Origin of the sequence: Paenibacillus oryziterrae, assembly GCF_042610485.1 — a bacterium.
Taxonomy (GTDB): domain Bacteria; phylum Bacillota; class Bacilli; order Paenibacillales; family Paenibacillaceae; genus Paenibacillus_AQ.
The window spans coordinates 172,765-403,450 of sequence record NZ_JBGJZO010000002.1; the positions used below are offsets into that span (position 1 = coordinate 172,765).

At 49.4% G+C, this 230,686-nt stretch carries 195 protein-coding genes, 1 tRNA gene, 1 pseudogene and 3 riboswitches (2 of these 200 running past the window's edge); of the genes and pseudogenes, 63 read left to right on the top strand and 134 right to left on the bottom strand.

Annotation, left to right across the window (positions count from 1 at the left end):
* The 3 genes from nrdG to ACAN55_RS03205 form a co-directional block, all read left to right on the top strand.
* Positions 1–177: the end of an anaerobic ribonucleoside-triphosphate reductase activating protein gene (nrdG, locus tag ACAN55_RS03195; RefSeq protein WP_379127997.1), read on the top strand. The gene continues 339 nt to the left of window position 1, outside the view; 177 of the gene's 516 nt are visible here — the last part of the coding sequence; its start codon lies beyond the left edge, outside the window; its stop codon occupies positions 175–177.
* Between the two features lie 103 nt (positions 178–280).
* Complete coding sequence (locus ACAN55_RS03200; RefSeq protein ID WP_379128696.1) at positions 281–2,614, top strand: ribonucleoside-diphosphate reductase subunit alpha; 2,334 nt, start codon at positions 281–283, stop codon at positions 2,612–2,614.
* 276 nt (positions 2,615–2,890) lie between these two features.
* Complete coding sequence (locus ACAN55_RS03205; protein ID WP_379127999.1) at positions 2,891–3,922, top strand: ribonucleotide-diphosphate reductase subunit beta; 1,032 nt, start codon at positions 2,891–2,893, stop codon at positions 3,920–3,922.
* A gap of 86 nt (positions 3,923–4,008) precedes the next feature.
* Here the strand turns inward: ACAN55_RS03205 and ACAN55_RS03210 are convergent, their stop codons facing one another.
* Positions 4,009–4,143, bottom strand: coding sequence for a hypothetical protein (locus ACAN55_RS03210; RefSeq protein WP_379128001.1), 135 nt, complete (start codon positions 4,141–4,143; stop codon positions 4,009–4,011).
* A 382-nt stretch (positions 4,144–4,525) separates the two neighbouring features.
* On the bottom strand, positions 4,526–5,080 hold the full coding sequence (ssuE, locus tag ACAN55_RS03215) for an NADPH-dependent FMN reductase (protein WP_379128003.1): 555 nt from the start codon (positions 5,078–5,080) through the stop codon (positions 4,526–4,528).
* 379 nt (positions 5,081–5,459) lie between these two features.
* On the opposite strand from ssuE, the gene serS reads away from it, so the two are divergent.
* Positions 5,460–6,749 carry a serine--tRNA ligase gene (gene serS, locus ACAN55_RS03220; RefSeq protein WP_379128005.1) on the top strand — a complete coding sequence of 430 codons (1,290 nt, stop codon included), beginning with the start codon at positions 5,460–5,462 and terminating at the stop codon, positions 6,747–6,749.
* Between the two features lie 127 nt (positions 6,750–6,876).
* On the opposite strand, the gene ACAN55_RS03225 is transcribed toward serS, so the two are convergent.
* From ACAN55_RS03225 to ACAN55_RS03270, 10 genes are all read right to left on the bottom strand, one after another.
* Positions 6,877–7,680: an AAC(3) family N-acetyltransferase gene (locus ACAN55_RS03225; RefSeq protein WP_379128007.1), complete on the bottom strand. Its 804-nt coding sequence runs from the start codon at positions 7,678–7,680 to the stop codon at positions 6,877–6,879.
* Positions 7,681–7,717: 37 nt separating this feature from the next.
* Positions 7,718–9,265, bottom strand: a complete 1,548-nt coding sequence (locus ACAN55_RS03230) for a response regulator transcription factor (protein WP_379128011.1) — start codon at positions 9,263–9,265, stop codon at positions 7,718–7,720.
* Complete coding sequence (locus ACAN55_RS03235; RefSeq protein WP_379128013.1) at positions 9,262–11,166, bottom strand: sensor histidine kinase; 1,905 nt, start codon at positions 11,164–11,166, stop codon at positions 9,262–9,264. The genes ACAN55_RS03230 and ACAN55_RS03235 overlap by 4 nt, the downstream gene beginning before the upstream one ends.
* A 61-nt stretch (positions 11,167–11,227) precedes the next feature.
* The gene (locus tag ACAN55_RS03240) at positions 11,228–12,919 is read right to left on the bottom strand and encodes a type 2 periplasmic-binding domain-containing protein (protein WP_379128016.1); all 1,692 of its coding nucleotides are present in this window, start codon (positions 12,917–12,919) and stop codon (positions 11,228–11,230) included.
* 109 nt (positions 12,920–13,028) lie between these two features.
* Complete coding sequence (locus ACAN55_RS03245) at positions 13,029–13,919, bottom strand: carbohydrate ABC transporter permease (RefSeq protein ID WP_379128019.1); 891 nt, start codon at positions 13,917–13,919, stop codon at positions 13,029–13,031.
* A gap of 18 nt (positions 13,920–13,937) precedes the next feature.
* Positions 13,938–14,891, bottom strand: a complete 954-nt coding sequence (locus tag ACAN55_RS03250; protein WP_379128699.1) for an ABC transporter permease — start codon at positions 14,889–14,891, stop codon at positions 13,938–13,940.
* 210 nt (positions 14,892–15,101) lie between these two features.
* Positions 15,102–18,332 carry a cellobiose phosphorylase gene (locus ACAN55_RS03255; protein ID WP_379128022.1) on the bottom strand — a complete coding sequence of 1,077 codons (3,231 nt, stop codon included), beginning with the start codon at positions 18,330–18,332 and terminating at the stop codon, positions 15,102–15,104.
* Between the two features lie 187 nt (positions 18,333–18,519).
* Positions 18,520–19,860, bottom strand: coding sequence for a glycoside hydrolase family 30 protein (locus ACAN55_RS03260; RefSeq protein WP_379128025.1), 1,341 nt, complete (start codon positions 19,858–19,860; stop codon positions 18,520–18,522).
* Positions 19,861–19,972: 112 nt separating this feature from the next.
* On the bottom strand, positions 19,973–20,989 hold the full coding sequence (locus ACAN55_RS03265; RefSeq protein ID WP_379128028.1) for a LacI family DNA-binding transcriptional regulator: 1,017 nt from the start codon (positions 20,987–20,989) through the stop codon (positions 19,973–19,975).
* Positions 20,990–21,042: 53 nt separating this feature from the next.
* Positions 21,043–21,558 carry a hypothetical protein gene (locus ACAN55_RS03270; protein ID WP_379128031.1) on the bottom strand — a complete coding sequence of 172 codons (516 nt, stop codon included), beginning with the start codon at positions 21,556–21,558 and terminating at the stop codon, positions 21,043–21,045.
* Between the two features lie 230 nt (positions 21,559–21,788).
* Between ACAN55_RS03270 and ACAN55_RS03275 the strand changes: the two genes are divergently transcribed.
* Positions 21,789–22,499, top strand: a complete 711-nt coding sequence (locus ACAN55_RS03275; RefSeq protein ID WP_379128034.1) for an HNH endonuclease — start codon at positions 21,789–21,791, stop codon at positions 22,497–22,499.
* A gap of 5 nt (positions 22,500–22,504) precedes the next feature.
* Here the strand turns inward: ACAN55_RS03275 and ACAN55_RS03280 are convergent, their stop codons facing one another.
* Positions 22,505–23,026 (bottom strand): YfiT family bacillithiol transferase, encoded by a 522-nt coding sequence (locus ACAN55_RS03280; RefSeq protein ID WP_379128037.1) that lies wholly within the window; start codon positions 23,024–23,026, stop codon positions 22,505–22,507.
* Between the two features lie 53 nt (positions 23,027–23,079).
* Positions 23,080–23,280, bottom strand: coding sequence for a YwbE family protein (locus ACAN55_RS03285; protein WP_379128039.1), 201 nt, complete (start codon positions 23,278–23,280; stop codon positions 23,080–23,082).
* Between the two features lie 169 nt (positions 23,281–23,449).
* Here ACAN55_RS03285 and ACAN55_RS03290 point away from each other — a divergent pair, with 169 nt between their 5' ends.
* Complete coding sequence (locus tag ACAN55_RS03290; RefSeq protein WP_379128041.1) at positions 23,450–23,782, top strand: hypothetical protein; 333 nt, start codon at positions 23,450–23,452, stop codon at positions 23,780–23,782.
* Here ACAN55_RS03290 and sdaAA read toward each other — a convergent pair.
* The 4 genes from sdaAA to ACAN55_RS03310 all read right to left on the bottom strand — a co-directional run bounded on the left by sdaAA (position 23,779) and on the right by ACAN55_RS03310 (position 26,397).
* A complete protein-coding gene (gene sdaAA, locus ACAN55_RS03295; protein WP_379128044.1) occupies positions 23,779–24,654 on the bottom strand; it encodes an L-serine ammonia-lyase, iron-sulfur-dependent, subunit alpha in 876 nt (291 codons plus the stop codon). The genes ACAN55_RS03290 and sdaAA overlap by 4 nt on opposite strands.
* The gene (sdaAB, locus tag ACAN55_RS03300) at positions 24,651–25,385 is read right to left on the bottom strand and encodes an L-serine ammonia-lyase, iron-sulfur-dependent subunit beta (protein WP_379128046.1); all 735 of its coding nucleotides are present in this window, start codon (positions 25,383–25,385) and stop codon (positions 24,651–24,653) included. The genes sdaAA and sdaAB overlap by 4 nt, the downstream gene beginning before the upstream one ends.
* A 132-nt stretch (positions 25,386–25,517) precedes the next feature.
* Positions 25,518–25,934: a GNAT family N-acetyltransferase gene (locus ACAN55_RS03305; protein ID WP_379128048.1), complete on the bottom strand. Its 417-nt coding sequence runs from the start codon at positions 25,932–25,934 to the stop codon at positions 25,518–25,520.
* A 13-nt stretch (positions 25,935–25,947) separates the two neighbouring features.
* Positions 25,948–26,397 (bottom strand): GNAT family N-acetyltransferase, encoded by a 450-nt coding sequence (locus tag ACAN55_RS03310; protein ID WP_379128050.1) that lies wholly within the window; start codon positions 26,395–26,397, stop codon positions 25,948–25,950.
* A gap of 243 nt (positions 26,398–26,640) precedes the next feature.
* On the opposite strand from ACAN55_RS03310, the gene ACAN55_RS03315 reads away from it, so the two are divergent.
* A complete protein-coding gene (locus ACAN55_RS03315) occupies positions 26,641–27,096 on the top strand; it encodes a hypothetical protein (RefSeq protein ID WP_379128052.1) in 456 nt (151 codons plus the stop codon).
* A gap of 25 nt (positions 27,097–27,121) precedes the next feature.
* Here ACAN55_RS03315 and ACAN55_RS03320 read toward each other — a convergent pair whose 3' ends face one another.
* Positions 27,122–28,906, bottom strand: coding sequence for an NAD(P)H-hydrate dehydratase (locus tag ACAN55_RS03320; RefSeq protein WP_379128054.1), 1,785 nt, complete (start codon positions 28,904–28,906; stop codon positions 27,122–27,124).
* 33 nt (positions 28,907–28,939) lie between these two features.
* Positions 28,940–29,572, bottom strand: a complete 633-nt coding sequence (locus tag ACAN55_RS03325) for an NAD(P)-dependent oxidoreductase (protein ID WP_379128056.1) — start codon at positions 29,570–29,572, stop codon at positions 28,940–28,942.
* 215 nt (positions 29,573–29,787) lie between these two features.
* On the opposite strand from ACAN55_RS03325, the gene ACAN55_RS03330 reads away from it, so the two are divergent.
* Complete coding sequence (locus tag ACAN55_RS03330) at positions 29,788–30,162, top strand: hypothetical protein (protein ID WP_379128059.1); 375 nt, start codon at positions 29,788–29,790, stop codon at positions 30,160–30,162.
* 71 nt (positions 30,163–30,233) lie between these two features.
* Here ACAN55_RS03330 and ACAN55_RS03335 read toward each other — a convergent pair whose 3' ends face one another.
* The 4 genes from ACAN55_RS03335 to ACAN55_RS03350 all read right to left on the bottom strand — a co-directional run bounded on the left by ACAN55_RS03335 (position 30,234) and on the right by ACAN55_RS03350 (position 33,478).
* Positions 30,234–30,449, bottom strand: a complete 216-nt coding sequence (locus tag ACAN55_RS03335) for a YezD family protein (protein ID WP_379128062.1) — start codon at positions 30,447–30,449, stop codon at positions 30,234–30,236.
* Between the two features lie 103 nt (positions 30,450–30,552).
* Complete coding sequence (cysW, locus tag ACAN55_RS03340) at positions 30,553–31,416, bottom strand: sulfate ABC transporter permease subunit CysW (protein ID WP_379128065.1); 864 nt, start codon at positions 31,414–31,416, stop codon at positions 30,553–30,555.
* Between the two features lie 13 nt (positions 31,417–31,429).
* Positions 31,430–32,275 (bottom strand): sulfate ABC transporter permease subunit CysT, encoded by an 846-nt coding sequence (gene cysT / locus ACAN55_RS03345; protein WP_379128068.1) that lies wholly within the window; start codon positions 32,273–32,275, stop codon positions 31,430–31,432.
* Positions 32,276–32,368: 93 nt separating this feature from the next.
* On the bottom strand, positions 32,369–33,478 hold the full coding sequence (locus ACAN55_RS03350) for a sulfate ABC transporter substrate-binding protein (RefSeq protein ID WP_379128071.1): 1,110 nt from the start codon (positions 33,476–33,478) through the stop codon (positions 32,369–32,371).
* Between the two features lie 391 nt (positions 33,479–33,869).
* Between ACAN55_RS03350 and ACAN55_RS03355 the strand changes: the two genes are divergently transcribed.
* On the top strand, positions 33,870–36,137 hold the full coding sequence (locus tag ACAN55_RS03355) for an alpha/beta hydrolase (protein WP_379128074.1): 2,268 nt from the start codon (positions 33,870–33,872) through the stop codon (positions 36,135–36,137).
* Positions 36,138–36,221: 84 nt separating this feature from the next.
* Here ACAN55_RS03355 and ACAN55_RS03360 read toward each other — a convergent pair whose 3' ends face one another.
* A complete protein-coding gene (locus tag ACAN55_RS03360; RefSeq protein ID WP_379128077.1) occupies positions 36,222–37,271 on the bottom strand; it encodes a lactonase family protein in 1,050 nt (349 codons plus the stop codon).
* Positions 37,272–37,496: 225 nt separating this feature from the next.
* On the opposite strand from ACAN55_RS03360, the gene ACAN55_RS03365 reads away from it, so the two are divergent.
* The 4 genes from ACAN55_RS03365 (at position 37,497) to ACAN55_RS03380 (ending at position 39,990) form a co-directional block, all read left to right on the top strand.
* A complete protein-coding gene (locus ACAN55_RS03365; RefSeq protein WP_379128080.1) occupies positions 37,497–37,757 on the top strand; it encodes a GlsB/YeaQ/YmgE family stress response membrane protein in 261 nt (86 codons plus the stop codon).
* 205 nt (positions 37,758–37,962) lie between these two features.
* Positions 37,963–38,469: a CcdC family protein gene (locus ACAN55_RS03370; protein WP_379128082.1), complete on the top strand. Its 507-nt coding sequence runs from the start codon at positions 37,963–37,965 to the stop codon at positions 38,467–38,469.
* A gap of 219 nt (positions 38,470–38,688) precedes the next feature.
* Positions 38,689–39,648 (top strand): L-lactate dehydrogenase, encoded by a 960-nt coding sequence (locus tag ACAN55_RS03375; protein WP_379128084.1) that lies wholly within the window; start codon positions 38,689–38,691, stop codon positions 39,646–39,648.
* Positions 39,649–39,777: 129 nt separating this feature from the next.
* A complete protein-coding gene (locus ACAN55_RS03380) occupies positions 39,778–39,990 on the top strand; it encodes a hypothetical protein (protein WP_379128086.1) in 213 nt (70 codons plus the stop codon).
* Between the two features lie 78 nt (positions 39,991–40,068).
* Here ACAN55_RS03380 and ACAN55_RS03385 read toward each other — a convergent pair whose 3' ends face one another.
* The 3 genes and pseudogenes from ACAN55_RS03385 to ACAN55_RS03395 form a co-directional block, all read right to left on the bottom strand.
* Positions 40,069–40,269 (bottom strand): YiaA/YiaB family inner membrane protein, encoded by a 201-nt coding sequence (locus ACAN55_RS03385; RefSeq protein WP_379128702.1) that lies wholly within the window; start codon positions 40,267–40,269, stop codon positions 40,069–40,071.
* A gap of 57 nt (positions 40,270–40,326) precedes the next feature.
* Positions 40,327–40,491 (bottom strand): annotated as a pseudogene (locus ACAN55_RS03390) (YiaA/YiaB family inner membrane protein); the annotation flags it as partial.
* Between the two features lie 265 nt (positions 40,492–40,756).
* The gene (locus tag ACAN55_RS03395; RefSeq protein WP_379128089.1) at positions 40,757–43,024 is read right to left on the bottom strand and encodes a heavy metal translocating P-type ATPase; all 2,268 of its coding nucleotides are present in this window, start codon (positions 43,022–43,024) and stop codon (positions 40,757–40,759) included.
* Between the two features lie 193 nt (positions 43,025–43,217).
* Between ACAN55_RS03395 and ACAN55_RS03400 the strand changes: the two genes are divergently transcribed.
* Positions 43,218–43,769: a PadR family transcriptional regulator gene (locus tag ACAN55_RS03400; protein ID WP_379128092.1), complete on the top strand. Its 552-nt coding sequence runs from the start codon at positions 43,218–43,220 to the stop codon at positions 43,767–43,769.
* Positions 43,744–44,514, top strand: coding sequence for a CPBP family intramembrane glutamic endopeptidase (locus tag ACAN55_RS03405; protein ID WP_379128094.1), 771 nt, complete (start codon positions 43,744–43,746; stop codon positions 44,512–44,514). The genes ACAN55_RS03400 and ACAN55_RS03405 overlap by 26 nt, the downstream gene beginning before the upstream one ends.
* Positions 44,515–44,651: 137 nt before the next feature.
* Here ACAN55_RS03405 and ACAN55_RS03410 read toward each other — a convergent pair whose 3' ends face one another.
* From ACAN55_RS03410 to ACAN55_RS03445, 8 genes are all read right to left on the bottom strand, one after another.
* Positions 44,652–45,017 carry an ArsR/SmtB family transcription factor gene (locus ACAN55_RS03410; RefSeq protein ID WP_379128097.1) on the bottom strand — a complete coding sequence of 122 codons (366 nt, stop codon included), beginning with the start codon at positions 45,015–45,017 and terminating at the stop codon, positions 44,652–44,654.
* Positions 45,018–45,159: 142 nt separating this feature from the next.
* Positions 45,160–45,891, bottom strand: coding sequence for an ABC transporter permease (locus ACAN55_RS03415; RefSeq protein ID WP_379128099.1), 732 nt, complete (start codon positions 45,889–45,891; stop codon positions 45,160–45,162).
* Between the two features lies 1 nt (position 45,892).
* The gene (locus tag ACAN55_RS03420; protein ID WP_379128102.1) at positions 45,893–46,609 is read right to left on the bottom strand and encodes an ABC transporter permease; all 717 of its coding nucleotides are present in this window, start codon (positions 46,607–46,609) and stop codon (positions 45,893–45,895) included.
* A complete protein-coding gene (locus tag ACAN55_RS03425; RefSeq protein WP_379128105.1) occupies positions 46,606–47,517 on the bottom strand; it encodes an ABC transporter ATP-binding protein in 912 nt (303 codons plus the stop codon). The genes ACAN55_RS03420 and ACAN55_RS03425 overlap by 4 nt, the downstream gene beginning before the upstream one ends.
* Positions 47,518–47,576: 59 nt before the next feature.
* The gene (locus ACAN55_RS03430) at positions 47,577–49,046 is read right to left on the bottom strand and encodes a sensor histidine kinase (protein WP_379128108.1); all 1,470 of its coding nucleotides are present in this window, start codon (positions 49,044–49,046) and stop codon (positions 47,577–47,579) included.
* Positions 49,043–49,717 (bottom strand): response regulator transcription factor, encoded by a 675-nt coding sequence (locus tag ACAN55_RS03435; RefSeq protein ID WP_379128705.1) that lies wholly within the window; start codon positions 49,715–49,717, stop codon positions 49,043–49,045. The genes ACAN55_RS03430 and ACAN55_RS03435 overlap by 4 nt, the downstream gene beginning before the upstream one ends.
* A 106-nt stretch (positions 49,718–49,823) precedes the next feature.
* On the bottom strand, positions 49,824–50,861 hold the full coding sequence (locus tag ACAN55_RS03440) for an EAL domain-containing protein (RefSeq protein ID WP_379128111.1): 1,038 nt from the start codon (positions 50,859–50,861) through the stop codon (positions 49,824–49,826).
* A gap of 127 nt (positions 50,862–50,988) precedes the next feature.
* Positions 50,989–51,429: a pyridoxamine 5'-phosphate oxidase family protein gene (locus tag ACAN55_RS03445; RefSeq protein WP_379128113.1), complete on the bottom strand. Its 441-nt coding sequence runs from the start codon at positions 51,427–51,429 to the stop codon at positions 50,989–50,991.
* A 152-nt stretch (positions 51,430–51,581) separates the two neighbouring features.
* Here ACAN55_RS03445 and ACAN55_RS03450 point away from each other — a divergent pair, with 152 nt between their 5' ends.
* The 7 genes from ACAN55_RS03450 to ACAN55_RS03480 all read left to right on the top strand — a co-directional run bounded on the left by ACAN55_RS03450 (position 51,582) and on the right by ACAN55_RS03480 (position 60,281).
* Positions 51,582–52,784, top strand: coding sequence for an MFS transporter (locus tag ACAN55_RS03450; RefSeq protein ID WP_379128116.1), 1,203 nt, complete (start codon positions 51,582–51,584; stop codon positions 52,782–52,784).
* Between the two features lie 75 nt (positions 52,785–52,859).
* Complete coding sequence (locus tag ACAN55_RS03455; RefSeq protein ID WP_379128119.1) at positions 52,860–54,302, top strand: hypothetical protein; 1,443 nt, start codon at positions 52,860–52,862, stop codon at positions 54,300–54,302.
* A 49-nt stretch (positions 54,303–54,351) separates the two neighbouring features.
* Positions 54,352–54,464, top strand: a riboswitch (TPP riboswitch).
* A 121-nt stretch (positions 54,465–54,585) separates the two neighbouring features.
* Positions 54,586–55,662 (top strand): ABC transporter substrate-binding protein, encoded by a 1,077-nt coding sequence (locus tag ACAN55_RS03460; protein ID WP_379128121.1) that lies wholly within the window; start codon positions 54,586–54,588, stop codon positions 55,660–55,662.
* A 230-nt stretch (positions 55,663–55,892) separates the two neighbouring features.
* Positions 55,893–56,186 carry a thiamine-binding protein gene (locus ACAN55_RS03465; RefSeq protein ID WP_379128125.1) on the top strand — a complete coding sequence of 98 codons (294 nt, stop codon included), beginning with the start codon at positions 55,893–55,895 and terminating at the stop codon, positions 56,184–56,186.
* 53 nt (positions 56,187–56,239) lie between these two features.
* Entirely contained in the window at positions 56,240–56,944 is a 705-nt protein-coding gene (locus tag ACAN55_RS03470) for an ABC transporter permease (RefSeq protein ID WP_379128708.1), read from the top strand.
* Positions 56,945–56,960: 16 nt separating this feature from the next.
* The gene (locus ACAN55_RS03475) at positions 56,961–57,812 is read left to right on the top strand and encodes an ABC transporter ATP-binding protein (protein WP_379128128.1); all 852 of its coding nucleotides are present in this window, start codon (positions 56,961–56,963) and stop codon (positions 57,810–57,812) included.
* Positions 57,813–58,130: 318 nt separating this feature from the next.
* Positions 58,131–60,281 carry an S-layer homology domain-containing protein gene (locus tag ACAN55_RS03480; RefSeq protein ID WP_379128130.1) on the top strand — a complete coding sequence of 717 codons (2,151 nt, stop codon included), beginning with the start codon at positions 58,131–58,133 and terminating at the stop codon, positions 60,279–60,281.
* Positions 60,282–60,393: 112 nt separating this feature from the next.
* Here ACAN55_RS03480 and ACAN55_RS03485 read toward each other — a convergent pair whose 3' ends face one another.
* Genes ACAN55_RS03485 through ACAN55_RS03495 form a run of 3 tightly spaced genes read right to left on the bottom strand, consistent with a single transcriptional unit; the run spans position 60,394 to position 62,968 of the window.
* Positions 60,394–61,401 (bottom strand): AAA family ATPase, encoded by a 1,008-nt coding sequence (locus tag ACAN55_RS03485; protein WP_379128132.1) that lies wholly within the window; start codon positions 61,399–61,401, stop codon positions 60,394–60,396.
* The gene (pnuC, locus tag ACAN55_RS03490) at positions 61,398–62,075 is read right to left on the bottom strand and encodes a nicotinamide riboside transporter PnuC (RefSeq protein WP_379128134.1); all 678 of its coding nucleotides are present in this window, start codon (positions 62,073–62,075) and stop codon (positions 61,398–61,400) included. The genes ACAN55_RS03485 and pnuC overlap by 4 nt, the downstream gene beginning before the upstream one ends.
* Positions 62,072–62,968 (bottom strand): NUDIX hydrolase, encoded by an 897-nt coding sequence (locus ACAN55_RS03495; protein WP_379128137.1) that lies wholly within the window; start codon positions 62,966–62,968, stop codon positions 62,072–62,074. Before ACAN55_RS03495 ends, pnuC begins: the two co-directional genes overlap by 4 nt.
* A gap of 151 nt (positions 62,969–63,119) precedes the next feature.
* On the opposite strand from ACAN55_RS03495, the gene ACAN55_RS03500 reads away from it, so the two are divergent.
* Both ACAN55_RS03500 and ACAN55_RS03505 read left to right on the top strand, forming a co-directional pair.
* Positions 63,120–63,797 carry a response regulator transcription factor gene (locus ACAN55_RS03500; RefSeq protein WP_379128140.1) on the top strand — a complete coding sequence of 226 codons (678 nt, stop codon included), beginning with the start codon at positions 63,120–63,122 and terminating at the stop codon, positions 63,795–63,797.
* Positions 63,794–64,774: a sensor histidine kinase gene (locus ACAN55_RS03505; RefSeq protein WP_379128143.1), complete on the top strand. Its 981-nt coding sequence runs from the start codon at positions 63,794–63,796 to the stop codon at positions 64,772–64,774. Before ACAN55_RS03500 ends, ACAN55_RS03505 begins: the two co-directional genes overlap by 4 nt.
* A gap of 161 nt (positions 64,775–64,935) precedes the next feature.
* Here the strand turns inward: ACAN55_RS03505 and ACAN55_RS03510 are convergent, their stop codons facing one another.
* The 6 genes from ACAN55_RS03510 to ACAN55_RS03535 form a co-directional block, all read right to left on the bottom strand.
* Positions 64,936–66,900: an ABC transporter permease gene (locus ACAN55_RS03510; protein ID WP_379128147.1), complete on the bottom strand. Its 1,965-nt coding sequence runs from the start codon at positions 66,898–66,900 to the stop codon at positions 64,936–64,938.
* Positions 66,897–67,643, bottom strand: a complete 747-nt coding sequence (locus ACAN55_RS03515) for an ABC transporter ATP-binding protein (protein WP_379128150.1) — start codon at positions 67,641–67,643, stop codon at positions 66,897–66,899. Before ACAN55_RS03515 ends, ACAN55_RS03510 begins: the two co-directional genes overlap by 4 nt.
* 159 nt (positions 67,644–67,802) lie before the next feature.
* A complete protein-coding gene (locus ACAN55_RS03520) occupies positions 67,803–68,570 on the bottom strand; it encodes an S-layer homology domain-containing protein (RefSeq protein WP_379128153.1) in 768 nt (255 codons plus the stop codon).
* The gene (locus ACAN55_RS03525) at positions 68,567–69,256 is read right to left on the bottom strand and encodes a hypothetical protein (protein WP_379128155.1); all 690 of its coding nucleotides are present in this window, start codon (positions 69,254–69,256) and stop codon (positions 68,567–68,569) included. Before ACAN55_RS03525 ends, ACAN55_RS03520 begins: the two co-directional genes overlap by 4 nt.
* A 173-nt stretch (positions 69,257–69,429) precedes the next feature.
* The gene (locus ACAN55_RS03530; RefSeq protein ID WP_379128158.1) at positions 69,430–73,725 is read right to left on the bottom strand and encodes a glycosyl hydrolase 53 family protein; all 4,296 of its coding nucleotides are present in this window, start codon (positions 73,723–73,725) and stop codon (positions 69,430–69,432) included.
* Positions 73,726–73,935: 210 nt separating this feature from the next.
* Positions 73,936–74,718, bottom strand: a complete 783-nt coding sequence (locus ACAN55_RS03535) for a hypothetical protein (RefSeq protein WP_379128159.1) — start codon at positions 74,716–74,718, stop codon at positions 73,936–73,938.
* A 259-nt stretch (positions 74,719–74,977) separates the two neighbouring features.
* Here ACAN55_RS03535 and ACAN55_RS03540 point away from each other — a divergent pair, with 259 nt between their 5' ends.
* Positions 74,978–76,474: a glycoside hydrolase family 30 protein gene (locus ACAN55_RS03540; protein WP_379128162.1), complete on the top strand. Its 1,497-nt coding sequence runs from the start codon at positions 74,978–74,980 to the stop codon at positions 76,472–76,474.
* Positions 76,475–76,650: 176 nt separating this feature from the next.
* On the opposite strand, the gene nfsA is transcribed toward ACAN55_RS03540, so the two are convergent.
* The 4 genes from nfsA to ACAN55_RS03560 all read right to left on the bottom strand — a co-directional run bounded on the left by nfsA (position 76,651) and on the right by ACAN55_RS03560 (position 80,579).
* Positions 76,651–77,394 (bottom strand): oxygen-insensitive NADPH nitroreductase, encoded by a 744-nt coding sequence (nfsA, locus tag ACAN55_RS03545; protein ID WP_379128165.1) that lies wholly within the window; start codon positions 77,392–77,394, stop codon positions 76,651–76,653.
* Between the two features lie 27 nt (positions 77,395–77,421).
* Positions 77,422–79,881 (bottom strand): heavy metal translocating P-type ATPase, encoded by a 2,460-nt coding sequence (locus ACAN55_RS03550; RefSeq protein ID WP_379128167.1) that lies wholly within the window; start codon positions 79,879–79,881, stop codon positions 77,422–77,424.
* 122 nt (positions 79,882–80,003) lie between these two features.
* On the bottom strand, positions 80,004–80,204 hold the full coding sequence (locus ACAN55_RS03555; RefSeq protein WP_379128169.1) for a cation transporter: 201 nt from the start codon (positions 80,202–80,204) through the stop codon (positions 80,004–80,006).
* Between the two features lie 33 nt (positions 80,205–80,237).
* Entirely contained in the window at positions 80,238–80,579 is a 342-nt protein-coding gene (locus tag ACAN55_RS03560; protein ID WP_379128172.1) for a metal-sensitive transcriptional regulator, read from the bottom strand.
* 202 nt (positions 80,580–80,781) lie between these two features.
* On the opposite strand from ACAN55_RS03560, the gene ACAN55_RS03565 reads away from it, so the two are divergent.
* The 4 genes from ACAN55_RS03565 to ACAN55_RS03580 all read left to right on the top strand — a co-directional run bounded on the left by ACAN55_RS03565 (position 80,782) and on the right by ACAN55_RS03580 (position 84,425).
* The gene (locus ACAN55_RS03565; protein ID WP_379128174.1) at positions 80,782–82,305 is read left to right on the top strand and encodes an MDR family MFS transporter; all 1,524 of its coding nucleotides are present in this window, start codon (positions 80,782–80,784) and stop codon (positions 82,303–82,305) included.
* 6 nt (positions 82,306–82,311) lie between these two features.
* The gene (locus tag ACAN55_RS03570) at positions 82,312–82,878 is read left to right on the top strand and encodes a PadR family transcriptional regulator (RefSeq protein WP_379128176.1); all 567 of its coding nucleotides are present in this window, start codon (positions 82,312–82,314) and stop codon (positions 82,876–82,878) included.
* Positions 82,879–83,018: 140 nt separating this feature from the next.
* Positions 83,019–83,996 (top strand): aldo/keto reductase, encoded by a 978-nt coding sequence (locus ACAN55_RS03575; protein WP_379128178.1) that lies wholly within the window; start codon positions 83,019–83,021, stop codon positions 83,994–83,996.
* Between the two features lie 87 nt (positions 83,997–84,083).
* Positions 84,084–84,425 carry a helix-turn-helix domain-containing protein gene (locus ACAN55_RS03580; protein WP_379128180.1) on the top strand — a complete coding sequence of 114 codons (342 nt, stop codon included), beginning with the start codon at positions 84,084–84,086 and terminating at the stop codon, positions 84,423–84,425.
* Between the two features lie 101 nt (positions 84,426–84,526).
* Here the strand turns inward: ACAN55_RS03580 and ACAN55_RS03585 are convergent, their stop codons facing one another.
* Positions 84,527–84,679: an anti-repressor SinI family protein gene (locus tag ACAN55_RS03585; RefSeq protein WP_379128182.1), complete on the bottom strand. Its 153-nt coding sequence runs from the start codon at positions 84,677–84,679 to the stop codon at positions 84,527–84,529.
* Between the two features lie 28 nt (positions 84,680–84,707).
* Positions 84,708–84,792, bottom strand: a riboswitch (cyclic di-GMP riboswitch).
* 553 nt (positions 84,793–85,345) lie between these two features.
* Here ACAN55_RS03585 and ACAN55_RS03590 point away from each other — a divergent pair.
* Complete coding sequence (locus ACAN55_RS03590; protein ID WP_379128185.1) at positions 85,346–88,213, top strand: 2-oxoglutarate dehydrogenase E1 component; 2,868 nt, start codon at positions 85,346–85,348, stop codon at positions 88,211–88,213.
* Between the two features lie 53 nt (positions 88,214–88,266).
* Entirely contained in the window at positions 88,267–89,568 is a 1,302-nt protein-coding gene (gene odhB / locus ACAN55_RS03595) for a 2-oxoglutarate dehydrogenase complex dihydrolipoyllysine-residue succinyltransferase (protein ID WP_379128188.1), read from the top strand.
* Positions 89,569–89,622: 54 nt separating this feature from the next.
* Here the strand turns inward: odhB and ACAN55_RS03600 are convergent, their stop codons facing one another.
* The 3 genes from ACAN55_RS03600 to ACAN55_RS03610 all read right to left on the bottom strand — a co-directional run bounded on the left by ACAN55_RS03600 (position 89,623) and on the right by ACAN55_RS03610 (position 93,939).
* On the bottom strand, positions 89,623–91,182 hold the full coding sequence (locus ACAN55_RS03600; RefSeq protein WP_379128190.1) for a methyl-accepting chemotaxis protein: 1,560 nt from the start codon (positions 91,180–91,182) through the stop codon (positions 89,623–89,625).
* A gap of 59 nt (positions 91,183–91,241) precedes the next feature.
* Positions 91,242–92,405: a GGDEF domain-containing protein gene (locus ACAN55_RS03605; RefSeq protein WP_379128194.1), complete on the bottom strand. Its 1,164-nt coding sequence runs from the start codon at positions 92,403–92,405 to the stop codon at positions 91,242–91,244.
* A 94-nt stretch (positions 92,406–92,499) separates the two neighbouring features.
* On the bottom strand, positions 92,500–93,939 hold the full coding sequence (locus ACAN55_RS03610; RefSeq protein WP_379128197.1) for an NAD(P)/FAD-dependent oxidoreductase: 1,440 nt from the start codon (positions 93,937–93,939) through the stop codon (positions 92,500–92,502).
* Positions 93,940–93,988: 49 nt separating this feature from the next.
* Positions 93,989–94,088: riboswitch (purine riboswitch) on the bottom strand.
* A 215-nt stretch (positions 94,089–94,303) separates the two neighbouring features.
* On the opposite strand from ACAN55_RS03610, the gene ACAN55_RS03615 reads away from it, so the two are divergent.
* Entirely contained in the window at positions 94,304–95,398 is a 1,095-nt protein-coding gene (locus ACAN55_RS03615; protein WP_379128200.1) for a GGDEF domain-containing protein, read from the top strand.
* Positions 95,399–95,463: 65 nt separating this feature from the next.
* Here the strand turns inward: ACAN55_RS03615 and ACAN55_RS03620 are convergent, their stop codons facing one another.
* Entirely contained in the window at positions 95,464–98,595 is a 3,132-nt protein-coding gene (locus ACAN55_RS03620; RefSeq protein ID WP_379128203.1) for an EAL domain-containing protein, read from the bottom strand.
* 298 nt (positions 98,596–98,893) lie between these two features.
* On the opposite strand from ACAN55_RS03620, the gene ACAN55_RS03625 reads away from it, so the two are divergent.
* Together ACAN55_RS03625 and ACAN55_RS03630 are read left to right on the top strand one after the other, a co-directional pair.
* A complete protein-coding gene (locus tag ACAN55_RS03625) occupies positions 98,894–99,037 on the top strand; it encodes a hypothetical protein (RefSeq protein WP_379128206.1) in 144 nt (47 codons plus the stop codon).
* A 273-nt stretch (positions 99,038–99,310) separates the two neighbouring features.
* Positions 99,311–101,761 (top strand): TPM domain-containing protein, encoded by a 2,451-nt coding sequence (locus ACAN55_RS03630; protein ID WP_379128209.1) that lies wholly within the window; start codon positions 99,311–99,313, stop codon positions 101,759–101,761.
* 93 nt (positions 101,762–101,854) lie between these two features.
* Here ACAN55_RS03630 and ACAN55_RS03635 read toward each other — a convergent pair whose 3' ends face one another.
* From ACAN55_RS03635 to ACAN55_RS03730, 20 genes are all read right to left on the bottom strand, one after another.
* Positions 101,855–102,643, bottom strand: coding sequence for a formate/nitrite transporter family protein (locus ACAN55_RS03635; protein ID WP_379128212.1), 789 nt, complete (start codon positions 102,641–102,643; stop codon positions 101,855–101,857).
* A gap of 390 nt (positions 102,644–103,033) precedes the next feature.
* Positions 103,034–104,128, bottom strand: a complete 1,095-nt coding sequence (locus ACAN55_RS03640) for a toxic anion resistance protein (RefSeq protein WP_379128214.1) — start codon at positions 104,126–104,128, stop codon at positions 103,034–103,036.
* Between the two features lie 11 nt (positions 104,129–104,139).
* Entirely contained in the window at positions 104,140–104,877 is a 738-nt protein-coding gene (locus tag ACAN55_RS03645; protein ID WP_379128216.1) for a hypothetical protein, read from the bottom strand.
* A 29-nt stretch (positions 104,878–104,906) separates the two neighbouring features.
* The gene (locus ACAN55_RS03650; protein WP_379128219.1) at positions 104,907–105,962 is read right to left on the bottom strand and encodes an ATP-grasp domain-containing protein; all 1,056 of its coding nucleotides are present in this window, start codon (positions 105,960–105,962) and stop codon (positions 104,907–104,909) included.
* The gene (locus tag ACAN55_RS03655; RefSeq protein WP_379128222.1) at positions 105,949–106,791 is read right to left on the bottom strand and encodes a hydrolase; all 843 of its coding nucleotides are present in this window, start codon (positions 106,789–106,791) and stop codon (positions 105,949–105,951) included. Before ACAN55_RS03655 ends, ACAN55_RS03650 begins: the two co-directional genes overlap by 14 nt.
* Entirely contained in the window at positions 106,788–107,939 is a 1,152-nt protein-coding gene (locus tag ACAN55_RS03660) for a cysteine protease StiP family protein (RefSeq protein WP_379128224.1), read from the bottom strand. Before ACAN55_RS03660 ends, ACAN55_RS03655 begins: the two co-directional genes overlap by 4 nt.
* Positions 107,936–109,363: a phosphoribosyltransferase family protein gene (locus ACAN55_RS03665; RefSeq protein ID WP_379128226.1), complete on the bottom strand. Its 1,428-nt coding sequence runs from the start codon at positions 109,361–109,363 to the stop codon at positions 107,936–107,938. The genes ACAN55_RS03660 and ACAN55_RS03665 overlap by 4 nt, the downstream gene beginning before the upstream one ends.
* Complete coding sequence (locus ACAN55_RS03670; protein WP_379128229.1) at positions 109,308–110,516, bottom strand: HpcH/HpaI aldolase/citrate lyase family protein; 1,209 nt, start codon at positions 110,514–110,516, stop codon at positions 109,308–109,310. The genes ACAN55_RS03665 and ACAN55_RS03670 overlap by 56 nt, the downstream gene beginning before the upstream one ends.
* 186 nt (positions 110,517–110,702) lie before the next feature.
* Entirely contained in the window at positions 110,703–111,446 is a 744-nt protein-coding gene (locus ACAN55_RS03675; protein ID WP_379128232.1) for a TerC family protein, read from the bottom strand.
* Positions 111,447–111,473: 27 nt separating this feature from the next.
* On the bottom strand, positions 111,474–112,772 hold the full coding sequence (locus tag ACAN55_RS03680) for a TerD family protein (protein ID WP_379128234.1): 1,299 nt from the start codon (positions 112,770–112,772) through the stop codon (positions 111,474–111,476).
* A gap of 140 nt (positions 112,773–112,912) precedes the next feature.
* Positions 112,913–113,494 (bottom strand): TerD family protein, encoded by a 582-nt coding sequence (locus tag ACAN55_RS03685; protein WP_379128237.1) that lies wholly within the window; start codon positions 113,492–113,494, stop codon positions 112,913–112,915.
* Between the two features lie 59 nt (positions 113,495–113,553).
* Positions 113,554–114,129 carry a TerD family protein gene (locus ACAN55_RS03690; protein ID WP_379128240.1) on the bottom strand — a complete coding sequence of 192 codons (576 nt, stop codon included), beginning with the start codon at positions 114,127–114,129 and terminating at the stop codon, positions 113,554–113,556.
* Positions 114,130–114,159: 30 nt separating this feature from the next.
* Complete coding sequence (locus ACAN55_RS03695; protein WP_379128242.1) at positions 114,160–114,756, bottom strand: TerD family protein; 597 nt, start codon at positions 114,754–114,756, stop codon at positions 114,160–114,162.
* Between the two features lie 121 nt (positions 114,757–114,877).
* Complete coding sequence (locus ACAN55_RS03700; RefSeq protein WP_379128245.1) at positions 114,878–115,324, bottom strand: tellurite resistance TerB family protein; 447 nt, start codon at positions 115,322–115,324, stop codon at positions 114,878–114,880.
* 207 nt (positions 115,325–115,531) lie between these two features.
* Positions 115,532–116,254, bottom strand: a complete 723-nt coding sequence (locus ACAN55_RS03705) for an amino acid ABC transporter ATP-binding protein (protein WP_379128711.1) — start codon at positions 116,252–116,254, stop codon at positions 115,532–115,534.
* Positions 116,255–116,269: 15 nt separating this feature from the next.
* Complete coding sequence (locus ACAN55_RS03710) at positions 116,270–116,917, bottom strand: amino acid ABC transporter permease (RefSeq protein ID WP_379128248.1); 648 nt, start codon at positions 116,915–116,917, stop codon at positions 116,270–116,272.
* A gap of 313 nt (positions 116,918–117,230) precedes the next feature.
* A complete protein-coding gene (locus tag ACAN55_RS03715; RefSeq protein WP_379128250.1) occupies positions 117,231–118,043 on the bottom strand; it encodes a basic amino acid ABC transporter substrate-binding protein in 813 nt (270 codons plus the stop codon).
* 126 nt (positions 118,044–118,169) lie between these two features.
* On the bottom strand, positions 118,170–118,931 hold the full coding sequence (locus ACAN55_RS03720) for an SDR family NAD(P)-dependent oxidoreductase (protein WP_379128253.1): 762 nt from the start codon (positions 118,929–118,931) through the stop codon (positions 118,170–118,172).
* Positions 118,932–119,075: 144 nt separating this feature from the next.
* The gene (gene aguB / locus ACAN55_RS03725) at positions 119,076–119,951 is read right to left on the bottom strand and encodes an N-carbamoylputrescine amidase (protein WP_379128256.1); all 876 of its coding nucleotides are present in this window, start codon (positions 119,949–119,951) and stop codon (positions 119,076–119,078) included.
* A gap of 25 nt (positions 119,952–119,976) precedes the next feature.
* Positions 119,977–121,005 carry an agmatine deiminase family protein gene (locus tag ACAN55_RS03730; protein ID WP_379128713.1) on the bottom strand — a complete coding sequence of 343 codons (1,029 nt, stop codon included), beginning with the start codon at positions 121,003–121,005 and terminating at the stop codon, positions 119,977–119,979.
* A 277-nt stretch (positions 121,006–121,282) separates the two neighbouring features.
* On the opposite strand from ACAN55_RS03730, the gene ACAN55_RS03735 reads away from it, so the two are divergent.
* Both ACAN55_RS03735 and ACAN55_RS03740 read left to right on the top strand, forming a co-directional pair.
* Positions 121,283–122,671: a transcriptional regulator gene (locus tag ACAN55_RS03735; protein WP_379128259.1), complete on the top strand. Its 1,389-nt coding sequence runs from the start codon at positions 121,283–121,285 to the stop codon at positions 122,669–122,671.
* A 302-nt stretch (positions 122,672–122,973) separates the two neighbouring features.
* Positions 122,974–123,144, top strand: a complete 171-nt coding sequence (locus tag ACAN55_RS03740) for an aspartyl-phosphate phosphatase Spo0E family protein (protein WP_379128262.1) — start codon at positions 122,974–122,976, stop codon at positions 123,142–123,144.
* A 216-nt stretch (positions 123,145–123,360) separates the two neighbouring features.
* Here ACAN55_RS03740 and yfcE read toward each other — a convergent pair whose 3' ends face one another.
* The 5 genes from yfcE to ACAN55_RS03765 all read right to left on the bottom strand — a co-directional run bounded on the left by yfcE (position 123,361) and on the right by ACAN55_RS03765 (position 131,666).
* Positions 123,361–123,903: a phosphodiesterase gene (gene yfcE, locus ACAN55_RS03745; RefSeq protein ID WP_379128264.1), complete on the bottom strand. Its 543-nt coding sequence runs from the start codon at positions 123,901–123,903 to the stop codon at positions 123,361–123,363.
* Between the two features lie 130 nt (positions 123,904–124,033).
* Complete coding sequence (locus ACAN55_RS03750) at positions 124,034–125,515, bottom strand: glutamate synthase subunit beta (RefSeq protein WP_379128267.1); 1,482 nt, start codon at positions 125,513–125,515, stop codon at positions 124,034–124,036.
* 390 nt (positions 125,516–125,905) lie between these two features.
* Positions 125,906–127,858 (bottom strand): type I pullulanase, encoded by a 1,953-nt coding sequence (gene pulA, locus ACAN55_RS03755; protein ID WP_379128270.1) that lies wholly within the window; start codon positions 127,856–127,858, stop codon positions 125,906–125,908.
* Between the two features lie 113 nt (positions 127,859–127,971).
* Complete coding sequence (locus ACAN55_RS03760; RefSeq protein WP_379128272.1) at positions 127,972–128,589, bottom strand: C39 family peptidase; 618 nt, start codon at positions 128,587–128,589, stop codon at positions 127,972–127,974.
* Entirely contained in the window at positions 128,586–131,666 is a 3,081-nt protein-coding gene (locus ACAN55_RS03765) for a PAS domain-containing protein (protein ID WP_379128275.1), read from the bottom strand. The genes ACAN55_RS03760 and ACAN55_RS03765 overlap by 4 nt, the downstream gene beginning before the upstream one ends.
* 237 nt (positions 131,667–131,903) lie before the next feature.
* On the opposite strand from ACAN55_RS03765, the gene ACAN55_RS03770 reads away from it, so the two are divergent.
* From ACAN55_RS03770 to ACAN55_RS03780, 3 genes are all read left to right on the top strand, one after another.
* Complete coding sequence (locus ACAN55_RS03770; protein WP_379128278.1) at positions 131,904–132,725, top strand: hypothetical protein; 822 nt, start codon at positions 131,904–131,906, stop codon at positions 132,723–132,725.
* Positions 132,726–132,800: 75 nt separating this feature from the next.
* A complete protein-coding gene (locus ACAN55_RS03775) occupies positions 132,801–133,940 on the top strand; it encodes a glycosyltransferase family 4 protein (protein WP_379128281.1) in 1,140 nt (379 codons plus the stop codon).
* 174 nt (positions 133,941–134,114) lie between these two features.
* The gene (locus ACAN55_RS03780; protein WP_379128284.1) at positions 134,115–134,441 is read left to right on the top strand and encodes a P-II family nitrogen regulator; all 327 of its coding nucleotides are present in this window, start codon (positions 134,115–134,117) and stop codon (positions 134,439–134,441) included.
* A 76-nt stretch (positions 134,442–134,517) separates the two neighbouring features.
* Here the strand turns inward: ACAN55_RS03780 and ACAN55_RS03785 are convergent, their stop codons facing one another.
* On the bottom strand, positions 134,518–135,759 hold the full coding sequence (locus ACAN55_RS03785; RefSeq protein ID WP_379128287.1) for a DUF445 domain-containing protein: 1,242 nt from the start codon (positions 135,757–135,759) through the stop codon (positions 134,518–134,520).
* Positions 135,760–135,985: 226 nt separating this feature from the next.
* Between ACAN55_RS03785 and ACAN55_RS03790 the strand changes: the two genes are divergently transcribed.
* The gene (locus tag ACAN55_RS03790) at positions 135,986–136,852 is read left to right on the top strand and encodes an HAD family hydrolase (RefSeq protein WP_379128289.1); all 867 of its coding nucleotides are present in this window, start codon (positions 135,986–135,988) and stop codon (positions 136,850–136,852) included.
* Positions 136,853–136,922: 70 nt separating this feature from the next.
* Here the strand turns inward: ACAN55_RS03790 and ACAN55_RS03795 are convergent, their stop codons facing one another.
* From ACAN55_RS03795 to ACAN55_RS03810, 4 genes are read right to left on the bottom strand one after another with little or no spacing between them, the layout of a single operon-like run.
* A complete protein-coding gene (locus ACAN55_RS03795; RefSeq protein ID WP_379128291.1) occupies positions 136,923–137,186 on the bottom strand; it encodes a hypothetical protein in 264 nt (87 codons plus the stop codon).
* Positions 137,187–137,209: 23 nt separating this feature from the next.
* A complete protein-coding gene (locus ACAN55_RS03800; protein WP_379128294.1) occupies positions 137,210–137,332 on the bottom strand; it encodes a hypothetical protein in 123 nt (40 codons plus the stop codon).
* 47 nt (positions 137,333–137,379) lie between these two features.
* Entirely contained in the window at positions 137,380–138,156 is a 777-nt protein-coding gene (locus ACAN55_RS03805; RefSeq protein ID WP_379128297.1) for a hypothetical protein, read from the bottom strand.
* A complete protein-coding gene (locus ACAN55_RS03810) occupies positions 138,134–138,730 on the bottom strand; it encodes a helix-turn-helix domain-containing protein (protein ID WP_379128300.1) in 597 nt (198 codons plus the stop codon). Before ACAN55_RS03810 ends, ACAN55_RS03805 begins: the two co-directional genes overlap by 23 nt.
* A 266-nt stretch (positions 138,731–138,996) precedes the next feature.
* Here ACAN55_RS03810 and ACAN55_RS03815 point away from each other — a divergent pair, with 266 nt between their 5' ends.
* Positions 138,997–141,354, top strand: coding sequence for a UvrD-helicase domain-containing protein (locus ACAN55_RS03815; protein ID WP_379128303.1), 2,358 nt, complete (start codon positions 138,997–138,999; stop codon positions 141,352–141,354).
* A gap of 376 nt (positions 141,355–141,730) precedes the next feature.
* Here ACAN55_RS03815 and ACAN55_RS03820 read toward each other — a convergent pair whose 3' ends face one another.
* Both ACAN55_RS03820 and ACAN55_RS03825 read right to left on the bottom strand, forming a co-directional pair.
* Entirely contained in the window at positions 141,731–141,967 is a 237-nt protein-coding gene (locus ACAN55_RS03820) for a DUF6953 family protein (RefSeq protein ID WP_379128305.1), read from the bottom strand.
* 137 nt (positions 141,968–142,104) lie between these two features.
* Positions 142,105–142,398 (bottom strand): hypothetical protein, encoded by a 294-nt coding sequence (locus tag ACAN55_RS03825; protein ID WP_379128307.1) that lies wholly within the window; start codon positions 142,396–142,398, stop codon positions 142,105–142,107.
* 221 nt (positions 142,399–142,619) lie between these two features.
* On the opposite strand from ACAN55_RS03825, the gene ACAN55_RS03830 reads away from it, so the two are divergent.
* A complete protein-coding gene (locus tag ACAN55_RS03830) occupies positions 142,620–143,489 on the top strand; it encodes an AraC family transcriptional regulator (RefSeq protein ID WP_379128310.1) in 870 nt (289 codons plus the stop codon).
* Positions 143,490–143,545: 56 nt separating this feature from the next.
* Here the strand turns inward: ACAN55_RS03830 and ACAN55_RS03835 are convergent, their stop codons facing one another.
* The 3 genes from ACAN55_RS03835 to ACAN55_RS03845 all read right to left on the bottom strand — a co-directional run bounded on the left by ACAN55_RS03835 (position 143,546) and on the right by ACAN55_RS03845 (position 146,956).
* Positions 143,546–144,685: a hypothetical protein gene (locus ACAN55_RS03835; protein ID WP_379128312.1), complete on the bottom strand. Its 1,140-nt coding sequence runs from the start codon at positions 144,683–144,685 to the stop codon at positions 143,546–143,548.
* Between the two features lie 106 nt (positions 144,686–144,791).
* Positions 144,792–146,264 carry a sensor histidine kinase gene (locus ACAN55_RS03840; protein WP_379128315.1) on the bottom strand — a complete coding sequence of 491 codons (1,473 nt, stop codon included), beginning with the start codon at positions 146,262–146,264 and terminating at the stop codon, positions 144,792–144,794.
* A complete protein-coding gene (locus ACAN55_RS03845; protein ID WP_379128318.1) occupies positions 146,261–146,956 on the bottom strand; it encodes a response regulator transcription factor in 696 nt (231 codons plus the stop codon). Before ACAN55_RS03845 ends, ACAN55_RS03840 begins: the two co-directional genes overlap by 4 nt.
* Positions 146,957–147,237: 281 nt before the next feature.
* On the opposite strand from ACAN55_RS03845, the gene ACAN55_RS03850 reads away from it, so the two are divergent.
* The gene (locus ACAN55_RS03850; protein ID WP_379128321.1) at positions 147,238–147,627 is read left to right on the top strand and encodes a hypothetical protein; all 390 of its coding nucleotides are present in this window, start codon (positions 147,238–147,240) and stop codon (positions 147,625–147,627) included.
* 118 nt (positions 147,628–147,745) lie between these two features.
* Here the strand turns inward: ACAN55_RS03850 and ACAN55_RS03855 are convergent, their stop codons facing one another.
* A complete protein-coding gene (locus ACAN55_RS03855; RefSeq protein ID WP_379128323.1) occupies positions 147,746–148,771 on the bottom strand; it encodes an AI-2E family transporter in 1,026 nt (341 codons plus the stop codon).
* 303 nt (positions 148,772–149,074) lie between these two features.
* Between ACAN55_RS03855 and ACAN55_RS03860 the strand changes: the two genes are divergently transcribed.
* Together ACAN55_RS03860 and ACAN55_RS03865 are read left to right on the top strand one after the other, a co-directional pair.
* Positions 149,075–150,181, top strand: coding sequence for a tetratricopeptide repeat-containing glycosyltransferase family 2 protein (locus ACAN55_RS03860; RefSeq protein WP_379128327.1), 1,107 nt, complete (start codon positions 149,075–149,077; stop codon positions 150,179–150,181).
* Positions 150,178–151,935: a glycosyltransferase gene (locus ACAN55_RS03865; protein WP_379128330.1), complete on the top strand. Its 1,758-nt coding sequence runs from the start codon at positions 150,178–150,180 to the stop codon at positions 151,933–151,935. The genes ACAN55_RS03860 and ACAN55_RS03865 overlap by 4 nt, the downstream gene beginning before the upstream one ends.
* Before the next feature lie 85 nt (positions 151,936–152,020).
* Here ACAN55_RS03865 and kdgT read toward each other — a convergent pair whose 3' ends face one another.
* From kdgT to ACAN55_RS03890, 5 genes are all read right to left on the bottom strand, one after another.
* The gene (kdgT, locus tag ACAN55_RS03870) at positions 152,021–153,013 is read right to left on the bottom strand and encodes a 2-keto-3-deoxygluconate transporter (protein ID WP_379128334.1); all 993 of its coding nucleotides are present in this window, start codon (positions 153,011–153,013) and stop codon (positions 152,021–152,023) included.
* Between the two features lie 163 nt (positions 153,014–153,176).
* A complete protein-coding gene (locus ACAN55_RS03875) occupies positions 153,177–154,193 on the bottom strand; it encodes a tripartite tricarboxylate transporter substrate binding protein (RefSeq protein ID WP_379128337.1) in 1,017 nt (338 codons plus the stop codon).
* 104 nt (positions 154,194–154,297) lie between these two features.
* Entirely contained in the window at positions 154,298–156,622 is a 2,325-nt protein-coding gene (locus tag ACAN55_RS03880) for a helix-turn-helix domain-containing protein (RefSeq protein ID WP_379128340.1), read from the bottom strand.
* Between the two features lie 128 nt (positions 156,623–156,750).
* Positions 156,751–157,455, bottom strand: a complete 705-nt coding sequence (locus tag ACAN55_RS03885) for a CPBP family intramembrane glutamic endopeptidase (RefSeq protein ID WP_379128343.1) — start codon at positions 157,453–157,455, stop codon at positions 156,751–156,753.
* A gap of 100 nt (positions 157,456–157,555) precedes the next feature.
* Positions 157,556–157,771, bottom strand: a complete 216-nt coding sequence (locus tag ACAN55_RS03890; protein WP_379128345.1) for a hypothetical protein — start codon at positions 157,769–157,771, stop codon at positions 157,556–157,558.
* A 186-nt stretch (positions 157,772–157,957) separates the two neighbouring features.
* Here ACAN55_RS03890 and ACAN55_RS03895 point away from each other — a divergent pair, with 186 nt between their 5' ends.
* From ACAN55_RS03895 to ACAN55_RS03925, 7 genes are all read left to right on the top strand, one after another.
* A complete protein-coding gene (locus tag ACAN55_RS03895) occupies positions 157,958–159,598 on the top strand; it encodes an SWIM zinc finger family protein (protein WP_379128347.1) in 1,641 nt (546 codons plus the stop codon).
* Entirely contained in the window at positions 159,591–162,686 is a 3,096-nt protein-coding gene (locus tag ACAN55_RS03900) for a DEAD/DEAH box helicase (protein ID WP_379128349.1), read from the top strand. Before ACAN55_RS03895 ends, ACAN55_RS03900 begins: the two co-directional genes overlap by 8 nt.
* Positions 162,687–163,253: 567 nt before the next feature.
* Positions 163,254–164,156: a glycosyltransferase family A protein gene (locus ACAN55_RS03905; protein WP_379128352.1), complete on the top strand. Its 903-nt coding sequence runs from the start codon at positions 163,254–163,256 to the stop codon at positions 164,154–164,156.
* Between the two features lie 21 nt (positions 164,157–164,177).
* Positions 164,178–165,212, top strand: coding sequence for a glycosyltransferase family 2 protein (locus ACAN55_RS03910; protein WP_379128355.1), 1,035 nt, complete (start codon positions 164,178–164,180; stop codon positions 165,210–165,212).
* Between the two features lie 20 nt (positions 165,213–165,232).
* Positions 165,233–166,366 carry a polysaccharide pyruvyl transferase family protein gene (locus ACAN55_RS03915; protein WP_379128357.1) on the top strand — a complete coding sequence of 378 codons (1,134 nt, stop codon included), beginning with the start codon at positions 165,233–165,235 and terminating at the stop codon, positions 166,364–166,366.
* Positions 166,341–167,891, top strand: a complete 1,551-nt coding sequence (locus ACAN55_RS03920) for a lipopolysaccharide biosynthesis protein (RefSeq protein ID WP_379128360.1) — start codon at positions 166,341–166,343, stop codon at positions 167,889–167,891. The genes ACAN55_RS03915 and ACAN55_RS03920 overlap by 26 nt, the downstream gene beginning before the upstream one ends.
* An 18-nt stretch (positions 167,892–167,909) precedes the next feature.
* A complete protein-coding gene (locus ACAN55_RS03925) occupies positions 167,910–169,151 on the top strand; it encodes a glycosyltransferase family 2 protein (RefSeq protein WP_379128362.1) in 1,242 nt (413 codons plus the stop codon).
* A gap of 184 nt (positions 169,152–169,335) precedes the next feature.
* Here the strand turns inward: ACAN55_RS03925 and ACAN55_RS03930 are convergent, their stop codons facing one another.
* Positions 169,336–169,497 (bottom strand): hypothetical protein, encoded by a 162-nt coding sequence (locus ACAN55_RS03930; RefSeq protein WP_379128365.1) that lies wholly within the window; start codon positions 169,495–169,497, stop codon positions 169,336–169,338.
* A gap of 86 nt (positions 169,498–169,583) precedes the next feature.
* On the opposite strand from ACAN55_RS03930, the gene hflX reads away from it, so the two are divergent.
* Complete coding sequence (gene hflX / locus ACAN55_RS03935; protein ID WP_379128369.1) at positions 169,584–170,849, top strand: GTPase HflX; 1,266 nt, start codon at positions 169,584–169,586, stop codon at positions 170,847–170,849.
* A 145-nt stretch (positions 170,850–170,994) separates the two neighbouring features.
* On the opposite strand, the gene ACAN55_RS03940 is transcribed toward hflX, so the two are convergent.
* The 8 genes from ACAN55_RS03940 to ACAN55_RS03975 form a co-directional block, all read right to left on the bottom strand.
* Positions 170,995–172,572, bottom strand: coding sequence for an ABC transporter substrate-binding protein (locus ACAN55_RS03940; RefSeq protein WP_379128372.1), 1,578 nt, complete (start codon positions 172,570–172,572; stop codon positions 170,995–170,997).
* A 50-nt stretch (positions 172,573–172,622) separates the two neighbouring features.
* A complete protein-coding gene (locus ACAN55_RS03945; RefSeq protein ID WP_379128375.1) occupies positions 172,623–173,558 on the bottom strand; it encodes a carbohydrate ABC transporter permease in 936 nt (311 codons plus the stop codon).
* An 18-nt stretch (positions 173,559–173,576) separates the two neighbouring features.
* Positions 173,577–174,497, bottom strand: a complete 921-nt coding sequence (locus ACAN55_RS03950) for an ABC transporter permease (protein WP_379128378.1) — start codon at positions 174,495–174,497, stop codon at positions 173,577–173,579.
* 382 nt (positions 174,498–174,879) lie between these two features.
* The gene (locus ACAN55_RS03955) at positions 174,880–176,454 is read right to left on the bottom strand and encodes a response regulator (protein ID WP_379128380.1); all 1,575 of its coding nucleotides are present in this window, start codon (positions 176,452–176,454) and stop codon (positions 174,880–174,882) included.
* A gap of 21 nt (positions 176,455–176,475) precedes the next feature.
* A complete protein-coding gene (locus ACAN55_RS03960) occupies positions 176,476–178,221 on the bottom strand; it encodes a sensor histidine kinase (RefSeq protein WP_379128382.1) in 1,746 nt (581 codons plus the stop codon).
* Positions 178,222–178,419: 198 nt separating this feature from the next.
* Positions 178,420–179,145, bottom strand: a complete 726-nt coding sequence (locus ACAN55_RS03965; protein WP_379128385.1) for a protein-glutamine gamma-glutamyltransferase — start codon at positions 179,143–179,145, stop codon at positions 178,420–178,422.
* 158 nt (positions 179,146–179,303) lie between these two features.
* Positions 179,304–179,936 carry a glycosyltransferase gene (locus ACAN55_RS03970; RefSeq protein WP_379128388.1) on the bottom strand — a complete coding sequence of 211 codons (633 nt, stop codon included), beginning with the start codon at positions 179,934–179,936 and terminating at the stop codon, positions 179,304–179,306.
* Positions 179,937–180,078: 142 nt separating this feature from the next.
* The gene (locus tag ACAN55_RS03975; RefSeq protein WP_379128390.1) at positions 180,079–180,621 is read right to left on the bottom strand and encodes a hypothetical protein; all 543 of its coding nucleotides are present in this window, start codon (positions 180,619–180,621) and stop codon (positions 180,079–180,081) included.
* Positions 180,622–180,735: 114 nt separating this feature from the next.
* On the opposite strand from ACAN55_RS03975, the gene ACAN55_RS03980 reads away from it, so the two are divergent.
* Positions 180,736–181,650: a phosphatidate cytidylyltransferase gene (locus ACAN55_RS03980; RefSeq protein WP_379128393.1), complete on the top strand. Its 915-nt coding sequence runs from the start codon at positions 180,736–180,738 to the stop codon at positions 181,648–181,650.
* A gap of 45 nt (positions 181,651–181,695) precedes the next feature.
* Here the strand turns inward: ACAN55_RS03980 and ACAN55_RS03985 are convergent, their stop codons facing one another.
* From ACAN55_RS03985 to ACAN55_RS03995, 3 genes are read right to left on the bottom strand one after another with little or no spacing between them, the layout of a single operon-like run.
* Positions 181,696–182,415 carry a hypothetical protein gene (locus ACAN55_RS03985; protein ID WP_379128396.1) on the bottom strand — a complete coding sequence of 240 codons (720 nt, stop codon included), beginning with the start codon at positions 182,413–182,415 and terminating at the stop codon, positions 181,696–181,698.
* A gap of 24 nt (positions 182,416–182,439) precedes the next feature.
* Positions 182,440–183,225, bottom strand: coding sequence for an inositol monophosphatase family protein (locus ACAN55_RS03990; protein ID WP_379128399.1), 786 nt, complete (start codon positions 183,223–183,225; stop codon positions 182,440–182,442).
* On the bottom strand, positions 183,222–183,458 hold the full coding sequence (locus ACAN55_RS03995) for a hypothetical protein (protein ID WP_379128401.1): 237 nt from the start codon (positions 183,456–183,458) through the stop codon (positions 183,222–183,224). The genes ACAN55_RS03990 and ACAN55_RS03995 overlap by 4 nt, the downstream gene beginning before the upstream one ends.
* A 207-nt stretch (positions 183,459–183,665) precedes the next feature.
* Between ACAN55_RS03995 and ACAN55_RS04000 the strand changes: the two genes are divergently transcribed.
* Positions 183,666–185,927, top strand: a complete 2,262-nt coding sequence (locus ACAN55_RS04000) for a DUF6273 domain-containing protein (protein ID WP_379128404.1) — start codon at positions 183,666–183,668, stop codon at positions 185,925–185,927.
* Between the two features lie 294 nt (positions 185,928–186,221).
* Positions 186,222–187,313 (top strand): GGDEF domain-containing protein, encoded by a 1,092-nt coding sequence (locus ACAN55_RS04005; RefSeq protein ID WP_379128407.1) that lies wholly within the window; start codon positions 186,222–186,224, stop codon positions 187,311–187,313.
* Positions 187,314–187,509: 196 nt separating this feature from the next.
* On the opposite strand, the gene ACAN55_RS04010 is transcribed toward ACAN55_RS04005, so the two are convergent.
* From ACAN55_RS04010 to ACAN55_RS04030, 5 genes are all read right to left on the bottom strand, one after another.
* The gene (locus ACAN55_RS04010) at positions 187,510–189,126 is read right to left on the bottom strand and encodes a sensor histidine kinase (RefSeq protein WP_379128411.1); all 1,617 of its coding nucleotides are present in this window, start codon (positions 189,124–189,126) and stop codon (positions 187,510–187,512) included.
* A gap of 234 nt (positions 189,127–189,360) precedes the next feature.
* Positions 189,361–190,242, bottom strand: a complete 882-nt coding sequence (locus ACAN55_RS04015) for a carbohydrate ABC transporter permease (RefSeq protein WP_379128414.1) — start codon at positions 190,240–190,242, stop codon at positions 189,361–189,363.
* Between the two features lie 15 nt (positions 190,243–190,257).
* A complete protein-coding gene (locus ACAN55_RS04020; protein WP_379128416.1) occupies positions 190,258–191,148 on the bottom strand; it encodes an ABC transporter permease in 891 nt (296 codons plus the stop codon).
* Complete coding sequence (locus ACAN55_RS04025) at positions 191,145–192,839, bottom strand: extracellular solute-binding protein (protein WP_379128418.1); 1,695 nt, start codon at positions 192,837–192,839, stop codon at positions 191,145–191,147. The genes ACAN55_RS04020 and ACAN55_RS04025 overlap by 4 nt, the downstream gene beginning before the upstream one ends.
* Positions 192,840–193,051: 212 nt before the next feature.
* Positions 193,052–194,584 (bottom strand): response regulator transcription factor, encoded by a 1,533-nt coding sequence (locus tag ACAN55_RS04030; protein WP_379128421.1) that lies wholly within the window; start codon positions 194,582–194,584, stop codon positions 193,052–193,054.
* Positions 194,585–194,665: 81 nt separating this feature from the next.
* Here ACAN55_RS04030 and ACAN55_RS04035 point away from each other — a divergent pair, with 81 nt between their 5' ends.
* From ACAN55_RS04035 to ACAN55_RS04045, 3 genes are all read left to right on the top strand, one after another.
* A complete protein-coding gene (locus ACAN55_RS04035; protein WP_379128423.1) occupies positions 194,666–195,562 on the top strand; it encodes an AraC family transcriptional regulator in 897 nt (298 codons plus the stop codon).
* 111 nt (positions 195,563–195,673) lie between these two features.
* Positions 195,674–197,500 carry a class I mannose-6-phosphate isomerase gene (locus ACAN55_RS04040; RefSeq protein WP_379128426.1) on the top strand — a complete coding sequence of 609 codons (1,827 nt, stop codon included), beginning with the start codon at positions 195,674–195,676 and terminating at the stop codon, positions 197,498–197,500.
* Positions 197,490–198,428, top strand: a complete 939-nt coding sequence (locus tag ACAN55_RS04045) for an ROK family protein (protein WP_379128429.1) — start codon at positions 197,490–197,492, stop codon at positions 198,426–198,428. Before ACAN55_RS04040 ends, ACAN55_RS04045 begins: the two co-directional genes overlap by 11 nt.
* Positions 198,429–198,531: 103 nt before the next feature.
* On the opposite strand, the gene ACAN55_RS04050 is transcribed toward ACAN55_RS04045, so the two are convergent.
* The 17 genes from ACAN55_RS04050 to ACAN55_RS04130 all read right to left on the bottom strand — a co-directional run bounded on the left by ACAN55_RS04050 (position 198,532) and on the right by ACAN55_RS04130 (position 219,545).
* Positions 198,532–200,088 (bottom strand): response regulator transcription factor, encoded by a 1,557-nt coding sequence (locus ACAN55_RS04050; RefSeq protein ID WP_379128432.1) that lies wholly within the window; start codon positions 200,086–200,088, stop codon positions 198,532–198,534.
* Between the two features lie 124 nt (positions 200,089–200,212).
* Positions 200,213–202,657: a glycoside hydrolase family 38 N-terminal domain-containing protein gene (locus ACAN55_RS04055; RefSeq protein WP_379128434.1), complete on the bottom strand. Its 2,445-nt coding sequence runs from the start codon at positions 202,655–202,657 to the stop codon at positions 200,213–200,215.
* 95 nt (positions 202,658–202,752) lie between these two features.
* Positions 202,753–204,264 (bottom strand): discoidin domain-containing protein, encoded by a 1,512-nt coding sequence (locus ACAN55_RS04060; protein ID WP_379128437.1) that lies wholly within the window; start codon positions 204,262–204,264, stop codon positions 202,753–202,755.
* Positions 204,264–205,532: a Gfo/Idh/MocA family oxidoreductase gene (locus ACAN55_RS04065; RefSeq protein ID WP_379128440.1), complete on the bottom strand. Its 1,269-nt coding sequence runs from the start codon at positions 205,530–205,532 to the stop codon at positions 204,264–204,266. The genes ACAN55_RS04060 and ACAN55_RS04065 overlap by 1 nt, the downstream gene beginning before the upstream one ends.
* 27 nt (positions 205,533–205,559) lie before the next feature.
* Complete coding sequence (locus tag ACAN55_RS04070; protein ID WP_379128715.1) at positions 205,560–206,363, bottom strand: ABC transporter permease; 804 nt, start codon at positions 206,361–206,363, stop codon at positions 205,560–205,562.
* A gap of 10 nt (positions 206,364–206,373) precedes the next feature.
* Positions 206,374–207,177 (bottom strand): ABC transporter permease, encoded by an 804-nt coding sequence (locus tag ACAN55_RS04075; RefSeq protein ID WP_379128442.1) that lies wholly within the window; start codon positions 207,175–207,177, stop codon positions 206,374–206,376.
* Positions 207,170–208,156 carry an ABC transporter ATP-binding protein gene (locus ACAN55_RS04080; protein WP_379128445.1) on the bottom strand — a complete coding sequence of 329 codons (987 nt, stop codon included), beginning with the start codon at positions 208,154–208,156 and terminating at the stop codon, positions 207,170–207,172. The genes ACAN55_RS04075 and ACAN55_RS04080 overlap by 8 nt, the downstream gene beginning before the upstream one ends.
* Positions 208,157–208,166: 10 nt before the next feature.
* A complete protein-coding gene (locus tag ACAN55_RS04085; RefSeq protein WP_379128447.1) occupies positions 208,167–209,108 on the bottom strand; it encodes an FkbM family methyltransferase in 942 nt (313 codons plus the stop codon).
* Positions 209,108–209,953 (bottom strand): hypothetical protein, encoded by an 846-nt coding sequence (locus ACAN55_RS04090; protein WP_379128449.1) that lies wholly within the window; start codon positions 209,951–209,953, stop codon positions 209,108–209,110. Before ACAN55_RS04090 ends, ACAN55_RS04085 begins: the two co-directional genes overlap by 1 nt.
* Positions 209,954–209,997: 44 nt before the next feature.
* Positions 209,998–211,176, bottom strand: a complete 1,179-nt coding sequence (locus tag ACAN55_RS04095; protein ID WP_379128452.1) for a radical SAM protein — start codon at positions 211,174–211,176, stop codon at positions 209,998–210,000.
* On the bottom strand, positions 211,130–212,239 hold the full coding sequence (locus tag ACAN55_RS04100) for a hypothetical protein (RefSeq protein ID WP_379128455.1): 1,110 nt from the start codon (positions 212,237–212,239) through the stop codon (positions 211,130–211,132). Before ACAN55_RS04100 ends, ACAN55_RS04095 begins: the two co-directional genes overlap by 47 nt.
* Before the next feature lie 30 nt (positions 212,240–212,269).
* Positions 212,270–213,658, bottom strand: a complete 1,389-nt coding sequence (locus ACAN55_RS04105; RefSeq protein WP_379128458.1) for an ATP-grasp domain-containing protein — start codon at positions 213,656–213,658, stop codon at positions 212,270–212,272.
* Positions 213,612–213,842, bottom strand: a complete 231-nt coding sequence (locus tag ACAN55_RS04110) for an acyl carrier protein (RefSeq protein WP_379128717.1) — start codon at positions 213,840–213,842, stop codon at positions 213,612–213,614. Before ACAN55_RS04110 ends, ACAN55_RS04105 begins: the two co-directional genes overlap by 47 nt.
* Positions 213,843–214,141: 299 nt before the next feature.
* A complete protein-coding gene (locus ACAN55_RS04115; RefSeq protein ID WP_379128461.1) occupies positions 214,142–215,392 on the bottom strand; it encodes a PucR family transcriptional regulator in 1,251 nt (416 codons plus the stop codon).
* A gap of 205 nt (positions 215,393–215,597) precedes the next feature.
* The gene (ald, locus tag ACAN55_RS04120; protein ID WP_379128463.1) at positions 215,598–216,731 is read right to left on the bottom strand and encodes an alanine dehydrogenase; all 1,134 of its coding nucleotides are present in this window, start codon (positions 216,729–216,731) and stop codon (positions 215,598–215,600) included.
* Between the two features lie 321 nt (positions 216,732–217,052).
* Positions 217,053–218,279, bottom strand: a complete 1,227-nt coding sequence (locus ACAN55_RS04125) for a Zn-dependent hydrolase (RefSeq protein ID WP_379128466.1) — start codon at positions 218,277–218,279, stop codon at positions 217,053–217,055.
* Between the two features lie 117 nt (positions 218,280–218,396).
* Entirely contained in the window at positions 218,397–219,545 is a 1,149-nt protein-coding gene (locus ACAN55_RS04130) for a threonine aldolase family protein (RefSeq protein ID WP_379128469.1), read from the bottom strand.
* A 252-nt stretch (positions 219,546–219,797) separates the two neighbouring features.
* Here ACAN55_RS04130 and udk point away from each other — a divergent pair, with 252 nt between their 5' ends.
* Positions 219,798–220,433, top strand: a complete 636-nt coding sequence (udk, locus tag ACAN55_RS04135; protein ID WP_379128471.1) for a uridine kinase — start codon at positions 219,798–219,800, stop codon at positions 220,431–220,433.
* A gap of 99 nt (positions 220,434–220,532) precedes the next feature.
* Here udk and ACAN55_RS04140 read toward each other — a convergent pair whose 3' ends face one another.
* Positions 220,533–221,252, bottom strand: a complete 720-nt coding sequence (locus tag ACAN55_RS04140; RefSeq protein ID WP_379128474.1) for a YebC/PmpR family DNA-binding transcriptional regulator — start codon at positions 221,250–221,252, stop codon at positions 220,533–220,535.
* A gap of 188 nt (positions 221,253–221,440) precedes the next feature.
* Here ACAN55_RS04140 and ACAN55_RS04145 point away from each other — a divergent pair, with 188 nt between their 5' ends.
* Both ACAN55_RS04145 and ACAN55_RS04150 read left to right on the top strand, forming a co-directional pair.
* The gene (locus ACAN55_RS04145; protein ID WP_379128477.1) at positions 221,441–224,365 is read left to right on the top strand and encodes a glycosyl hydrolase family 28-related protein; all 2,925 of its coding nucleotides are present in this window, start codon (positions 221,441–221,443) and stop codon (positions 224,363–224,365) included.
* A gap of 222 nt (positions 224,366–224,587) precedes the next feature.
* Entirely contained in the window at positions 224,588–224,986 is a 399-nt protein-coding gene (locus ACAN55_RS04150; protein ID WP_379128480.1) for a hypothetical protein, read from the top strand.
* Positions 224,987–225,093: 107 nt separating this feature from the next.
* Here ACAN55_RS04150 and ACAN55_RS04155 read toward each other — a convergent pair whose 3' ends face one another.
* The 4 genes from ACAN55_RS04155 to ACAN55_RS04170 form a co-directional block, all read right to left on the bottom strand.
* On the bottom strand, positions 225,094–226,899 hold the full coding sequence (locus ACAN55_RS04155) for a DUF5050 domain-containing protein (protein ID WP_379128482.1): 1,806 nt from the start codon (positions 226,897–226,899) through the stop codon (positions 225,094–225,096).
* A gap of 179 nt (positions 226,900–227,078) precedes the next feature.
* Complete coding sequence (locus tag ACAN55_RS04160; protein WP_379128719.1) at positions 227,079–228,467, bottom strand: MATE family efflux transporter; 1,389 nt, start codon at positions 228,465–228,467, stop codon at positions 227,079–227,081.
* Positions 228,468–228,585: 118 nt separating this feature from the next.
* Positions 228,586–228,669, bottom strand: a tRNA-Leu gene (locus ACAN55_RS04165).
* A gap of 169 nt (positions 228,670–228,838) precedes the next feature.
* Entirely contained in the window at positions 228,839–230,125 is a 1,287-nt protein-coding gene (locus tag ACAN55_RS04170; protein WP_379128485.1) for a glycoside hydrolase family 18 protein, read from the bottom strand.
* A gap of 176 nt (positions 230,126–230,301) precedes the next feature.
* On the opposite strand from ACAN55_RS04170, the gene ACAN55_RS04175 reads away from it, so the two are divergent.
* Positions 230,302–230,686 carry the 5' portion of a hypothetical protein gene (locus ACAN55_RS04175; protein WP_379128488.1) on the top strand. The gene runs 17 nt beyond the window's last position, so the window shows 385 of its 402 coding nt (coding positions 1–385); the start codon lies at positions 230,302–230,304; the stop codon falls past the right edge of the window.

Sequence of the window (230,686 nt, forward strand, 5' to 3'; positions counted from 1 at the left end):
GGCTCGCCGGAATATCGCCTGCTTGAGTTGTGCCAGGTCCTGATCGACGGACGTTTTATGCAAGAACTGAAAGACACCACTCTTCCCTACCGGGGAAGCAGTAACCAGCGAATTATCGACATCCCGGCCAGCCTCACGGCGGCGAATGTTGTTCTTTGGCAGCCCTCTGCACTCTAAGACATTAAAGTCATTGTAGTCATTTCGGGCTGCTTTTTCCGATCCTATAGTTCAATTTTTGATATTGAAAATTAATTCCATTCCAGAAGGGAAGCTGATCTTTATGCCTCAAGTCGTAGTGAAACCGGACAACCGCCAACTGGCCTTTGATGAAATTCGTCTCTCTGTCTATGCCGACCGTATCCTGAAAGGACTGGATCAGCTAAGCAAGGAAACACTCCTGCGCGGTGTGCAGTCCAAGCTGCGCCGGGAGCAGGTCAGCGGCGATGAAATCAGCAGTGCTTTTACAATGAGTGCCCTGGAGCTGGTAAGCAAAGAAGAGCCGGACTGGAAGTTCGCCGCCGCCCGTTCCCTGCTGACCTCCCTGTATAAGAAAGCTGCCGTGAACCGCCGTTACAAAGCTTACCCGGAAGAGCCTTACGGTGAGTTGTACCCACTGATTGCTGATCTGGTCAAAAAAGGAATCTACCGCGAAGAGCTCCTGACCTGCTACACCAAAGAACAGATCGCCGAGCTTGAAGCCAGTATTGATTACACCCGTGACCTGCTTTTTGACTACATCGGGCTGCTCACCCTCTCCGATCGCTATCTGGCCCATGACTTCGACGGACGCGTTATGGAGCTGCCCCAGGAACGTTATATGGTCATTGCCATGTACCTGATGCACCGCGAGCCGGAAGAGAAGCGCATGGCGCTTGTCAAAGAGGCGTACTGGGCGATGAGCAATATCTATATGACCGCAGCGACCCCAACCATGTCCAATGCTGGCAAAAAAGTCGCCGGGCAGCTCTCCAGCTGCTTCATCGACACGGTGGATGACTCGCTCGAGGGCATCTTCGATTCCAATACCGACGTGGCCCGGCTAAGCAAAATGGGCGGCGGTATCGGCGTCTACCTGGGTAAAGTACGGGCCCGCGGCTCTGATATCCGCGGTCATAAGAATACCAGCTCCGGCGTCATCCCTTGGATTCGCCAATTAAATAACACCGCCGTCAGCGTGGACCAGCTGGGCACGCGCAAAGGCGCCATCGCCGTCTATCTTGATGTGTTCCATAAAGATATTCTCGCCTTCCTCGATCTGAAGTTGAACAATGGTGACGAGCGGATGCGCGCACATGATGTGTTCCATGGCGTCTGCCTGCCGGATCTGTTCATGGAAGCCGTTGAAGCACGGGGACACTGGAACCTGTTCTGTCCGCATGAGATCAAGAAGGTGATGGGCTGGAAAGATGAGAATGGCCGGGCGCTGGGTCTAGAGGATTTCTACGATGAAGAGCTTGGACAAGGGGCCTTCCGGGAGAAATATGCCGAGGCCAGTGCGAATCAGGAATTATCCCGCATCACGGTTCCAGCCATTGATATCATGAAGCGGATTATGAAATCGCAACTGGAGACCGGCACACCGTATATGTTCTACCGGGATACGGTGAACCGGGCGAACCCGAACCGCCACGCGGGAATGGTCTTCTCCTCCAACCTGTGCACAGAAATCATGCAGAACCAGTCGGCAACGGTAGTAGAACAGGAAGAACTGGTGACTAAGGACGGTCAGACCCGGATCGTCATCTCCAAAATTCCCGGTGACTTCGTCGTCTGCAACCTGAATTCGATCCATCTGGCCCGTGCGGTTCCCGCCGGAGTCTTGGAACGTCTCGTGCCAATCCAGGTACGCATGCTGGATAATGTCATCGACATCAACAATATTGAAGTGCTGCAGGCACAGTACACCAACAGCCAATACCGCGCCGTCGGTCTCGGCACATTCGGCCTGCACCATCTGCTTGCCCTGAAGGGCATCCGCTGGGAGTCCGAAGAAGCCGTCGAATACAACAACCACCTGTATGAGCACATCAACTATCTGCTCGTGCGTTCAAGTATGGAGCTGGCCCGCGAGAAGGGCCGTTATCCGAAGTTCGCCGGATCCGACTGGGAGAGCGGTGCCTACTTCACCTCACGCGGTTATACCAGCGGAGAACAGGAAGGTAAATATGTAACCACCGAACAGTGGCGTGAGCTGCAGCAAGAAGTGGCCAGAGATGGAGTCCGCAACGCCTGGATGTTCGCCATCGCACCGAACGGCTCCACCTCGATTATTGCCGGTTCTACCGCCAGCATCGATCCGCTCTACGAGCTGCTCTCCTACGAGGAGAAGACAACCTACAAGATTGCGAACCCTGCGCCGGACCTTTCCGAGAAGACGATCTGGTATTACAAGACGGCCTTCCTGATTGACCAGAACTGGTCGATCCGCATGGCCTCCGCCCGCCAGCGCCACGTCGACCAGGGCCAAAGCTTCAACCTGTACGTGCGCCCGGACATCAAGGCCACGGAGTTCCTGGAGCTGCACCTGAACGCCTGGAAGGGCGGCCTGAAGTCGACCTATTATGTGCGCAGCCGGGCATTGACGATCGAAGAGTGCGAGTCTTGCGCAAGCTAAACGGTTCTTTACACTTTAAATTCCGGCGCTATATCCGCCACTACAAGGAATGTTTGGACTTCCGGTCGCTGTTATCCTCAGATTTCCTGATTTAAACCGCTATGCGGTTGAAATCTGAGGATAGCTTATGCTTTCGAAGCGAGCTTTCCTGCGGAAAGCTTTCGGGCGAACGCTATCGCTCCTACAGTTCCAAAATTCCTCTCCGTGGCTCATCGCCAGCCTTTAAAGGCTCCATTCTCCAGTTAGCTTCGCAAAATATAAGGAGGGTAAATATAAATGCAACTGCAAAAGATTTTTAATACCGAAGCGCCGAACCAGTCCACCCGCATTATTGACGGGGAATGCTCGGGCATCCTGAACTGGAACGATATCCGCATGCCGCATATGTACAAGCTGTACAAGGTGCTGCTGCTAAATCACTGGATTGCTGATGAAATCCCGATGTCTAAGGACGCCCAGCAATTTGCGATCCTTGATGCGGAAGAGCAGCGTGTCTTTAAAATCAATATCTCCCTGCTGGCGGTGCTGGATTCTATGCAGACGATGTTCGTCGGCGATGTGAAGCGGTATTTTACCGACTCGTCTCTGGAGGCGATTTCCGCAATCATTGGGCAGCAGGAGGTCGTGCATAACCAGTCCTACTCCTATGTACTGTCCTCTATTGTGTCAGATCGCGAGCAGAAAGAGATTTTTGAATATTGGAAAAAAGACCCTGTACTCCTGGAGCGCAACCAGTTCATCTCGGATATTTATCAGGAATTCCGCGATGAACCGTCGAAGAATACATTCTTCCGCGCTCTAGTAGCAGACCTGATTCTGGAAGGTATTTTCTTCTACAGCACCTTCGCTTTCTTCTACAATCTGGCCCGTGACCAGAAGATGATGGCGACCAGCCAGATGATCTCGTACATCCAGCGGGATGAGAACCAGCACTGCTACTTCTTTGCGGAAGTGTTCAAGCAGCTGCTGATCGATTTCCCGGAGCTGAACACCAAAGAGAACATGGATTACGTGTACCAAACCATCGACCGTGCTGTCGAGCTGGAGACCAACTGGGCGCACTATACTTTAACTAACATTGAAGGTATTGATCTGCGCGAGCTCGGCGACTACATCAAATACATTGCGAACAAACGCCTGACCCTCATGGGTCTGGAAAAAGGCTACCAAGGCGTAGATATCAACTGCATGCCATGGATCAAGCCATTCTCCGATGAAGCGTTGAACGCAACCAAAACGGACTTCTTCGAAGCCAAATCCCGGAACTACGGCAAGGTTGGCGACGATAATGGATTCGACGATCTGTAAAAGCTAATATCTATATGGGCCATCCTCAAGCTATCTGCGGGATGGCCTTTCTATGTCGATGCTTGTTTATAGTAAACAGCTGTTTATTACTGTGCGAAGCCATACGCCCGAATAACCAACCCTTTATTCCCGCTGCCTAACTGCCCGGATGCACGACTACCGAGTACTGAGTACTGAATACTGAATGCCACAACTACCACCAGCACCACCAGTACCACCACAACACCAGCCCACCAACGGTAGCGTCAAGAGTCAAATTTCTTTAGAATTAACAGTAGTTTTTCCTGTTAATGTGGCATTGAGGGGCAAATCCAGCTATTTAACGGGAGAAATTCCAGTTAAATCACCGGAATGCATTCAATTTATAGATACGGCAAAAAGCCCGCTCATCTCCCAAGGGTCGTACAACTCCCCCAGGACCAAAACGGGCACTTTAACATCCATCATTAACTCAACTAATACCCCACCGACTCTTTAACACGCCCTCATTAACTCAACTACTACCCGCCACGCTCTTTAACACGCCACCTTTAACCCCACTACTACCCGCCCACACTCTTTAGCATACCATCATTAACGCTACCACTTCTTGTCCAGCCTCTCTTAAACTTGCTGCTTGCGGGCAACCCTAAGCGATATTTCTTCCGCAAGCTCCGTAAGTGCGGCATCCAGGCGCAGCTTTAACTCTTCGGAGAGCTCAACCTCACCCTGATCGTTGCGTACAGCCTGGGAATCCACCGCATAGACACCACCCAGGATATAACGGGCGCCCAGCACGGACAACACTGGTTTCAAGGCGTAGTCTATGCTAAGCAGATGTGCGAGGCTGCCTCCCATGAAGAGCGGGAGAACGATTTTACCGGCCAGCCCTTTTTGCGGAATCAGATCCAGGAAGGTCTTCAGGACTCCCGTGTAAGAGGCCTTATATACCGGACTTACCACAATAATCGCATCCGCTTCAGCCACCAGACCGTTAGCTTTAATAATTGGATCACTTTCAAAACGGGTCAGGATCAGATCCTCTGCAGGCAGCTCGGCAATATTAATACGCTCTACATCAAATCCATTGTCGCGCGCTATGGCCTCAGCATATTCAATTACCGCATTGATGCGGGATACCAGCGAGGGTGTTCCGTTAATTATTACTATTTTGGCCACATTCCCACCTCTTTCCGTGAACGATAAGCGGACCTGCCGCTAAACCCGAGTAAAATACTTTAAATTAGTAATAATCGTAGCAAAGGGACATCATTGTTGTCAAACATCCCTTGCACTCCGAATCCCCATACGGTATACTAAACGGCAATATCAAATCCAATCAGGCCAATGACCGGCATCCAACCGCGAGGCGTCTGCGACCGGAGCAACCGCTCCCTAAGTTTACCGGATTTCGCCCGTTACCGCGAAGACCAAAGAGGATCGGATTCCCTTGCATTATGGGGTCCGTTCAACCTGGGTGGCACCGCGAGCTGACGCTCCTCGTCCCATGGATGAGGGCGTTTTTTGTATTTTTTTAAACAAAAGGAGCGGGTGCGGTATGCTGGACATCAATTGGATTAGGGAACATGTGGAAACGGTAAAACAGGCTGCAGAGTGGAAACGGCTCAGGCTGCCGCTGGACGAACTGCTGGAGTGCGATGATAAACGCCGGAGACTGATGCAGGAGACGGAACAGCGGCGGGCGCAGCGCAACGGGCTGACCAAAGAGATCGAACGGCATCTCCGGCAGGGAGAACAGGAACAGGGCGAGGCGATCAAGCAGCAGGTACGGGATATCAACACTGCCCTGACTAGCCTTGAGAGTGAGTTGGCTGGAGCGGAGCAACGCTTCCGTGAGCTGATGCTGCTTGTGCCAAATCCTGTATCGGAGGATACCCCTCGCGGCCGAGACGATCAGGATAATGTGGAACTGCGCCGGGTTGGCCAATGTCCGGAATTCACTTTCACACCGCGTGACCATGTAGAACTGGGAGAACTGCACCAGATTATTGACATCCCGCGCGGGGTTAAGGCCGGGGGAGCACGCAGCTATGTATTAAAGGGCGCAGGCCTTTACCTGCATCTGGCTGTACAAAGGTTGGCCCTTGATGTACTAGCCTCGCGGGGCTTCACGGTCATGGATGTGCCGGTCATTGTCCGACCGGAGGCGTTAGAGCGCACTGGCTTCTTCCCGACAGGTATAGAACAGACCTATGAGCTTAAGGGTGAGGATCGCTGGCTGGCCGGCACCTCGGAGGTCTCGCTGGTCTCGCTGTACAGCGACGAAATTCTCGATATGGCAGAACCGCTCCGTCTAGCTGGGATGTCGGCTTGTTTCCGCCGTGAGGTCGGCTCGGCTGGCAGAGATGTGCGCGGATTGTACCGTGTGCACCAGTTCTCGAAGATTGAGCAGGTTGTACTGTGCGCCAATGATGCCGCCCTCTCGGAACATATATTGCAGGAGATCACCGCGAACGCTGAGCATATTCTGGAACTGCTGGAGCTGCCGTACCGGGTGATGGCCGTCTGCACCGGAGATATGTCGCAGAAGACGCACAAACAGTACGATATCGAGACATGGATGCCCAGCAGAGGCAATTACGGAGAGACGCATTCGGCGTCGAACCTGCATGAATTTCAGGCCCGTCGCTCAGGTATCCGGTATCGTGATCAAGACGGGCAGCTGCAATACTGCCATACGTTAAATAACACTGCTGTCGCTACTCCGCGCATTCTCATCCCACTGTTGGAGAATCATCAGCTCGAAGACGGCTCGATCCATATTCCGCTGGCACTGCGTAAATACATGAATGGTCTGACGAAGCTGGAGCTGCCGCAGCAGAGATAATCATTCAATAACAGTCTTAAGCAAACAGACCCTCATTGAAATGTAAAGGCGTTACACCGGAAGAATAATACAAAGGCGGCATCCCGGGTTAACGGAGATACCGCCTTTATATCTTCATCCTGTCCATCTACTTTCGGTTACGCTCCATCCAACCTATCGCATAATCCACAATCTCCCGCTGCGGGATCAGCTGCGCTGCTGCAGCCGCGACCCTGCCACAGATAATAAGCCCGGTATCCTGCTGGAACTGCTCCCCGATTTCATTGAAATCATCCGAATTCCATTCCAGATCCTTGAACGTCACCCACTGCCGAACACCTTCCACCATCATTGGCGTACCCGGGGTTACTTCCTCTTTACCTGGATACGCTGCCCGAAATTCCGCGAGATGCAAAGAAGTATTATTCAGATGTCCCACGCCGAGCAGCAGAACGCTTCCACCCAGCTCATAGATCCGGGCAAGCGGCGAAACCTCGCCAAGCCCGTAATTAAGACTATGATTGCCTACAATTCGGTCCCTGTGTTTGCCCCAAGCAGCGAATGAATGCGTCGGATGTACACTTCGTCTGACTCCTTTTTGCTTACGGAAGCAATCCGGGATTACTCCCATCCCGCGCAGCGGAGTGAGATCAGGATCAAAGGCCGGCATCTGCTCGCGGATCGTCTTCCACCATTCCTTCGGTACCGGAGGATTGATCCAGTCTGCAGGGTCTGACAAGTCCCCGGAATGTGTGGGCATAACTAAGGTCCCTTCCTCCCCGAGAACGCTCTCCAAGGCCAGAATAACGGCAACAGGACCTCCCGCTACCCAGTTTCCCATCGACTTGAAAGAGGAATGCAGCAGCAAAGTCATCCCCGCCCGGACGCCAAGCTTCCGGAAATCCTCCCTCAGTGTTTCAACGGTAATTAAGTCCCCCTGTATTTCTTCCATTCTAAATCCCTCCAAGCTAGCGGCACATCAGATCTGCTTACATCAGCGATTTCGTTCTGTATTCTCCGGGAGAGATTCCCTCTAATTCCTTGAATACGCGGGCAAAATGCTTGCTGTTCTCGAAGCCCACAGCCTCCGAGACCTCCTCCAGTCTGCTGGAACGGCTCTCTGAAAGCAGAAGTTTGGCGTGGCGGATACGCACTTTTTTAAGATAAGTCACAAAGCTCTCTCCCGTATACGCCTTGAAGGCTTCGCTGAAATACGAATAATTCAACGAAACATGATTGCTCACCACAGCCATATTTAGCGGACGGGAATAGTTAGCTTCAATATAAGCCAGCGCCTCTTTCATATCGGCATGTTCCGTATGGGCGGATCTCACTCCCATAATATAATCACTCACACTGGTGAGCAAATGCTCAAGTGCTCGATAATAGTCATGAAAATGACGGAAGTTGTACATATTGCCAACTGAACGGTACAGTTTGAGCACCTCTACCGATGCTTCACCATGAACGCGGAATACCTCATCAAGCACCCGTTCATTCATAGACTGACCTACTTTTTCCAGGTAGGCAAGATCCAGCTGCTGTAAATTCTCCGTCTGAAAGACTGAGGCCAGCAGACCTTTCATTTCTTTCTCCCGCTCTGTACCTAGCATATTGAGCAGTTTACGCAATTCTTCCTCCGGATCCGGAAAGCTGAGCCGGTCCTCTTTGATACTCGCGTAATCCATAAAATTATCCTGCGGGTACAGAAAAAGATATTGCAGCGCGCGGCAAGCATTCAAATAGCATGAACGGATATCTTCTGGTATGGTGCCCTCACTGCTGATTCCAATGAGCAGCCCATTCAAATCCCTGGCCGCTGCTTCTATGGACAGTTCCTCAAATCTCGCCTTGCTGCTTCCGATCAGTACGAGCTTGCCGTCCCAGTCTGTCACAATCTCCTCAAACCTTTGGTCCAGGGGTCCGGTCAGCCGTTCAACCAGTCCCTTCACCTCTTCCGGCTTCATCCGTACTCCATCCGTGTAATAATAATTCAGTACTCCCACGGTAAAAGGCGTCTTAATTCCGTCCAGGGCTTCCGTGAGCTCGCGACCCGGATGAACCTCATGCTGCATGAGGAGTCCGCGCAGGCGGCTGGCACGCAGTTCCTGGCGGAAATGCTCTGCCTTTTGCTCTAGCTTGCGCGCTGTAAGTTCTTTTTCCTTCTGTTCCTGAGCGATACGCTCCAGAATCCCGAACAACTCGTCACGACGGATCGGCTTCAGCAGATAGTCTTTGACACGATAGCGGATCGCACTTTTGGCGTATTCAAAATCATCATAACCACTTAAGATAATTACGGCCGGGCTCTCGTTCTTATCTGCAGATAATCGCTCCAGCAGCGTGATGCCATCCATCACAGGCATACGGATATCCGTAATGATAACATCCGCACGTTCCTGATTATATAACTCCAGCGCCTCTGCGCCATTCCCTGCGAGTGCGATAGAAAACAGATCGGGGTATTCGCGTTCAATCATCGTTTTGAGGCCGACCCGGATGTTCTTCTCATCATCTACTATCAGCAGTCTTCTCATGTATGTTTGTCTCCTGTCAAAAGAACTTTCGGCAGAGTCATGAACACTGTGGTTCCGTTGCCTGCTTCACTTTGTACTTCGAGCCCGTATTCTTCACCATAGAACAGACGCAGGCGCTGATGAACATTCCGCAGACCGATGCCTCCAGCTCTGCGGGCGCCCGCCCCGGTTCCGGGCGGTCCAACCACCGGTTCCTCCGCTTTCATAACCTCGTGCAGGGCATTAAGGCGATCCTGGGATAACCCGCTGCCATTGTCGGTTACGGCAAAGGCGATTTTTCCTTCCGACTCTGATATTTCAATGCAGATATTTCTATTCTCCGTTTCCGCCGCATCACCAGGCCATGCGTGCTTGACGCTGTTCTCCACAATCGGTTGAAGCGACATTTTCAGCACTTCAAGCTCCATATAAGAGTGCTCTATATCCAGAATCAGTGCAATCGGATACTCAAAGCGGATATTCATAACCTCGATGTAATTTTCGATATGCCGGATTTCATCCCGCAGCTTGACATACTCACCGGACCATTTAAAGTTATAGCGCATCATCCCGCCCAGAGAAGTCAGTGCATCCGAAATCTGCCGCTGATTCTCAACCTCAGCAAGCATCTTAATATTCTCAAGGGTATTATACAAAAAGTGGGCATCAATTTGATTGTGAAGCGTGCGTAGCTCTGCTTCTTTCGTTAGCGCCTGCTTATGAACAGCCTGGGCAACCAGCGTATTAATGGTATTCATCAGCTTGGAGAAATGATGTGCCAGTTCTCCAACCTCACCCCCGCCGCGAATCGTGAACCCGCCGTAGGCTTCCCCTCTACGAACCTTCTTCATCGCGTCAGTCAACAGGCGAAGATTCTTCAGGATGAAGGCATTCATCACATAAGCGATGGCGGTTACGAGGGTAACAAAAACAATGTTGGCACCAATAATCAAATTACGTGTATGTGAAATTTCCTGCAGGACTCCATCCATGGATACCACATTAAGCAAATTGGCATGAATTCGATCAATCGGTATATTGATCAGCAGAAAAGATTTTCCGTTCTCTGAATAGTGAATATCCCAATTTCCATTTTCTCCGAACGCCTGAAGACGACTTTTAATAGCCGCACCCATGGCTTCATTCTCAGCAAGGAAAGAATGTTCCCCACGCGTAAATATCTGCATGTCCTCATCGATCAGAATCATCTGGGATTGGCCATTCTGTGCCATGGAGTACGCTCTGGGCGTGAATTTCTCCAGCAGCATATCCACCTGCACCATGCCGACATGATTGTTCGCAGGAATGCTAAGCTCGCGCAGCAGCGATATCTTGGGTGTAAGTGCCGGACTCTGATCCAGATACCGTTTCATCAGATCGGGATCATTGTACTGCAGTGACCAGGACTCGCTTCCCCGCATCTTAATTGCCTTCTGGTACCATCCCTCAGTAGCAACCCGACTCTCCCGGAAGAAAATAGGCCAGATTTCATTACCATTACTCTTGGAGTACAAACGCATATGTTCAACATTGGGATTGTAATACAAGATTCGTGTCATATTTTTAAAATCATTATTATTAAATTCAACTAGCTCTTCCGCATCAGGTTCACTTGTGTTGGATAAATAGTCCCTGATCTCCAGATCGTCATATGCCACTTGTGCCGCACGAACCATAGATTCAATTTGGGTATCAATATATAGGCGCTCCATTTCGAGCAAAGTGCTATTCTTCTCTATCGCATCCCGGACATAGGTACTATTAATTGCCCTATACGAATAAAAGGACACAAGTAAACTGGGTCCCAAAATGATAAAAATATAGGCGGCTATCAAGCGGCTCTGCAGTGAGCGACGCCCAAACCAATACGTAAATGAATCCCATAATGCCGAAGTAGGCTTGCCCGTCTTCATCCTGATCATGACCACCCTTTAAATAAACACCCAAAAGCCCGCGGTCAGCGGGCATTTGGGCAAGCTATAATTACATACCGAGTTTTTTCTTGTTCTCTTCGTATTTCGTTTGTTGGAAGGCTTGAACTTTAGCCAGACCCAGATCTTCTTGCTTCTTGATGTAAGCTGTCCAGATGGAATCAAATTCAGCTTCAGATGGAGCCATCAAAAGCTTAGGCAGCGTTTTGCTGCGCAGATCTTTGATTTTAGATAAGATGATGCCCTCAGGGGAGCTTGCCAGCGGATCGATCTGGTCAAACTCGGAGATACTGTGAGCTTTACCACGTGTCCAGTCTTCAAGCTGTTTGTAAGGCTCTACAGATTTTGGTGTCCATTGTTGAGTAATATTGGTATTCATCAGCATCCAGAAGGTGAAGGAAGAACCGTATTGTTTGTCAAATGCTGCACGGTCTTTATTCATCAGGTCAAAGACTTCTGGTTTAAATTGGTCTTTGCCGTCAATTGTATCATAGCTGACGCCTTTTTCGCCAAGATAAAGGTCTTTGTTGCCTTCTTCACTGTTCAGGTAACTCAGGAACTTAATAGCGCGTTCTTTGTCTTTAACATCTTTGGAGATCAGCGTTACTGTCCAGCCGGAAATAGCAGGGCCGTTCAGAGTAGGCGCATCCAGGTTGGTGTTAGCTGGTCCGTCAACAGCGATATAAATTTTGTTCGGGTCTTTCTGGAACAGTGTTCCGAGTTGAGCCGCAAAGTCGGAACGTTGGTACAGCATTGCGAAGTAACGTCCTTGAACGATCTTTTCTTCCATTTGAGCACGTTTGTCGATAAAGATATCTTTAGCCAGCAAGCCGTCTTGGTTCGCTTGACGCAAAGTCTTCATCCAACGGATATATTCAGGGTCAGTCTCACGGTTGTACAGCTTGCCGTCTTTCTCTCTTGGAATAGCCAGGAAGTTCTGAATGTACTGTTCCAGAGAATCGTTACCGGTTGCGGTAAATTCGTGCAGACCGAGTGGAATCATCGGTTGACCGTCGATATCAGGGAATTTCTCTTTAGCTGCTTTCAATGCGGCCAGGAATCCTTCTGGTGTACGCATGTCAGGGCTACCAATGGCTTCGTAAATATCTTTGCGGACTACGAAGGTTTGGTTGGATACATATGTGTCGCCGTATTTCTCGTAATCTTTAGGAGAGGAGGATGCATTCGGGTAACCGTATACATTTCCGTCTGCTTGAGTGTACCAGCCCAATTTGTCAGGGTCGGATACTTTAAAGAAGTACGGATCATATTCTTCAGCAAGTTTGTTCAGTGGAAGTACGAGATTACCTTCGATCATTTTCTTAACGGCATCTTCATACCAGCCCAATGTAATGAAGTCAGGCAGTTTGCCGGAAGCAATCAAGGTGTTCAGCTTTTCATTTTCATTACCGGCTGGAACGATAAAGTTGATGTCAACGCCGGTTTTCTTAGTAATATATTGGGAAGTTGGATCCACGCCCCATTTATTAGGGAACCAGGCAAAGTTCAGGTACCAGTCGAACGTAATTGGTGATGTATCGGATTTCCAACCCGGTTCATCAGCGGATACTGCTGTAGCTTCCGGTGCTGTTGTAGCTGTTGCCTCTGCTGCGTTGTTTCCTTCTTTGGTGTTGTTTGCGGCGTTGCTGTTGTTATTGTTGCCGGAACAGCCCGCTACGGACAGAACCATGATTAATGCCATAAGCAGCATCATCATTTTCTTTGGTTTTCTTTTCATGCCCATGCTTGTTTACCCCTTTTCTGAGATTGATAAAAAATATAATTTATAACTCCAAGACCGCAGGAGCGGCCCGGAGGAGTTACCGCTAGTTCGGGTGAAGTGCGGTCAGCACTTAGCCCTTGATGGAACCAATCATCATCCCTTTGACGAAATAACGCTGCAGGAATGGGTAAGCAAAGACAATCGGAAGGGTTGTAACCACCATCGTAGCCAACTTAATGGACTGTGAGGTAACCGTCTTGGTCACGGCGCTTCCCTGTACAGCGGTAGTCATCAGATTGGAACTGGACTGGGCAACAACCCGGTACAGGAAGGTCTGAATCGGCTGCATACTTTCGTTGTTCATGTAGATCATCCCCGCGAAATAATCATTCCACTGGTATACACCATGGAACAGCGCGATGGTCGCCAGAACTGGCAGGGACACCGGAAGCACAACTCTTAGGAAGATAGACCAGTCATTCGCTCCGTCAATGCGTGCCGCTTCCTCCAGCCCGTCGGGAATATCCCGGAAGAACGTCATGAAGATGATGAGATCGAAGAAGCTGAACATAACCGGAATAATATAGACCAGGAAATTTTCGAGCAGATGAAGATTTTTGATCAGCAGATACGTCGGAATAAGTCCGCCAGCGAAGATCATAGTGACTGTCCCCATCAGGATGTAGAACTTGCCACCGATAAGCTCCCTCCGGGAGAATGCATAGGCAACCATCGCCGTAAAGAATACATGCAGACCCACACCGACGAGTGTTTTGGCAACTGTAAGCCACATTGCCCTCATAATACCCGGGCTATCAAATACTGCACTGAAGTTCTCCAGAGAGAACTTGCGGGGGATCCAGTAAATCCCACCGAGCATTGCATCTTTTCCGTCATTAAAAGCATTAATCAGCACATACCAGATCGGATACAAAGTAACGAAACATACACAAAGCATTACTAGATTATTGACTATATCAAAGACGAGTTCGCCCTTTGTTCTGCGGTTCAGCATAATCATGTACAGGTCCTCCTTGGCCTAAAACAACGAGGTGTCGTTGAGTTTTTTAGATACTTGGTTGGCAATTAGCAGCAGAATGAGAGAGATGACTGATTTGAACAGCCCGATAGCTGTTGAATAGGAGAAACGGGCCGAGAGCAATCCGGTATAGTACACATAGTAGTCGATAACATTGCTCGTACTGTCATTCAGTGAATTGCGCAGTACCAGGATCTGGTCAAAGTTGGAGTTCAGCACACCGCTGACTGCCAGAATAAACAGGATGCTGATCGTTGCTTTAATGGTCGGCACGGTAACATACCACATCTTTTGGAATCTTCCGGCACCGTCAATGGTGGCCGCTTCGTACATTTCAGGAGATATACTGGTAATTGCCGCCAGATAAATGATCGCTGACCAGCCCAGCTCCTTCCACAAGTCCGAGGTAATAATGATGGTCCAGAAATATTTCGGTTCAGCCAGATACGAAATCGGCTGGTCGATCACATTCAGCGCCATCAGAATATTGTTGATGATACCCACATCCGACAACCATGTGGCGAGAATCCCGCCGAGAACAACCCAGGAGAGGAAATGGGGCAGATAGGATATCGTTTGAATACTCTTCTTGAAGCGAACAGAGCGTACTTCGTTCAGAAAGAGGGCGAAAATAATCGGCAGCGGAAAGATCAGTAGCTTGATCAAGCTGATGCCTAGCGTATTTTTCATGACATACACAAAATTCTCATCTGCAAGAAACTCTTTAAAATTGGCGAGCCCTACCCATGGGGCTTCTGAGATTGGCTTGACGATGTTGTATTCCTTGAAGGCGATAATAATGCCATACATTGGGATGTAGTTGAATATAATCATCCACACCACACCCAGCAGTGCCATCGTCTGCAAATGCTTTTGGGTAAGGAATCTCTTCCACAGCTTGCGGCCGGGACTTACGGAATTACCCTGAACCGGTGGTAAACCGACAGGGGCCATTGATTCCAATGAAGCTGCTTCCTCAAACGTTTTGTTTTTCATCTTACGGTCCTCCAGGCTCCATCTAGTTCTCTTTTTTAAAACGCTTTCAAATGTATAACTTAATTTTATTTGTTTTCTACCTGGACCGTAAGGTTTCATATTTTGGGAAGAGGGGCCCATTTTTCGGTTCGAGTAATACATCCGAAAAAAGAGCCCCGGGTTCAATAGCTATTCCATCACTACAGTAATCTTCGCAATCTCACTACGGCGCAGAGCTTCGGCATGATTCCCGCGCAGCATTGCCCCGGAGACCTCGATGGTTGTACCTTCTCTGTACTCAAGCATCAAATGCTTAATAACCGCTGCCTGCTCACCGAAGGTATCCGCCCGACGCGGGTTATGATAAGTCACTGCTGTGCTGCCAAGGAAGGTAAATGACAACTTACCCTGCTCATCAAACAGCCAGCCTGGCAGCGCCGGAGCCAACGTCAATGCCAGCTCACCGTCCACAACAGAGAAGACCTTCTTGCCGGCCATCATAACTCTCCACATGCTGATGAACTCTGCGGTCGATCCGCTAAGACGTGCTACGAAGCCCCTGCCATGCACTCCGGGATCCGGATTTCCACCTGTGGCAATAAACGACGAGTTCTCCAGGGTACTGCGTCCGTATACTGCAGGATCCAGGAACGGAACAAGCGAGGTCTTCAGTTCTCCGTAGAACTCATCGTATAGGCCTGCTTTCAGCAGCTCCAGCAAATATTTGTAGGACATATGCAGGAAGTTGGACTCCCGCTCCAGCCATCCTGGAGTGAACGCGCGCATGCGTCCAATCTCATGAGATTCGCCTTCCAGACTGACCGAGGTCTGATACATCGATGTCTTGGTATCGTAGAGACCTGTATTTTTGATAAACTCATAGACCTCTTTCGCTTTGCTGCGATCTTTCAATGTTTTCAGCCAGCGTGTTGGTCCTTCCAAGAAATACGGAAGAGCGTGGACTTCAAATTCCTCCACAACTGCCTTAGGCAGTCCGTACGCACTGTTAACCGGTTTACCTGAAGCATCTGTTACCGGTTTGAACTTAACGGCCTCAAAACGGAAGTAGGTAGGAACAAGCCCGCTTCCCAGCTCTGCAGCACGGTTGATACCTTCATCAATTTTCACTGCAAATTTGGACAGCACTTCCTGCACATAGGATAGAGAGACCCCGGACTGATGACCGCTAATACCAAAACGGATAGACTCACGGTAAGATTCACGCGCAGAAGCGACCGTGTCCCAATAGTCGAACTGCGCAAGCTCTCCGGCCAGGAAAGCATCCAGGGCAAGGTTAACCCGGTCCAGCAGCTCCGAAATCTCCACAGGCAGCTCTATGGTGCTTGCGATATCACCAGCATCCTTCAGAACGTCCAGCAGGAAGACTACCTGACGCTTCAGCTCGAACGTTTCGCTCATACCAGAGCCGAATAAGCCCGGAAGCCCGTTCATGGCATCATTCCAGCCCGGCTTATTGCCTTCCATCTCCACACCTAGGCCGTAAGGGTCCAGGGTTGCAAATTTATTCAGTGCAAGGGAGACCATCTTCACGAACAACGTGGTGCGGTAGATGTCGCCTTCCCCGTTTTCGGTGCGCAGCCATTCGGTAGCCCCAGCCTTCCGGTGCAGTCTGTGCAGCTTCTCTTCATCTTCCTGCATCGCTCCATATTGACGTACTTTGCCTCCGCTAAGCACATATTTCTCGCTGCGGGGCACCACATATGCCGGACTGTCGTAGAAGGCATAGCTGTCGTCTCCGAAGAGCAGCTCTTCTCTTTTATCCGGGAAAATATCCAAATATCCCTCGACCAGATCGAGATTATACGTCCAGTGATCCGACCAGTACCCTTCACCGAAGGATGCTTCGATATTCTGCTGCGACAACGAAAGGATGAAGGCCAGGAATTCCTCTTCACTTACGGTCAAGGCAACATGATGATCGGAGATGTAATTGATCAGACGTCCCGGCGTGAACTTGCCACGGCATAATCTGCCAAGCTCTGCGTGATGTTCCGGGGCAGCCTTCACCAGCCACTCTTCCAGCTCACTTACCCGGTCACCCGCCACTTCAAAGCTTGTGCCCTGCACACTGAGCGGATTATAGCCATCAGCCTGAATCAGACTATAGAACATTTTAATATTGAAGCTGCCGACTTTCGGATTGAAGAATACATCATTGCGCCGGTTCTGGTTCATATCACGGAAATTCCCGTTGCCCTGCGAATAATATTCCGGAGCCAGCGAGAAGAAATTATAATCTCTCTCCATGTCACCATGCTTACGTGAGTACAGATGGACCACATAACCGTCATCTTTACCATTGTCAAAAATGAACGGGTACCCGCCACGCAGGAAATTGTCCATGTAGGACTGGCGGCAATACGCATCGAACAACGCCGATGAAGTATGTGTGGCGATATCTTCAGTCAGTTCTTCGGTAAGAGCGGCAGCTTCATGCGCTTTAGCGGTAATGTACGCTTCCGTACATAGCTGATCTGCCTTCTGATTAATCTTCTCGATATCATTGACGTGCCCGATCAACGTATTAATTCGCAGGCCGGCCTCTGGAGCAAGCTTACGCTGTACTCCGCTGAAGCCGCAGGGAACTTTATTCACCGGGTACTCCGGAAGTTCTTTAAGCTCTGCCAGCGGCATTCCGGCAAAGCGGTCCGGATAGGTCAGTGACGTATTCGCTCCAAACACAAGCTCAAAGTCAACAACCGGATCAATCCGTTCCCCTTCCCCGGTGAAAGACAGGTAGAAATGGCCGCTCGTAATTTCACTGACTTCGGCATCATCATTCGTACTGGAACGCAGCTTGTAGAACGGAATGCCGTTCTCCAGGTTATATACATCCATCCAGCTGCGAAGCAGATTGCCGATCTCTTTGTATCCGCCGTTCTCGACCCCGTAAGGCAGAATTTCAGGCAGACCATCCAGTACCTCTACTTCCAGGTCCTGCCCGCCGATATTGGTAACTTCAACACGCCGCACGAGCGCCGCGTAATCATCATTCGGCAGATTGAAATATTGAACAGATGTCTTCAATCCATGTCCGGTATGAATTTCCTCAATATTTAGACCGTTGGCCAAAATCGTCATAGTGCGTTTCGCCTTATGATCGGGGCGCGCAGACTGAAACGGCTCGTAAATTTCGTCCTGGCCTTTGATCTTGATAAAGGTACGGAAGCCTGTCGCCGCCACGTTCTTGTAAGTAATGTTCGCCGGTGAGAACTCCATGATCGGAGAATTCTTGTCGCGAATGCCGAAGCTCGATACTCCCTGGCCCCGGTTGACATAGAAGGTCCACATCGGAATTCCCTTAAGACCCGCCAGACCCGGCAGGAAGCTGGCGAACGGTTTGGCTTCATCAAAGCCCTCGATTACAAAGCTGCCATTATCAAAAAAATAATTGCTCACAGTTATGAACCTCCTGAAAGTTTTGTGGAGCATATACCCCCTGAATGAGCTTCACAACAAAACTCGCTTCGGAAGCATACGCCTAAAAGTTTTGTGGAGCATACACTCCCTGAATGAGCTTCACAGCAAAACTCGCTTCGGAAGCATACGCTTTAAAAGTTTTGTGGAGCATACGCTTTATTTGTAATTATTCCGTAATCACATGGGTAACGATGGAATGAGGTGGCAGATGGGATTCAGCAACCTGCCCATTCAGCCCAAATGATACCGTATGTGCTTCTTCTCCTTCATTCATCAAGACCAGCGCGATGCTGCCGTCCGGGTTGCGGAAAGCGGTGGATAGTACACCTTCTGCCGTTGAATCCATCCCGATACGGACGGCACCCGGTGCGATGTACTTGCTGAAATGGCCGATGTAATAATAAGAGCTGTTATAGTGAACTTCGTCTGTTGTCGTATCAGCGATAATCGGAGCATCACACAGATTGTTCACGTGATTAGGGCCTCCGGTCTCATCCAGCACCAGGTTCCAGTCCAGATATCCTTCTGTCCAGTTGTTTAAATCGCCGATCATATTCCGCCCGTAACGCTCACCGGTGAACCATTCGCCCAGTCGGACGCCGCCCTCCTGGCAGCCTTCTGTAAAGAGCAGGTGTTTATCCGGGAAGAGATCATGAACTTGACCAACCTTCTCGAATTCCTCGCCGCCATACCAGTGAATACCGGTTCCCCACACATAGCGGGCAGCTTCAGGATCAGATAAAACAACCGATGCGCGTTCGACCATGATGTCACGGTTATGGTCCCAGATCACAATATTTACATCACCATGGCCTGTTTCATGCATAACAGGACCCAGATGGTTCTTCACGAAGTCACGCTCATCTTCAGCTGTATAGATACAGGAATCCCATACTTGAACCGCAGCCGGTTCATTTTGTACTGAAACCGCCCAGATCGGAACCCCTTCCTTGCCGTAAGCTTCAATGAACTTCGTATAATAACGGGCCCAGGCATCCGCATACTCCGGAAGCAGTGTTCCGCCATTGTTCATCTCTCCATTGCTCTTCATCCATGCCGGAGGGCTCCACGGGGAGGCAAGCATCGTGAATTCTCCACCTTTAACCTTCATCGCGTCCTTGATCAGCGGGAGTACCCACTTGTGGTCATGGGATATATCGAAAGTTGCCAGTTCCTTGTCCCCATCCTCCACATACGTGTAATTGCCTAGAGCAAAGTCACAGCTATGGATATGCACCCGGCCCATGCTGTAGCTAAGGCCCTCAGTAGGATGAAAATAGCGATGGATAACTTCCGCCCGTTTCTCCGGGCTCAGACGTGATAGCGTGTAGGCGGCTGCCTCAGTGAACGCCCCCCCGAACCCGAGCATAGTCTGATAGTTCTGCTCTGGATGCAGGGTAATATCTGCTTGCTGTTCTCCGGATACTGCCGTGAAGCTTAAGCCTTCTTTCAGACTTAATCTTTCACCTGAATGTTTGGCGGTCACAATCGTTTGGATGGTTGGCATAATCGTCATCTCCTTTGATTTTTAAAGACTCGAAACCGGTTTCGATTTGTTTAAAAAAATTTTCATTTCAAAGAACAGAGCTTTCCGCCCAGAGGCACCCCTTATGTCGGGATTACCTCTGTGATGGGCGTCCGCAAGAATCTCTGACAATAACCTGTGTAGGCAATTTAAGGTCTTCAGTCACCTTTCGTTCCCCGTTAATGGTCGCGAACAGCAATTCGGCCGCCTCTTTGCCCATAAGCGAAGTATCCTGCCGGACAGTAGTCAGAGCCGGGGTGATATATTTCGCCAAATCCACATCATCATATCCCATAATGGAAATGTCGCCCGGGACGCTGAGTCCGCTTTCTTTCGCTGCCTGAATAGCGCCTAATGCCAGCAAGTCACCCGAAGCGAATACGGCCGTCGGCGGCTCCGGAAGCTGCAGAAGCTGCTTCATCGCATCATATCCGCCTTCCAGCGTATAGAACTCTCCCGTAACGATATAGTCCTCCCGGCGCTCAAGTCCCCACTGCTCCAGTGCTTGCTCATAGCCCTGCTGGCGCCGGCTTCCGGGAACAGTATTGAGTCCCCCTGAAATATGGGCTATTCTGCGGTGGCCGAGGGAAATAAGATATTCCATCGCCTGTAGCGCACCAGCGGTATTGTCCGAGCAGACCGTATGGGTCTGGACCGTCTCGAAATCCAGTACAACAGTCGGAATATCGCTGTCCAGCAGTTCCTGAAAGTAAGGATCACCATAGTCCGACAGGAACACGACTACACCGTCAACTCCACGAATCCGGCAGTTCTCCAAATATCCGCTTTTTCTGCCGCCTACATCCTTGGAGATAAAGATCAGATCATATCCTTTGGCTACTGCAACCTGTTTGAAACTCTCAATGACCGCGCTGAAGAAGGGGTGCTTGATCCCAACCCCCGTGCTCTCTACGAACAGAACCCCGATCGTCCAAGACTTTTTAGTAGTCAGCGTACGGGCATGAGCGTTGGGCACATACCCCATCTCCCGGGCCGCATTAAGAATTTCCTGGCGCGTTCTGTCCCTTACGTCGGAATAATTATTGAATGCCTTAGATACGGTGGTTGGCGAGTAGCCGGTTTTTTTAGCAATATCATATATCGTCGTCAATCCGGCACACTCCTGCCCATAAATAATGAAAGCCCTTTCTGTTCACTGACATTCTAACGTCTTTCTTTCACTCCGTCCAGCAGAAAATATCGTTGAACCGCCGGAAGAAGGGTGAATATCTGGATCAGAAGCCCAAGGCTCATATAGACTACCTGAATAATACCAACCCCATTCACCATATAGGTCTGAACCATAATCCAGATAATCTGGCCAAACCCGATGTATAGCGACAATGCCCAGCAACTATGCAGCTCCTTGAAGGGATTCACCCTATCAGCCAGCTTCCACTCCGGCCTTCTAATCATTCCGTACACTACGGTCAGGGGGAACAATCCAAACACAACCAGGAGTATAACACCGGGAAAAAGGAAGTCAGAGAATGGAGTTCTTTTCAATAAGGAAAACGGCATTCCCATCATTTCTCCGCTTGGATCAATAATCAGCGCCAGTCCTCCGCCAATCGCCCCGAGACCTAAAAAAAGCTGCAAAAAATAGAGCATCAGCACAGCCCGCGGTCTTCGCTGTCCAAGTGGTACCTTCGGATGTGCAGCGGTGGTTGTTCTCCCCATTTCTTATCCCCCGTTCCCCTCTAAATCTCATTTTAAGTTTACAGGATTTCCCTCAATTCTACCAAGACAGATATCACATTAGATGAAAATACTGCGCTTCTCCCGCTTGCGGTGTGAATGGTGAGACTTTGCGTTATACTTGAAGTACGGGTGTCCTAGTAACAAGGCAGTCCTATTCTTACGGAAAGATGAGGTGACAGGGCACGGGTCTTCAGCCCGCCTATTCACATATGCCGATGAATCATTCCGATCCGCTAGTATCCAAACAATGTGCCTATTGCCTGCAAAATAAGCCGCTTTCCGAGTTCCGGCGCCGGACAGGCAGACGCTCCAAGGGACAGTCCCGGCGCGGTGCCTGCCGGGACTGCCGTAAGAAGCGGGAGCTTGAGACTCTCAGGAGCCCCTTGCCAATTCCATCACCAATATCTGCCGCACCTCCGGTAGCAGCTGTTAAACCCCGTCCTGTTCAACAAGGCCGCTCCCGCAGCAGAGCGGAAGTCAAACCGGCAGCCGCACAAGCACAACGGCCGCTTCATCCGTCACCGTACCCTAGAGGGCCTAAACCGGATCCCCAGGACAGCTCAGCCCTCATTCCTTCTTCCAAGGGAATGATTCTGATGCGCGGCCATAGTGACAAAGGCCGCCGCTGGCATCAGGAGATCGACCTGGAGCTCGCGGTTACATTGGTTAAGGAGCATGCCGCAGTTGTGGTCAACCGCCGCACCATCCGCCGGCTGTTTAGCAATAAAGACTTCCGCAGCTATATATTGACGAGGGACAGCTATACCTGCCATTTCTGCGGTTTGTACGGCGATACGATAGATCATCTTCTCCCTCGTGCCAAAGGAGGGCACACCACGCCGGACAACTGTGTCTGTGCCTGTAATCTGTGCAATCAGACGAAAGCCGATCAATATGTCGAGGAATTTCTGGGACGGTAAACTGTTTAGATCCCCAGCTTTTTTCGGAGACTTGTAATGTGGGCGGTATGGTGTCTGCCATGCCAGGAATAGACACCCAGGTGGTATTCCAAAGGCAGGGTCTGGCCGGATTCCGGGTGATGGAAGGTTCTTTTATATTCCTCGTCGCTCAGCGATCTGAGCAGAATCGCCCACCGGGTGTGAAGCGCTGCAAGCAAAGCCAGCGATACAGAAACATCCGCCGTATAATCGTTCAGCTCGGCCCAGCGGTCTTCATAGTAAGGACGAATCGTAGGAACATCTTCAGTCAGCGCCAGCTTAAAGCGGATATAGCTGTTCATATGGCTGTCTGCCATATGGTGCACAACCTGCCGGCTGCTCCAACCGCCATCGCGGTACGGGATATCAAGCTGCTCAGCGCTCAGTCCCTGCACAGCTTCCTGTGCCCGTACCGGTAGTTCTTCAATATCGCGAATCCAAGCCTCGCGCTGCTCCGCCGAAATGACGCCTTCAACCTTAAAGTGACCGATTGGAAATCTCTCATCCATCCTATATTCTCCTTTATATTAGATTCACTTGCCGTAAGTATCCTTACTTCAGCTTATGCCGGTCCGATAATAATCTTGACCCTGCCCACCTGGCCGCTCGTCAAGCGCACTTTAATGCCATGCGGATGGCGGGGCGAGTTGGTCAGAATATCCTTAACTGTGCCGCGGGTCAGCTTGCCGGTAGCCTGATCCTGTTTCAGCACAATATCGACCGTAAGCCCGGCGCGTATATCGGTTCTAACTTGTCCATTCATCTAAGGTAGTCTCCTTTCGTGTTGGTATTAGTATAGCAAAAGAATGTATAATGGCCCTAGAAGAAACGGATGCGCCGTCCTTAAAGGGAGGGCATCATTTTCTCGTAGAAATATAAAAGGCTAATCTATAGGGTGAAACATAGCCAGGAAAGAAAGGAACGAGGAATCCATGGCCTTTGGAGTCAAAAGAGAAGAGCTGAATGCATGGAAAAAAGCGGTCTCCGCAGGCGAGATCGCTTTTTTAACCCACTATTGGCTGGACCCGCGTTTTCCCGGCATTACTACCGTTACCAAGGTCGGCTGTGCCGATCTGTCCAGGCTGTCATCCTGGTGTGTAAATCACGGATTGCCGCCGCAGTATATTCATAACCGTTCGCCGTTCCCCCATTTCGATCTTATCGGTCCTAAGCAACCGGAGATACTCCGGCAGGAAGGGCTGTGGGAACAAATCAGAAGGTTCAAGTTGCTCCCGGCTGACGGCTCCGGGGAACACGAGGATTAATTATTTCGCAAATCCTCCATGATCTTGCGGCCCGTTGGCGTCTGGGCTAATCCTCCGCCGGCAGTTTCCCGGTGTTTCTCCGGCATAGCCGATCCTACCTCCAGCATGACTTTGATCACTTCGTCAGAAGGAATCACGCTGCGCACGCCGGCTAAAGCCATATCCGCCGCAGCCAGTGCCGTTACCGCACCGAATCCGTTCCGGACGATGCACGGGATCTCTACCAGACCGCCGACAGGATCGCAGATCAGACCAAGTGTATTCTTCAGTGCAAGGCCGACAGCATGTACAGCCTGAGCAGGAGTGCCCCCGCGAAGCTCTACAAGCGCGCCCGCCGCCATCCCGATGGCAGAACCGACCTCTGCCTGACAGCCGCCCTCAGCTCCTGATACGAAGGAATTGTTCGCAATGACATAACCGATCGCACCGGCAGCAAACAATCCTTTTACCATATAGTCGTCATCCCAGCCAAAGCGTTCCTGACAGCTCAGAAACACACCGGGAATAATTCCGCACGACCCTGCTGTAGGGGTAGCGATAATCCGCCCCATGGAGGCATTCACCTCAGATACGGCAAGCGCATAAGCCATAGCTTCACCGGCAGGGCCGCCAAGACAAGGTTCAGTTGATGCATTATATGCTCCCACCCGCTGGGCATCCAGACCGGTCAAGCCGCTGGGCGAGGTTGTATTCTCATTCATACCTCGGTGTACCGCTTCTTTCATTACTCCATAATACTGGCTCATCTTGGCGAATTCCTGTTCAGGAGTCCGCCCTGATTCCGCGCTCTGTTCCTCCAGCATCAAAGCTCCGATGCCAAGGCCCCGTTCTTCGCATAATACAGCCAACTGGCTGAGTGTTTGAAAATTCATGTTGTACTTTCCTTCCCTTTATCAGCTTGCTTATTATTATCCTGTATTTCTTCCAGGGTTTCATTCAAATCAACCAGTTTAACGGACTTCACTGCAGGCAAATCCTCAAGCTCCCGCAAAAGCTCCGGTGTAGCGCACTCATCCAGCTCTAGCACGGTAAGTGCCGCACCGCTACGATTTTTGCGGTCCAGCGACATATGTCCAATATTGAACTGCCCCTTACGCATCACATCGGTTACACTGGCCAGAACACCCAGATAATCCATATGCTGAATAAGAACCGTAGGGTACATTCCGCTTAACTTCACGGCAAATCCGTCGATATCCACAATTTCGATATTGCCTCCGCCAATGGAAATTCCCGTAAGCGAGAGCTTGCTGCCACTATCCTTCCCGGTAAGCACGAGCTGTACGGTATTGGGATGGGGGAACAGTCCTGCCCCCTGGCGGAACGATATCTCCATGCCTGCCTCTTCGGCAAGCTTAATGGAATCCGGAAGCCGGTGATCATCCGTTGCGAAATCAAGCAACCCGCCGGCAATCGCCCGGTCTGTCCCGTGCCCCTGGTACGTCGCTGCGAACGAACCAAAGAAGATGACTTCCGCCTGACCGGGCATTTCCCCCAGCACCTGCCGGGCTGCCCTGCCAATCCGCGCTGCTCCTGCCGTATGCGAACTCGAAGGTCCTACCATCGCCGGACCGATAATTGAAAATACATCCTTAAACCTCATGCTAAAGCCTCCACTTTCCTAACGCGGTACATCGTATTTTATCAGACACGCCCTTATTATAAACCTTATATTACCTGCTGCACAGGGAGTAGAATGACTTCAAACTATATTTAAACAAGCGTTACCCTGCTTCTAGGCATCCTGCGAGTAAAGGGCAATTCCATCCCTGAACTGCCAGCCCAATCCGCTCCAAAAGCTTCTTCCCAGATCATTGTCTCCAATGACCATAAGGTGGCACTTGGCAATTCCGTCCTGGCGCAGTTCTTGCAGGCATCGCCTAACTAGCTGTCGGCCAATTCCATTTCCGCGGTAATCTTCAGAAACGGCAACATGATACATGTATCCCCGCCGCCCGTCATGTCCACACATCGCGGTACCCGCTATCTTGCCGTGCTCATCTTCGCAAATTTGGCTGAATCCCGCATTGCGCTGCAAATACCGTTCAATCTCCGTTTTTGAATCTGCCGTGCTAAGCCCCATTCCTTTGGTATTCTCCCACAACCTGTAGGCTGACTCATAATCCTCTATTCTCATTGCTCTATATCTCATGGATTGCCTCCATTTAGCGCGTTTTCACGAACCGGTAACCTGTAATCTCATATCCGAGTGATTTATAAAACACATGGGCATCATGAACCCTTCCCATGCCGCTGGCCAGCCATGTACCCATGCAGTCCCGGTCTGCTGCGAGCTGCTCCGCAAAGCCGATTAGCTTCCGGCCAATTCCTCGTCTCCGCACCCTGCGGTCTGTAACGAGCAGCGAAACCTCACCGTAACGGGTCATATTCTCCATGTTCTCACGGAGCCTGAAGCCCAGAGCACCTAGTAATACAGACTCCTCCCCACCGTTAGCCTCCGTGCACACATACAGTTCCTCAACCGGACTATTCTCGACAAATTCAAGGCGGCGTTTCATCTCTTCTGGCAAAAGAGCCTTGCCATTCAACTGTTCCATCAGGCGGCATAATCCTGCTATGTCATCTTTCTTAGCCGGGCGGATCTGCAACTCCATGCTGCATCAACTCCTTTGCGTCCCTTAATGGTTCACTGCACTTCCTTAATGTAGCATGGGCAAACGTGATCGACTACAAGTCATGAAGACAAAGTTGATTAGAAAAAATCACAAGAAGCCCTATTTTTCAGCAAGGCTCACCTGGGGCAGCGCACGCTTTTCTAGGCGGATGAATAGAAATATACGGACACTGCGGGTAGTTTATCCTTAGACGCACCCGCTCCAAATGAGAGGAAGATCAATATGAACAACTCCCATTTCAGCGACATCCCTTCCGTACGTCTGTCTGCAGGAATGTATGCACTCAGCAAATTGGCCTGCGCCGGACTCACCTTTCTTCTGTTGACCTTGTTTCTGCTGTGGCAGCCGGAGAACGGCGGCAAACCGGAGGGTTGGCCTATCTCCCTATCCCACGCCATCTATGGCTTCGGCTTGACGGCATCCCTCGTGGCAGATGCTCTTCTGCGGCTCTTGCGGGGAACAACCTTAGTTCGCAGCTTCATCCTGTATGGAATCATCGGTCTTGCAGCCGGACTCTGGCTGGCTGCCGATCAAGGCGGAATAGGGTGGCAGTGTGCCATTGGGGGAGTTGTTGTCCTGCTGATATTTCGCGCAGCGGAGTTCGCTGCGGAAAAGGCCCCCCTGCTGCTTCCGGTATTCGCCCTCATGGCGCCGCTTCTAGCCCTTCTGCTCAGATGATGATTCCGTAACCGTCCTGCGCGGCTTATAAAGCGTCTATGATATCCCCCGCGATTAAAGCCGTCGGGTGATGCTGCTGCCGTGCAGCTCTTTCTCCAGCAAGCCCATGTAGATATACACCAAAAGCAGCTGCTTGAGTGTCATTCAGCCCTTGGGCCAGAAGACCGGCGATCACCCCGGTCAGCACGTCGCCAGAACCCCCTGTTCCCATGGCGGGAGTACCCGTCGTATTGATATAGGCACGCCCATCCGGTGAGGCAATTACCGTATGGGCTCCTTTTAAGACAAGCGTAACGCCGTGTGTCTTCGCATAATGCAGTGCACAGCCGATGCGGTCCTGTTGAACCTCGGCTGTGGATATTCCCGCAAGCCGGGCCATTTCCCCCGGGTGCGGAGTTAATATGACCGGCTGACTGCGGTTCGCCCAGGAGTGAAACTCACTATCTGCCAGAATATTCAGGGCATCCGCATCGATCACCAGCGGGACATCGGTTCCTTCCCAAATCTGGCGCAGCCACTCGCTGTCTCCATTGAACCTGCCGAGACCCGGACCAACCGCAAGGACATCACGGGACGCGCTAAGCTTCAGAAGCTCAGCTGCGCTGTCCGCCGTCCAGTTGCCTGTTTCATCTCCACCGGCGTCAGCCAGCATCACCTCCGGTACCGCTCCAATGATAAAGGGCAGCAGCTTCTGCGGCAGTGCCCAGGTGACCAGCCCACAGCCTGCACGAAGCGCGGCTCTGGCGGACAAGAGACCCGCACCGCTCATGCGCAGAGTACCTCCCGCAAGCAGCACATGCCCGTAGGTCCCTTTATGCCCTTCGGGGGAGCGGCGGCGCGAGACATCTACACCCAGGACGTTGCCTAGCACGTCCGGCGTCAGCCAGTAGAGCGGTACGCCGTGCTTCCGCGCCAGAGCGGAGGGAATCCCGATGGAGCGGACCACCACATACCCCGCCGCACCCGCGCCGGGGTATTGCAGCAGGCCTCGCTTGAGAAACGCGAGGCAGACCGTGACCGACGCATGAATGCACGGCTCATGCGTCATGCCCGTGTCCGCATCCATCCCGCTCGGGATGTCCGCGGACACGATGGGCTTGCCGCTGGCATTCGCCGCGGCAATCAGCTCCGCATAGGCGCCGCGCGGGGCACCCGCGGCGCCGGTGCCGAGCAGCGCATCGAGGATGCCGCTGCATGCGGCGAAGTCCGGCCGTTCCCTGCCGCAGACTACGGCAGGCAGGCCGATCGCTGCAGCGGCATCGCGCTGCAGGGCCGCCTCGCCGGTCAGCGATTCCGGCGGCACCGCATACACCAGCGTGACGGCGAAGCCTGCCTCGCTGAGATGCCGGGCGGCGACCAGGCCGTCGCCGCCGTTATTGCCTTTGCCGACGAGGACAATCCATCGTTCGGCGGCGGCCGTGCCCAGCGTCAGCGAAGCATCGCCGCTGATATACAGCTTCTCGGGGCTTCCTGCGGGTAGCCCCCGGTCGATTCGGCTCGAACGATTATCTGCTGCTTCAACGGTGTGCGCGTACTCCCCGTCGATTCCCTCGCGGCTGATTCCGTAAGCTCTATCAACCGTTATCTCACTATGGTTTGTACCATACGTCTTATATACCGTTAACTCTTGACCAGCGGCACCTTCGCTATAATACCCTGTACCACTCCGCTGTCTCCGCTTACACAAAGCGATAATTTCTTCTGCTATGGCCCGCCCAGCATTCTCCATCAGGGCTACAGCAGGTATGCCAAGGCCCTCTATCGTCTCTCGATCCAGTGCGCGCATCTGCTCCGCAGTTACAACATGCATGACACAGCCTCCTTGGTTCCGTTCCTTGTTCGATTAATAGGCTACTGTAAACCGCTCATGGCTGAAATTGCCTTCTTCTAGCTCATCAATGACGGCAACCGCATAATCTTCTACACTGATCATACTTTCCCCGTTCTCGTCTACAACCAGGCGGTCAAGGCCGATACGGAACTGACCTGTACGACGGCCAGGCTGGATGACCGCTGCGGGAGATATGTACGTATAGTCCAAAGCCGAAGCACTATAAATTTCATAGGCAGCTGCATGGGCGGCAGCCAGCGGCCGGATTGCCTCCGGAAAAGTCTCGGTATCCATCAGCTTCTCTCCCGAATCTGTAAGCAGAGTTCCTGCTCCGCCAACAATCAGCAGCCGTTCAAGTCCCGCAGCAGTCAGACCTTCAACTAAAGAAAAGGCTGCCTTAGTCAGCTCATCTTCCTGGCCGAAATCCGGTCCATAGGCGCTGATAGCGGCCTCATGCCCCTTCGCCGCTGCACTGACCGATGCCGGCTCCAGAATATTCACAGCCGTTTTTTGAAGCTGATCATGGGTAACTTCCAAGTTCTCCGGCACTCTTACAGCTGCTGTAACTTCATGCTTCCGCTTCAAAGCCTCCTGCATAATGGCACGTCCAATCACACCAGACGCACCGAATAGTACGATATTCACTCGATTCCCCTCGCTTTCCTTCTACTTGTAATCTATTTAGCTTGTGCCTCTATACTTCACTTGTCCCGTAAGAAGTATTCGAACCGCATTTCAGGAACAAAGTTTATCGTCACCAAACTAACAAATCGGCATTTCATATCTGGTTTCAATATATACGACTCTATTGCCAGGGGCAACAAGCCCAGCTTCAGGAGATGTTGAAACATTTCTAGCCGATGTTCGTAAAACAATTATTAAATCTGTTCATTACTTCCTATTATAAACAAAGGTTGGTGAAGTTGATGTCTCCTTTAGGCAAGCTGTTGAAGTGGGGTACATTTGCATATGAGGCTTTTCTGGCAATTCCGTTCATCGGAGGTTTGTTCGTTGTAGCCAATGCCTGGGTCCCGCTTGGTATTGCTTTCCTGTTGCACGTAATCGCCATCGTGGTACTGCTGAAAGAACGCGGGCCCGTCGTGGGCCATGGTATTGGTGTAGTTACTTCCATAGTAGCCGTCATCCCTTTTGTAGGCTGGTTTATGCACGCTATTACCGCTATTGTTCTGCTTGTTGAAGGTGTCATGTCATCGCGGAGAAGCCCGCGATATTAGTCCGTTCACCAAAAATAAGGCTCGCCTCCGTATCCCGGGGGCGGGCCTTATTTCTGTGCATTAAACAGATCTCATCCTCTTCCCACAGAGCGGGAATCCTGCCTCCGGCTTCCGGCTTCTCCGCTAAACCGTGCAGAGCCATTCTCAAAACGCTTGCGTTCCGTACGCTCCATCTGTACGATCTGTCCTTCATGCACAACGATATGCAGCGAGCCAAATTCCATGTCATCCAGCAGTCCTGCAATCCGTTCCAGCCATACTTCATCCACTTTTAGCGGTTTAGCCATTCTCCAGCCTCCCTTTCCCGTGTTGTTTCTCTTGCGCTCAATTAATCACCTAATTACCGACCCACATACTATGATTTAAACTATCATGGATTCAAATCCACTGTCAATGCGTATTTTTGCGGGACAACCAGCTTTTGAGGAGCATGGTTACAAGTGCAAGCAGCAGCAGGAGTGAGGCTACCGCGAATGATGCCGAGAATTGGTATTCGTTGTAGAGGATCTCCACATGCAGCGGCAGCGTATTAGTCTCTCCGCGAATATGCCCCGATACAACGGAGACGGCTCCGAACTCTCCCATCGCCCTCGCATTACATAGGATTATTCCGTATAATAGCCCCCACTTGATATTAGGCAGTGTCACACGGAAGAAAATCTGCCAGCCGCGTGCTCCGAGGGTAACCGCCGCTTCCTCTTCCTCCGTCCCCTGGTCTTCCATCAGTGGAATGAGCTCCCGTGCCACAAACGGGAAGGTCACAAATAGTGTAGCCAGCACGATCCCCGGCAGTGCAAACACAATCTTGATATCATGTGCACTCAGCCATGGGCCGAACCAGCCATGAGCGCCAAAGACCAGCACAAAAATCATTCCCCCAATGACAGGAGAAACTGCAAAGGGCAGATCAATCAATGTAATCAGCAGACCCTTGCCACGGAAGCGGAACTTCGTAACCGCCCAAGCTGCCGCAACCCCGAATATGGTATTCAGTGGAACGGTAATTCCCGCAATCAGCAGTGTCAATCGCAGCGCCGAACGGGCATCCGGATCGGATAAGGCCGCGAGGTATACATCCCACCCCTTTTTCAGCGATTCTGTTATAACTACCGTAAGCGGAAGGAGCACCAGCCACGCCAGCACGAGAATAGCCGCTCCAATCAGGATCCACTTCACAAGTGATGACTCTGTTGCCGCCGGAGAAGTTACACTCTTCCGGGACGGTGCCGCATGCAGGGGAACAGTTCCTGCCATTTCAGTTCCTCCTTTAATGTTGGCTTGAAGATTTCCGCGCCCAGCGCTGAAGTGTATTGATGACCAGCAGCATCAGGAATGAGATCAGCAGCAGAAGCAATGCTACAGCTGTCGCTCCGGCATAATCAAATTGCTCCAGCTTAGACATGATGAGCAGCGGAGCAATCTCTGTTCTCATCGGCATGTTGCCGGAGATAAATACGACGGAGCCGTATTCGCCAATGCCGCGGGCAAATGCGAGGGCAAACCCGGTAAGGAGGGGAGGAATCAGATCAGGCAGCACAACGGTGCGGAAAGTCCGCCACCTGCCTGCACCCAGGGTCGCAGCAGCCTCTTCCATATCCCGCTCCATATCTTCCAGCACCGGTTGAACGGTACGCACGACAAACGGGATGCCAATGAACATCAGTGCAAGTGTAATGCCAAGCGGTGTAAAGGCCACCTTGAGTCCCAGCGGTTCAAGCCAGGAACCAATCCAGCCATTTTGGGAATAAAGTGCGGTCAAGGATACGCCCGCTACCGCCGTAGGCAGTGCGAAGGGCAAATCGATTAAGGCGTCGAACACTCTTTTGCCCGGAAATTCATACCGTACCAGCACCCAGGCCAGCAGCAGCCCCAGCACTGCATCTGTCAAAGCCGCAGCAGCAGCAGTCCCCAGGCTAACCCGGTACGAAGCCAGAACCCGTGCATCCGTCGCCACGTCCCAGAATTTGGCCCAGCTAAGTCCCGTTGAATTGAATAGCAGCGCGGACAGCGGCAGCAGGACCACCAGACTAAGGTATAATACGCTGTAACCCATCGTAATCCCGAACCCAGGCAGCACCTTGCGCTTGGCCGCAGCCGTACCTATGACACTCATCCCGCAATCATCCCTTCCCACCTTCGGCTCTTTGGCCGATCGGTTCTTTCCCGGAGGATGCCCCCGGGAACCACACTACCTATATCTCCAGACTTAGCTGCCTGGTACGTAAATCTTGTCGAAGATGCCTCCGTCATTAAAATGCTTCTCCTGGGTCTCTTTCCAGGTTCCGAACTTATCCGCCAGCGTGAACAGTTTAATCTCAGGGAACTTATCTTTGTATTTCTCTTTTACACTGTCCAGGGTTGGACGGTAAAAGTTCTCAGCGGCGATGGTCTGCCCTTCTTCACTGTAGAGATACTTCAGGTAAGCTTCGGAAACCTCGCGTGTTCCTCTTTTATCAACAACTTTATCCACCACAGCGACCGGAGGCTCAGCCAGAATACTTTCCGACGGATTTATGATTTCAAATTTATCCGGGCCCAGCTCTTCAACGGACAGATACGCTTCATTCTCCCATGCTATCAGTACATCGCCGATTCCGCGTTCCACGAAGGTCGTAGTCGATCCGCGCGCCCCGGTATCCAGCACCGGTACATGGGTGAACAGTTCCTTCACGAATTCCTCTGCTTTGGCTTCATCATAGTTGTTGTGGTCCAGCGCATATCCCCAAGCCGCCAGATAGTTCCAGCGCGCTCCGCCGGATGTTTTTGGATTCGGGGTTATAACTTCTACACCTTCCTTCAGCAGATCCGGCCAATCTTTGATTCCTTTCGGATTCCCCTTGCGTACCAGAAATACAATGGTCGATGTATACGGCGAGCTGTTAAGCTCAAATTTATTCTGCCATCCTTCATTAATCAAACCCGTCTCCTGCAAGGCATCAATATCATAACCAAGCGCCAAAGTTACTACATCTGCCTCCAGACCGTCAATAACCGCACGGCTTTGCTTGCCGGAACCGCCATGAGACTGTTTAATGGTCACCTTCTGGCCGGTTTCTTTCTCCCAATAAGCAGCAAAAGCCTTGTTATAGTTCTCATATAATTCGCGTGTAGGATCATAAGATACATTTAGCAGTTCAACAGGATCTTTAGCGGGGGCCTTGGTTGCTTCTGCTGTCGCCGCGGTGTTGCCTGAATCGGTTGGAGCTGGAGCGGCAGCAGCATTTTCGTTATTGTTGCTATTTCCGCATCCGGCAAGCCCCGCTGTCAATAGTAGTGCCAACCCTGTGATGAGCCCCTTCTTCAGTCCTTTTTTCATCTGATACCACTCCCCAATTGTTTTTTCTAATAAAAATGAACGGAGGACGCCCTTGAGCGGCAGTCAAACCGGTTGCATAACCGTGCCTGCTGTCCTTGTAAGAGCGTTCCTCCGTTCGTACGGTGAGAACAATGATTAATTAATCCTATCTAATTAGTTGGTTATGGACTTATAATACTGACTTCATCTCTGCCTGTCAAACCTTTTTTTATAATAAATGAGATGTTAAATGCCTAGGTATCTCCTATGTCGCCTATTCAGTGTTTTGCCGAGCTCAGGTGCTGGATAAGGTTCCTGCAAGACCCACTTGTCAGGTCTCTTGTAAAGTAATATCATTGCTACATCTTATAGAAGAATAGAATCACACCGCAAATGTCGGGGGAGACAAACTATGGGGATGGACTTTGAGTATGTGCCCGCGCCGGCTAGACCCCGGCTGCACCGCCGCATACTGGGAGAGATCGGACGAAGAATTGAAGAAACCTACAAGTACGATACCACGTTATGGCGTACCGCACTTGCAGGCTTATGGACGATATGTTTTTTGGTCTTTACCTTAACTATGTTGGGCATACCTACCGGATTTGGAGTACCTGCTGATATACTCCTTGCTGCAATCGCAGGGACCCTGGTGCTTTCCATAGCAGGCAATGCACTGGCTGTGCTACTGGCTCTGACAGGCCTGCGTATACCCCGACTCTATGCCGGGAGCCTGTTATCCACGGCGGGTATTATTCTACTTATCTTATATTATGCAGATCTTGAAATAGAAGCGGCAGCAGTGGCTGCCGGTCTGGCAACTCTGATAGGAGCAGTCGCTGGTATCGCACTCGGTCTGCTGCGCAGCCGGAGAATTCTGACCGGTCTGCTGCTGGCGCTCGTCCTTGTTCTATCGCCTTTCGCCCTTGCCGCAGGCAGTGGCCAGAATACGGACCCGGCCAAGGATCTGGCTGACTTGTCCAGCGGCGTTGCTCCACTGGCGGCTGATAATCCCGGAATACCGGGAAACTATGCCGTTACCAGCTTTACTTATGGCACCGGCAAGGATCTTCACCGGGCTGAATATGGCCAAGAGGTTGATCTGGTGTCCGCTTCAGCAGATGCCAGCGTCTATATTAAGAAATGGCAGAAGCTGCGCTCCCTATTCTGGGGATTCGACAGCAGCGCCTTACCGATTAACGGCCGGGTCTGGATGCCGGAAGGAGAAGGCCCCTTCCCGCTTGTTCTAATGGTTCACGGCAATCACATGATGGAGGATTATTCCGATGGAGGTTACGCTTATCTGGGAGAACTCCTGGCAAGCAGAGGTTTCATCGCCATCTCTCTGGATGAGAACTTCCTGAACTACTCGGCTTGGTCGGGCATACCGGATAATGACTTTAAAGTCCGGGCTTGGATGATCCTGAAGCACTTGGAACAGATCGGGGAATTCTCACAATCAGAGGGCAACCCGTTCTACCAAAAAGTTGATTATGCCCATACCGCTCTGCTCGGCCACAGCCGCGGGGGGCAAGCAGTGGCGATGGCTGCAGATGCCGGACGCTGGTTCAAAGCAGATGCCGTCCTTACAGCAATTGCGAAGTTTCACATCACTTCTGTCGTTGCCATTGCCCCTACCGATAAAGCGGTGGACGGACTCCAAGCCCGGCTGAGTGACGTGAATTATCTGACACTCCAGGGTGCACGCGATGGCGATGTACATGATTTCTACGGTGATCGGCAGTACATCCGCAACTCGTATTCCCATGGTTCTTCCGCTTTCAAAAGCTCGCTGTACATCGAAGATGCCAATCACAGCCAGTTCAACACAGACTGGGGGCTCAGCGATCAGTCTTTTCCTACAGGATTATTCCTGAGCCGGGGCAGCATTATGGATGGAGAACAGCAGCGCCAGATTGCAAAAGTATATGTATCTGCCTTCCTTGAAACGACTTTACACGGGGACACCGGCTACACCGGATTGTTCCGCGACTACCGTACCGCCCTTGCCTGGCTGCCAGATACAAATTACATCAATCGGTTCCAAAACGGCGGATTCCGGCAGGTGGCCAACTTCGATGAAGACCGCAACAAAAAATCTGCCGGCCGCAGCGGTACCATTGATGCCGCTGGTCTCCGGTGGATCGAAGAGCCCGCCAAGGACAGAGAATCCAAGAGCAAAGCCACCTATGGTGTGGTGCTGGAGCGGACGGCGCTTGCCGGAGCCGAAGCCTCGTATACTATTAACCTTCAGGACAGCACGATAAACGACGTCATTCTGAATGGAGCAGCAGGCTTGTCATTCTCGATGTCCAACCTGAATAAGAACCCGGACGGGGAGAGCGGCATACCGCCATCACCGGACGTAGAAATCGAACTGACGGATTCGAATCAGGTGAGCAGCCGGATCCCGCTAGCCGAGATTAGGCCGATTCTTCCACTGCCTCAAACATGGTTCACCTTGACCCCGTGGCTGGAGGAACGAATCAGCAACCACAAATATGGTGATCTTTCAGAAGCAGTGTTCCAGACGTACGAAATGCCCTTCGGTGCATTCAAGAAGCAGGCTCCCGATTTAAATCCCGATCAAATCACTGCTATTACCTTCTACCTTGATAAAACCGGCGATTCGATCATGCTGGATGATATCGGATTCTATGATCATAATGTACTTGAGTAACTAACAGTGTTCTTGCCCTTATCCTCTTGTTTATGCAAAAACCCGTCCCCTACCGGTTCTGCCGGAATTGGACGGGTTTTTCGTTTACAGGAATTTAATACATACCGGCGTCGGCAGCGCCAGATCATTCCCGGTTGGAATCAGACGGCCATTGTCACTATCAATCATGTAGGAGGTTATGCTGCCGCTGTTCTGATTCGCCACAAGCAGAAATTGTTCCCGGATGGCAAAGTTACGTGGTGTACGCCCCCCGGAGGTTTGCCAGTCGATAGCCGTAAGTACACCGCTGGAATCATCAATCGCAAACAATACAATACTGTCATGACCCCGGTTAGAGGCATATAAATAACGCCCGCATGAAGAAATATGAATATCTGCCGCATTATCATCGCTCCCAGCACCATAATGCTCCGGAAGTGTAGAAACATGCTGCAGAACATTCAGGTTCCCGAACACCTCGTCATATGTAAACACGGTTACGGTATTATTCAGCTCGTTGACCGCATAAACCCATTTGCCCGAGGGGTGGAACGCCAGATGACGAGGACCTGATCCGGGAGGAAGGTTAATTTCACGATGAGCGGTGAGCTTGCCCTCTTCAAGCTGGTAGAACAATACTTGATCCAGACCCAAATCACAGACCAGGACACGCTCCCCGCTGCCATCCGGAAATATGGAGTGCGGATGCGCAGCTTCCTGCCGGTCTTCGCGGACTCCTGAGCCCGTGTGCAGCACCTGGGAGGACATCGGCATCAGTGAACCGTCCGTGTTCACAGGGAACACATTAATATTTCCGCCTGAATAGTTGGAGACGAAGACGAAATTCTCCTGAGGACTGATCGACACATAACATGGCGCTCCTCCCCCCGTCGGCTGGCTGCCCAGATTACTCAGGGTCCGGGTGCGGGGGTCGATGGCAAATGCATAGATCTTCCCCTCATCGGTCTCACTGACAGCGTATATTATGCTTTTCGCAGAATTTACTGCCAGGTAAGACGGGTTCGCAATTCCTTTCGTGCCGTCCAGCACCCGCATTTCACCACTAGCAAGATCCAGAGTGCATAGAAATATGGACTCTTCTCCTTCCGGATTATAGGTCCCAACATAGAATAAAGTTTGATCCGAACGTTCCATGGCAGCGTCTCCTTTAAGTTAAGGTGAATACGTAAATTCCAATATACACCTGCATTTTTTCACTATAGCATGTTTAAGTAAACGATTCATCCGGAAATGAAACGATGCTTCCCTGAACAGAATATTCTTTCATTCGGCAAATTCTGACACATGATTTAAACTCTTCGCTTGAGGTTAATAGTTACCATCCAAGACACCACAACAACGAAAAGGAGCTGACACATTATGAGTTTTTTATGGATGCTGATTGTAGGCGGGATTATTGGTTGGTTGGCAGGTCTGATCATGGGACGGGATATTCCGGGCGGTGTGATCGGCAACATTATTGCCGGTATTCTGGGTTCATGGCTGGGTGGATTGCTGCTGGGAAGCTGGGGACCACAGGTAAGTGACTTCTATGTCTTCCCGTCGCTAATCGGAGCTATTATACTGATCTTTATCGTCAGTCTGATTCTCCGCTCTGTCGGTGGACGCAGCCGTTCTTAAGACCTCTTGGATAGATTAGTAATTAGTAACTGTATATAGTTGCTTTGATTATAAACCGCCGGAGTCTATCCGGCGGTTTATTTAGGCATATACTCCATGGAGCGCCCGGGAGAGCCGGGGAGTCTTTTCAGGTCCATGTGATGCCCACTTTTTTCTGCTATAATGTAGGCACGTATGGATTTAAACATAGGGAGGAACATCATTTATGGGCAACCTTAACCCTACATTTCTACATATCGGCTCCACTCTAGGTGCCGCATTTATGGCGCTAATGGTTATTATCATCCGACTAAAGGCCAGCGAGCGTCCGGTTACTCTCCGCAAAATCTGGATTCCGCCGCTTGGCATGTCCACCGGATTTGCCATGTTTGTGGCTCCTGAGGTCAGATTTCCTTTATGGTGGGGCCCTGTCGCTTTTCTGGTTGGGTGGTTTATCTTCGCTTATCCGCTGATCAGCAGTACTAAATTCGAACATCGTGACGGACAAATCTATGCCCAGCGCTCCAAAAGCTTCGCTTTTATTCTGCTCGGTCTGCTGGTGGTCCGCTCGCTGCTGCATGAGTTCATTAACCGGTATGTGTCCATTCCACAATCAGGCGGCTTGTTCTTCATCCTCGCTTTCGGCATGATTCTCCACTGGAGATTGTTCATGTATAAGCGCTACAACCTACTTACCTCAGAGAAGGAACCTCTTGCGCAACCAAGAAGTTAGCTTGTCCAAGTAAAGAGCATTCAAGACGCTGCAGAAGGCATTTGAATGTCTCTTTTTTTGTTTGACTGCAGACTAGCCCTTACAACGCATGTTATTTGTGACAGAAAAAGTCGGAGTACAGCACGATTTTCTACATTTGATGTCAGGTAACTTACGACGGGATACGTTAATATAATAAATAGATTACTGGCATAACTTTTAGAGAGCGGGGATTGGCAATTGAAAAGTAAATCGAGAAAAGTGGCAATTGTAGGCTCCGGCATGGTGGGCTCCAGCTGCGCCTATTCCATGGTCAACCAGGCGATCTGCGACGAGATCATGATGGTCGACCGTACTTATGACCGTGCGATGGCCCAGGCCCTTGACCTCTCACACTGCATGGATTTCACCGGAACACGCACGAAGGTATATGCCGGAACCGCCCGCGATTGCGGGGGTATGGATGTGGTTATTATCACTGCAGGCGCAAATCCCAAACCGGGACAGACCAGACTTGATGTGCTGGATGATGCTGCAGTCATTACCAAGGGGATTGTTACTGATATCATGGCTGGCGAATTTGACGGTATTTTCGTCGTTGCCGCGAATCCGGTGGATATCGTCACTTATATGGTATGGAAAATCTCCGGCCTGCCGCGGCACAGAGTCATTGGCACCGGCACCTCTATTGACTCTTCACGCCTAAAAACACTGCTGTCGGAAGTCTTCTCCATCGACCCACGCAGCGTCAACGGTTATGCACTTGGCGAACATGGTGAATCCCAGTTTGTCGCCTGGTCACATGTTACCATCGGCGGGAAGCCGATTCTGCAGATTATCGAGCAGCACCGTGAACGGTTCCGGCATCTGGACCTGGAGGATATTGCCCGTAAGACCAAGGATGCCGGATGGGAAATCTTCACGCGCAAGGGCTCAACCCATTTCGGTATCGGCAGCGCACTCGCCTACATTACACGCTCCATCCTGAACGACGAGCATAAAATCATCGCCGTTTCCGCTATTCTTGACGGGGAATACGGACAAAACGGTGTATGCGTAGGTGCGCCAGCGATTATCGGCAGCGGCGGGATCCAGGAACTGATCGAGTTCAACCTCGACAGCGCGGAATCCGCGAAGTTCAATACTTCCTGCGATATTATCCGCACCGGTATAAGGAGTCTTCAGCTAGACAAGGTATAGAAACAAACAAAGGGCTGTCTCATAAGCTATTAAATAGCTACTTGGGACGGCCCCACTTTTTTTGAGTTGGATTGACTTGTGCACTTGGTGGACGCTCCGCGAACGGACCGTTGTTTACGCTACACCTCTGTGTGGAGCAAAACAGTCAGCAATCATAAATTGAAATTGCAGGAGAAGGTACATGCCCTGTTCAAGAGTATTGAAGGCAAAGGTAATGGAGGGGATTTTGGAACTGGAGGAGCGGTAGCGTCCGCCTTTGTCTCCAGATTTCAACCGCGAACAGCGGTTTTAATCAAGAAATCTGGAGACAACAGCGGCCGGAAGTCCAAACATTCACCGTAGTTACGATCTCGCCCAAATGGCATTAGTTCAAGTTATATATCTGCCCTGATCAATTATCATGGCAGTTGCTACCCAGGATCAATTATCCGCTGTAACGGTAGCTCCCAGATTATAATCATCCTCTTCATTGTCGCGAATCGTCTTCTGCAGCACGAAGCAGGATACGATCAGGAAGGCCGCAGCAATGGCGTAATATCCTTTCACATAAAGGGGTTCTTCCAAAGTGTATAATCCTATGTATTCAAACAGCACGGCGATAACCAGCCCCGACCAGGACAGAAAGGTGAACGCCGACGTATTCCGCTTGCGGTGGTACGGATTCTGCTCCTGGAGGAACGAGTCTTCCTCGTTATCCCGGACAACCTTTTGCAGCATGAAGGAGGCAATAATCAGCAGCACCCCGCTTACGGCATAGTATCCTTTTACTGATAAAGGCTCTTTAAGCGTATAAACGCCTACAAACTCAAAGCCTGCCGCAAGGACAAACGCCGTCCACGCCATAAACGAATAGGCTGCGGTATTCCGTCTTCTGTAAAAATTCACTTTTCTCGGAGGTGCAGCTGTAATTATCGGCTGTTCCAGGTGGATCCCTTCTTCCGCTAGTAGTTTCTTTTTCATCAAATATCTTACTATAGAGTAATTATTTCTGTCATTAATTGTTTTATTATGGAATTGCCGCTTCTGTCACATGTAAAAAAGCTGCCTCAGCCCTGGATATGGCCTGACGACAGCTTGTGGTTTCCATTATTCAGAATACAAATCCGCTTTATACGCGGGATACTTCCTTGACCTGCAGTGCACGGACACTGTTCAGTACGGCCAATACCGTTACGCCCACATCCGAGAACACCGCTTCCCACATCGTCGCAATCCCGAAGGCCCCCAGCAGCAGGAACACCGCTTTGACACCCAGCGCGAAAATAATATTTTGCCAGACGATGGCTCGTGTCCGCTTGGCAATGCCGATTGCTACCGGGATCTTGGACGGCTCGTCAGTCATGATCACGATATCCGCCGCCTCAATGGCTGCATCGGAGCCCAGTCCTCCCATCGCCATACCGACATCCGCACGGGCCAGAACCGGTGTATCATTGATGCCGTCACCGACAAAAATGATTTTATCTCTCGGAGATTTCTGTGCATCCAGCCGTTCAATCTGCTCCACCTTATGCTGGGGCAAAAGCTCGGCGTATACCTCATCCACTCCCAACTGCTTCGCTACAGATTCAGCTACGGAAGCAGCATCTCCGGTCAGCATGACCGTCTTGCGGATGCCAAGACCCTTAAGCGCCGTGATCGCCTGGGCAGCATCCTCTTTCACCTCATCAGCAATGACCAGATACCCGCCGTAAACACCATTTATGGCTAAATGCACAGTTGTTCCCGCGAGTGTTGGCACCTCGTACGTTATGCCTTCCCGTTCCATCAGCCGTGCATTGCCAGCAAAGACCTTCTGCCCTTCCACAGTAACCTCAATACCATGTCCGGAAATTTCATTATAGTCACGGATGCTTTCATCCTTGATCTCCTGACCAAAGGCCTCACGGATGGATTCCGCAATCGGATGGCTGGAGTGGCTTTCTGCATAAGCAGCGATTTGAAGCAGTTCACTTTCAGTGCGTCCCTGTGCCGGATAAATCCCCGTTACCTTGAACTGACCTTTAGTTAATGTTCCCGTCTTATCAAATACGACATATTTCACGTCGCCGAGCGCTTCCAGATAGTTGCTGCCCTTAATCAGGATGCCGCTTCTTGAGGCCGCCCCGATCCCCCCAAAGAAGCCGAGAGGGATGGAGACAACCAGCGCACATGGGCATGAAATCACGAGGAAGATCAGCGCACGGTAGATCCATTCAGAGAATGTAGCTCCACTGATAACGAGCGGTGGAATTACCGCCAGAAGCAGCGCAGTGATGACCACTACTGGTGTGTACCGCCGGGCGAACTTTGTAATGAATTTCTCGGTTGGCGCCTTATGGCTGGAAGCATTCTGGACCAGCTCCAGAATCTTGGAAACTGCAGATTCACCGAATGTCTTCGTCACTTCCACGGTAATCACACCGTTCCGGTTGATGAATCCGCTCAGTACAGTGCTGCCCGGCTCCGCCGAACGTGGCACGGATTCTCCCGTAAGTGCGGAAGTATCCATCATCGAGCTTCCTTCAGTGATCACTCCATCCAGCGGAACCTTCTCCCCCGGTCTGACCACAATCAAATCACCGATCGCCACCTGCTCGGGAGATATGCTACGGATGCCTTCGGCTGTCTTAAGATTCGCCGTCTCCGGACGGATATCCATAAGTGCAGTGATAGAGCGGCGCGAGCGATTGACCGCAAGACCCTGGAACAATTCCCCCACCTGGTAAAAGAGCATTACGGCAACGCCTTCCGGATATTCCCCAATCGCAAAAGCGCCAATGGTGGCCAGTGCCATCAGGAAATTCTCATCAAACACCTGTCCGCGGACAATATTCCGAGCCGCCTGCAACACCACCTCACCGCCGACAATGACGTAAGCTAGCAGAAAGAGCAGTAACTCTGGAAGCCCGGAGACCGGGAGCAGTATCCCCGCTGCTGCCAGGACTCCGCCAGCCGCCAAACGCCATAGTGTCCGCCGGGTGTGATGCTCTCCCGCTTCATGAGTATGTTCATGTCCTTCATCATGCGCATCATTATGAGCATGATCTACGGTATTCGCATGGCCATCAGCAGCTGCATGTTCTCCAGCATGGGTATGATTATCGCCGCCAGCATGAACGTGTCCGTGTCCGGAGGAAACCGTTCTTCGCAGTCCCGGAGTCACTTTTTCCTTCAGCTTAACATGCGGCTCAAGTGCTGTGACGATTCGGACGGCTTCGGAATAAGCGGATTCCTTGTATCCGGCGGCCGTTTCCATGGTCAGCGTCTTGGTGACGAAATTTACGGAACAATCGGAGACGCCGTCGATCTTCTTCACATTATCCTCAATCTTCATGGCGCAATTCGCGCAGTGCAGACCTTCCAGGATCCACTGGCGCTTCAAATCCTTCTCCATTGTGCTCAAGTCCATCGACTCCTTCACCGCAATCTATATATGAGCAATCGTTCATATGTTCTGTTAGTTGTATTATATTCCTCTTGCTCTTGAAGTGTCAATCAAACAATTGCTTGACTTCATGATTCAAAAGGCGCATTATACATATATCGAACGGATATATCGAGACGATACATTTTAAAGAGGTGTTACGGTGTTAGATTTTATTATTTTAGGCATGTTAATGGACAGCACGATGAGTGGTTATGATTTGAAGAAGACGATCGACAGCTCAATAGGCACTATTTATAAAGCAAGTTACGGCAGCCTGTATCCGGCATTAAAGAAGTTAACAGAGAAGGGCATGGTATCCCTCACGGAAACCGACAGCAGCAAGAATAAGAAACTTTATTCATTAGTCCCAACCGGCAGACAAGCGTTTCTGGATTGGCTCTCCGGTCCTCTGCAAGGCCCGCGCAATGAACAGCTAATCCGCATTTTCTTCTTCGACTATCTGGATGAGGAGACCCGGCAGCGGCGGTTCAATGAATACCTGTTCAAGCTGGAGCAGGAAATACAGACCCTCGAAACTGTCAAGAACATTGTAGACGGAGAGCTGGCCGGGATTCCACAGCCGGAGAATTACTATTACCGTGTTTCTGTACTAGGCTATGGACTGAAGCATTACCAAATGGAAAAGCAGTGGATAACGGATATTCAGGAGAGGAAGAATCTAAACCATGTCAACCCAAGCCCGGAAATCTAAAGTCTCATTGTCACAAAGACGCCCTGTTCTAACTGTTGTTATTATCGAACTTTTGCTATTGCTAGCCGTATTTGCAGCCGGAGCGTATGCCACCATTAACGAGATTACGTCCTACACCTCGCCGGTATTGATCTCTTTTATCCCCATTGCGCTCGTCTTAATCATCTATTTCACAGTGAAAAATAAGTGGACTGCTCTTGGTTTCCGTTCGCTCCGCAGCATTTCTGCCGGAGAATGGAAATATTTCATCCCCCTAATCCTTGTGCTAATTACCGTCAGCCTGAAGGGCTTCCAGAGCATCAGTCTCTCTAAAGTCCTGTTCTTTATCGGGTTCACCCTGCTAGTCGGATTCGTGGAAGAGAGTATATATCGCGGTCTGATTCTGAAAACACTGCTGCCTAAAGGGATCAAAACAGCAGTCATTACCTCATCCCTCCTGTTCTCTGTAACTCATCTGCTGAATGCCATATCCGGCCAAAATCTTACACAAACGCTGCTGCAGCTTGTCTACGCACTTCTTGTCGGTGGTGTACTCGCCTTGCTTATGGTCCGCAACAATAATATTATTCCGCTGATCCTGTTCCATTTCATACATAACCTAATCCAATTCGTAGGGAACGATAACACCAGTGCTTATCTCGGTTACGACATCTTTATTCTTGTAATTTTGGCTGCGCAGTGCGTATGGCTGGCGTTGAGCTTGAGAAATACCGCAACCCCCGCCAAGCTGAGCAAGGCAAGCTAACTCCCAGGCTATAGGCCGTAATACAAGGAGAAACGGCTAAATGATAGAGTGAAACAAATACATTCTTATATTAGAAAAAGGGACTGCCTCGTCCGTAGATCATCTACGTCCGGGACCGTCCCTTAGTTGGCTATATCCTATTCATGGCTAATATGCTGATGGGTCTGCAGAAAGATCTGCTCCACATGCGCGTCATTCAAAGAGTAATACACCGTCTTACCTTCCTTACGGCGCTTGACGATCCGCAAATTCCGCAAATACCGGAGCTGATGAGATACGGCAGATTGCCCCATGTCTAGCAAAGTGGACAAATCATGCACACACAGCTCTCTCTGGGACAAAGCATAAATCAGTCTTACTCTTGTCGGATCTCCGAGTGCTTTGAACATTTCCGCCATCTTATCCGTCGTTCCGGGGTCTGGCAGAACCAGCTTCAGGGACTCCAGCTCCTGCTCTGAGCCCTCGCATGTATTGTCGCATTCTTCCAGTGCTACTGGCTCCATATTCCCGCCTCCCGATGGGTCATCCGGCAGTGCCGGGTGCTATTCTGTACATAATTATATGGAAATCCTTTTGCAATGTCCATTCGGGATCAAGGAACGCAGATCAGACTGGAATATCCCAAGAAACAATGGTTTACAGTGATTACACCGCTTTGCGCCGGAAGAACAGTAGGCCTGCCGTGAAAAATATTATAAAGCTTCCGAGCACAACAACCATCAGGCTTTCGAGCGGCAAATTAAAAGCACCGAAGGCGTCCCCTGATGAATAGGGAGACATGGCAATTATCGGCTGGACCCAAGGATAATAAGGCCCGTAAGTCGCGGAATTGGCAATTAGAATATTCGGCAGCGTAAAGCTGACATTCAAGGCCAGCGGTGCTGCGAAGCTGCTCCATCCCTGAGACACCGCAAGCTGAAGTGCCGCAAGCGGCAAAACGGCGATCCAGCCGCCAAGAACCCTTGTAAATAGCAGTTCCCATGGAACGGGGCCCGCATCCCGGATCCACCCCATTCCCAGCAGACACAGAAGAAAGACAAGCTGCACGGCAGCAAGCAGACCTGCAGCCAGTACAAACTTGGACAGGTACACCGTCCCCCGGGTCACCGGAAGCGAGAGAAGTTGCTTCCAGCCGCCATTCTGATGCTCATAACGGCATAATAAAGCAACAAACAGGCCGGATAGGATCGGCAGAAGCAGCAATGCATGAAGCATACCCATGAGCGACAGCAGCCCTTCCCAGGTGAACCCTTCCGGCTCCTTAGCCAGGGCTCCAATTAGCACCGCGAACGCAGGACTGGCCAGAACAAGCAGCCACAGATGAGACTTGGACAACTTGATCCTCTCCGCGGACAACACTCTCCAGAATAGCTTCATGTCAGTCCACATCCTTTCGTGAGAAATGCAGCGCCCCCGGTAGAATGAGTACTAGGCCGAGCAGGATTCCCGCCCCGGTAAACTGAACATATCGCGAACTGCCCCAGGCATAATAAGGCCAGACTAAAGGAACCCATTCCCATATATACGACCAGAACAAGGACAGAATGGATAAAATAACTCCTAATGAGACTGAGAACGCCTGATTGCTGAAGGTCAGGGACAGCCACAACTGCAGTGCCAGCACGGGCAGTGCAGCGCCGTACGGCAGGAGACCCATCCGCAAGATATCTCCGTATGGAATCTGATCCCCTCCAAATCCCAGCAGGAGGCCAAGGATAATTACGCCCGCAGAGAGCAGCAGACAGGACACGGTCAATAACAGCAAGATCAGAATCAGCTTAGACATAAACACCGTTATCCGCGAAACAGGCAATGCAAGAAGCTGTTTCCAGGAGCTCATCTGGTACTCTATATTTGCCATTAATGAACAAATCAGCGTAGTGCCCAGGAATAAAGCAACCGGAACAAAAAATGAGACATTATCCAGAAGCGCTCCCCAAAGATCCGGAGCATATTGCTGCTTGATGTAATCCAGGCGCAGTCCAAAATTCAAAGCCTGCATGGCTACCAGTCCGACCGGACCCAGAAAGACGAGAAACCATAGTCCCTTGCCGCGGATCTTCAGCCAGTCCGCCGACAGTGCGCGCCAAATCATGGCTCCACCCCGCCCACAACCTGCAGGAAGAACTCCTCAAGGGATTGTCTATGCTCTTCCACCCGGTATACGGCGTGGCCATTCTCTACGAGCATCTTCACCAGAAGAGCTACTCTGGCATCATTCATCCGCGGGAAAGAGATTACTCCCTGCCGGATAGCCCCATCATAACCTTGTCTTGCGGCAGCAGATAACGCAGCTTCCGGGTCCGATACCGAGAGGCGCATTTCTCCCGCCACCCGCTGACCGAGATTTACAATGCTGTCCTGATACACCATCCGGCCCTGGCGGATGATCCCTACTGTATCTGCCATCAGCTCGATTTCGCTTAGTAAATGGCTCGATACCATAACTGTTATGCCATGCTCCTGCGGCATCCGCTTGATCAGCTCACGGATCTCCTGGATGCCCGACGGATCAAGCCCGTTGGTTGGCTCATCCAGAATCAGCAGCTCCGGGCTGCCCAGCAGTGCAGAGGCAATACCAAGCCGCTGTTTCATACCAAGCGAGAAGCCTTTCACCGGACGTTTCTCTTCCCCCGTCAATGAGACGATATCCAACACCTCGGAGATCCGGGATTTGGGAACGTCCAGAATGCGGCGGATGGCCTCCAAATTCTGAACCGCGGTAAGATGCCCGTAATAGGAGGGGGACTCCACCATAGACCCTATTTTACGGAGGATATTCAGTTTGTCTTTTCTAAGATCCTTGCCGAATATTTCGATGTTCCCAGCCGTCGGGGAGATTAATCCCAGAAGCATGCGGATGGTCGTTGTCTTGCCAGCTCCGTTCGGCCCGAGAAATCCGTAAATCTCGCCCCTCTTGATATTGAGATTCAAATCCTCGACCGCCGCCCGTCCGCGGTATTCCTTCACCAGGCCTTTGGTTTCAATAATGGTCACACTCATTCTCTTCACCTCGGAGAACAGCATAACCCGCCAAGGTTAAAAGAGCGCCCCGCTCAAGTTTAAGTTTTGTTTAAATTTCCGTCTCCGGGTGCAAAAATCACAATGGAGGTACCCGATGATGAGCTGTCCGCATTCCACATAAGTTTCATCCGTCCAAGCAGCAGATCGACAATCGATAACCCGAGTCCTGCACCCTTAGCTCCTGTAGTACTCTGCAACCCTTGGCCGTGGTCGGAAATAATGATAACGCGGGATCCGCCACGGATTTCAGTAAATAACCCTACATAACGGCCGCTGGAGGCATGGCGCATAATATTCTGATACAGATTATCGAGTACGCGCCGGAACCAGATTTCATCCACTTCCCAATACAGCGGCTCACCTTCCAGGTCGATGTCCACCTCGAAGCCTTCCTTTTCCCACAACGGGTACCAAGCCGCCGCGCTTTCCCGCATCAGCCGCAGTACATCCTTCCGTTCAGGCTTAAGAATCACTCTGCCGCTGGTCAGTAAATTGTAAGAGAGCAGGTTATCAATCAGAACACTGAGATCGGCAATACGTTCATCCATCAGTCTCAGCGACTGCCTGCCTTCTTCCGACAGGCTCTCTGTACCGAGAGTGTAGACATGACTACGGACAACGGTGAGCGGAGTTCTTAGATCATGGGATAGATCGGAGATCAGACGCTTGCGCAGACCCTCCTCCTCCAGCTCCCGGCGGCGGCTGTCCTTCAGCTCGGTCACCATGGTGTTGAAGGCTTCCTCTAGCATCCCGATTTCATCAGGCTTGCCCTTTGGAATAAGATCCGGAAAGCCTTCCTGTCCGCCCGTTGTCATCGCTCTTTGCAGACGCAAAAGACGCCTGCGGATCTTCTCAAAAAACAGCCAGGAGACCGCTGCGAACAAAAGCACGATAAAGATCAGCACCCATCCGTAGCTGTTCATGTATAACGGTGATCTTCCTTTATTCATCCAAATGCGGGGAAGCTGCATCACCATAAACCCCTGACCCGCTTCGGCCTTGTCCCCTATAAATGCCACAATCGTAAAGGGATCGCCGTTCGAACCCTCCTTCATAAAGGAAATTGCCTGGGCAGCAGTCCAGTGGGCGGGGATAAGGTCCGGATTTATAGAATCTTCCCGATCTGCTGCATCCGCCGAAACACTTGTGGCAACCGGGCCTATTGCAGTCTGAGTCTCACCTTCCCCGTCCACCCAGAACATCATGCTGCGGGTATAGGTACGGCTTAATTCCTCCAGCCGGGCATCCACCTCTGCGGGGAGAGCGTCCTTCAGGTGAAGAGCCTCCGCATGCCACATTTTCTCCAGTCTCAAGCCGCTTGCATAAAGTCCCGCTTCTTCTGAAAGACCGGACAACGGTTTATCTTCTACTAAAACACCCAATTCATTGTACAGACCAAAGCTAATCGGAATAATGATCGGCAGAAAAATAAGGGCTATCATTATAATTAAGAGATAGCGGGACAAAAGGGATTGCCGGAACCGGGAGATACGTCCGTTCTTCCTCATGCTCTTACCCGGTAGCCAACCCCACGGACCGTCTCAATGATCTGCGGGTCGGCAGGATCCAACTCCAGCTTCTCTCTCAGATAGCGAATATGAACCATCAACGTCTTATCGCCTTCCATATAAGGCTCCCCCCAAACGGCTTCGTAAATCTGCTCCTTCGTCATAATCTGATTCAAGTGCCGCAGCAGATAATTAAAGATTTGAAATTGCTTGCCGGTCAGCAGAATCTCCTCCCCGGTGTCTGCCTGGATAATCCGGTTATCCCCTTCCTGAATGACTAGATGCTTCAGTGCCAGAGCCTCAGAGACCGCTGCACCGGCACGCCGAAGCAGCACTTCAATCCGCGCCGCCAGCTCATCCGGATGAAAGGGCTTGGTCAAATAATCGTCCGCAAACTGCAGACCCTGCAGTTTATCGTCTATCGAGGTCCGGGCGGAGAGCATCAGGATCGGCAGCTGGGGATAGGCCTTCTTTAGCCGCTGACCCACAGTAAAGCCGTCGAGGCCCGGCAGCATAACATCCAGAATGGCCAGCTGGCAATCCTTCGCCTGCTCTAAAGCGCCTTCTCCACTCTGCAGCCAGTGTACCGAATAATTTCTTCCGCTCAAATCAGTTGTAACCGCCCTGCCAATCTCCCGGTCATCTTCAATATATAACAGCTCAATGCCCATGCCACATCCCAACCCTTTCCTCATACCAAAATTCCCCGAAACTGATTACAGACTTCGGGGACTCCATTCATTTCATTTATGTAGATAAGGCTAATCCGCCGCTTCCTTACGCACTGTTCCCAAAATTCGCAGGTGGCTTGTCTGCCGGCTTCCCGAACAAATAACCTTGCCCCAAATCAATGCCAATCTCCCGGCAGAACACAAACTCCTCGCGCCGTTCGATCCCTTCTGCAAGTACCTTACCGCCAAATTGACCTGCCCGTTGCATAATCTCCCCGATCTTCCCTTGCTTCAACACATCTTCGTCACAGTAGCTTATCAAGCTGCGGTCGATCTTCACATAATCCGGTTTCAAACGGGACATGACTTCCAGGGTGGAATAACCCGAACCCACATCATCCAGTGCTACTGAGATGCCGTGATTGCGGTACTCTGCAAAAATAGACTCCAAATGGGCTATATTACTGATATTCTCCGTCTCTACTACTTCAAAGACGAAATCAGCCGGGTCCTGCGCAAGCTTATGAATCGCTGCAAAAGTATGGGTCAGGCAATACTGCGGATTATAGATCGATGATGGCAAAAAATTAATAAACCGTTTAATGCCCTTGGGCAGAAACCGCGCACTACTCTCAATGGCCGAAATACGTGCGGCCCGGTCCAGAAAAGAATGAAACCCGGTCTGCCGGGCAATCTCAAACAATTCAAAGGGCTGGAAGTAACTGCCCATGGGCTTCGGCCGGAGTAAAAACTCAAAGCCGACAATGCTCTCCGATGCATCAACAATGGGCTGCATGTGGCTGGTAAATTCGGCATTCATAATGATGTCGATCAAATTGCGGTTGGATAGCTGGAGGCTAAGCTGCGGCAGCGTGACCCAACGTTCCATAAATCTGTTACCGTTATTGCCGGTAATATAAAGGTACACTTCCGAAGCAAGCTCCTTCTCGAGTGATTCCGCCAGCTTCACCAAGCGAAGCAGCTCGTCGCGGTTGGAGTAAGCAATCTTTATTCTATTATCATTCACAGTAAGCGCATAACCCGCCCCCTCACATACGGAGACAAGTAAAGGATACGCCGGCCGCAAATTGATTTCACCTTCGTCCTCTATCGGCTCAATAGGAGAGCAATCTTTACAACTCATGGACATCCCCCTGGGTAAATAATGATTGTCTTAACTTTGAGGCCATTATAACATGGCACAGTCTCATGGATCATTGAAAAAGAGGCCCGGAGCCGCTGAGCTCCAAGCCTCTTACTTAGAATTACTGTTATATTCCGGAGCCAGCCGTCTGTCTCTCCCAGACTGCATGCTCTTTGTTCTTGCCCACATATTCCATACGGGTAGGCGTGAGCTCCAGGATGACGTAATCGGGATCCTCGGGTCCATCAAACCATGGTTCCAGGTCTTTGTTCCACACCTTGGCACGCAGGCTCTCATCCTTAGTAACCGCAGCCGTAGCTTCGATCTCCAGCACGTCCTTGCTGCCGCCCTGCTCAAAACCAAGCAACAGAAAGGTGTGCGGATTGGCCTGCAGTTCCTCTACTTTATGGGTTGTGCGATTCGTCGCCAAATAAATATTCAGTCCCTCATGAAATACGGCCATATAACGCACCTTGGGCTTATTGCCGGCTTCGATGGTGCCGAAGGAACCAAACTTGTTATCATCCAGCGTCTTGATGATTTTCTGTTCCAGCTCTTTGTTGTCCATGGACGAAATAGCTCCTTTCCAGATGTGAATATAAAATTATATATCCACACTGTACGTTTGGATTTATCATAAATACGTTGTCCCTATTAGTGTACCCCGCCTGATCGTATTGAATCCCGTTCATATCCGTAAACTTACATGAAGGAGCTGCTATGAAAAAACTGATCTGGATCAGCTGTCTCTCTTATTTCGTCATCGGTTTGGCCCATGTCGTGCTGGGCTCTATCCTTCCCGTATTATTAAATCATTATGACCAGAACTACAGTGCCGGAGGTGAGCTCATCTTCAGCCAATTTGCCGGATTCCTTGCCGGAGTGCTGGTATCCCCGTTCCTGAACCGTCGTTTCGGGAAGCGCGGAGGCATTCTGATCGCCACAGGGCTGCTGCTGGTTGCCGAAATCGCCTACTCTTTCCTGCCGCCTTGGGGGTGGATGTATGTGATCGCCGTTGCTGCCGGGTTCGGCTTTGGCATGATCGAAGCCGTCATCGGTACGATCATCATTGCAGCTATTACCGATGGCACTGCAGTCGCCATGAGCCGGCTTGAGGTGTTGTTCGGCGTTGGCGCGCTCGTCATGCCGCTGATCGCAAGCCCTCTGATTGCCGCAGGGTTGTGGAGATATTCTTTTCTAATTGTGGCTGCTTTCACTTCAATTTCTCTGTTCTTCTGGGGAAGGGGACACTTCGGCAGCCTCCAGTCTGTGCTGGACGAGCGTGCCCCGCGTACCGCAGATCACCTCCAGACCGCTAATACCAAACGTCTACCCTATTCCGGGAAGCAGTGGGGTGTGCTCGTATTGTTTGTAGTATTCTTCTTCCTATACGTCGGAACTGAGATGAGTCTCGTGAACTTCATGCCAGCCCTCTTCATTAGCAAGCTGGGACTGAGTGAGTCGGCAGCTGCACTGACGGTGACCTTCTTCTGGCTGGCTATGTCGGCAGGACGGTTATTTGCCGGACTTATTGCCGAAAGAATCTCTTACCGCGTCTACGTTCTGGCCAGCTGCTTCGCTACAGTGCTGTTGCTGGCCTTGTTCCCTTTTACGGAACACCGTTTGGCGGCCTTTGCTGTGATTGCACTCTTGGGACTGTTTATGTCCGGAATTTTCTCCATTGCCCTGGTGTTCTCAAGTAAGCTGCTGCCCGGCACCGAGGAATCTACGCCAAGCATTATGATTGCAGCCGGAGGGATCGGCGGTGCTGTACTGCCGCTGTTGACGGGCTGGGCCATGGATCATCTGGAAGCAACTGAAGCCGCAGGACTGCTCGCAGGTTTCGCCGGAGTGCTGTTTCTGATCAGCTTGGCCGCCTGGAGGTTACGCCCTCAGCGGACCTCTGAGAAACACGGTTATTAAACCGGATAATCAATGCAGCCCTTTTCGGGTAAATGATGTTGTACGTATATTTTGTGTAAGAAGCGGGGAATCCAAATGTCCAATCTATCCGACGAGCCAGTGCTGCATAAAGCCCTGCTCCAGTTCATATTTCCATTCTCCATTAAACAGGGACAAAGCCCGGAGCTTGCGGGGCAGCTGGAAAGAGACGGCTTTACGCGGTTTTTCCTGAGCCAGAAGGAGCTGGAGAATGCCTATTACGGAGAAGGATATTCTGTCTCCCACGAAAATATGGAGCGCTCCTATCTGCCTTTTGCGGCTCATGTGTTGTTCCCCCGCGAGAAGGACAAGAACTCATTTCACCGTTTCTCACGAGTGAATAACCTGGACTGCACACTTGAAATGCCACAGGGTACGCTCCCTTTCCGGGTTCTGTCCACTGATGTGTTTATCTGTCCCTTTCAGCTCGGATTCATTACGATACGGATTGAGGTCCTAGAGGACAACCTTCCGTTCAGCCTTGCGCTGGAGTTCGCGGATCGTTTCCGCACGCTTGAAGATGTGTCCAGCAGGGACTTACATACGCATATCCATTGCCGGAAGCGCTCCTTCGGACAGGTTGAGGATTTCGTGTTCAGCAATTTAATCCCGGGACTGCGGTCTTTTCTGGACTCCTCGGAGCTGAATGGAGCTTACTTTGAAACACTGCCCTTTTTCGTCGATGAACGGATGATGGTCCAGGCCTTTTACCAGTTTGAACAAGAGGCCGAGCTCGACCTGAACATCAGGTATAAAGCTTCCCAGCTCGACGGGCTGGACGCCAAAGGACAATCGTACAAAAGCGCCAGCGATGAACAGTACATTAAAGACTATTGCGAGACCCATTCCTACAACCGCTGGGGACCGGATACCTACTACATGACTAATGAACAGACTTTCTGCTGCTTGACGCGGGTGGATGACGATCAGGCAGTCCGGCTGGCCAATGAAATGTACGGGGAATATTATTATGGCCTGTTGCTGAGTATTTTTCATAAAATTGTCCTTCTGAAGCTCGCGAACATGCACTCCCGGCTGCGGATCGATAACGACTATGAGCAGATTGAGGACTTAATCTATGCCATTAACCGGTTTTCGGCCAAATTCTATTTTCTCGAGCTGATTTCACAGTCCCAAGGGCGGGAGATTTTCTTCCAGCTGCGCAAAGTCTACGGCAATGATGCACTGTTCGTAGAAGTGAAGCAGACGCTGGATGACTTGTTTCAATATCAGGATAAGTTCCAGGCCAAACGGCGGGATAATCTGCTGATGATCCTTACGGTGTATACGGTGATAGGCGGAATTTACGGGATGAATCAGGTCATTGAGGACCTCAAGGGGAAGATCGACTGGAAGGTTATGCTGGAGTACTCTGCTTTTCAATATCTTGCTTTATTCCTTACCTTTAGCGGGATTCTGGTCAGCCTTGCCCTTACTGTACGGCAGCTGTGGCAGTATTTCCGGGAGCGCCGCAAAAAACGTTTCAAATATCAGGACTGACTGGACAATGCAGAAACATGCGTCTATAATACAGCGTAATAACCGCAACTTCATAAAGCAGGGGTGCTGGAATTGGCCGGCTGAGAGTGTATCCCACACAAGATACTGACCCTTATACCTGATCTGGATAATGCCAGCGTAGGAAACGTTACTAGTATGCGTCCTCAGCGGACCGCCACTATTTATGCGCCTGCAGCGTCCCGGTCTCCGGGGCGCTTTTTATTTGGTATTTCGGATTGTTCACGACTTTGTGAAGGCGGAGAGCTAAAGGAGAGAAGAGAACATGGGAGTCAAAAGAGTACTAAGCTTATGTCTGGCCTGCATGCTGGTTATTGCCATTGCCGCCTGCGGGAACAATAATGCGGGAACAGGCAACAGCGCTTCGGAGAATGCTTCCGGAAATAGCGGCAATACCGCCGAATCCACAGCAACGGCATCACCTGAAGCTCCGAAAGAGCTTACCAAAATCAAGGTTGCCCTCGACTGGACGCCAAATACGAACCATACCGGACTCTATGCCGCGAAGGAACTCGGGTATTATGAAGAGGAAGGCCTGGACGTAGAGATTGTACAGCCGGGTACGGCCGGAGCCGATACAATGGTTACCTCGGGCGAAGCCGCTTTTGGCATCAGCGCCCAGGAAGGACTTACCCTTGCCCGCCTGCAGGGCGTGCCATTGGTCTCGATTGCAGCCATTATTCAGCATAATACCTCCGGATTTGCCGCACCTGTAGACCGCAACATTAAATCGCCTAAAGATTTCGAAGGTAAAACTTATGGCGGTTGGGGCTCCCCTGCCGAGGAAGCAGCCATGAAAGCGATCATGGACCCCGAAGGCGGCGATGTAAAAAAGGTAAAACAGGTCAACATCGGAGAAGCCGATTATTTCACTGCCGTGAAACGCGACATTGACTTCGCCTGGATCTTCTACGCTTGGACGGGAATCGAAGCCGAGCTGCGTGGCGAACCGCTGGATATGCTGTATCTCAAGGATTATGCTCCCCAGCTGGATTACTACACACCGGTGCTGACAACCAGCGAGAAGGCGATCTCCGAGAATCCTGAACTGGTCAAGGCCTTCCTGAAGGCTACCTCCAAAGGTTATCAGTACGCGATCGACCATCCGGAAGCCGCTGCTGCCATCCTGACCAAAGCCGTGCCGGATCTCGATGCCGATCTCGTTCTCGCCAGCCAGAAATGGCTCAGCCCGAAATACAAGGACGATGCCCCGCGCTGGGGTGAACAGAAGGAATCCGTCTGGAAGGATTACGGCGACTGGATGTACGGATTGAAGCTGCTAGACAAACCGCTCGACGCCGCAAGTGCATTCACGAACGAGTTCCTGCCGGAAGCCGAGTAGGCAGGGTTTATTATTTGCATAAGGATAATAACCGCTCACAAGGTGAGAGTAACGAAGGGGAATTTTGGAACTGTAGGAGCGTAGCGATCGCCTTTGTTCTCGGATTTTATCCGCTGAATAGCGGTAATTATAATCAAAAAATCCGAGAACAACAGCGGCCGAAAGTCCAACATTCACCGTAGTTACGGAGAACACCAAAATGAGCATTTTAAAACGAGAGGATGAGATCAATGGCTAACACATTGTTAAGCATTCAGGTTATTCCCAAAACTCCGAACAACGAGGATTCTATCCCGTACGTGGATAGAGCGATTGAAGTGATTCAGCAGTCCGGCGTGAAGCACCAGGTGAACCCGCTGGACACAACTATGGAGGGCGAGCTTCCGGAGCTGCTGGAAGTGGTCCGCCAGATGCACGAAGCCTTAATTGCTGCCGGCAGTCCAAGCGTGATCTCGCAGATCAAGATTGCCCATAACCCTCAGGGAATCAGCATGGAGAAACTGACGGAGAAATACCGGCCGTGAGATCCGCCTGGAAGCAAATATGGCCGCCTGCCCTGGCGGTCATATTCTTTTTGATGCTGTGGGAACTGTCGGTCTCTTTCTTTCATATTGAAGCTTGGATCCTCCCGGGGCCGGAGACCATTGCCCACGAAGCCGCAAAGAACGCTTCTGGCATTTGGGAGCATACGCTGGCTACGCTGAAGCTTACAATCATCGGCTTCCCCATCGGAGTTGCCGTCGGGATTCTGGTGGCCCTGCTGCTGCATGTATTCCCTTGGCTAAAAAGAACCTTTTATCCGCTGCTGATCCTCAGCCAGAATGTCCCGTCCATAGCACTCGGACCGCTGCTGGTCATCTGGTTCGGTTTCGGCCTGCTGCCGAAGATCATCCTGATCACACTCGTGTGTTTCTTCCCTATAGCTGTAGCCATGATGGGCGGACTGATGCAAAGCGATATCATGATGATGAATTATATGCAAATGGCCGGGGCAAGCAAGTGGCAGATCTTCACGAAGCTTGAGCTTCCTGCTTCTCTGCCCTCCCTGTTCTCCGGCATCAAAATATCTGCTACCTATGCCGTTATGGGAGCCGTAATCGCCGAATGGATCGGTGCAGATAAAGGAATCGGTATTTACATGCAGCTGCAGAAATCGGCGTACCGCACGGACCGGATGTTCGTTGCTATTATTATTATTGTTCTTCTCAGCCTGCTGCTGTTCGCCATAATTACCTTGCTTGAGAAATGGCTTGTTCGCTGGAAGCCAGCACGGCGCCGATAGATGGGAGGAGCTAAACATGACATCATCATTTATAGAAATATCATCTGCTGCACCAGAAGGGCTGAACTCCCGGGACAGCCAGACCGCCTATCCGGCGCTTGAGGTTCAGAATGTCACCAAAACCTTCACCGCTCACCGCCGCAAGACCGAAGTCCTGAATCAGGTGTCGCTTACAGTGGAACCGCAGGAATTCGTCTCTATTCTCGGCCCTTCCGGTTGTGGAAAAAGCACGCTGTTCCATATCATCGGAGGTCTTGAGAAGCCGGACAGCGGAATCATCCGCATGAACGGAGTCGAAGTGACCGGACAGCGCGGGCATATCAGCTACATGCCGCAGCAGCCGGCCCTCTTCCCGTGGCGGACCATCGAAGATAATGTGATGCTGGCGGGAGAAATCAAGGGGGTGTCTCAGGACAACGCCCGCGGGGAAGCCCGAAGCTGGTTGTCAAAGGTTGGGCTAGTCGGCTTTGAAAAGGCCTATCCGCATATGCTGTCCGGAGGTATGCAGCAGCGGGCCGCTTTTCTGCGGGCTATGCTGGCTCCGCAGGAGCTGATGCTGCTTGATGAGCCTTTCAGCGCTCTGGATGCACTGACCCGCAGCGAAATGCAGCAGTGGCTGCTGGAGCTGTGGGAAGAGAACCGCCGCTCCGTGCTGTTCATCACCCACAATATCGAAGAGGCGCTGCTGCTATCGAGCAAGATTTATGTATTTTCCGGCCGCCCCGGCTCTGTTCTGCAGACGGTGAACGTTCCCTTTCCTCGGCCCCGCCGCGAGGAGATTACGGACACCCCGGAGTTTCTGAAGCTGAAGCGCCAGCTGTCACACTGGATGCGTGAGGAGCAGGCGAAAGGACAAAACAACCCTTAAACAGGGCGGGCCATTCGGCGTAGAGCAGATAGATCTTTTTACCCCCATTCCCCCAGACAGCCAGTCAGGACTTAAGTCCCGTCTGGCTGTTGAACCTAAACAAACATCCTTTGGATCGATGCCATAAATGCTACGTTCTATGCGATTTTACCGGAATACACACCTCTATACACACCCAATACTTTAGTCCCATACACCAAAATATATTTTAAAAACAAAAAAATAATTTTTTTCTTATCTAGGTATAAAGTTACCCTTATTTCTTCCGATATAATTATTGTTGTTACTTAATAATGATTATCAGGAAGGAAGTATTTCATGAAACTAACTAAATCAAAACGCACAAAAAAGTTGAAGACTGCTTTAATGACCGCTTCACTTTTGACTGCAGCCGTTCCTGGTATTTCGTACGCTGCTGAACCTGTTCCTTCGGTATATGCCGATCAGAGTTCAATGAACAGCACACTTCAGGAGCAGCTCCAAAAAGCATCTAAAAACGGATTCATCGTGGGTGACAGCAAAGGCCAGTTCCGGCCGGAAGACAGCTTAACCCGTCAAGAGCTGGCTTTACTGCTTACTAGAGCGATGAAGCTCCCGACGGAGAATAACTCCATACAATCCGCTATTGATGCTGTTCAGAAAGCCGGTATCATGCAAGGTTATGGCAACGGTTTCTATCCGGGCCAGCCCGTCAGCCGTCAAGAACTTGCAACCGTACTCGTACGTGTTATTGATGGCTTGAAGCTCAAAGGCGGGAATAATGTAAATACTTCAGATACCCAGGGTACCAGCAACTGGGCTTCACAATATGTTACATCTGCCCTGAGACTGGGTCTGCTCCCTTCAGAGAACGGCTCATTCGAACCATCTTCCCAAGTGGAACGCCAGGATGTCCTCAGCGTGATGCTGGATATGTTCGTGCCGCGTCAGGAGACCAAAACCATTACAAAAATCAGTGGTGATATCATTGTGCTGGACGGAGTACCGTTTATCGCTACGGATAAATGGAAAAAACTGCTGAGCGAGAATAATGCAGAGGCTCTGGAAGGTGCAATTATTAAATATGATACACTTACCCGTGGGATCAATGAGCTTGGCGGACTGGAAATCATCAAGAATGGCACAGCAGACAAACCACTCGAGTTGCATGCGGAAGGCGTAGTTCTCAGCGGAGTTCTTAGTATTTCAGGCAATAATGTCAGCATTAAAGGAAATGCCGAAACCAAGCTTGGCGAAGTTGTTGTAAAAGAAGGCGTCAGTACAGTTAAAATTGATACTGCGGTGGACAAGCTCGTCGTAGCATCCAACAAACCCGTTACAATCATTGGCAATGGCGCGATTGGCGAACTAGCCCTTGGCACAAGCAAATCCACAGTAACCATTGATGACAAGCTGAAGATCAATGATGTGACTCTTCCGAAGGATAAAGCTCCCGGTGAAGTAATCACCAACTATAAAGATGACACCTCCACGAAAGTGAATGGCGTACCTCCGGTGAAGCCAGCTTCCGATTCAAACCGGGTGAACCATTCTCCAGAGATTGTTAACTCCACAGGCTGGGATGTTACAATCGGTGATGAACCCACCCGAGTCCTTCTGAGCTCCCTGTTTACGGACCCGGATGGTGATCATTTATCATACACACTGACGAAGGCTGTCATTGAACCGTTTCCGTTCTTAGTAATTGACTCATTTATAATTAATACACCGGTAATAGCAGATCCTGCTGATGTTAAGATCGAGGATGGTTACCTGGTTATCGACCCTAAAATTGTTGGTAATACAACGATCTCCATCGAAGCTTCAGACGGTCAATATTCTGTGAAGAAAGATTATCCTATCCATGTGAAAGCACCTAATCACGCACCTGTACTTAGTGACGGTGCGGAGACAACCTGGAATTATACAGAAGAAGATATCCCTTCAACTATTGATCTGAACGAATTTTTTGAAGACGAGGATCTCTCCGATCTATTGACATTTGAAATTGTTGATAATAATTTAGAAAATATTATTTCTGTAAGCAGTGTGAATGAAGTTGCGACCTATAGCTTAACAGGAAATCAATTGGTGGTAACTCCAGTAAGCGCCGGGGAGATGGGTATTACCATTAAAGCCACTGACCTTGCAGGCGAATCCGTTACCCAAACATTTACTATCAAGGTAACGGCAGCCGGTGGTACCGAAATTCCGACTGACAATCCGGGCGGCGGCACGGGTACCGAAACTCCAACTGACAATCCGGGCGGCGGCTCGGGTACCGAAACTCCGACTGACAATCCGGGCAGCGGCACGGGTACCGAAACTCCGACTGACAATCCGGGTGGCGGCTCGGGTACCGAAACTCCGACTGACAATTCGGGCGGCGGCACGGGTACCGAAACTCCGACTGACAATCCGGGTGGCGACACGGGTACCGAAACTCCGACTGACAATCCGGGTGGCGGTTCTGAAATTCCAGGAGGTTAAACTTATCCATACACTCAAAATAGACCGTCCATGCCAGCTAAAGCAGGCACGGACGGTCTATTTTTCAATTGGCTATCGCACTTTTTACAAATACTTTCTATTACGCGACTTATTACACGCTTCTGCCATAGAAATTACTAAAAGGCGTATGCTGTTCCAGCACTTCCTCTACCCTGGCCATCCGTTCTTCTAGGCTGCCCCGCAACGGAATGTAAGGAATCCGCCGTTCAAGCAGGTCGGCAATAATCTGTTTATGAAAGACCTGACGCTTCTGGTCTCCGCTACGGTCCCAGGTGTCGTCGTATGGGATATCGTCTTCACACAGGAAGAAAAGGTCGTACCGGGATGCATTTTCCAGAGCCAGTCGTGTCAGCAATTCTGGAGCTCTCCCATGATAGTCGAGCGCGTACATAAACGTCGTTATCGCATTGGTATCCACGAACAGATATTTGTTGGCCTGAAACAGCGCCTCCTCTTCCCGCTCCATGTGCCCGGTTGCAATCTCATCAAAGGCGGCAAGCCCAATTCTCCGCTCTACCTGATGCTCCGTCCAGTAATCCCGTCCATACTCCCCGGCAAATGTGGTCCGGTACCGCTTCGCCAGAGCTTCGGTCAGCGTAGATTTCCCCGTGGACATCGCTCCGACAAACACAATCTTGGTGATCAGATCCCGGTATACGATATCGCTGATGAACTGCCGGTTCCCGTATGCATCCCCACGAATCATGGTTGCGGATACCGGGACAAGAACGCGCTGCTCATCTACCCGCCGATCCACCGCTCCCAGCGCCTCGCTCATGTGCCTGCCATAAAACTCGCTGGAGTAAAAATGGGTCACCTGCTTCCCCTGCAATAGTCCAAGAATATATTGTTCTTCCCGAATCTCATGTTCCCGGTCATCGGAGTATCCGTCCGGCCCGTCCCAAGCCTCTATGACCCTGACCGAGGGATACAGCTTGCGGATCCACCCCGCCCGGATATGCAGCGGAATGGTCGTCACTGGAGTATCGTAAATGACTACGATCAGTTCATCGACCTCCTGAAGCGCCGTTTCAATCATCAGCTGATGACCCTTATGCAGCGGTGCGAATTTCCCAAGCGTTAGTCCCAACGTTCTCATGCCGTAACCTCCCGTGCACCCTTGTTCCAGGTATAGTAGCCATAGGTGGCATTCACCAGATAGGCGCTCCACATGACGATCATCAACACACCATCGGGACTGCCTTGAGCCGTGCGGATCACCCAGAGCAGTACCGTAAACAAATTCAGAATAATGTATACCAGCCACTGCTCCTTAAACCGCCTCACCATCAGAATGGTAGCGACAATGGACAGTACCGTTGTGGTGGCATCAATATAAGGTGAATTTTGGCCGGAAATGAAGGATAATCCGTACCCCAGTGCAAGACTTCCCAGAATACATACCGCGGCAGCTAAAACCGTTCCCCGAACATCCATTTGCCGCATGACCAGCTTGTCGCCTTCCCGGTGCTTCCTCCACATAAAGTAACCCGCTACATTCATCGGAACAAAGAACAAGAGATTCAGCATCAGCTCGCCGTAAAGACCGTTGTTGTAAGCCAGGTACGCATACCCGAACGTATTGTACATACCGAACACGTACGTCATCAGATTTCCTTTGGCCGCAAGCACCACGCATAACACTCCGGTAAAAAACACGGTAAAGCCAAACAGCGTGTCTTTCATAATAATCGTTAGAATAATAGCAACCGCCGAGAACATCCCCAGCCACAGCAGCTCGTAAAAGTTCCAGCCTTTCCAGCCTCGGCTCATATCATTCCCTCCATATTCCGTTTGAATAATTTCGACGGCCGGTGGCCGGCATGGCGGGCGTACTGGTCTGTTTCCATGACGAGCCCCGCGATTTTACGTCTAAAATTGGCCTTCAGCATTTCAGTGTCCAGTATGATCTCATATACCTGCTGCAGCTCCGTCAGGGTAAAAAGGCTTGGCATCAGGTTAAACGCGATACCCGTATACTCCACCTTCCCCCGCAGCCGCTCTATGGCATAGGCGATGATTTTGGCATGATCAAAGGCGATTCCCTTTGATGAAGCAACAATGTATTCGGTCTGAACGGTGCGCTCGGAGACCGTCTGCTTCCTGACAATTTCCGCTTCAAGCCGGATATCCTGGAAGGACAGTGTTAACTGCCAGAACGATTCCTTGACGAAGCCTCCCGGCAGCATTTCGCGTGACTCCCTCTGAAGCTTGTAGTCTACCTGAAACCAGGCCACCTCTGCCGCATCATCCCCCGCTTCCAAAGAAAGACTGCTGCTGTCCACCAAAGCCAGATATGCACAGGAGATCACCCAGGTCCGGGGATCACGCCCCGGATCACTGAACGTATAGAGCTGTTCCAGATACACATTCCCTGCCCCTGTCTCTTCCGCAAGCTCGCGCGCCGCAGTCTCCTCTGTCGTTTCGCCGGGCCTCACAAATCCTCCCGCGAGCGCCCATTGCCCGATAAAAGGATGATCTCCTCTCCGGATCATGAGCAGCTTCAGGCTCTTCTCCGGCAGCTTCCGGTAATTGACCTCTTCTTCGCTGGAGACGGTGAACACAGCCATATCTGTCGCCAGCGACGGCCGTTCGTAATCTCCCGCCCGATATTGCGACATGAATTCCGCTTCCGTAAGTCCATCTTTATTCACAAGCTCCGCCATAAGCATCAGCACTCCTCTTAGTAATGTTATGATATTATCATTTTGTTAATAACAATATACCAGATAATTCCTTCCCTTTCAACCCTGTCAGTTACCCCTGTTCACCGCCAATGATATAATTAGCCTATCTTAATTATTTGGAGCTGGAGGAATGGCTTTGTTTCGGATCATGATCGTGGAAGACGATGAGAAGATCAGGCAGATCGTAGCGGGTACATTGCGTAAATGGCAATACGAGGTCATTGAGATATCGGACTTCGAGCAGATACTGGAGAAATTCATCAGCGGGCAGCCGCATCTGGTGCTGCTGGACGTGAATCTGCCGATGTACGACGGGTTCTACTGGTGCAGGCAGATTCGTTCGGTCTCCAAAGTACCTATTATCTTTCTGTCCTCGCGCAATCAAAATATGGATGTCATCATGGCAATTAATATGGGCGCTGACGATTATGTACAGAAGCCGTTCGACCTGGATGTGCTCGTAGCCAAGGTGAGCGCGCTGCTGCGGCGCAATTATACCTACCAGGATGAAAGCCTGCAGATTGCGCACCGCCAGCTTGTATTCCATCTGTCCAATTCGTCTATTCAATTCGGGGAGCAGACGGCGGAGCTGTCGCGGAATGAATTCATTATTTTGCAGACCATGATGCGGAATATTGGATCCATCGTCTCCCGGGAACAGCTGATGCAGGTATTGTGGAACGACGAGCAGTTTGTGGACGACAATACGCTGACGGTCAACGTGAACCGGCTCCGGCGTAAAATTGCCATGCTTGGTATCGAGGATTTTATCGTTACCCGCAAAGGAATGGGGTATATCATCGAATGAGATTCTGGCGGTTCATCAAGTTCGAAAGCCCGTACCTCTTTCTGTGCGCTGCCGTCTTCCTGCTGACCGTTGCCGTATTCGCTGTTGATCCGCAGTCCCCGTGGGACTGGCATACGTTTCTCTATGCGCTGACGCTGGTCCTCTTCTGTCTGGCCGGCTTTCTGCTCCACCGCTACCTGAAGAATGTGCAGTCTATCCGCAGCCTCGGCAGTGATAACATCGAAGTCCTGTCTCTGGAGGCGGAAGCTTACCGGAAAGCCATGGAGCAGCAGGAGACTCAGCATATCCGTGCCCTGAATGAGGTGCAGGATAAGCAAAAAGAATACTATGACTTCATCGTATCCTGGTTTCACGAGATCAAGACGCCTATCGCTGTCCTTCGGCTTATGCAGCAGACAGAGATCGATCCCCGAAGCCTGGAGGAAGAGGTCTCCCGGATCGAGCACTATGTGGATCAGGCCTTGTATTATGCCAAGCTGGACAGCTTCAACCAGGACTATGAGATCGTGAACTGTAATTTGGAGCTGCTGGCCAAGAACATCGTCAAGACCCATTCCAAGACCTTCATCTCCAAAAAAATCAGCATTCACTTGGACATGCCCTCCACCACCGTGCAGAGTGATGCCAAATGGCTGCTCTTTATTATCAACCAGCTCATCACCAACAGCTTGAAATATACTCATGATCACGGGCACATCTCCATCACAGCTTCGGCCACACCGCAAGAGAAACTGCTTATCATCCGCGATAACGGCATCGGTATTGACCGGAAGGACCTGCCGCGGATATTTAACCGGGGATTTACAGGGACTAACGGGCGTACGGTTATGAAATCGACAGGCATGGGTTTATATCTGGCCCAGGAGCTATCGAAGAAGCTGGGACATTACATCACCTGCGAATCCGAATCCGGGAAGTTCACGGAATTCACGATCCACTTCCCGAGGAACCACGACCCTTATCTGAATATGCTGTAAGAAGAGCCGAATTCGCCTACCTTACAGGAACGGCATCTAATCTATAGAGTGAAACTTATAGATTCTTGGATTCTAGAAACACTGAAAAAAGCAATGACCAGTCCAGCGGTCATTGCTTTTTTGGTGCAGCTGTTTAATACGATTTTTAATGTCAAACGAATCTAAGGGTTCTCGCTCACGATTTTATAATAAATGCTCGTGGAAGAGAGGTAGAACAGTAAGTAGATAATGAAGTAGACGCCCATAATGCCCCAGACCACACCGGTAAGCCCGGGAAAGTCCTGCACGGAGTCTAAAATATAGTATTTGATGATAAACCAGCTGTGCAGCACTCCAAGCACCAGCGGCGGCAGGAAGACAAACAGCAGCTGCTTGCGGATCACGTTCTTCATCACCCGGCTGCCCACGCCGATTTTGCGCAGAATCGAATATTGCAGTCTTTCATCCGTGGCCTCGCGCAATTGCTTGAAGTAGATGACGCTGGCAAGGGCGAAGACCGCGATCAGTGCGAGAAACCCGCTGGAGAACAGCATCAGTGACGAGCTTTCAATCTGCTTGGAATACACATCGGCGAAGGAAGAGTAATACGCGCCCGGTGTCTTGGTGACGATGGCGTGCACTTGCACCGAGAGTTCTTCAGCATTTTTGGCATCCGAAAGCCCGTAAATTTCAAACGACATGGTATCCGCGTGGTCCTGCAAGCCTTCATAAACCTCATCTGAGATCACTAATACCGCCGGCTTGATGTCCATAGACGTAACGGGATCCGAAGCCCATCCGAGGTATGCGTAGTCTTTTTTCTCAATAAGCTTAAAGGTCGTGTCCTTATCCGTCTTCACCGTGAAGCTTGGCTGTACCCCCGGCGCGAACGGCTGCGGAAAGTCTGAGCCCTGGGAGAGTGTGACGGCCTCATTACCCCGAAGCTCCACGGTTTGCTGATGGCCCCGCTTGGTAATCAATTCGTTATAAGTCTGCTGGGATACCAACAGGACATCAGACGTGTAATACTCTGGGTTATCAAAAGCAACCTGCATGTCCGTCGCGGGGGTGGCCTTTATAGCTTCCTGCGTCAAATGAAAGGTAATCTTATGCTTCGAACTTGTGATCAAGTCATCAATCTGCGAGTTGGTTGCGTGATCCAGCGACTGGAACGCCATATCATTGGGCAAATTCCGGCCGACTGCCTCGAACTGCACCTTATAGTTAATCGTCATAAAGCACATCAGCATCATAATCGCCGCACTGAATAAGGAGATAAAGGTTAAATTCAGCGTGTTGCCCCTGACTTGAAAGCGCAAGGAGGAGGTCCACAATACGGTATTGCCCTCGTGGTAACTTTTGCGGCGGCTTAAGGTTTGCAAGAACCAACCCGCGAATTGCCGGAAGAACAGGAACGTTCCGCCGATAATGCCGATAGTCGAAGCGATTAGCCCTGCTGTCACATGCTCCTGCCAGACCACAGAACCTTTCCCGCCGCTGATTAAAATGAAGGTCATACCGAGTAAAGCCAGGGATACCATAGCCATGAGGGCAGAGATCCGTACGGGCTTCTCCGACTTTTGCTTGGCATGGAACAGTTCTGTCAGTTGCACGCGGTTGACCATCACATAGCTCTGTACACTGATGATCAAAGCCAGCAGGAAGAACAAACCGGCGGTGGAGACCATGGCCTGCAAGGGGAACGAGAGCGAGATGACGTGGTCATACTGCATCAGATTCATCAGCAGCATCCCGAAGAGCTTGGACAGCAGTCCCCCGAGCAGTATCCCTGTAACCAATGAAATTACGCTGATAAACAGCGTCTCATAGAACACCATTAGTGTAATTTGCCGTTCGTTCAAGCCGTAGAGCAGATACATGCCAAACTCTTTTTTGCGCTGCCTCATGAAGAACGAATTGGCATATAGAATAAAAAAGATGATGAACAGAAAGACGACCACGGAAGCGATAGACACACCTGTCTGGAAACTCTCACGGTTCTGGAGCGCATCCATGATATCGCTGTTGTACATCAGGGAGGAGAACGTGAACTGGATAATTACCCCTACGACCATGGAGAACAGGTAAATGGTATACAGGCGGAAGTTCCGTTTGACGTTGCGGAGTGTCAGATGGAGCAGGCTCATCGGGATTTGCCCCCCATGAGGCTCTGGGTTTCCAGAATCCGGTCATAGAATGCCTTCTGAGACTGATCGCCGGCGTAGATTTCATTCACAATGCCCCCGTCGCGCAGAAAAATAACCCTTTTGCAATAGCTTGCAGCATAGATATCATGAGTCACCATCATAATCGTCGTGCCGAAGGTTTCGTTAAGGCCCACAAGCTGCTCCAGCAATTGTGTCGCAGACCTTGAATCCAGCGCTCCCGTCGGCTCATCGGCGAACACAATCGCCGGCTTCGTAATGATGGCCCGTGCCGAGGCTGCTCGCTGCTTCTGCCCGCCGGAGATTTCATTCGGGTATTTATGCAGAATGTCCTCAATATTGAGCGCCTGCAGAATGGGCTGCAGCCGTTCCTCCATCTCCTCCGCCTTGAATTTGCGCAGCGAGAGCGGCAGCAGAATGTTTTCTTTTACCGTTAAGGTATCCAGCAGATTATAATCCTGAAAAATAAACCCCATCCGCTCCTGGCGGAATTGCCGCAGCGCTTTCCGGTTCATATCCAGCAGCGCCTGTCCCTCCAGCCATACCTCACCGCCGCTGAACCGGTCAATCGTGGACAACACATTCATCAGCGTTGACTTCCCGGACCCTGAAGGCCCCATAACTGCTGTAAATTCTCCGGCTTCAATCACCAAATCGATATTTTTCAGAACCGTAGTTGTGCCATATTTTTTAGATACATTTTTAGTATGAATCACAGATAACATCGTCGATCTCCCCTTCCTGTTATCCACTATAGCCACATTTGGCAACTGCAACCATAGAAGTAACATGAAGCAACGTGACGTTTTTGTCACTATGGGAGTCTGAACACTGCCAAAGCAAAGGACTCCCGTTGTCAGGAGCCCCTTGGCGATTGAATTCATTTATTTATGAAGCGCATCACGGATAGCTGATTCGATTACGTCCAGCGGATCACCGGAGGTTACAGCTTTCGCCGCTTCCTTGTACAACCCGGAGGCCAGCGCTGCTTCCCTGGTTACCGCATGATCCTCATCCACCAGCTTCTGCAGGAGAGTCTGGCTGCTTCCGTTCAGCTTCGTACTCAATGCATTATAGGCGACGCCTACCATATCATCGCGGAGAAAGATCTGCGTCCCGCCCAACTTGGCAATCTCATCAAAGGTGAGCAGTCCGCTTGCTTCAGCAAGAGTCAGCGCATTCGCGGGATCGGCATTGGCATATCCTAAAGCGCGGAGCGTTAAAGCTATAAACTGCCTACCGCTCATGGCCGCATCCGGCGCAAATGTGTTTGCTGTCATTCCTTTGACCAGCCCCTTGCTGCTTGCATACGCGATGGACGGCGCAGCCCAATGGGTAGCTTTGAGGTCAGTGAAGCTTGTCTTCCCGCCATAGCTGAGCGCCTCATCCTCCCAGCCCAGGAGGCGGAGCAGCATCACAGAACCTTGCGCCCGGGTGAAGCCTTTATCCAGTTCATACCCCAGACTGCTTCCCCGGAAGAGCTGCATCCCCTGCAGCGCTATAGCCTTATCGGTATTGCGGACGGCACTGGCACCGGATACCGCGGAGGAGCCGATAAGACTAGTTAGCAGCAGGATACCCGCCATAAGCAACAGCAGTGATTTGCAGCGAAAGCCGAAGGGCGCATCCGGTTTATGGATCACTTTGATCATCGTACACCCGCCTCCTGGCTCCCTACGGATTTCAGGCTGGCAGGATCCATCTTGTACACCGTACCGCTTAACTTCGCAAAAAACTCATCCCATGTCCCTGAGGGTTCCCAATTGAAGGAGAGGGAGATGTCCTTGATTTCGCCCGCAGTATCCACTGTTTGGGTCAATTTAATCATCTTCATACCGCCGGAGTAGTCCTTGACGACACTTTTGCCTTCCAGCGATTTACCGAGCATAAACTCAGAGGTCGTGATTTTGTCTGTCGTATCTGATGCTCCGTAATTATCCCAGCTCCAGCCGGTGGATAAACCCCGCGCGTAAGCATCCCCCTGGCTGACCCGGATAAATTCCTCTTTCATTGTGCCGGCAGACCCCAGGCTGACCACGCCATAGAGCACATGAATCGGCTCCGCAGCCGTCTGCTCCGTGCCGGCCGTTGTTCCAGATTTGACGGGAGCCATGATGGGATAGGCCAGAAATTCAGCAGCATACAGCACTTTAACTTCATCGAAATCATAAGTGAGCTTGCTTGAAACTTGTGTTGCATCCTTCTCTTCGGCGGAAGCCGGGGTTAAGCCGGTTAATCCGTATACCAATAGTGCGGCAATCAATAATAAGCGGTGACTCCACTTCATTCCATCAAGCTCCTTCGGTTTAGTTACGGTACAGCGATTCTTGACCCGCATGTCCCTTTTGAACAAGCATACAACATCAGGGATAATTTTCCTGTAAAAAATGCTGCTTTTGTTGCTCTTTGATACAGAATCCGTTCCCCCTCATATAACAAAAGCAGCAGCTCCCCGAAATTCAGAGAGCCGCTGCCTGTTATTTCAACCGATATTCAAGATGATACATAGAACTATTGCAGCATCCGCCAAATAACCTGTGCAGCTTCCGCACGTGTTACTACCGCCTTAGGTGCAAAGCTGCCCTGCACACGGCCGCTCATTAGTCCAAGCCCGGAAGCGGCCTCAACATAAGGTTTAGCCCAACTGGACATTAAGCTTACGTCGGTAAAGACTACAGTATTCCCATTGGAAGCTGCTGCTTCAGGCTTCAGAATATGAAGCGCCTGAACGGTAAGCTTCGCCATTTCCTCCCGGGTGACGGGACTGCCCGGCTCGAAGCGGTTATCCCCCCTGCCGCTGACCAGTCCATGGGCTTGTGCAGCAGAGAGGGCTCCGGAATACCAGGCATTAGCCGGCACGTCGGTGAACTTCATCTGGCCGTCAGCCGATGGAAGTCCCAGCGCATTGACGAGCAGGGATACATATTCTGCCCGCGTTACTGCACGTCCAGGCTCAAAGCTGTCCCTGTCTGTTCCGGATACCAGCAGTCTTGAAGCCAGTTGCCCGATGGCCTCGCTTGCCCAGTGAGCAGCCGGAACATCTGTGAAAGATTTCTTCACTTCCATAAGTCCATATTTACTGAAATGGCTGATCTTCGCCGTGATGAAATCACCTTCTATCTTGCCGCCAATATACTTGGCGCTTCCGTCATCAGCCAGATAGAAGATACCTGTACCTGCAGCTCCGGAACCCACCGGTTTCGGAATCCGTAAGGTGATCGGTTCACTGAACTGCGATGATGTAAATGCAGAACCATTGCCTGCAGTTGCTGAAAGCCCGAAATCATATACACTGCCTAAGATCCGGATGTCCAGATTCCGTGAATTCTCCAGCTGCGTAATCCATTTCTCAGCTGCATCCCCGGCAACAGGCTTTATGGTCACAGAAATTGCAGCTTCCTGCCCGCCTGTTCCAACTCTTTCCGCCAGCTGTTTTAGAAGAGCGGCCGGAATATCCATTTCAAGAGACTCTGATTTGAGCCTCAGAGGTGCTCCCGCCAACAGTTCAGCGGCATTTATCGGAAGCTTAATTTCACTGGCAGCAGCCGGGATGCTAAGAACCGCCGCACCCCCAGCCAGTTGCTGAGAAGTGATGGTAACGATTTGGGTTGGCTGGGCCGGTGTAACTACCGGTACCGTTACGACAGGAACAGATGGATCCGCAGACGTTGTCAGGCTGAGTGACGGCCCTGTGGATGTCCATATCGCTCCGTCAAAGCTCGCTTCCACCTTGAAGGAATAGGAGGTGTTTGGCGAAAGGCCGCTTATCGTATGCGTGTTCCCTGTCACAGTAGTAAGCAGTTTTCCGTCTTTGTAAATTTTGTAGCCCTCTACCGGATCCGTGCCATCAACTCCTGCCCAGGTAAGCGTGACACTTCTGGTACCGGTGTTTGATGCTGTCATCGACTTAGAGCTGTTCCACACCGGAACGGATACCTGCCGGTAAAACTCAAAGCTGTCGATCCAGCCCCAAATACCGCCGGAAGTCGCTGGTGCATCCACATTAAGCCCGATCGTCGCCTGGCCATTCGTTACTTGAATGCCTCCGAGAGTAGCGTCATTCCATGCCTGCCAGCCTGTATTCACAACGTTTACGCCTGTCAGCTTATCGCCGCCGTAATTCTCCGCGAACAGGTGAATACCATTCTCTCCTCCACCCCCGGATACTTTGGCCTTAAGCACATATATTCCGTCTTCAAGACCGGTAACGGTCTGGGACAACGTGAACTGGTAGGCCGAACTGCTCCAATAGTTAACGGCATTGCTGCCTGCGTAAGCATCCCCGGTGTTCGTCTTAAAGCTCGCCACCCCTTGGGTTCCGCTGATACTCCAGCCTGCAGAAGGACTGCTGTTCTCGAAACCGGGATTACTCGCAATATTCCGGTAGGAGGTTACAGTCACGGTTGTCTTGACCGTCTTCCCGACACCTTCCACGGTACCAGAAATTTCAAAGGAACCGATCCGGCTTAAGTCATCCCCATCGATAGCCTGCCATACAACAGGAACCTGCTCCACGCTGCCTTCGCTATACAGCACATCTGCTGTTTGCGGCAGGGTTTGCTCCACTTCTTCCATCGGCTCATTTACCGTTACGGTTATTCCCTCTGGGTTCTTCGCAGTCAACGCTGTCTTGTCCGGGAGATCACCCGGCTCGAACCGGAATACGTCCAGAGATGGCAGGGCATTGCCGTTAAAATCAAACATCGCCTGATTGTTCCACGCGCTCCCCTCCCCGCTCTTCCAGCCGGCTTGGTACTCACCGTCCGCATCTTTGGGAACAGGAATCCAGGCGGGCTCCCAGTAGAAGACGCCGACGCCTTTGCCATCCGGAACATGCGCGACAGTGTTCATCACTGTAGTGACCAGTGAAGCCTGCCCTTCTACACTCGCCGGGAATCCCGCCTCATCCGCCAGCTCCTGGTTGAAGCTGTCCGGGAAGCCGTCGCCATTAGCCAATGTGTACCCATAGGAGGTTTCAGCTACAACAACCTCTTTACCATAACGGGCTGCCATATCGTTCAAATTGTTCTTCAGATTATTGAAAGGGCCATGCCAATAAGCGTAATAAGACATCCCGATAACATCGTAATCCACGTTCCGGGCCTTCATGGCATCGAAGAAGCTGCGGAACGTACCGTTGTTGCCGCCTTCAGCCAAATGCAGCATGATCTTCGTTTCATGTCCGGCCGGTGTGGTGTCACGAACCGCCTGAATGCCTTTGTTCAAAAGCGCAGTCAGCTTGTCGTAATTGCTTGTAGAACCGTCCGGCAGCAGCATTCCGGGATTAATCTCATTGCCGATCTGCACCATGTCCGGATAGGCATCCTCTGCCTTCAGCTCGTTCATAACTTCAGCGGTATAGTCATATACAGCCTGCTCAAGACTATTGAAATCAAGATTCTTCCAAGCCTCTGGCTTCACCTGCTTGCCGGGATCTGTCCAGAAATCCGAGTAATGGAAATCCAGCAGCAGTTTCAAGCCATGCTCTTTCACCCGCTTAGCCAGAGCAACTACATGCGCCTTGTCGTTGTAGCCATCAGCCTCCAGCGGATTGTTCCATATCCGCAGCCGGATATAATTGACCCCATGATCCTGTAGAATATCCAGCAGATCACGCTGGACACCGTTCTCATAATATTTGCCGCCTGCATCTTCAATAGCCTGCAATGTGGAGATATCCGCACCTTTAATGAACGGCTCTGCTGGAACAGCAGGCGTGCTGAAGGTAACGGAAGGGCCGTCACTGCTCCAGAGCGAAGCTGCATTGCCAGCTTCTACTTTGTACGTATATGCCTCTTCCGGTTTAAGCCCTGTCAGCAGATAGGAAGTCACACCGGTAACCGTTGCCTTCAATACATTGCCCTCATAGATCCGGTATTTAGTAACCCCGATATCATCCTGCGCCCCGGACCATGCCAGCACGGTTCTCCGGGAAGTCAGTTGCGATGACGTAAGCATCTTTCCTGCCGACCAGCTAGGTGCAGAGCCGGTTGGAAGCGCAGCTGTAGTCACGGTCACGGACGGGCCGTCCGAGCTAATCAGATTCGTCCCGTTCTCGGCCTCCACCTTGAACGTGTACTCTGTTTCTGGCGTGAGGCCGGTAACGCTGTATGCGGTTGTAGCCGTACCCGTGGACGCTAGTAGCACGTTGTCTTTAAGGATACGGTATCCGGTGATCTGGCCTGGCGCATCCACACCCGTCCAATCTAGCGTAAGTTCGGTTGCCGTTAAATCGGTTGCCGTCAGCTCTCCTGCATCCCAGGAAGGAACCTTGTAGAATTCAACATCATCGAAATACCCCCATGTTCCAGCAGGAGCATCGATGTTAAAGCCGATCGTCGCCTGTCCGCCGGTCACCTGAATACCTGAAACGGTATATTGTGTCCAGGCGTTCCAGCCCGTATTGGAAATGGCGGCCTGCAGTTCATTCCCGCCGTAACCGTTTACAAAAAGGCTGGCGGTATTCTCTCCTCCCCCGCCGGAAGCCCAAGCCTTCAGTACATATTCTCCGTCAGGCAGATTATTTAAGGTCTGCGTTAACGTGAATTGGTAAGCATCTGCAGAATAATAATTGGCAGACCTTGCTCCGCCATGTATATTCCCGCTGCCGTTCCCCACTAATAACGTTCCGGTACCGCTTTGTGTCCAGCCTGTTAAAGCATCCGCACTGTTCTCGAAACCCGGATTCACCGCCAAGTTCACGGCGTCTGCTGCATAGACCCTGCCCGGAGTACCTATGGATAACCCTACAGTCGCCAGCATGACCCATGCCATGAACGCCGACAAAGTCCGACGGAACCTCTTCATTCAACCAACCTCCCCTAATTATTCTGTGATTTTCAGCTTGCAATTTCATTATGAATCCCGTATGGAGGCGCTTTCTAGGACACGAAGTTAACATTTCTACACCTTTATCAAGCAAAATAGCCCATCGGGCTGATTTTCACAGTCCAATGGGCCAATCGATCAATCACCTTGATATTCAGCTGGGATATTCCGGAAGTTTCCTCTGTTCGCCTACGGAGTCCATTGGTCATGGATGATGCCGACAAGCGCGTGATCACCGTTCATCTTCTCAAACACTAACCGCAGGCTGCGCCAATCCATTCCTTCATGGGCAGGGTCAATGCCGTCGATATAGTACTCCACAAAATCGTAGCCCTCCTTCGGATACACCTCATTCAGGTTGTTGATTGTAGTACTCTCTCCGAGGCCTTTGTTTAAGGCAATTTCGGCTTCATTAAAAAAATCGGCATCATATACAAACTTCTTGTAATATTCGGCATAGGTAAGCTTAATCAAGTCTCCAGAACCGGCATACTCCCGCCATACGCGTTTGGTTGTATCGTTCATCAGCTTCTCCAGCTCTTCTCTGCTGAATACCAGATCCTTCTTGGTATCAACATAAGCGTAAGGGGAGAAGCGCACACCTTTATCGGGATGCGCCCATGCCGCAACCTGGGACATATCACCTCTCTCGAGCGCCCTCATTACAGTCTTCGCTGCTTCCAGCGCTGTAGGCGGAGCCCCTTCATCCGGAGCTGATTCATCTGGGGCTGTACTCTGCCCGTCCGCCGGCTGTCCATTGCCATTCTGGCCCTCTGAGGCCGGTACTTCCTGTGCCGGAGTCGGCTGAACCTGTTCCGGAGTAGGTGCTTGTGTCGGTGCCTGTGTCGGTGCCTGTGTCGGTGCCTGTGTCGGTGCTTGTGTCGGTGCTGCATTTGGTGATCCGCTGCAGGCACTCAACAGCAGCACGGCCGCTATTATTAAGGTGAAGAATCCTCCAAGTTTCGATGGCATACGCATACGCTCTCCTTTCAAATGTCTTATATTGTTAAACGTATATTACCCAAAAGATGTTGCCACCCACATCAATATTACTTTTAAAGGAATTTATTGATTTATATAGAACATTGCAGTAAGATAGATTTGCCAAGTAAATGTAATCGTTTACAAAAGGTGAAATCCCTCTTTATCTCTTAGCATCCGTAAAGTTCACTCAAAAATGAAATCGATTACATTTTGGATGAATCCACATTTTGAAAGGAGTAAAGGAAAAATGCGAAAAGTAATGCTTAGTGTCCTGGCCGCTTCTTTAATCTCGGTAAGCGGTAGCATGGTAATGCAGCCGGTTCATGCGGCCGGGGAGACCGCAGAGGTATGGATCTCTACTTCAGATCCGAATAGTGAGCCTGCCGTCGGCCTTAGTCCAAACGCACGTCTGACCCGAATTGGAGACAAAGCCTTCAGTTCAAGCTCCGGCAATGCAGATTACACCATTACAGTCAGTGAAGGCACCACCTATCAACAGATGGACGGATTCGGTGTTTCTCTGACCGATTCTTCATCCTGGCTGCTGAATTACAAGCTGAATGCAACCAAACGAGCAGAGGTCATGGAGAAACTGTTCGGGTATTCAGGCATTGGCCTCAGCGTACTCAGACAGCCGATCGGCAGCTCCGATTTCGCCTGGTCGGCATATACTTATGATGATACTGCCGGTGACACCTCGCTCAGCCAATTCACCATCGGCCGTGATCAGCCATATATCATCCCTACAGTGAAGGCCGCTATCGCCAAGAACCCTAACATTAAGGTATTTGCCTCCCCATGGAGCGCTCCAGCCTGGATGAAATATTCAAACGCACTGAACGGGGGCAAGCTTAAGGCCGAATATTATCAAACCTATGCCGATTATTTCAAAAAGTACATTCAGGCCTATCAAGGCCAGGGCATTCCAATCTATGCTGTAACCGTACAGAACGAACCGCTCTACGAACCAACACACTACCCGTCGATGGGAATGAATGAACAGGACGAAACCGGATTTATCGGCGATTACCTGGGTCCAACACTGCGCAATGCCGGCATTAACACCAAAATCATTGCCTTCGATCATAATTTCCTGAACTGGAGTTTCCCGAACACGGTCATCCAGAATCTGAAGAATTCCGGCAAAGCCAGCTACATCTCCGGCAGCGCCTTCCATCATTATGACAGCGGCGACGGCTCTACGATGACTACTCTGCACAACAACCATCCCGATAAGGATGTCTGGTTCACCGAAGGGGGCTTTGGCACCTGGAATGATCCGCAGAACGGCACGAGCCAAGGTTTCGATACTATGGCTAACGAATTCATTAACATTACCCGCAACTGGTCGAAATCGATTATCCTGTGGAATGCCGCCCTGGACCAAAAAGATGGACCTGCGCTGCTCGCCGCCAATAACACGAACAAAGGCATGGTTACCATCCAGAACTCCGACAACCGCAACGACAACCCTGAGAACATCGTCACTTACACCAAGCAGTATTATCTGCTCGGTCATTTCAGCAAGTTCGTTGTTCCGGGTGCGTACCGTATTCAGACGAACACCAGCAATGAAGTGAAGAACGTAGCCTTCAAGAACCCGGATGGATCCAAGGTTGTGGTTGCCTATAACTCACTGTCTTCAGCCAAAAATGTCAAAATCCAATGGGGCAACCAATCCTTCATCGTGAATATCCCTGCCAAATCCGTCATGACTTATAAATGGTACGGCACTCAATCTTAAGGAGCTTTGTCCGGAGCATCCCGGCATCCTATAACCCTGAGAGCGGATAAACACTGCAACGGATAACCACTGAAACAGATAATCCAAAAACAGCACCTCACCGATATTACCGGGGAGGTGCTGTTGTAAATTCCTGGGGAATACGAATCACCATACGCAGAAATACGGGCTGATTCTTACTTCTGCATAAATCCTATATGCTGCAGAAACTCCTTCATATGCAGCCGGGCCGGCTCAGAGAGCCGCTTGGCCATCATAGCCGACCAAGGTGCAGCACTCGTGCCGCCCGTGCGCTGGTGCATATATGCCTTCGATACCTCGTCATAAGTGTTGACCTGCTCTACGGTATTCTCTGCGTTATAGCCGTTACGGTGAAGGACAGCCTGCAGTGGAAGGCGTGGACGGAGACCCGATTCCCCTTCCGGATAGCCCAGGCACATGCCAAATACAGGATACACTAGCTCGGGCAGCCCAAGAAGCTCGGACACCTTGGCAATCTGATTACGGATACCACCGATGTAGACGATGCCAAGTCCAAGCGACTCCGCCGCTACGGCTGCATTCTGCGCCGCCAGCGAGGCATCCACAGTCGCAACGATGAAATTCTCCGTAGAACCCTCATAAGAGGCAGCTCCGTTCAGGTATGGCTTCGTTACCTCTTTGAGCCGGTACAAGTCGGCACACCAGACCAGAAATACCGGACACTGCGCAACATAGGCTTGATTACCCACAAGTCCGGCCAGTTCTTCCTTAATTACCGGATCCGTTACAGCAATAACACTGTAGGCCTGGACATTGCTTGAGGTCGAAGCCATCTGTGCGGCGCCGATAATGGCGGCAAGCTGCTCTTCGCTCACAGGCTTATTCTGAAACCGGCGAACCGAAGCATGCTTCATTAATAAATCGATCGTCTCATTCACTCTCTTCACTCCCGGATATCATTCTGCTTATAACTTAACCCGCTGGAGACGGAGTGCATTCAGCACCACGGAGACAGAGCTGAAGGCCATAGCCGCACCGGCCAGCCACGGCGCAAGAAATCCAAGTGCCGCAATCGGTATCCCAATCGTATTATAAGCAAGTGCCCAGAACAAGTTCTGCTTAATATTGCTCATCGTCTTGCGGCTCATCGCAATGGCGTCCGGGATGCTGTTCAGATCTCCACGCATCAGAGTAATATCCGCCGCTTCCATGGCAATATCGGTGCCTGTACCCATCGCCATTCCCGTATCCGCCGTTGCCAGTGCAGGGGCATCGTTAATGCCATCCCCAACCATAGCAACTTTAACTCCGCCCTGCTGCAATCTGCGGACCTCCTCCGCCTTACCCTCAGGGAGCACCTCTGCAAGCACCGTCTTAATCCCTGCCTGGGCTGCGATTGCCTGGGCCGTAGTGCGGTTGTCTCCGGTAATCATTACTACTTCAATTCCCATTTCCTGCAGTGCCGCAACAGCCGCCCTTGAGGTCTCTTTGATCGTATCCGCAACGGCTACAATACCGGTGCACGCACCGTCTACCGCGATCAGCATCGCTGTTTTACCTGCCTGCTCCAGCTCTTGCATCCGCACAGCCCACAAGGAGATATCTATTCCTTCCTCCTCCATCATCCGCCGGGTACCCACTTGCACCTTCTGTCCGGCAACTATGGCAGAGATCCCTCTTCCCGGAATATTGTGAAACTGCTCCGCTGCCGGTAGCTCAAGACCCCGCTCAGCTGCACCAGCCACAATCGCTGCTGCCAGCGGATGCTCCGACAGTTTCTCGGCAGCAGCGACCGTAGACAACAACCGATTCGCAGCTGCTTCTTTGCCAAGTGCTGCGATTCCCGGCGTAGTAATTACATCAGTAAGTACCGGTTTCCCGTTCGTTACGGTGCCTGTCTTGTCCAGTACCACTACCTGGATAGCCTGCGCCGCTTCAAGATGCTCCCCGCCCTTAAACAGGATGCCAAACTCCGCCGCCCGGCCTGAACCGGCCATAATCGAAGTCGGTGTGGCAAGCCCCAACGCACATGGACAAGCGATGACCAGCACCGCGATCGCTTTCTCCAGCGCCTCTGCGAACTGTCCCGGATCTGCCCACAAATACCATACCAGAAAGGTAAGCGCGGCAATGCCTACAACAATGGGTACAAAAATACCGGAAATAACGTCGGCAATCCGCTGAATAGGTGCTTTGGAGCCTTGGGCTTCCTCCACGACTTTGATGATCTGGGCCAAAGCCGTCTCCCGTCCTACCTTTAGTGCTTTAATGGTCAGCACGCCGTTGGTATTCATGGTCGCGCCAATGACAGAATCCCCTTTATGCTTCTCCACAGGGATACTCTCACCGGTGAGCATCGACTCATCAACGGCAGACATTCCTTCCACCACAACCCCGTCGACAGGGATCTTAGTACCGGGCTTCACCAGCACGTGATCACCGGGAACCACTTCCTCCAGCGGAAGCAGAATTTCTACACCATCCCGTACCACTAGCGCACTCTTGGCCTGGAGGCCCATCAGACTCTTGATCGCATTCGAGGAGCGTCCTTTGGCCAGCGCTTCGAACCATTTACCAAGCAGAATAAGGGTGATTAGCACGGCACTGGTTTCATAGTACATCTCTACAGTATGATTCATTCCAGTCATGCTAAGCGAATCGATCGTTAAATATAAGCTGTAGAAATAAGCTGCAGAAGTCCCCAGCACAACAAGAACGTCCATATTGGCGCTGCCGTTACGGAGAGCCTTATACGCCCCCACATAAAACTGCCAGCCGATAATAAACTGTACCGGAGTGGCAAGCACCAGTTGAAACCACGGATTCATCAGCAGATCCGGAACCATAAGCCATGAGGTAAAAGAGAAATGCCCCGCCATCGCCCAGAGCAGCGGCAACGACAATACAGCGGATACGATCCACTTCAGCTTTTTGCGTTTGATGTCCAGCTCCCGGTGATCACCATTCTCCTTGCGCTCCTCTTTCAGTGAAGCTTTATATCCAATGCTGCTTACCTTGTCCATGATGTCCCGTGTGCCGATCACACCAGGCGTATATTCCACATGCGCCGTCTCCAGCGCCAGGTTCACATTCACCTGCGCGATTCCCGGCATTTTACCCAGAACCTTCTCAATCCGGGCGGAGCAAGCGGCGCAGGTCATTCCGGTAATATCGAAGTCGGCGGACTCCCGGACCGTATCATAGCCAAGTGAGCGGATTTTCTCTTCGATCTGCGGCAGGCCGGATACCTTGGGGTCAAAACCCACGGTCGCCTGTTCCAGCGCCAAATTCACGTTGGCCCGTGCCACACCGTCCATCCGGCTGAGTCCCTTCTCAATTCTTGCCGCGCAGGCCGAGCAGGTCATGCCGGTAATCTGCACCGTCAGCTGTTCCTCACCGGAAGCGCCAACTGCTGTTTTTTCCACAATACTCCCCTGCCTTTATACCCCCAAGGGGTATGATTTGTGATAAAAGAGAAGGCACTCGTGCTTCCCGCAAACCTTCCGGTCTCCGCTGCACTATGCCCCCTATAACCTCATTCTTGAGCTTAAACTACATCATATCCCTGATCTTCAATGGCTCCCTTGATAGCCTCCAGGCTAACCTTGTTCTCGTCAAATTCCACAGCCACCGTTTTACCGGACAAATCAACCTTCGCCGAGGCGCCAACTCCGATTACCGCTTTCTCCACCGAGCTTGCACAATGTCCACAGGACATTCCTTCAACATTCAACACAACATTAGACATGAATATACACTCCTTTAGTATTTGAAATTATACTTATTTCATTAATTTATTTACTGTAACCAGCAGTTCATCAATAACCTCATGCTCCCCGGCTTCTATGCGCTCTATAATACAGCTCTTCATATGGCCTTCAAGCAGTAACTTCCCGACACCATTCAAGGCGGACTGGACCGCAGCCAGCTGATTCAGCACATCATCACAATAAGTATCCCGCTCAATCATTCCCTTGATTCCCCGAATCTGGCCTTCGATCCGGTTCAGACGGTTAGCAAGTCCAGTCTTGAATTCATCGGAATGATGACTTTTGCGTTCACCCGGTGTATGGCACTCGGTGCCTGCGTGTTGATCCGCATGTCCTTTCTCATGTGCAGCCATTTCTCAGCCTCCTCACTCACAATATAATATACCCCCCATGGGTATGTCAAGAATCATTTCTTTTTCAACTGTGTGCCCATATACTTCCATTCAGACTTCGTAAAAAATAAAACCTTGCCTCCCTATTCAAATTTGAATATAATGAAAATCTGACTTTGGGCAATTCTATTTAAAGTGAAATCGATAAGGGAGGCTTTACAACATGCATTCTAAAGAAAGCAACCTGAAAATGGTTGTAGCTGCGCTGATGCTCGGCATTTTGATGTCCGCGATGGACAATACGATTGTGGCCTCGGCTATGGGAACCATCGTCTCAGATCTGGGTGGACTCGACAAAATCGTCTGGGTTACCTCGGCATACATGGTTATGGTTATGGCAGGCACGCCGATCTTCGGTAAACTGTCGGATATGTACGGACGCAAGCGCTTTTTCATGTTCGGACTGATTGTATTTCTGATCGGTTCCGCACTATGCGGTACGGCGAGCAGCATTACCCAGCTCAGTATTTACCGCGCGATTCAGGGCGTCGGCGGCGGCGCGCTTATGCCAATCGCTTTTACCATTGTCTTTGACATTTATCCTCCAGAGAAAAGAGGAAAGCTGACCGGCCTCTTCGGAGCGGTATTCGGTATTTCCAGCGTGCTCGGGCCTCTGCTTGGTGCTTATATCACCGACTATGTAGGCTGGCAGTGGGTATTCTACATCAACCTTCCGCTAGGGGTTATTTCGTTAATCCTGATCGCACTCAACTACAAGGAATCTGTTATTCATTCCAAACAGAGAATTGACTGGGGCGGCGCTTCCACTCTGGTTGGGGCTATTATCTGCCTAATGTTCGCACTCGAACTGGGCGGCAATACGTATTCCTGGGATTCCTCAGTCATTCTTGGCCTGTTCGCCGGGTTCGCCATACTGCTTGCTGCGTTCCTGATGATTGAAAAAAGAGCGGCCGAGCCGATCATTTCCTTCGCGATGTTCCGCAAGCGGCTGTTCGCAACAAGCTGTCTGGTCGCTTTGTTCTATGGCTCGGCTTTTATCGTAGCAACGATCTATATCCCTATCTTCGTCCAAGGTGTATTTGGCGGCTCCGCCACCAACTCCGGTCTGATCCTGATGCCGATGATGATCGGAACTGTGGCGGGAAGCCAAATCGGCGGTCTGCTGACTACCAAGACCAGCTTCCGCAACATTATGCTGCTGTCGGCAGTATGTTTTGTAGCCGGCGTCTTCTCACTCAGCACGTTGTCACCGGATACTACACGCCTTGCACTTAATCTCTTCATGGCTTTGACCGGCTTTGGGGTAGGATTCTCCTTCTCCGTGCTGAACATGTCGTCCATCCATCATTTCGAGATGCGCCAGCGCGGTTCTGCAACTTCAACCAGCACCTTCATGCGCTCACTCGGCATGACACTGGGTATTACCATCTTCGGGATCATCCAGCGCAACAGCTTCACCAGCAGCATGACCTCCGCATTCGGCGAAGGCGGACAGGCAGCAGCATTTGGGGATCCTCGCGCAGCGCTAACACCGGAAGCCCGAGCAAAGATTCCCGCTCCGGTACTGGAGAAGATCTCCAGCGCTTTGTCCTCCTCCATTGCACATACATTCCTGTGGGCGCTGCTTCCGGCGGTGCTTGGGCTGGCCTTCGTCCTGTTGATGCCAGGCGATCGTCTGAAGCCGGCTACCAAAGCGCAACCGCAGCCTTCCGGCGCTAAGGGGTAATCCGCCATGTCCATGAAGCTGGTGATTCTGGGGCTGCTCCTGGAGCGCAACATGCATCCCTACGAGATTAATATCGTGATGAAAGAGAGAGCCATCGACCGGATCACCAAGCTGCAGATGGGTTCGCTTTATTACGCGGTGGACAAAATGGCGGAAGAGGGACACATTGAAGCGGTAGAAGTGATCTCAAGCCCCGACCGGCCGGACAAAACCATCTACCGGATTACGGATAAGGGCAAAACCCTGTTCGAGCAGCTTGTCCTGCAGCTGTTCAAGAAGAACGATGAAATCTTTCATCCGCTCTACCTGGCAGTCGCCATGTCCCGCCATGTGGATCAAGGCAAGATCGAGAAGCTGCTGGCTGAACGTATCCGGGAGACCGAACACAAGCTCAACCTGGCTTATCAGGTCTACGAAGAGCATATCGCGATTGTTCCGCGGTCTGCCCTTCACCTGATATACGGAAAATACGAGCACATCCATACCGAACTCAGATGGCTGAAACGCCTATACGAGGACACTTTAGCCCATAAATTGGGCGATGTCGGAACTAGACTGAATATAGAGGCCTAAGGGCCTCTTTTTTCATGCACTCACAAATCGTTTAATTATGACTATCTACATGTATTCAACGACAGAAATACCATACAGGCTTCTAAAAAAGTGTACAATGTTCCCGGGAACAAGCAATCCATTCGACGGAGGGATCACTATTGCCGACAACACTGCCTTTTCATAAACGCGGTATTCCAGCAAGCCGCATTGCCTTAGGCTGTATGGGCTTTGGCGGGGGATGGGACCGTGAGCCGATCACCGCAGAGAATATCAAACAGGGCCATGAAGCTGTTGATGCCGCGCTATCCATTGGAATCAACATGTTTGACCATGCCGACATCTATACACGCGGCAAGGCGGAGAAAGTATTCGGAGCGGTCTTTAAAGAACGCCCCGGGCTTCGCGAGCAAATCATCCTTCAATCCAAATGCGGGATTAAGCTGATGGAGCCCGGAGAAAGTTCGAACGTGTTCGACTTCTCAGCCGGGCATATTATAAGCAGCGTTGACGGAACCTTAAGCCGTCTGGGTGTAGAATATCTTGATATTCTTCTGCTGCACCGTCCGGATCCACTAATGGATCCAGAGGAGGTTGCCGAAGCACTAAGCAGGCTGAAGTGCTCCGGCAAGGTCCGGCATTTCGGGGTCTCCAATATGAGCGCTGCGCAGATCAAGCTGCTGCAATTCTACAGTGATGAACCGTTAATAGTGAACCAGTTAAAGATGAGTCTTTACGAGATCGATTGGCTGAATGCAGTAATCAGCGTTAACCGGAACGACTCGAAAGACGTCGCGTTCCCAGAAGGCACCATCGAGCACTGCCGGATGGAGAACATCCAGATTCAGGCCTGGGGTCCGCTGGCTCAGGGTTTGTTCAGTGGACGGCCCCTGGACGGACAGCCTGAGAATATCATTAATACTGCAGCTATGGTCAAAGCAATGGCGGCAGAAAAGGGAACCACCCCCGAGGCCATTGTCCTCGCCTGGTTAATGACACACCCCGCTGCCATCCAGCCCGTGATTGGTACCGTGAACCCGCAACGGATCGCAGCTTGCGGCGATGCTGACAAGCTGGAATTGTCCCGGAGAGAATGGTATGACTTGTTCGTCAGTTCACGCGGCAACCGGTTACCGTAAGAATTAACACCTTTTGACTTTGTCGGTTTCAATGATATTTGTTATACTGGTATTAAATATCAATCTATTTGGAAGGGCGTTGTCATCGTGCCAGAAAATTTGGGTCAACGCATCCATGAGCTTCGCCAGGAAAAGGACATGTCCCTTTCCGAACTGGCGGACAAGGCGAGTGTGGCCAAATCCTATCTCAGCAATGTGGAAAGAAATATTCAATCCAACCCTTCCATTCAATTCCTCGAAAAGATCGCCGCAGCACTTGACATTACTATGCATGATTTACTGTATGGCGGACTTTCCGAAGGCGAGGAAGCATCTTTGGATTCAGAGTGGTTTCGGCTTGTGCAGGAAGCCATGTCTTCAGGTGTCAGCAAAAAAGAGTTCAAAGAGTTTCTGGAATACCAGAAGTGGCGGATTGACCAAAACAACTAAGCTAAGCACTGTGCAGCCGCGTCTGCTCCAGGATCAATACATAAAAAGCACAGCGGTAGCCGCTGTGCTTTTTATGTATGTAACCCCTTCATCAAATCTCCCTACATGGCCTGTAGAGACTTCTCATTGAAGAACTGACGGATTTCATTGACGAGAATACCTGCCTTCTTTGCTTTTAACAGCAGGTACACCCACTCTAAATCCAAATCTGCCAATTGCACTTCCCCATTATCTACCTGGTTGGATTGATCCACGAACATCTCCTCCTATGAATGTGAGTCCCCAGGCAGTTCGGCCATCATAGTATTTCTACCTTAGACCCGAAACTTTGTGTCCCTGCCTTTCAGCAGGTTTACCCTTTACTGAATCTATTATGTCAAAAACTTACTACACGATGATTAGCCCGTCTGCAATAACATTATACAGGAGTTAAGAAGAAACGTGTGTCGAATTATGGAAATTTTTATTGATCAAAATTTTAAAAAAATTTAGCATATTTTGACGTAAATCTGTACTAATTAAGTACAGTGACAAAGTGATGCAGGGAATACTCGAATTATGTAGGTGACTATAAAGTGCAATTTTTATTGTAATAAGTTTATACCCCGTTTCAGCCTCTTGAAACGGTATTATAAAAAATTAAACTGGCCTATGAATTCAATGTAGTAGTCCAGTCGTTTTTATAGTTTAAATTTTAAATAATTAAGCATCAAATTGGCCCTAACCTATATCATTTTGCGAACGGATTGGACGAAAGTATGAATTGATTACAAGTTGTTAAAGTAGCACAATAGGATGAGGCAATAGTATTTATTATTATCGTTACCTGTTACTATTATAATGAAAACGCAAACATTGCAGCTCCGCAAGGCGCTTACTATAAACGCTAATTCGGAGTTCATCCGTTGGGAGGATCTATCATGGCAGCCAAAGAGCCCCATAACGAATCCATTTGGAGTAAGTATTACGGACCCAATCTTGGTTACATCCAGGAAAAATACGAGCAATTCGTCAATGATCCTGCATCTGTCGAGAATAATTACCGGGATTTGTTCACCATTTCCGGCCCTCCGCCCTTAGCACCCGAGTCCGAACAATCACCTCAGCCTATCCTTTCCGGAGACACTGAATGGCTCAAGAAGGCGGTCAAAGCTTCTAAACTGATTACTAACATCCGCATATACGGCCATATGGCAGCTGATATCGACCCGCTGGAGCGGAGTCAGCATCCCATGGCTAAATGGCTCACCCCAGAGACGTATGATTTAACACGTGAAGATTTAATCGCTATGCCTGCCTCACTGATCTGGGAAAATGCGCCGGATGATGTCCTGACCGGCTGGGACGCCGTTCACCGGATGCTCCAATCCTATACAAAGACGATTGCTTATGAATTCGGGCATGTTCATGACGAACAGGAACTGCGGTGGCTGAATAGTCAGGCGGAGTCTCCTACCTCTCCCTCGCCCTTAAACAAAGCGGAACGCCAGGAGCTGCTGAAGCGGCTTGTTCAGGTCGAGCAGTTTGAGACCTTTCTGCACAAAACTTTTGTCGGGCAGAAACGCTTCAGCCTGGAGGGCAACGATGCGCTCGTTCCTATGCTGGATGAAATTGTCCGGGCCGCAGCCCATGACGGGGCGGAGCATATCCTGATGGGCATGGCCCACCGGGGCCGTCTTAACGTGCTCGCTCATATCCTGGGCAAGCCTTACGATATCATTTTCTCCGAGTTCCACCATTCACCGAATAAAGAGCTCTTCCCTTCAGAAGGGTCTATGGGCATCAACTATGGCTGGACCGGAGACGTTAAATACCATCTGGGCGCTGACCGTGCTGTCCGCGAAGGCGAAACGGTGCGGACCCGTCTGACGCTTGCGAACAACCCAAGCCATCTGGAGTTCGTGAATCCGGTGGTGGAGGGCTTTACACGCGCTGCCCAGGAGAACCGCAAATCGCCGGGTCTCCCGGAGCTGGACACCAATAAAGCCATGGCTGTCCTGATGCACGGGGATGCCGCTTTTCCAGGCGAGGGTATCGTAGCGGAGACCTTGAACATCGGTAAACTTCAAGGTTATCAAAATGGCGGAACGATCCATATTATCGTCAACAACCGCATTGGCTTCACCACGGAGAGCAAGGACTCCCGTTCAACACATTATGCCAGTGACTTGGCCAAAGGTTATGAGATTCCTATTGTCCATGTAAATGCAGATGATCCGGAAGCGTGCGTCGCTGCCGTCCGTCTGGCAAGCGCCTACCGTAATTTGTTTAAAAAGGATTTCGTCATCGATCTGATCGGCTACCGACGCCACGGCCATAACGAGATGGACGATCCCGAGACGACCCAGCCGCTCGTGTACGGAAAGGTACGGAGCCACCCTACAGTATATAATGTTTACGCCGACCGGCTTATTCACGAGAAAGTAATAAATCGTGAAGACGTGAAAGTATTTATTAATGAAGCAGAGAGCGCCCTCCAGAGCGCTTATGATAATATGAAGGAAGGAGCTCACAAGAACGCGGAATCCAAAGCGGCAGTTCCTGTTCAAACCCAAGCAACGGCAGCAAGGTCTACTGCTGTATCCCTAAGCAATCTGCGTGAAATTAACCGACAGTTGCTTACGGTTCCGGAAGGCTTTCAGGTCTATCCGAAGCTGCAGCGTATCCTCCAGCGCCGAAAGGATGCTTTAAATGAGGGTGAAAAGGTAGAATGGGCTTTGGCCGAGAGCCTCGCCTTCGCCACCATTCTGCAGGAAGGAACGCCGATTCGCCTGAGCGGCCAGGATGCGCAACGCGGAACCTTCGCACACCGCCATCTCGTGCTGCATGACAGCGAGACCGGAGCTTTATTCTCCCCGCTGCATCAGCTGTCTGCGTCACAGGCTTCGTTTGGGGTATACAACAGCCCGCTGTCGGAGGCGTCTGTACTGGGGTATGAATACGGGTATAATGTGTTCGCACCTGAGACGTTCGTGATCTGGGAGGCGCAGTACGGTGATTTCGCCAATGCCGCGCAAGTTATTATTGACCAGTTCATCTCCGCCGGACGTGCGAAATGGACCCAGCGTAGCAACCTGGTTATCCTGCTGCCGCACGGCTATGAGGGGCAGGGACCAGAGCACTCCAGCGGCAAGCTGGAACGCTACCTGCAACTGTCGGCCGAAGAGAACTGGACGGTCGCGAATCTGACCTGTGCTGCGCAATATTTCCATCTGCTGCGCCGCCAGGCGGCCTTATGCGGCAAGAGCGACGCCCGGCCGCTGGTGATCATGACACCGAAGAGTCTGCTGCGCAACCCGCGCAGTGCATCTCCCGGCACGGATCTGGCCTCCGGAGAGTTCCAGAAAGTACTCGCCGAACCACTGCTCGGGCAGACTCCCGGGGCGGTTCAGCGTCTGGTCGTCTGCAGTGGCAAGGTTGCCATCGATCTGCAGACCGAACTTGAAGCCTCGCGCGATAAAGACTGGTCTTGGCTGCATGTTCTCCGGATGGAGCAGCTGTATCCGTTCCCGGAACGCGAGCTGGCCGCTCATTTGAACTCGTTCACCTCGCTTCAAGAGATTGTGTGGTTGCAGGAAGAACCGAAGAATATGGGTGCCTGGAGCTATACGGAGCCGCGCCTGCGGGCAATTGCTCCATCCGGCACCAGCGTTGAGTACATCGGACGTCCGGAGCGTTCCAGCCCGGCAAGCGGTTATGCCGATGTCCACAGCTATGAACAGCGGAGAATTATTATGGAAGCCCTGAAGCTGAATTCGCAAGTACAAGCAGCTGTACCGTCCTCTTAAACAGGACGGTGTCACAATAACGGAAATTATTATTTTTGGGGAGGTAGCGGCCTGTGTCTGAAATCAAAGTACCCGATCTGGGTGAATCCATTTCTGAAGGGACCATCTACAAGTGGCTAGTCAAGGAAGGCGACACCGTTGGTCAAGGCGATGTACTGGCTGAGCTCGAAACCGACAAGGTCAATCTGGAGATCAGCGCGGAGGAAGATGGCGTCATCTCCTCCATTCTCCGGCAAGCCGGCGAGAATGTAGCCGTTGGTGAAGCCATTGGCATTATCGGCAGCGCGGGGAGCGCAGGCGGCGGACAGCCACAGGCGGCTCCGCCAGCTGCTGAAGCCACAGCGCAAGCTAGCCCGGCACCCGCCGCGGCGGGCAATGGTGCGGCAGCGCCAGCTGCTGCGCCTGAAGGGCCGGGGGCGGCAGGCGAAGCTGCCGCCGTGGCATCACCGGGCGCAAGGAAGCTGGCCCGCGAACGCGGCATCGACCTCGGCGAGGTGAGCGCCCGGGATCCTATCGGCCGGATTGCCCAGGCCGATGTGAAAGACCATGGCGCGGCGGTACCTGCAGCGCCTGCACCGTCGGCGCCCGTGCCCGCGCCTCCCGCGCCGCAAGCCAAGCCGGCAGCGGCCAAAGCGCCGCACCCGGAGGACGGCAAAGCCACCGAGCGCAAGCGCATGTCACGCAGACGGCTGACGATCGCCAGCCGCCTGGTAGAAGCGCAGCAGACCGCAGCCATGCTTACCACCTTCAACGAGGTGGATATGACCGCTATCCTCGATATCCGCAAGCGGCGCAAGGATAACTTTAAAGAGAAGCACGATGTAGGCCTAGGCTTTATGTCCTTCTTCACCAAGGCGGTTATCGGCGCACTTAAGGCATACCCTCTGCTAAACGCGGAGATTGACGGCGAGGATCTGCTGATCAAGAAATATTATGATATCGGCATCGCTGTTGCCGCCAAGGAAGGTCTTGTTGTTCCAGTTGTCCGTGATGCAGACCGCCTGAGCTTTCCGCAGATTGAGCGGGAGATCGGTGAGCTCGCCTCCAAGGCGCGGAATAACACACTCAGCCTAGCTGAACTTCAAGGCGGAACGTTCACCATTACAAACGGCGGCGTATTCGGCTCTCTGCTATCCACACCAATTCTCAATACACCGCAGGTCGGCATCCTGGGCATGCATAAGATTCAATTGCGTCCGATTGCACTGGATGAAGAACGCACTGCCAACCGCCCGATGATGTATATTGCCCTCTCCTATGATCACCGGATCGTAGACGGGTCGGAAGCGGTCAGCTTCCTCGTTAAAGTGAAAGAACTGCTGGAAGATCCCGAAGCATTGCTGCTCGAAGGCTAATTATATCGTTATACACATAAAGGCAACCATGGGCTAAGCCCATGGTTGCCTTTTTCACACCGCCAAATCAATCCCCACCACACCAACAACCTCTCCCTGGCGGTTTCTGATAGCGCGGGATAAAGTAATGCAGGACCGCTTCGTAATGGCTGAGACGTACGGGTTCGAAACATACGCCCCTTCATTCATCGCCCCGCTCCACCAGTCCCTGCGTTTCGCATTCAGCAGGCCAGCAGCAGGCTCAGAGAAAATGAACGTTCCGTCCGTACGGTTGGACCAGATCGCCTGTACATCCGGCACTTTCTGCATACATGCCGTGAGAACACCGCTGTGTCTTACCGGGTCCGGCTGATACAGTGCTTCCTGGGATGTAATATCCTGTAGAAGAGACTGCATTTCCTGAAGCCGGCCGGCGTACTGGCTCATTTCAATCTGTTCTTTGCCAACAATAGCCCCCGCCGACTCCCGAAGCGCTTGTGATTCAGCCAGCAAATTTGCACTAACCCCATTAAGCTGTCCGATCTGGGTCCGCTGGCGAGTGACCTGCTCCAGTGTCAAATCCACATTGGCAATCGTCTCAGTAACAATGGCTACTGCTCCGCTAAGCTCGGTGGTCGTATCTCCAATGAGCCTGCTCTGCCTGGAAGCCGCGTCAACTGTATCTAATACTACGGCACCCACATCATCCACTCTAGCCGCAATATCATCCAGCCGCAGCCGCAGTGCGCCAACCTCACCCACGCCCCGCTCCACCGCCGCCTGCTCAGCTGTTACCGATTCCAACACCTGCTTAACACCGGCGTTAATATCCAGCAACAGACTGGATGACCGGTCAACAGAGGATCTGCTCTGATCTGCCAGTTGGCGGATACGGCTGGCAACTACAGCAAATCCGCGACCCTCTTCCCCGGCTCTTGCGGCTTCTATGGAGGCATTCAAGGCAAGCAGGGAAGTTTCGTTAACGATCGCCGTGATCATCGTGTTGATTTCTTCTATCGTGGCCAAATGCTGACTCAGGGTAGAGAACTTGGCCCGCATGTCACCGCCCCGCTCCTTCAGTTCATTCATTACGGCATCGGTATTTCTAAGGGAATGGACCATTTCCTCGACACCTTGTCTGGCATCCTTCATATTCGCCCCAAGCTTGTCTGTCAGACCCTGAATATGCGAGGTAGCCGCTGCAACACCACCCATTGTTTCAAAAGCGCCCTCGATGTTCGCTTTAGCTTCATAACTGCGGGTACGCAGCCCAATCTCATATTCATGCGAGAAATCCGCAGTTAACTGAAGATCTTCGGTATGCCGACTAATCTCCTCCAGAGCTCCATGAAGACGGTCGGAGGTGACTACAATCTCATTGCCAAGCTGTTCAACCTTAACCTCCGCATTCTGAAGCCGCCGCTCTCCGCGCTGCCCGGTAACATATACAGCTATTGAACAGGCAATCAATGTCACATTAACGAACACAATAATAACCTTATGTACCCAAAACATTTCAATCCACAAACCATACACAGTAAAAAGTAGTAGAAAGGCAATTACAAGGCTCAATCCCCGGCGATTTAGCGGCATCAGCTGTTCACTCCACTCTGTTCGTGTTATGTATTCTGACATTATATCAGCTGATGTTAGTAAAGGAAATAGTTTCTATTGGAAATTCTCCCCTTCTATACTTAAGACGCCATCTCTACGGTATTTCCGCCTTTCTCCTTGGCTCGGTATAACGCCTTATCCACCCTCTTATATGCCTGATCTAGTGGACTAACGTCATCTACAGGCATCGCCGCCACTCCGAAGCTTGCAGTAACATGCACCGCTATATCTTCCGTACGGAAAGAATACTCCCCGATCGCCGTACATAACAGACGGGCGGTGCAGAAAGCATCACTCGCCTTGGCTCCATACAGGAGCATAATAAACTCTTCCCCGCCTAATCGGGCACAGATATATTGCTGGTCAATGGTACTCCGGATAATACCGGCAATATCCGTCAGCACCTTGTCCCCGACAGGATGTCCGTAATGGTCGTTAATCCCCTTAAAGCGGTCGATATCGAGGATAATCATCGAACACTCCTGTCCGCTGCGACGCATCCGTTCAATTTCTATGTAGGCTTCTTTGCGGAACTGCATGCGGTTAAGCAGCCCCGTAAGTGCATCATGACCTGCCAAATAATGAAGCTGCCGGTTTTTAAGCTTTAATCTGCTTTGACGATGTGCGACTTTCCGGCGCATATAGATGAGTTTTAGGTTCTGTCTCCACATAATCCAGGATATTCCAATGCTTACAAGCACCGTACATACAGCATTAATACGCAAGGATAATACAATGTCAGGATGAGGTTGGGTATAGGAGATAGAAAAATAAAAAACAGTATATGCCGTTACATAGCTGATGAGCGCCGAGAGCGGATGAATCCGCAAGACTACGGCTAAAGCAAGGCAAATGATCACAAATGGGGTCATTCCGGAGTTGACCAACTGATCTTGAGACGTTAGATAAATTCCTAGTCCAAGATATAACCAAGTCCCAAATAAAGTTAAGAGACATCCCCACGCTGTTGTTAAACGGTTATTCTGCAGCCACCAGGCACATCCCGCGAGAACAAGAACAGCTCCAGCCATAGAGTAGTGACCCAGCATAATTCCGGACCGCCACTCTGCAGCAGAAGCCGATGAGGGAGAAAAGCCGCTGAATACCAGCGCGCAGAGCAAGTGCAACGGAGCTAGTACAACAGCAGCATAAATAATACGTTTTAAATTGACAAGACGAATTTCTGTCATAACCACGGAGGCAGGGACTTGTAATAGTGCAATGTGCTTCCTGAACTTTGCCATGTTTCTACCCTCTTATTCAAATTTCAACTTCAATATAATACCATATCTCGTTTGAAATTGTCACAGATAAAAGCGATAGTGCTGCGATGCGTTATTACATTGCCGTAATCCGATCCAGCATTCCTCTGGCGATCCATACACCCGCTGCTCCTGCCTGAGCCAGACCGCGGGTCACTCCTGCACCATCTCCTCCGCAATATAGACCGGAAATCTCCGTCTCCAGTGACTCTGAGAGTTTAGGACGGGCGGAATAGAACTTAGCTTCCACTCCATAAAAGAGCGTATGCTCCGAGGCGATTCCCGGAGTCACCTTCTCCAGCGCTTCCACCATTTCAATCAGACTCTTCATTGTATTGTAAGGAAGTACAAGTCCCAGATCTCCCGGAACTGCCTCCTTCAGCGTAGGCTCCAAGAACCCCTCACTGATTCTTGTTTCCGTAGAGCGGCGTCCACGCAGAATGTCACCGTACTTTTGAACGATGACTCCACCGCTGGACAGGTCATTGGCTCTTTTGCAAATTTCGCGGGCGTATTCATTGGGCTTGTCAAAGGGCTCCGTAAACTTATGCGAAACCAGCAGCGCAAAGTTTGTATTTCTCGAACCCAGAGCCGGATCTTTGTAGGAGTGGCCGTTCGCCGCCATAACTCCGCTGTGATTCTCCACAACAACATGTCCGGAAGGATTGCTGCAAAAGGTACGGACGCGCGTGCCGACAGAGGTGTTATAAATGAACTTACCCTCGTAGAGATGCTCATTGATCTCCCGCATGACAACATCCGACGTCTCCACACGCACACCTACATCAACCTGGTTATTGTACATTTTGAGACGACGTTTCTTCAGTACCTCGGTCAGCCAGGCAGATCCATCCCGCCCCGGTGCAATCATGACCTGATTCGCTTCATAGATTTCACCGTTCTTCAGGGTAATACCAGTAATACGGTGAACGCCATCCTCTTTTACCGTATTAATATCCTGTACCTCCGCCTTGAACATCATATCGATCCGCGTCTTCAGATATTCATAAATGGATTTCAGAATCTCCAGATTCTGTTCCGTTCCCAAATGACGCACCTGAGCCCGCAGCAGCTTCAGCCCCGCCGCATACCCGCGCTGCTCGATATTCCGGATACTGTCTGTAGTCGGGTCGGTGATGAGCGGTGTCGCTCCATGCTCCAAATTAATATCATCGACATATTTAATTAATTCCAGCACCTTGGAAGGAGCCAAATAATCGGTCATCCAGCCGCCGAATTCAGTGGTAATGTTAAATTTTCCGTCACTGTACGCGCCTGCACCGCCAAAGCCCGCAGTAATGGAACAAGCCGGCAGGCAGCCTGCGAATTCCTTGCGGCCGGAAGCCGGAGGACAGAGTTTGATCTTCTCTTCAAGAATCGGACAATTGCGGCGGTAAATATCATGACCCTTATCTACCAGAAGCACTTTCCAATGCGGCGCTTTCCGTGTCAATTCATAACATGCAAAAATCCCTGCAGGACCCGCACCTACGACAATTACATCATATTTACTCATCTGTTCCTCCTTAGTTATGGGACAACAAAAATCCCGGCCACTGATAGGTATGCCAAAGCATCCTATCCGTAGCCGGGAATTTACGGTTCCCTGTAGAAACCCCCGGACCTTATCTTCGGGGATATACGAACAGCTTGTTATAATTTTGTGATCCATTAGGAAGTTTACCCGATATATACGAATGCGTCAAGGTGATATATTATAAATCATTCGTGTTTGGTGCAATAAAAATCTTACACATAACGTTAATTATTTGAATTTTGCATAAAAGACGAACATTCTCCACGCTATCTCGTATTGAAGGGAAACCCGTATCATTGTCGAATATATAATCCTATTGCTACTGGAAAAGAGGAACATCCTTATGCATCTGTCATCGCAAACTCCTCGCCAAGCCTACTGGAACCGTGTGCTTCTAAATGTATTCTGGGCTATACTGCTTGTAGATCTTTCAAGTCAACTTTTTATTTTCGGGTCCATGTGGGGCTACCGCCCTCAAGTCACGGAAGGGGAATATATTATCCGCTTTGTGGCGACTCCTGATTTGATCATACTCGCACTAATGCTTACCCTTGAATGTATTTATAAGTGGAAGCCCCAACATTCGGAAGCATCTATCACGGTCGGAAGCCATCTATATGCCATTCTGATCATCATGTTCATCAGCCCCGGGATTGATGTCAAACCGTTAATCATGATGCTGCCGCTGCTTGTATCCATGATCTATCTGAATAGTACCTATCTGATCGCTTCTTCAGTGGTTTGCGCCTTATACACCATAGTTCTATTCAGCACTACCGCAACCTACGATTACACGCTCCGGGTCGAAAATATTATTATCGCTATCATCTTTGCCGGAGCTTCACTGACTGGATTTGGGGTAATACGCCGGGGGCGGGACCTCCTCGGTTCGCTGGAAAACTCCATGAAGTCGGAGCAGGATCTGCGCATCCAGAACATCATCATGGACCGCCTGTCCAAGATTGATCCACTTACGGATCTTTACAATCACAAAACCTTTCATGAATATCTGGGCTGGCTGATTGATCATCAGCAGAATAATCCATTCCCGATGCAACTTGCGGTGCTGGATCTTGATAATTTCAAAAAAGTGAATGATGCCTATGGCCATTGGGTCGGCGATATCGTACTAAAGCAGGTCGCTGCCATCATCCTCAGCCATATTGGTTCTGACGATTTCGCCGCCCGCTACGGTGGAGAGGAATTTGTCATCATCCTGACTGCGAAGCCGCTGGAAACCTCTCATCATATTCTGGAAGAGATCCGAACGATGATTGCTGAATTCCCGATTGCTGAAATGGAAGGCAAAGCCGTAACTGTAAGTATCGGCATGCATGATTTTGCCGGAGCCGATTCCAAGAGCTACGTCTTTCAAAAAGCGGATGATGCATTGTACAAGGCCAAGAACACTGGGAAAAATAAAATTGTCGTTCTATAGCAAAAAAGAGCCTTCGGATTTCTCCGAGGCTCTTTTTTATTGTATGGCCATGCCATACTACAAAATTACAACCCGACATTCCAAGCTTTAAGCGGATCAAATATTTCGTCTGTGTACCGTTCGGGAACGGGTCTGCTCATCAGATAACCCTGAACCATGTCACAACCCGATTTTTTCAGGAAATTCAACTGACTCACATCTTCTACGCCTTCCGCTACAACCTTAAGGCCAATCTTATGGCCCAGTTCTACAATAGTTTGAACAAATGATTGGCTATACGGATCGTCTGACAGTGAATCGATAAAAATTTTGTCCATTTTCAGCGTAGAGATCGGCAGTTGCTGCAAATAGCTCAGTGACGAGTAACCTGTCCCGAAATCATCCAGCGCTATAAGAATCCCGTGTGACTTCAGGAACTCCAGCTTGCTGACAATACTTCCGAAAGACTCCATGAAGATAGACTCCGTGATCTCCAGCTCCAGGCAGCTCGGCGCTAGTCCGCTATCCTCCAGAGCCTGAAGTACCATATCTGTGAAATCATCCTGCAGCATTTGAATGACGGAAATATTTACTGAAATCTTGTAAGGGATTCCCACCCGGTTATGAACATCCTTCATAAAGAAGCAGGATTTCTGCAATACCCACTCCCCGATAGGGATGATCAGCCTGGAATCCTCAGCTACCTTAATAAAGGATAGAGGAGATACAAATCCCAGCACCGGACTATTCCACCGGATTAATGACTCTACACCAGTTATCTTCCCTGTCTGAATGTCCACCTGCGGCTGGTAATACAGCTCAAATTCGTTATTGCTCACACCGCTCCGCAGATGCTTCTCGATGTTCATCCGGTCATTGAAGGCGGCATGCATAGATTTGTCATACATGACATACCTGTTCTTGCCCGCTTCCTTGGCACGGTACATAGCAATGTCGGCGTTCTTCAAAATTTCTTCTGTCGTAAACCCATCTTCCGGATAGAACGATATCCCTATGCTTACCGTTACATACAGATTACTCTCTCCGATTAAGAACGGCTGCTTAAATCCATCCAGCACTTCCTCCGCCAGCTTCAGCACCTCTTCATGGCCTGTAACATCTTTTAGAAGAATGACAAACTCATCGCCCCCCAGCCTAGAGAGCACCATATTCTGACGCATTACAGACTGCAGTCTCTCACTGGACTTGCGGATCAAAATATCACCGAATTTGTGTCCCATTGTGTCATTGATATACTTGAAGTTATCCGTATCCACAAATAGCAGCGCAGCATGTCCACCCGGATTCTGGATATACTTTTCGATAGACTCAAGCAGGCAAATACGGTTGGGCAGATTACTTAAGGAATCGTAGTAAGCCAGATGGAACATCTTCTCCTGATTCTCAAGCAGCAGGTCGTATTGTCCTACAAGCTCCTGCTGGGTTGCCGTTAGCTGCTGGTACGTTGCCTCCAGTTCCTGATAACTGTTGTTCAGCTTAAATTCCACTTGCTTCCGGTTGCTGATATCAATCAGAGACCCAAGAAACAGGACGATACCTCCCTTGGGATCGACAGTTGCTTTACCTCTTACCTCAAACCAGATATACTCCCCTTTTTGGGTACGCATCCGGTATTCGGTTTCGTATATTGGAGTCAGGCCGGTCAAATGCTCCTGTCTCGCCTTACGTGATGACTCCTGATCATCCGGGTGAATAATGCTCAGAACGCCATTCTCATATGTATTAATTTCTTCCCGTGAATATCCCATCACTTCATACCACCGGTCCGACAGTGTATAGGTTCCCTCTGCCCAGATCAGCTCCCACATATACGCACCGGACCCCTCGAAGGCGAGCTTGAACCTGCGTTCATTCAGCCTGAGCTTTTCGAGCTGGTCCTTAAGCTCTTCCTCGGCAGCGGCCAACTCCTCATAAGTCGCCTCCACCTCTTCATAGTTCTGCTGCAGCTTCATCTCATTACGCTTGCGTTCATTGATATCTGTGCCGACCAATACATAGACGTTCAAGGCCTCTTTATCCCATCCCCGCAGGACGGTGGTCCGGAAATCAAAGTAGCATTCCGTCCCTTCCTCACATCTGACCTTCAGCTCCACATTGTTCACCAGGTCACCCAGTGTAGCTTTGTACAGAAGGTCTTTAAGCGCTCCAGCCAGACTGTTCTGAAGCTCTCCGATTTCTTCGAGAGTGGCCCCCAGGACATCCTTCTCCCGTAGCCCCGTCATTCGCTCAGCATACTTATTGAAACGGATGATTCGCTTGTCTTGACGGACCGCCCAGACGAACATTTCGGAGTGTTCAATTACATCTTCATAAAATTGCTGTTCGGCATAAATCGTCCGCCGCAGGTGATTAATATACATTCTGAGAAATACAAAGGTAAAAACCAGAAGACAGAAACCAATGACCACTCCGGAGATGATCCGGGTACGCATCATTTCCTTGTAATAATCGGAATGGTTAAAGAAATACTGTATGTATAGTTCTTCAAATGCACCTGACTGATGAAGCCGGTCCAGGCGGGCATTGATATAGGAAACCATCTGCGGCGATGACTTACTGATCCCGTAGGCCACATCCATCGGATACAGATTGCTCATTTTACGAGTAACTTTCCCGGTCATTCCTTGTTCAACAACCAGATAATCCACAACACCCTGATTCTCAAAAAGCAGATCGATTTCGCCCTTTTCCAGAGCTTCCAGAGCCTCCGGGACAGTGGGATATGTTTTGTATTGCGAGATGCCGACCTTATTCTTCAAAATCGTCTCTGAATACTGCTCGTTGCCCACACCAATCTTGTAATGGCTCATATTAGTGAGATTAATTTCTCCGGCCAACGTTTCTTTTGAATATACGGAGAGATAATTTTGGAATACTGGCTTGGAGAACAGCAAGTCCTGTTTTCTTTCTTCGGTCATAACCATCAGTCCGCTGGTATCGATCTCTCCATTGATTAGACGATCGTTTACCTCGCTCCATAATCCGGTACTATAATGAATCAAATAATCCTTTTTCTCAAAAATCATACTAGTCAGATCAATATCAAAACCTGTTAAATATCCATTTTGCATGTACTTATAGGGTGGATAATCCAGTTCAGCCTGGTAATTAACCTCTTCTCTCTCCGCGTGAACGGTAACAGGAAAGATAAATATTAGCAGGAACATGAACAGGAACAGGCTTTTGCAAAACTTCATCGTAATTCTCCTTTTAAACTCCGTGAATTGGAGATCCAGCTCTCTAAAGATGATTATTCGACAAAATATGGTATGCTTCCTGCTAACCTCCCCCTTTTGGACGTACAAAATGTGCGAAAATACGAAAATCGCGTAATACTTAAAATTGTAACAAATTTAACATCAGATCCTCTAATCTTTGGGTTGCTTTTTACTCCGGAAATGTGGATAATAACACTAATAGTTGATAATGATTATCATTATTATATTGATGATACTTAATGAAGCCATATTTTCAGTTAAAGGAGAATGAACATCCATGAACGCGATGACTACCCGGACGACACTGCAGGTTGATGATTATCTGGATTTGCTGAACTTGGCAGTTAAGGTTGGAGATATGAAATGGCAGAAAGAAATCAAATCCAGACTTCAGTATATTCTCTGCCTGCAATCCAGATAAAACCTCTCAAGGTGGAACGCTCCGCGTCCTAGAACCTTATATATGAATATAGCCGTGTTCCTTTCAGAGGAAGGCGGCTTTTTTTTGCGAATACAGAACGGTATAAATGTTACGCCCTATACTCTGTACCCTTGTATTTGTAGCAACTTCATCTTATTTCTTCGCTTTCGGCTGCGGGGTTTAATAATAAGGAGTATCTTAAGTATAATAATGGAATACAGTTCCTACAGATTGGAGTGTGTAAGGTTGAAAAAAGTTATGTTGTTACTTGGTATGTTTATTCTTTTATGGGTGCCGGCAGCTTACGCTGCAACGATTCCAGCTCAGCAAGGGCTGGTAACCGATCAAGCTGGCCTCTTAAGCTCCGGAGAAGCATCAACTATCGCAGAAGCTGCTACCGGAAGCCGCTACACATTCCATCTTCTGACCATAGATTCTCTGGAAGGAACAGATTCAGCAGAATACGCTACAGATGCCTATAACTCCTGGGGCCTTAAGACACGCGATTTATTGCTGCTGATTTCCAGCCAGGACCGCCGGGTGGAGCTTAATTTCAATAATCCCGGCCTACAGGCCTCGCTGGATGCATGGTCGATTGCCCGGGGAGGATCCGCAGGCAGTCCGGCGATAACCGCTCTGCTGGATACTTATTTCATCCCTTACGCCGGTAGCGGCGATTTCGCAGGTGGCATCACCTCCTTAATGGAGGCTGTGTATAACCTGGCGGGCTCACCCGCCGGCGCTGGAAATACAGGTGCTGGCGGCGGTGTAACAGGAAGTACAGGAACAGGAAGTGCCGGTACTGGAACTTCTGGAACGGGCAAGGCAGGTGATGGAGGGGCCGGAACCAGCGGCAATACAGGAAGCGGATCATCCGGGACTGGAACCGGCAACACAGGAAGCGAGACGTCCGGGACTGGGTCTGGCGGCCATACGGAAACGGGGGCATCCGATGCCGGAGGCAGCGGGGGTGAGAGCGGTTCTTCCGTAAATAACACTACTGGACGTTCAGGGCTGCCTCTACCCATTCTGGCATTGATTGTGCTGGGATCTGCCCTTGCCGTCTGGGCACTATATATCTCGGTTCTAGGTATGCGCCGCCGCAAGGAATGGTACGGGCAGCGGGAACTTCTGGGTACACTGCTGGTGCGGACTAATCGGGCTATTGAATCCTTAAAGCCGTTCCAAGGCATTGTTCAAGGTAAAACCGAAGAAATGGTGGACGGGATTTCAAAGCGTCTTTCGGATACCCTGATTCAAATTTCAGCACTGCGCGATGAAGACAACAGCGTTTCGATCCCCTTTTATCGTCCTGCTGTCCTTAAGGCTGCTGTCGGCAAGCTTCGTGTGACCACCGACACGTTCAGTAAGACTATTGGCGAAGAAGAGAAACAGGTTGCCATCATCAGCGAAGCTGACCGTAATGTAAAGGAGCGGATTAATGAATTGAAAAGCGATGCCCCTGAACTGAACCAGCAGCTTCAGAGTATCATCCAGGAAACGGGCTTCAAGCTTGATGAGATTGCCGGAGACCTGCAGGAACTTGCAGATGAAACAGCCAAAGCGGATCAGTTGGAGCTGTTTGACCCGATTGCCGCCCAAGAGATCACTGGGGAAGCTCTGGAGAAACAGGAGCAGATCGAGCAGGATCTCAAGGATGTTGACCATTACGAAGATAAGATGAATGACTTCCCGGAAGATCTGGCTTCAGTTCGTAGCAAGATTGCCGGATTGATCAATGAGCATTCTTTGCAGAATATGAAGGTTGCCCCTTATGACAATCTGAAGAAAGCAGAGGCGGCTGCCGCAGCACTGGAAGCCCCTTTGCGTAGCGGTGATATGGACGAAGTACGGAAAATCGCATCACAGCTGGACATTCTTCTGGAAGAGGCAGTGTCCATGACCGAGCGCCAGGCGCTACTAAGACAAAGTAACCGTCGCGATCTGGAGACGGTGCGCGCCAATTGGACACAGTTGAAGCAGCAGCGGGATGGACTGGAAATCCGTCTGCAAGAGTCAAGGTTACGTTTTACAGAGCAGTATGTTAGTGATAGTGATAAAGAGCTTAGCACATGGAGCGCCAAACTGCGTGAAGGTGCAGCTGAGCTTCCTCAGATTGAGAATTGGACCAGCGACGAGCGCGGAGAATATGAACAGGCACACCAGTCTCTTGAGTACCTTCTTGGCCTGCAGGAAGATGCCGGAAGGAAATTCAGTGAAATCAATTCCGCTCTCGACGCTTTAGAGGAGCGGCTGACAGCCGTCAGCAGACTCTTCTCCGACAGTGAAGGACGAGTGGAAGCGGCTGAGCATCTGTTATACAGCCGGGGACTTTCCGGCCGGATCAGCTTCCAGCTTACCTCGCTGCCTGAATATGGACAGCTGGAGCACGAGCTGGCATCACCGCCTCTTCATCTGGAAGAGTTGGAAGCACTGGCCCGTTCCTTGGAATCGCAGATCGACTTCTTCGTGAACGAGGCTGGCCGGCTGGTGCGCCAGAAAGAAGAGGAAGAGCGCCAAGCCCAGTTGGCCCGGATGCGGGAGCAGCAGCGACGAGAGCAAGCCCGCAAGCGGATGTCTTCCGGCCCTCCTTCCTCCGGGGGCTTTGGCGGCGGACGTTCGTCCGGCGGATCTTCATGGGGAGGCAGCCGGTCTTCGGGCGGCTCATCCTGGGGCGGCGGCGGGAGATCCGGGGGAAATTCCTCCGGCGGTTCGAAATGGTAGCATAATGGTCTTACATCAAAAACTCCGCTTCCCGAAAGGGCGCGGAGTTTTTGATAATAATGTAAGCATACGGCATGGCAGCCGTTGTATGGATCAATGATGATCATCATCGAGAAACGGCTTATTAACGTAATAATACATGACCCCCATGAGCACACCACCACCTATCATATTCCCGATCGTCACAGGCACGAGATTATGTAATACTCCCGCCCATGAAATGGTCCCTGGATGGTCCAGCACAAGCGCAATGGCAAAGGTACACATATTGGCAATACTGTGCTCATAACCGGAGATAAAGAAACAGAATACAAACAAGACCATAGCGAACATTTTAGCCCCGTCACTTTTCATCGACATCGGGACAAAAAAGGCCAGACAGACGAGCCAATTACATAAAATCGCCCGAAAGAACAACTGCAGCGTCGGGGCCTCCATTTTATGGGCAACTACATAGAGCAAAAAGCTGTTCACATTGGAATCGTAGAACAAGCCCGTCAGGAAAATAAGCAAAGCAAACGCCGTTGCACCCAGGATATTACCCAGATAAGTAATCGTCCACATCCGTGTGACTTCCGTCCACTCCATCTTGCGTCTTAGAGCCGCGTACGTGTAATAAAATGTGTCGCCTGTGAACAGATCGCCGCCGCCATAAGAAATGAGGATGATGGCCGCGCCAAAGGTAATGGCCGCCATAGGATACGTCATCGGCGAATGCTCCATATAGAAGAAGTTCCCCGTCTTGAATGCCACGATAACCCCAAAGCCGATAAACATACTGGCCAACATCGCTCTGGCCATATACCGGAGTATACTCTGCCGGTAAATCTTCTGTTTCTTAAGAGCTAGTTTCTCAACCTGCAGCAGCGCTTCGTTTTCCATATACCCTCCGTCTTTTCGGTCCGTATTTTCAGCTGGTAAAGGTTATCGTACAACCCCGGCTTATTATACCCAATAAACCGCTGGAAATTGCTTGAACCACAGAACGGAAATGAACCGCTTTTTGCTGCTCAGAACAGAGCCCTTCTTCTATCAGGTGTCATCATTAAGTGCAGCAATGGCCTCAGCCTTCTCGCTGCTGGCTAAGACGATAAGCACAAGAATCAAGCCGCCCAGTAACATATGCCTATCCCCGCTTTCCTTCACCCGTCATGCCTTACGTGACAATTTATGTGGGGAGATGAGGGAATATGAGTACACAAAAAGCCTGTTGAACGACTTCAACAGGCTTTTGTTCATCTTATGGTGCCAGCTTATCCCAGAAAACGAGGCTTAATTCAGGAAATTACTCAAGTCACCTGAGGCTTCGTTCAGTGCTTTAGGCTTGTCCCCTTCGTTCAACCCCAGACGGTTGTTCAGCTGGGTATTGATTACTGTCATTTTAGAGGTGTAGTCCTGGCAGCTCTCGATAATCCGGCGGTTGGACTGCTCGGAAGTATCCAGTGCGATCATCAAATCGCCAATGGCCTGGTTCACTGCTTCCATAGACATGGAAGGCTTGGACAGCAGCTCCGTTGTCTTCTCTGTAGTAGTGCGCAAGAGACGGGCATTCTCTTTGAACTGGTCTTCAATGGTCTTATTGGTCGCTTCCACGGCATTGATGACATTCTCCTGATCAGCCAAAGACATCGCAATCATAGCCGATACCGTAATCAGATTCGAGGTTTTATCAATGGCATTGTTGACGGAGTCGATCAGCTTGTCGTTGTTGTCATTAATGATATCCGTTGCGGCAATAGCTTGGTTGTAGAGCATGATCATCTCGGTCATCGACTGGATACGGACCATTACCTTGCGCAGTCCCCGCTCCAGATAAGCCTTGCGGAACTCATTCTCCGGCTTGGCAATCTCAACCTCAAACAGCTCCTTCAACTTGTCACCGAAGGCAATCTTCGTCTGAAGGTTATATATCTCCTCCATGGAGGTGCGTTTGAGCTGGCGCATATTCACAATACTTTCTTCTAAAGTATCTCTGCCATCCCGCAGTCCTGTGACGATCGCATCAATGTTGGTCCGCACAGACTGGTATTTGTAGACATAGTTCTTGAGCGGAGTCTTGCGCAGCATTTTGCCGAAAAAGCCGACGTTTTTGCTCTGCTGCAGCTCCTCGCATTCATTGCGCAGCTTCATGATCATGTTAGGCACTTCGACGCGTTTGCCGGACATTAAATCGTTAACCGGACGGTCTAGCAGCTTCAGGGTTTGACCCGCCTTCTCCTGTGTCTTCACTCCAAGCTTGCCGATCTCGTCCATAAGCGAATCCAGGGTAACGGTATCTGTCTTCGATACCTTCTCAATCAACTGTGAAGCTTCCTGGACCACCTTATCTTCATCTTCTTTTTTCAATTGGATTAACTGCGTGGACATGAATTTCCCTCCTATAATTCGGAACTGCTGTATCGCTGATGAATCAATTCCGCTTTACTCTGAAGTTCCATCAGGTCTTTATGTTCGATCGTCGAGGCGATATCGGATATTTTAGAATCCACATCTTTCAGACCGTTAAGCAGCATTCTCCGATTCTTCGTTTTAGCTTCGCCGCCAAGCCGCAGGAACGGATTGATAACACCATTCAAATCCTTCAGAATCAGCCTGCGGACGGTATGGTTGATCTCGCCGTTATTCAACTCCTGCAAGAGCGGTATAACACGCTGGAGTCTGGCGAAGAGGGCTAGAGATTTCTCGACAATTTCATTATCCAGTGTATCCTTCTGCCCCTCTGAAATAATCATATCCTCCAGAATGCTCAGATACTCGACCACTGGCGCAAATTCCGGCCCGATCACAACCTCATGCCTGCCGCCTGCCGGATGACCGACGGTTCCTGTACCTACTGCCGCAGGAGCGTTTGATGCACCTTTGCCAGCAAACGGACTGCTCGTCCGTTGTGAAGGGATCGTCCGCACAGGTTCCTGAACTGCAGGAATGACCTCATCCGGCAAATTGCTTACATGCTTTCTTGCGGATAGCACACCGGCGGTGGCCCCTGCTACCGGAAGCAGCAAGGATACCACCTCCGGCAGAATAAAGCCGGTCAGCACAGCGGCAGCATAACCTATGCCGGAGTATATTAGTACTTTTGAAGCAACTTCTGATTTCTTGTAAATGGTGCTCACCTCTTGCGATTAACGTATTTCCCGCAGCGCTAAATCACTACACCTGATACAGTAGACTCACCGCTAGGTTTCATAATTAAAGGTTTCTCTACATGGCTGGCCAGAACATCCTCGGTGAAATCCACCGGCATCACCTCACCGCCAAGCGCGCTTTTTACTGCCAAGTAAGGAAAGTTAATTCCGGTCAGACAGGAAATATGCAATCCGCCTGACATTCGTGGATTAATCTCCAGCAGCTTGGGTACAGAACCATTGTACTTCATTTGGATATTGAAATTATACGGAATTCTGTAGTTCTCCGCCACCTTGGCGGCAATTTCTTTCAGCTCGGCATTATTCTCCATTAACCGCAGGCGCCCCCCTGCTTTCCGGCGCGGTACAGCGGCCAGCAGCTTGCCTGAAGCATCCGCCAGACAATCAATGCTATATTCATACCCTTCAAGCAGCTCCATCACCATAAGCTCGGGGAAGGAGGGTTCGCTCGAAAGGATACGGTATGCTTCCTCAAAGGATATCAGCGGCGTCACATGACCGAACAGCTCTTGAAGCGGGCTTCTCTGGTTATCTACAATTCGAAAGCCAAGTCCGCCCTCGGAATCCGTAGGCTTGAAGCAGACCCGCAGTCCTTTAGCGATAAGATCCTCATAAGCCGCTTTGAATCCATCTGCGGTACTGACTACATGATAGTCTGGAATTGTCATGATCCCCTTCTCGCTTACACTCTCATAGAACTTGCCCTTATCCATAATGCATTCCAGCAGATCAACATCTCTGCACACAATAAGCTTGGTGCCGATCGCATCAAACAAATGGGCGTGCAGCGCAATATCCAGCATATGCAGGCGGGGAATAAAGATATCAATTTCATTCCGGCGGCAGAAATCAACGCAGAAGTGAACATATTCTATTCCTTCAAGCTTTGGTTCGGTCTCAGCGAAATCTGCCCCCTGTAGGGACATGTGCCGAATATCGGGATGAGTGGCGAAGATTGTAACAGGTACTCCATCATCGTTGCTGCGGATGAGATTCATATAATGATAAGCCACGGAAAACCAGCGATTAAAATAAATATTAACGTTTTTCATAGCGGCCAGCTCCTAATGCCATTGAATTATTGTAGATCTTACTTACATACTGCAGAATCTCATCGCTGGCGAATACCCCGGAGCGCGCCGTAAAAAGATATTTCTCTTGATGAAGCCCGCTTTGGTGCTCCGCATATATCTCTCCGTGGCAAGGGACCATCGCATAATCGGCGGCATCAAGCAGACATTTATCCAGCAGTGAATCCCCCGAAGCGACCATGGGTTCATGCTGGACAGTACGCCGGACATGCCCGATTGCGGCACTCTTGCTGACCGCCTTCGGCACCGCATACAGCTTGCGGCCTTGCAAAGATACACTCCAGCCTATAACATCCAAGTCATCACCTAAAATAGCCGTCAGATCCACAGGCAGCAGATCGCGCTGGACAACAAAGGTGAAGAATAAATCGTCGCAGAACCGCTCACTGATGACCCATTCTTCACGCAAGACCGACCAGATCCGGTTCCTTACTTCCTCCGCGGGAGCAGAGTGGCGTTCCACAAGCTTCCCAACCGTTTCTCTCCACTCCCGGTCAACTTCTCCCTTAATCAGAATGTTGCCGCCGTTGCTTGTAATGGCATAGTCCGGAATGATCGTCTCCTGAAAAAGATTGATCCGCTTGTACTGCTGTACGGTTCTTGTGGTCACCGGCATAAAAACAATGTGTTCAACCAGCCTTTCCAACTGCAAAAGAGCTTCTCTTGAAATGTATGATACGATGTTCCCATTAATGATCTCTGCCGGAACAAGTCCAGGCGAATCCTCCGGAACGCCGATAGCACTTAGAGAATAAATCAGAGTGCGGTCCAGATCGCTGGCGTAGATCATTCACTTTCTCCCTTCAGCGGCTTAATGATTCCGCAGCAGGAATACGTTAAGTCAGGGAATACCTCAACCGGAACCCCCCGGTCCTTAGCCAGCAGCATAATATGCCGCAGGTTGGGGTTCTCCAGGGAATCCACGAGAATTCTCCAAGGCACTCTGCGCAAGAGCACCCGCGTAGTCTCACCTACGCCCGGCTTTACAAGATTAATATCGGCAATACCGAACGCATGCTGAATGCTGCGAATATCCTGCAGTCCCTGCCAGGTCACCTCCGGAGGAGACTGACGCATCTGCATAGCCGTCTCCAGCCCCTCCAAGGCTACTGCCGGGAAATAAGGACAGACGGCTTCAATGAACTCATTGGATACATCCTCATTCAGCCATTCCTTATAAAATTTCGCTCCGTGGAAATCGTCCGGTCCGATCAAATCATCCCTGAGCACGGTGCGGCTCATCAATCCCGATACTGTTGAGTTTAGGCAGGCGCTGGGAATGAGGTAATCCTCCCTTGTCCCGTAGGTCGCCGAACAGTGTCCGGGATCAGCGAGCACAGCCAAATCATCGTTAAGCCGGATACCGTATTTGCTGTAGAAGCTGTTGCAGGCTTCAATCAGAACCTGGCGAATTGCCCCTTTTCCCGTCCAACCGTCGATGAACTGGAGCTCTGCGTCCAGGCCATGCTGTTGAAGCATATAGAGTACAGCATTCTCATCAATTCCTTTGCCGCGGATAATGGAGATACTATAATGCGGCAGATCGACGCTGTATTTGTAGGCAATATAACGTTTAATCAGCACACCAATCGGAGTGCCTGCACGGGCCAGGGATACCAGCACCGTCTTCAAACCTCTCTCAGCTACAATTAACTCAGAAACCACCGCTACCGCATAAGCCACCTTCCGGGATGATTCCTGCAACGTTTCGTGGAACAGCCCGATATAGCCGCTTGTCGGCTGATATTCAACAGGCAGCATCTCCGAATAATGGATCCCGGACTGAATGGCCTCTTCCCGCTCCTCCGTCCCGCGCTCCAACGTGACCTCACTAAGATCCTTCAGGAGAAAAGTAACATCCGAAGGCGGGTAGCTCCCGAGCGGCACCGGAGGGGCGATCACTTTCTTCATGATTTGCTCTGTACCTGTTCCACTCATTCACAAGCCTCCTGTTCCTGCATCACCGAAGACAATACGATCAGATGCACCTTATGCCGGGCAAGCTTTTGTAAAATATCAGTCATCGGCTGAATCCGTTCCACAGGCACTTCCCGCTCCAGCAGCACAAAAATCTCGTCATAGGCTCCTGGTTCCACATTATAAATAAAGTTCGTAATACCCGGATCTCCAGCTGAAGGGTACCCTGCAGCAGTCTGCACCCCGTAATCCAACCTACGGCTAGGATGAATAGGGCTTCTTGTTGAAGACTGATAGGCAACACCTTCTCCCATCTCTGCCGCGATCCGCATAGGCAAGTACATAAACTCGCCCACACCCATCACCAGCACCCGTTCACCTTGGCGCAGCTTCCGTAGCTGGTTTGCCACTGTACTAACCCCTGCATCAAGAAGAGAATTATCCGCCGCTTCCAGACCAAATCTTCCAGAGTATTTGATATAAGGCGCCTGATTAATGACATGCAAGGAATCTGTCGAGGCGACTGGAAGCCGCTCCATCCCGTCATTTACGTAGGTTGTTACTACAGGCACAGCTGATCTGGAAGGAGAGTGTTCATCCACCACGTCCAAGAGAGGAATCCCTTTCACTTCGATATTTCCTTGCAACAAGCATAGCGATTTAATGGATATTCCGAGCTCCTGCTCCAAATTACTGTAGGCTTGAAGATTCTTGTCTGATCTCCAATCCAGGATCGAGGCAATAACGTATTCCTTTCGGGGGAACTTCGATTGAATATCACGGATGGTATTAATCGCGGTATTTCCTGTAGTAATCTCGTCGTCAACCAAGATGACCGGCTCATCGCCGGACAGCAGTTCAGCATCAAGCGCGTAACACAGGTGGTCAACAGCGTGTGAATGCTCCTCTTCGAAATTAATGACCGATTGCAGTTCAGGAATATCCTCACGTGTAGTATGAATATACGATGCATTGCCGGCGAAAGTATTGTACATGCTATGTCCCAGTGCCGTTGCTGTCTCCGCGAACCCGATAAACAGAACCGGCTTCGGCAGAATCAGCTTGGCAGCCATCAACTTCCGGTACGCCTCCTCGGCAAGCTCCGGCTGAACAAGTCCTTTCATGGCCTGGTGCAGCAGCTTGTCCACAAGTTCCTGGTGCGGGGTTCTGCTCTCCAGATCCATCTCCCGGTATAATAAAAGCCCCAAAGCCGCCCCGCTGAGCAGCGGAGTATATGGATTAACAGGAATATGCTTCCCCAGCACTTTACTCACGAACAAAAATGAACGCTTCTTATTGATGCGGGCAGCCATGGAAAACAAGGCAGCAACCGGCATTTGAAACGGATTGGCAGTTTCAGTTACAGTGACCTGCAGATTCTCGACGATATTAAACGTATGTGTATTCGTTCTCGGGCAGTAGTCCGACAAAATGCTGTTGTTCATGTAACACCCCGTATAGTTGAGATCGTAGTAAAATACGTCTGGCCCAGTTCAAATGCGGCTTGATTTCATTCATTTTATTGGAGTAATCACTTTTGAAGACTCCCTTGCTACCATCGTTACTCTCTACAATGCCGAGCGCATCCACGTATTCCTCATGCATAACCGTATACATTGCCTGCACCGGTCTTAGATGCGAGGGATGAATAATGGTCTTGCCAATGATTCCATTCTCTTTATCAAGTACGACTTCGCGGATTAACCCGTCCATGGCGCTCGAGATATAATTGTTGCGTAGGTCACGCCCGCTCTTGCCGTAAGTGTCCTCGAACGGTGTCTGACGCAGCTGCGGACGGAGCACCCGATGGCCTTTATTCGCGAAATATTCCCATACCGGCCCGGAGATAACATATCCTTCTTCCATCCGGCCAAATACATTGATAATGTCAGCAATGCAATCGCGGATCGGAGCCAGCTCATAGATGCTGATATCAGGACTACGGCGCAGCCCAAACAGGCTGGAGAAATCCGTTGCGCCTATTCTTACATTGAGCACATAATCCCGGTATTGCGACAATAAGTGGCGAATCGACATCAGATTATCCATCCGGCTCTCCCGATAAATGATGGGGGCGCTTTCCAGTATGGGCATTCCATACAGGACAGGAGCCGAATAGGGGCGGGTTTCATTGTAATCGGCAAGAACCTCTAAGTATTCCTGTCCGTTAAGGGCGGAGAATTTAGGGAAAACAAAGCCGGTTAGAATTTCAGTTAAAGAGCCCAGCCTGAATATAAGCTGCTGCATCTGTCCGGAACTCCGTACACGGATAAAAATAAGCGGAAGGCTGCCTCTTGAATCCGATTCATTCTCCGCATATGCGGCTAAAAAGGCCAGATGGCGGATTACACTATGCTCCGCAAGGTCGACTTCACCATCTCCAATGGCATCTTCCAGATCAATAATGACGGTGACAAGGCCACTTTGTTTAAGTTTAATAATGTCTTCAGCGACAGTAGGGCGGGTTGCCGGCATATAAAGGGCCGCCCCAAGGGCGTAGGCCAGCAGATCTTTGCTCATGGTATGATCAAATGATATAGGTGATGAGTAGAATAATGACTTTTCTTGCTCACTCGACAGGTAATCGAAATATTTCAAAGCCCTACCCCCTTCAAATATGCCTAACTGAAGCGGCGGAAATCGCCGATTGTAAAGAATAGCAGAACCAGCGATACCGTCCTCACGGGGACGGTATCCGGTTCTGCACTACACACGAAAGCTTACTATTACTTATATAATTCGATTTACCTGACTACATTTGTCTGCTTGAGACATCCCCGTGGATCAGGCGTTTTTGTTAGCTTCTCTTTTCCGTTTGCCGGAACTGTACAAAATGGTTCCGATAAATACGGCAATCAGAATAGCGAAGAATACAACATGTGACATTTCATATCCAAATGCACCGGCCATCATTTTACCGGCAATAATAGCAATGAGTAGGAAAGCGGTTTGTTCCAGTTCCGGGAAACGTTCGATCAGTCTCAGGAAGACCTGTGCAACTCCACGCATCATCAGAACGCCGAGAATACCACCGAGGAACAATACCCACACTTTATCACTCAGACCAAACGCGGCAACGACAGAATCGATACTGAAAGCAATATCCATTAATTCAACAAGCAGGACAGTCTTCCAGAAAGAAGTGCCTTTATTCTCGGTTCCTCCTTCTTCGCCGCCGCCCTTAAATATTCCTTTATACGCGATATAGAAAAGATACAGTGCGCCAAGAACCTTAACGAGTGTGAATTTAATCAGGAATGTTCCAAGGCCGATTGCCAGGAACCGGAACAAATACGCACCCAGAATCCCGTAAAATAACGCCTTTTTCTGCTGTTCTTTCGGCAAGTGCCTAACCATGACAGCAAGAACCAGTGCATTATCCGCAGAGAGTAAGCCCTCCAGCAGAATCAAACTTCCGATAATCCCCCAGCTAACAGGATCGGACAACGTAGACATCACATCGCTCCAGGAGAAGAAATGTCCATAGTTCTCACTGATACTTCTAAAAAAATCAGAAAACCAATCCATTATGTTTCGCGCCTCCGTCAAATCAAATTATTTCTTGCCAGCTACCCAGCGCATGCCCCAATGATAGGCCTCGTCCATCTCCCGATGTCCGCTGAAATACTGCACCAGCCGCTCTATGCTAAAAGTCTCATTGTTCACATTCCGGATCATTGCAATGGCGCACATTCCCTTGTGGTTGTTATGCTCGTCCATATGGACGATAATTTCGGGACCGCCAGATTGCTTGATCGTCACTACTCCATCCGCTTCGGACCAATTGGTAACACCTTCATAAATAAAAGCAAAAATCAAAATACGTTCGATTTCAGCCAGTTTACTTCCATTAATCCTTAAGTTCTCCCCGGTGGTTACTGTTCCGGTGCGGTCATCGCCATCTAATGAGGTGTATGGAGGCTGGGTCAACGAGCCAAAAGAATTACCCAAAGCCTGTACGACCCCTTTTCGGCCATCCTTCAGTTCGAATAAGCAGGCAAGATCGAGATCCACTCCCCGGCTGCGATTAAAAAGACCCCCGCGCCCTTGTTTCTGATTCCAATTCAGGTTGACCAGAATTTCACCCAGACCGCCGGCAGATTTCTTCAGATTAATAGAATCGCCTTTCTTCTTAAGCTCGATCTTCTTCAGATTCAAATTCAGCGGTGCCGCGGAGGTTTCTGTGTGTACATGCGGTTGTGCTACTGGTTCACGGGAAGGAATCTCCACCCGCGGAATCGGTTGCGGTGGCGGTCCAGACGACTGCTTCTGTTCCGGCAGCGGCAAGGTGTCCGGCGGAGTCGGTTCTTCCCTAACGTCTATACCGAAATTCCCGCATAACGCCTGAAGACCACCCGAGAATCCGGCAGCAATAGCACTGAACTTCCACTCCCCGCCGTATCTATATAATTCTCCCGCCACAATGGCTGTTTCCACAGAGAAATGATTTCCAAGATCACACCGGACAATTTCCGAACCTTGTCCATTCAGGATCCGCAAATAAGCCTGCCCCACTTGCCCGAAGCTCTGCTTGCGTTTCTCTCCCTCATGAATCGTAAGTGTAAAAGCGATTCTATGAATCGCAGCCGGTACCTTGTCCAGCTCGACCTCGAATTTCTTCGTGGTCCCGGAGGACGGTATATCCTTATATCTGATATAAGGCATTTCTGGATTATTATAGAATATTAAATCCTCATCTCTTGCTACTTTCCCCTCGGCTCCGAGTAAAAACGCCGAGCTGTCGATCTCCATAATAGGCGCTGCTTGCCACCCGATCTCCACGATAAGCTCTCTGAGGCCGGGATTAGTCTTGGTCAGGTCAACCTTTTGACCCTTAACTACATTTATACTCATGTGTGCACCACCTTTAAGTGGAACTGATTTCTAGGTTACTTGTTCAAAAACAGCTCCACCAAGTGGAGCCCTTAATATGCCATATGCAGAATTCATTTGAAAGAAAGAGCAGGATCACTTCGACCCCGCTCCTCTGGGTGTTATTGCGCGTCTAACCCGTAGTTTTTGCATAGCGCACTAAGTCCGCCGGCGAACCCGCTGCCGATGGCCTGGAATTTCCAGTCCAGCCCATGACGGTAGAACTCACAGAAGACAACCGCCGTTTCTGTGGAGAAGTCTTCCCCAAGATCAAAACGCAGAACCTCACGGTCCGAAGATGCATCCACAACACGTACAAACGCATTGGATACCTGTCCGAAGTTCTGTGCACGGCTGGCATAATCATAAATAGTTACCGTAATGCCAATACGCTGAATATGCGGCTGTACCATGCTGAAATCAATAATAATCTGCTCGTCGTCCCCGTCGCCTTCACCTGTCCGGTTATCCCCGGTATGCGTTACAGCGCCTGCACCACCAGTCGGATTATTATAGAATACGAAATCCTCGGCCCCTTTGGCCTTGCCGTCTTCATGCAGCAGAAACGCAGAAGCATCAAGGTCAAAGTCCTGACCACCGCTGTATTTATTTGTATCCCAGCCCAGCCCTACAACCACACGGGTCAAACCCGGATTGGTTTTGGTAAGATCTATCCGTTGTCCTTTGGAAAGACTGATCGTCACTGACCTAACCTTCTTTCATCAATGATAATTTGCAAAAGCAGCATGGATGCTGCGGAATCTTATGACAGACCGTAATCGCGGGTCAAACCAGCCAATCCATCTTTATAGCCGCTGCCGATCGCGCTGAATTTCCACTCGCCGTTGTTGCGGTACAGTTCGCCCACCACTACGCCGGTTTCAATCGAGAAGTCTTCGCCAAGATCGAAACGGATCAGTTCTTCAGTTGAGGCATCATTTACAATGCGCACGTAGGAACGGGAGACTTGTCCGAAATTCTGGCTTCTTTGTTCAGCTTCATAGATGGTAATGGTGAATGCTACTTTCTCCACATCCGCTGGAATGGCGAGCAAATCGATTTGGATTTGCTCATCATCGCCATCACCTTCGCCTGTACGGTTATCACCCGTATGAACAACAGAACCGTTCTCGTTTTGTTTATTGTTAAAGAAGATAAAGTTAGTCTCCTTGTCCACTTTTCCGTTAGCATTCGTTAAGAATACGGATACATCAAGGTCAAAATCCTTACCGCCATCATATTTGTTCGTATCCCAGCCTAGTCCAACCGTAATCTTGGAGAGTCCCGGGTTGGTTTTAGTTAAATCAATTTTTTGACCCTTGGATAGATTAATTGCCATTAGTAGAAACCCCTCTTCTTCGATTTGGATTTAGATGTAACGTTCTGCCAATTGGTTAATATGCGCCGCATGACTGCCTTCGCCGATAGCGGAGAATTTCCACTCCCCGTTGTTACGGTACAGCTCGCCGCAGATCAGCGCGGTAAAACCATTGTAATTGTCTGAGAGATTAAACTTAATCAGTTCATTGTTATTCGCTGCATTCATGATCCGGATGTACGCTGACTTGATCATACCAAAGTCCTGTTTACGGTTCACAGCATCATAAATGTTGACCACAACAAGAATCTTGTGTACATCAGCAGGAACAGCCGCCAGGTTCACATTGATTTGTTCGTCGTCGCCATCCCCTTCTCCAGTCAGGTTATCCCCCGAGTGGATTACGGATTGATCTGCACTCTGCTTATTATGGAAGCATACAAGATTGGTCTTCTTGGCCAGCTTGCCGTCTTCACTCAGCAGAAGTGCCGAAGCGTCACAGTCTATGTTCGCCTGCTTCTTTGTTCCAAAAAATCCGCTCTTTACCTCAACCGGGTCCCAACCCAAACCTACAACTACCTTCGTAAGTCCCGCATTGCCTTTGGTCAAATCAATCTTCTGACCCTTTACCAGATTAATTCCAGCCAACTTCATATACCTCCATTTCTGAAACTATCAGACTCTGAAATCCGGTGATTGGATGTCTTACCACTGATACGGCAGAAACCCAATAACGTTTCAGATGATTTATGAAATTCCAAGAAGAGCCTTACAGGCTGAATTCACTCGGACTCAAGCCAAGCACACTGCAGATATTCCGTACAATCGCTTTTTCACTATCATCAAAATCCCCGTCCGCTGCCCCGATGGCACAGCATACGGCAATAATAACTCTGCCGACTTCAGGCTTGTTGCTAAATTTGGCGATCGCCTTCAGCGCTTCCTGTTTGCCGATTTCCGGAGAGAAGTCGAAATTGCTGACATAGAAATTGAATTGCGTAATAACATCTCTCATGTCAAACACCTTGAGCTCATTGCTCAGGTTCATGTATCCTGCCATTTTATTTTTTTCAGCATCCTGGATTTTACCGTCAGCCGCCGCAACAAGGGCGCAGCCCGCGACAATCGCGTTCATAAAATCCTTATTTTTAAACTTCTTGACTTGATCATTCAACCCGTTTTTTGTCGTGTTCAACCAATTTTTAAATGTGCTCATCGTATTCTCCTTCTATCATTGTAATGGATGATAATCAAAGACTATTTCAGAGCCTCCCTTCTTTAATCCGGGCTAATTGCATTCCGCTGGCACCCTGTACCTGTACCAGGTTACCCTTCTAATATAACCCATAAAAAAACAATATTCTACTTTGTGGAAAAAGGGCCCCAAGAAGGAGCCCATCGTTTGAAAAAACCTTGAATATCATTACAATACCTTAGAAAGAAAAACCTGTGTGCGCTCCTGCTGCGGGTTCCCAAAGATCTGCTCAGGTGTACCTTCCTCCACTACGGAACCCTGCTCCATAAACAGGACACGGTCGCCCACCTCGCGGGCAAATCCCATTTCGTGTGTGACCACGACCATCGTCATCCCTTCAGCCGCCAGGTCCTTCATCACTGCCAGCACTTCCCCGACCATCTCAGGATCGAGCGCTGAGGTGGGTTCGTCGAACAGCATGATCTTCGGTTCCATTGCAAGCGCCCGGGCAATCGCCACCCGCTGGGCTTGGCCGCCGGAGAGCGAAGCCGGATATACCTCCGCTTTTTCGGATAAACCGACTTTATCGAGAAGCTCCAACGCCTTTTGGCGCGCTTTGTCCGGCGTCCACTTCCGCACCTGAACCGGGGCCAGCATAATGTTCTCGATGACCTTCTTGTGCGGAAACAAGTTAAACTGCTGAAATACCATCCCCAGCTCGGTGCGGATATCGTTAATACGTGTGTTCTTATCCATAAGCGAGGTGCCTTCGATGAGAATCTCTCCACCCTGCGGCTGCTCCAGCAGATTCAGGCAGCGCAGAAATGTCGATTTCCCCGATCCTGAGGGTCCGATGACAACTACAACCTCACCATTATATATATCCACATTAATGTCGCTTAACACGGTGTGGCTGCCGAACGCTTTATGCAACTTTTTCACAGAAATCATAGGTTCCATAGCGGGTTACATCCTCCGTTCAACATAATTCAGCAGCTTGCTGAGCGAGTACGTAAGAATGAAATAAATGAGTGCAGCAGACAGGTAAGGCTCCCAGATCCGTGCATATTGGCCTTTCATCGTGTTGCTCCAATACATGATTTCCGGTGCCGCCACCAGCGCGAGCAGTGATGAATCCTTCACCAGCACGATAAACTCATTACCGAAGGCTGGAACCATCCGTTTGATCGCCTGGGGGAGAATAATGAAGCGCATGGTCTGCCATTTCGTCATACCCAGCGACAGCGCAGCCTCCCTCTGTCCCACATCAATAGACTGGATCCCTGCGCGGAAGATCTCGGCGGAATACGCCGCGGAATTAAGCGAAAGCGCGACAAAAGCGGTCATCAGCGCGTTCGTCTTCCCGTAAAACGGCGGAATCACCCCAAAGTGCACAATCAGGATCTGCACATAGAGCGGAGTGCCCCGGAAGAAGTTAATGTAAGAGTGAAAAGGCCAGCGAAAATACCATTTGGGTGCCATTTTGCCAAAGCCGATCCCAAGACCCAGAATAGACCCAAATAAAATGGAAACCACAGAGATGCCGATGGTAAGCATGGTGCCCCTGAATAGGACCGGTAAATAATGCCCGATGATGTCAAATCTAAAATCCATAGTACTCTTCCCTTCTCTTCTGCTGTTTAAGATGAACATTGACTCTATCATGCTGGCAACGGGCTTAACTTCGGTGAATGTTTGGACTTTCGGCCGCTGTTGTCCCCGGATGTTTCTGATTGTACCGCTCTTCGCGGATAACATCCGGTGACAAAGGCGGTCGCTACCGCTCCTACAGTTCCAAACTTCACCTACGTTTATCCCTTTCAGCATTGAGTTTCAAGTGCATCTTAATTTTCTCTTTTTTTGTTGCAGTTAAAAAAAGAAGCATGCGCAATAGCTATCATTACGCATGCTTTATTGTCACTCTTGCTTACTGTGCGCTCTTCAGGTTATCCATATTTGGTTCTTCGCCAAACCATGTTTTGTAGATTTCAGCGTACTTGCCGTTATCCATAATGGCCTTGATTGCCGGATCAAGCTTGGCTTTCAGCTCGCTGCCTTTAGGGTACAGGATACCGTAATACTCAGAACCAAAGTTGTCAGGATCCACGATGCCTACGAATTTCTTGTCCGGATTGTTCTTGATGTATTCACGCACGATCGCGATATCGGCTACTACCGCATCCGCCCCACCGGCATCCAGTTCCATCAGTGCTACTGCGTTGCTATCGAAGCGTTTCAGGTTGGTATTGTCCACACCCATAATCCCGCTCATCAGATCATCTGCTGTTGTCGCGCCTTGGATCGCTACTACCTTATCCTTCAGATCCAGGGCGGATTTGATGTCACTGCCTTCTTTAACCATGATCATGTTAGTAGATTCGAAATAAGGAATGGAATAGTCATATGTTTCTTTGCGCTCATCTGTAATGGATACTGAGGAAATTCCGGCTTTGTACTCTGTGCCTTGCTTGACACTTGTCAGCATGGTGTCCCAACCCGTATTCACGACCTCGTAATTCATGCCCGCTTCTTCCATAACCGCTTTGATGAAATCAATATCAAAACCTTTGATTGTGTCGGTATCCATATATTCCATCGGAGCATAACTCGCGTCACTGGCAAACATGATTTTCTCGCCGCCCGAATTGCCGCTGCTCTCATTATTTGAACCACAACCCACAAGCGCAAGCAATAATAATGCCACTAAACCTGACATCAACCATTTCTTTCTATTCATCATTCTCCGATTCCCCCCACGTATTTATAAAATAACTTAAGGAGATTTTATCAGATTAAAGCGATGGTGACAATTAAGTTTTCTCATCAATGTTAGTTAATGTTACATAATATCAATAGATTGTAACATTTACTGTGCAGTCCAGCCCCCGTCTACCAGAAGAGTAGTTCCTGTCACCATATTTCCAGCCGGAGATGCCAGATAGATAACAGCTCCTGCCACGTCCCGGAGTTCGGCTACACGATTCGCAGGAATGCGTTTCACAACGTTCTGATAATATTCCGGGTTATCGAGCCGCTCTGCAGTTCCTGGCGTGTAGGTGAAGGTAGGAGCCACCGCATTCACATTAACCCCATGCCGGGACCATTCGAGCGCCAGCACACGCGTCAACTGATTCACCCCTCCCTTGGAGGCGCAGTACACCGCATGATCGACAATTCCAACCACACTGGCCTGGGAACTCATATTCACGATTCGTCCATAGCCCTGCTTCAGCATGATTCTCCCCGCCGCCTGGCAGCAGAAAAAAAGTCCCTTCAGATTCACATCCATCATGCTGTCCCAATCGTCTTCAGTCACATCTATCGCCGCATGGTTCGCGCCAAGTCCCGCATTATTTACGAGAATATCAATCCGGCCAAACGTTTCGCTGATCTCGTTCATGACAACGCCAATTTGCGGAATGTCCGTAACATCAAGCCGCCGGACCTCTGCTTCTCTACCTTCCGAGCGGATTTCTGCGGCAGTAGCTTCCAGCGCGTCCACGCTGCGAGCAGAAAGAATCACCTTGGCACCCGCATTCGCCAGTGCTTTGGCCAGCCCTTGTCCAATTCCCATGCTTGCCCCTGTAATAACAGCGATTTTGCCGTTCAGATCAAATGTTGGATACATCATGAATTCCTCCTAATTATTAAACCCTTATATTTATACAAAAACGGGCACCGCAAGTGATCATTATCAGCTTGGCAGTACCCGTTATCCTGTAAGAAACCGCGCTGCCTGCAGCAGCTCCGGTGCCTGGAACTTCATTCATTCTTAAAACGTTAAATCTCCGTCATACGAAGCAATCAGACGATACAATTCCGGACGGCGGTCGCGGAAGATCCCCCATTCAATCCGACCCACTTCCAAAGCGTCCAGATCAAATTCGCTGACCAATACAGCTCTTTCATCCCGTCCTGCTTCCACAATCTTGTTCCCTTGCGGTCCTGCAATAAACGAGGAGCCGTAGAAGTTGATGCTGGACTCTTCGTCGCTCTCCTCACCAATACGGTTGGAAGCAACGACTGGAATCAGATTGGCTGCCGCATGTCCCAGCATGCAGGTCTGCCAGTGATCCTTGGAATCGATGGAGCCGTCCTGCGGCTCAGAGCCGATAGCTGTAGGGTAGAAAAGAATCTCCGCACCCATCAGGCTCATAACGCGTGCCGCTTCCGGATACCATTGGTCCCAGCATACGCCTACGCCGATTTTGGCATAACGGGTGTTCCATACCTTAAAGCCGGTATCGCCAGGGTTGAAGTAGAACTTCTCCTCATAGCCAGGACCGTCGGGGATATGGCTTTTGCGGTATTTGCCCAGTACGGTTCCATCAGCATCAATGACAGCCAATGAGTTGTAACGCGCATAATTCTTCTTCTCATAGAAGCTGATCGGCAGTACGACCTGCAGCTCTTTGGCCACCGCCTTAAAGTGGTTCACCGCTTTGTTCTGTTCCAACTCTGTGGCATAGCTATAATAATCCGATTTCTCCTTCTGGCAGAAATACGGGGTCTCAAACAGTTCCTGCAGCAAAATAATCTGAGCACCTTGTGCCGCAGCTTCTCTTACAAGCGTCTCGGCGTTTTTGATATTTTCTTCAATGTTGCCAGTACAGCTCATCTGCGTGGCAGCTACTTTAACTTTTCTCACGTTGTTGTCTCCTCCTTGCAGTAAGTTACTTGGCAGCAGGCATCTGCTGCGTGGTGCAGTGTACATTTCCGCCTTCACGAATGACTGCCATTCCATTAACCGTACGGATTCTGCGATCCGGGAATATGCCGGCTAACACCTCTTCCGCAAGCTTATCTGTCTCAGCAGCAGTGCCGCCGAATACAGGTAGGATGATGCCGCCATTCACGAAATAAAAATTCAGGTAGCTCAGCGTCAGACGGCTGTCTTCATGATCCACACGCGGTGGCTGGGCAATCTGGATAATCTCCAGCTTCCGGCCTTTGGCATCAACAGCATTCTCCAGTATGCTCAAATTCTCCTGCGTAATTTCATAGTTCTCATCCTGCGGATCGTCACACACTTGAATTATTACTTTACCTGGTGCTGCAAAGCAGGCGATGTTATCGACATGACCATCGGTTTCATCCCCGCTGAGGCCACGCTTCAGCCAGATGATCTGCTCTGCTCCCGTGTACTTGCGAACATAATCTTCAATATCTCCGCGGCCAAGCTCCGGATTACGATTCGTATTCAGCAGGCATTCCTCGGTTGTCAGCAGTGTACCCTCTCCATCGCTATGAATAGAGCCGCCTTCCATAACAAGCGGTGCATCAAATTGGGCAACCTTAAGGCTCTCCAGGATTTGCGGAGCCACCTTGTCGTCCAGATCCCAAGGGGAATACTTGCCGCCCCAGGCGTTAAACTTCCAGTTCACCCCGGCCAGCTTGCCTTCCTTGTCCAGCACGAAGGTGGGACCGTTATCTCGGAGCCAGGCATCACTGTGCTCAACCGGCAGCAGCGTTACTTGCGGGCCTCCGATAAGACGTTCCACGGCATCAAGCTCTTCCGGATTCACCACAACCGTTACCGGCTCGAATTCAGCAATAGCCTTGATAATATCTGCATACCCTTGGCATACAGATTCATGATCTTCCGGGAAACACATGGATGCCTGCACCGGCCAGGATATAAAAGTACGTTCATGTTCGGCCCATTCGGCCGGCATGCTATAGTTCAAATCTCTAGGATACATTTCGTTAGCTACCTTTACTGTTAAATTTAGAGCCAGCTTACCCCAAAGCTCCATCTCCCATCATACAATAATATAGGGGTGGGCTCAATTGCCCGACAGCAATAGTCGACAGGAAATAACCAGATCTCCACAAGCATTTCAGGTTTTTTCTTGTATTAATAACATAAAATTCATATTTACGACGAATATAAGATATTGACCACCGGATTATTCAGCATGATAATAAAAGGAATATTATTCTAAAATATGGATTCTCAACACGGGAGTTGATATTGAATTGGGTCTCTCATCCACGATACAGGCAGAATTGGAAGATTATCTGAAGCAAGAGACATTGACGCTGACACAATTCGCCGAGCGCTCCGGCCTCCATTCCGGGACTCTCAGCAATATTATCCACGGACGCCGACCCATTGCCATGCATCAGCTTGACCGGATTACTCTGGGAATGGGACAGCCGGAAGGCGCTTTTTATGAACGGTATATAGACAATTACATCATAGAAGGCACTACCGATTGGCGGCGGATCGGGCCACTACTGCACAGGTGTGCGGAACTGGACAAGCTTGACTCCATTCAGCGCATTGTTCAACATGTGATGGACAATCTTATGTATTCTCCTCTGCTGTTTGATATGGCCGAGGATTTACTGGCTGAAGGATACCGTACAGCCGCAGCCCTTCTCTATGAAAATGTAGCCGAAGGAGAGAAGCTTCAGCATTCCGAACGCTTGGCGCTATGCCATTACCGGTTGTTCACGCTCGCCCTCTGTGATTGCCAGGACGTTAACCTGCGCGCCGCTAACCAATTTGAGCCATTTGTTGAGCGGTTAGATGAAGCTGATCAACTCGATGCACTGAAGCATTTAGCAGATGTCTTCGCATCACTGCACAGATGGGACAAAGTGAGTGAATTGGCTGAGCAATTAGTCAACAAGGCTACTATTCAATATAAAAACCGGGGTAAGGCGGAGGTACTGAAACGCACCGTCCGTCCACTTATTTACTATATTTTATATGGTTATCTACTCCATTCTCTAGTTTCAGATGAATACTGTGACTATATGAAGGCACTCTCCTATGCTTCACTCTATTCGGATATGAGCTGGATAACCTACCCTGTAAGTGAAGAAGAAGAACGGGTCATAGAGCAATTTAAAGAGTGGTCGACGGCCAATACGCTTCTTTATCGCTTAATGGCAGGACAAGTAGAGGTGCTCCCCGACTACGTTAACTATTTCGAATCGCGGGAGAATGAAATATTCCTTGCCCTCTTTAAAATTACACAAGCAGCCAACCGCTACAAGATTAATGTCGATGATATCCTTCATCGGTTCAAGAAACATATGAGCTATAGAGATCAATACAGCCGTCTGGGCAAATTCAATCCTCAACTAACTAGTGATAGATATACACAATTTCTTACTGAATTAGCCATGTATTATTTTGGACAAGAAAAATTAGAAGATGGCTTCAATTATTTATTGGGATCATTGGAATTATCTGCTACAATTAGAAGTAATTCCAGCATCGTAAGATGTGTGGGATTGTTTGAGAAATATCGGGACTTTGCAGCCCCGAATCACAAACAAAGATATACAAATCTAATTAGTGAGGTGCAACGGATCAATGAAGAAAAAGATTGCTTTATTACTGGCAGTAGTTAGTATCCTTCTCGTCTTTGCGATTCCAGTAAACGCATCCAGCAGTAACTCTGATCAGAACCAAGCAGTACTACAGCTTATGACTCATGGTGCTGGCGGCTAAGAGAATCACAGGTTAGTCTGCGCCCTAATACTTGAAAGAATTACATACTCCAGGCGTATACAATAAAGAAGGCGTTTCCCGATTAATCCGGGAGCGCCTTCTTTTGCGGGAAACACTGAATAAACGAACTCACTGCCAATCATTTACAACCCCATATTTTGACACCTTATACTATAATATTACATGAAGGGGGTTGTATATCATGCCGGCTAACCAGCAAACCATTCTGCTTCGTGTGGAGAAAGCCCGGGAGAAACTTCATCAAACCCAAAACAAGTATGGCCTCTTGACACATCCCAAAGTCATCGAACAATCCATGAGACTGGATAAGCTGTTAAATCAATATCATTCTAATAAAATAGCGGTTAGCTAATAGCCTTTGCCACATCTCTACTGCATACAAATCGAGTCATGGAGGATACCATGTTTATTCCTGTCTTCGCAATACTGACGATGCAACAGACGCTTCTTGTTATTACCTTGCTCGGTTTAAATGTCGGCGCCATTCTTTGGATGGGGCTGCACAAGAAAAAGGGAACCCGCTACTGACAGCTTCCCCCATTAGAATATTCTGCTCACACCCGGATCTTCATAACCTAATGTGTTTTACTTGGTTACCATTGAAGTCCTTAACCGTGAACTCCCCATTATCCAGAATACCGTAGCTGTTCGGGAAATTCCCTTTCGGCAGGGAGATTGACCCTGGATTAAGCACATAAATGCCTTCCTTGAGCTCTGCTACCGGAATATGGGTATGTCCTTGAATGAAAATATCGTTCTCCCGCAGTGCCGGCAGGTGTTCCATGCTGAAGCCATGTCCGTGCGTGGCATAAATGCGTCTTCCCTCGTGAAAGATCATGACGTAGTCACCCATCATCGGGAACTCCAGTAACATCTGATCTACTTCCGCATCGCAGTTTCCCCTCACCGCCATGATCTTTGAAGCAACCTTATTGAGTCTAGCGGCTACTCCTTGCGGATCATATCCGTCCGGCAACGGATTCCTCGGTCCATGGTACAGGAAATCCCCCAGAAAAACCAGTTGATCCGGCTTTTCCTCCTCTACCTTCTCCAGCACCTTCTCCAGCCAGTAAAGTGATCCATGAATATCGGAAATAAACATAAGCTTCATATGAGGTTCCTCCACTATTTGTATTTCTGCTATATAACTTATTTTAACTGTGCCGCTGCAGGAAAAGCAAAACGGACGCCCCGTAGAGCGCCCGCGTAAAATCAGCATGGCTTCGCGTTACTCTGAATGCTTAAGGCAGGTTGGAGGATCCCATTAAATAACGGTCTACTTCACGGGCTGTCTGCCGTCCCTCGTTGATCGCCCAGACCACAAGACTTTGACCCCGGCGCATATCACCTGCAGTAAATACACCCTGCACATTGGTCATTTGCTTGCCGAACTCTGCTTTGACATTAGAACGTTCATCCCGCTCGATGCCAAGCTCTGAAAGCGCCGTTTCTTCCGGTCCGGTGAAGCCCATAGCCAGCAGTACCAGCTGCGCCTTCAGCACTTCTTCGCTGCCCGGCACTTCTACAGGAATCATCCGGCCATTCTCTTTCATCCACTCGATCTTAACCGTGTGTACTTCCTGTACATTTCCGTCCGCATCACCAGCGAACCGTTTCGTCGAAACCAGATACCGGCGTGGATCCTGCTCATACAAGGAAGCAGCTTCTTCCTGACCATAATCCACTTTAAGCACCTTCGGATATTCCGGCCAAGGGTTACCCGGCTGCCGGCTCAAAGGAGACTGCGGCATAATCTCCAATTGGATTACGCTATTGCAGCCATGTCTGATAGAAGTAGCTACGCAGTCCGTACCCGTGTCTCCACCGCCAATAACGATTACGTCCTTGCCTTCCGCCGACAGATACTGCCCATCGGTCAGATTGGAATCCAGCAGACTCTTCGTGTTCAGCGTCAGGAATTCCATCGCCTGATGGATTCCCGAAAGACTGCGGCCCTCCAGAGGCAAATCGCGGGCTGTTGTAGAACCCCCACACAACACAACTGCATCAAATTCTGCCTTCAATTCTTCCATGCTAATATGTTTGCCGATCTCTGTGCCGGTAATAAAGGTGATGCCTTCAGCAGCTAGCAGATCCACCCGCCGTTGCACGGTTTGCTTGTCGAGCTTCATATTAGGAATGCCATAAGTCAACAGTCCACCGATACGGTCAGCCCGCTCATATACGGTTACAGCGTGCCCTGCCTTGTTGAGCTGCGCCGCACATGCCAACCCCGCAGGACCGGAGCCGACAACAGCAACCTTCTTGCCGGTCCGCGCAAGCGGCGGCTCAGGTTTGATCCAGCCTTCGGCGAAACCCTTGTCCACGATCGCCTTCTCAATCGACTTAATGGTTACAGGCTTGCCGTTCATACCTACCGTACAAGCTCCTTCACATGGAGCAGGACATACACGTCCGGTAAATTCAGGGAAATTATTGGTCTTGTGCAGCCGTTTGAGTGCAACTTCCCAATTTCCGCGGTATACCAGATCATTCCACTCCGGTATAAGATTATGCACAGGACAGCCGGAAGCCATTCCTGATAATAAACGTCCTACATGGCAAAACGGCGTTCCGCAGTCCATGCACCGCGCTCCTTGCTCACGCAGCTTCTCTTCTTCCATCGGTACCGAGAATTCATCCCAGTTCTTAATCCGCTCCAGTGTCGCGCACTCCGCGGGTGTCTGACGTTGATATTCTAAAAATCCCGTAGCTTTACCCATGCCCTTCATCCTCCGAGTCTATCTTAGTGGTCCGCCAGAAAGTTAGGCGGTGCTGTCTCATGCTATGCCTCCGGCTACCTCAAAAATCCATCGCAGCAGCCGTTTTTGATATACCGCTGTAAAGCGGAGAAGCGATAAGCTAAGCAGAAACGGCTTCGCCGTACTTTTAAGGACGGCCTCCGTTTCTCGTAAAAAATATAAGGCTAATCTTCGGTGTGAAACTTAAGTTTCTTATATCTCGCAAAAAAGGCATCTCCACCTCTGTTCCAAGCTCTCGTACGGCTTGAATAGGGGAAGAAATGCCTTTATATTATCATCCGCATTTCAATTCTGTAATGAATAATGTCACCATGAGAGAAACAATATCTTCAAAATGAGCTACTCCCGTTATTACTGTACTGCGAGCACAATCATTCCGACTTTTTGGACCGATAAAACGCCGTTTTCAAGACCTCCTGCCAGTTCCTCTCCAAACAGGATGCCCCACTCTCCAAGCTGCGGCAACTCAAGGACCACACCGTCCGGGTTGGCATTGTACAGCACATATAAATGCTCAGCGGAGTCACCTCCTGCATGGTTGCGGAGCGTGTAGGCAACAGAATGATCCGGACTTTCTTCAAATATCAGCCGGTCGCGGATTTCATCTGCGGTTCGAAGCCTGAACGCAGGATGGGCTTTGCGCAGGGCAATCAGTTTCTTCATGTATTCCACAGATTCTGTATGAATGGCGCAACGTTCCCAATCCATCCAATTGATCTCCACCGGTGATTTATAGCTGTTCTCCACACCATCCTTTGTGCGCATGAACTCCTGGCCAGCATGAATAAAAGGAATCCCCTGGCTCGTCAGCATAATAGCTGATGCAAGGTGATGCATCGCACGAAGTTCCTCTTCACTTTCTGTCTTAGCGGATAGCAGAAGTTTATCCCACAGGGTGTGATTGTCATGGCACTCAACATAATTGACGGCTTGCTGCGGTTCCTGGGCATACTGCCCCATGCCTGGCGCGTAATAGATTCCTCCGGCAATTCCTATCTTCACATTACGTTCAAAACCAATTCCGCCGCTGATAAATCCCCGCTGGTCATGCAGAAAAATATTACCTTTAACCGCATCACGGAATCCATCGTTAAAATGGCCGATTCCCGGCAGCTGATTAGCATGGCTCTGATTGGCCCGTTGGTACTCAGGCAGCTCTGTCCCCATTACCCAGCCCTCACCAATGGTCAGAATCGATGGGTCGATTTCATCCAGACGTCGGCGAATCTCCGTCATTGTGCCGATATCCATCAGTCCCATCAGGTCAAACCGGAAACCGTCCAAATGGTACTCCTGCACCCAATGCAGTACGGAATCTACGATAAACCGCGACATCATCGCACGTTCAGTCGCACAATCATTGCCGCAGCCAGAGCCGTTCGACAAGCTTCCGTCAGCCTTATAACGCAAATAATAACCAGGTACCAGCTTGGTGAAATTCACACGATAGCCGTCATACACATGGTTGTATACGACATCCATAATGATGCGGAGTCCCCGGTCGTGCAGCTTCTGAATCAGTGTCTTCAGCTCATTGATACGCACTCCCGGAAGATAGGGATCGCTGGCATAGGAGCCTTCAGGCACATTGTAATTCTTCGGATCATATCCCCAGTTGTAGTGCGGCTGGTCGAGCTTTGTCTCATCGACACTTTCCGTCGCATAGTCATAGATAGGCAGAAGCTGTACATGGGTTACTCCGAGATCGGCGATATGATCGAGACCGGTTGCGATCTCCCCAGGCCCCCGCGTCCCCTCCTCGGCGAGCCCGAGATAACCTCCCGCATGGCTAATCCCGCTGGCCGGATGAATGGACAAATCACGAAGATGCAGTTCATAGATCACAGCGTCCACAGGATCTTCCAGAGGAGGCTTATCCTCATTCCAATGTTCCGGGTCGGTCTTCCGCATATCGATGATGGCTCCCCGGTCCCCGTTCACTCCTACTGCCCGCGCATACGGATCAACCGCCTCATTCCACTGCTCTCCGATACGCACGCGGTATGTATAGAACAGGCCCTCCAGATCTTCTGGAACCGTCAGGGTCCAGGTTCCCCGGATATCCCGGGCCAATGGCAGCCTGCGTTGTGCTTCACCGTTCCAGGAAGGGTACAATACGACTTCCGCCTCCTGCGACGTTGGCGCCCATAGCCGGAAAGACGATACGCTCTGGGAATAGGAGAGTCCCAGGTCATTACCGTCATATCGGAATAAATCATCAAAATCCCGTGCGAAGACTGAAACGCGAGGTGCTATGCTATCCCCGTAATAAATCGGTTCGTCCATTTCCTTTTGTACCGACACGACCATCGATCCCCTTTACCTCTTATTAAGAGGCATTATAGTATGTTTTGAACCGCTAGTGCAAACGTTTGAATCATATGTTTAAAGAAAAAGACTGCTCTGTTTCTCTTTCATCACAGCGGCTCCGGAGTTTCTTCAATACTCAATCCTATCATCGTTACAATAGGTTTGTTACGGTTGTAATCAATCCAGCGTTCCTGGCTGGGCGTATAACCATGGTCCACAGTCCTCGTTCCATTATCCAGAACAATCAGCTTTTGCATTCTCCCCTCTTCCTCATATCCGATTCCCAGCACCCAGTGATAATCAAAGGCATACTGCCCTTTCCAGTGAAAGCTAAACCATTTGTCGAATTTGACTGCTATCGGCCGTCCGGCATCGATCTCTGCCTTATACCGACCGAAATCATTAAATGTAATGATGGGGAAATCCCGGCGATACCCGTCTCGCGGTCCGGAGAAAGCACCGATATATTTCTTCAGGCCTCTGATGAAGCCTCGTACACTCATTCCCCAAGGGGCTCCCCCGTGATGAAGGTATATATAATTAATATGCGCTTCTTTGGAATGAAAATGACTTTTTCCGCGAATAAAGGCCAGGTTCTGCCTTGTATTCCAGTATTCCGCCATGGCCGCCATAGTCGTCGGCCCGCAGGCAGAGGATGGGGAGACCACCCCTGCAGCCCATTGGGTATACGGTTCAACCTGAAGTTTTTTGATGGTAGGGCTCATGACTCTATCCCCTGTCCATTTGTGCATGGCTGGTCGCCTGGCTTGAATTGCAGGGTGAAATAGAAATCGGAGCCGCCTTCGGGTCTTTCCTCCATCGCAATTGCACCTCCCATCAACTCCACCAGTTTTTTGCAGATGGCCAGACCCAATCCCGTTCCACCGTACTTACGGTTAATAGCGGAATGCAGCTGGGAGAAGGCTTGAAAGAGCAGATTCCTCTTGTCCTGCGGAATGCCAATTCCGGTGTCCGTAACATGGAATTTCAGCACACTGATCCCGGGACGGGACAACGGATCTTTTTCCACGCGGATTAGAACACTGCCCTCCTCCGTGAACTTGACAGCATTACTGACGAGATTAATCAGTACCTGGCGCAATCTTGCCGCATCGCCCATCAACAAATCCGGCACCTCTTCCTCTACATAACAAGAAAGACGGATACCCTTCTCCTTCGCTTTGGCCGAGAACAAGTCGGTTACACTATCCAATAGCGACTGAAGGCAGATAGGCTCATGATTCAACATCATTTTACCTGCTTCAATCTTACTGAAGTCGAGAATCTCATTGAGAATAGTGAGCAGGGAAGCACTGCTCTTGCTGATAATATCCGAATAGCTTCGCTGTTCTTCATCAAGCTCCGTCCCTGACAATAAATCCGACATCCCAATGATTGCATTCATGGGTGTCCGCAGCTCGTGGCTCATTACCGCCAGAAATTCCGACTTTGCCTGATCTGCCTTCTCTGCGGATTCCTTGGCCCGGATAATCTCCTTCTCATCCGTAATATCTCGGAATACCACCACCGCCCCCTTATGTTCACCCTTGTCTAACAATGGTGTCACCTGATATTCGGCGAGAAAGCTGGAGCCATCCCTGCGCCAAATCACGTCATCTTTGCTCTGGTAGGCTATACCTTCAGAAACCGCTCTCATGAGCGGCGACTCCCCGGATGGGGAGGTTAAACCGGCAGAAGCAGTCTGTCTAATGTTGTACATATAAGGCTGTCCCATTCTTCCGCCGTATTCGAAATCAAGCATCATTGCTCCGGCAGGATTGATGAAGGTTACTGTTCCGTCGGTGTCTACGCCAAAGATCCCTTCAGAAACGGAATTCAAAATAAGGGTATATTCCCGGCTGAGCTTCTCGATTTCAGCAAGGTACCGTATCCGTTCTGTAATATCACGGGAAATGCCGTACACACCAACCACGTTGTCATCAACAACAATTGGAATATTAACTGTATTGATTTCAATCTCATGCCCGTCTTTATGAATAAGCGTCAAGTCATAACTTTGCGGATAACCTTGACTGGCCAGCTTGAAGTGATGGAGCGTACGCTCTATGTCTTTTTCATGCACCACAGGGCCAAAATACATTCCGATCAATTCTTCCAATGTATAGCCGGTCAGCCTCTCCAAATTAGAGTTTGCGGTTAAATAATCTCCCTGTAAACTCATCGAATACACGGCGGATGGATTATATTCAAACAAGGATTTGTATCGCTGCTCATTCTCCTTGAGCTTCAATTCAAATTCCTTACGCTCCGTAATATCGCGGGCAGTTGCCAGAATCTCCTGAACGTTTCCAGCTTCATCATAGATATAGCGGCTTGTCGTTTCGAGCCAGATATAGGAGCCATCCTTGCGCAAATAACGATAGGAGATCGTTGGAATAACCCGCGTCTCCTTGCTCGTCTCTATCAAACCTTCCACACGCAGGAGATCATCGGGATGCAGATAACTGTAAGCACTAGTTCCCAGCATTTCTTCCGGTTCGTAACCAAGCAGCCTCCTGCTGGCGGGTGAGCAATAGATAAAAACGCTGCCCTCAATGGCATGACGACTAATGAGATCCAGTGAGCTCTCCGAGATGTGCCGGTAATTGCGTTCACTCTCCCGAAGCTGCTTCTCCATCTGCATGCGCTCCGTAACATCCTGCATCATTCCGATAAGCTGAAGCGGCTGGCCGGAAGGACTCGTTACTACTTCCCACTGTATGTGAACCGCAAGCGTAGGACCTTCCGGCAGAACCAGCCGGTACGTGGTCTCTCCCGATTCACCCCGGCCGACCGCCTTCTCCACTACCTCATCCACATACGAAACATCTTCCGGGTGGACGAGCTGCCTGAAAGTTTCATAGCGTACGTCAGATGCTTCCAGTGAGTATAAAAGCATTCGGCGGATCTCTTTAGAGAAAGATAGTCTGCCCGTAGTCAGATCCCATATCCATGAACCGATTTTTGCCACCCTTTGTGCAGTGGCCAGAGCTTCCTCACTTTTCTTGCGGTCTGTTACATTTCGGCCAAATGCCAAAATTGCAGTAATCTCGCCCTGCTCATTCCGCACGACCTGAAACGAGGTTTCGAACCAAATAAAATGGCCCTCTTTATGCCGGATGCGCCGGATAAATGTACCTTCCCTTGTCAAAAAATCATCGGGATTCTGTATACTCGAGGTATCCTCGGGATGATAATATTTAAACCGCTGGGTTCCAAGGACCTCTTCGGGTCTGAATCCCAGCAGGTGTTCAATCGAAGCAGACACGAAGCTGATTGTACCGTCAGGCTTAGTGAGGGTAATAATATTCTGTTCACTCTTCAGGACCAGCCTGTAGAGATCCCTGCTCTTAACCTGTAATTGGTCGGTTACTCTCCGGTCTGTAATGTTCTGAGCATACATAATCACCGGGGACGCAAGTTCATCCGGTTCAGCTAGACAGTATACAAGTGACAACCAGATCTGCAGCCCCTGTTTGCTGACAAAGGTCTTTTCCGTTTCGCAGGTGCTTCCGGGAGCATCGTCTAGCGCTCTGCGAACCTCAAGGAATGATGGGAACTCACTGCCTTTAGGGCCCTTTTGGGCCTCACTGAAAAAATGGTCTTGAAGTTCTTCCGAAGAATAGCCGAGCATATAATTCAAAGCGGAATTTGTCTTTATCCAGCGCTCCCCGTCTGAAGACAGCACAGCCATGCCAAGAGGCGACATCGTAAATGCCCTATCCAGAATTCTATTGCCCTTCGTCCAATCCTCCATTGCTGCAGTGCCTTCCATATCAACACTCCTTCGCAGACGTTCCATGAGACAAGTATACGCCAAGTCGAACTGGAAAAAAATCCGCGCCTAATTAAACTTTAAAAAGACTTAGCCGAAGTGTAGATAGTAAATATTGACTGTAAACCCAGTATGATCTATAGTTTTGATAAATAGGATTCCGTGAACCTTTACGCTGGAAGCACCCGTAAACAAGGCTTTTTTCGCCTTGCTGCGGGTGCTTTTTGCCGTCTTGGGGCCGGATCATCAAGGAGGATATATAGAATGAGAGCTCAAGTAAAATATTTTACCGGATTAATGCTAACGCTCATTATGGTTACACTGCTCCCTGCTCAGAGTCTTGCCGCTTCCGTAATCCAATTAACGCCGGCCATCAAAGCTTCCTTTGACGAAACAGCGGCCACAGCCGAGCCTTCTATGAAAGGAAAGTTAAAGGATCTGTACGCTGAACTGGCCATGCTTCAGACCCAGTATGATCACCGGGAAGAAATGATCCGGACGCTGCATGCTGACAATGAGCAAGCCTTAACCATTATCCGCAGGGATATCCGGGAGATAGATAAAGCTAAGGTAGAACAGCTGGAAGCTCAAACGAAAAGCTTCAAAGACCGCCAACAGCCGTTATTTGACCAATACAGCTCCTTGAACCGTAGGATCAGCATCGCTAAAGGTCTGAAGGACAAGACGCTGAATAAAGTGCTGCAGTCCCAGGCAGATGCCATGAAAATTATGGTGCAGCTGGCACGGGAGGACATCCGCAGCAAGGACACAGTTCTAAAAGCCGCCAAGGAGGTGCGCAGCAAGAAAATTTCCTCTGCCCGCCAGACACTGGCCGCCATCGAAAGCAGTCAGAACGCAATTAAAACGGAGAAGAGCGTAGCTTCTGCCCTGAACACCAGGCTCTCGGCGGAATGGACTGGCTTTAAGTCATCCATCCGCAAGCCCAATGCTAATGTTGCAGCGCAGTCGCTCACCTCGATGATCTCGATCCTTCGTCAGATCGCTACGAGCAAACAAAGAATAGTGTCACTGGAGCAGAAGGTGACCTCAGTCATCGAAAAGACCAGAAGCCAGATGGGTTCCTGATTCTACGATGTGTCTTTAGCCTGAGTACTCGCATATGGTAGGAAAAAGACATCTGTGGGTCTGGGAGGAATGACGATGCATATTTGCATGATCGCACCGGAGCAATTCGCGGTTCCGGGGAGTAATTCCGTGGAAATCTGTATGCTGGCGATTGCCGGGCAGCTGGCGCTGCGGCACAAGGTAACACTTGTAAGCCGGAGGATACCCGGTTTACCCCTTGTCACCGAGCATGAAGGCGTACATATTGTCCGGCTGCCTGCAGACAGCCCGTCCGTCTACCTGCGCTCCGTTATAAGTTATGTCGAGCATGGCATCTTCGATATCATTCAGGTGGATAACCGCCCCCACCTCATGGCTGCAGTACAATCCCGCATCCCGCATATTCCGGTGGTTCTGTTCCTGCATTCCCTTACTTTTGTTCCGGATACGCCGGCAACGGCCCTTAGTTTAGATCGGGCAAGCCTGATTATTGCGAACAGCCGCTCCTTGGAACGGAGGCTCGCTAGGCGGTTCCCCCGCAAGGTAAAGGATATACGCGTCGTAACTCTAGGAGCGGATCTGGACCGCTTCACACCCGTAGATCCGGGAGAACGCCTGCGCCTGCGCCGGATCTACGGGCTTCCGACTGAAACCTTTACAGTGCTATTCGTAGGCCGGTTAATTCCGCGCAAGGGAGTTCCGCTCCTGATTCGGGCAGTTCATACACTCCGCGGACAATTGCCTGTCCGGCTGATTATTGCAGGCCGAGGCAAACCGGATTATGTACGGCGCCTGAAGAAATTGTCTCGGCAACTCCGTGTGCCGTCAACCTTCCTCGGTAATGTCTCCCACGAGGAGATTCATCAGCTGTATCAGGCTGCGGACTGTTTCGTTTGTCCCTCACAGCGGCATGAATCCTTCGGTCTGGTCAACGTGGAGGCGATGGCTTCCGGGCTGCCTGTTATTGCATCAAATAATGGTGGAATCCGGGAAATTATCGTCTCCGGCATCAACGGGTACCTGGTAGATAGATACCGTGAGCCCCGCGTATTCTCCACCTATCTCCTGCGCCTGGGGCGCAGCCCCAAACTAGCCAGACGTATAGGGTCCCAAGGCCGGGAGGATGCGCTGCGGAATTTTGCCTGGAGCCACACCGCATTCCATTTGGAATCGATATATCAAAGACTCCTTCCGCACAGGCAAGAGGCACAAGACCAGCCCCTTTCATCCCATTAATGCGACAGAGTGTACAACGACTTTTGTGACGTTGTTCACTTAAATCTGCCTTAAACAGACTTACACTTATATTGTAAGCGTTGCCATATAATCACTGAGTTCTATGGATCCTGCTACCATGAATTTGGCAATATTCCTACACACATTATTACTCGTAGAAAGGGTGTTGTTGTAATGTTGATGATTAAAGCCATTGTGCGGCCGGAGAAAGCAGATGAGGTCATGGCAGAGCTTATGCTGGCAGGATTCCCTTCAATCAGTAAGATGGACCTTCTGGGGCGCGGCAAGCAAAAAGGCATACAGGTGGGGACCAACCACTATAATCAGATCTCCAAGAAAATGCTGATGATCGTTATTAATGACGAAGAGAAAGAGGATGTGCTCAGTATCATTATGAGAACGGCCAAAACTGGGGATAACGGCTCGTTTGGGGACGGCAAAATATTCGTATTGCCCGTACTTGAAGCCTATACGATAAGCAACGGTAAAAGCCAGTTGTAATAACAAAGGCAGCGAAGATCTGCTGCCGGTATGGACTATCCCCATCCGGCGCATGCTTCGCTGCCTTTGTTCTTATCTATACCATCTGGATTATCGTCAGCACAAGTCCGACTACAAATCCGCACAGCGCCCCGTTGACACGAATCCACTGCAGGTCCTTACCAACCTTATCCTCCAGCATGTTCACCAGGCTGGCATCATCCATCTGCTCCAGATTCTCTTTAACCAGCAGACCAAGCCGGTAATGATTCTTCTCCACAAACGTAATCAGCGAAGCACGAATCCGTTCTTCCCAGCTTTGTATCCACGCTTGCTCCTTGCCAATACGGCGCGCAATTAGGGCATATAGAGAAAACAGCTTACGGCCACCGCGCCCCCGATCCTCTTTCAGCAGAGATATCGCTTTACCACGCAGCTCTTCGATCCGGGCTATCAGGAATTCAGAAGCCGTGTCGCCCTGAAGCTCTCCAAGCAGCCAGTCCTTCAGTCCTTCCACACGCTTCTCGTCATTCACCAGCTGGAATATCGCCACTCGCAGCTCACGGATGATCTCATCCCGGTACGGACTGTCTTCCTCCTGGAAATCACGGATGCCGGAGACCAGCATTCCCTGCAGCATTTCTCCCAGCATCTCTTCATCCATGAACCCGACAAATGCCTGAAACGCCATCCCTTTCAGCCCGCCAAGCTTCACCTCAGCCAGCTTCCGGGCAGCAAGCTTGCCTAACATGGCCCGCGTCTCTGAGCGCCCGCTCCAGAGAGATGCCTGCTCCAGTGCATAATCAAGCGCCGCGGAATCTTTACCTTCATTCATCAGCTTGGTAATGATTGAATCCGCTGCAGTACCAAGATCCGCCTCACGGACATATCCCGCTATTACCTTCTGCAGATACGGCACTGCTTGCTCCGCCGGAAGCCGCTCGATAAATGCGGCTGCCTGCTCCAGCATTTCGATCCGCGCTTTTTTTCTGGCGAACAGCCGGGTCAATAGCGCAGAGCCGATGGAGACGATCCGGATATTACGCAGCTTCTTCTCAATGCTTTCTTTGTTCAGCAGCTCATTCTCCATCGCTGAGATGAGGGATTGAACAATCTTGTCACGGTTCTTCAGCAGCAGTGAGGTATGCGGAATGGGCAGACCCATAGGATGACGGAATAATGCAGTGACGGCGAACCAGTCGGCAATCCCGCCTACCAGCCCTGCTTCAAAGCCGCCTCTCAGCAGAATGACAGCCAGATTCTCCGGCAGAAATAAAGTGACCAGAAACCCGCACGCCATCAAGGCGAGGGATATACTAGCCAGGTGTTTAGATCTCACTTATGATTCCCCCTTACGTCATACAGCTTACTCTTCATCTTCATGACACACATTGTACCACGACCAATCCCCATTCTAAAAATAATCTCGTTCTTCCTCAGCGGAAGGCTTTCATTTTTACGCTCATTATTATGAAATCTTTTTGGTTTTCAGAAAAAATAGTGATAACATACAAAGAACAGTTTTCCCCTGAACACACACTACCCCCTGAGAGGAGCATACGAAGATGTTGATTGCACTGGATATGGATGGAACTCTGCTAAATGAGGACGGCGCGATCAGCCCGGGCAACCGGGAAGCGATTGTTCACGCCCAGAGCCTTGGACATATTGTCGCCATTGCCTCGGGGCGTTCGTATATGGACGCCGAGCGTCCGCTGCGGTTGGCTGACTTGAGTTGTCCGGTTGTCAGTCTGAACGGTGCAGCGGTAACCCTCGCGGACCATACTGTGGCGGCAAGCACCCCTTTGAACAAAGAAGATTTAATTCCCGCCCTCCGCTGGATGAATGAAATTCCTGAGCTGTATTACGAAGTTTATACTGCAGACAATGTATATGTGGAGCTGGATAAAAGAGTCCGGCTGGAGAAGCTTGCATCCGGAGAGGAAGGTGAAGTACCGGAGAATGTGCAGTGGATTATCCAACTGCTTGTGGAGAAGCAATTCCAACAGGCTGCGGTAACCTATGTGGAGAGCATGGAAGAAGTATGGAGCAAGGAGGAGAATATCATCTATAAGGCGCTGGCCTTCTCGCTTAATCTGGATCTGCTGAAGGAAGCCTCAACCCGGTTCGCATCAATCCCCGGAATGATTATTACGGCTTCGCATGAGAACAACATTGAAATTAACCACCGGGATGCCACTAAAGGCCAAGGCGTTACCTTACTTGCAGCGCATTATGGAATTCCGATGGAGCAAGTCGCGGTGATGGGCGACAGCTATAATGATCTGCCGATGTTTGAAGCCGCCGGATACCGTATTGCCATGGAGAACGCCGCCCCCATCCTCAAGGAGACCAGCGATTTCATAACCCTGAGCAATAATGAGGATGGAGTAGCAGCCGGAATCCGCCACCTGCTGGAGAAGGCTACGTGATGACCGAATATACTAAAACGGTCTAGCGCGGCGCATGTTTCCTCCAGTTGGCTGTACCTGAAACAGAACATTAACCGACGCGTGAAGACTGCTCACCGGAGGCAAAAATACCCGTAAAACGGCTGAGTTCATCCGCCGCCTGTACAAGCCCCGATACAACCTGTTCCAGATCACCCGAGAGCTCCGCATTTCTCGGCCAGATCGTAAGCGATTTCGGTTTCTCCGGCATACCGGAGGGTTCGGCTTCCGCTGTTGCCGCCGCATTGTTGCCGCATCCGGCCATGCCAACCAGCAGCATCATACTGAGCGTGATGATGGTGAACTGTCTTTTCATCTTCGTGTTGCCCCTCTCTTTGCTTACGAAATGTTGAATTCTCCGGGAACGGCAGGTCCGCTTCCGTTAATACAATTGTAGAAATTCTGGACTACCCCGGCACCCTGTGCATACTGCTCCAAACTCCGTAAATCACATTTCTCCATAAAAAAAGAACCCCTCGACATAAGGAGTTCTTTCAAACTTGCAGATTCTAGAACAGAAGAATACCGCTCACAAGTGTGATCAGCCCTACGGCCGCGACCAGGAGGCTGCCCCGGAAAACAGAGGTTTTGGCCATACGTACAGCTGCCAGATTCAGACCGCTGTGTAGCGGAATCATGATCAGGACCAGCCAGAAATGATGTGCGATAACGAGAGCTGCACCGATATGAAATGCAGACGCCCAAATCCGCTCCAGTATTCCCCAAAGCGGACTGGCCTGAAGATTACCCTGTGCCAGAAGCAACTCCTTAGCCTGCACCGCTTTCTCATCGGTTCGTTTAATCATTGATACAATTACTATTATGTTAATGATGACAAACAGCACTTCAATGGCGGCCCACCCCTGACCAAGCGACACCGCCCAAGGAAAGCTAACTGCAGTTAAAGTGAGCAACCCTAGTCGCACACTTTCCTCCAGTACACCTGAACTGCTCACAATTACCTTCTTGGCTCTTTCCTGCGGCCATTTCTGAACCAGCAGACTGAGCGGCCCGCGCAGAAAGAGGGCGATGAACCAGCCCAAGGCCCCCAGACCGAAGCCCTTCCAGTTCATATCGTACCCCATCATCTTGAAAAAGGCCCAGTATAGGAGTGGCACCAGGATATAAAGGGGCAGAAATTTCAATGCTTTGGCTGAGACACCGGCAAAAGGATCACCCGGCTGATTGGTCTGTAGTACTATATGATTATCCTGTTCTTGTGCCCGATCCATGTCCTGCCCCGTTTGCTTGTCGAATAAATCATCATTTCCCCGAACGGCTGTCATTATTGGGTTCCCCCTTAACTTCTTTAAGGCTGTCTGAACTCGTGTGTACTTCAGGAATCACAATCGTCGAAATCATCCGTCTGCGCCTGTCTCCCCTGGCTTCATTTGCAGCATATCTCCCCATAACTGCGCGCATTTCACCCAGCATCCCGGCATATTCCGCATCGTTCAAATGGAGATGCACCTGACGGAAAGAGATTCCGTCCTGAATCATGTTGTAATGTTCCTGGCTCGTATACCTGCTGTAATCACCAATGAGTGAGGTAATGAATTTCAGAAAAATTGTCATATGCTCGCCCGAGGACTGTTCTGTTACATCTGGCGGAGTTAAATCCCCGCTTCCTGGGACAAGGTAATACACCTTCTCCAGGGTGCCCCGGACTCTGTTCTCTTCGGCTACCTGCAGCAGTCCCGCCTGGAGCAGCTTGTTTAAATGGCGGTACATCGTTGCTTGCGGAATATCTTCCAGTTCCTTCAGGAGCTGCGATGTCGTCTGTTTGCCTCCTGCAGCAAGTGTTTGAATAATACGCATCCGGATGGGATGCAGGATGAGGCTAGCTTTATCGTCAGACATGACATTCCCTCCTTTATTGTTATCATTATCAATAATGATAACAATAAAAATCAGTTTCGGCAATAGTAAATGGAATGCTGTTCACGGAAGAAATACATAGCATCGGTTTTGCTTCTGTAGGGGGAAGCGAATCGTTTCACTTTACACTTTTTACTTGTGCAGAGATGGCCGCCGGATGGTATATTGTAGATTGGCTATTTTTGAGCTGATTATAAAGCTTTGAAGCTTATTATTACTTATCCTTGAACAACCGAAGGTGACTCCAATTGAACACACTTATCTTTCATAACATTCCTCCGGGTGCTTCCGGAGAAACGATACCTCAGGCGGCTTTGGCTTCTACGCTGACCAGCAGGGAGCTGGTGAAGCCGGAGGAGTCGGATGCGGCTTATTTCCGCCGGCTTGAAAGCGGCGGTATTCTGCTGAACGAGCCGCAAATTGCCGCTGTGCGGCATGACAAGGGACCGCTGCTCACCCTGGCCGGTGCAGGCTCTGGCAAGACATCGGTGCTAATCTGCAGAACCGGTTATTTGCTGTCCGTACGCGGTATTTCGCCGGGCCAGCTCTTGCTCCTGACCTTCTCCAGCAAAGCCGCTGCAGAAATGCGCGAGCGGATTACACTGCTCCCCGGTGTTAACAAACAGGATGCGGCCATGCTTCAGGCCCGGACCTTCCATTCCTTCTTCCTCTACTTCCTGCGCAGGCAGGGCGTGCAGCAGGATATATTTAGCGAAACCCGCCGCCAGCATATCCTGCTGAAGCAGATTATGCGTGAGCTGGGCCTGGCCAAGGATACCTATCCGCCGGAGACACTGCTGGCACTGCTCTCCTCCCATAAGATGAATATGGGAACAGTTCAGGATCTGCCGGATTCAACTGTGGCGGAGAAAGAAATGAAGCAGATTCTGACGATTTATGAAGAATGGAAAAGCGAAAATTTCAAACTGGACTTCGATGATGTCCTCCTGATTGCTTATCAGATGCTCCGGGAACACCCGCTTCTGCTGCAGGAACTTCAAATGAGATATCCGTATGTTATGGTCGATGAATTCCAGGATACGAATGCCCTGCAATATGAGCTGGTGAAGATGGTGGCCCATCCGCAGCATAATCTCATGGTCGTCGGCGATGATGACCAGACCATATACTCTTTTAACGGGGCACGAAGTGAGTTCATTCTGGAATTTGAGAAGCTGTATCCGAAAGCCAAAGTGATCACGCTTGATATTAATTACCGTTCCGGCCCCGCGATTATCGGACTTGGCAACGGAATTATCCGCCATAATACACGGCGGCGTTCCAAAACCCTCCAAGCCGCCAAAAACAGCGGCAGCCAGCCACGCTATATGCGTCCACAGACTGCAGATGAAGAAGCGTCACGGATGGTGGATCATATTGTCCACGAGGTGGAGCAAGGCAAACGGGAGTATAAGGATTTCGCCATGCTATACCGGGCTTCCAGCAGTAACCGGGCTCTTCTAGAGCTGCTGCTGATGCGCGATATTCCTTATATTGATTACGGGCAAAGCCAGCTGCTATACGAGCATTGGCTGATCTCTCCTCTGGTGGATCATCTGCGGCTGACGGTGAACCGGAGGAATTTCGCTGCAATCGAGAACATCCTGCCTACCCTGTATATCAACCGGGAGACGGGAATGAACCATATCCGCAATATGGAGGCCGTCCAGCCTAAACAGGGGCCGCTGATTCACCTCAAATCGCTGCCCGGAATGGAAGACTTCAAAGGCGTTAAGCTCGGAGAGCGGCTCGATCTGATCCGGATGATGCGCGAGCTGACGCCGGTGCAGGCCATCCGCCAGATGCGCAAGCAATTTTACGATACCTTTATCGAGACCAATGAGCGTCATCAGGCTACTCTGCACAGGGAGATGCTGAAGGAAATGCTGGATGAACTGGAGACTTCAGCGGACCGGTTCGACAGCATTCCTGTCTTCCTGGATTTCATTGATAATGTAACCGAGCGGAATGAGCATCACCGTCAGCCTGGCACCGGAGAACAGGGTAACCGGATCGCACTCATGACGATTCACAAATCGAAGGGGCTGGAATTCCCCGTCGTATTTTTATTAGGAGCGTCCGAAGGCATCCTGCCTCACAGCTCTGCGCTGGATGTCGATCGCCTGAAGGACAAGAAAATTGCGGCCCCCGGCAGCCTGTCTGCTGGACTTGCGGCTCTGGAGGAGGAACGGCGGTTGGCTTATGTCGCGGTTACAAGGGCTAAAGAGGAACTGTTCATCAGTTCCCCCGCCCAGCACCGGGGCAAAAAAGCCGAGGTCTCCCGCTTCATGCTCTCCGCCTTCCGCTCTGCCCGGTCCCAGTCGGCCAGTTCTGTCTCACGCTCTCAGACGTCCAATTCTGCCTCACGCACCCCTTCTTCAGGAAGAGGAAGTGTTGCGGTAAGACAGCTCCCTTCATTCCGGAGCTTTGAGTCCAAGACCTCTGAAGTCAGAACCCACACGGTCCCGGTCTGGAACTGCACAGGTGCAAAGTGCCCGGGGTGGACACGGATGAAGGCAGGCGGAGCCGAAGACCATCTGACCAGCAAGCCCTGTCCGCTCTGCAGCTCCCCTATGGAGAAGGATACCCGGGAAGTTCCGGTGTAGATTTTTGATGTCCTGGCGTAGTTGACAGGCCCTTGAAGGAGAGAGAACCGTTTGCCCGACAATGACTCCTCTTCTTTCCTCATTACCTGGAAAAATTGGCGTAAATTTAACGATACGGAGCTAGTTTGGACCAACTAGATGGAAATATCGGCGCTATAGCAAGAAACAATTGTCTAGAATCATCTCACAGAATTAACGTTACTTTTTACAGGTAAATCAGCCGGGGAGGATCAATACCCTAATTTACCTGTAGAAATTACAGCTAATGTTCCAGCAGTACCCTACGCATTCCAGCGTGATCAAACAAGACTAATGCGAGAGTAGTCTTTCATCAGATAAAATAAAAAAAAACGACCCCCCTGAGGTCGTTTTTGTTTTACGTCCAGGCCCAGAGAAAGCCGTCCCGGTCCCAAGCGATCCGTCCGCCGTGCAGCTTGCGGAACGCCTTCTTCACATCCTTGGACAATGAAGCATTGCCATTCTCATTGATGTATACAAACTCTTCGCCGAAATTGGCCTTAACATATTCGATCGCTGCGGTCTGATACAGGGTTCCGGTGAACCGGATTTCCTTGACCATCCATTCCGCTACATCTTGTGCGGTAACTTCCATAGTAGGCGACTCTCCTTAGGTGTTGACTGGTACAAACATTATAACATGAATACAGCCCGGGCCGAAGAAGCTCTCCGGGCCGGGCTGTACCATCTTAAGGATATATTATCCAATGTAGGCGATATGTAGAGTTCGAATTAATAACGAGGTTTCTTTGCTGCGGTTACCATAAGCAGAATGGCTGTAATCAAGTGAAGTGCCCATCCGAGGATTGGAATCCAAGCCAACGCCGAAGTCACAATACCCATTACCGATCCATATACAGGTTCTCTGTTTCTGGCTGACAAAATCACGGTTATAACATGCAGAATAAACATAAATCCTAAAGCGGAGTATCCTGTGCCGATGACTATGGCACCCCCCAGAATTGGTATTGCCAGCACTAGTTCGCAAGAACCTGTAACCCATTTCAAAACTCTTGAACCACTCACACAAAAAACCTCCCAATAGGTAAAATATACTAAGCATTATATAGAATTATAATGTAATAGGATATATATTTTTCCTCTTTTTCTAATAAAAACGTCGAATGAGGAGTGTTTCGCTCAACTTTAGTCAAATCTGTATGCTGATCCTTTAATATGGTGCACGAAATGTCGGATGGACTCCCGCTAATTCTGATAATCTACAAATGTAGAAAGGAGAGCAATTCATGAATCTGCTTGAGAATATGAACAAGGCAATTAAGTATATCGAGGGTAATCTTGCGCAGGAGATTGATTATAAAGAAGTTGCGCGGCTGGCCTTATGTTCGGAGTATCACTTTAAGCGAATGTTCTCTTTTCTGGCTGGCATCCCGCTATCGGAATACATTCGCCGCAGACGCCTGACACTGGCAGCCTTCGAGCTTCAAGACGGCACAAGAATTATTGATATTGCCGTGAAATACGGTTATAACTCGCCGGATGCCTTTACCCGCGCTTTTCAGAGCATGCATGGAATTACGCCATCTGAAGCCAGAACTAGCGGACAGTCGCTTAAAGCGTACCCGCCTGTGACCTTTCAGTTAACCATCAAAGGAGGAAATGAAATGAATTACCGGATTGAAGAGAAAGAAGCGTTCCGCATTATCGGTCTATACAAGAGGGTTCCTATCGTATTTAACGGGGTGAATCCCGAAATCGCTGCTATGTGGCAAAGCCTGAATGAGCAGATCATCACTCAGCTTAAGGGGCTATCCAATGTTGAGCCGATGGGTCTAATCAGCGCATCCACGAACTTTTCCGAGGGCCGGATGGAGGAAAAAGGGGAGCTGGATCATTATATTGGCGTGGCTACAACAGCGGAATGCCCGGAGCCTTTCGCACAGCTTGAGGTTCCTGCTCTCACCTGGGCGGTTTTTGAAGCGGTCGGCCACTTTCCAAGCGCGCTTCAGGAGATATGGGGCCGCATTTATTCAGAATGGTTTCCGTCCTCCAATTATGAGCAAGTGCAAGGTCCGGAGATGTTATGGAACGAGAGCAAGGACACCTCTTCACCAAACTATCGAAGCGAAATATGGATTCCTGTGAAGAAAAAATAGAAGGGTTGCTCAACCAACAAGAGACTGCCGCCATATGGCGCAGTCTCTTTCGCGTTCTACGATAGCGTAATCACATACGTAATGAACACATATTTGTTCTCCTTCAATACAGCCGTTGCCGCCAGCAGTTGCTTGCCGGACGGGCTCCAGCGCAGCTTGTCGGACACCTGGATATCATTCATGACCGGAGTCTGCTCGCCGGTCTCCACCTCGGTAATGAACAGGCTGCTTTCGTTACCGTTCTCAGCCATTGTCGTATAGGCCAGCATGCTTCCGTCCGGCGACCAGCTGGTGCCGAAGATCTGCATGGCAGACGCAAGCGGCGCTGCTGATTGCTCATTCCCGCTGCTGTCACAGAGAACAAGTGCCATCTCACCCGACCCGGTTCGTTTGACTATAGCCAGCTTACCGCCATCAGGGGAAGGAATAATCCACATGACATTTTTTTTGAGCACAGAAGAGGTTTGGGTTTCGGTATTATAAGCAATCAGTTGACTGTCTTCATGGGCAATATAATAGATGATGGAACCCGACTGTACCACATTGTGCACATAACCGACTCCGGTATCGACAGCAATCTCGCTATTTCCGCTGACATCGGTCTTAACGATATTCCCCTCCATATTCGGATAAATCACATGCTCATTGTCGGCCCACTCACCCTCAGTAACCATAAATTCGGCATCTCCCGCCTTCACGGATTCTCCCGTGGCCAAATCCATGATATAGCCAATTCCCGTGGCCTCATAGACCTCCTTATAGAACATATGCTTACCATCCGGGGACAGCTGTGCGAAGCCAAGACTGTTCTCGCTTTCCTTCAGCAGAGACTCCTCGCCGGTAACGAAATTATGCAGATATAAATTATGCGGATAACGCTCCTCGCCTTCCACTGTAACCGGAGGCATGTCCTTGTTCTCTTTATCCACGACCAACACATTCCCGGACCCGTTATTTGCTGCCGTCTGCTCGCCAGTGTACCAGTCCATGCCGCGGAAGCCTTCTGTTTTGCCGATCCCCTCCAGCTGCAGCTTGGTGTAGACCGACTCCGTGGTATTATCCATTACAGTGATTTTGTGCCCGGCGCTTTCAACGACCTTCTGGGTCTCGGCACCCCCTGTACTGCACGCGGCAGCAGACAAAAGGCTTACCGAACTCAGCAGGATCAGCGCTGCCTTGCCTACCTTCCTATTCATCCTCTGTTCCCCCTTATCAGTTACACTGTGGCTTCTTCAAAGCGCCAAGTCTTTCGGTGTGCTCTTAGCATACCGGAGAATTATTTCCAAACGATCTCCTGATGTTTCAAACTTGTAAACTTAACGGAAAAGACAGCTGAAATGCCGAGCCCTTGCCCTCCGGCTCGAGCAAAATGATATCCCCGTTCTGCTTCTCTACCAGATTACGCACCAGGGAGAGCCCGAGGCCTGTCCCGCCTGACTGCCGGGAGCGGTCCCGGTTAACGGTATAGAACGGCTCGAAGATCTTCTCTCTCGCCTCGTCCGGAATGCCGATGCCGGAATCAAGGATAGTAATCCACACCTTGCCCTCCCTAACCTCAGAGCGGATATGAACACTTCCATTGGGTACGTTATATTTAATTGCATTATCCAGCAGGTTAATAAAAATATGCATCAGGCTTTCTTTGTCAGCCCAGATATGGGCCGGATGGACATCAAGCGTAAGGGTAATCCCGAAACGTTCCGCCTTGCCCTTCATTCGCCCGGAAATATCCCGCAAAATCTCGGCCACCTCAAGCACCTCGGCCTGGGACTCGAAATCATACCGCTCCAGCGCCGTCAGCTGCAATACCTTCTCCACCATCTCATAGAGCCGCTGAGTTTCTTTGGCAATGCTGACTTTGGCGTCCTTCAGCAGCTTGGGATCGTCGTCATACATATTAAGCAGGTCCACATAAGCCTTGATCGAGGTGAGCGGTGTCTTAAATTCATGGCTGATGTTGCCAATGTACTGCTTCTGCTGCTGTTCCAGTGCTTGAAGCTTCTGCACAGCCAGCTGCAGCTTGCGCTGCTCCTCATCCTTGGCGGCAATATTGCTCTCAATCTCCCGGCTCATGAAATAAATTCCTTGGGCCAACTCCCCTAGCTCATCCCTGCGACGGAACGGTGGCTCCGGGATATACTCTCCCTGGCGGATCTGCTCCGCCGACCGCTTCAAACGGCCGATAGCCACAGCAGCCCGGTTGAAATACAAATACCCAATCACAAAACTCAGCAGCAGTACGGCTGCGCCGGTGGTCAGAAATAAATTTTGCAGCGTATGCAGAAAGCTCTGGGAGCTCTTCAGTGAATATTGCAGCTGGACTACCCCCATCTGCTGATCGGGACCCTGCAGCGGTGCCAGATATAACAGGGTATCCCCCGCACTCTGATAAGCAATCTTGTTATGCAAAGCATAGCCCAGTGCCTCTTTCACATCCGGCGAATCCGGCCGCGGATTGCCCTGAACCGAAGTTCCCGTCTGCTCACCTTGCGCATCATAAAGCACGACCTCCAGTCCCGTAAAATCGGCCAGCTCCCCCGCCAGTTCCCGGCCCCTCTGCTTCATAAACACCTTCGGTGTAAGGCGTGTCCCTGTATAATAGGCCTGCTTCACCCGCAGATTGACGGTTTTGACATGCTGGGCCAGGTAACCCTCGGTCTGTGCCTGCTGGTTGCGCTCTACACCGCGCAGTACGATCACGCTCAGTACGCTGACGGCCAGAATAAGCAGCAGGGCCAGAAATAGACTGAATTTCAGTTTGATGCTGACTCTCATGTGAAATCCCCTTCCGGGAATGCTCTGTATCCTACTCCGTAGACGGTTTGAAGGATGTTCTGGTAGGGCTCACCCAGCTTTTTACGCAGCCGCTGGATATGAATATCTACCGTCCGGGTACCGCCTGCATATTCCAAATCCCACACCAGCTCCAGCAGTTCCTCACGCATATACACCCGTTGCGGGTGAGACAGCAGGAGAACCAAAAGATCGAACTCCTTCGGAGTGAGCTCCAGCCGCTCCTCTCCGACACTTGCCGTCCGGTTCACAGGATGTACCACGAGAGCCCCATATTGAATGAGATCGTCTTTCGGTTCTCCTACACTCTTGTCCAGCCTGCGCAGCAGTGCTTTCACACGGGCCAGTAGCTCGCGGATTTCGAACGGTTTCGTCATATAATCATCGGCGCCAAGCTCCAGGCCGACGATTTTATCGACGATATCATTTTTTACGGTAAGCAGAATAATGCCGATATCATCGCGGTCCTCCAGCTTCCGGCACACATCATAACCGTTTATCTTCGGCATCATGACATCCAGCACCATCACATTCGGACGAAACGATGCCACCTTAAGCAGCGCCTCTTCTCCATCCCCTGCTGTATCCACTTCGTATCCTTCACGCTGCAGAGCATAAGCGATAGCACCGGAGATTCCCGGCTCATCATCGACAACGAGTACTTTTTTGTTCATATAGGTCACCTTTTCACATGGAATGAGGGATATGTTCCTGATTATCTCTGATATTCAGTATAACGTTGTTCTCTGCTTCAATGAAACCCGGGCTCTCTTCGCACGTAGGAAGGAGTGTAGGCGCTTAAATCTTTATCCTGCTTTATAGAACGTTTAAGGTTCTTATCAGGTTGCACCGTTACAATGAAGTTAAGAACATAACAATTTCATCAAGCATCACTCTCCATAACAGCATTCTTAACAAACAAATCAACAACAAAAACACGAAAAGAGGATTTCATATGAATATAAAGCGAGTAATGATTGTCGGAACCATGGTGGTTGCCATGTCCTTTGGAACTACAACGTGGAACAAACCTTTGGCCAGCGCCAGCCCGGTCGCGAAATGGTCCACATCAAGCGTTGCGGACAGCGATGATCTGCTTGATGCGCTGAACCAATCTTCGGACGAAGAGCTGTACGAATCCCTGTACGAAGGTAAATCGCTGGCCGATATTGCCACTGAGCAGCACCGGGATATCAATGGCGTTATTGAGCTGCAGATAGCTCAGCTGTCCCGGCAACTGAATGTCCGTCTGGCCGAAGGAAGTATTACGGCACAGCAGCATGCCGACCATATGGCAGAGCTGAATGAAATTGTTACCCGGAGCGTCTTTACCTCGTTCGGTTGAGAGATACATAACGGATGCGGCTGTGCCGCAAAGTTGTAATAAATCGCACCGTTTATTTCTTCCACAATACAGCACAAGAAACCCCGGCCAACCTGGCCGGGGTTTCTTCATCATGTGATTATTTAACAGGTTCGGTTGGCTCTTTCTCCCGATTGATCTCCAGAATATCCAGGAAGAAGACGAAGATCGGAATGCCCAGCAGGAGGCCCCATACGCCCATATAATGCTCGGAGAATAACAGCACGATAAACGCGTAGAACATCGGCAGATTCATTTTGGAAGACATCAGCTTCGGATTCAGGAAATAGCCTTCGATGAAATGCAGCACCGCAATCATGGCGAGCACGTAGACGATCTTGACCAGTCCGCCGATATTGTAGCCGATAATGCACAGCGGAATCAGAGAAATTAGAAAGCCCACCACAGGAATCAGGCTGAGCAGGAAGATCATGATCCCCAGCGCGAACAGGTACGGGAAGCCTAATATCCATAGACCGATCACCGTAAACAGCGTATTGAAGAGGGCGATCAGAATCTGTGCTTCAATGACCTTACCAAAAGAAGAAATGAATTTTTTTCCAAAATACTCAAGCTCCACATAAAACCAAGAGATCTTGCTCTCTCTCAACCGGGAAGTGAAATTAACAATCCGGTTCTTCTCAATGATAAACACAAAACTCAGGATAGTGGACAGGACGAAGGTCGTACCCCAGTTGCTGATCTTCAGCACATAATCGAAGCCATTCTTCATGTACTTTTCATAATTTAATTCCTTAAGCTTCTCAAATAGATTCTGGACAATCTCATTCTGGGGAAGGTCCGCAGCGGTCAGATTACTCAAGAAATCCGTCAGCTGCTTAATCTGCGTGTATACCTTGGGCAAATATTTGACGAGTGTCATCACCACTATGGCAACCAATGCCAGATATAAAATAATAATGATCACTTTGCTGTTCACCCGGACGTACTTGCTGATCCGCTTGGTCAAAAGCACCTGAAAGCTGTTCATCACATAAGCAATCAGGAAGGTTAAGAGCACCAGATTCAGCATATCCCGGATCACATACAGCAATAGTACAATCAGCGCGAGAATCGCGAAACGCCGGATTGTCAGATTCGCATAATAACGCTTAAATACTTCCATATTCCCTCTCCATTCGCCAAAAACAATTCTTACTTACATTATAGTCTACAGTAACAAAATCCATTATAGCAACTTCCCCGCTGAAGTTTCTGTGTACTTATACGGCTGCCCCGGAGCCAATGTTCCAAAGGATTTTTTTACCACATAAAATATGGCTATGATCTCTTAAATCCGCACCATAGAGTTATATAGCTTGAATTACTCCGCCCCTTTCCCCATGAATATGGATGTCTGCCGGTGTTATATCAATAGATTGAAGCATATATTCCATATATATTGAGGGTTTCAGTCCGGAGGGATTGCATGATAACGATAAGCCTATGCCTCATTGTAAAAGATGAACAAGACACGCTCGAACGGTGCCTGTCTTCCGCCGCAGATTTGGTAGAGGAGATTATCATCGTCGATACTGGCTCTACCGATAACACCAAGGCTATAGCACGTAAATATACGGATAAGATCTATGACTTCGAATGGGTCCATGATTTCGCGGCTGCGCGCAACTATGCGTTCAGTCTCGCCGGGATGGACTATATCATGTGGCTGGATGCGGATGATGTGCTCCGCGACGAAGACCGCAAGAAGTTGCGGGCACTGAAGGCGTCGCTTGATCCTGAGGTGGATTCGGTAACGATGAACTATAACCTGGCTTTTGATGACCACGGCAATGTCACGGCTAGCCTGAGGCGTAACCGTCTGGTCAAACGGAGCAGAAGCTTCCGCTGGATTGGGGCGGTGCACGAGTATCTGGAGGTGGCGGGGAAAATACTCAACAGCGATATCGCTGTCACCCACAGCAGCGTGCATCATGACAGTGACCGCAACCTGCTGATTTATGAGCGGCGGCTTGCGGCCGGAGAAGCTTTTCCTCCCCGGGATTTATATTATTTTGCCAATGAGCTGCTGGATCACCAGAAGTACGAGCGGGCCATTCACTTCTATGAGCAATTCCTCGGAACGCGTAAGGGCTGGATTGAAGATAATATCGCGGCCTGCGGCAAAATAGCGGACTGTTACCATGGCCTCGGGGATGAGGAACGTGGTCTTGCCGCCGCCCTGCGCTCGCTGCAATATGATACCCCGCGGGCCGAATTCTGCTGCCGCATCGGGTATTATTTCCTGCAGAGAAACAACCTTCAGACCGCTGTGTACTGGTACACCAGAGCCACTGAGGTGCAGCATTCCCCGGAACACTGGGGCTTCCGAAATCTGGCCTGCTCGACATGGCTGCCCCATCTTCAGCTGTGCGTCTGTTATGACAGGCTGGGCCAGCATGAACTGGCACATGAGCATAATGAAGCCGCCCGCAAATACCGGCCCAATGATGCACGGGTGCTGCAGAACAAGTCCTATCTGGAAGGGATCCTTTTCCCCGAAAAAGGCAACCCGGTCAACGGAGGGAACTTATGACCAGAAAAAAACGGGTACTCATCGGCAGCCCCATACATCAGAAACCCCTCATTCTTCGTGAATTTCTGGCCTCTCTGCTTCGTCTGAAGCAGGAGACCCTCGAACTGGATTACTATTTAATTGACGATAATGACGATGAGACATCGAGTGCCCTACTACAGGAATTCGCCGCTCGCGGCAGCAATGTCTTTCTGCAGTCCTCCGGGTACCGTGATGCCTACATCCGTGATGATACCACCCATTTCTGGAACGCCAATCTGGTCTGGAAGGTCGCCCATTTCAAGAACATGATGATCCAGCGCACCACACTTTTGGACTACGATTATCTGTTCCTGATCGATTCTGATCTGCTGATTCATCCGGATACGCTGGAGCATCTGGCATCAACGGGCAAAGATATCATCTCCGAAGTGTTCTGGACGCAATGGCAGCCGGATACGATACTCCAGCCTCAAGTGTGGATGCACGATGAGTACAGCCAGTGGGAACGTCTTCCAGGTGAGCATCTCAGTACTGAAGAGATTAACTACAGGTTCAATCATTTTCTGAATAAACTGCAAACCCCGGGGATTTATGAGGTCGGGGGTCTCGGAGCATGTACGCTGATCAGCCGCAAGGCTATTGATACCGGGGTTTCTTATAATATCATCAAAAATATTTCGTATTGGGGTGAGGACCGGCATTTCTGCATCCGTGCCGCTGCACTGGACATCCCTTTGTATGTCGATACCCATTATCCTGCACTCCACTTGTACCGGAACAGCGATCTGGCCAAGGTCGGTGATTTCCTCGCAAGCTGCGGAGTGAGTCTCCAGGCAGGCGGCAACCCGGGTTCTCTAAATACAGAAACGGGTATCCAGGGTCACAATCAAACTGGCACTGCGGCTAACGTTAACTCTGGAGCTGCACATGAACCAGAGCACAATGCTGGACTTACCCGACCTGAAGATACTGAATCTGATGCTACTAAATCAGATGTCATTCCGGAATTTGATACGACACTGCGGGTCGCCAGACCGAATACAAGTCCTGCCTTGGCGAAACATGGCTCCCGTACCCGTCCCAAGCTTACCTTGACGATGATCGTTAAAAATGAAACTCAGCGGTTTCTGCGCCAGATCCTGGAGGAGCACCGGAAATATATCGATGAGGCCGTCATTATCGATGATGCCAGCACGGACGATACCGCGGCTCTGTGTCTGGAGATTCTGGAAGGGATTCCGGTCCGTATGATTCACAATACCGTCTCCAAATTCAGCAATGAATTGGAGCTGCGCAAGCAGCAGTGGGAAGAGGTCCTGAAGACAGACCCGGAATGGATTCTGAACCTGGATGCAGATGAAGTCTTCGAGCGCAGCTTCACCGTTGAGATTGAAGCTCTGCTGAGAGAGGACAACGTGGACCTGTTCTGCTTCCGTCTGTATGACTTCTGGAATTCGAATCACTACCGTGAGGATCATTATTGGAGTTCCCATCAAAGCTACAGACCGTTTCTCCTTCGTTATAAAAAAGACTATCCTTACGTCTGGAATGAATCGCCGCAGCATCGCGGAAGATTCCCTGAGAACATCTTCGAGCTGCCTCACCAGCTGAGCAATCTCCGGCTGAAGCACCTCGGATGGTCGAAACCGGAGTTACGTCTGGAGAAATATTTGCGCGATTTGCATCTGGATCCGGAGGGGCAATACGGTTGGAAAGAACAGTACCTCTCCATCCTAGATCAACATCCGAATTTGATTCCCTGGGTAGAGTAGATATAGAAAAAAGACCGTCCCGGCGGCTGGATAAGCCGCTTGAGACAGTCCAAAGTAAATTAATTTACGTTGTTATATGAATTTATTAAACTACTGCTTGTTGTACCGGAGGAATCTCTACCGGCGGATTCTTTTTCTTCATATAGTCTGAATAGTACGCTGTGATAATCGGCACCAGAATGGCGGTCACGATTACCGAGGCTGCAACCAGAGCGGTAGCTGCTTCAGCAGCAGGCAGGAACTCAGGCTTCAGGTTGGCTACGAGCATTGGATTCGCAACAGCGGCTCCAGCTGTACTGGATGCTGCAAGACCGGCTGTACCATTGCCGCGGCCAATGAATTTATCAGCCAGAATCAGTGGAACTCCCGTTACAACAATAACTACAAGGCCGAGCAGAATACCCAGAAGGCCAGTATCTACGATAACGCCGAGGTCAATGGAGCTACCCAGTGCGAAACCGAAGAAAGGAATTAGTGTGTGTGTGGCTTTGCCGAAATAATCACGGAAGTCATGGTCAAGGTTACCCAGTACAAAACCAATCAGGAATGGAAGCACAGCGCCTACGAACAGGTGCGGTTCAAATACTGCGGCTCCGGTACTGCCCAGAATCAGCATGGTAACAAGCGGGCCGGATTCAAGTGACATCAGTACAAATGCGCCAGACTCCTCTTTGGTGCCGTACTGCTGCATGATAGAAGCATACAAGCCGCCATTGGTCATATCCATTGCGGAAATAATGGCGAGGAGTGACAATCCGGCAAAGAATCCGCTTTGAATTCCGCCTTCAGGCAAGAACTGAACACAGATCATAGCAACTACCCAAGCCACGGCAATCTTAGTTATTACAAGCGTACCGGATTTCCGGAGTACGGTTCCTGTCGCTCTTACATCAATGGCAGCTCCCATACAGAAGAACCATACGGCCAAAATAGGCACAGTTCCTGTCATCAAGCCTTTAGTGAATCCTCCGAAATACTCGCCCGCTTCAGGGAATGCTGTATGGATGATGGCTCCCAGGAACAATGGCACAAGCATCAGGCCGCCAGGGATCTTTTCGATGTTTTTTTTAATTTTCATTTCAGTTACCATACCTTTCTGTTTGCAGATAATTGTTGTGTTTTTTTTGCATCTAAGCATTATTTTTCCTTAAATAGACACACTGAATCCACCCCAGGAGAGAAGACCCCCTTACAGAGAGTCCTATTCTCCTGAGAAACGCTTACATAATTACGCTTTCATTTCACTTACGGCTGAGTCCGAGTTCCGGAATCATTTTGGCGAACAGATCATGGCTTTCCTTAAGCTGACGGCTAAATCCCTTGCCATCCTTTACCAGCAGGCCAAGGCCGTTCATCTTCATCGCAGCTCTGAATTCTTCATCTTCTGTTCCCTTAATAAAAGCACTGGTCAACAGCTCAGCAATTTCATTCGGAGTATCCTTCGGTACGGCAAGTCCTCTCCATGTACTCGTGAAGCCTACATTAATTCCAGTCTGCTCCTCCAGTGTTGGAACGCCGGGCAACGCTTCTGAACGCTTGTCGGCGTTAATCGCCAGTGTACGAAGCTTCCCTTCATCCACATATTTCTTCACCTCGGCGGGACTGACAGGTACCGCGTCGACGAATCCGCTCATTAATGCAGAGACAGCAGGTCCTGCGCCTTCAAAGGGGATATGTGCAAACTTCACACCCGTTCCCTGCTCCAGTGTTACAGCGGCCAAATGCCAGATGCTTCCCGTGCCCGCGTTACCCATTTTAATTTCACCGGGATGACTCTTGGCATAATCCAGAAACTCATTGACGGTCTTAAATGGCGATTCGGCTCTTACAGTAATGGCGGAAGGATCAAAATTAGTCTGGGCAATCGGCTTGAATGCTTCATAGGTAATCGGCAGCAGCCCCAAATGAGGCAAAGTGGTCAATTCCGCCGGAAGAAACGTTACCGTGTATCCGTCTCCTTTGGCGTTCGCGCCTTCCATCAGCCCAACGGATCCGCCTCCGCCTGTACGGTTTACAACTACAACTGGTTGGCCAAGAACCTTCTCAGTAGCTTTTGCAAGTGCCCGTGCTGTAATATCTGTTCCGCCTCCGGCTGCATAAGGGACAATCAGCGTGATTGGCTTCCGGGGGAAGTCGATATCTCCGTTACCTGAGTTTAAGGGGCTAGAGTATCGGTAGCCTATTCCTATTATTAATAGTACGGCTAAAGCGGCGATGATCCATACCCATCGAACCCTGAGCCTTGGTATCCGTTTCATGCTCTCTCCCTCCTTCGCACTCACCTCCAAGTGTGATACCCGATTGGGTTGTGAATCTTTTCTCAATCGGAGTGTATCGCATTTGGAAGGGGGTCTACAATCGTTCAATCTTCTTCCGAGTCTTCAGAAACGCCGGAATGGCGCGGTTTTGGCTGATCTGCATACTCATTGGAATATTTGCTGTTCTCGCGGAATTTCCCCGGAGTAGTGGATTTGTACTTTCGGAATACCCGGATAAAGCTGTTCTCGTTATTGTATCCGACGGAGAGAGCAATATCGGCAATCTTCATATTGCTGTCCTTCAAGAGTTCGGTAGCTTTCTCAATTCTAAGGGTGGTCAAGTAATCATAGACGGTCGTTCCGGTCTCTTCCTTAAAGATCATACTGACAGAGGATACGCCCATATTGACGTGGGAAGCGATATCCTGAAGTCCGATATTCATCTGAAGATTATTGTGCATATATCCAATCATCGCTTGAACAAGCTGATACTCTTTCGATTGACGGTGTTGTCCAAGCGCTCCTGACATATGCATAACCACATGACAGAGCATGTCCTCAATTTCGGGTAAATCCATCGTTGTCACCTGGTGCCATGTATAATCAGCTAATTCCACAGGGAGCGGATGCCCCCCTTGAATAGCAATATTCAAAACCTCCTGCAGCAGGTCATCCGCCATGCGGAATACTTTTTGCGGCTGAATGTTTTTCTTGCGGATTTCCGCACCCCATCTGCGTATCCACTGTACAGATGTTTCACCGTCCGACGATTTGAGCGCCTGAAGCACCTCTGTAATCCGGGAATCATCACCAGCCTGCGTTCCTTCCTCATGAATCGCCTCCATGTCCGAATACTCCCGGACGAGCCCGTATCCCTCATACAGCCGGTAAGAAAGAGCCGTCTCCGCTTCGTTGTAAGAACGCATAACATTCAATATCCCTGATGCCTCAGAGCCTATACCGATGGACACAGAGATTTTGAGCAGATCCAACAGCATTCCAATCAGCTTACCGGCATCTTCACGCAGTGTACTATCGACCTTCGCTTTCTCTTGCAGCAGGACTACGATACTATCCTTCCGTGAAGCCAGCGTGACTGTCCGCCAGGAAGGCTCGAAATATTCAGTGATAATATTATTCATCGCGTACTTGAGCAGCATCTGATCTTCATCCATATAGCCGGAGGCCCATTTCCAGTGACGGTCAATCGAGATGATCATCATCTCAAACGGTCCATCCTCCCAGCCTCGGAAATAATGTGTCCATTTCGTATGCGTCTCTTGTGTCCCGATGCTTCTTGTAATCAGATCTTGTACAAATTTAGAGCGCAGCTCCGGCAGACTCCATTCTGCGACCAGAGACTTGCTCTGGAAATCCCCGACAAGCTTGCCGATGACCGGCTCCAGATCGTGGAGATTGCCATGGTGAGCTGCGCCTTGGTCGGGACTTAGCAGCTTGTTGATTCTTTTCAAAGGCCGGAATGCGGCGAAATTATAATAATAAATGGCTGACCAGCCCACAATGATAGAAATGAGAGACAATAACAACATCATATTGCGGGCAATTGTCACATTCTTCAGCAACTGTTCCATCGGCACCAGAGAGACAAGCCTCCAGCCGGTGACATTCGAGAAGGTCTGGTTAGCCATATAATCCTGGCCGTTAATACTGACGTGGGCGAAGGGACTGACATCGATCAAAGACAACACATCGTTCATTTCCGTTAGCGAGAAGGGCAGGTTCAATTTTGGGAAAATCAATTCTCCGTCCAGGTTATAGACGAACTGGTAGTTTGATAGATGGGTATACATCTGAGAGAACAGCCAGTCGTAATCCATATTGATCAGTACAGCTCCTGTAATTACCCCTTCCTGTACGATCGGACGGGCCAGGGACAATAGCTCTGTGCCCTCCAGCTGCGGATTCTCTCCGCTGTACATTCTCCGTTTGATCAGGAGCGGCTTCTCCTTAATCTCATCAATCCAGGTGCTCCAGGCATAATCCGGAGCATCTTCCCACTTCGCCTTATAGCCATACTCACTAGAGAGAACAGAATGGTCGCTGAATTTGATCACGCTGATGGAATGGGTATCCGGTTCCGTTGCAAGCGTTCTTAAATAAGACAGCGGTTCATCGGCGATAGACGCATTTGCAGAAGTCTCCGCTGCTATATATTTGATGACCGCCGGGTGGAAAGATAAATCTACCGCTTTGTTATCCGATTCCCGGATCGCCCGGTTGGTGACATCCTGGTTGATCTGCAGCAGTTCTACGTTAGGGGTGTTCAGCTCCGTATCAAGCGCTTCCCGGTATTGCCGGTAGGAGAATAGACCAATCAAGGTAATCAATAAGGATATACTGACCGTAAGCGTTAGAACCAGCCGGGTCTGTTTATTGGTAATCATGTACTTCAATTTATATCGCAGCATTGGAGCAACTTCATCCTTCCACCTTCTAAATACTTCCCTGTCCTCATATTATACCTATTTCCCATGGCTAAAAGACACCCCTTGCAGGGTGTCTTAACCTGAGGCTTCAGAGTTGCTAGCCTCATATGTTACTTCTCCAACACCGGCTCTTGTGATATACCTTTAGGGAGCATAAGGATAATCCTAACATCAATAAGAAAATGAAACAGCATGCACAGCCAAACCGCCCCGCTATAGTAATATAATCCGCCGAACATCAGCCCCATGATCATAGCGGACATCACCCCTTTACCCCCTTGATAGTAATGCCCCAGCCCGAACAGCAGACTGCTGAGGAGCATAACCCAAAGGAAGGAAACTCCAGGAATCACTAATGGAATATAGTAGAACATCATGGAACGGAATAACCACTCTTCACAGATTCCGGCCGTAAGCGAGACCCATATCCAGAAACGTTTCTCCGGCTGCCCGGACGGCAAAAATTCATCCAGCTCCTTAAGCTGCTTATGCATCGTCTCCCGGTATCCGGGAATCCCTTTCATCATGATCAGCGGCGCAGCAGTGAATGTTCCCAGTCCAAACAGCAGCATAACTGAAATTCGCCCCCACTGCGCTTCGGCTAAACCAAGTGTCGGCCAGGGGATTCCTTTCCAGTAGACGCAGCCCGTAAACACAGCAGCAAGAGCCCAAAGCTCAACTACTGTCTTTTTGTAATAAGTTATTTTTATTCCGGGATGGATCCGGTATTCTCTCTTATATTTCGCATATGAATAATAACCCCATACAGGAGTGACTAAAAGTAGATATAAGACAAGCAGATGAAGAACTGGCATCATGTATCCCCCATTAATGAAGAAGAGTCCCATCGATCATATCCTGCGGGTTCCCGGCAACACTAGGACTTTTAATATATCTGCAATGTTTTCATAACGTCTACCAATCCTCAGACATACGAAGAGTGACGGCCAGATTATCACAACCTACAAGCGAGCTGACCAGGAGTGTGACCGGTTCTGTGCCTCGCAGATTGTAGTTAACCAGCTCCGCCAGCAAGTTGACCGATATGTTCTGATAAGCACCGGATATTCCTGAGCCTGTACCCTGTGTCAGCACTCTGCCTCCCGTAAGACTGGTGCAGGTATCATTCACTTGAAGTGCCGTCTCCGCCGATGGAATCGGGGTTCCCGGTGTAGGATAGTCTACATAAGTTCCGTCTATGGTGCCGCCTGCCCAATCAGATATTTCTTAAGCAGGAAACGGCTGATGTTTCTTCGGAGGTATTGGGAGAAGTGGTATAATAAATAAGTACAATAGAGACCCCGGGAGAGAATGACCATGAAATCACTTTATACTCTGGATGATGCCCAGTGGAGCGCTTTGCTCCAGGATGCAGCCTATTATTTCGATGACCTGACCCTCAAGCGAGGGTTTCAATATTATAAGCAGGGCCGTGTCCTCCAGTTCTCCATGTCTGCACCCCCAATCATGGAGGCTGTTGTGGAAGGCCGGGAGAAGTACTCGGTCCAGCTCAATCTGGATGCATTCTCCCTCAGCTATTGCAGCTGTCCGGTTCAGGGCCACTGTAAGCATATGGCCGCTGTTCTGCTACATTTCGCCGAATGGCAGCGGCGGTCCCTGCCTATGCTGGTTAACGCCAAATCAGCAGCTCTATCTCTGACTTCGGGGAAACCTCAGACCCTTGCAGACTCACCTGCGAGTGTTCAGAAGTCCCAGGCCTTAGCTTCATTGAAGGAAGAAGCAACCCGGATTCCTTCAATGAATATAGCGGAGTGGCATGAATGGTTCGGGCGCTGTCTGGCCCCACTGTCCCAGCAGACCCGTAATCCGCAATACGTGGACAACGCCCTGGCCCTTATCTTCAAGACCAAACCGCCACTCTCTCCGGCAGCAGAGCAGATCTTCCGATTGCATTCGCAGCTCTATGTCCTGGAAATGCTGCTTCACCCTTCACGGAACCAGAAGAATACCTTTGGGTTCTCTTCGCTCGGTTATTACACGCATCTTGCCGTGTCGGAATTGCTGCAGACAGTGGCGCAAGGCTTCACTCACCCCCTTCCTTTGGACCGTGAACCGGAGCAGTGGAGCCGTCTGAGCGAAACCACAACGTACCTGCGGAATGAAATGCTGACCGAAGCCCGCGAAGTGGCCTGCTTCTCTGTCTGTTATGATCTACTCTTTAGACACTGGATTATTCCAAACAGCACAGGCCGTTCGCCCTATATTGAAGAACTGGAACAGCTGCGGATCGCCGAGGTACAACTCGGCACCGCACTCTCCCGCAGCGCCTGGCTGCTGGCACAGAGCCGGATGCATTTCACTCTGGGTGAAGATGAGGCGGCCATAGATCTACTGAAAGATTGTGCCGAACGTTCTGACTTCCGTCCGGAAGAGCTGACCAGTTATCTTGAAACTTTAAACGAAGCGAAGGACTGGCGGCGTCTTACGTCCTGGCTCGTACTGACCGGCCCTCTGCTTACCCGCCGCCGCTCTTATAAGCTGGAGAGTTATTCGCTCTATTGGGAGAAAGCCATTCAAGAGTGCCCTGATGCCGAACCGCAAATGTGGAATACACTGCTTGAGATGCTTCCCTTATCACGTGAAATTTATCAGGAGAAGTTGCTCGCGCGCGGGAAATGGCAGGAATGGATGGATTATCAACTATCCTCTGGAAAGGTGCCTGCCCACTTTCGTGTCAGCGAGCTTCAGCCTTTGGAGAAAAACGCACCGGAAACGCTCCTGCCCTTCTACCATCAGGCCGTTGAACGGTTTGTGGCGGAGAAGAACCGGAGCAGCTACAAGGCGGCGGTCAAACTGCTGAAACGTCTTAAGAAATTGTACGCGAAGATGAAGCAGGAGGCGCGCTGGGAAGCCTTTTTTCAACAATTTATGGTTCGCCACAGCCGCCTTCGTGCGTTGCAGGAAGAGCTGCGGAAGGGAAAACTGACGGATGAATAGACATGTAGAGACGATTCACGTTCATGCCGCCTTAAGCGAATATGGCGACGCTCTTATATTTGGTTCGACGGAGTCAAGTAGCGTGGTATCCGGGATGTATCTTAAGCACCGTTTGTTTGCTTGGGACGAGACCTCTTTCTACGGCACACAATTAACGGTGGAAAAAATTAAAGAGACTGAACTCGTCGTGCTTCCCGCTGAGCAGGTCATTCCCTTCTTCGCCCGGCAGAATGTGCTGGCCCATATCGACTGGATCTGGGAAGGCGAAGCGGCCAAGCTGATCTCGGTAGCTCCTGCCCTTGCAGGCTGTCTAGAGCAGCAAAGCTATATTCCAAGCTATTCGGCCTACCGACAAGGTAAGCTTCAGTGGATTTGGGATGATAAGGCTTTGGCGAAGATGGAGGCACGGAGTGCAACTATAGTAGCAGCGATGGAAGCCATGAGCGGGGACGGGCGGGCAGCGACCGGGATACTGAATGGCAGCGAGCCGAACGTTGTAGAAACACTAAGTTCAAGTGAACTTTCGGCACTCCGTGAGGATGCCCCGGATAACAGCTTTCTACACGGGCTGCGGGCAGCCTTCTCTGCGGCTGTCTCCCGCATTTATTATGGAACCGACATTCAATCGGCTGATCTACGCCGGGAGTTCCCTCGGTTGTTCGGAGGGCAGACCCAGGACGGTGGTGGCATGAGCTCTGCCGAGTGGCTGATGTCCATCGGCTGGAGAGCAGATACCGCTCCCTTCCGGCCCGCCCTGCAGCTCTTGGAGCCAGATGAAGCGGAAGAGAATTGGCGGCTGAAGCTTGTCCTTCAGGACAAGCTGGACGAAGCTTCGCTAATATCGGTCTCGCTGGATGAAGACGGCAACGTATCCGGCTTATGGCCTTCTGAATGGACGCCCCATGTGCATGAACGCTCTGCCGGCTGGCTGCAGCGGCTTAAGATCAGCCTCTCGAAGGAGCGTTTCGCCGGCGGCACGGATATATTGGCCGCTCCACTGGACAGCGGGGCAGCCTGGCAGTTCTTGTCCTCAGACAGCCATCGCCTGCTGGAAGCAGGCTGGCAGGTATTACTGCCCGCCTGGTGGGAAGCGGCCAGCAAACGCAGACCTAGGCTCCGGGCCAAGGTTAATCCGGAAGCGGGAAGCCGGGGCAATCAGTCACTGTTCGGCCTGGATTCGATTATCGATTTCGACTGGCGGGTTGCGATTGGCGACACGGAGCTCAGCGAAGACGAGTTCAACTCGCTGGTGGCACGGGGCGAGCGGCTGGTCCGCTTCCGGGGCCAGTGGATTGCACTGGATCCTGCGCTCCTGATGCAGATCCGCAGAGCGATGGACGGCATGGACAAGAGCCAGGGCCTGTCCTTTCAGGATGTATTGCAGCTGCATCTGCTTGAACGCGGCGAAGAGGCTGGGAACGCAGCAGCGGAAGCACCGCCTGAGGATACGAACCGGCTTCGGCTGGAAGTTGAGCTGAACAGCCATCTGATTCAGCTCATCGCCCAGCTCGGCCAGCAGAAGGAGTGGCCGGAACTGCCCGTTCCGGCTGGACTCCATGCTGAGCTGCGCACCTACCAGCAGCAGGGCTTCGCCTGGCTGGCCTTTCTGCGCCGCTTCGGCCTTGGTGCTTGCCTCGCCGACGATATGGGCCTCGGCAAAACCGTACAGCTGATCGCTTATCTCCTGCATCTGAAGGAGAATGTTGATCCAGCGGGCCAATCCTGGCCTGCCCTGATTATTTGCCCTACTTCTGTTCTCGGGAACTGGCAGAAAGAGCTGCAGCGGTTCGCGCCTTCTCTGGAGGTCATGCTTCATTACGGAAGCCGACGGCTGGACGGCGGATTCTTCCACGGAGCTGCCAGCGGGGCGGATGTAGTATTGACCTCATATGCTACTGCAGCACTGGACCAGGAGCTGCTTAAAGAATATACCTGGGCAAGCGTGTGCCTGGACGAAGCGCAGAACATCAAGAACGCCCAGACCAAACAATCGGCTGCGGTACGGAGCTTTCCGGCACGGCACCGCATTGCGCTTACCGGAACGCCGATCGAGAACAGGTTGTCCGAGCTGTGGTCCATCTACGACTTTATCACGCCGGGATACTTGGGCAGCGCGAAGGCCTTCCAGGACCGGTTCGCAAATGCCATCGAGAAAGAGCGGGACGAACGGCGCACCGCCGACCTGCAGAAGCTGGTCAAGCCGTTCATGCTTCGCCGCAAGAAAAAAGACCCTGCCATCCAGCTCGATTTGCCGGACAAGAATGAAATGAAATCTTATGTTCATTTGACGGCTGAACAAGGTGTCCTCTACGACCAAACGGTGAATAGTCTGATGGAACGCATGAAGAAGCTCGAAGGGATCGAACGCAAAGGCGCCATCCTCGCCGCGCTTACCCAGCTCAAGCAGCTGTGCGATCATCCGATGCTGCTGAACAAAGAACCTATACCCGGAACTTCAGGTTATGCTGCAGACACATTCGAGAGCGAAACGCTGATCAGCCGCTCCTCCAAGCTGGAACGTCTGCTGGCGATGGTGAAAGAGCTGCGGGATGAAGATGAACGCTGTCTGATTTTCACCCAGTATGTTGGAATGGGACAGCTGCTTCAGGCGGTTCTGCAGCAGGAGCTGCAGGAGCCCGTGCTGTACCTGAACGGAAGCACCTCCAAAACCGCGCGCGACCGGATGATTGAAGAGTTCCAATATGGCGGACAGCGCGGAAATGATCCGGCTTCCATCGCAGAACCCGCCCGGAAGGATCAGCCGAATGTGTTCATCCTCTCGCTGAAAGCCGGGGGTGTGGGCCTCAACTTAACGGCGGCTAACCATGTGTTTCACTTTGACCGCTGGTGGAATCCGGCGGTGGAGAATCAGGCCACAGACCGGGCCTACCGTATGGGCCAGACCCGTGACGTCCAGGTGCATAAGTTCATCTCCCTTGGCACCTTGGAGGAACGCATTGATGAGATGCTGGAGAGCAAGCAGCAGCTCAGCGACAATGTGATTTCCAGCTCCGAGGGCTGGATTACCGAGCTGTCCACGGAGGCACTGAAGGACCTGTTCACGTTGCGGCGGGAATGGTCCGATTAATCCGTTCGGAAGGTCTGTTCCAGAAGTGGATATTTCTACGAACGAGACAGTCTTACTCTTTTTAAAAAAAGTAAAAAGACAGCAGAGCAGCGATTCTCTTGTTACTTGAGGATCGCTGCTCTGCGTTTTTGGTCATTGGCGGCTTGCTTAAGCACTCCCGCCTTCGTACAACGTTCCTTCAAAATTGTAGACACGTTTCCCGCTCAAACAGCGTAGAGGACGGACCGATTGTGGAAAAGCGGCAGCGGTCGCCCGAAAGCTTTCCGGAGGAAAGCTCGCATCGGAAGCATATGCCTCTCCGGATTTTTACCGCTAAGGCAAAATAAATAAAATCCGGAGACCACAGCGATTGGAACAACGGTCCGTTCGCGGAGCGTCCACACCGGGCGCTTACGTCGATCCTACCCAAAAATAACAAGGGCTGTCCCGATAATATAAATTCCAATATTTGCATTTATATCAAACAAGTAAACTAAAGTAGTATATACAACCTTTTGAATTCAATAGTAAGTTAATATTAGCTGACAATCATCTGCAGATATTATTTTTAATAAAGGAGTGGAGCCTATGCAAGGACTGTCAGTAGCGATCTGCACAAGGAATCGGGTGAACGATCTGACGCGTTGCATTCACTCGATGGTTCATCAGAACATACACCCTGACTACGACGTTGAAATTATTATTGTAGATGACGGCCATCTTCCCCAAAGCGTGCTAGAAGAGTACGAAGCTTTACTTGGCGACAGAGGCTTTGCCTTTGTGTATTACAACAAGACTAACCCCGGATTATGGCTCTCACGGATACAGGCGGTAGAGCTCGCCTCGATGGACAAGATCTTATTCCTCGATGATGATGTCGAAATCCCCGAACACTACTTCTCCACCCTGATTCAAACCTACGAGGATTATCCTGATTGCGTAGGTGTTGGGGGCATAGCCATCGGAATGAAGAACAGCTTCCTCGGCACGATCCGCTGCCTCCTGTCCTTTCAGCAATCCTTATCCAGCGGGAAGCTCTCCATCAGCGGCCAGGCTGGGTCCATGTACAACTGGCACAAGGAGAGGCGAACGTTTAAGACCGAATTTCTGCATGGCTGCAATATGTCCTTCAAGAAGGAAGCCATTAAGGAGCTGGAACCCCTATCCTGGCTAAGGAGCTACAGCGTCGGTGAAGATATTATGCTGTCCCGAATAGCGCTGAAGCATGGTGAGCTGTATATCAATCCCCGGCTGAAGCTGCTTCACCATGAATCCCCTGCCTCCAGAGATAACTTAGAGGACGTTGCCTATACCAGAGTACTGAATCACGTGCACCTGCTCAAAGACAAGCAATCCGGGCCGGTCGGCTATCTCGCTCTCGTCTGGACGACGGTCTACCTTATTCTCAGGGAACGGCCAAGAAAGAATTACCCGGCGATCAATGGCTACAAGAAGGGCCTGAAGGAAATATTCACAAGGCAGACGGTTTAAGTGCAGGAGAGGGGTGCCTGGATGTATTTAAGCATAGTAATCCCTGTATATAATATCGAACACTATGTCTCCCGGATGCTGGGTTCACTGCTTGAGCAGAACAATACCCGTTTCGAGGTAATTATCGTCGATGACGGATCCTCTGACGGAACCTATAACAAGGTAGCAGACATCGCAGAGAATAACCCCTCGCTGAACTGCAGAATCATCCGAACCGATAATCGCGGCGTCAGTGCCGCCAGAAATAGAGGTCTTAGCGCAGCGAGCGGCAGATATGTAATGTTTCTCGATGGCGATGACTATGTCGCAAGCGGGCTGGTGCATACGGTGTATACGAACACAAAGGATCAGGAGCCGGATATCCTGTGCTGGGGCTATAACCTTGTCAGAGAAGACCAGTCCACCATTGTAAGCTTCACCTCTCTGGCAGGCAGCGGGACGGGAATTGAAGGACTCCGCCGGATTTTTATCGATAAAAGCCTAAGGGTTTGGACAGGAAGCATTGCCTACAGAAGAGATTTCCTGGTGAAGAACAGACTGGAGTATACAGAGCGTTGCGTCAACGGCGAGGATCAGGAGTTTATCTACAAAGCCTTCTCCCGGGCGGACCGGACCATAACCATTCCCGACGTTCTATCCTTCTATCTGCAGAGGAGCAGCTCGATCTCGAACAGCTATAATGTCAAAAAATTCGATGTCGTGGATGCCTTCAAGCGTGTGAATGAATATTTCAAAGCCCTGCCAGAAAGCGAACTAAAGCCAATATCTGATTTGCTGCTGAACCGGGAGATGACAGAGAATTACTTCTTCAATCTCAACACTTGCCTGGCCTGTACCAAAGGCATCCGCATCCATGATTTACTCCGTGATATCGAGTCCGCCTACCCGGGACTTACCGGTGATATGAAGGCACTGATGAAGCATTACAAGGGCGATGACAGGAGGCTGGCCTTTCAGATTAAAGCTTATCAAATATCACCCGTGCTCTATGAGTGGCTGGTCCACTGGGAAAGAAACCTGAATCAATGGAAACGAAGAATAAAAGCAGCGCATTGAGCCGGAAAGGAGCTGAAGCGATGAGAACCATACTGGTATATGCCTATACTGAATTCAATCTTGGTGATGATTTGTTCATTAAAGTCTTATGCGAGCGATATCCGGATACCCGGTTTATGATCATGGCGCCAGGCCTCTATAGAGACACTTTCCGGGCACTGCCTAATCTCCGGATCATTGCTTCGGATTCCATGGTTGTCCGGGGGATTAATTATCTGTTCAGAAAAATACGGCTGTACGACTTTGTGCAGAGGCTCCTGGTGTGGCGTTCTGACGGAATTGTCCATATCGGCGGCTCGATCTTTATGCAGGGAGAGTACTGGAAGGAATATTTCAGGAAAGCGGAGGCGCTTCGCAACCGAAACAAGCCGTATTATTTGCTCGGTGCCAATTTCGGACCTTATTCGGATGATGAGTACTACCAGACACACAAGGAACTGTTTAAGGAATATACCGATGTCTGCTTCCGCGAAGAATACTCCTATGAGCTGTTCAGCGACCTGAGAAATGTCCGGCTTGCTCCCGATATCATCTTTCAGTTAAAGGTACCCCAGGCTCAGAAGCAGTCGCAGGCTCAGGATAAATACATTGTCCTATCCGTAATCAGGCCGTCAGCCAAAAATCTGGAGGGCTATGACCTGCTCTATTATGAAAAAATGAAAGATATTTCAGCGTATTTCATCCGGCAGGGTTATGCCGTGCATCTGGTGTCCTTTTGCGAGCATGAAGGGGATCAGGAAGCGATCATGCATATCCTGAACCTTCTCCCGGAAGAGCTGGTGCCGCAGATACGAAGCCACTATTACAAGACGAACATTGAAGAAATACTCTCCCTTATCGCCGGATCCAGCTTTGTAGTAGCGTCAAGATTCCATGCCATGATTCTAGGCTGGGTCATGAATAAACCCGTCTTCCCCATCGCCTACAGCAGCAAAATGATCCACGTAATGGAGGACGCCAATTTCACCGGGAACTACACGGACTTCAATCAACTGGAAGACCTGCAGCCGGAAGAAGTCTATCACAGCATGCAGGACGGAAGTATTGATGTATCCGCGCAGGCTCTGAATGCAGAGAGACACTTTGAGAAGCTGGATGCCTATCTGTCCCTTCCGGGGAGGAGGGCCTATGAGAGCCAAACGGAGTATTCTTAATTTGTTCTTTGGACTGGGCAGCCAGATGATCACCATTGTGCTTGGTTTTTTTATACCCCGGCTGATCATGGTCAACTATGGTTCGGAGGCTAACGGACTTATCGCTTCAATCGTACAGATCATCAGTTACCTGACCCTGCTTGAAGCAGGTGTAGGCGCAGCATCGATGCAGGCGCTGTATAAGCCGATTGCCTATGATGACAAGGGACGGATCAACTCGATTCTCGCGGCAACCTCCAGCTACTATAAGAAGACGGGGATCTATTACTTCATTGCGGTAGTCCTGATTGCGGTAATCTATCCGCTGGTGGTTCATTCGGAGATTGATGCGCTTAGCGTGATGGGCATTATTTTGCTGACGGGGCTTGGCGGGGCGATCAACTATTATTTTCAGGGGAAATTCCGGGTGCTGCTGATTGCTGAGGGCAAAAGCTACATTGAGACCACCATCGTTACGGTTGCCAATATTCTCAACAACGTGGTGCGGATCATCTTATTGCTTCAGGGAGTGCACATCATCGCGGTTCAGGCATCCTTCTTCGTACTGACCCTGCTCCAGATCGTCGCCTTCTATGTGTATATGAAACGGAATTACCGGTGGATTGATCTGAGCGGCAAGCCGGATTTCGAAGCCATCGGTCAAAAGAATTCTGTAATGGTGCACGAGCTGTCCTACCTGGTCTTCCGAAATACGGATGTGCTGATCTTAACCCTGTTCACTAATTTAAAAATCGTCAGCATCTACGTGATGTACAATATGATCTTCACCATCGTCGACAATGTGGTGCAGACCGTGAACGGAAGTCTTAAATCTGCACTTGGGCAGAGCTTCCATGAGAGTAAGCAGAAATTCCTTAAATTATATGACGCCTTCGAGGTCTATTACATGGGCCTGATCTTCGCGATTCTAACGGTCGCTTACATTCTGATTCTCCCCTTCATGCGGCTCTATACCGAGGGAGTCAATGATGTGAATTATATTGAACCCTGGCTGCCGGTGCTGTTCGTGGCTATCAAGCTGCTGACGAATGTGCGGACCTCATCGAATAATGTCATTACCATTGCCGGGCATTTTCAAAAGACACAGATGCGCTCCATTATTGAGTCGGCTATTAACCTCGTGGCTTCCATCATCTTTGTCCTGTTCCTCGGCATTTATGGGGTGCTTCTGGGGACCATCGCCGCCCTGCTGTATCGTTCGATTGATATTGTAATCTACGCCAGTAGCGTTCTGCTTGAGCGCAGCCCGTGGGTTACCTTTAAAAGGTGGCTCATCAATGTCGTTGTCTTTGTCCTCATTATTCTTGCCACCACCACTGCCGGTTTCACGGTAAATACGTATGCCGGAGTTATTCTGTGGGGGATCATTCTAGGCATTGTGATTCTCTCCGTGTATTACGTCATCGCCTCTCTGATGGAGAGAGAAGTATTCCTGTATGCTTTGGATCATTTCAAGGGATACCGGGCCAAGCTGAAGCGCAGACCTGTTGAGCAAGTGACCTCTAGCCCGAAACCCATCCAATAGTATAAGGAGGAATGGAACATGGTGGATTATAGCAAGGAATTGCAGCGTGCAAGAGACGAACTGCTACATCGGTTAACGAGTTACGGCTCTCTTTCGTCAGGTTCCATCGGAACCTTAACCGAGGTTGTACACGCCTATAGCGAAGGGCGCGCCTCGCTTGCCGTCTTGTATTTCTATCTGGCGGAGCAGTTCGATATCGGCAAGGAAGAACTTTTGGGGCTCGTGAAGGATCTCGTAGAGATCAGGAACCGTAGCTCAGAAGGGGACAACAAAGTCGTTGTATTCCGCCCGCTGTCCGGACGTCCGAAAGTCAGTGTGATCATCACCACCTATAACCGCAAGGAATTTCTGAATCAGGCCATCCAGAGTATTCTCGTCCAGGACTATCCGAACAAGGAGATCACCGTAATTGATGATTGCTCCACCGATGGTACGGATGCATATATGCAGAGCACCTTTGGTGATGATCCGCGCGTCATCTACATGCGCAACGGGCGCAACAACGGCCCAGGCAATAACCGGAGAGCAGCGTTTGCCGCTCATGGCGACGGGGAGTATATTCTTTTTCTCGATGATGACGACTATCTGATTGACCGCAGCTACCTGAGCCGGGCCGTCGAGTTTCACCTCCTTCATCCCGGACTATCCTTTGTAGCCGCGAACGTCTTCCTGGAGAACACCAAGACAGGACAGCTGACCGTCGCAAGTCTTGGACTGCCCGAGATTGTCGGGAAGCAGGAGTATTTCATGAATTTCGAGAAAAAAGGCTATCCCAAACCCGCCTCGACGTTAACCACCCTCTTCAAACGTAAAGTCCTCCTGAAGATGGATATCCTGCATATGAAAATGGTCAATGACGCGTCGATTTATCTCCGCTCCCTGCTTATTGGCGATCCCGGCTTTATGGATGTGATTGCCGGTGTCTACCGGATCCATGGCAACAACATTACCTTTAATCTCAGCCAGGGATTCCTCATCGAGAATCTGGAAGAGAAGCTGCTGATCCGGAATATGGCCATCGAGCAATACGGGTACAGCAAGCGGGAAATGAACCAGTGGTTTAACCATACGGCCTATGACACCATTTCGTATTATCTGGTCAATTCCGCCAAAAGCCCCGGAGATTTCGCAGCGATGTACCATTGGACTCGCAGTCATTGTCCGAATATTTATGATCGGATCAAACGGGATTTCCGTGTGAAATTTATGAAAAAGCAGATTCTAAGCGTCCCGTTATTCCGTACACTGCTGAGAAGATAACGGGAGCAGCCTGACTAATATTTGCCACAAAATGGATCGTATGATAAAATCACCTTACCTTGAAATGAACGGAGGGTTTCGTGTGATAGACTACATCCGAGTTAGAACTTTACGCGGCTAATTGAATAGCGCTAAAGCTCTGCCCTGTGCAGAGGACTCAGGATGGGTCTGACCAATTACACGGTTACCCGCTTACAGGAATTAAATCCATAGAAGCTTTGATATCACCCGCCAGCCGGACCGGAGAGATACGTGTATCTTTTTTCGGTGTACCTGGCGTTGGTATATCCATTTTTCTGTAGATGGTTATGGGAATTGCAGATGCTCCGGCGTCCGCAGATTCCATCCTGTTGTCCTCTTCTCATACTGTGAAAGCACAGGCAGTCCGCCTGTGCTTTTTGTTGTTCAATCTATGAATGGAGTGATAATAATATGGAACGAACCCAGCAACAAGCCATTATCGTCGGAGTGCAGCTCCAGAATGACAATAACTTTGCCTATGCGATGGAGGAACTGCGGAATCTGGCAGCGGCCTGCGATATTAAAGTCACGGGAGAATTATCCCAGAAGGCTAGCCGGATCAACCCTTCCCACTACATCGGAACCGGCAAGATCCAGGAGCTGTCCGCTCATATGGAAGCCACCGGGGCGGAACTCGTCATCTTCAATGATGAGCTGTCCCCTTCCCAGATCCGCAATCTGGAATCCTCGCTGGACCGCCAGGTCATTGACCGCACGGTTCTGATTCTGAACATCTTCGCCGAACGGGCGAAGACAAGAGAAGCACAGCTACAGGTGGAAGTAGCCCAGCTGCAGTACATGCTTCCCCGGCTGACCGGCATGCGCGAATCCCTAGGCCGTCAAGGCGGCGGGTCCGGACTGAAGAACAGAGGTGCTGGGGAAACCAAGCTGGAGCTGGACCGCAGACGGATTGAAGAGCGGATCACCGCGCTTCAGATAGAGCTCCAGCAGCAGGTGGCGCGGCGCCAGATTCAGCGGAGGCAGCGCCACAAGAATGAAGTGCCTGTGGTATGTCTTGTCGGTTACACCAATACGGGCAAGTCCAGCCTGATGAACCTGATGGTGGACACTTATCATCCGGGCTCCCACAAGCAGGTGCTTGCCAAGGATATGCTGTTCGCTACGCTGGAAACGGCGGTCCGCAGCATTGAGCTGCCGGATCACAAGACCTTCCTGCTTACTGATACCGTCGGATTTGTCAGCCAGCTTCCGCATCATCTGGTCAAGGCCTTCCGCTCTACGCTGGAGGAGGTGACCGAAGCGGATCTGCTGGTTCATGTCGTCGACTGCTCCGATCCGGAGCATCAGCAGCATATGGCAGTTACGGACGAAACCCTGAAGGCCCTCGGTGCCGATCACATCCCTGTGATCTACGCCTATAACAAGGCCGACCTGACGGAGCACCCTTACCCGGTAATAGAAGACGATATGGTATATCTCTCTGCCAAAGAACAGCGCGGAACCGAGGAACTCACCAGTCTGATCCGCAGCCGGGTCTTTACCGACTATATGCAGTGCGAAATTCTCGTACCGTTCGACCGCGGTGCTGTGGTCTCCTACTTTAATGAGCATGCCCATGTTCTGGATACAAGCTATGAAGAGAACGGAACACGGCTGACGCTGGAGTGCCGGACATCCGACTTCGAGAGATTCCGCGGCGATTTCATCACGCTGTAGCAGCGACTTCATTGCGCTGTAACAGTGACTTCATCAAGCTGTGACAGCAATTTCATCAAGCTGTGACAGCAACTTCGTCAGTTAAAGAGTGCAGGCAAAAAGCCGGGTCCCCCTAAGGAGACCCGGCTTCTTCTCTATTTCCTGCTTATTTATTGGCTGCGAGGAAAGCGTCAATCTGGCTTTGCATTTCGGCTTGGATCTTCTCCAGACCGGCAGCTTTGATCTGCTTGTTCAGCTCTTCGAGGCCTTTATCGACATCATCAATAGCTCCGTATTCGAGCGGTATGGCGTATCTTAGCATAACGTTGCCGACATTGGCCACCTCCGTCTTCACTTTGCTGTTGTCGAATACAAAGGTTTCCAGCGTGTAATGATAGACTTTCGCATCCCAATCCGCAAGCAGTGCATTCGCTTCCTGCGGGAAGGCTTCATTGGTGCGGTTCAACTTCGAGTTAAAGCTCCAATTAGAGAATCCGGTGTAGTTCGCGCTCTTGTCTGTAGACTTGAATTTATCGTCACCGACCGCAACATAATGTACGCCCTCGATACCGCTCATAATGAGATCATGCAGTTCTTTGTCGTTCTGCATTAAATCGATGAACATCATGGCACGTTCCGGGTTCTTGGAGGTCGCATGAATGGAAGTTCCGTTCTGTGTGGAAATCGCCTGGGACTTCTTGGCGTTAGGCGTAATGTCAGCAAGTGCCACCTCAAACGGCGAATTCTCTCTGCGCATGGCTTCCATAATGCTTCCGAGTGTTCCTATATTATGCGTAATGGATGCGGTTTTACCTTCTTTGAAATCCTGCTGGTGGTCATTTTTGCTGTTCAGCACGTTCTTCGGCCAAGCATTGTTATCCGCAAGATCCTTGTAGTAGTGCAGCAGCTCCTTGAATTCCGGAGTCTCATAGACATTAAATATTTTACCTTGCTCATCCGTTAGCTTGAATCCAAGCGGAAGGTCGAAATCCAGCATGTTCCAATCGCTCTGCTGCTTCAGCAGAACACGGTCCAGGTTGTGAAGTTTCCAGTCACCGGTTTCAGGAGTGAAAGGAACAACCCCTTTCTCATTCGCAGCAACGGTCTTCAAATAGTTGGCATACGCTTCCGGGCTGTCGATGGCAGGAAGATTATATTTCTTGCGCAAGTCCTCCCGGTACAAAATAAGCTTTTCTACAGACTCGCCCTGATTTTGCGGAATCATATACAGCTTGCCATCCACTTTCGCCTGACCCCAGCTTACTTTCGGCATGGCTGCCCACGTCAAAGGCATATATTTAGAGATCATATCATCGGTTAATTCCAGGAACCCGCCTTTTAAGGCCTGATCATTGTACCCTGCCCAGTTCGCCGAATAGATCAGATCAAAATTTTCATTGGCTGCCAGCTTCAGCGGATACTTTTGCGCCCAGTCGGACCAGTCGAGGAATTCACCTTCAATGGTGGCGTTGATTTTCTCTTTAAGCTTTGTATTGATCTCTGCGAATACCTGATCATAGTCTACCGGCTTCGGTCCGACAAAAATCATCTTCAGGTTCACTTCCTTGGACGTATCCAGCGCCCCTTCTGTATCATTCGCAGGAGCTTGAGTAGCCTCCGCGGACGGAGCATTCGTTGCGGCTTCCTTGTTGTTATTATTGTTGCTGCCGCCTCCGCACGCGCTTATAGTCATGATTATTGCCAAACAGATGACGAGCAAGAGCGAGTGGTTCTTCTTTGTCATTATCCATCTTCCCCCTCTTATTTATATTGATAAACCAGGTTCCCCTGGAATCATCCTTTGACAGCGCCAATCGTAAGTCCGGTAACGAAGTATTTCTGGATGAACGGATACGCGATCAGGATCGGGCCGCTGGCCACAATCGTCATTGCCATCTTGAGACCCTCGGTAGGCAGAGCTTTGGTGACCACTGCACCGGAGCCCATCATCGCCTTGCGCATACCATCCATATTGCCGAGCATTTTATAAAGATAATATTGCAGAGGCATCAGCTTCTCATCCGAGATGAACAGCAGTGCGTTATACCAGTCATTCCAGTAGCCTAGGGCCAGGAACAATCCTATCGTAGCCAAGGCAGGTTTGGAGAGCGGGATAATCAGCCGGATGAAGATCAGAAAGTCGCCTGCACCGTCTATTTTGGCGGACTCTGTAATCGCTTCCGGAATACCGCTCATGAAGGATTTCATTACGATGATATAAAAGACGTTGAACACCATCGGAAGAATCAGAACGAGCAACGTATCCTTCAGATGCAAATAGTTCACGATCAGCAGATACCAGGGAACCAGCCCGCCGCTGAACAATGTCGTAAAGAAGAAGAAAAAGGAGAACTGGTTGCGCCATTTAAAATCTTTGCGGGACAGGCAATAGGCAGTCATCGAAGTCAGAAACAAACCACTAGCTGTTCCGAGTGCCGTTACGGCTATCGTGACAATGTAGGCCTGGATCATTTGCTCAGGATACTTGAACAGGATGTGGTAGGCTTCCGTAGAGAAATCCGTCGGGAAGAACTTAAATCCTTCCAGTACAATCGTGCTCTCTTTCGTCAGGGAGGAAGATATTATTAGAATAAAAGGCAGTAGACAGAGGATCGCCAGAACAGCCAGGGTTACATAGCCGATAAGGGCAAGAAGCTGCCGATCTCTTTGTTTCGTCCGGAAAGATGCCGTCGTTTTACTACGGCTTACAGCTATATCAGTTGTGCTCATGATCATCTTCACCCCCAGTTAGAATAACGCGCGGTCTTTATCATATTTACGGACGGCATAATTCACCAGCAGGATGGTCGTAAACCCGAGTATAGATTGATATAATCCTGCGGCAGCTGACATCCCGATTTCGTTAGTCGTAATCAGCGACCTGAACACAAAGGTATCAATGACATCCGTGGAAGAGAAGAGCACCCCGTTATTGCCCACCATGTTATAGAACATTCCGAAGTCCCCGCGGAAAATATTACCGACCGCCAGCAGCACCAGAATAATGATCGTCGGATACAGGTTGGGAATCGTCACTTTCCAAATCCGCTGGAACACGTTGGCTCCGTCGATTTCAGCGGCTTCGTACATCTCTGTATCAATGCTGGTAATGGCAGCGAGGTACATCACCGTTCCATACCCAAGCATCTTCCAGGCAGACACGAGCACTAAGATATAAGGCCAGTAAGCCGGGGTATTATAGATATCGATCGGCTCCAGACCGATGCCTTGCAACACTACATTTACCGTTCCAATGTCATAGTTCAGGAGATTATAAGCGATCGCCCCTACAACCACCCAAGAGATAAAATACGGGAGGAACAATACCGATTGGGTTATTTTGCGGAACCATTTCCCGCCGACTTCAAACAGCAGGATTGCCGTGAAGATCTGCAGACCGTTATTCACGATGATAAAAGCTATATTGTATAGCGCGGTATTCCTCGTCACCCTCCAGGCATCACCCGACTCAAAGAAGAAGCGGATATTATCCAGCCCGTTCCACGGACTGCCGAAGATGCCGCCCGCGTAATCATAATGCTTAAAAGCCAGGATAATCCCCGCCATCGGGATATAGGCGAACAAGAGATAAAATAGAACTGCCGGCGCCAGCATCAGCAAGATGACTCTGTACTTGACCACATCATTCCAGAAACCGTGTCGCTTCATTGTGTGCTCCCCCATCTGTTCTCTGTCTTTGTCTAAATTATAGAAAACTATAGGCCGGGGATATAGATAAGGGAAACAACTAAAACCAATACTATTTCAATGTTTTTCAGGGTGTCGGTTAACACATTAGAGTGAATATGGGCGCTACGGGTCGGGGGGTTCTTGCGATCGCTGTTAAAGCCCGATTCCGGATGATTAGACTTGTAGGATGGAATCGGTCTTTAAAGGCGAACACTAACGTTTCTCCAGAATCCCCCCGCCCCTCCCGCTTTGTTTCACTCGCTAGTTAACCCCACCGGCTGCGGATAGGGCGCGCAGCCGAAAAAACCAGAAAAAAAACAGGCCCGCGTCCACTTCGGACCCGGGCCTTCCATACATCCTATTAGATTTTATACTTCTTCCGGTATTCTCCGGGGGACATGCCGATGGACTGTTTAAACTGGCGGTTGAAGTAGATCAGGTTCTTATATCCCGCCCGCTCGGCAATCTCATAGATTTTTTTGGTGGGGTCCGCCAGCAGGGCGCACACATGCTTCATCCGCAGATCACTCAGGAAGTCGCTGAACAGCGTATTCGTCTCGCTTTTGAACAGCTGGCCCAGATAATTGGGCGTGAAGTCAAAATGTGCGGCCACCTCATTCAGGGTCACCTTTTGCTCCAGCCGCTCCTCTACATACTTGGTAATCTCGTCAATCAGTTTCCGCTTCTGCCGCTGCCGCTTCAAATAGAGCAGCTCGGATAACTCAAAGAATCTTCTTCTTAGCCAGGAGCGGATATCATCAATCGTCTCGAATTCGAACAGGATAAAGGGCTGATGGGATTCCCATTTCAGAATTTCATATAAATGCTCATTCATCTGCTGCAGATCCGCATGAAGCTTAGAGGTAATCCGGATAATCAGATCATAGATGTCATTCTTGCGGGTAAGCGGAAGGTCTCCGTTAAACAGTTGGATCAAGCAGTCATCGATGGTCATAAGGTCATATTCGAGCATGGCCTGAAGCATCCGGTTCACATGATCATCGAGACTGGTGGATATCGTCTTCCGGGGACTCCACTCCGCGGCATCCTGTATGACCCGGTTTTTCCCGAGAATCCATTTGATGCTAAGTGCCGCCTCGGCCTGCCGGTAAGAAACATGCAGCTTATTGATATCAGTGGTATACATGCCGGTTCCGATGGTAATAGAGTACGAGAACTCCCGGGTGAAAGCCCCGATTAGCTCATCCAGCAGCGCCCTGAAATATTCCTCCCGAATCGTAGCCAGAAGAACAAAATGATAGTCATAGCTGGTCATGATTAAACCCAAATGATTATCCCGGGCAAAATCACGGATAAAATCCGCCATCCGGCAGGTTAAGGGCCGCCGCTCCTCTTCCGGCATGTTCTTAAGCTTCCAGGCCATATCGTCAATCTCTATGATAGCAACCGCCGATCCGCTCTGTAATAATGGCGTCAGAAAGTTATGGATATGTGCCTCGACCTGACCCGGTGTGGTTTCATTAAACCAGCGGAGCAACAGCTCCTGATTCACCAGGGTCAAGGTCTCCGAAAGCGAAAGATCCCGCTCACGTTCATACTCAATCTCTGCGCACTGCTTCACCAGCATCTCATTCAGCTCATCGTCATCAACAGGCTTCAGCAGGTAACCGCTGGCACTCAGCTCAATCGCCTCCTTGGCATAGCTGAAATCCGAATGTCCGCTGATAAAGATGATATGGACTTGTGGATTGATTTCTTTCGCTTTTCGGGCGAACTCCATTCCCGTCATGATGGGCATCCGGATATCGGAGAGAATGAGATCAATCCGTTTCTGCTCCATCACTTTCAAAGCCTGAAAGCCGCTCGCCGCTGTTCCAACATCATTTAATATAACCTGTACGTTGCCCACAACCCGGCGTCTCAGCCATTCCAGATCCACCGCTTCATCGTCCACGAGCAGAACGTTAATGTCCATGTCCCTACCCCTCTTTCGCCCTTATGAGAAATCTTCTTCCTCATCTCCCGTCATATCTTCATTGACAACCGGAAGAATAATCTGCACTGTCGTTCCCGCTCCAAAATAACTGCCGATCCGGATGCCGAAATCTTTTCCATACCGCAGCTTGATCCGGTCCTCCACGTTCTTTAAGCCATAGCTGTCGGAAGAACCTGTATGGGACAACATGTTATTTAACGTCTCCGGTCTCATGCCAATCCCGTTATCAATGATCTTCAGCTCAATCCGGTTGCCTAAGCGCCTGCCCGTGATGCGGATCGTAATCGTCTCCCCGAACCAGGCATGCTTAAAAATATTTTCCACAAAAGGCTGCAGGATGAGCTTGATGATCGGAATGTGTAGAATCTCAGGGTCGATATCGAAATCAACCTTAAACGCGTCCGCATATTTCACCCGTTGTATCTCAAGATACGTCTCCACCTGCTCCAATTCTTTTTCAAGCGAGATATATACGTTCCCGCCATTGAGGGTCAGCCGGTAAAACCTCGACAGCCCCTTCACCATATCCGTAACCTTATCGACTTCACCCAGATTGGCAAGACTACTGATGGTTGAGAGCGTGTTGTATAAAAAATGCGGACTGACCTGGGCTTGCAGCACATCCAGCTCGGCCTGCTTCTTCTGAATGCCCTGAACGTATACGTTCTTGATCAGCTCCTGGATACTGATAGCCATCTGATTAAAAGAATCCGCAATATGCACGAACTCATCGTTCCCGCTAAATCCGATTCTCTTGTGAAAGTTCCCCTCTTGGAACGACTTCACCAGCGTCACAATCCGCTTCATTTTCTTGCCGGAAAGACGGGCGACCATGAAGCCGATACAGCCCATGACCAGGAAGCTGAAGAAACAGACGGTGCTGATGACCCTGCGCATCCGGCTGGCATCTTTATTGAGGTATGCGTGCGGCACTAAGGTTTCGATAATAAACTGGGTTCCGGGAATTTCTTCTTTTATACTTAAATACGATTCCTGTCCCGCATGTTCATCTGCAGTGCCCCGCTTATATAAACTTAAACCTGACGAGGTATCAATGAGACGCAGGCTGATCCCCTCTTCAATGGGAAAGCTGTCGAAATTGCCGAGCAGTTCATCGAGCCTCACAATCACACGGAAATATCCGATCACGGTAGAGTCACCGCTGGAAGAGACTAATTTACGGAAATGCGAGAGATTGTCCAAATGGGCATCGGTGTCCGCCTGCAGCCATAGATTGTCCTGATTGAGGGAGACCACGGATCGATACCATATGCTGTCTTTAATATTATCAGAGGATAGAACATAGTAATCGCGCCTGCGGATCGGTTCATCCATATCATCGCCGTGGACCTCATACATCTTCTCATTCACCGTGTACAGTACGAGCCGGACATTGTTGCCATAGAGCTGAGAAAGCCCTTTCATTTGTGGAATGATGTCATCCCTCATCTTCAGCATGACTTCCAGGGGCTCACCTTTGTTCTGAATCGCGGTCTGGAACGTAAGGCTCATGAACAGGGAATCTGACATCCGCTGCACTTCATCCATCTGATATTTGACATGGTTCTTCGTCTGCTCCATCACTGTACGGATATTGGTCTCCGCCATTTCGGTTCTGGAATCTACAAGCATCGTGTAGGATATATACCCAATAAGCACATCCGTCAGGAGTACAAGCACCAGATACGGAATCATCATCTTGTAGGTAAATGGAATATAGATTTTGCCGGGTTTGAAGGTTCTCATGGACTGCCACATCCTCTTTGGGCCCTGTCATATTAACTATGAGCACCATTTTACAATAAGCCTCTGGATTTTCATATACAGTAGAATCAACCTTTTCACCTCAAAAAAAGAGCATCTCCTGCACCACAGCTGTGGTCAGGTACGCTCTTTCGTTCAAATAAAGTATGGTGGACGATATTCTCCGGCCAGTGGCTTCGTCTACTTATATATCCTTCTGCTTACACCGATCCTTGCAAAAATAGCGGTTTGTGAATGTACGCGGTCTGCAGTAAGTACGATTCTGCCTGCCGCCAGACTCTGCAAATATTCAAAATCGGGGTGCAGCGCATCATCCGTAAGATAAGCCGAAGTCGTACTGCCGGGCACTCTTTCTACGTTAAGGGAAGTAATAATTCCCTCTGCCGATTCAATGCCAATCCCATGTCCGAAGTAGCGGTCATCCCCCAGCAGAACGGCATTCTCCCCCTGCCACTCCGGTTTATCCGGATCATGATCCGGACTTTTGAAATACACCAAATCCCCGGGCAGCATCTCCGATTTATGATGGGTTCGTATAAGCTTCATATTGCTGTGGAGATGCCAATTCCATAAGTACAGGTCATTAAAGTTCCGGTTAAACGCGTCATCACCGATCATGTCAAGCGTTGCCTTATACAGAACAACAACCACAGCCGTTGCACACTCAAAGCCATATAAATACCCGTTGCGAAAAATATCCCTGATTCCGTCCGAAGGCAATACATTATCCTTCAGTTGAAATCCCCCATTATCCGTACGCATCCAATACACTTCATTCCCCCGCGACTCCTCAAACGTGGCAAACTTGGCTCCGCTGGCATCTAAAGCCTGGGCATTCTCAACCATTGCCTTTCTCATTCGCCGCTCGAATTCAATAGCTTCAGGAGACTGATAATAAAACGACACCGCACTCCCCCCTTTCGCAATCATACGCTTGCTATAGGTTAATGTACGTGTCTCGTGTCCGAATGGTGACCAAATGCAATAGGGTAATGGTGACCACAGGGTAAAAAACATATTAAAAAGGCCCCGTTACGGGGCCCTTTGTAATCTGGCGATTGGATTTACTCGAACTGCTTAGGAAATTGCTTGACGATTCCTTTAGTAAGGGTGTCTGCCAGCAGAATAATATGCTCTTTCCCTTTATCAAAGGCAATAATTCCAGCAGCATAATCCTGCTTAATGCTTGCTGTGGCCGCATCTGTAACCAATTGTAAGTGCTTATACAGCATCTCTTGAAGTTCTTTCTTGTTCCAGTTCGGATTAGCACTGCTCAGGAACTGAGCAATGTCATCTGCGTTCTTGTACCATTCTTTATTAAGTTTTGCAAGCTCTGCCTGTTGTCCTTTTTTCGCGGCATCCACGATCTTACCGGCGATCAGAATGTGATCCCGTAGCAGTTCGGCTAGCTTGTTCCCTGCTTCCTCTCCATAATAAGGCTTGACCGCATCTCCAATATCCTGCTGATTCTTTAAAAGCCTCGCCAGCACCTGTGCCTGATCAGGTGAATCGGCCACTGCACTTGTGATGTAGTTTGTGGTCCATATGATATGGTCAATCCAGAGATTTCTCATGTTAGCCTGGAGCTGTACCATGGATGGGCTCAAACATTCTTGTTTCTTAGCCTGCACCTGTTCCGCGTTAGCAATTGCCGCCTGTTCCGGAATCAAGGTCACCGCGATGAGCATAGACAGCATAACCCACTTCAAAAGCTTGCTTTTCAACAAAACCTTCCCCTTTATCATGGTTTGAACATCCATTTTATTATGGACATTCCCTCTCATTTCATTCATAAAAAAAAGCCATCCTTCACAGGACGGCTTCTGTTCATATCAGATCTCAGGCTTCCGGCTCATATTTGCTTAGAACTCCTTCATAAACCAACTGCAGGCGGTCACTCCGGCGAAAATCATCCGGTGTAACGAGCGCAGGCAGCTTATTCCACAGCTTGATCCCGGACCGCTCCAGAATCTCCGCTACGAATTGCGAACAAAAGTAAGAGTTGCTGAATTCTACAGGTTCATGGAGTGCAACTCCAATCACACCTAGAATATTATAGAGATATTTGCTGTTCTTCCGGATAAAAAGCTGCAGCACCCGCTTCATCTTCTCGACTTCGCGTTCAGATACCTGAAGCTCGTAGATGACGCATGTCGTGTTCGGATACTTGCTGAACGTCCCTGTCTTGATATCCTCTTTCACGAATCCGCCGTTCAGAGGATTACTCGGGTGCTTTCTCCCGAAGCTGTACAGTTCCGAAAGTTCCCGGTTAAAGGAGATTGAAGCATGATTGTATGGCGCTTTCGTATAGCCTTGGATCAGCTTCGTAAACAGCGTTCCTGTATTCGTAAGCAAGATAAAGACCGATGGATCATCTGCCATTTACAAAATTTCCCCTTATCAAGTGTGAAGGTTTCCTTCATACTATACTTACTTCTATTTTAACATAAGATTCTATTCCTGGAATCCTACCCTCGGATAAGTTGGTGATCGGCAATGAACAGCTCACTAGTCACGTTAATCCTTATCTTCACTGCTCTTTTGGCTATCCACTTCATCTATATGGCGGCGAGCAGGCTCCAGCCTCTTAAAGATTACACGGGCATCCGGCCACGCATCAAGACCTGGTGGGGCATGTTCTTCATCTTTTGCCTGGCCACCCTGTTTAATCCGGTCGTCTCCCTGTTGTCCCTAATGCTGCTCACGTTCTTTGCACTGCAAGAGTATTTCTCCATGATCCGTTCGAAAAAAGCTGACCGCAGGCTATTCTTATGGGCCTATCTGTCGATCCCTTTTCAGTTCTACTGGATTTATATTGAGTGGTATGGGATGTTTATCGTCTTTATTCCGATTTATGTATTTCTCTTCCTCCCGATTCCGCGTCTGATTAACAAAGGAACGGTCGGTTTTATGCGCAGCGTCAGCCAGGCCCAGTGGGGACTAATGCTGATGGTATTCGGTCTCAGTCACCTGGCCTATTTCCAGTTCGCCACGCCGAAATATGGCGGAGGATTGGTGCTTTTTCTGGTGGCGTTTACGCAGCTTAATGATGTTGCCCACTATTTGGCTTCACTTTATTTCGGCAAACGAAAAATCGTTCCAACATCCAATCCGTATCTAACCTGGGAAGGCTTTGCTTTCGCATTTGTGGTTACAACGGGTGTGTCTTACCTGATCTACCCGTACCTGACGCCGCTGACCCCGGCCTTCGGACTCTTCTCCGGTATGCTAATAAGTCTTAGCGGATTCTCCGGCAGTCTGACAGTTTCCGTACTTAAGCGGGATCTACTTATTGGTGACGGTGACAAGTTTGAAGCTTTGAAAGAGAGCTACTTGAGCCGTATCGACAGCCTGACCTACACCTCTCCGGTCTTCTTCCATGTGATCCGTTATTTCTTTGATTTCATGTAGCCCTCCGCCGGAACGGGATAACCCGTTATCCCATGTTGCTGCCGTCTAAAAAATATGCAGGAACCATGCCTTGGAATAGGCTCCGTTAAAGGATTTATCCGTACCATCAATAATTACATCATAAACTTTCGTCAGTTCTTTATAATAATGGGCGCTCCAAAAGATATAATTCGCAAGCACAATAACAGTGGCGCCTATAGCCCCGTAGATATGGAAATTGGTGAACATGTACACAGCAATCCATAATACCATCGAGCTCATTAGCAGCAGGACCTGATAAAGGATGGTTTCCGCACTGTTCAGGATTTTTCTGTAGCTGCTGAAAGGTTTGACTTTTTTCTCCGGTCCCGGGCGAAAGACAAGCACTGAACCCACATTTTTCTCCATCGTTTTATAGAAAATATGATGTACAATTTCTTTGGTAATTTCGTCCTCTTTCAAGTTATACAGCTGAGTGATCGTGCGGCAAGTGATCCAGTATACTTCCTTGTAAATCCGATACCTCACCACAACCTTGGCAAGCATGATGCCCAAGATAAACAGCGCCATAAAACCGGCTCCCTTAGCCTGAGGGTTCACCTTCATATTGATGATCGCAGGGATCACAAAGCTGATGATGGCGATATAAAAGGCTATGGTCTGGTCCCTTTTTTTCTGCTGAAGCCCTAATTCACTGACGCACAACTCATAGGTATTCTCCAGACGAAAATTTTTGGTGGTGTTGTACTTGCTTGCATCAATACCATAATCTCGATACCTGAACATCGTGTTATTCCTCCCCTGAATATGTTAATGAGTATATGGAATGGCCGGGATTTCTTCTGAGACAACTTGCTTCAGGTACTCATAGTTCTCTTTCGTATTCGTACAGAGCAGCGGTATAGGACGGTTATACACGGGCTTGTCATATTCTATTGTCCCGACATAGCCGCCGGACTCCTGGATGATAACCGAAGCAGCTGCGAAATCCCACGAAAAAACACGGATCTCAAAGTACATATCCACACGTCCGCATGCCAAATACACAAGCTCCAGCGCAGCTGACCCCATTCGCCGAATATCGTCACACTTGTCATACACTTTTTCAATTATATTCAAGCATGGTTTGGCAAAATCCTTGTTATATAGACTCATTGCTGTACAAAGAATGGAATGTTCCAAGTCGCGTCCGGAAACCTTGATCTGCTCTCCGTTTAGATAGGCTCCTGTACCTTTCTCTGCGTAGAACATTTCATCCCGGTAAGGATTATAAACCACCCCGAGTACCGGTTCATTATCCTTCAAAAGGCCGACCGAAATGGCACTAAGTCCAATATCACGGATAAAGTTGGCCGTTCCGTCTAGAGGATCCACGATCCACAAATAAGGATGTTCATAGTCGCTGGCCTCACTTTCTTCTCCTATAAAACCGCAGTTGTCCAACAGGGGCATCAATCGGCTCTTCAGAAACGCCTGCAAGGATAAGTCGACCGACGTGACATTATTGGATACGTTCCCTTTGCTATGTATTGTGAAATCCTTATTCTTCATCAAAAGACTAGCCTCACGCACGATTTCAATCACGTTCTTAATCACAGCCACACCCGCCTTTTATCCATATAATCTTCACAACTTTTGCCAGGACAGATTCCAAGTATACCCTTTATTTTTAATTTTTTCATCGTAAAAAAATTCACCCAATGTGGAGGAAACACAGAAAATCGTGTATAAGCATTACCTTTATTGACATCAGTATATCCGCCTTCAAATGTTGCTGTTTCAGCTTCATAGGTCTGTGCCGCCGCGGATACTACATTTACCCAAGGCATTTGAATTGCCCATAAGGACAGACCTAGGATGGGCTTGAGTATTCTCTAGGGAACACCTGGTGAGTTGTCACTGAAAGAACTTACCTTATGTGGATTTTCTATTTTCGAACCCATTATTATCTTAGTAAGATTCAAAAGCAGCTCCACTTCAATTGGCAATTCCTCATGATTAAGAGCCTATTTGAATCAAACAGGAGGTGTTGTCCGATGAAATCACCAAGCATAGCATTTCGTATATTGCTGATTTGTTTAATCTGCTCTTTACCTATCTCACTTGTCACAAACGCTAGCAAGGCAGATGTTAGCCAGGACAATAATTATTCAATCGGTGACATGGTGTATTTGGGAACTTACCTGGGTTCGCCATTAAAATGGGAAGTCATTGGTCAGGACCCGGAAGGAAACCCGTTATTATTGGCCGACAAGATCCTGGAATACCTGCCATATGACCGCAATGGGAACGGAAAGTGGGCCAGCAGCACACTGCGTACCTGGTTGAACGACTCCTTCTACAACACGGCTTTCAGCGATGCGGAGAAAAGCTTGATCTTAAATACCACATCCAACGAAAATACCATTGACCAACTCTTCCTTATTTCAAACGATGAGTGGGACGCCTATCTTCTAGGGAAAGGCAAAGAAGAGATAGCAAAGGAACAGCTGAAGCATTTGCAAGAATTTGGCTATGCTAATTACGACTTCTGGGTATCTGATCCATGGGATGAACTCCATTATGTAACAGGCAGGGGCGGAAAAGAGGTAACCTCTTCTTCCGGAATTTGTCCGGCCCTGTATCTGGATCGCTCAAAACTTTCCGCATCGTCACAGGGAAACTTATCTATGGCAGCTATAGACGGTGATGGATATGGACGCGTGGACTTTGAGCGGATACAACAGGATCCTCGGTGGCTGGAGACAGAAGTCATCAATGAACTTGAACCCATTAACTCTTCAGGAATCGATTATCCTATCAGCGATTACTCTCATCACTTAAATAACTACAAAGGCCAACCTCTTTTCGTCCAAGGCGATTATGAGAATGAGATCTATCTCATGAAATGGAATGGAAATATACCCCGCACCAAATTGTGGTTCAATTTCAACACCCTTTATCCAAAACAAGAGTTAAGTGAGGCGGAAAAACGCGAAATTCAATTCCCGGAGTCTCAATTTTACGAGAACCAGCTCTATTATGTGAACGGTCAGTATGTACTCTGCAAAACTTTTTTATACTATGACAAAAACACAACGAGGTATAAACCCTTCTTCCCGGGGAAAGAGTTGAAACGTTTCGTCACCATAAATAGTCAAGGTGAGTTCTCAACCCACGAGTTCCATCTAACCCTCCCCCCCAGTAAAGATCATTATTATGTAATCATGAATCTAACTTATCAAAACGGAAAATACGAAATGAAGGTTGGACAGGTTGGACATGTTATGAGCGGCCAACCCGCAAGCATTCCTGTCCATGTATATCTCTACACCTCTTCCGATCTGGTAAACTGGACCAAGACAAAAGATATACCCGGCCGGCCTGAAAGTTATAACAGCTATACCTCCGATAATCAATTAAGAAAGAAGTATCCGAAAGTCATATCATCCTTAGAATCACTTCTGAAATCGAATATCCCGGTCGATTATAAAACCACAACCCAGAAGAGCGATGGATCTCTGGATTTTAGCGGAAAGGGAAGCTCATTTATTACCTATACAGACTTGAAAGAAATATCAAATCATAACGCTACCTATTTAGCGTTGAAATGCGGAATTCAAAGATACTTTTTTGAGTACTATATCGATGTTCTCGTCAAATTAAAACCTGATGGTACCCTGCAGATTCTCGCCCCAAATGATCTCAAAATAACAGCCGGCCAGATTTACAAAGTAATTGCCATGAGAGAACAATTAGAGAAGTCGACCAAAAGTACTTTTGAACAACTCACCAAACATTATGCAGGGACAACTGCACTTAGTAAGACAGCGCTTCAGAGCGCCAAGAAATCGATTACTGCCGCCAGTGATCAAGTTTATTCATTGGAGAGAGAACTAGATGGAATGAAAATATTCTCTCTGGATCAACCGGATTCCCGCTGGTACTACAAACAAACTTATCCCCAATTCTTACTGCATGAGGACGGCGATCTGTTTGTTAGCGGAACACGAAAGGTATGGGTCGATCCTCAGCCTTCTTTTACTTTGAATATGAGTGACAGCATGTGGAAAAACAATGTGAATCAAGCCAAAAACCTGGGTGCTATTCAAACTACACGATATATGACAATTCAAGAAGAACCCTACTTTATGGTTTATAACTCTGCTTCCGGGTTACAGGAATTGAAGTTGCCTGACCGTATTCAATATTTGTCGTCTTTCTATATCCACGATGGAATTATTTATGGAACCGGAGTAATCAAAAACAAAAAAACAAGTATTAGCGGTGAATCTGCTTTATTTGCTATCTTTCAATAATATAGATGGTCACAGTTCCCTAACCGGGTTCTGTGGCCATCTTAGTTTTTTCTTATGAAAATCATCTTTCTCTTCTTTACCCTGAAATATATTGGAGTATAATAGTTTACAATACTTGAGGCGGAGGGAAAGTAAGCGACTATGCTCAAAGCAAGAATATTCGATTTTATGCTATTTTTCACTTCCATTGCGGTCGCCTTGAGTTCAGAACGCATAATGATCCCTGGCGATACTTTTCTCATAGCTGTACTAGTGTACTGGGTGTTCTCCAGTTTTTATTATCACTTGCGTATTGTGAGTAAAAACGGAAACTCTACGATTGAATATGGAATTAACTATGACGCCTCGTTTGGTATTTTTTCGGGTCCATCCGGCGTGTTTATCTTCGTAGTGATCTATCGGCTCACGGTCTATTTATACAAAAAAAGTACAAAGACGGCTGATCCCGAGGAATTTCTGGACACCTTCTATAATATTGGCTCCTTTGCCCTTACCGGCTCGAGTGCCTATTACTTATATCATTTATTATATCCGCTGTTCTCAGGCGTACCCTTCGGTTTCTGGATGCTGATGATGCTCATAACGGTAATTTCTACAGTCCTATCGTCTTCCTTCCTGGTCACTACCTGTATCATCGGAGGAGATATTACTACGCGGCAAGAAGCTAAGAGCCTGTTCCTCCGGAACCGGACCTTGCTGGATTTAGGTAAAATAGCGATTTCGAATGGCCTGCTGCTGCTGTTCCTTCAAGAGGGGGAGTGGGATAGGCTGATATGTGTGTTCCTGCTGAATTACATCGTCAGCCGCTCGTTCTATTCCAAATCCCAAAGCATTCAGAATAAGTTCGAGCGGGATCAATTCGAGCAAATGGCCTACCAGGATTTCTTAACCGGCTCTTTCAACCGTTCTTATATGGATAAAACCATGAAAGAGCTCGATCAGAGTGAAGAGTGGATCGGGGTCGTCGTTGCCGATATCGACAAATTCAAAAAAATCAACGATACCTATAATCATGCCGTGGGAGACCGGGTCATTCAACATTTCGCCGATACGATAACCTCAGGTATAACTGCAGACGATATCCTGTGCAGGAGCGGCGGCGAGGAATTCACGATTTTCCTAAGAAATAAAAGCTTTGATCAAACGGTCCGCCTGGTCGAAGATATCCTTCATAAGGTTGAACACGGTTCGGTCAAAGCTGAATATAAGGAGAAACGTATAGATATTTGCTATACCGCATCTTTCGGTCTCTATTACTACAAGATTAACCCGAATCTATCGATCGAAAAAGCTTACATTTATGCGGATCAACTGCTCCTAGAGTCGAAAGCACTCGGAAGAAATCGGGTATCACTGAAGCACGACACTCGCGGAATCGTGGGATGAACGGGCGTTGCCTACACCTGAAACCACTGATTTAACAGCTGGCGCAGCCTCCTGCGCCACTCCAGATCTTCCTCCTGGATAAAAGCCGGTAGCCCAGGGTTGTCAATGCTCTGTGTATGTATGCTACCGCTTCTTTCACTGATCTGCGGTCCAGGCAATCTTCCTCTGGGCCTTATGAGATTGTGTGTTATATTCTTTACGTTGCCCTCTTAGGGATTCTCACCATCACTGTCGTACCCTGGCCGATTTCACTGTCGATCGTGATCCCGTAGGCTTCGCCGAAATAAATGCGGATTCTCTCCTGGGCGTTAAACAGCCCGTACGATTTGGATTGGCTGTTTAATACCGTATCCATAGTTTCGCGGGTCATTCCCGGACCGTTATCTTCAATGCCAAATACAATCGTGTCTTCCTCAAAGTGAGCCCGCAGGCTAATCTTGCCGCGTCCTTCCCGTTTGTTGTCGATCCCGTGCTCAATCGCGTTCTCCACAATAGGCTGCATAATCAGCTTGATCATATGAAAGCCCAGAACATCCGGGTCCACCTCGTACACTACATCAAAGCTGTGATCATGCATAATCAGCTGCAGGTCAATATAAGATTTCGTATTCTCTAGTTCATCATGTACACTGATTACATCCTGTCCCCTGTTCAGGGTAGTCCGGTAAAATTTGGAGAGGGTCGTGGTAATTTTACTGATGTCATACGCTTTAATGCTTATAGCCTTCCAGTTGATCAGCGACAGGGAATTATAGAGAAAATGCGGGTTGATCTGAGCTTGCAGCGCTTTAAGCTCCGCGTCCTTCTGCACGACCTTGCTGCGGTAGACTTCATTAAACAGCTCATTCAGGCTTTGCAGCATATCCTTGAAGCGCGATGCCAGCTCACCGATCTCGTCATTCGAATCCACAATAATGTCGACATGCAGATCCCCGCGGGTCACTCTCTTCATCGTGCGGTTCAAACGGTAGATCCTTCTTACAAAAGCGTTCGACAACAACCAGACCGTTGGGACCAGAATCAGCAGGCAAATCCCGACCGTGAGTATGGTGGCGCGGAGAATCGTCTTGGCGTCGACGCCGATAGAGTCTTTGGGCATATAAAAGACAAGCTTCCAGCCTGTCGCGCCAAGCTCTTGGGAAATCACGATGAAATCATTGGCCCTGCCTTCGGCCGCTTGAGCCGATTCAAAAGGCGGCAGCCCGTTTTGATAGGCAAAAACAGGCTCTTCCGCTTCATTCTCCACAAGGACGCCGTAATCACCAGAGACCACATTGGTCAGACCCGCAAAAATATCCTTGCTGTCAAATCTTAAATAAATCAGGTTGTCATATTGCGTTCCCGAACCGCCCACCATTCTCCGCACGGCGGACAAGGCCGGACCATCCTTGATCCAATGTGTCTGCCCGCTTACCATCGCCGCTTCAAACCACGGCTCCCCGGATACGTAGCCAATCGGCATAATTGTATTTTTCCGTTCCGTGATGTTGTTCCCTGTATAAACTGTCAGTTGCCTGATTTCTTCGTTCAGAAACATAATCGTATTGAACAGCGGCTCCACGATAGTGTTCAGATCATTGTACATATAATAGTAATTATCGGAGTAATCGTTGTTGAAGACGGACACCACACTGGAGTTATATGTAATCGAATCCAGCGCGGCGTTGAGCTTACCGAACTTATAATCCAGATTAGAGGTGATTTCCGACACATTGTCGGTTAATGTCAGCCGTGCCTGCTGAACGAGCAGATTCCTGGATTGATCATAGGAATACCAGCCAAGCACACTTAGAGGAATAATGATGACAAACAAATAAGAGACAAACAGCTTATGCTTAATCCTTAAACCCCTGATGATCCGGCCAATGCGCTCCAGCTTAACCCCTCCTGTCTTAAAGCCTCTCTTCCTTATAAATTAGCATTGAGGTCGTCAAATAACAATCTGCAAGAAGAAACTGCCCGCCCACGTGAACCCCTCCGCCAACAACAAGTGGGTGTCCCAAGCCATTTCCGGCTTCTGGAACACCCTCTTAAACTTGCTTTTCGCTTACTCCTTGACGGCACCGAGCACGATCCCGCTGACGAAATACCGCTGCAGAAACGGATAGATGAGCATAATCGGTATCATCGAGACCATGACCTTGGCCGCATTGAGCAGTTGGCTGGACATATTGGACAAACGCTTGATCTCTTCCGGATCAGTGGTGTTCATAATCGAATTCACGCTGATAATCAATTGCTGGATATAGGTTTGCAGCGGCCAATTCTCCTTGTGGTTCATCAGAATCATCCCGTCAAAAAATGCATTCCAGTGACCGACAACCGAAAACAGGGTGACCGTTGCGAGTGAGGGAAGGGAAATGGGGATATAAATCGTCACCAACGTTCTCCATGCCCCCGCCCCATCCATCCCGGCAGCCTCCTCCAGCTCCTTCGGAACACCCTTGAAGAAATTCATCAGCAGAATCACATTAAATATTGGAACGGCGGTAGGCAGCACAAGTGCCCAGATGGTATCGAGCAATCCATACATGTTGATCGTCATATACCACGGGATCAGCCCGCCGTTGAACAGCATGCAGAAGATAACAAACCACATATAGATATTTCTACCCGGAAAATGTTTATTCGATTTGGATAACGGATAAGCCATCAGCACCGTAACCAGCAGGTTGATGATCCCTCCAAGCAGCACTCTTTTCACAGATACACCAAAGGAGATAAAAAAGCTCCTGTCCCTGATTACCGATTCATAGGCTGAAAGATTGAAATCAACCGGCCAGAAAAAGACCTGCCCCGACATGGCTGCCACTTTGCCGCTGAACGAAATGGCCAAGGTATTCAGTACGGGTGCCAAGGACAGAAAAGCAATCAGGGTTAGAATACAATAAATCACAATATCAACAGTCCGGCTGGTTCCTCGGATCACAACAAATCACCTCTGTCAGAAAATACGGTAGTTGGCAAACCGGGCGGCCAGACCATAGGAAGCGGCAATCAGCACAAAGCTTACGACCGATTTGAGCAGACCTACCGCTGTTGCCAGTCCATATTGGATTTCAAGCAATCCTGAACGGTATACATAAGTATCAATGATATCTCCCGATTCATAGACAATCGGATTATATAAGTTGAGAATTTGCTCAAAACCCGCATTAAGCACATTTCCGAGGCTTAAGGTCGCTAACAGAATAACCGTTGTCATTAAACCTGGAATCGTAATATTGGTTAACCGTTGAAATCTGTTCGCTCCATCAATGGCGGCGGCTTCATACAGATTGGTATTGATTGAAGTGAGCGCAGCGATGTAGATAATCGTATTGAATCCGAATTCCTTCCATACATCACTCGACACGATAATAATGCGAAACCAATGATTGCTCTGGAGGAACATAATCGGATCGCCGCCGAACCACCCGATCATCTGATTGACAATGCCGTCCAGACTGAGCAGGTTAATCAAAACGCCTGAAAGGATGACCCAGGACATAAAATGGGGCAGATACACAATGGTTTGAACGGTCCGCTTGAATTTAACGTTCGCCACTTCATGAAACAGCAGCGCAAATATAAAGGGAACGGTCAATCCGGCAATGATTTTCATCAACGCAATGGTTAAGGTGTTCCCCAGAATCAGCCTGCTGTCCGGCAGGCTGAACATGTACTTGAAATTCTCCCATCCCACCCATTCAGAGTGAAATACACCAAGCGTTGGTTGAAAATCCTGAAAGGCAATTACAATCCCAAACATGGGAATCACACTAAATGCTACAAGCAACAATATGCCGGGCAGCAGCATAATGTGGTAATTCCAGATGAAGGCTCTGTTTCTCATGGTGTCTCAACTGCTTCAGCTACCTCTTTGGTGATTTCATCTCCTCCGATACTTTTCCATGTCTTGACGAATTTGTCGAATTCCTCAAGGGGAGAAGTACCGGTGATGATTTTCAAAAAGGTCTCATTTTCGAGTTTTTCTAAATTGGCTCCCTTTTTAAGCATGGCATCGGTCTTGCCGTAGAAGACAGGCTCCACTTTCACAATTTCTTTCGCTCCGGTGACGGAGGCCGCAGTATAGAATGCAAGCGAATCTGCGTAAGCGGGAATATCCTTTTTCGGATTTTCATTATTTTTCAGTACAGCCTTGACTCTGGGCAGGATGCGGGCAGGCAGACCGTCCAGAGTCTTTTCCTGAATCGCCTTCTCATAAATCGGAACATCGCGTGCCAGGGAATCTTGATAATCCAGCTGCAGATTCAACGGATAATTAAGCCAGCCCACACCTAAATCCTTATATAGCTCCTGCGCCACCGGATCAATCAGGCGGATGCCTTCATACTCCACACTGAGCATTTTCAAGGCAGCTTCCGGATGCTCTGCCTTTTTATTCACCACAAGGAAGGTTCCGGACGGCGTTGAAGGCACGATATTCCGTTTGCCTGCCTCGTCCAGCGGCACCGCCAGCGGCACCCAGTCCGCTTCCGGATTTGCTTTCACCGCATCAGACAAAGCCCAGCCTCCGAACCAGGGGGCAAACAGGATGCCTGCCCGGCCGCCAGACACCAGCCCGGCATTGTCCTCAAATTTACGGGTCAAAAATTCTTTGTCGATCAACCCGTTCGCATACATATCTCTCAGTTCAGCGAGTGCCTGCTTCGTCTCTGAAGTGGTGGAACCGTAAATGATGTTTCCGCTCTCATCCTTGAACCAGCTCTTCGGATAGGCGTGATGGATATTAAAGATCGGATCGAAGGTGAAGAACCCGCCGTCTGCGACCACCGTTTTATCGCCAAGAAGACCAACGGTATCCGCTTTCCCGTTTCCGTCAGGGTCCTGCTCCTTGAACGCTTTAATAACGTTCTTTACCTCATCCATGGTACGGGGCAGCTCAAGCTTCAGGGTGTTCAGCCAATCCTGGCGTATCCACAGGAGCTGGAAACTACCGTCAATGTTGGTGTTGGGCAGCGCCATCAGCTTGCCGTCGATTTTCCCGGTATTCAGCACCCGGTCTCCCGTATAGGAGCTGTAATAATCTTTAATCAGTTGAGATGCATATTGATCATATATATCGGTCAGATCGGCAAGCATACCCGCTTTCGCCATTCTCTTGAACTGCTGTTCATCCACAACTAGAATGTCAGGCAGCGAATTACTCGAAATCGCCAGGGTGACCTTCTGATTGTAGGCGTCCAGGTCCTCCACCGAGAAATCGTATTTCACTTTTACGTTCAGGCGATCCTCGACATATTTCAGATAGCTGTTATTTTCAAGCGTATCTCCTGCCGGCAGATTGTTCCCTGATACCCCCTGTCTCCCCAGAGAAACCGTAATGGGTTCTTCATATTTGCTGAAAGGTCCATCCTTCTCCGCACCGGTGCCGGCTGCTTCATTGCCTCCGGCATTCGTGGATTCATTGCCAGAGGGCGCAGAATTCTCCTCCTTTTGACTGCTGCCGCAGGCCGCCAGCAATACCAGCACCATAACCATGGACAGCATCAAAGCCATAACACGAAATTTGACTAATCTCATAGATGCCCCTCCCGAACTTTTTTATAAAACGCTTTCACGCTTACAGTTAAATTGTAAATTAGCCTGGAATGAAGTGAAATCATAATTTTTTTGGATTCGCGTCAAATAATTTGGAACAACAAGCAGACCCGTAGACCCGTTAACACTATGCATGCAAAATAACCCCATAAAGTGGGGCTTCAGCTTCGATGATTACTCATGAAATCATGATCCTATTCGTCCAGCATTTCACGGTATTTCTGCGGACTGATTCCGTAATATTTCTTGAAGGTCAGGCAGAAGTAGGAGGAGCTCCAATAGCCGACATTTTCAGCAATATCGACGATTTTCATATTGGTGTTGCCCAGTAAATACTGTGCCTGCTCCAGACGCTGCAGGGTTATGAATTTGATTAGGCTTTGTCCGGTTTCTTTCTTGAACAAATGGCTCAGGTAGGTCGGATTTAGCGATACCCGCCCTGCGATGACTTCCAAACTGATATCATCCCTGAAATCCTTCTCCACAATTCTGATGACTTGCTGCACAATATGGCGTTTGCTTTCATCGGGAGCGCCGTTGTCCGGTTCAATCTCAGAGAGTGCCTGCAGCAGCACTTCCTTCACATCTTGAATGGAATCACTCTTAAAAATACGCTCCACCGTTTGCTGAAAATCTGCTTTCTGCCTGCGGCCCGATTGATCAAACGCATTTCTCACCAGATCCGAACACAGATACTTGATGTATATCGCGGAGGAACTTCCGTTTCGGCTCAAGTGGCTGAACAGAAGCTCAATGCTTCTTGAAGCGCCCGCATATTCCCCGTGATTAATAAATTGGTTGATATCCGCAATCAGAATCTCGGCACTGACATTATCCGGAACACGGCCCGCAAGGTCATCTCCGGCAAACAGAACCACCGTATCCTCAAAAAAGAATTTATAGTCCAAGGTTTGCTCAATCTGCCCGTAGCATGCTGAAATTTCATGCCAATCGGAGACCACGGGGCCGTATACAATGCAGCAATGCCGGTACCACTGTTCCGATATCCGCTCCGCCAGTCTTTCGCTCATTTCCCGGATCTCTTCCTGGCCGCCGCTGACCGGGCACGAGACAATAAGCACGCTTTGATATTCATTCAAATTCAGCACTTCATATTCACCGGCCGCGAGTTGTTGCACTGTTTGCTCAAAAGCCTCGTAATTGCGGTCAAAGAAACGCTCTTTGAGATCAATCAGCATTAGCGCAGCCGGCCCCCCTCCAAACGGCAGCTCAGCAACATTGCTGATGACAGTAACCCCGTTCAGCAAATCGATCAGCCACTTTTCCTTCTCATACTCCAAGCCCTTTTGATACCCCTGCATAATTTCGGCAGTGCGGAGCTGCTGTGTTGCCTTATGCGCGCATTTCTGCATCACGCCGGACATCACCCCGGCGAACTCATCCATATCAATCGGCTTCAGCAGGTAACTGGAGGCATTGGTGTACAAGGCTCGGCGGGCATAGTCAAATTCCCCGTAGGCACTGTAAATAATGATTTCCAGGGATGGCTGCACCAGGCTTGCCTGCTCCGCTAGCTCCAGTCCGCCCATAAAAGGCATTTTGATATCTGTGAGCAAGATGTCCACCGGGTTCAGGTGAAGATACTCCAGCGCCTTCTCCCCATTCTCTGCTTCTATTACCCGCAGATCGTATTTCATTTCGGCTATCAGCCCTCTGATGCCATCACGTTCAATTTTCTCATCATCCACAATTAATATGGTAAACATAGAGTTCCCTCCTGATCTCTGATAGAATCAAAAGCAAACGTTTTCTATTCGTTGAAGCCTACTTGATGAGGAGGTCCCGCCATGCGTCAAGCGTACCGAAAAGCCAATGCACTTCTCAATCAGCATATCTCAAATATCAGTGACGGACAAACCTCATTTCATATTCATTACTGGGGCTTCATGCCGAATCATTATAATAATCCTCTCCACCGCCATTCTTTCTTTGAAATCTGCTATGTCCAACAAGGCACAGGCTCTTACCAGGATGACAGTGCTGTCTACCCCCTGGAGCCGGGAGCCCTGTTCTGTTCACGTCCAGGCATCTGGCATCAGATCCGCAGCGAGCAGGGGCTCGTTCTGTTCTTCATCGCCTTTGAAATCGACGAATCCCGCACCTCCGCGGCTCACCGCAAGCCGTTTCAGGATATCACCGTCAGGGGACAAGTCATTGCCGAGCAAGACAATGCCGCGCTCTCTGCCCGAATCTGGCGAACCCTCTTCAACCTTGCCGAAAGCGAGGCAACGGTGTCCAGGCTGCCGATGAACCATCTGGTGCTTGCTCTGCTGCATTCTTTCCCGCAGGCGTTCTCCCCGAAATCCAATCCGCAGGCCGGAGCCATGGAGGAAGATAGCGGAGAGCACCGCCATTTCGAGCGGGCCAAGCTTTACATCCGCGACAACTTATCCTCCCCGCTGCAAATGGCCCAGGTTGCCCGGGAACTGGATATTTCCCCACGCCACCTGTCGAGAATTTTTCAGATCCGCCTGGGCCAGACTTTTGTCCATTATATTCAGGAACGAAGAATCCAACAAGCCAAGGATTTGCTGCTGCACACCGATTTCCCCATTAAAGACATCGCCGAGCGCTGTGGCTTCGATTCTGTGCACTATTTTACCCGCGTGTTCACCAAACAGCTCGGTGTCTCCCCCGCCCGGTTCCGCAGATTGCAGTTTGCGGACGGAAGACAAAACCTGTAGCCACATCGCCAAATGTCCGGATTGTACAAAAAATCAGACACGGTTTTCAAAGAAAATTCCTGCCGTACTCCTTACAATGGTTGTAATCCCTTAGAAGGAGTGTGTCCCCAAATGTTTGAGAAACGACCCGTCAACCTCGTACGTAGCCCTGTTCCTGTTCTTCAGGATGACGTACACTCGTCTGAGCCTCTTCCAGTGCTCTGGGAAGGCTATTCTCCGATTGCCGCCTCCCTGCTTCAACTCGCCAGTGAGAAGGGAGCAGGCAGGATTTATGTTGCTTTTGATGGCACTCACGGTGCCCCGTTTCAAACCGTTCTGCAGAAAACAGTGTATGTGCTCGAACAAGAAGGCCATTCGGTGTCCCTCATCGGTTCCGGCAGCTATCTCAAGACGGGTGAGGAGCTGCGGAAGCATTTTGCTTCCAATATTACAGATAACCGGGTCTTTGGCTATTTTACAGACGGAAGCATTGAGGACTATTTCCGGACCGGGGCCAGGGAAGAAGCCGCCCGAAGGCTGGATGAAGCGGAACCGGGGGCCGATTCGGTTACATTCTGTATTGCTTTTGGTCCGGGGGCTTACTGGCTTGGAGCGGGACGCTTCGATACTTCCTATTTTCTTGATGTCTCCCGTGAATATCAGCAAGTCGGCCACCGGCAGGAGCTGCTCAATTTCGGCCTCAACTGGAACCGGGATGCCGTGGAGAAATATAAAATCGCCCTGTTCGTGGAATGGCCGATTCTGGAAACGTACCGCAAACAAACATTGGATGAAATGGACTATTATATTGACCTGAATCAGCCGAAACAGCCGGTCATGGCTGCCGTGCCGGCCTTACGCCATATGATTTCGGACATTGCTAAGTCGCCGCTGCGGGTGAAGCCTTTTTATGCACCGGGGGTATGGGGCGGGCAGTTCCTCAAAAAACTGGCCGATCTGCCGGAAGATTGGATCAACTGTGCCTGGAGCTTTGAGCCGATTGCCCCGGAGAATTCAATCATTGTGGGGTATGAGGGCAAGCAAATGGAGATCCCCTTTCTGCTGGTGATGCAGAATGAGTACGCCGCGATCTTGGGAGAACGTCTGACGGACTTGTTCGGAGATTATTTCCCGATCCGCTTTAACTATCTGGACACGATGGACGGAGACAACTTATCCTGCCAGGTCCATCCCACCCAGGACTATATCCGCAGCCGTTTCAATGAATTCATGGCCCAGCAGGAATCCTATTACATCATGGAGCAGCAGGGAGATTCCGGAGTATATCTGGGGCTTACGGAAGCCTGCACACCGGAGCAGTTCCGCCAAGATGTGCTCCAGGCCCAGCAGACGGGCATCCCGCTTACGCTGACCGATTATGTGAACCGTTATGAATCCCGGAAGGGCGATCTGTTCCTGATCCCTCCCGGAACGGTTCATTCTTCGGGGAAAGACAATCTGGTGCTGGAGGTTTCTTCAACCACATGGTGGTTCACCTTTAAAATCTATGACTTTCTGCGCAAGGACCTGGATGGCAAACCCCGGCCGATCAACATTGACTTTGCCTTCGATAATATTGACTTCACCAAAAAGACTGCCTGGGTTGAAGATCAGCTTATGCCTTCGCCGGTGCTTCTGCACAAGCAGGGGGAGAATGAAGAATATGTCCTGGGACAACGCGGAGATTTGCTGTTCTATGTCCACCGTCTTCACCTGCGGGATCAATGGCGCGACCATACACAAGGCGAAATGACCATGTATAATCTGGTTGAAGGAGAGGCGGTGCGGATTGTCTCTGCTGCAGACGAGGCGGTGTTTGTTGAATTGCACTACGCAGAATCGTATATTCTCCCGGCTGTGCTTGGAGAATATACAATCTTCAATCTGGGTTCCGGTCCCTGCAAGCTGATCAAGGCCGGTGTCTCCAAAGCATGGGATGTGAGTTTCCTTGAGCCGTAATATCGTACTCGCGCTGGATGTGGGCGGAACCTTTATTAAGACATGCGTGCTGGAGGACGGCCTTCCGCTGCCAGCCAGTGAAATGGAGTTCCCCGCCCTTGCCGATCGGGATCAGGAAACCGTTCTAGACCATTTTGTATCCATATTCCAGATTCAGTACGACCTGTATCAGCACCTGCGCCGGGACCCTGGATTGGAATGCCGCTATCAGATCGGTATGGCTTTTCCCGGCCCCTTTGATTACAGGCAGGGCATTTGCCTCATTAGGGGGCTAGGCAAATTCGAGGCGATTTACGGGCTGAATCTGCTCCAAGCCTTTCGCGAACGCTGGCCCGCAAGCAGCTCCGTGGAGACCCGCCCGCTGCCTGACATGAATATTCGCTTTCAGAACGACGCCCGCCTGTTTGCGCTTGGAGTCAGCACCGACTTCCCCCGGGAGCGGTTCATAGCCTTGACGCTCGGAACCGGCCTGGGCTCTGCCTTCATCGACGGCTCCCGGATCATGGAATCTGGACCGGGCATCCCGCCAGACGGCTGGCTGTATGACCAGCCTTATCTTGACGGCAGAGCGGATGATCTTATCTCCAGAAGAGGTATTCTGAAGCTGGCCCGTGAAGCCGGTATTCTGGAGACGGACATGGATGTGAAAGAGCTTGCCCGTGAAGCCAGACAGGGAAACACTTCCGCGCACGAGGTGTTCGCCGAATTCGGAACCCGGCTCGGGGATATGCTCCATCCTTATGTGGGCGTCTACCGGCCGGAATTTATCATGCTGGGTGGACAAATCTCCAAAAGCTATGACCTGTTCGGGCCTGCCTTGCTGGCTCACTTGCGGATGCATTCTTCCCCCTCCTTGTCAGTCCGTACTGCGGAACATGTGCTTGCCTATACCTTTCGCGGCATTGCCCGGATGTTCAGCCACGATTAGATGATATTTCCTATACCAAAACAAGCGAACGGCTGCCCGTTCGCTTGTTTTGGTATAGGTGGGGAGAAACGAATGTCCCGCAGACCGATTCAATTATTAATGCCTACGGAGACCCTTCTCTAAACTTGGCAGGAGTGACCCCATAAAAATTACGAAAGGTTTGGATAAAGTAGGTCGAACTTCTGTATCCCAGCTTCTTATATATTTCAACGATCTTCATATTTGTCGTAGTCAGCAGCTCAACGGCTTTTTCCATTCTCACCTGTGTAATGTACCGGATAAGACTTTGGCCTGTTTCCTTCTTGAATAAATAACTTAGATAACTGGGGGTTAAATAGACTTGCTCCGCGATGCCTTCCAAAGAGAGATCTTGATCGTATTCTTCTGTGATTAAATCTTTAATGGTCCGAATTAGCCTGAGATTGGAATCATTCTTCCTGTTGACTCCTTTACCGGTTTCAATAATTGAAAGAATCGTAAACATAGTATTCTTCAAATCTTGAAGAGAAACGGTCCTATAAATTTTGTCCAAGTACTGGTTTATTTCCATAAACTCATGTTTTTTCTCTCTCGTTACCACCTTTTTCATGATTTCCGAACAAATAAATTTGGTATACAGGGAGGAGAATTGTCCTTTTGTTTTCAGGTAGGAAAACAGCAGCTCTATACTGTATTCCGCTCCTGTCAGATCATTGTATTCCAGACATTGGTATACCTTATCCAGTATCGGATTCAATTCGATTTCCTCAAATCTCGCTTGCTCAAAGGGTTCATCGGCAAACAGGATGGTATAATCATCCATAAAAAATTTGAATTCAAGCATTTGCTCCATCTCACAATAAGCATCATATAAGAATTCCGGTTGATTTACCGCTTTCCCAATGACAAGGCCAACCTCCATGTGTAAACGTTCGGCTGTGCTTCGAATAATCTTGTCTCCCAGTCCCCGCAGAGTTTCTTTATGGATGGAACTAGGATACTTGACGAAAACCATACTTTGATGCTCATTTAAGTTCACATAATCGAATTCATAGCTAATGTTATCGTTTAACAACCTAATAAATTCATCATTGTGAATATCAAAAAATTTTCTGCCGCAATCGACAAGAATCATATGTAGCCAATGCTTGTTATTGGCATATTGGAGCAATTCCGGGGACATCATCAATACATCCGTATTAAATTTCACTCCGTTTAATGAATCCAGCAGCATTTTTTCCTTTTCATACACAAGCCCCCGGTTATAACCCTCCACCAATTGTTCGTTTCGCAACTTCTTTACTTCTTTGTCTTCACAGGCTTTGATCGCCTGTTTAACCACACTGAGAAACTCTGTGATTTGGATCGGTTTGAGCAAATAATTCGATATGTTGGTACGTAATGCTCTTCTCGCATATTCAAACTCATGGTAAGCACTGAAAATGATCATTTCAATGTCCAGGCCAATCTCACTAACCTTCTCCGACAACTCCAGACCGTCCATAAAGGGCATCTTGATATCCGTAATCAGAATATCTATCTTTTGCTTCTCAAGGATCTCCAGCGCAATCTCGCCATTCTCCGCCAGGATCGTTTCAAGCCCCAGATTGTGTTCCTGTATTAAATGCTGAATGCCTTCTCTCTCAATGCGTTCATCATCCACAATCAGAATACGATACACCTACGCATCCACCTCTCCTTTTTACAAAAGAGTAATTTATAGCGTGAAGGATATACATTCTTATACTTTAACAAAAAAAGGGCTTCTCTATGAAAGATATAGCCCTTCTTATGCTAACCGTATTTTATATGGTTCTAAATGCAATCGTACCTGCATTGACACTATGGCACGACTGAATGGCTTTCTCTAACGTATCCGCAGCGCTTCCCCATTGCAGCATATACCGGAATTCGTAGAATCCCCCCAATGTTGCCTTGAAGTTTGTCTCCCAATAATTGGTCAGCACCCATGCATACAACGACTTATTGCCGTTCTCTTCTTGTTGGCCATGAACGAGCCTCGGACCGTATTCCAAAGGTCCCGTTTGCATCAGAGGCGTATCCGGAGTCGCGATGGACAGTCCACCTTGAGGAGAAATGATCGCAAGCCCTTCCTGAATACAATAGAAATCCGTACAGGTACCCGGCACCTGATCGATTCCGGGCCTTATGGCAGCCCCTGCCTTCTCAAACCAAAGTTCACCGCTGTCGGTTACATTAAAAGGGAGCGCGACATATACATTTTCAGGATCCCACACACTATCCTTGTGTATGCGAACGGATACATCGACTCTCTTCTGATCTTTGAACACTTTCAAGAACAACGAATAATGACTCATCCCTTGAACCTGATATTTCAATTCAATGATGCCATAAATCGGGCCATTCGTTATTTCCTTCACGCCTGAGAGGATACCGACAGAACGCTGAACATTCATGCCTTTGCGGTTCCTGCCCATGATTCTTCTCACAGTCATTTGATCGTTTTCGTCGCCGCAAGTCACTTCATATACCGGAGTAAATGCTCCGTAAGCCTGACGAGGATCGATTAATTCCTTACCCGTTTCTTTGTCTATCCAGGAGATGACGCCTTCTCCAGCTTTCCAAGCAATACGTACGTAACGCGATTCAATGTCATTTTCCGTGATTAATAGCTGGTGTGTCTCTTCCTGTGCAGGGGGGAAGATATCCCGTATATCATGAATACGGTCGGCTCCCCGCAAGCGGGTGCTGCTTGTCGTCACAGGGACTGTCTTCAAGGCTTCACGAATAATGAACCGCTTCTCTTCTTTGGCTTCCAGCTTGATCATGATCGCAATTTGGTAGCCTCTGCTGACCTTCTCCTGCTGATGGTTGACCACTTCTCCGCTTAGTTCATCGACAACCTCAAAACCCTTCCTGAAATAATCCGCTTCCCACTGCTCCTCCAGATAGAAGTGAGCCAAATCCTCTACGGGATAATCAAAGGAATTGATCACTTTGTACGTGAACGCCCTGTCTGCCCTCAACAGCGCATCGCCCCGCCCCTTCAGAACCTCATCCAAAGAGACATGAACCAGTCTGCTGGCATTTGCTGCATACGCCTCTTTTCGGACAGCAAGCTCCTGCACCATGATGTGCCATGGTTCCGATATGGACGAGTGATATCCCCAAGTATGCTCGGCATACATCATCAATTGTTGCTCTGCTTGCGCAATATGGCCCGAATCTACAATCTTGCGCTCCGAGTCCAGCCTCTTGACAACTCCCAAGGTACGTTGGGCATTTCTGAAAATCTGTGTATGCATTGCGGTTGAAGCAACCCCATCAGACCACCAATCCGGCCAGTCCCCTCTATATACAGGAATCTCTGCTTCCTGCTGCCTCAATAGATCAAAGTAACGGTTTAGTGTTGTCATTTCAATCTCAACGTTATCCCCGTGCTTATGATTCCATTCCTTGATAAAGCTCATAATTCTGGGATTTGGAGCCGAATTATCCCTTAGCAGCCCCATTACATTCACCAATACAAAATCGTATGGATATTGCTCCTTCTCCAACTGATCCAGATACCGGGAGATTCTGGTTTCCGCAAGTTTCCAGTGATCTTTAGAGATGCCCCATACCGGGTCTTCGTCTTTTATGGTATAGGACAGCGCTCCATCCGGATTGATACCAAGATCATTACCCATCATGTAATGCTCACCGCTCCATACTAACAAGCGATTTCCTTTTGGTGTTTCCCAATAAAATGGAAATTGCTTGCGCCCTATCGCAAACATTCCATGATGGGTATGGATACAGGACAGCAAATTTTCAACTCCAGCATCTGCCAATGCCTGTGCGTAGCCCCAGCTGTATCCATTAATATCTGCGGTCATTGCCGATTTCACCTGAAGCCCCAGCGACTGAGCGAATTTCCCTGCCCGTGCAAGCATACTGCCAAGAAGCTCGAAATTGATCAATTCCGTCATATTTAAGTAGGTACCCGATAACTCAATATCCCCTCGTCGGAGCGCTGCTTCAAAGTGTTCCTTCTCCTCTTCCGATGCTTCTTCCAGAAACTTCTCAACGGCCCAGAAGGTTTCGCAAGTCCATTTAAAACCCGACCATTCTTTACGGGCCTCCGTATGAGAAGCCTCGCATATAGCAATAGCTTGCCGAATAAAGTCCACGTGATATTGTTCTATTTTCTCTTGTCTCTCGGTGTAACCAATATCCGTATGGGAATGATGAATAACATATATTTTCCACTTCTTCTTGTTGTTCATTTTTTTATTCTCCATTCAATATGGCATGTATTTTTACATTTTTATTATATCTACCAGGCTAAATCGAAAGATATAATACTTTTTTTTGAAACATGTCAGATTTTTGTGGCGTGGGTCAAAGGCAACCCCCATACTTCAAACTCGAAAATACGCGCCTGAAAATCATTCTGGGCGGGATAAGTAATATATAATCTGATATACCTATAGATACAGCGCTCTACCTCATGCGTAGTTAAGATGGACTCATTATTGTTGACGGTCTCTATCCGTTCCCATTTTTCTTTATTGTTGCTCCCCTGGATCTCAAAATCCATTGTGATATAACCGGGGGCATTTGAATGCCTGATCACAAATTTCAGAATAGCTCTGGGCTCCAGAAGATCCAGCATCAACCAATGGATGGGCTTGGACTTGTCTGAATGCCAGGAATCCGTCATCCAATTCTCCCACCTGCCATTCACGACATGGGTTGCTTTACATACTGTTTCCTGATCAGGGCTATACTCACTATCCGCCGATACCTCAGCTCCAGGTGCATAGTTAACTAAAGATTGTGCGGTATTGCTAAGAATTTGCTCCTTAAGGTGCTCCGAGTTATGTAAGATCAGTTTATCCAGTAGAGAGAATAGTTTCGTGTCCAGTTGTCTAATCTCTTCTTTAAGCTGAAGGATTCTATTAGGCTGCATAAGCTTCCGTCTCAAAGTATCCGCATGGAAATTTGAGATTAGATGGTACCTGAATTTAACATATTCATCTCTAAACTCACAAAAGCGCTGCCGCCATTCTTCATGTGAGGATAAAAAAGGAAAAGCTTGTTCAAATATATCAAACATAATTAAAGCCGAACCATGAAAGCTTCTGCGCATGACTTCAAATTCAACCGCAACCGCATTTGCATCTTTAAGCCCCTCCATAAGAGAGACATTATCATTAAAACGATCAACGGCTTCGACTAAATTATTGGTACGATTCTTATGGCACTCCACAAAATCTTCAACCAGATCCAGATAGCTGTGATAGCTCGATGAGCCTATTTTCTCTATGCTGAACAGCTTGTTATAACAATAATTCCTGATTTCCTTAAAAGAAGCATTGGATTTACTCCAAATATCCGCTACTAACTCCTCGGTCAGCTGGAGCTTAAAAAAAGGCTCTCCCTTCATCACATTCAGGGTTACTTCTTTGTTCAGCTGATTTTCTCTGATCACGAAAATCCTTCTTGCTGAATCATATTCCGTGATTAAAAAGGCATGATCATCAATGACCGTATCGTATGAGCTCAAAAAAAACAGATACTTGTAGTTAGCAATCATCACCACCGGGCACTGCTGATCAATGTTCATTTTAATCGCAGACATAAGATCAGCAGCAACCGAAACCTCATTTACCTTAAGGGTTAATCCCAGCTTGTTAAGAATATTGCGTCTGGAGGCAGCCCAGTCACCTCCCTCTACATCTCCCCAGTTCATCATGACAGCATACAAAAATGTGTAATAGAAATAGTTCTCATACTGATGAAAGCCCGCTGCACCCGCAATGGGTAAATCCACACAATTGGAATGCATAGTCCGGTATCCCTCTGTGTAATAGTCCATTTCCAGTGCCACTAACATACAATGTCTTGTGAATCAATGTATTCTTTCCACTTCTTAAGGCTGTATAATTTATCTATATCCAAAAATTCCGGAGTAACCTCAATTGAAAAATGCTCTTCCAAGACAACAACAAATTGAATAAACAGCAAAGAATCCATGCCATAACTTCGCAAATCTGCTTCTTCGCTTGCATTCTTCAGATTAGGAGCACTGTCAGACAATTGAACGAGTAGATTACGAATCTCTTGTTCTCTGTTATTCCGTCCGAGCCCTTGAAAATGCTTGTTTCTGGCAATCTCATAGATCGCATTCATGGTTGCAATTCTTTCAAAGGATTCTGATAAGGGGATATTGTCTCTTTCACCCCGAATCACTTCAGCGAAAAATTGAAGCTGGTTGACATAATAATTCTGCGGGGAGTAGACAAGTTTCTCTGTCGTTCCCTCTTCTATATTTTCAATCTGGATGACGATCTTATAATCTCCATAGCAAGGCTTAAAAAAGCCGCTGATCCTTACATTTGCCTTCTCAAACTCCAGCCAGTGAGTGGCATTGTTAGGCATTTCAAATGAACCCAAGAACTCCACCTCGACACCATCCTCATATTGCAGCGTCGCATTAAATGTCCAGTCGCATTGATTGATACCTGAAAATGTCGAGAACCCATCCATTACTTGTGGCTTTAAACCAATTGCCTTCTGGATAAACTGCAGCCAGTAAGAGCATTCGTCTATGAAGCAGCCTCCGCCATACTCCGGTTTGAACCGGTAATTATCCTCACTATAGTTGCTCTGCAGAATTTCAAATGAGATTCGGGTTCTGATTTTTTTAAGTTTGCCGTATTTTTCAGTTGCAATCATGTTCGTTATATCCTGCTGCCACGAATGATGCTGTACCATAAGCGCTTCAAGGACATGCACACCCTTTTCGTTCGCTCTTTCATTGATCAATACAACCTCATCTGCATGTAAAGCCATCGGCTTTTCAATTAAGACATGCTTATGGGCCTCAATTGCCTTTAAAGTCCATTCTTTGTGCTGAAAATTGGATAACGGAATATAGACAACATCAATGTCCACCGACTCCAGCAATTGATCATAGCTTTCAAAAACATGCGGGATATGATGCTTTAGCGCATAGGCTTTGGATCTGTCCAGATCGCGTGAGGCTACAGCATAAGTTACAAATTGATCAAGCTCCTTAGTGGGAGTAATGATAGAGAAAGGAGCTATGGTGGAGCAGCCCAAAATTCCAATATTAAATTTCTTATGAGTATTCATATCCTTACCTCCCGTTATACCGGATTTTCAACCACCTGAGCTGTTATAATTACGAATAGCCTTTGACCAGATCCATCTCGTGATCCCCATAAATAGGACCGGGGACAGTAGGGCCCAGAAGAAGAGGTTCGGATGTAACCGATCCAGAACGAATAACGGTGAAAAGTTAGTAATCAATAAAACAGGGATAACAAACACCCCTATACGCTTAATCCATCTGGAGTAAATAGTCATTGGCATGTTATTAATCTCGAAGAGCCCGTTGGAGATGTCATTTATAGCGGAGATTTGGATAAACCAGAACGATAATAATTGCGGAATCAGGAACAACGTGTAGGTCATGAACAGCCCCATGACTATAAAAAAGATAAAACCGCCTACTGAAATAAAATCCACCGGAATTCCCAGTCTGCTCCATCCCACTACAACCATAGCCACTCCACCGAGTACATTCGGAATCGCCAAACCAAAGTCGGCATTCCGTAAAGTCATCATAAATTGGAGGGAAATCGGCTTCGTTAGTAAAATATCAAGTGACCCGGTTCTCACATGTTCCGGAATCTGCACGAAGTTTATGGCAAACAGTCCCCAATACAACCCCGTCATTAAGGTGTAGGTCCCAATAAATAGCAGTATCGCATCTGTCGGCACGCCATCCATCGTTATTCCTGCCTCATAGACAATAATCACATACAGGAATTTTGCGAATAAATACGAGGTTTCCACCAGCAGACCCATCAAGAAGTTAACCCTATACTCCATTTGCGACATCAGGGAATTTTTGATGAATAAGGTGTATATGAAACCGTACTTTTTGAGTGATTTGAGCATCGGGTTCACTTTAACCACCTACTGCAATATATTTCTTGATTGCCACTTTCCAAATATAGCTCGTAATCATCATAATAAGTCCAATCCATATTAGCTGAAGCTCTATGACATGCAGCACTTGAGTCATGGTAAGCTTGCCATTGATGACATTAACGGGCATATAAATCGTGTACTTGAAGGGCAAGTAATCAAATACCGCAAGCCATTTCCTCCCAAAGATATCGAGCGGGAAGATCCCCCCGCTAAAAATCTGAATCAGTAAAGCTGTAATATGAAAAAGGTAAGAGACATCGGTTAACCAGAAGGCAATCGCACTGACCGAAAAGGAAATCATAAAATTAAGGACGACCGCCAAAATAAGCACAACACTAAAAACCAGTATGCGTGATACACCGATTGGAGCTTTGAGGTAATAAACCATAAATAGCACAACACTCAGCAGAATTATTAACGTAATGGCAAAAGAGAGAACTTTCCCGCCAAGATAAACACATATTTTATAAGGGAAATAACCGATCGGTCTTACCAGAAATTTATTGAGACCCCCGCTTTTTATATCATGATTAATATCATATTCCAGACCCGTAGCAACCAATCGCGAAACAAGTGCAGCTACAATCGTGTAGACAATCATCTGGTGGTAGGTATAGCCATACAAGTTGACATTTGATGCATGCCTATAAACAGCCTTCCACAAATAAAGCTGAATGAAAATCGGGAAAAAGAGACTTGCAAAACCCATAAAAAAATTAAAGCGGTATTCCATGGAATTCTGCATTCCAAGTGAAAAGCTGACTGCAAATTTATTATTCATTCGCAAGATCCGCCTTTTCATATAAACGTGCTATGGCTTCTTCCAGGGGAATGTCTTCTATATTCAGATCGATTACTGGAAAGTGATCCATGGCCATTCTTGAATAGTCTTTAAACTTCCCGCGCTCCACTTCCAAAATGACATCATATCCGTTGTATTCTTTAATAGTGCCCATAGCTGCTAAATCTTGCTGATGGACGATTGTCGAGAACGTCATCTTCATTAGCTTTTTCTCATTCATAACTTCATTGATTTTGCGGATCTCCCCGTCATAAACCAACTTGCCTTGATTGATAACAATGGTTCGCTTACACAGGTCTTCAATATCCTTCATATAGTGGCTCGTGAGCAATATGGTTGTGCGGAATTCATTATTGTAATGCTTGAGAAACTCGCGGATATTTTTCTGTGAAATGAGATCCAGGCCAATGGTGGGCTCATCCAGAAAAATAATCCTTGGTTTATGCAATAAAGCAGCGATCAGCTCCATCTTCATTCTTTCACCTAATGACAGCCTTCTCACCTGCACATGCAGCAGGTGTTTAACATCCATCAGCGTAACTAATTCTTCAAGTGTATCCTTATAATTTCGGTCCCCAATTTCATAAATACATTTGTTTAAATGCAGGGAATCACTTGCCGGCAGATCTAACCACAGTTGGTTTTTTTGTCCCATTACAATAGAAAATTGCTTTTTAAAGTCATTCTTTCTTTCCCAAGGCGTGTACCCCAGCACTTCCGCACTGCCGTTTGTCGGATACAATATGCCGGAGAGCATTTTTAAGGTTGTTGTTTTCCCTGCTCCGTTCGGACCCAGAAAGGCAACAATCTCGCCTTCATTAATATCAAACGATACCTTTTTCACGGCATCCTTGGTTAATTTTTCTCTGTGGAATAAATTCTTGACGGAATTTCTAATTCCCGTTTCTTTTTTATAGTAATCAAAGGATTTACTCAAGTTATCCACATGAATGACCATACATGCATCCCTACTTTGTAATGGTTATAAATTTTATGAGCGGGCTATATGTCTGGATATGATCCGGCTGCAGACAAAATATGTTCTGCGCCTTTAACTCCTCTGCTGTATCAAGCTCAACAAGCTTACCTGCGACCATTTGAAAAATATGATACTGATATTTATTTAAAAATCGAAATAAATCACTAACAGAATTCCCGAATCGTAAAGCCAGATATTCCGTCGCTTCTATCATTAGCATAGGCTTCTCTTTGTGCTGCAAGTATTGCTCAAATCCTATTAATGCTTTTAATTCTCCGCCTTCAATATCGATTTTAATCAGGTCAATATGGTTGATATTATACTTGTGAATGTACGTATCCAAAGTCTGAACCTGGCAGTGGTAGGTTTCATGCTGCAAGGCCGGGTCAATGATTAACGCTGCATCCTCAGACCCGCTTTTTACAGGAAGATAGATTTCAGCTTCTCCATCATAGTCCGAAAGCGCAAGCTGATTGATAACCACATTCTTCAGTTTGTTTAATTTGATGTTCTTATCCAATTCAGAAAATGTAGGGCTTACGGGTTCAAAGCTATGCACTCTGCCCTTCTGCCCCACCGCTTGTGCGAATAACGTGGAATACCACCCATAATTCGCCCCAATATCAAACACTTCAAACCCTTTCCGGAGGAACACAGATAATAACCGGCTTTCATCGCGCTCCACAAATCCATCCCTCATAAGAAAACCAAGACTGTTTAAGTGCTGGATATCCCAATAAAATCGCCTTCCATCCGTAAGCCTGATCCGGGTTTCCTCTTTATGAATTTCAATCTGCTCCACCTGCTCTTTAAGCGCCCTTCTAAGCAATTTAACTGCATCTACCCTTTTTCCCCAAAATAACCGCTCTATTTGCTCACGCCTTGTCTCTTCAGGATTGTTCTGTTGCTTCGACTCCGTTTCACCCAGCATCATCGTCCTCCTTTGGCATAGGAATTTAAATAAGCGAGCTCATCGTCCGCAATTTGCTTCAGATGATTCACGGTAGCCACTACCCCTCTGTCCAAGCTTATTGTCATCTTCATAAAGCTCACTTCAGCCATTCTCCAGGCTGAGCTTAGGTGAACATAATCCGCCAGGCTGCAGGTGCCAAAATGCCTTAACCGCGATAAAGCAATCGTTCGGATGCAGCCAAACTGTTTTTTAAAGACAGGGTTATTCACTAAATCAGCCGTATCCCTATAAGCTCCAAAATCCATGATCCGTTCTGTAATTTGGGCAAAGGTGCTTGTAAGAATATCAGGATAGGGCTTTTCAGTTAAGTATGGCTGGACAGAGGATAAGTCAGGACTTAGATTCAAGGGCAGCCCAATTTCCATAATGGGTTCGCTAAATGTACGCCAGGCTTGATCAACGGCAGTAATGTCAGCCAGTATGCTTATTTTGAAATAAGGATCGATCATCATCAGGCTCTGATCCGTTACCGCTTCAGCAAGCACATAATGCAGCAGATGGCCTTGACCGTAATATTCCTTCATGTAGGATAAATAATAGGCATCCACTGGCAGCAAATACATCCGTCCATTGACTACCTGGTCTAAACGACAATGATTCAATCCAACTCCATAAGCGCGCCGGATAAAGTTAAATAGTTCATTCACTGGCACCGTACCGTCAAACAAATCAAATCTTGCGTAATAATGAATGGAGAAATTATACCTGTAAAGCGGATTCGGATCGGCACGATGCACCGACAGCCAGAATGTAATCGCATTCAACAAACAATCGTAGGGGCCCAGAGGAACCACCCAATTCATAAGTTCGCAGCTCACAGTGGAACTCTTCGTTATTTCCTCCATCCCTATTTCCCGTGAAGATACAGCAGAATACATTTAGAACATACCGGCATCAACCCGCATTGCAGGGTTCTTCTGACTTTCGCAAAATTCTCGCCGTCCCATATATCCTTAAGATCCTGGTCCGCCAAATTCCCTAATGAGAACTCCGGAAATAATTTGCAGGCACTGACTTCCCCATCAGCCAGAACATCCAGTCTGGTGCGAATAGACAAGCATTGCGTTTTATTCTGGGCGGGTTGTTCTGAACCCAATACAAAGCTTCTGACTTCATCCATTTCAAGCGCGGGCTGATAACGTGTTCTTAACTTCCAGGTTCTTTGGTTAATCCTCTCCATTTGCTCAAGCAGCGGATCAATCATTTCGGGCGAGATTTTATATTTAAACGAATGCCAGCTATTGCGGTGCCCTTCCTCCAGATCATCCGCCAGCCACTTGAAATGTTCGTTGAAATAGCGGTCCATATTATTGGAAACCTCGTCTGGTAAATACCACGGGAATGTAATATAAACCGAGTCAATTCCCTTATTCTCAAAAAACTCAACAAAATCATACAGCTTATCGACCATAACATCGCTAATAGTCAGATGAATGGAAATTTTCCCTTTGTAAATCCCCTCCTTCTCCAGCTCAAGCAGCTTATCAATACCCGCCATAACCTTCTTAAATGTGCCCTTTCCTCTGATCGCATCGTTTTCCTTCTCGAAGCCTTCCAGACTGATCAAACAAACCAGACTTTTGGACATTTTGATTATCGAATCCAGCTTATCAATAATTTGGATTCCGTTTGTGCATAGAACCGTCCATCTAGGGTCCTTTTCCAGAAGATCGGCCAATTCATTAAAACGGCTGTAGTAAAGAGGCTCCCCTCCCCAAAGAAACATATTGGCGTTCGTTTCTTTGGTTTGTCGGAATACTTTTTCAATAACAGCAAAATCGAGTTCTTCTCTTTGCTCTGCTTTGCCTAAATCCCGATGATAGCCTTCAGAGTTCCATTCGAAACAATGCTTACAGCGCAGATTACAGCCATTGGTTAATTTAAGTCCAACCTCGACAGGAAGATTCGTAGAATACGTAGGGTTGATGTGAACCTGTTTATGCGTGACTGACATATGTTTAATCGTTTTCTTTAACCGCTCAAATGAATCCCGATCCAAAAGTACGGATGTTTGCGGCTGTTTCATGAAAACACCTCCCGTAATTTAACACCTGATTCTGATAGCTTTTTAAGTTCTCACTAAATGCCTCCAAAATCTCGAGCGGACAGCCGAGCTTCATCCATTTCTCATACCCGATTCCAAACCCAAGCTGCTCCCACAGCTCGGCGTTTTTCGCTTCATGTTCACCAAGGGGCTCCAGGAATATAATCGGCGTGAAGGATTCCAGCGAATCCAGCAAAGTTCCTCCGCCTGGTTTACTTATAATGGCTTTCGAATTGCAGATCACCTTATAGAATGTATGCTTTTCCTGAGCATCTCCGATCACGCACCCGTTAATGACTTCGCCGAATGGCGGCAGGCTGTATTCATTTTCCTCATTTTTCATCCAAGGCGACCAGCCTGGTTCTACCATATAGTAACGGTGGCTTGTTCCATAAGCTTCATAATCCATCAAATCATGAATGACGATGTTTAATTCCAGCGATTTATTCAGCTCTGCTGCTTTCTCTTTATAAGTCCCCATTCCCCATCCGCCGCCATGAATGACGAACCTGTTCTCACGTTGCTTATAGTCCTTAGGTGCAGCATTATCTATAGAAATACTGTAATTAACCCGTTGTGCCGCCCCGTCAAAAAACCAAACATCGTTAACAGTAAACCAGTCATTCCGAATATTGTGGTAGAACATTTTCCACGACGGGGAAATAGCTGCATCCATATGGATCAGCTCCACGTGGACATCCTTGTGATAATTCTTCGCATACTCCTCTACTATAGGAATCCAAAACCCCGAAAAAATAATAAAAACTCTCCGGTTTTCTTCAGCCCAATTTAATAAAAGCCGAGTTACAAGGTGAGGATCCAGATTCGGTGTAATATCCTTGATCATTCTATGACCCAGTTTGGCAACTTCAAACCTGGCAGAAAACACCTTCTTGTTTTCGGTTAATTTCTGTCTTTTCTCTGGTGGATAAAGACTTTCCAGCACTTCCAAATCGGTTGTATATACACGGCTTATCTCTTCACGCAATAATACCGCGGGCGTATATACACCTAAAGCGACAGATGAGCATAAAATTGTAATCAATTTGTCAGCTCCCTCGTTTTACGATAAATATTAGTTATAAATCTTAATAGCTACAGACTTCAAGACGTCTTTCACCCGATTGATTAAGGTAAACGCTTCACTAAAACTGGAGGAATACGGAGCAGCTAAATAAAGCTTGCCTTTCTTCAAATCAGCATCCGCGAATGCTGTATCATTGGTGCCGAAAAACGTGTTTGAACTCAGCGGAATAACTCCCTGTTTATTGTCAGGAGTAAACAACAATTCATTGGCTCTTAACATTTCGAGAATCTGCAGCATGGTCACTTCAGCTGAATAACCTGCTGAGATAAATGTTAAAAAACTGGACAACGAATACTGTTGTAAATAGTTATTTAAATGATGATTAATAAGCCCCATTGATTTTCTGGCATTAATTTCAACTATAGGTATAATCTCATGGCTGGTCAGAAGCATAGAATCTATACACACATCTCCGTAATAGCCTCTTTCAAATAAGTCTTTGCAAGCTTCTTCCATGATGCTAAAGTAATTATTTCTCCAGAGACCCTCCATAAACCAGGTATCGGCAGGATAGGAGCCTAAATAGGAGAATGAGTCGTTTACCATTTTTTGAACAGAGATCAATTCCACTTCTCCATGCTCGGTTATAAACAGCTGACAAGAGAAATCCTCCGCTTTATCTAAAAGGGGTTCAATAATTAACCGTGTTTCTCTTCCTGTATTCTCTTGTTCTTTCAAGTATGCTGCAATTCTCTTCAACATTCTCTCGCTCGAAATCAACATGTTTCCTTTGCCTGAGACACCGAATAGGTCCTTCACAAGCAGATGTCCAGTCTGCAATAGCTCTAAACCAAGGGTCAGCAGCTCATCTGAACGTTCAGCTATACAGGAAATATTGCGTATACCTAATCTTTTTCTTAATTCATGAGAATACATCTTTGAATTCACTTCTTTAACTGTTTTTAAGGAGGGACAATGATTATAAAAACTGAACCTGCGCACTAACTCACTGGTATCAGAAAGGATAGAATAAGGAGAGATCAACGCATCTTTAGGGAATAGCTGCTTATAGTAGCTTTCATCAGAAATGAGAAGTTCAAACACATGCAGGTTGTAGTCATCACTATGAACATGATTTCTGCAATGAACATTTGTAAATGTATATCCGAGCAGCCATAAATAGCTTCTAAGATGTTCATCCATGGGATGCCGGGTGAACAGGATGTCATGCTCCTTACATAACGGAAATAATAACTCATCCATTCCCATAGTAATCGATTGGCTTCTGTTGTTATTCATAGCAGGAAGAAAGGATACCTCTGGACTACGCCACCACGCTTCTGAATCAAAAGTGCCTAAATAAAGGGTTGGTCTCATCAATGGAAGCCCCTTAAAAAGCAGTTTGCGTTGCTGTGATAAAGCCCATAAAATCTCCAATCGATTTAAAATCCTCATATGCAAAATGATCAAAATCAAACTCAATTTCAAATTCGTCTTCAATCCGAAGAATAAAATTAATCATTTGTAATGAATCCAGACCTACGTCATTCACAATGTCGGTGGTTTCAGTGGCTGTGAGCAACAGTTCAGGATTGTTCTTAATTTCACTCAAGATCCGCACAATTTTATCCTGCATATCGCAATTCCCCTCGCATGATGAATTTTAATAAACAGAATCCCTCTGTTAATTGGTTTCACCCTCCTTAAAGGAATTCCTTACCAGTTATCATACAACCTCTTAGTTCCGCCCTCTAACTCACATTTTTATGATATGTATAAGATTTTTATTGGATTGATTAGGAATAAAAAAAGAACAACCCCCTACCCGGCGGGCTGTTCCCGTTCTATGACTTTGCAAAAGGATAAAACTATAAAGGAGCTCGATCTGAGCGATGAGTGGATAGGGGTCAGATCTCTTCCTCACGCCTGAAACCACTGATTGAGCTGTCCGTACTCTTCCGTCAACAGATCCAGATAAACAGAGGTGCGGTAATCGGTGTCTTTCAGGCTTTTTCCTGTGATCTCGGCGATCCGGTTCAGCCTGTACATCAGCGTGTTCGTATGCACATGGAGGAAAGCCGCCGACTCCTTCAAATTCCCGCTCAGGGAGAGATAGACGGCAACCGTCTTAAGGAAATCACTTTTATGTTCACGATCCTGGTCTTTTAACGGCTGAAGCAGCGGACTTTTGCGGGTCTGCCCCCGTTTCTGAGCCATAATTGCCGGAATGTAGGCCCAAAAACCGACGGTTTCATACAGCAGCAGATCACGGGCATGAAAGGGCAGCAGCTTCTTGAACTCTAAAATAGAGACGGCTTCCCGGTAGGCTGTCGCTGCCGAGCTGTAATCAGCGTAATTAAGACTGCAGCCGCCGGTCAGCTCACAGTTCTCATTCCTCCGGATTTCTTTCATCAGCTTCTGAAGAAAGGAAGACAGACCCTCCAGCCCTTGAGCCGGAAACACGAAGGAGAACAATAGGATAAGCCGTTGATTCTCTGCTGTTAGCAGCAGCAGGCGAAGGCCGCTGTACGCCGACATGGCTTGACGGAACCGGGACAGGAAAGGCTCATCTACCACAGCATCACTTTCAAATACGGCAATATGATAGCTGTCCGGCAAAAGGATCGACCAGGTCTCCGCATCCTGCCGGATCACCGCTTCCGATTCATAGTTCGAGGTAAGCAGCTTCCAGAAGAAGTCCTCCTGCGCTTTCTCCTGCTTCGACTTCCAGCCCCGCTGCTTCATGAGATAACGCCCGGCAATCCCGGCCGCTTTTTCAATAATGCCTTCGGCATGGCCTTCACCCAAATTCCCGGTATCGACCACCCAGATATACCCCAGAATCTCTTTCTGATTCTTGATGCACATCGCCATACGGGGGCCAAGCCCCACCTCCATAACGGCAGGAATACGGATCGGGTGCGGAGTATTCTCCAGCTCCTGCATGATCCCTTTTTTACGCAGGCCAATAATGACATGATTCGGTACACGTTTGCCGATAATGGTAGAGATTCTCGCAGGATCACTTTCGAACTGGTGCGAGCTGTAGCCGATCACATGGTGGTTGCTGTCCTCAATCGTGACTTGGGACTGCAGCGATTCACTGATGGTATCTGCCAAGGACTCCATACTGTCAAAAAAACGGTCAAAAGATGATTCGGATTTGGTCACATGTCCTCACTCCACCAATAAAGGATAGCCGCAGCTTGGTTTTCTTTTATCCATTATTATAATACGGAGATAGACAAGCTGACTACCGTCATAAAAAAAGAACAACCCCAAATACGGCAGGCTGTTCAATAGGTTTAATCTCTCTTTATATATGCTTATATCTATATCTATATCTATGTTGATACTGTGTAGGGTATCCGGGAGATTAGATCAATGTTGGCACTTGCTCCAGCGCTGCATCTACAGTGTAGTACTCTTCGCCAAGGGCCGTTGCTACAGCTTCATAGGTGATTTTGCCACCGGCCACATTGACACCGCTCTTCAGTCCTTCGTTCTCGGCAATTGCCTTCAGCACACCTTTGTTCGCAATTTGCAGGGCGTATGGAATGGTCACATTGGTGAGAGCGATCGTCGATGTCTTGGCTACGGCACCCGGCATATTGGCTACAGAGTAGTGCAGAACGCCGAATTTCTCGAATACCGGATGGTCATGAGTGGTTACTCTATCGATGGTCTCTACGATACCGCCTTGGTCGATAGCTACGTCGACAATAACAGAACCTGGCTTCATCGTCTTCACCATTTCTTCAGTTACCAGCTTCGGCGCTTTAGCGCCTGGGATCAGCACCGCACCAACCAGCAGATCAGCTTCAGCTACAGCTTTGGCAATGTTGAACGGGTTGGAGATCAGGGTATTGATTTGTGCGCCGAAAATATCATCCAGCTGGCGCAGTCTTTCTGCGCTAAGGTCAACGATAGTTACATCGGCTCCCAGACCGATCGCCATCTTCGCAGCATTGGTACCTACTACACCGCCGCCGATAATGCTAACTTTGCCTCTGCTGACGCCGGGAACGCCGGAGAGCAGGATTCCTTGTCCACCGTAGTTCTTTTGCAGAAATTGTGCACCGAGTTGAACGGACATGCGTCCGGCTACTTCACTCATCGGAGTAAGCAACGGCAGTGTGCGGCCATCCACAACCGTCTCATAAGCAATCGCCGTAACGCCATGCTGCATCAGTGCAGCTGCAAGCGCCGGTTCAGGTGCAAGGTGCAGGTACGTGAACAGGATCAGACCTGGACGGAAATAATCATATTCGCTTTCGAGTGGCTCTTTCACTTTAATGACCATTTCGGAAGCACTCCAGAGAGCGCCGGCTTCCGCTATCAGCTTCGCTCCAGCTTGTTCATACTCTTCATTCAGGAATCCGCTGCCCAGACCTGCGCCAGCTTCCACCAATACCTCATGTCCTGCTCTAATCAGAGTTACAACACCAGCTGGTGTAATGCCTACGCGGTTTTCGTTATTTTTAATTTCTTTAGGAATTCCAATAATCATTCGTTATCTCTCCCTTGTGGTGTTTCTTATGTAAAGAATGATAACATATCAAATGGTTTTTCAATTTGAGTAAATTTAAAAACTTTAGCTGACATGATTGTGTTTTTACACAATAGATACTCCAAAAGGCTGATGCAGAAGTAAAAGGCCTGCTCGAAGAGCAGGCCCATTAAAGTATTTCATCTTCTTTTATGTTCAGTGACCAAAGATAACATCTGCCGAGCCTATCAAGCTGAAAGGGGAAGTTACGTCTCACAAACCTGACATGGATGTGCGCGGGTTGGATTCGTATCGGCTCCCTGCACACGGAAGCCGAATTTTCTAAGATGACAACAGGGATAGTACCGTTTCGAGCAGGACATTTACACCTTTTTCGCAATCCTCATAGGAAGTCAGCTCTTCCTCGCAATGGCTTTTACCATTCACGCTTGGGACAAAAACCATGGCGGAAGGAAGGAATCCGGCTACGAACTGGGCGTCATGTCCCGCACCGCTGGCCATCTTTTTATTGGAATAACCAAGAGCCTGTGTCGCTTTCTCTACAGCACTGCAAATGTCCGGATCAAACCATACCGTGTCCCGGCCCCACAGCTTACTCTTGCTCACTTCACAATCCAGCAATGCTTCCGGTAGCGCATGAATAATAGCCTCGACCTCACGCACCACATCCATATCCTTGTGTCTTGCTTCAATGGTGAAGATCACCTTATTCGGAATAACGGTATGGATATTCGGCAGCACATTCATTCGGCCTATGGTATAGACCAGCTCGGAATCCAGCACCTCCAGCTTTCGGCGAAGCTCCGTAATCAGATCCGTTGCGGCGAACAGGGCATCCTTCCGCATCTCCATCGGAGTGGTTCCGGCATGATCGGATTCACCTGTCACTTCAATCTCGTAACAAGCCATACCGACCACACAATCCACTAGCCCAATCGTGAAGTTCTCCCGTTCCAGTACAGGACCCTGCTCAATATGGAGCTCCAGATAAGCCTTGGCCTCTTTGATCCGGTTAGCAGCATCTCCCGCATAGCCGCTGGCTTCAAGCGCTTCCCGGAAGCTTACCCCCTCGGGATCTTTTTTCTCCAGCATCACGGATTTATCGAATTTGCCTGAGAGTACTCCGGAGGCCATCATCGACGGCTCGAAGCGTGCGCCTTCTTCATTAGTGAAATTCATGACCGTCACAGGAACCCGCGGTGTAATCCCATGGTCAGTGAGCGTCCTTACAATCTCCAGCCCGGCGATTACGCCTAGCACCCCGTCAAATCTGCCACCTTTTTTCACCGTATCCAAATGGGAGCCGATAACAATGGGTGGAGACGCTTGTTCGCCCGCGAGCGTTGCGTACATGCTCCCCATATCATCTACAGTAACGGTCATCCCCAGCTCCTCACAACATGAACGGAAATAGTTCCGCACCCCTATGTCTTCCTCCGACAGCGACAGCCGGGTCACGCCGTTCTTATCCGTCCGCCCGAAATCTGCAAAAGTCTCGATGGTATTCTTCAGTCGCTCGCCGTTTACGGTAATCTTCTTCAACTGCATCACATCATCTCCGTTCGAACCTCAGGATTAAGTTGCTTTTATACTATGTTATACCATTCCTGAAGTTTTTCACTTTACAGAGTGTAATAATTATTTTTGGGATTGGCTCACTTTGTGTTACAGCAAGGAAGACGCTTCTTTCATTTTCTGATCCAGGATCTCAAAAGCTCCGCGGAGCTTCTCCTTCGGCACGCCTGCATAACGGTCGCCGATGCTCATCTCATAATAACAGCTGCTTTCATCCTTCTCCCTAAGCGACTGGGTCAGTCCGATCCCTGTTTCTTCATATAAAGAAGCCAAGACGGGCTCTACTTTCTCTTTCGGCAGCGCAAAATGGACATGGAACATGTTCGAAACAGGCGTAAGTGGTAAGGTTTCAACTGAATGGCACCCATTGAAGTAGCTGGCCAGTTCCTTAGCCTCCTCGTAATACTGACCCATTCGGTGTACCCTCTGCTCGTAATAATAATCGGCGGTTGTAATGTACGGATACAGGCTGATCAGGTCGCCTCCATGGCGTCTTTTCCAGACCTTCGATTCCTCGGTGAACTCCTTGTTCCCCGCCAGAATCGCCCCCGCGATTCCTCCGATACCTTTATAGAAAGAGATATATACACTGTCGAAGAGCGCGCAGATCTCTGCAGCCGATTTCCCGTAATACGGTAACACCTCAAACAAGCGCGCCCCGTCCAGATGAAGCAGAATTCCACGTTCACGGCAGTACGCCGATATATTCTCCAGTTCCCCGTATTCCGGCAGTTGTCCGCCAATCTCACGCTGAGGCAACTCCAGCAGCAGACATGAAATCTCTTCCTTCAGGTTCATGACATCCTCTAATGTGATCAGACGGTCCTTGTCTGCGAGCAGCACGGGCTGAATGTGATGCAGCTCTTTCAGGCCGTCCTGCTCATGGATTTCCAAATGACATAGTGGATGATAAGCGACCTTCTTCAGGCCTTTATGATCACACCAGATTCGGAGTGCAATTTGCTGAGCCATCGTGCCGCTGGGGAAAAAGACGGCGGATTCTTTTCCGAGGACACCCGCCATTTTCTCCTGAAATTCTTCGATCAGCTTTCCTTTACCGTACACATCACTGTCCAGATCCCCATCTATATCATGGAAGGCATCTTGAAGGACAGCTATATTACGCTTGCCATGACCCGGCAACGGGTAGGCGGCATGGTTAAACCCTTCTTGCAGGGATTTCGTATCCTTACTTTGAATCTCTTTGGATTCTGTCGGATTGGATTGATTTTCTTTCATCGGGCAAGCCCCTCTTTTCACTGTATTGTTCTGTCTTGATTATAGCAAAATGCCACCTCCGCACCATAATTTCCCTATCTCTGCGGATTCAGGAGACAATCTCCGTGGATTCAGGAGACAATCTCCCTAAAATAGTCGAATTTCGAAAAATAATCTGGCTTGTGTAACTCACCTAGCGTGTAAATTAGCGGCGGCTGTGCTACAATATTGAAATTGCATAGGCAGTCATTTAGGGAGGGTATTTGAATCACCATGCTTATTATTGGTATCGCCGGTGGCACCGGCTCAGGCAAAACAACAGTTGCCCGTTCCGTCATTGACCGTCTGGGTTCGGGTAAAGTGACTTTTATATCTCAGGACAACTACTATAAGGACCACTCGCATCTCACTTTTGAGGAGCGGGGAGCGATCAATTATGATCATCCGTTCGCTTTTGACAATGAGCTGCTGATTGAGCATCTCAAATGTCTGAAGGAAGGTCAGGCCGCTCAGGCTCCGATATATGACTTCACGGTTCACGCCCGTTCGACATCCGAGACTTTGGCACTTGAACCCAACAATATTGTGATTATTGAAGGTCTTCACGTGCTCTCCGATGAGAAGCTCCGCGTGCTGCTCGACATCAAGGTATTTGTAGATACCGATCCCGATGTACGGATCCTGCGCCGGGTTCTCCGGGATATTGAAGAGCGCGGCCGTTCCATCCAATCGATTCACCATCAGTATTTGACTACGGTCAAACCGATGCATGAGGCTTTTATTGAGCCTTCCAAGAAATACGCCGATCTGATCATTCCGGAAGGTGGACAGAACGCTGTAGGTATCGAGCTCCTGTCAGTCCTCACGGAGAAGTATCTTACTGGTGATCAAGAGTGGACCGGGGCTTAGGCTACGGACCAGACAAGCAGTTATCTATGATATGAGATTATTAAAAAAAGCTGCCGGATGCGTCCGGGCAGCTTTTTTTGATGATGATATAATATTCGATTAGTCTTCCAAATCCACGTTGTGGTAGACCTGCTGTACATCCTCCAGATCCTCCAGAACATCGAGCAATTTCTCGAACTGTGGTTTCGCATCTTCAGGCAGAACGATGTCGTTCTGGGCCAGCATAGTCAGCTCAGCAACGGTAAAATCAGTAACTCCGCCGCCGCGCAGCGCTTCCTGCACCGCATGGAATTGATCCGGCTCGGCGTAGATAATAACAGCTTCTTCTTCCTCTACGATATCACGGAAATCCACGTCCGCTTCCATCAGCAGCTCCAGCACCTCATCCGAGGTTTTGCCGACCATACCAATAACAGCAGTAGAGTCAAACATGTAGCTGACAGAACCACTGACGCCCAGATTACCCCCGTTTTTGCTGAACGTACTGCGCACTTCAGAGGCTGTGCGGTTTACGTTGTTGGTCAGCGCATCAACGATGATCATGGAACCGTTCGGCCCGAATCCTTCGTACCGGAGCTCAACATAAGTCTCATCCGAGTTGCCTTTGGCTTTCTCCAGAGCACGGTCAATAATCGCCTTTGGTACATTGTACGTCTTGGCGCGCTCAAGCACGACTTTTAGTGCACGGTTGGATTCAGGATCCGGCTCTCCCTGCTTGGCCACTACATAAATCTCGCGTCCAAAACGGGCATATATACGACTTGTACTTGCATCTTTTGATGCTTTCTTCTCTTTAATATTATTCCACTTACGGCCCATACGTTATCGCTCTCTTTCGATATTAATTCTACTGTTTAATCCATCACTAGTCATTATAGCTTTTAAAGGGGACTTTCGGCAAATGGTTATAGGTTAAACTTTACGAAACCGGTTTCGATCATTATACTCTTATTGAAAGCGCTATATTTGTACAAGATCATTGGCTATTACGGCCAGGAGGCGAACAAATGACTTTGAAAACGATTCAAAAAGGGAGTTCAGTCTATACCGGACGTCCGGAAGACCCCCAAGCTGTGTATCTTACACCGGACAACTTCCCCGTTGCTGCCGACGGTATAGGCGATGACTCCGAAGCCCTGCAGCAGGCAATTAACTCCATCCCCTTTGGGATTGTATTCATTCCGGAGGGAAGTTACCGTATCAGCAGGACCATCTATGTGCCCAAAGCTATACGCCTGATCGGGTATGGCCAGAATCGCCCGGTCATCCTTCTCGGAGAGAATACACCCGGGTTCCAGACTGCCGACCCTGAGGATAAAGGGAACGCCCGTTATATGATTTGGTTCACCGATAAACAGCCCGAGCCCGGACAACTTGTTCAGGATGCCAATCCCGGCACATTCTATAGCGCCTTGTCCAATATTAACCTGGTCATTGAAGACGGGAATCCCGCAGCAGTAGCTCTGCGCACCCATTATGCCCAGCATGGCTTCATCTCCCACTGTGATATTCATATCGGAAACGGTAAGGCTGGAATATTCGATGTTGGTAATGAAATCGAGGATGTTCGCTTTTTTGGCGGAGAGTACGGGATTTATACGACGAAGCCTTCACCCGGTTGGCCTTTTCTCATGATCGATACCTGCTTCGAGCATCAACGCAAAGCCGCAATTCGGACGCGCGAGGGAGGACTTACGATCCTGCGGATGGACGTGCGGAGTGTCCCTGTCGTTATTGACACGGATCCCAAGTACATCGAGAAGCTCTATATGGAGGATTGCCGGTTCGATGAAATCAGCGGACCTGCTATTGTGATCAGCCACGAGAACAACGCACATAACCAGATCAATTTGAAGAACGTGCATTGCCGTCAGGTGCCGGTTCTTGCAGCCTTTCTTGAAAGCGGTAAGCAAGTCGAAGGCACCAGCGAATTCTACCGGGTAGCCGCCTTTACCCATGGCAACCAGATGGATGAGGTCACCTCACGTCCTGCGATCCGAACGACTCTTGAACTGGAAAAAGCGTCCGGATTGGCTGATCCGGTGCCAAGCGATATTCCTGCTCTGCCCGGAGTAGAGACCTGGGTGAATGTCCGCAGTTTAGGTGCAGCTGGAGACGGAACTGCGGATGACACGCTTATTCTGCAGGCAGCGATTGAGCAGCATCCTGTTCTTTATCTGCCCCAAGGCATGTACAAAGTCACAGAAACACTACGTTTGAAGCCTGACACGGTGCTCATCGGCATGAATCCGATCACCACCCAAATTGTTCTTCCTGACAATACGGAGGTCTTCGGAGGTCTCGGCAAGCCAAAGGCTCTGATCGAAGCCCCTAGCGGCGGAACCAACATTCTGTACGGCATCGGTGTGGATACAGGAGGGCGGAATCCGCGGGCCGTAGGCTGTAAATGGATGGCTGGAGCTCATTCCTATATGAACGATATCAAATTTATGGGAGGTCACGGAGGACTCACACCAACCGGGGGTTTCAAGCCTGTCTATAATGCCAACCGGACGGCGGATATTTCCCCGGAGCTCCGCTGGGACTCCCAGTACTGGAGCTTGTGGGTTACCCAGGGCGGCGGGGGCGTGTTCAAGGATATCTGGACGGCCAGTCCCTATGCCGCGGCAGGATTCTATGTCTCTGATACTTCCACGGCAGGCCGGATTTATGCGATGTCCGTGGAGCATCACGTCCGGCACGAGGTGAAGTTTAAGAAGACGGCCAATTGGAAGATCTATGCACTGCAAATGGAGGAGGAAGTCGCGGAAAGCCGTGACTGTCTGCCTCTTGAGCTCGACCGCTGCCGGGAGATGTTATTTGCCAACACCTATTTCTTCCGCACGATTTGGCTCGATAATCCATACCCGTATGCCACCCGAACCTGGGAATGTGAAAAGGTAGAATTCCTGAACGTCCACAATTACACACAGATTAAATACACTTTGGATAATACGCTGTACGATGTCACTACAGATACAGAAGTTCGGGCATGGGAGCTGGCCAGACTTCATATCAGCGGGGACCCTGCGCTCCGCCGCTCTCTTCCACCTTCCGGAGTAGCCGTGCAGAAGCTGGCCGGTGGCTTTGAATTTGCCGATACCCTCTGCAAAGACAGTAAAGGCAATATCTATTTCGCGGATTCCCGCAGGAAACAGATTTATCATTGGTCAGCCAAAGAGCAGTCTCTTCGTGTCGTAAGCGATCTGCATCACCGTCCTTTATCGCTTGCTTGCGACCGGAATGACCGTTTATTGGTCGTCGTGGAGTATTTCCCTCCCAAAGGTGCAACCGTAGGCGGGCAGCCCGAGATCTATACGAAGCCGGATGATGCAGGCGGGACGTCTTATGGAGATTGGTATAACGTTGGCTCGACCGTGAAAATATATGCAATCGATCCGGAGCAGCCGGAAGAAAGCCTGCAGCCCTTGCCGATAGTCCCCATGGATTCCTTCGGACCGGTCCACAAAGCCTTATATCCCGGCAACCGCTGGAGGGATAGCAATGATTTCCTTACAACTACTGTGCAGCATCCAAAGGAATGTTTCGTCGCTCCCGATGGAGTAACGATTATTCCGGTAACGTATGATCTGATGCGGTCCAGCTCTTTGCAGGAGGCACGCCCCGGCGAAGTCTTCTATGCCCTCGATGAATATTACAAGCGGACCGTAGCTTATCAGGTCAGCCCGGAGGGCTTCTTATCAGACCCTCGGATTTTTGCTGAAAAAGGCGAGCACGGGATCGCCAGGGATTGCAACAGCACTATCTATATTGCCGACGGCGATATTTACGGCTACCGTCCGGATGGAACGTTAGTGGAAGAACTCCTTATGCCCGAGCGTCCAGCAGGCGTTATTATTGCAGGGGAGGACCAGGAATACCTGTATATTACAGCTAGATCTTCGTTTTATCGGGTGAAACGGCCATCTTAGGGACAAAATAAAAGAGTAAACGTTCCCCCGCCTGACGATGAACGCTCAGACCTAACCCCAAAAACCCTGTGTACCCGGAGTCCGTTCCGGTGTACACAGGGTTTAATTTCAGCCTTTACACCCGGTCACACACCTTTTTTACAACCATCAGGATGACCGTACACTCCAAATCTATGAGTTAAAAATATAATAAACTATCTCATAGGGAAGGAGGAATTCTCAATGGCTACTATATTTACAACCACAGGCTCGATTCTGAACGGTTCAGAGACTGGCGTCCGGGCGCAATTCGTCCGCCTGTTGATCATCAATGAGAACCTCACCAATGCCGCATCCTTTGATCTTCGTGTATTCTCCATTGCCGACAACTCAGTCAATACACCCAAGACGCCGCTTGCCCATCAGGTATTCGCCGTAGCAGCAAATTCAGCCACTAACATCACCGTTCCAATCAGTGCATTTCCTATCTACGAGGTTCAGCTCGGAATTACCACAGCAACCGCAGCAATCGACGTAACGGTCACTACCGTAGGTGTGGATGTTATCGGAAAAATCGTGGACAGCCAGCAGTATTTAAACACTGAATTAACCCAGATTCCCGCTTTGACACCGGTCCCATAATTTAAGCATTCCGATACGCATTAGGTGCACAAAGGACCTGCAGGCATAATGCCTCAGGTCCTTTACTAATTTATGAACTACAAATATTCTCAACTTACCGGACTCGCCTAATCCGCAACTGGAGCCTGTGAACGGTCCCATTGGCGGGTGAGAGTCATCTGAGCATCGGTTATTTTATAATAATCATATCTTAACCGGCCTTGACGATCAGGCACCGGATCATCCCAGGTTACGTCTACCTGATAATATTTGCCGTCTATCTTCACCACGTTCCAAGCATGGGCTCCACCGTTGCTTAGAATCGTTCCAACCACATAGTAGCTCTCGATACCGAGCAAATTCATAAACATCTGCAGAGTGGTCGCATATCCGTTGCACACAGCGGTTCCCTTGATCAACAGGCCATATTCCGTATACGACTCATAAGGGATGGTATCCTTCAGATAATTGTCATAATCATAGGCTGTGTGAAGGATCATATAATCATGGACCGCCTTCAATTTTTGATCATCTGTCATGTCCGGCAGAATAATTTCCTTAATAACTTCCCTTGCCTTGGCCAAGGCCTGCTCAAACTGTTTCAATGCAATATCTTCCGGATCGATGATGTAAGTCTCGCCATGGTTCTGGGCATCCATAAGCTGTTCAGTAGTGTAAATATACAGCGGGCCATTAATATTCCTCCGGTGCCCCGACTCATTCAGCTCATAGATGCTACCTTCCTCTTCTTCAGTGATATAGTAAAGATTGGAGCCCAACATCTGCGCCTCATTGCCACTGGAGTATCCATTGTCGATAACGGACATCATTCGCTGTTTCCCGCTCCCATCCTCCTTCATCCGGTACATGGAGAATCCATCTCCATCAGAATCCACATAGTATACTGAATCCCCGAGCAGCACAGCATCTGTACCCGTTGTTAGCAGCATATTGCCGGTGCCATCATTTTTAATCCGGTAAAATCCATCCATAGCCGCATAATAGATCCAGTCACCCTTGACCGACATCTTTGAGTTAAATGTATCCATCCTGACGACCAACTGGCTTTGGGTTCCACCAATCTTCACTTTCTTAATGCCCGATTGCGCATCTTTATCCATAAAAACATAGTAGATCCAGCCGTTACTGACGAAAAAAGTCCTCATCTCAGGATCCTGGAATACAATCTGATCCTTGGTACCGTCTGTTAACATCTTATTGATCTGATCATTGGAGCCATAGTATATCCAGTTGCCAATCAATGTCAGATTACGAGCGGGGTTCCATGTCCATGGGTTGTAGTCATTCAATTGTTTTAATCCTGTTCCATCCGTTCTGATTTTGTAGATATTCTCACTGCCGCTCCGGTCGGAGAAATAAATCCAGTCCCCCTGCTTGACCATATACATGGCGTCGCCGCTATAAATTAACTGTTTCTTTGCAGGATTGCCTTTGCTGATTTTGTAGATTGGTCCTCCGTAGAAAAGGTAATCCTTCATCGCGATATAATAAAGATTCTCCTGATCCTCAAGCATGTAACTGCCGTTCACCATATTGAAGTCTGTCGATCCCGGAACTTCACGCTCATCAAGCTTGATAGGCTTCGCCTTAACCTCAACCGTGAGGGTGGCTTGTCCACTGTAGCCTGACTGTTTAACCGCTGCTGTTATTCTTGCACGACCAACACTGACCCCGCTGACCATTCCCTGAGCATTTACGGCTGCCACCTTGGAATTGTCTGAACTGTAGACTACCTTGACCTTGGGCTTGGTGGCAACGCCGGCATTCCATGTACTTCCTACAATAATGGGACTTGCCGTTGGAAATACCAGCTTAACGCTGACCACCGTCTTAGCAGCCTCTATGTACTCCCCGCCAAACAAACCACAAATAACACAAATACTAAGCAGCATGACCCCGATCCGCAACCGCATCGTCAAACTTCCTTTCCTGTCGGCAAATTCCGTGACTTTCCTTATCCGAATTCGACATCCCCCTTCTTTTCCCTTTATTCCTTGGAATCTTATCCCTGCCTTCTTCAGCATCATAAAAAAAAGACACCCACAAAGGTGTCTTGGTATTCGCTCAGTTACACAATAGGATCCAGCTCTGGCTAAATCAACTTATGCTGATACCATTTCTCCCCGAGATAGCGCCGGACAAAGATAAATCCGCGAATACCCCACTCACAGTTCATAGCCACCCAGACGCCGACAATACCGAAGCCGAGAACAACTCCGAGCACGTAACCAAGCACTACGCGGAACAGCCACATGGATAACATCGACACCATAGAAGTAAATTTGGAATCTCCAGCGGCCCGGAGTCCCGAAGGTGTTATAAAACTGATCGCCCAGAGCGGAATTTGTGCAATGGCATTAATGAGCACAATTAGGAAGATATCATCCACAATCTCAGCGGGCGGATGGAACAGCGAAACGAACGGATAGAATAAAGGCATCGTGATCAGGGTCATGAGCACAAAGGACAAGGAACCTAGCAGAAGAAAGGACTTCATAAATTTTCGCGAATCCTCAATATTTCTGCGCCCCATACACTGTCCAACAACTGTAATCAGCGTTAGAGACAGTGCACTAGCAGGCACCTGCATGAGTCCGGCAAAAGATGAAGCTATCGCATTAGCAGCAATGGCGTACGTGCCCATGCTGACAATGAACACCTGGGTCAGAATTTTACCGCCGTTAAAGAAGACTTGCTCTGCCGCAAACGGCACGCCGATAAACATGATTCGCTTCAGCATCGAAATAGGTACAAGCAGCAGGTCACGGATGCGGATATGCAGGCTGCTGTCCAGTTTGAACAGATAGAAAATCGCACAAGCTGCACCCAAAAATCTGGCTACATTAATGGAAATAGTCATGCCCAGAACACCCATGTGCAGCAGATTGATAAATACGATATTAAAGAGGACATACGCCACATTCATAATCAGCGAGAGCATTAGCGACGCCCTTGTCCTTCCGATTCCGCGCAGACCTCCGCACACCGCCTGGACAATCGCAATTCCTAAATAAGAAGTGCAGCTTCCGATCAGATACGTCCGGGCGTTATCCATGACTTCCGGAGAGGCCGCCCCAAACAGCAGGTTCAGCAGCGGATTGTGAAACAAGATGCCGAGCAGGCCAATTGCCAGCGCCAGCAGGGAGACGGCCGATACCGCTCCTGCAGTCGCTTTGGACACCATCAAATCATTCCCGCTGCCTTTGTACTGGGCCACTACCACTGTTCCGCCCGTCGCCACTGCCACAAACACACTTATCAGAAAAATATTCACCGAGTCAATCATATTCACCGCACTGATCGCGGCTACTCCTGCCGAACTGATCATTGCTGTATTGACGATATTCAGTCCCATGATAAAAGCCTGATCCACCAGAATCGGGATGAACAGCGCGATAATCTCCCGGTAGTCCATAGATTGGCCGGATAAATATTTATCCAGAAAGCGGCTGCTCCGCTTCATCTGTGTAGCGGGTTCCATAACCATTCACTTCTTTTTATAGGATTTGTAGATCAATTTGCCCGGAAAAAGAAAAAGGCTCTTCGGGTTGAAGAGCGACAGTGGGTCTTGCTTGTATCCTGTTTCGTCTATTGCGTTATGCGGTCGAGAGGACTCGAACCTCCACGATATTGCTACCACACGGACCTGAACCGTGCGCGTCTGCCAATTCCGCCACGACCGCAAAATAAAAAGTATTATATCAGGCGGACACAAAAACTAATATAGCATGAATTTGTGGAAAGAACAACACTAAAAAACTTTAGTAACGCATCAAACATTGGCAGATAAAAAAAGAGAGATCCCCCTTTCCGGCAGAAGATGGGATCCCTTGTACGTGGCTTTAGTTAGATTTATCGTTTCACCACATTGAAATTGTCCTGGATCAGCAGCCAGTTCTGTGGAAAAGGAAGCCCCAGCTTCCAGTAGCTCACGCCCCGGATACCCAGTTCTTTCACCAGATTGAATTTGGCCTGGATCGATCTTGCGTCCTCAAACCATACTTTATGCCGCTTGCCTGCATCATCGGTGTAATCGAAATGCGGCGCCTGAGCGGTGTAATCATACAGAATCGCCTCATTCCGGTTTCTGGCTAGATCAATGGCCGCCTGCGGGCTGAGCGCTCTGGCATAAGCTCCCCCAGGTACGTAAGGCAATGTCCAGTCATATCCGTACAGATTCTGACCCATCATGATCTTCCCGGCAGGCATTTCGGTTAAAGCATACTCGAGAACCTGGCGGACTGGACCTATTGGCGAGACAGGCATCGGCGGGCCCCCGCTGTATCCCCATTCATACGTCATAATGATTACAAAATCGGCGACCTCTCCATGTACTTTATAATCATGGGCTGTATACCAGGCCCCTACTTGCGTTGCGCTTGTTTTGGGTGCCAAAGCGGTTGAGAGCAGAAACCCCTCCTGATGAATACGCGCCGCTGCTTTCCGCAGGAACGCATTATACGCCTCCCGGTCCTCTGGCCGGAGAAACTCAAAATCAAAATGGATATCTCTGAAATTCAACCGCTTTGCTTCACTAATGATATTGTCCAGCAGCCTGTTTTGAACGGCCTGATCATTGAGAATAATACGGCCCAGTTCAGAGCTGAATTGGGCATTCTCTAAGGTAGTCAACACCATCATCAGTGTCACTCTGTTTCGTGCAGCGATAGCGGAAAGGTTATCAAGCGGGGGAGGAATGAGCGAACCATCCCGCTGGACCTGAAAGCTGAACGGTGCCAGATATGTAAGATCGGGTGCTGCTTCTTCGGCGGCTTGAATCAAACTTTGGGATACCTCTGTTCCTCGGGGCTCGATATATGCGTTAATCTCGGCTCTCCGCTTTGGTTTGGTTGGGATATACAGGCGAAGTCCCACCGATAAAGGTTGATTCAACGGGATTCGGTTAACCTCTGCCAGCGTATTGACGCTTATCCCAAACCTCCGGGCAATACTGTACAGGCTGTCCCTCGGCTGAACCCAATAATACGTACCAACGATCGGTATAACAAGCGCCTGCCCGACTACCAGATTGCCCGGGGCAGACAGTTGATTGGCCTCACTGATCGTATCCATATCAACTCCATAAGCCTCTGCTATGCCATAAAGCGTCTGGCCTTTCTGCACAACATGAATTTGCATACTCCCACCCTCTCCATCCAATGACAACGTATTTTATTTTATTCGGCGTATGGGAAGGTATGCTATTTCCTGTTATACAACGGGTGATTACGGATGAGAAGAACTACCGTCTAGCACAGGCAGCCATAGATAATCTGAGTATTATAGACTAAATAAATTAACGAGGTGATCCACGAATGGCCAATAGAACAAAGATTCACAAGCAGGCCAGACAGCTCAAGGGACAACCGGTCTGCATCACTCTGCATGATGGACGTTCTTATGTAGGGTGGATAACCGGCCTTGAGAAAGATAGTCTGATCCTCTCCAAACCAACGCGTCCAAATCACACTTCCAAAAGAAACATTACGACCCGTCCGCGTCCACAGAAAGCCGAGGTATCCGGACTTATGCCGCTTTTCGGTTCATTTCTTGGAGGTGGTGGAGCCGGCGCTGCCGGAGCAGCCGGGGCGGCGGGTTTCGGCGGACTAGGCTTCTTTGGGATGATGCAAAAAGTGATGCCGATGATACAGATGGGCTATAACATGATTAAATCCATCCGGCCTTTGCTGGGCGGAATGA

Bases quoted from the DNA above. Each gene is read 5' to 3' on its own strand.
- ACAN55_RS03200 (WP_379128696.1), top strand. From the start codon at position 281: ATGCCTCAAGTCGTAGTGAAACCGGACAACCGCCAACTGGCCTTTGAT.
- ACAN55_RS03205 (WP_379127999.1), top strand. From the start codon at position 2,891: ATGCAACTGCAAAAGATTTTTAATACCGAAGCGCCGAACCAGTCCACC.
- serS (WP_379128005.1), top strand. From the start codon at position 5,460: ATGCTGGACATCAATTGGATTAGGGAACATGTGGAAACGGTAAAACAG.
- ACAN55_RS03225 (WP_379128007.1), bottom strand. From the start codon at position 7,680: ATGGAAGAAATACAGGGGGACTTAATTACCGTTGAAACACTGAGGGAG.
- ACAN55_RS03230 (WP_379128011.1), bottom strand. From the start codon at position 9,265: ATGAGAAGACTGCTGATAGTAGATGATGAGAAGAACATCCGGGTCGGC.
- ACAN55_RS03235 (WP_379128013.1), bottom strand. From the start codon at position 11,166: ATGATCAGGATGAAGACGGGCAAGCCTACTTCGGCATTATGGGATTCA.
- ACAN55_RS03240 (WP_379128016.1), bottom strand. From the start codon at position 12,919: ATGGGCATGAAAAGAAAACCAAAGAAAATGATGATGCTGCTTATGGCA.
- ACAN55_RS03245 (WP_379128019.1), bottom strand. From the start codon at position 13,919: ATGATTATGCTGAACCGCAGAACAAAGGGCGAACTCGTCTTTGATATA.
- ACAN55_RS03250 (WP_379128699.1), bottom strand. From the start codon at position 14,891: ATGGCCCCTGTCGGTTTACCACCGGTTCAGGGTAATTCCGTAAGTCCC.
- ACAN55_RS03260 (WP_379128025.1), bottom strand. From the start codon at position 19,860: ATGCCAACCATCCAAACGATTGTGACCGCCAAACATTCAGGTGAAAGA.
- ACAN55_RS03270 (WP_379128031.1), bottom strand. From the start codon at position 21,558: ATGGGGAGAACAACCACCGCTGCACATCCGAAGGTACCACTTGGACAG.
- ACAN55_RS03275 (WP_379128034.1), top strand. From the start codon at position 21,789: ATGCCGATGAATCATTCCGATCCGCTAGTATCCAAACAATGTGCCTAT.
- ACAN55_RS03280 (WP_379128037.1), bottom strand. From the start codon at position 23,026: ATGGATGAGAGATTTCCAATCGGTCACTTTAAGGTTGAAGGCGTCATT.
- ACAN55_RS03285 (WP_379128039.1), bottom strand. From the start codon at position 23,280: ATGAATGGACAAGTTAGAACCGATATACGCGCCGGGCTTACGGTCGAT.
- ACAN55_RS03290 (WP_379128041.1), top strand. From the start codon at position 23,450: ATGGCCTTTGGAGTCAAAAGAGAAGAGCTGAATGCATGGAAAAAAGCG.
- sdaAA (WP_379128044.1), bottom strand. From the start codon at position 24,654: ATGAATTTTCAAACACTCAGCCAGTTGGCTGTATTATGCGAAGAACGG.
- sdaAB (WP_379128046.1), bottom strand. From the start codon at position 25,385: ATGAGGTTTAAGGATGTATTTTCAATTATCGGTCCGGCGATGGTAGGA.
- ACAN55_RS03305 (WP_379128048.1), bottom strand. From the start codon at position 25,934: ATGAGATATAGAGCAATGAGAATAGAGGATTATGAGTCAGCCTACAGG.
- ACAN55_RS03310 (WP_379128050.1), bottom strand. From the start codon at position 26,397: ATGGAGTTGCAGATCCGCCCGGCTAAGAAAGATGACATAGCAGGATTA.
- ACAN55_RS03315 (WP_379128052.1), top strand. From the start codon at position 26,641: ATGAACAACTCCCATTTCAGCGACATCCCTTCCGTACGTCTGTCTGCA.
- ACAN55_RS03320 (WP_379128054.1), bottom strand. From the start codon at position 28,906: ATGCATGTTGTAACTGCGGAGCAGATGCGCGCACTGGATCGAGAGACG.
- ACAN55_RS03330 (WP_379128059.1), top strand. From the start codon at position 29,788: ATGTTCGTAAAACAATTATTAAATCTGTTCATTACTTCCTATTATAAA.
- ACAN55_RS03335 (WP_379128062.1), bottom strand. From the start codon at position 30,449: ATGGCTAAACCGCTAAAAGTGGATGAAGTATGGCTGGAACGGATTGCA.
- cysW (WP_379128065.1), bottom strand. From the start codon at position 31,416: ATGGCAGGAACTGTTCCCCTGCATGCGGCACCGTCCCGGAAGAGTGTA.
- cysT (WP_379128068.1), bottom strand. From the start codon at position 32,275: ATGAGTGTCATAGGTACGGCTGCGGCCAAGCGCAAGGTGCTGCCTGGG.
- ACAN55_RS03350 (WP_379128071.1), bottom strand. From the start codon at position 33,478: ATGAAAAAAGGACTGAAGAAGGGGCTCATCACAGGGTTGGCACTACTA.
- ACAN55_RS03355 (WP_379128074.1), top strand. From the start codon at position 33,870: ATGGGGATGGACTTTGAGTATGTGCCCGCGCCGGCTAGACCCCGGCTG.
- ACAN55_RS03360 (WP_379128077.1), bottom strand. From the start codon at position 37,271: ATGGAACGTTCGGATCAAACTTTATTCTATGTTGGGACCTATAATCCG.
- ACAN55_RS03365 (WP_379128080.1), top strand. From the start codon at position 37,497: ATGAGTTTTTTATGGATGCTGATTGTAGGCGGGATTATTGGTTGGTTG.
- ACAN55_RS03370 (WP_379128082.1), top strand. From the start codon at position 37,963: ATGGGCAACCTTAACCCTACATTTCTACATATCGGCTCCACTCTAGGT.
- ACAN55_RS03395 (WP_379128089.1), bottom strand. From the start codon at position 43,024: ATGGAGAAGGATTTGAAGCGCCAGTGGATCCTGGAAGGTCTGCACTGC.
- ACAN55_RS03405 (WP_379128094.1), top strand. From the start codon at position 43,744: ATGTCAACCCAAGCCCGGAAATCTAAAGTCTCATTGTCACAAAGACGC.
- ACAN55_RS03410 (WP_379128097.1), bottom strand. From the start codon at position 45,017: ATGGAGCCAGTAGCACTGGAAGAATGCGACAATACATGCGAGGGCTCA.
- ACAN55_RS03415 (WP_379128099.1), bottom strand. From the start codon at position 45,891: ATGAAGCTATTCTGGAGAGTGTTGTCCGCGGAGAGGATCAAGTTGTCC.
- ACAN55_RS03420 (WP_379128102.1), bottom strand. From the start codon at position 46,609: ATGATTTGGCGCGCACTGTCGGCGGACTGGCTGAAGATCCGCGGCAAG.
- ACAN55_RS03425 (WP_379128105.1), bottom strand. From the start codon at position 47,517: ATGAGTGTGACCATTATTGAAACCAAAGGCCTGGTGAAGGAATACCGC.
- ACAN55_RS03430 (WP_379128108.1), bottom strand. From the start codon at position 49,046: ATGAGGAAGAACGGACGTATCTCCCGGTTCCGGCAATCCCTTTTGTCC.
- ACAN55_RS03435 (WP_379128705.1), bottom strand. From the start codon at position 49,717: ATGGGCATTGAGCTGTTATATATTGAAGATGACCGGGAGATTGGCAGG.
- ACAN55_RS03440 (WP_379128111.1), bottom strand. From the start codon at position 50,861: ATGAGTTGTAAAGATTGCTCTCCTATTGAGCCGATAGAGGACGAAGGT.
- ACAN55_RS03445 (WP_379128113.1), bottom strand. From the start codon at position 51,429: ATGGACAACAAAGAGCTGGAACAGAAAATCATCAAGACGCTGGATGAT.
- ACAN55_RS03450 (WP_379128116.1), top strand. From the start codon at position 51,582: ATGAAAAAACTGATCTGGATCAGCTGTCTCTCTTATTTCGTCATCGGT.
- ACAN55_RS03455 (WP_379128119.1), top strand. From the start codon at position 52,860: ATGTCCAATCTATCCGACGAGCCAGTGCTGCATAAAGCCCTGCTCCAG.
- ACAN55_RS03460 (WP_379128121.1), top strand. From the start codon at position 54,586: ATGGGAGTCAAAAGAGTACTAAGCTTATGTCTGGCCTGCATGCTGGTT.
- ACAN55_RS03465 (WP_379128125.1), top strand. From the start codon at position 55,893: ATGGCTAACACATTGTTAAGCATTCAGGTTATTCCCAAAACTCCGAAC.
- ACAN55_RS03470 (WP_379128708.1), top strand. From the start codon at position 56,240: ATGCTGTGGGAACTGTCGGTCTCTTTCTTTCATATTGAAGCTTGGATC.
- ACAN55_RS03475 (WP_379128128.1), top strand. From the start codon at position 56,961: ATGACATCATCATTTATAGAAATATCATCTGCTGCACCAGAAGGGCTG.
- ACAN55_RS03480 (WP_379128130.1), top strand. From the start codon at position 58,131: ATGAAACTAACTAAATCAAAACGCACAAAAAAGTTGAAGACTGCTTTA.
- ACAN55_RS03485 (WP_379128132.1), bottom strand. From the start codon at position 61,401: ATGAGAACGTTGGGACTAACGCTTGGGAAATTCGCACCGCTGCATAAG.
- pnuC (WP_379128134.1), bottom strand. From the start codon at position 62,075: ATGAGCCGAGGCTGGAAAGGCTGGAACTTTTACGAGCTGCTGTGGCTG.
- ACAN55_RS03495 (WP_379128137.1), bottom strand. From the start codon at position 62,968: ATGGCGGAGCTTGTGAATAAAGATGGACTTACGGAAGCGGAATTCATG.
- ACAN55_RS03500 (WP_379128140.1), top strand. From the start codon at position 63,120: ATGGCTTTGTTTCGGATCATGATCGTGGAAGACGATGAGAAGATCAGG.
- ACAN55_RS03505 (WP_379128143.1), top strand. From the start codon at position 63,794: ATGAGATTCTGGCGGTTCATCAAGTTCGAAAGCCCGTACCTCTTTCTG.
- ACAN55_RS03510 (WP_379128147.1), bottom strand. From the start codon at position 66,900: ATGAGCCTGCTCCATCTGACACTCCGCAACGTCAAACGGAACTTCCGC.
- ACAN55_RS03515 (WP_379128150.1), bottom strand. From the start codon at position 67,643: ATGTTATCTGTGATTCATACTAAAAATGTATCTAAAAAATATGGCACA.
- ACAN55_RS03520 (WP_379128153.1), bottom strand. From the start codon at position 68,570: ATGATCAAAGTGATCCATAAACCGGATGCGCCCTTCGGCTTTCGCTGC.
- ACAN55_RS03525 (WP_379128155.1), bottom strand. From the start codon at position 69,256: ATGCGGGTCAAGAATCGCTGTACCGTAACTAAACCGAAGGAGCTTGAT.
- ACAN55_RS03530 (WP_379128158.1), bottom strand. From the start codon at position 73,725: ATGAAGAGGTTCCGTCGGACTTTGTCGGCGTTCATGGCATGGGTCATG.
- ACAN55_RS03535 (WP_379128159.1), bottom strand. From the start codon at position 74,718: ATGCCATCGAAACTTGGAGGATTCTTCACCTTAATAATAGCGGCCGTG.
- ACAN55_RS03540 (WP_379128162.1), top strand. From the start codon at position 74,978: ATGCGAAAAGTAATGCTTAGTGTCCTGGCCGCTTCTTTAATCTCGGTA.
- ACAN55_RS03555 (WP_379128169.1), bottom strand. From the start codon at position 80,204: ATGTCTAATGTTGTGTTGAATGTTGAAGGAATGTCCTGTGGACATTGT.
- ACAN55_RS03560 (WP_379128172.1), bottom strand. From the start codon at position 80,579: ATGGCTGCACATGAGAAAGGACATGCGGATCAACACGCAGGCACCGAG.
- ACAN55_RS03565 (WP_379128174.1), top strand. From the start codon at position 80,782: ATGCATTCTAAAGAAAGCAACCTGAAAATGGTTGTAGCTGCGCTGATG.
- ACAN55_RS03570 (WP_379128176.1), top strand. From the start codon at position 82,312: ATGTCCATGAAGCTGGTGATTCTGGGGCTGCTCCTGGAGCGCAACATG.
- ACAN55_RS03590 (WP_379128185.1), top strand. From the start codon at position 85,346: ATGGCAGCCAAAGAGCCCCATAACGAATCCATTTGGAGTAAGTATTAC.
- ACAN55_RS03600 (WP_379128190.1), bottom strand. From the start codon at position 91,182: ATGTCAGAATACATAACACGAACAGAGTGGAGTGAACAGCTGATGCCG.
- ACAN55_RS03605 (WP_379128194.1), bottom strand. From the start codon at position 92,405: ATGGCAAAGTTCAGGAAGCACATTGCACTATTACAAGTCCCTGCCTCC.
- ACAN55_RS03610 (WP_379128197.1), bottom strand. From the start codon at position 93,939: ATGAGTAAATATGATGTAATTGTCGTAGGTGCGGGTCCTGCAGGGATT.
- ACAN55_RS03615 (WP_379128200.1), top strand. From the start codon at position 94,304: ATGCATCTGTCATCGCAAACTCCTCGCCAAGCCTACTGGAACCGTGTG.
- ACAN55_RS03620 (WP_379128203.1), bottom strand. From the start codon at position 98,595: ATGAAGTTTTGCAAAAGCCTGTTCCTGTTCATGTTCCTGCTAATATTT.
- ACAN55_RS03625 (WP_379128206.1), top strand. From the start codon at position 98,894: ATGAACGCGATGACTACCCGGACGACACTGCAGGTTGATGATTATCTG.
- ACAN55_RS03630 (WP_379128209.1), top strand. From the start codon at position 99,311: ATGTTTATTCTTTTATGGGTGCCGGCAGCTTACGCTGCAACGATTCCA.
- ACAN55_RS03635 (WP_379128212.1), bottom strand. From the start codon at position 102,643: ATGGAAAACGAAGCGCTGCTGCAGGTTGAGAAACTAGCTCTTAAGAAA.
- ACAN55_RS03640 (WP_379128214.1), bottom strand. From the start codon at position 104,128: ATGTCCACGCAGTTAATCCAATTGAAAAAAGAAGATGAAGATAAGGTG.
- ACAN55_RS03650 (WP_379128219.1), bottom strand. From the start codon at position 105,962: ATGAAAAACGTTAATATTTATTTTAATCGCTGGTTTTCCGTGGCTTAT.
- ACAN55_RS03655 (WP_379128222.1), bottom strand. From the start codon at position 106,791: ATGATCTACGCCAGCGATCTGGACCGCACTCTGATTTATTCTCTAAGT.
- ACAN55_RS03660 (WP_379128224.1), bottom strand. From the start codon at position 107,939: ATGAGTGGAACAGGTACAGAGCAAATCATGAAGAAAGTGATCGCCCCT.
- ACAN55_RS03665 (WP_379128226.1), bottom strand. From the start codon at position 109,363: ATGAACAACAGCATTTTGTCGGACTACTGCCCGAGAACGAATACACAT.
- ACAN55_RS03675 (WP_379128232.1), bottom strand. From the start codon at position 111,446: ATGGATTGGTTTTCTGATTTTTTTAGAAGTATCAGTGAGAACTATGGA.
- ACAN55_RS03680 (WP_379128234.1), bottom strand. From the start codon at position 112,772: ATGAGTATAAATGTAGTTAAGGGTCAAAAGGTTGACCTGACCAAGACT.
- ACAN55_RS03690 (WP_379128240.1), bottom strand. From the start codon at position 114,129: ATGGCAATTAATCTATCCAAGGGTCAAAAAATTGATTTAACTAAAACC.
- ACAN55_RS03700 (WP_379128245.1), bottom strand. From the start codon at position 115,324: ATGAGCACATTTAAAAATTGGTTGAACACGACAAAAAACGGGTTGAAT.
- ACAN55_RS03705 (WP_379128711.1), bottom strand. From the start codon at position 116,254: ATGATTTCTGTGAAAAAGTTGCATAAAGCGTTCGGCAGCCACACCGTG.
- ACAN55_RS03710 (WP_379128248.1), bottom strand. From the start codon at position 116,917: ATGGATTTTAGATTTGACATCATCGGGCATTATTTACCGGTCCTATTC.
- ACAN55_RS03715 (WP_379128250.1), bottom strand. From the start codon at position 118,043: ATGATGAATAGAAAGAAATGGTTGATGTCAGGTTTAGTGGCATTATTA.
- ACAN55_RS03720 (WP_379128253.1), bottom strand. From the start codon at position 118,931: ATGTATCCAACATTTGATCTGAACGGCAAAATCGCTGTTATTACAGGG.
- ACAN55_RS03730 (WP_379128713.1), bottom strand. From the start codon at position 121,005: ATGTATCCTAGAGATTTGAACTATAGCATGCCGGCCGAATGGGCCGAA.
- ACAN55_RS03740 (WP_379128262.1), top strand. From the start codon at position 122,974: ATGCCGGCTAACCAGCAAACCATTCTGCTTCGTGTGGAGAAAGCCCGG.
- yfcE (WP_379128264.1), bottom strand. From the start codon at position 123,903: ATGAAGCTTATGTTTATTTCCGATATTCATGGATCACTTTACTGGCTG.
- ACAN55_RS03750 (WP_379128267.1), bottom strand. From the start codon at position 125,515: ATGGGTAAAGCTACGGGATTTTTAGAATATCAACGTCAGACACCCGCG.
- ACAN55_RS03760 (WP_379128272.1), bottom strand. From the start codon at position 128,589: ATGAGCCCTACCATCAAAAAACTTCAGGTTGAACCGTATACCCAATGG.
- ACAN55_RS03765 (WP_379128275.1), bottom strand. From the start codon at position 131,666: ATGGAACGTCTGCGAAGGAGTGTTGATATGGAAGGCACTGCAGCAATG.
- ACAN55_RS03770 (WP_379128278.1), top strand. From the start codon at position 131,904: ATGAGAGCTCAAGTAAAATATTTTACCGGATTAATGCTAACGCTCATT.
- ACAN55_RS03775 (WP_379128281.1), top strand. From the start codon at position 132,801: ATGCATATTTGCATGATCGCACCGGAGCAATTCGCGGTTCCGGGGAGT.
- ACAN55_RS03780 (WP_379128284.1), top strand. From the start codon at position 134,115: ATGTTGATGATTAAAGCCATTGTGCGGCCGGAGAAAGCAGATGAGGTC.
- ACAN55_RS03790 (WP_379128289.1), top strand. From the start codon at position 135,986: ATGTTGATTGCACTGGATATGGATGGAACTCTGCTAAATGAGGACGGC.
- ACAN55_RS03795 (WP_379128291.1), bottom strand. From the start codon at position 137,186: ATGAAAAGACAGTTCACCATCATCACGCTCAGTATGATGCTGCTGGTT.
- ACAN55_RS03800 (WP_379128294.1), bottom strand. From the start codon at position 137,332: ATGGAGAAATGTGATTTACGGAGTTTGGAGCAGTATGCACAGGGTGCC.
- ACAN55_RS03805 (WP_379128297.1), bottom strand. From the start codon at position 138,156: ATGACAGCCGTTCGGGGAAATGATGATTTATTCGACAAGCAAACGGGG.
- ACAN55_RS03810 (WP_379128300.1), bottom strand. From the start codon at position 138,730: ATGTCTGACGATAAAGCTAGCCTCATCCTGCATCCCATCCGGATGCGT.
- ACAN55_RS03820 (WP_379128305.1), bottom strand. From the start codon at position 141,967: ATGGAAGTTACCGCACAAGATGTAGCGGAATGGATGGTCAAGGAAATC.
- ACAN55_RS03830 (WP_379128310.1), top strand. From the start codon at position 142,620: ATGAATCTGCTTGAGAATATGAACAAGGCAATTAAGTATATCGAGGGT.
- ACAN55_RS03835 (WP_379128312.1), bottom strand. From the start codon at position 144,685: ATGAATAGGAAGGTAGGCAAGGCAGCGCTGATCCTGCTGAGTTCGGTA.
- ACAN55_RS03840 (WP_379128315.1), bottom strand. From the start codon at position 146,264: ATGAGAGTCAGCATCAAACTGAAATTCAGTCTATTTCTGGCCCTGCTG.
- ACAN55_RS03845 (WP_379128318.1), bottom strand. From the start codon at position 146,956: ATGAACAAAAAAGTACTCGTTGTCGATGATGAGCCGGGAATCTCCGGT.
- ACAN55_RS03850 (WP_379128321.1), top strand. From the start codon at position 147,238: ATGAATATAAAGCGAGTAATGATTGTCGGAACCATGGTGGTTGCCATG.
- ACAN55_RS03855 (WP_379128323.1), bottom strand. From the start codon at position 148,771: ATGGAAGTATTTAAGCGTTATTATGCGAATCTGACAATCCGGCGTTTC.
- ACAN55_RS03860 (WP_379128327.1), top strand. From the start codon at position 149,075: ATGATAACGATAAGCCTATGCCTCATTGTAAAAGATGAACAAGACACG.
- ACAN55_RS03865 (WP_379128330.1), top strand. From the start codon at position 150,178: ATGACCAGAAAAAAACGGGTACTCATCGGCAGCCCCATACATCAGAAA.
- kdgT (WP_379128334.1), bottom strand. From the start codon at position 153,013: ATGAAAATTAAAAAAAACATCGAAAAGATCCCTGGCGGCCTGATGCTT.
- ACAN55_RS03875 (WP_379128337.1), bottom strand. From the start codon at position 154,193: ATGAAACGGATACCAAGGCTCAGGGTTCGATGGGTATGGATCATCGCC.
- ACAN55_RS03880 (WP_379128340.1), bottom strand. From the start codon at position 156,622: ATGCTGCGATATAAATTGAAGTACATGATTACCAATAAACAGACCCGG.
- ACAN55_RS03885 (WP_379128343.1), bottom strand. From the start codon at position 157,455: ATGCCAGTTCTTCATCTGCTTGTCTTATATCTACTTTTAGTCACTCCT.
- ACAN55_RS03895 (WP_379128347.1), top strand. From the start codon at position 157,958: ATGAAATCACTTTATACTCTGGATGATGCCCAGTGGAGCGCTTTGCTC.
- ACAN55_RS03900 (WP_379128349.1), top strand. From the start codon at position 159,591: ATGAATAGACATGTAGAGACGATTCACGTTCATGCCGCCTTAAGCGAA.
- ACAN55_RS03905 (WP_379128352.1), top strand. From the start codon at position 163,254: ATGCAAGGACTGTCAGTAGCGATCTGCACAAGGAATCGGGTGAACGAT.
- ACAN55_RS03910 (WP_379128355.1), top strand. From the start codon at position 164,178: ATGTATTTAAGCATAGTAATCCCTGTATATAATATCGAACACTATGTC.
- ACAN55_RS03915 (WP_379128357.1), top strand. From the start codon at position 165,233: ATGAGAACCATACTGGTATATGCCTATACTGAATTCAATCTTGGTGAT.
- ACAN55_RS03920 (WP_379128360.1), top strand. From the start codon at position 166,341: ATGAGAGCCAAACGGAGTATTCTTAATTTGTTCTTTGGACTGGGCAGC.
- ACAN55_RS03925 (WP_379128362.1), top strand. From the start codon at position 167,910: ATGGTGGATTATAGCAAGGAATTGCAGCGTGCAAGAGACGAACTGCTA.
- ACAN55_RS03930 (WP_379128365.1), bottom strand. From the start codon at position 169,497: ATGGAATCTGCGGACGCCGGAGCATCTGCAATTCCCATAACCATCTAC.
- hflX (WP_379128369.1), top strand. From the start codon at position 169,584: ATGGAACGAACCCAGCAACAAGCCATTATCGTCGGAGTGCAGCTCCAG.
- ACAN55_RS03940 (WP_379128372.1), bottom strand. From the start codon at position 172,572: ATGACAAAGAAGAACCACTCGCTCTTGCTCGTCATCTGTTTGGCAATA.
- ACAN55_RS03945 (WP_379128375.1), bottom strand. From the start codon at position 173,558: ATGAGCACAACTGATATAGCTGTAAGCCGTAGTAAAACGACGGCATCT.
- ACAN55_RS03950 (WP_379128378.1), bottom strand. From the start codon at position 174,497: ATGAAGCGACACGGTTTCTGGAATGATGTGGTCAAGTACAGAGTCATC.
- ACAN55_RS03955 (WP_379128380.1), bottom strand. From the start codon at position 176,454: ATGGACATTAACGTTCTGCTCGTGGACGATGAAGCGGTGGATCTGGAA.
- ACAN55_RS03960 (WP_379128382.1), bottom strand. From the start codon at position 178,221: ATGAGAACCTTCAAACCCGGCAAAATCTATATTCCATTTACCTACAAG.
- ACAN55_RS03970 (WP_379128388.1), bottom strand. From the start codon at position 179,936: ATGCTGTCTATGCTCATCGCGGTGACCTTGATTCCGGAACAGGCGGCA.
- ACAN55_RS03975 (WP_379128390.1), bottom strand. From the start codon at position 180,621: ATGGCAGATGATCCATCGGTCTTTATCTTGCTTACGAATACAGGAACG.
- ACAN55_RS03980 (WP_379128393.1), top strand. From the start codon at position 180,736: ATGAACAGCTCACTAGTCACGTTAATCCTTATCTTCACTGCTCTTTTG.
- ACAN55_RS03985 (WP_379128396.1), bottom strand. From the start codon at position 182,415: ATGTTCAGGTATCGAGATTATGGTATTGATGCAAGCAAGTACAACACC.
- ACAN55_RS03995 (WP_379128401.1), bottom strand. From the start codon at position 183,458: ATGCCTTGGGTAAATGTAGTATCCGCGGCGGCACAGACCTATGAAGCT.
- ACAN55_RS04000 (WP_379128404.1), top strand. From the start codon at position 183,666: ATGAAATCACCAAGCATAGCATTTCGTATATTGCTGATTTGTTTAATC.
- ACAN55_RS04020 (WP_379128416.1), bottom strand. From the start codon at position 191,148: ATGAGAAACAGAGCCTTCATCTGGAATTACCACATTATGCTGCTGCCC.
- ACAN55_RS04025 (WP_379128418.1), bottom strand. From the start codon at position 192,839: ATGAGATTAGTCAAATTTCGTGTTATGGCTTTGATGCTGTCCATGGTT.
- ACAN55_RS04030 (WP_379128421.1), bottom strand. From the start codon at position 194,584: ATGTTTACCATATTAATTGTGGATGATGAGAAAATTGAACGTGATGGC.
- ACAN55_RS04035 (WP_379128423.1), top strand. From the start codon at position 194,666: ATGCGTCAAGCGTACCGAAAAGCCAATGCACTTCTCAATCAGCATATC.
- ACAN55_RS04040 (WP_379128426.1), top strand. From the start codon at position 195,674: ATGTTTGAGAAACGACCCGTCAACCTCGTACGTAGCCCTGTTCCTGTT.
- ACAN55_RS04055 (WP_379128434.1), bottom strand. From the start codon at position 202,657: ATGAACAACAAGAAGAAGTGGAAAATATATGTTATTCATCATTCCCAT.
- ACAN55_RS04065 (WP_379128440.1), bottom strand. From the start codon at position 205,532: ATGAATACTCATAAGAAATTTAATATTGGAATTTTGGGCTGCTCCACC.
- ACAN55_RS04070 (WP_379128715.1), bottom strand. From the start codon at position 206,363: ATGCTCAAATCACTCAAAAAGTACGGTTTCATATACACCTTATTCATC.
- ACAN55_RS04075 (WP_379128442.1), bottom strand. From the start codon at position 207,177: ATGAATAATAAATTTGCAGTCAGCTTTTCACTTGGAATGCAGAATTCC.
- ACAN55_RS04080 (WP_379128445.1), bottom strand. From the start codon at position 208,156: ATGGTCATTCATGTGGATAACTTGAGTAAATCCTTTGATTACTATAAA.
- ACAN55_RS04085 (WP_379128447.1), bottom strand. From the start codon at position 209,108: ATGCTGGGTGAAACGGAGTCGAAGCAACAGAACAATCCTGAAGAGACA.
- ACAN55_RS04090 (WP_379128449.1), bottom strand. From the start codon at position 209,953: ATGAATTGGGTGGTTCCTCTGGGCCCCTACGATTGTTTGTTGAATGCG.
- ACAN55_RS04095 (WP_379128452.1), bottom strand. From the start codon at position 211,176: ATGAAACAGCCGCAAACATCCGTACTTTTGGATCGGGATTCATTTGAG.
- ald (WP_379128463.1), bottom strand. From the start codon at position 216,731: ATGATTATTGGAATTCCTAAAGAAATTAAAAATAACGAAAACCGCGTA.
- ACAN55_RS04125 (WP_379128466.1), bottom strand. From the start codon at position 218,279: ATGCAGTTGAAGAAGATTACCGTAAACGGCGAGCGACTGAAGAATACC.
- ACAN55_RS04130 (WP_379128469.1), bottom strand. From the start codon at position 219,545: ATGAAAGAAAATCAATCCAATCCGACAGAATCCAAAGAGATTCAAAGT.
- udk (WP_379128471.1), top strand. From the start codon at position 219,798: ATGCTTATTATTGGTATCGCCGGTGGCACCGGCTCAGGCAAAACAACA.
- ACAN55_RS04140 (WP_379128474.1), bottom strand. From the start codon at position 221,252: ATGGGCCGTAAGTGGAATAATATTAAAGAGAAGAAAGCATCAAAAGAT.
- ACAN55_RS04145 (WP_379128477.1), top strand. From the start codon at position 221,441: ATGACTTTGAAAACGATTCAAAAAGGGAGTTCAGTCTATACCGGACGT.
- ACAN55_RS04150 (WP_379128480.1), top strand. From the start codon at position 224,588: ATGGCTACTATATTTACAACCACAGGCTCGATTCTGAACGGTTCAGAG.
- ACAN55_RS04155 (WP_379128482.1), bottom strand. From the start codon at position 226,899: ATGCGGTTGCGGATCGGGGTCATGCTGCTTAGTATTTGTGTTATTTGT.
- ACAN55_RS04160 (WP_379128719.1), bottom strand. From the start codon at position 228,467: ATGGAACCCGCTACACAGATGAAGCGGAGCAGCCGCTTTCTGGATAAA.
- ACAN55_RS04170 (WP_379128485.1), bottom strand. From the start codon at position 230,125: ATGCAAATTCATGTTGTGCAGAAAGGCCAGACGCTTTATGGCATAGCA.